The sequence below is a fragment of the Streptomyces sp. NPDC028722 genome (assembly GCF_040637655.1).
Lineage (GTDB): Bacteria > Actinomycetota > Actinomycetes > Streptomycetales > Streptomycetaceae > Streptomyces.
On record NZ_JBEZWU010000002.1, the window covers coordinates 112834 to 343519 of the forward strand.

A 230686-nucleotide genomic window follows, 5' to 3' on the forward strand; every position below is an offset into this window, starting at 1 on the left:
CTGGGTGAGATGGTCCGCGCGCACCCCCTTGCCCAGCGTGCCCTGGCCAGGCTGGACAAGGCGCAGGCCGCACCGGTGGAGGAACCCGTCAGTTCGTGACGGTGATCCGGAAGACCGGGTGGTCGGGGGCGCAGGCGATGATCTCCGCGTCGGTGGACGCGGAGGTCACCCCGGCGAAGTACTGGTTGACCTCCCAGCCCCACTTCTCCAGGTAGGTCCGCAGGAGAGGGAGCTTCTCGGCGTCGGGGAGCTCCACCGCGGTGAAGGTGCGCACCTTGCGGCCGACGCGCAGTTCGCCGCCGCCCGCGACGCGCATGTTCCGCACCCACTGGGAGTGGCCGCGCGCCGAGATCAGGTACTGCCCGCCGTCGTACGTGTGCGGGTTGACCGGGACGCGCTGCATCTGACCGCTCTTGCGGCCCCGCACGGACATCTCGGCGCTCCCCGCGAGGCTGAACCCGTGCCGGGCGAGCCAGCCGATCACGCTGTTGAAACGGACGTTCAGCGGGCTGCCCTTGAGGTAGTACGGCGCAGACGACGACATGATGACCCCCACGATTCGGGAGAGCGGTGCTCTCGCTCTTCTCCAGTGTGGGGCACACGGCGCATCGGAGCAAGAGCACTGCTCTCATTTGTGTGCACCGCTCTCCTTCGTGGCACACTGCTGCCATGAGCACCGCACAGGGCGCCCGCGCGCGGGCCAGGCAGGAAGTCACCGCGGCCATCAAAGGGGCGGCGCGCGGACAACTGGTCGCGGAGGGCGCGGCCAAGCTCTCGTTGCGCGCGGTCGCCCGCGAGTTGGGCATGGTCTCGTCGGCCGTGTACCGCTACTTCCCCAGCCGCGACGACCTGCTGACCGCCCTGATCATCGATGCCTACGACGCCCTCGGCGAAGCGGCGGAACAGGCCCGGGACGCCGCGTCCGCCGCCCCGCCCCTGGACCGCTGGACGGCCGTGTGCGAAGCGGTCCGCGACTGGGCGCTCGCCCATCCGCACGAGTACGCGCTGATCTACGGGTCGCCCGTGCCCGGCTACTCGGCCCCCGACACCACCGTCCGGGCCGCGGCCCGCGTCGGCCTGGTCCTCATCGGCATCGTCCGGGAGGCCCACCAGGATCCGGGCCTGACCGTCCCGCCCCTCCCCGCCGGCCTGCGCCCCGAGGCGGAGCGCATGGCCGCCGACCTCGCCCCCGGACTGCCACCCGAGGCCGCCGCGGCACTGGTGGCCGCCTGGGCCCAGCTCTTCGGGCTGGTCGGGTTCGAGGTGTTCGGCCAGTTCACCCGGGTGGTCGAGGACCGCGCCCCGTTCTTCCGGCACGCGGCCACCCGGCTCGCGCACGGGGTGGGTCTGACCCAGTCCTGAGCGGCGCGCCTCCGGGGGCACGCGTGATCGATCCGGCCTGGCGCGCCGCTCAGGCCTGGGAATGCCTGTGACCGACGCGGCACGGACCGGCGTGCCGGCCGGGGAGCACCCGCCGTAGTGAGGGCCGGGTGCGGCGCCTGGAATTCGGGTGCCGCACCTTTTCCTGCGACGCCTCGCCGATTGCCTGAACTCATTGAACGGCGACGTCTCGGCGAAAGACTTTCGGGCTGTAACACCTCGCGATATGTCAGAGAGGAAGTCGCCGGTGAAGAAGGTCAGTGCAGTTCGGTGTCCAGCCATTGCAGGACGTCGGGCGTCACGGGGTCGGTGATGTCGGCGAACTCGTCGTGCCGCTCCAGGAACGCGGCCACGTAGGGGCAGACGGGCACGATCCGCTTTCCGGACTTCCGCACGTCGGTCAGCGCCTCCTGGACGAGCCGGGAGGCCAGGCCCTGTCCGGCGAAGGCGTCGTCGACCTCGGTGTGGAAGAAGACGCGCTGTTCACCGCGGTCACGGTAGGCGGTCAATCCGGCGCGCTTTCCGTCGACCAGGATCTCATAGCGCTTCCGGGTATCGACACGCTCGACGACCGGAGCAATGGAAGGCTGGCTCATGGGGTTCCTTTCGGACGGGATTGGGTGAATCGGCGGATTCCCGCGCGGCGCGATGCTCGCATGAGGCAGGGCAGGCGCGGGAAGAGGGTCTCCGGGATATCCTTCGACGGTCCCGAAGCGAGCGGAGGAGTTCTGCCAGTCCTCCCGGGCCGTGACAATATCCTCGTGGGTCCGGCCGATGAAATTCCACCACATCACGATCTCCTCCCCGAACGGGGGCCCGCCGAGCAGAACCGTGCGGGCGGGGCCGTCCGCCTCGTTCGTCAGCGTCAGCGTGCGCGGGCCCGGGGGGATGTAGCCCAACTCGGCGGGACGCACGAGGTTTCCGGCCAGACGGACGTCTCCCTGGTCCACCAGCAGACCGTGTTCGAAGCCGGGGTCCACGGCAAGGGTGACGGCCGCGTGCGGCTGGAGCACGATCTCGGCACCGAGCAGGGGTGTGAAGGCCGGCACCGGTGAGGTGACCCCGGCGAGAGAGCCGAGGAAGACCCTGATCTCCGCACCGTCGATCCGCACCGGTTCGGGAACGTGGCGCCGGAAGTCGCCTGCGGTGTGCCGGTGTTCCCCGGGCAGGGCCACCCACAACTGGACGCCGTGCAGCACGGTGGTCCGTGCGGTAGAGACCTCCGAGTGGCTGATGCCGCGGCCGCCCGTCATGAGGTTCAGCTCGCCGGGCCGCACGAACGCGTGGCTGCCCAGGCTGTCCCGGTGCTCGATCTCCCCGCTGAAAAGCCAGCTCACCGTCTGGAGGCCGGTGTGGGGGTGCGGGGCGACGTCCATGCCACCCGTTTCGGAGACGTCGTCAGGACCGTAGTGGTCCACGAAGCACCAGGCCCCGATCAGAGTCCGGGCTCGCTGCGGCAGCGTGCGCCGCACGGTCATGGCCCGCGGGCCGCCGAGCGGCACATCGCGCGGGGCCAGTACCTCGACCGGGAGCGCCCCGGCCGGCCGCTCGCCGTCCGCCGCGGTGCCACGCCTCACCCCAGCGGGCTCCGTTCCGGCCTTGCTCATGAGGGACCGCCTCCCAGCCCAGACATCGATACGCGTACAACACAACCAGTGATCGTCCGCTCCGGCACGCACGGTTCCCCGACCGGCAACAACTCGTGCGCGCGTCGGCAATCCGCTCCCGGGGCCCCGCCGGGCGAAGACCCCAGGGCAGTGGCACGGCGGCCCGTGCCGGTGAGCGCACGGCTGTCGTCCCGGGAGGGAACGCCGCGCGACCGGCAGGACGCCCGGTGCGCTGTCGGGCGGCCACGCATGCGCTGACGGGCAAAGCGTCCCCCGGTACGGCCTCTAGCGTTCGATCGCGTAATCGGTACGGCATCGCAGGAGGCCCGTCATGACACCGGTTCGAGGCCCACGGGCAGCAAGCCCTGGCTGTGTCAGAAGGGCCCGGTGATCCAGGAACGGTTCCTGGCCGGACACCTGGCCGCCACCCCGCCGGTGCGCGCCTGAGCGGACACCGGCGGACACCCCCACGGCACAGGGCTGCGGGTGCCGCGCCCCCTCCGCTCGCGGTGCGTGTCCACCACCACCGGCACTGCCCTCAGGTCCGGCATCCGTGCCGGACGCCCGGTGCCCGCGCCCGGCGCCCGACAAGACTGCTGCCCCAGGAGTACCACCCATGGCTTCGTCGACCGTCGTCGAACTGTCCCGATGGCAGTTCGCGATCACCGCGATCTTCCATATGACCTTCCCCGCGCTCACCGTCGGGCTCTCCGTCCTCCTCGCCGTCGTGTACACGGTCTACGTGCGCACGGGAGATCCCCTGTACCTCCAGATCTTCCGGTTCTGGAAGAAGATCTTCGCCGTCGGCTTCGGCCTCGGCGTGGTCGCCGGCACGGTGATGACCTTCGAATTCGGCCTGAACTGGGGCACGTACGCCCATGCGGTCGGGCCGGTCATCGGGGTCACCATCGGCATGGAAGTGATCACCGCCTTCTTCCTCGAAGCGGGCTTCATCGGGCTGATGCTCTACGGGGACGGGCGGATCCGCCCGCGCACCATGGCGCTGGCCAGCTGGATGGTCGCGTTCGGCACCCTGCTGTCCACCACCTGGATACTCTCGGCCAACAGCTGGATGCAGGACCCGGTCGGCTACCAGAAGGCCGACGGCCAGTTCCGTGCCAGGGACTGGGCCGCCGTCCTGTTCAACCCCGCCTTCGCCCACCGCTTCCCGCACATGCTGCTGGCCGTGCTGATCAGCGCATCCTGGTTCGTCGGCGGCATCTCCGCCTGGTACCTGGTCAGGAAACGGGCCACCGCGCAGCCCATGGCCCGGCGCTGTCTGTCCATCGCCCTCGGTGTCCTCGGCGTCCTCATGCCGGTGCAGCTGTACGTGGGAGACGGCACGGCGGTCTTCATGGGCGAACACCAGCTGCCCAAGCTGGAGGCGTTCGAGGGCAACTGGACGAGCGACAACAACGGCTACAACCTGCTTGTCGTCCCCGACCCGGGCAACGGCGAGAACCGCTTCCACGTCGAGATCCCGCACCTCGGGTCGGTCATCGCCCAGGACCTCGGCGGGACGAAGACCACACCCGGACTGCTGCAAACCCCCGCCGACGAGCGCCCCAACATGTGGACCACCTTCTACGGCTTCCGCGCCATGTACTTCACCGCGCTGCTCATGTCCGGCACGGCCTTCGCGGGCGTGGTCCTGCGCATACGGCGGCGCCTGTACGACTCGCCGCGTTTCCTGCGGTGGATGGTGTGGATGACGCCGGCCGGGATCATCGCCGTCACCGGCGGCTGGATCGTCGCCGAGACGGGGCGCCAGCCCTGGGTCGTATACGGGCAGTTGCGCACCGCGGACGCGGTCTCCCACCTCAGCACACCCGAAGTCGCCGCCAGCCTGGCCGTCTTCGTCCTGCTCTACGTCACCCTGCTGGCCATCTGGGCCCGCTACATCGTCCGTACGGTCAAGGCCGGGCCGGAGGCACTGCCCACCGGTCCCGCCTCGCCCGACGCATCGGAGGCCCTCGTTGCTTGAGTACGCCACCTACGCCCTGGTCCTCTTCTCGCTAGGCATGTACGTCGTCCTGGACGGATACGACCTCGGGGTGGGCATGCTCGCCCTGGTGGCCGAGCCGGAGCGCCGACGGGAGTACGGCGAGGTCGTCGCCACCGCCTGGGACGCCAACGAGAGCTGGCTCATCCTGGCCGGCGTCGTTCTGTGGGCCGGCCTGCCCGGTGCCTACGCCGTGGTGCTGCCCGCCGTCTACCCGCCCTTGATCGTCATGCTGGTCGCCATCATCCTGCGGGGGCTGGGCCTCGAGATGCAGAGCGCGGCCGGCGGCTACCGGCGGGGCTGGGCGCTGCTGTTCGGCGGGGCGTCGCTCGCGGCCACCGTCTGCCAGGGCCTGGTTCTCGGTGCCGTACTCACCGGCCCGCGGCAGCGCGACGGCGTCTTCCACGGCGGGGCCATGGACTGGTTCAGCCTGTACGGCGTGCTGTGCGCCCTCGGCCTGGTCGTCGTCTACCTGCTGGCCGGGGCCGCCTGGTTGCAGGACAAGACCGGGGGACGGCCGCGGTCAGGGGTGCGCCGCACCGGACGGTTCCTGCTGGCGGCCACCGTGGTCATGGCGCTCACCCTCGGCCTGCTGCTGCCCGGCGCCGACCCGCAGCACTTCGACCTGGGCCAGCCGGTACGGGCCGTCGCGTTCTGGCTCGCCGTCGCCGTCGCCGCCGCGGCCGGCGCCGTCGCCTGGCACGGCTTCGGGCGCGGCCCCGACTGGCGGCCGTTCGCGGCGGTGACCACCATGACGGCCGCAGGCCTGGGGGCGCTCGCGGCCCTGTCCGTGCCGGTCGTCGTACCACCCGGACTGAGCGTCCACCAGGCCGCCGGCCCACACTCCTCCCAGGTCTTCCTGGTCCTCGGAGTCGGCCTGTGCATGCCGTTCGTCCTGGCCTACAACGTCTACGCGTGGCGGAGTTTCCGTGGCAAGTACAGCGATCCGGTGGAAAGCCCCCTGCCGCCGCCACTCGCCCGCGTCCGGCCCCCTGCCGCCGCACCGGCACCGGCACCGGCACCCACCAGCGCACCGCGGACGATCGTGCGCCGAGTCCTGCTGGTGGCGCTCGGCATCCTGGCCATCGCCCTCTCCCAGGATGTGTTCGGCGGCGTCGACGACCTGATCGACCCGGTCGGCGTCACGGTGCTGTGCTGCGCGGCTCTGGCCGCCTGGATCGCCGGGGACCGCCGTGACCGCCGTGCCGGATGCTTCGACGCGGACACGGGGGCGGAGACCACATCGTGAGTGCCGGCTCCGTACTCCTGGACGAGCTGGCCGCGGACCGCACCGACGACCCGGTCACGGCCCGGCTGACGGCCTGGGCGGCCGTCGGCCGGCCCGAGCTGCGCCGCGCGGGGCTCCTGCGCGGCGCGGCGCAGTCGGGCACTGTCCTGTGGGCGGTCGGGCTCTCGTGGGGCGCCCAGCGGAGCCTGTCGGCACTGCGCGGCGGCCTGCCCGTGACGGCCTTGGTGCTGCCCGTGGTCCTGATCGCGGCCGGAACGGCCCTGCGCGCCGGGCTGCTGGCCGCGGGCGACGCCGCGGCCGCCCGCGGCGCCCGTGCCGTACGCGAGACGCTGCGCCGCCGGATCATCGGCACGGCACTGCCCGACCGCGGCCCGGCCGGCACCGGCCCGGACGACACGGCGCCGGCCCGGGCGGCCGACGGCGAGGTCGACCAGCTGACCGACTGGCTCACCGGTTACCTGCCCGCGCGGACCACCATGCTGCTCGGCAGCGGTCTCGTCCTCGCCGCCATCGCCTGGCGCAGCTGGTTCGTCGCCCTGCTCGTCGTGGTCGCCACCCCACTGCTGCCGGCCAACTTGAAGGTCATCGGCCTGGGCACGACCGGTGTCGTCAGTGCTCAGCTCACCGCCATCCGCGCCCATCAGGCGCGACTGCTGGACCATCTGCGCGGGCTGCCCACTCTGGTCGGGCTCGGCGCACACGGCGAAGCGGCCCGTGCGCTGGAGCGGGACGACCGCGAAGTCGCCCGGCGGACCGAGAAGGTGCTGAGGATCGCCTTCCTGTCGACCGCCTGGGTCGAACTGCTCATCACCGGCACCCTGGCCGTGGTGGCGACCTACTGCGGCCTCGTCCTGCTCGACTACCTGCGCCTGCCGGTCGTCCCCGACCGCATGAGCCTGTCCGCGGCGCTGTTCGTCCTCGTCCTGGTACCCGCCTACTTCGCCCCGGCCCGGGACCTGGCCGCCGGCTATCACGCCCGTGCCCAGGCCGCTGCCGCCGCCGAGCTGCTGGCACCGGTTCTGGAGGCACCCGGCCAGAACGTGCCGCCACCCACCGCACCGGTCCGGCCGGCCCCCCGTGGCACGGCGCCCCCGGGCGTGCACCTGGCGGCCGTCACGGTGCACCACCCGGGACAACGGCAACCCGCCCTGGACCGCGTCAGCGTGCGGCTCGCACCGGGCGGGTGCCTCGTCGTCACCGGACCGAGCGGGGCGGGCAAGTCCAGCCTGCTGTCCGTCGCGGCGGGGCTCTCCGCCCCGCAGGGGGGACGCGCGCTGCACCTGCTCGACGGACGGGCCGTCCCCGCCGACCCCGGCCGGGTCTCCTGGGTGGGCCAGCCGGCGCACCTGCTGCCCGGCACCCTGCGCGAGAACCTCCTCCTCGCCCGGCCCACCGCGAGCGACGACGATCTGCTCGGCGCCGTCGCCTCCCTCGGCTTCGACGACCTCCTGACCGCGCTGCCCCAGGGCCTGGACACCCCACTCGGCGAGCGCGGCACCGGCCTGTCCTCCGGCCAGTCCCAGCAACTGGCTCTCGTCCGGGCGCTGCTGCGGGACGCCCCCCTGATGTGCCTGGACGAACCCACCGCACACCTCGACCCGGAGGCGGAGCAGCGGGTCCTGTCGGCGCTGCGGACGCTGGCCCGGAACCGTACGCTCCTGCTCGCCACTCACAGTCCCGCGCTGCTGCCGCTGGCGGACCAGGTCATCACACTCGACCGCGGGAGAGCCCGATGAACCGGACCGGTGCCTGGCACCTGCTGCGCGGGGCGGTTCCACGCCGCGCCCTCCTGACCGGGATGCTGCTGGCCGCCGCGGGCGACCTCAGCGGCGCGGCGCTGCTCGGCGTTTCCGGGTGGTTCCTGACCACGTGCGCCGTGGTCACGATCCAGGCCAATACCACCTGGTCCTGGATGTATCCCTCGGGCGCCGTCCGGACGCTGGCCCTCTCCCGCACCGGACTGCGCTACCTCGAACGGCTGGTCAGTCACCGGACACTGCTGACCGCCACTGTCGCGTTGCGCACACGGCTGGCCCGTGGCGCTGCCCGCCTCACCCCCCGCGAGCTGCGTGGACAACGCGACGGGTCGCTGCTGACCCGGCTCACCACCGATGTGGAGAGCGTCGGGGGGCTGCCCGCGAACGTCTGCGCCCCCCTGGCGGCGGCGGTCACCACCGCCTGCCTGGTCGAGATCCTGCTGCTGTGGGCGATGCCGCTCCTGGGGGCGGCCGAACTGGTCCTCTGGGCGGCCGGCGTGGTCTGCGTCCGGCGGGCCCACCACCGGACGCGGGCCCATCTGGTCACCGCCGCGGAAGCCAGGGCCACACTCCGTACCGTGCTGCTCGGCAGCCGCGCGGCCTTCGACGAGCTGCGGTGCCTGGACGCCGTGCCACAGGTGCGGCGGACGGCGACGGACGCCATGACGGCTGTGGAGTCCGCCGAGTGGGCCGCTGCCCGTGCCGAACGGCTGGGCCGCCTGACGCTGCGCCTGCTCGCGGCCCTGGGCCAGGCGTCGGTGCTGCTGATCGCCCTGTGCGCGGCCCCGAGTCAGCCGGGCGCCGTCGTGGTGGGCGAGGTGCTGCTGACGGCCGCGGGGTGGGAGCTGCTGGAGCGGCTGCCCCGGCTGTTGCAGCAGCTCGCCCAGGCCGACGACGCGGCCGTACGTCTCGCTCCCCTCGCCGGCGAGGAGCCGGCCACGGACCGGCGGCGGCCCGTCGCCCGCTCCGTGGAAGCGGCCGGCCTCCCGCTCCCCGGCTCGCCCGTGGCTCTCACCACGACCCTGGCGGGCCCTGGTCTGGTTCTGGTGACCGGCCCCAACGGCAGTGGGAAGTCGACCCTCCTGGGTCAGCTCGCCGGGCGGCTGCCGGCGCCCGCCGGCACGGTCCTCCTCGGCGGCTCACCGGTGCACGAGCTGCCGGCCCGGACCGTCGCCGAGACGGTCACCCTGGTCGAGGCCGACGACTGGCTGGCGGACGACACGGTGGCGGCCAATCTCCGTCAGGCGGCGGCGTCGGCCGACGACGCCGCCCTCCGGGCCGCGCTGGACGTGGTCGGCCTGTCGGCCCTGCCGCTCGACGCCCCGGTGGGCCCCGGTGGGCGCCTGCTGTCCCAGGGGCAGCGGCGACGCCTTGCCACCGCGCGCGCCGTGCTGAGGCGTCCCGCGGTCCTGCTGCTCGATGAACCCACCGCCGGCCTGGACCGCCGCACCGCGACGGCCCTGCTGGCCGCGCTGCCCCGGGCGCTGCCCGAGACCTCGCTCGTGATCGCCGTGCAGGAGCAGGACATCGGCCTGCTGGACCGGCCGCCGACCGGGATCGTCCGCCTGGGGCGGGCCGCGGACCGGAGCGGCGGCGGCTCAGTGGGGCATTCGGCGGGGCAGGCCGGCGCCGGCCTCAGTCGAAGCGCAGATCGGACAGCTGCCGTTCCAGCGCCGTGACGTCGTCCTCGGGTGCCGCCTCGGCCGGACGCGAGGCCATGCGGGCGGCCAGCTCGCCGCCCGCCCGCCGGATGCGTGCGGGCAGTCCCTCCGTGTACGCGTCGCCGCCCGATCCCCAGTCCTCGGATGCCGCGTACACCGCCGTGGGGACGACGGCGGCACGCAGGTAGGAGAACAGCGGACGCAGAGCGTGCTCCAGGACGAGCGAGTGGCGGGCCGTACCTCCCGTCGCCGCGATGACGACCGGCTTGCCGGTGAGGGCGTCCGGATCGATCAGGTCGAAGAAGGACTTGAACAGTCCGCTGTAGGAGGCGGTGAACACGGGAGTCACGACGATCAGACCGGCGGCACCCGTCACCGAGTCGATCGCGTCGGCCAGCGGGGGCGACGGGAATCCGGTCACGAGGTTGTTGGCGACGGCGACGGCCAGTTCGCGCAGCTCGATGGCCCGGATCTCCACGTCGAGCCCCTGAGCGGCGAGTTCGCCGTGGACCGACTCGGTGAGCCGGTCGGCGAGCAGACGGGTGGAGGACGGGGTGCTCAAGCCCGCGGACACGGCGACGAGCTTCATGCGGCGGTCTCTCCCTTCGCGGACGCGGCCGCCGCGACCCGGGCCGCGTGCGTCGGTGCGTCCGGCACATCGGCGGGGCGACTGTTCGCGAACTCCTTGCGCAGGACGGGCACGACTTCCTCGCCGAGCATGTCGAGCTGTTCGAGCACGGTCTTCAGGGGCAGGCCCGCGTGGTCCATCAGGAACAACTGCCGCTGGTAGTCGCCCACGGTCTCGCGGAAGGACAGGGTCCGCTCGATGACCTGCTGCGGGGAGCCCACGGTCAGCGGGGTCTGCTCGGTGAAGTCCTCCAGGGACGGACCGTGGCCGTAGACGGGCGCGTTGTCGAAGTAGGGGCGGAACTCCCGCACGGCGTCCTGCGAGTTCTTCCGCATGAAGACCTGCCCGCCGAGACCGACGACGGCCTGTTCGGGGCGGCCGTGGCCGTGGTGGGCGTACCGCCGCCGGTACAGCTGGACCATCCGCCGCGTGTGCTCGGCCGGCCAGAAGATGTTGTTGTGGAAGAAGCCGTCGCCGTAGTAGGCGGCCTGGTCGGCCATCTCCGGCGAGCGGATCGAGCCGTGCCAGACGAACGGTGGTACGCCGTCCAGCGGGCGGGGGGTCGAGGTGAAGCCCTGGAGGGGCGTGCGGAACGTGCCCTCCCAGTCGACGACGTCCTCGCGCCACAGCCGGTGCAGCAGGCCGTAGTTCTCCCGGGCCAGCTCGATGCCCTTCCGGATGTCCTTGCCGAACCACGGGTAGACGGGCCCGGTGTTTCCGCGCCCCAGCATCAGGTCCACGCGGCCGTCAGCGAGGTGCTGGAGCGTCGCGAAGTCCTCGGCGATCTTCACCGGGTCATTGGTGGTGATCAGTGTCGTGGCGGTGGACAGGATCAGCTTCTCGGTACGGGCGGCGACGTAGCCGAGCAGGGTGGTCGGGGACGACGGTACGAACGGCGGGTTGTGGTGCTCGCCGGTGGCGAAGACGTCCAGGCCCACCTCCTCCGTCTTGAGCGCGATGGCGACCATCGCCTTGATGCGTTCGTGCTCCGACGGCGTGCGGGCACTGGTGGGATCGGGCGTGACGTCCCCGACCGTGAAGATGCCGAACTGCATGGGTCTCTCTTCTCCCGGCGATCGTGTGAGGTGGGGAACGCTAGGCGCCGGCCGCACGGTCGTCGTGACTGCGCGTGCATGGGGAGGGGCTCCCCAGCGCCCTCCCTCGCCGCTCGGGCGCGCCGCGGGATCGGGTGCGCCGTTCAGGACGGATGCTTGTCGTCAGGCGGGCCGGCGGTCCGCTTTCCGTGTGTTCCGTACGTGGAGGGAGATCTTCGATGGTCGGCGAACCGGTCTTGGTGCTTGCGGCAACCGGCGGACAGGGCAGGGCGGTGACGGAGGCGCTGCTGGACCGCGGGGCAGCGGTCCGGGCGCTGGTGCGCGACCCCGGCCGGGCGACGGCGCGTGCGCTGGCCGGCCAAGGCGTCGAGGTGGTGGCGGGGTCCCTGAGCGATCGTGACTCGCTCGCCGCGGCGATGCGCGGGGCGGCCGGTGTCTTCGCGTTCACCACTCCGTTCGAGGCCGGCCCGGAGGCGGAGGTGGACCAGGGGCGGTCGATCCTCGCCGCCGCGACGCAGGAACGCGTTCCGCATCTCGTGTTCAGCTCCGTGGCCGGGGCCGACCAGGACAGTGGGGTGCCCCATTTCGAGAGCAAGGCGCGCATCGAGGCGGCGCTGGCCGCCGGTGACGTGCCGTACACGGTTCTGGGGCCGACGTATTTCTTCGACAACGCGCTGGGTGGGGCGGAACGCATCCGCGACGGCGTTCTCGATCTGCCGCTGCCGCCCGACCGGCCGTTGCAGCAGCTGGCCCGGCCCGATCTCGGCGCGTTCGCGGCGGACGTTCTGCTCCGCCCCGCTGCCTACGTCGGGCAGCGCATCGAGCTGGCCGGCGACTCCCCCACTCCCGCACAGATGGCGGCGGCGCTCGGCACGGCGCTGGGACGGGAAGTCCGCCATGAACAGGTACCACTGACGGCGATCGGCGATCCGGACATGCGCGCGATGTGGACGTTCCTCAACGGGTCCGGCTACCGCGTCGACATTCCCGCACTCCGCGGTGCCCACCCCGAGATCCGCTGGACCGGCTTCGCCGACTGGGCCCGCCGCACCTGGGCGACGACGGCCCGCTGAACGGACCGGCCCCTCGGCGCTCCCGCCCGGCGGCGAGCACCTCATCCACGCTCATCCCCGCCTGATCACTGATCGCTGCTCGCTGATCTCTGATCAGGCGAAACGCAGGCGTGGTCCGGTCCGGCCTCCCGACCGCCGCGCGGCGGTCGGGAGGCCGCGCGGCAGCGCGCACGCACCCGACCGCCGCGCGCGCCGGGCAGGCGCGGCGGGTCGCCACCGGTTCCTGATCCGCCCGTGCGGCGGACAGGGCTCCCTCAGGCGGATTCCTCTACTTGTCGCGCTTGACGTGAGCGGTGAGGACGTTGGGGTCGTCACCGGTGAAGTAGGCGCCGCTGGCGATGTAGGCCGTGCCGCCCCGTACGGCGAGCGAGGTCGGGTTCTCCAGCCCGTCGGCGCCGGTCAGCACGATGGAGTGGCTGCCGTCGGGCCTGACCAGGGCGACCTCGTTGTTCTTGTTGACGGCCGCGAGCAGGGTGTCACCCGCGCCGGTGAAGTCGATGTCGTCGATGTTGACCAGTCCGGTGGCGCGCGTCTCGACGGGCCCGGCGCCGCCGAGGCGGGTGAGGGGGATACGCAGCACGGTGCCCTTGTCCAGGTTGGTCACCCAGGCCGCACCATGGTGGATCTTGATGCCGTTGGCTCCCAGGAAGCCGGCCGGCCGCAGCTCGGGGCCGGTGGCCCATCGGGTGGGCGTGCCACCGGCGGCCGGCAGCCGCCAGATGGTGCCCCGGACCGAGTCGGCGACGTAGAGCAGGCCGGTCCGCCCGTCGAGCGCCAGACCGTTGGGCAGGCCGTCGGCCGGGAGGGCGGCGATGCGCTGCGGGGTGCCCCCGGGGCGCAGGCGCCACACACCGGTCAACTCGCTGGTGCCGGTGGCGTACAGGAAGTACAGGGTCCCGTCGTGGGAGCGGACGATGCCACCGAGGAACGGCGAGGTGAGGGCGGGCGTGACGGCCCCGGCGGGAGGCGCCGGCAGGGTCGCGAGGACACGGGCCCGGCCGTCGGGGGTGATCCGGGCGACTTGGCGGGAGTAGGCGAACGTGACGTCCGCGCCACCGCCGGGCTCCAGGGTGATGTTCTCCGGTCGCTGCCCTTCGGCGATGTTCAGGTGCGCCATGAAGCGTACGTCCGGCAGACGGCCCGAAGCGGCGGTCGCGGTGCCGGTGGCGGTGACGGTGGCGGTGAGAGTCGCCGCCAGGGCCGCGGCCAGGAGGCCGGTGCGAACGCGCGCCTTGGTGCTCGGCATGGTGATGTTCCTTCTCTTCCACTTCGGATACGGGACAGGGGTGTGTCCTCGAACGGGGGCGGACCGGTCGGGGAGCCGCGCCGGGCGTCCTCGGCCGGCGGAGCGCCGGCGTGGTCCACCGGTGCCCGCGAGGGGACCGACCGGTTCGTCACCAGGGGCGACCCAAGTGCGCCGGTTTGCCGGTCGCGTCAACAGGTGCCGGAATCGGGGATCACATGCATCGCAGCCTCTTCCGCCGAAGCACCGGCGCCGTCCAGCCCCAGGTCGGACGCGAACAGGTCGGACTCGGTGTTCTCGTGACTGCCCTCGTCCGGCGCGAGGAGCCGGCCGGCGCGCTCGTCACCCACCTCCAGGTCGATGGGCTCACCGGCCATGCCCCAGGTGTCGCCGATACCGTCGCCCTCCGGGGCGCCGACGTCGGGCACCTCCTCGGAGAGGCGCTGGTCCAGGCTCTCCCCCCGCTGCCGCTCCGCCGCCGTGACGCCGACGCGGTTCACGCCCCAGGGTCGTTCCGGGGGCGAGTAGCCCTCGTCGAGGGCCTCGTCGCCCGCCCGGTAGTCCAGGGTGTCCGACGCGTCCAGCAGGCCGGCGTCGTCCTGCACCTCCGACCCGTCCGGCTGGTAGACCTCGTCACCCATCGTCTCGTCGGTCAACTGCGCTCCTCAAGTGTTCGGGTGGGACCGGGCCGGGCCGAGGGGGCACGGTGCGATCCCTTGCTGTCAACGCGGGTGGCGCTGTGCGCCGCGGATCAGAGGCCGCCGCCCTGGTGCAGTTCGGCCACATAACCGCCGGGGAACTGCACCATGGAAGTGGAGCGGCCCCTGGCGGTGTACGGCCCCCACAGCACCTTCGCACCCGCTGCCTCGGCCTTGTGCAGCGTCGCCACCAGGTCCTTCACCGCGTAACCGGTGGTCTCCCGTCCGAACGGATAGGGCAGGTGGCCGTCGGTCACGCTGACGACCGTGTTGCCGAACGGGGAGCGGATGGCGATGCGGCGGTACGTCTCCTCGGGCAGACCGATGTCACCTGCGTCCGCCGCCCGGCGGTCGGCGACGACGCGGCCACCGGTGAACCGCAGGTAGGAGTCGAGGAAGGAGTCCGCCGAGTCCTGTGTCAGGTACACACGATTGTCCGGCACGGTCTCCAGCGGTGCGTACGACGGTGCCGTGGTGTGCCAGTACAGCTGGGCGTTGACGCCGCCCGGGAACTGGACGACCGCGTCCCGCCCGATGGGGTCGTCGAAGGGTGCGACGACGAGGTGCGCTCCGCTGCGCCGGGCCAGTCGGACGCCCTTGTCGAAGTCGCTCATGAGCCAGCCCGTCCGTTCCGCACCGAACGGGTAGGGGACGGGGGTTCGGAAATCGAAGACGGACAGGGTGCCCACCGGCGACAGGACCAGCTCCGACTCGGTCTCGCTCGGCGTCGGAGTGACCTGCGTGACGACCTTGGCCGTGTGCGTACCGCCGAAGGTCGCCTGCCAGCTGTCGACGAACGCGTCCACCGAGCCCGGTGTGACATAGACGTGTGTGGTGTCGTACTGGGAACCGACCGCCGTCGTCGAGGACGTGGCCGTCAGTTCACGGTCCTGCGCCGAGGACGGAGCGCCGAACCCCACCACGCTCAGTGCCACCAGGAGCGTGGGCAGCATCCACGCCATCGCCTTGCACCTCATGTCCGTTCCTTCCCGCAGCAGCCACCTTTGCCGAAAGCTAGACACCGAGGGCAGGGATGATCACGGCCACAGCGTTCCGGGTGTTGACTGCCAGCGCACAGTGCGCGCTCCGGCACGGCCGCCTTGCGGGGCCGGTGCTGCTGACCAAGGTCGCCGAGTCCACCGAGACGGCCCGGTCGAGGTCCACACCCGCTCCCGGGTTCCGTCGCCGGCCCGCGTCCGCAGCCGGTTGTGGGTCCGGGAGCAACGACTCGATCCGCGCCCCTTGCGCCTCAGTCAACGGCGACCCGGACCGGCGGCCGACTGATCCGAACGAGAGGCCCTAGCTCTCGTCGTGCGGTGCCGGCCGGTCGGACCGCCTCTGCCGCTGGAAGCGGACCAGCACGCTCACCACGCGGGCCATGAAGACCACCGCGGCGACGGCCGGGCCCAGCCGGAGCAGCACCGCGGTCGGCAGGGGCGGCAGGTGGAACAGGAGCGCGGGGCCGGCCACGGCTCCGAACAGCACCGCCGCCGCGAACGCGGCGCTGACCAGCGCGTACCCGATCTCGACCGTGGCCGCGTCCTGTTCGGCCTTGGTGCGGCGTCCCCCGTATGTGTACATCCCGTCAGTTTCACAGACACGCACCCGGCGGACAAACAGTCGCCGCCGGGTGCACGCGCGCGAGCTCCGGCCGGCCGCGCACCTTGCATGCGTAAGCATAAATTTACAATGCAACAAAGTGGATTCTCTGCTACGGTGCGCCCATGGCGGCGAAGAAGGCCGAGCAGGCGCTCGTGGAGCAGTGGCGGGACATCCTGGCCCTGCAAGCCCGCACCCAGTGCGAACTGGACCGTGAGCTGCACGTGCACGGCCTGTGCGCCAGCGACTTCGAGGTCCTCGACCTGCTCGCCGAGGGTGCCGCGGCGGACGGCGGCTGCTCGAACCGCGTGCAGGAGATCTCCGACCGCGTCCACCTCAGCCAGAGCGCGCTGTCCCGGCTCATCGGCCGCCTGGAGAAGGACGGCCTCGTCGAGCGGACCATGTGCCCCGACGACCGGCGCGGGGTGCGTGTGTCGCTCACGGCGAAGGGGCGCGCGCTGCACGCGGAGGTGCGGCCGGTGCAACGCGCGGTGCTGGCCCGGATGCTGGCCGACGCCGGCTGATACCGGCTGACGGCACGTCAGATCACGGACCGCTCCTGCCACAGCGCCGCGAGCGACCGGTCGCCCGTCACCTGCGGCACCGCCCTCCGGTTCCACAGCGCCAGGTACAACTGGTCGGCGGGTCCCGACAGTTCGGCCTCGGCCGCACCGTCCGCCGCGCGCACGCACACCGGTGGCTCGGCCGTGAGCCGCAGTGTCCACACCGCGTCCGCCCCCGCGTCCGCGGCCCGCACCCGCAGCACCCGCGGCTCCTCGCTGCGCAGCCGGCTGCGGGAGCGGGCGTGGAAGCCGCGCAGCAGCTCGTCGATGCCGTCCACCGCGAAGTCGGGCGCGACCGGGGACGGCGTACCCCCGCGGGCCGCCTCCGCGTCGTACCGGTGCACGGTCGTCTCGTGCGCCTGCCGGCGGGCCCAGAACGCCAACGGCGACGGACCGGGCAGCGGCAGGAACGTCCAGCACCCGGTATCGGCGGGCGCGGCGGTCAGGGTGTCCAGCAGCAGGCGGTGGCTCTCCCGGTACCAGGCCACCAGCCCGGCGCCGTCCAGCTCGGGCGGTTCGCCGAAGGGGCCGCCCTCGGTGCGCCCCTCGGCGACGATGGCGGTGGCCCACCGGTGCACCCCACCGGTGTGCCGCAGCAGATCACGCACCTGCCACTCCGGGCACGTCGGCACCTTCGCGTCGGTCCCCGCCGCCTCGGCCGCGTCGGCCAGCAGCCGTCCCTCACGGTCCAGGGTCTCCAGATACTCAGCAGTCTCCATGGGGCCGAGTGTGCCTGACGGTGCCGGCTTCAACGGGGCTGGGGGGCCCGTGCGTTGGTGCGATGGGGTGCCCGGAGGGAGTGCGCGGGTCGCGGGTGTCCTCCCGCGCCGGGTCGTGCGGCCGAGGCCGCCGGAGCCGGCCGTCACCCGCGGGGTGCCAGGCCTGGGCAGGTCCTCCGTTCGGGTGCGTCGCCTCGCGCCCGCCGCCGAACCGCTGTGTCGTTGACAGGGACTCGCGCCGGGGTCCGGGTCCCGGCCTGCGGCCGGCGTCCCGGATGCTCGGGGCGCTCAGGATCCTCAGCCACGGAAGAAGGACGGACGGAGTGTGCCCATGCCTCTCATACGCGCGGCCACGGTGGGCCGCCGACGGTACGCCGTGCTCCTCGCCGCATTGGCGACCTGCGCGAACGTACTGACCGGGCAGGACCTCGCCGCGGCCGGCGAACCGCCTTCGGCACCCGCCCCGCGGCTGGACTGGAGCCGCTGCGCGCGGGGCGGCGCCTTCGACTGCGCGACCGCGAGGGTTCCGCTGGACTACGCGGACCCGGGCGGCCGGACCATCGAGCTGGCCGTCATCAGACGGAAGGCCACCGGCCCCGGCCGGCGCATCGGCACCCTGTTCTTCAACCCCGGCGGCCCCGGCGGCCCCGGAACGGTCCAGATGCCCCAGGACTACCCGCTCTTCCCGCGCGAGGTGCGCGAACGGTTCGACATCGTCAGCTGGGACCCCCGCGGGGTCGGCAACAGCACCGCGGTGAACTGCTTCGCGAGCGCGGAGGAAGCCGCCGACTGGAACGCGGGCAAGGCGGCGGGCTTCCCGGTCGGCGCGCAGGAGCGGACGGCGTTCATCGCCGCCTACCAGGATCTGGCCCGGCGCTGCGAGCGGCGTGACCCCGCACTGCTGCGCCACGTGTCGACCGCCGACACCGCTCGCGACCTCGACCGGCTCCGCCGGGCCGTGGGCGAGTCCCGACTGAACTACCAGGGCATCTCCTACGGCTCCATCCTGGGCGCCACCTACGCCAACCTCTTCCCCGGCAAGGTCCGCGCCATGATCCTCGACAGCGACATCGCCCCGCAGGCCTGGACGGACCACGCGTCCGGCGCCGCCCCCCGGCTCACCACCTTCCTGCGCATGGGCTCGGACCGTACGGCGGCGGCGACCCTCGACCAGTTCCTCTCCCTGTGCGGAACGGCAGGCACCGCACGCTGTGCCTTCTCCGCCGGCGGCGCGCAGGCGACCCGGGACAAGTTCGGTCAGCTGATGCGACGGCTGCGGGCGCGTCCCGTGGGCGCGTGGACCTACGGCCGGACGGTCGGCGACGTGGTGAACAGCCTCTACGTCGTCCACCCCGGGTGGACCGAACTCGCCGGCAGACTCCAGGACCTGTGGCGGGGCCGTGTCCCGAAGCCGGCCCCGCCCTCGCCCGCACCGGCGGTCCCGCGACCGGATCCGTACCTGGGCGACGAACAGGCGGGCGCGGTCCTCTGCGGTGACAGTCCCAACCCGCGCGACCCCGGCGCCTACCACGCTCTGGAGGAGGCCGCCGCGGCCCGCGCCGGCGACGCCGGACGCCTGTGGGCCTGGGCCGCCGAGGGATGCGCCGCCTGGCCCGCGGTCGCCGCCGACCCCTACCGCGGCCCGTGGAACAAGCGGACGGCACACCCGGTCCTGGTGGTCGGTACCGTCTACGACCCCTCCACCCCGTACGCGGACGCGCAGAGCATGGCCAGGGAACTGGCCGACGCCCGTCTGCTCACCCACGAGGGGTACGGGCACACCGCGCTGCTCAACCCCAGCAGCTGCGTCAAGGCCCACGAGAGCCGCTACCTCGTCGACGGCGCCCTGCCACCGGCCGGAACGACGTGCCGGCCGGACACACCGCCGTTCGCCGACGCGGCACCCCAGCCGTTCGCCGACACCGCACCCCAGCCGGTCGGCGGCGTCGCCACCGGCGGCGGCGGGCTGGCCGGCACCGGCTCCTGAACCACCCCCCGGTACGGCGTTCCCGTTCCCGCCCGCCCGACCTCCGGGCCGGCGCCCGGGTGACGGTGCCGCTCACCCAGGGGTGCCGGGGCCGCCGGGCCTCGCCCGGAGTCAGGCGGCAGCGCCCCCGGGCCCGGCCCGGCGTCAGCGGTCCAGCACCCGGCGGGTCACCACCCCGATGGCCGCGGCAACCGCGGCCAGGGCGGCGACGCTGGTGAGCGCGGTGGGCAGGGAGAACCAGTCGGCCATGAAGCCGATCGCGGGCGGCCCGAGCAGCATGCCGCCGTATCCCAGCGTGGAGGCGACGGCGACACCGGACGGGCCGGCCAGGGCACCCGCCCGTTCCACGGCGACCGGGAAGAGGTTGGCGAGCCCCAGCCCCGTGACCGCGAAGCCGGTGAGGGCCACCCACACGGAGGGCGCGAGCGAGCCGAGCAGCATGCCCGCCGCCGCGACGGTGCCGCCGGCGATCACGGTGCGGGCCAGGCCGAGGCGGCCCAGCAGTGCCGTGCCCGTCAGCCGGCCCACGGTCATCGCGAGCGTGAAACACGCGTACCCGGCAGCCGCGGTACCGGCGGAGGCCGCGAGGTCCTGCTGGAGGTGGAGCGCGCCCCAGTCGGCCATCGCGCCTTCGCCGTAGGCCGTGCACAGCGCGACGAGACCGAAGACGGCGACCAGCCCCCGCGTCCGCCCTGCCGGGTCGCCTGCCGCGCCGCCGTCCGGCTCCGCCGGCGACAGCGGGGTCCGCTCCGGCCGCACCGGCGGCTCGTGCCGCAGCAGGGCGCGCCCTGCGACGGCCGTGACGAGCAGCCCGGTCACGGTGAGACCGAGCAGATGCCGGGTGGGGGAGAGGGCGCCGGCCACCAGCCCGCCGAGGCCCGCGCCGGTCATCCCGCCCAGGCTGAAGGCGGCGTGGAAGCTCGGCATGATCGGCCTGCGCAGCGCGGCGACCAGGTCGACGGCGGCACTGTTGAAAGCCACGTTCACACCACCGTAGGCCGCGCCGAACAGCAGCAGGACGGCGCCCAGCGCGGGCGCCGAGTGGGTCAACGGGGGCAGCGCGACACTGAGCGCGAGCACCACCATGCAGACGACGGTCACCGGATGGCTGCCGTAGCGACGGCAGAGACGGCCGGTCAGCGTCATGGTGAGCACGCCACCCGCGGAGACCCCGAGCAGGGCGAGCCCGAGGGCGCCGGCGGAGGCGTGCGTCTGCTGCTTGATGTCCGGGATCCGCACGACCCACCCCGCGAAGAGGAAGCCGTCCAGCGCGAAGAAGGCGGTGATCGCCGCACGGAGCGCGGTCAGGCTGGGACCCGGCACGACGTTGTGCGGTCGGGATTTGTTTATTTGCGGCACAAAGTCAGCGTAGGTGCGGGTCGTGGCGACGGGCAAGGGGACGGGCGGCCCCTGGGACGGCGGCCGGCCGCGGCTTCCGGCCGGTCGGGCGGAGTCGCGGCCGGGTCGGGCGGTCGCCTCGGGAGCCACCGACGCGAGCGGCGAACCGGCCGGCCACGACAGGGGTGCGCCAGGGAGGTCAGGGGTCTCACGGGGACCCGGAGTGTGAGCGTCACGGTAACCGGCGCGCACACCGGAGGCGATCGGGGCGCACGGAGGGGAAGTCCCGTTCGGAACGCGGATGGATGTGCGGGCTCCGGAACCCGCTGTGGATACAGGTCGGTTAATGCTTGCGCACGACCTGGTTGCGGGCGGGTGAGCGCGCCATGATGGGCCCATGACGTTGGCCTTCCGCGCGCTCGCGCAACTGGCGACCTGGCCGGACCTGAGACCGGCCGCCCCGAGCTGCGGTCTCGGGCAGGCCGTGTGTTCGGCACGGGGCGAGATCGCCCATTTCCACTCGGAGCGTGACGTCGATCTGCGGCTCACCGACCGGGCCATCCGGCGGTTCGCCGAGGACCTCAGGGGCTCGGGGCCGATCAGGATCGTGCCCGGCTCGCAGTGGGTGACCCTGCGGCTCGACGCCGCCAGCGACGTCGATCTGCTGCTGACCCTGGTGAGCGTGGCCCTCCAGGCACAGCTGACCTGGCCCGACCCGGCCGACCGGCCGCTGGTCGGCTGCAACGACCAGCGGGGCGCCGGGTTCGTCAAGGCCGACCTCGGCGCCTTCTGAGGCGACCCCCGTGCGCGCGGACCCGAGCCGGCAGTATTCCGGCGGGACCGCGTCGGCGGCACGTGCCGGTCTCACACCGCCAGCACCCGGACACCCGCCTCCTCGAACCGCCGTACCGTCTCCGGTGCCACCGCCGAGTCCGTCACCAGGGTGTTGACCAGCTCCGCCCCGCAGATCCGGGCGAACGCCCGGCGCCCCAGCTTGCTGGAGTCCGCGGCGACCACCACCCGCTCGGCGCGCTCGCACAGCAGCCGGTTGATGGCGGCCTCCGCCTCGTCGTGCGCCGCCGCGCCGTGCGTGACATCGAAACCGACGACTCCGAGCACCGCCACGTCGAGCGTGATCTGTCCCAGCACCCCGTCCGCCAGCGGGCCGATGAGTTCGTACGACTGGGCGCGCGCCACCCCGCCCGTCACCACGATCTTGAACTGGGGTCGTACGGCCAGCTCGTTGGCGATGTTGAGCGCATTAGTGACGACGGTCAGTGCCGGGGAGCCGGTGCCCAGGTCGCCGCGCACGGCCAGCGCGCGGGCCACCTCTGTGGTGGTCGTACCGCCGGTCAGCCCCACCGCCTCGCCGGGCGCGACGAGTTCGGCCACGGCCTTGGCGATGCGCTGCTTCTCCGACGCGCGGCGGGCCGTCTTGTAGCGCAGCGGGAGTTCGTACGACACCCCGTGCACCACCGCTCCGCCCCGGGTGCGGACCAGCATCTGCTGCTCGGCGAGCTGGTCGAGGTCGCGGCGGATCGTGGCCGCGGACACCGCCAGTTCGGCCGCCGCCTCCTCGACCTCCAGCCGGCCGCGCTCGACGAGCAGTTCCAGCAGCGCCTTCCAGCGGGCGTCCCGGGACATCCGCGGCCTCCGTTCCCTGACCGTCTTCGATCTCCCGGCGACCCTAGCGCACCCGGCATCCCGCTCGAATGCTTGATTGTGCTCGAAAGATCGCTATATCTTGCAGGAACAATCAGCTAGGGGAGGGTGTGGGCATGACCCATGTCGAGAACGAGCTGAAGAGCCAGCCGGAGTGCTGGATACGGGCGGCCGAGCGGGCGGGGCGCCACCGGGACGCACTGCCGAGGCAGGGCGAACGGGTCGCCGTCGTCGGGTGCGGCACCTCGTACTTCATGGCCCAGGCCGTCGCCGCACTGCGCGAGGACGCGGGGCAGGGGGAGACCGACGCGTTCGCCGCCTCCGAGTTCCCGTCCGGGCGGTCCTACGACCGGGTCCTCGCCCTCACCCGCTCCGGCACCACCACCGAAGTACTCGACGTACTGGGCAAGTTGAGCGGACGGACACGCACCACCGCCGTGACCGCGGATCCGGACACGCCGGTCGTGTCGGCCGCCGACGATGTCGTGGTGCTCGACTTCGCCGACGAACGCTCCGTGGTCCAGACCCGGTTCGCCACCACCGCGCTCACGCTCCTGCGCGCCCACCTGGGACTGCACACCGACGCCGTCGTCGCCGACGCGCGCACCGCCCTGGCCACGGCCCTGCCCCAAGGACTCGTGGAGCGCACGCAGTTCACCTTCCTCGGGCGCGGCTGGACCGTCGGACTCGCCAACGAGGCCGCGCTGAAGATGCGCGAGGCCTCCCTCGCCTGGACGGAGGCCTACCCGGCGATGGAGTACCGGCACGGCCCGATCAGCGTCACCACCGACGGCACGGCCACCTGGATGCTCGGTACGGCACCCGGAGGCCTGGCCGCACAGGTCCGCGCCACCGGCGCGTCGTGGATCGAGGGCGGACTCGATCCGCTCGCCGAACTCGTGCGCGTACAGCGGCTCGCGGTGGCCGTCGCCGCCGCCCGGGGCCTCGACCCCGACCGGCCGCGCCACCTCACCCGCTCCGTGATCCTCGCCTCCTGAACCCGCCGGCCCCGTCCCGGAAGGACACGCACGTGCCCCTCGCACCCACGGGCGAGCTGGTCACCCGCGCCGCCACGGCCCGGTCCGCCGTTCCCGCGTTCAACGTCATCACCCTCGAACACGTCGAGGCCGTCATCGCCGGCGCCGAGGCCGCCGGCGCCCCGGTCGTCCTCCAGGTCAGCGAGAACGCCGTCAGGTTCCGCTACGGGCGGCTGCTGCCGCTGGCCCGGGCCGCCGTCGCCGCCGCCGAACGCGCCGCCGTACCCGTCGCGCTGCACCTGGACCACGTGCAGAGCGACGAACTGCTGCGGCAGGCGCCCGGTGCCGGGTTCTCCTCGGTGATGTACGACGCGGCCCGTCTGCCGTACACCGAGAACCTCGCCGCGACGCGGGCCGCCGCCGGCTGGGCCCACGCCCAAGGGCTCTGGATCGAGGCCGAGTTGGGCCAGATCGGGGGAAAGGACGGCCGGCCCCCGCTCGACGCCCACGCGCCCGGCGCCCGCACCGACCCCGACCAGGCACGGGACTTCGTCGCCTGCACCGGTGTCGACGCGCTGGCGGTCGCCATCGGCAGCACGCACGCGATGACCACCCGCACCGCCGTCCTGGACCACGGGCTGCTCGGGCACCTCTCCGCCGCGCTCGCCGTGCCGCTCGTCCTGCACGGCTCCTCCGGCGTACCGGACGCCGGGCTGGTCGCGGCGGTCGGGGGCGGCATCACCAAGGTCAACGTCGGCACCGCCCTCAACATCGCCATGACCGGGGCGATCCGCACGTACCTCGCCGCCCGGCCCGAGGCCGTCGACTCCCGCACGTACCTCGGCGTCGGCCGGGAGGCGATGGCCCGCGAGGTCACCCGGATCATCGGCGTCCTCGCCCGCACCCCCGCCCCACGACCGTCCACCTCGTCGCCGGAGCACCCCAGGAGCTGACCGCCACCGGACCGCGCGCACGGCAGCGCCCGCCGACAACACCACCGACAGCCCTGGTCGGAGCCGGGGGCTAGCTCTTCCTGACGGCCCGCAGCACGACGAACTTCGGGTCGCTCGCGACCAGTTCGGCGTTCCCGAACAGCCGCTTCAGTTTCACGTGGTAGCCCAGGTGGCGGTTGCCGACCACCCACAGTTCGCCGCCCGGCCGCAGCGCGCGCTTCGCCCCGGTGAACATCCGCCACGCCGTCGCGTCCGTCGTCGCCTGATGGGAGTGGAACGGCGGGTTGTTCAGGACCAGGTCCACACTGCCGGGCGCCACCCCGGCCAGCCCGTCCCCGACCCGGAACTCGGCGTGCCCGGGAACCCCGTTGGCCTTGTACGTCGCCTCCGCCGAGGCCACCGCCTGGAACGACTCGTCCACGAACAGCACTTCGGCCGCCGGATCGGCCAGCGCCACCGCCGTACCCACCACGCCGTTGCCGCAGCCCAGGTCCACCACCCGGCCCGCGCCCGGACCGGGCAGGTGCTGGAGGAGGAAGCGGGTGCCGATGTCCAGCCGGTCGGCGCAGAAGACGCCCGCGTGATTGACGACCGTGCGCCCCGACACCGCGCCGACGCCGCCCGACAGGGCGTAGCTGTACGGCCACGGGTTCGCGGGCCGCTCCCGCGCCGGTTCCGGGGTGCAGAAGACCAGCCGGGCCTTCTGCCGCGCCAGCGAGGTCCGGGTCGGCCCGACGATCCGCTCGAACAGCTCCAGCGTCGAGGTGTGGATCTCCTTCACCATCCCGGTGCCGACGACGACGGTGCCCGCGTGCAGGCCGGGCGCCAGCCGCAGCAGCTGGTCCTCCAGCAGCGCCAGGCTCTTCGGCACCCGCACCAGCAGCACGTCCACCCGGTCCGGCGGCGCGTCCTGTGTGGTGAGCAGCCGGACGGCACCCGGTTCGACACCGGCCCGCGCCAGGTTCGCCCGGGTCGCCTCCTGACTCAGGAAGGAATCGGTGATCTGCACCGGCCGGTGCGCGGCCAGCGCCGTGACCAGCGCACCCCAGCGGTCCCCGACCACCACGACCGTGCCCGACAACGGCACCTTCTCCTCGGCCAGATACCGCAGCAGATACGCGTCGGAGGCGTCCCAGGCACGCAGCCGGTCGCGGGGATCCTCGGGGAAGCGGGTCAGCCCGACCTCGCCCCACGGTGTCGTCATAGGGTCGCTCATCGTGCGTCCAGGCTATCCGAGCCGCAGCTCAGGGCTGGTGCGACGGACCTGCGGCACCATGGAGCGCATGGACGCGGAGCTGTTTCCCCGGGAGCGCGCGGAGATCGCCGCGGGCGCCGTGCACGCCCCGGACTGGCTGGACGAAGCGCGGCAGCGCGACCTGCTCACCGCCTGCCGGGAGTGGGCGCGGCCCCCGGCCGGACTGCGCACGGTCCGCACCCCGGGCGGCGGCACGATGACCGCGCGCCAGGTCTGCCTCGGCTGGCACTGGTACCCGTACGCCTACACCCGCACGGTCGTCGACGGCGACGGCACGCCCGTGAAACCGTTCCCGGACTGGCTCGGCGAGCTGGGACGCCGGGCGGTGGCCGACACCCTCGGCCCGGACGCCGTCCCCGACGCGCCGTACGACATCGCACTGATCAACTTCTACGACGGCGACGCCCGGATGGGCATGCACCGTGACAGTGACGAGAAGTCGGACGCGCCGGTGGTCTCGCTGAGCCTCGGCGACAGCTGCGTGTTCCGCTTCGGCAACACGCGGACGCGGGCGAAGCCGTACACCGACGTCGACCTGCGCAGCGGTGACCTGTTCGTCTTCGGCGGCCCGTCCCGGCTCGCCTACCACGGTGTGCCGCGGGTCCAGCCGGGCACGGCACCGGAGGGGCTGGGCCTCACCGGCCGGCTGAACATCACCTTGCGCGTGAGTGGCCTCTAGCCGGCAGCCACACCACCACCCGAGCTGCGGATCATGGGAGACTCACCCCTATGAGCGGCAAGGCGGATCCCCGGGCAGCGGGGGAGAGGACCACCTCCAGGGCACGGCTGGACCGGGGGCGCGGTGCGCTCGGACCCGCGCTGGAGCTGGTGCACACCGGGCGGGCCCCCACCCGGGCCGTGCTCACCGCCGAACTCGGTGTCACCCGGGCGACGGCCGGCGCGGTGGCCGCCGAGCTGGAGGCGCTCGGCCTGATCCGGGTGGACGCCCGGCCCGGCTCGGCGGCCGGCTCCCAGGGCCGCCCCTCGCACCGGCTGGAGGTCGCCGAGGACGGCCCCGTGGCGCTCGCCGCGCAGATCCACGCCGACGGCTTCCGGGCCGCGCTGGTCGGTCTCGGCGGACGGATCGTGGCGACCGCGCCCGGCTGCGAGACCGTCGAGGCGGACCCGGCCAAGGTGCTCCGCTCCGTGGTCGAGGCGGGCGCCGAGCTGCTGCGCACGACCGGCCGGCGCTGCGTCGGCGCCGGACTCGCCGTACCGTCCGCCGTCGCCGAACCCGGCGGCCTGGCCCTCAACCCCCTGCACCTGGCCTGGCCCGTCGGCGCCCCCGTCACGCGGACCTTCGCCGAGTGCGTCCGCGCCGCCGGCATCACCGGACCCGCGTTCGCGGCCAACGACGTCAACCTCGCCGCGCTCGCCGAGCACCGGCACGGCGCCGGCCGGGGCGCGCGGGACCTGCTGTGCGTCGCCACCGGGCACCGGGGCGTCGGCGGGGCGCTCGTCCTCGACGGCCGCCTGCACACCGGCAGTTCAGGGCTCGCCCTGGAGGTCGGCCACCTCACCGTCAACCCGGAGGGCCGCCCCTGCCACTGCGGCAGCCGCGGCTGCCTGGACGTGGAGGCCGATCCGCTGGCCCTGCTCATGGAGGCCGGCCGTGAACCCGGCCCCGAGGTGTCGCTGCTCCAGCAGGCCAACGACCTGCTGCGCACGCGGTACGACGACAGGGCCGTCCGCACCGCCGCCGAAGCCCTCATCGACCGCCTCGGCCTCGGTCTCGCCGGCCTCGTCAACATCCTCAACCCCGACCGCATCATCCTCGGCGGCCTCCACCGCACCCTCCTGGACGCCGACCCCGCCCGGCTCCGCGCGGTGGTCGCCGACCGCAGCCTCTGGGGCCAGAGCGGCGGCGTCCCCATCCTCCCGTGCACCCTCGACCACAACAGCCTGGTCGGCGCCGCCGAACTGGCCTGGCAGCCCGTCCTTGACGACCCACTGGGCGCGCTGACCGCAGACGCCTAGAGCGGCAACTCCGCATGCCGGCGGCGGGCATCGTTGCCTGCCGGAAACGCCCTCGAGCACCTCGTCAGCTGACCTCGAGCGCCGAGCGAGCCACGTCCAGGAAGTGCACGTGCTGCTCGGTGAAGCCGCGGTACGCGTCGTCGTACGCGGACCGGGTCTCCTCCGTGCCGTCGTGCAGCCCTATCAGCAGGAGATGCGTGTCCACGGCTCTGCGGCCTAGTTCTCCCGCAGCCTTCGCCGCTGCCGCAGGGCCCTCCAGACAGACGTCTCTGCTGGTCCTGGTCACTTCACTCACGCACCGGCGGGAGGCGACGTGCATCTGATCGATGAGTTCGACCCGCTCCGCTCTCGTCTGTGAGAGGTCGACGACTTCCATCTTCCAGAAGACCTCGGAGAGGGCGTGCACCGCCGTGCTCAGATCCCGGTAGGCGTCCCGTCTCCGGTTCCGTGCCTCAGCGATGTGGTCGGCATGCGCGTTGACCTCCGCCTCGACCCGTACGGAACGCGCGTTGCCTCGGGTCGTGATCCAGCTCGCGCCCAAAGCCGTGGCGCCCGTGACCAGTGCCACCCACCAGTTACCGTCCCCCATGCGGTCCTATGTTGTCGGCCGCCCGCCGAGGGCGCCAGGGAGACGTACGCCAACCCGTAGGCCAACAGCGGCACACAACCATGGCCTCTGGCCACCACTCACGCCGCCCGGACGATCGAGTCGGTGAAGCGACACCCTCGAAAGGGCCGCTGGACCTCCAACAGCACGGTGGACACACCTTCGAGGGTGTCGCCGTCCGCGTCGCTCAGCGAGTCCTCGCCACGGCCGCCGCGATCCGGCGGAACCACAAGACCGGCGCTCCGGTCATGCGGTCGCCGGGCGGGTTCGATCACTGATCGCATCGGACGTGTTCGTCCAGGCGGGCTGCGGTGGACAGGCCGGCACCGAACGGGCCGGAGGCCGCCCGCGGCGACTCGCGTGAGAGTATCCGTCCATGAGCGGCGACCCGGAAGTGAGTGCTCTGGCGATCAACGTCACGATCCCTCCGGCGCTCCGCTGGACGGACACTCGACGCGGTGAGGTGTTCGAGCTGACCACCCTCAACGTCCGGCTCCTCCCGGACGGTCACCTCGCCGTCAAGGCCTACGGCCGGCCGGTCGGCGGCGGCCGGGGCGCGTACGTCTCGTTCCCCGTCCCCGACGAACCCGCACTGGCGGCCCTGATCGCCGACGCCGCCGGCCACGCCGGGGTGTTGTGGGCCGGCCATCGTGGTCCTGGCTGAGCGCGGTGCGACCGGAAGGCGGACGCGGGAAGTTGCTGACTTCGCCCTACGGCCCGGCTCACTCCCGGGCCGGTGACCAGTCGGCGGCGAACGCCCGCGCCGGATGCTCCGTGAGCATGCGGTCCACCAGGTCCGCGCCCACCGCCTCCGTCAGCCGTGCGCGTACCCGGCGCAGCAGGTACGGCATCCCGGGACCGCCGTCGACCGAGCGTGCCCCGGCGGTCACCGTGTCCCCGCCGAGCAGCAGCCGGTCCCCGAACCCCGCCTCCGCCAGAGCCCGTACCGCCTCCGGCATGCGCCAGTCGGTGGCGTGGTGGGCGCGGGACGGTCCGTCGAAGGCCAGCCAGCAGCCCGAACGGGCCGCCTGCCGGTGCTCCACCGGGTCGGGGGCGCGGTTCGGATGTCCCAGGATCACCCGCTCACCGGGCACGCCCAACTCGCCGCACAGCAGGTCGAGTACGTCCAGCGCACCGGTGCCCTGCTCCAGGTGTACGGCGATGGGCGCACCGGTGGCGTGCTGAGCCTCGGCCGCCGCCGTCATGGTCCAGCGGGCGTGCGTGTCGAGGGTGTGGAAGCCGCCGGCCACCTTGACGAGACCGGCGCGCACCCCCGTCGTACCGATGCCGTCGGTGAGTTCGGAGACGAACAGCGCGGCGAGCCGCCCGCCGCTCACCCGGGCGAGCGACTCCGGTGCGTAGTGCGCCGCTCGGTGCAGGCCCGTCGCGCAGACCAGATGGACCCCCGTCGTCCGGGACAGCGCCGGCAGATCCGCCGCGTGCCGTCCCATGCCGTACGGCGTCCACTGCACGACGGCCGCGCCGCCCGCCGCGCGGAAGGCCGCCAACTCGGCCCGCGCGGCGGGGAGGTCGTCCAGTTCCTGTCCCGGCAGCCGCGGGCTGCGCAGGAAGAGATGGTCGTGCGCGTCGCACACCCCCAGCTCCGCGGCCGGGATGTCGCCGAGGACCGTACGGACGTGTCTCACCACTGCCGTCCGCGCGGAAGACGGTCCCGGCCCGGGGCGGACAGATGCAGCACCTCGAAGACATCCCCGTCGGCCTTCGCGGCGGCGTGCTCCCAGAGGGAGAAGTGCACCAGCTCCCAGCGGTGCGGATCCACGGCCGCCGCGGCGAGCACGGCACCGTCCTCGCCGGCCAGCCGTTCCGCCTCGGCCACCGCTTCCTCCATCAGCGCCGGCAACTCGACTCCCTCCGGGACCGGTTGCCGCCGCCGTACGGCGAAGGCGGCGTGCGCGCCGGTGCCTTCGGCGTGTGCGAGGCCGGTCCACTGCCGTACCGCGGGCCGCCCGAAGTCGTTGACGAGGCCCTGGAAGGCGCCGCCCCACAGGAAGCGGTTCATGCCGGCCACCGTGTTCCAGAGGTAGAACGGCGCGTACTGGTTCACCGGCGAGCCGTGCGCGCCGCGTTCACGTATCAGGTACGCCTTGAGACCGAGGCCCTCCCAGTCGTCCAGCAGACGGCCGACGCGGGCGACCCGGGCACGGATGACGCCCATGTCGTGGTCGGCGGGCAGGGACACCTCGTACTGCATGGCGTGCATGGCGTGGTCCTTCCGGTCGGGGCGAACGTGCTCAGGCGGGGTAGTCGGCGGCGGACACATGGCAGTCCCACTCGGTGGTGGTGCCGTCCGCGGCGGCCTCCACGACCGCGAGGTGCGTCATGAAGGTGCGGGGCCCGGCCCCGTGCCAGTGCCATTCCGCGGGCTCGATCCACACCGTGTCGCCCGCACGGATCACCTCGGCCGCCCCGCCCTTGCGCTGCACCAGCCCCTCGCCCTCCAGGACGTGCAGCACCTGCCCGTGCGGATGCCGGTGCCAGGCCGTGTGGGCGCCCGGCGCGAAGTGGACGTTGAGCATGCGCAACCGGGACGGGGCCGTGGGCGCGGCGATCTCGTCCAGCCAGACCGTGCCGGTGAAATGCTCCGCGGGGCCCTGCCAGGTGTCGGGCCGCCGTCTGATGATGTGCACGTGACTCAGTTCTCCTGTCGGGGAGTTCGGGGTGCGAGCAGGGAGAGCAGGCCGCGGACACCGGCGTCGAAGGCGGCGGGGGAGCCGGACGCGCGGGCGAGGACATAGCCGCCCTGCACGGTGGCGACGACGGCCGCGCCGATCTCCGCGCCGTCCAGTTCGGGAGCGAACTGCCCCTGCCGTTTGCCCTCTTCGACGATTCCGGCGATCCGCTCGCGGATGGCGGCGATCGTCTCGTCGACCGGCGCGCGCAGCTCCTCGCTGGCGATCACGTCCGGGTCCATGGTCAGCCGGCCGATCGGGCAGCCGCGCAGCACGTCACGCTCGCGCAGCAGATACGCCTCGATGCGCTCGTACGGCGTGCCCGGGCCGTCGAGCACGGCCCCGGCGGTGGCCCGCAACTCCTCGGCGGTGCGCCGGATCGCCGCCAGGGCGAGGTCGGGCTTGCCCTTGAAGTGGTGGTACATGCTGCCCTGGCCGGCCTCCGCGCGCTCCAGGATCGCCTTGGGGCTGGTGCCCACGTATCCGCGCTCCCACAGCAACTCGCGAGTGGACTCGATCAGTCGTTCCGGGGTGCTCATGCGCCCACTGTACATACTAGTAGTTACAGAACGCAGATCCCGTGGTGCGCGGGCGCCCACCGGCACCGCCCGTCCGGGCCGGACACGCGGCTCGGCCGCACCGCCGAGAGCGGTGCGGCGTGGTGCCGGGCACGGGCTGTAGCGGTCCACAGCCGTCCCCGGCCGTGGCTACGGGAACGGCCGCCGCCCGGTCAGCCGGGCACGGCCGTCCGTGCGGGGGTCCGTGTCCCGGTCGCGCCGGCGGGCTCCACGGCGGGCGGGGGAGCCGCGGCCGACGCGGGAGTCGCGGCGACCGGTGCCGTACTCCCGGCCGGAACCACGCCACCGACGGGACTCCTCGCGTCCCCGGCACCCGCGACCCGGCTTCCGGCACCGGCCGGAGTCCCGGTACACGCGACCGGAGCCCCAGCCCCCACCGGAGCCCCCGCACCGACGGCAGCCCCCGCACCGACCGGCGTCCGCGCCTGCGCCGGAGTTCCCGAAGGCACGGCCGTCCGCGCCGGAACCGAAGCCGCAGCCGAGGCCGGAATCGAAGCCGCAGCCGAGGCCGCCGCCGCAGCAGCAGCCACAACCGCCGGAGCCGGCGCCGGTCGTACCGGCGCACCCCGTGCCAGCCCGGCCGGACGGCTGTGCGTCACCGGAGGCGCCGGCAGCGTGAACCAGACGATCTTGCCGTTCTCGCCGTCCGGCCGGGCGCCCCAGCTCTCGCTCACCGCGGCCACCATCGCCAGGCCCCGCCCGCAGGTGGCCAGCGGCGTGACGTCCGCCGGGTCGGCGTTGCCGGCCGGCGCGATGACGGACCTCGCGTCCGTGCCTTCGCCCGGAAGCGCGTCGGCCGCCGGGGCACCGGCCGGAAGCGCGTCGGCCGACAGCACGGCGGCGGGCGTCTCGGCCGGTACCGGAAGCCGTGGATCGTGGTCGCGTACCGAGACGGTGAGCCGGTCCGCGAGCAGTTCGAGTTCGACGGTGCACGACTTGTCGGGCCGGGCGTGCCGGTGGACGTTGCTCAGCAACTCCGTCACGCCGAGCGCGGCCCGGTCTATCAACGGGTCCATGTGCCAGTAGCGCAACTGCGCAGATACGATTCTGCGGACCTGACCGATCCGCGACGGCAGGGCCTGGAGTTCCACTGTGCAGTGCCTGCTTGGGTGAGTGATCACGGCTGCGACTCCCCGATGTGAGGTCCGAAAGAACCGGATGAACACGGAGAACAACGGATCCAGCAGGGTGCTTGCGTCCAAACGTCCGCCTGCTGTCGTGGCCGGCGGGCTGGTTCGCAGTGTTATCGCCGGTAAACCCAGAGTGACGTGACATCAGCGTGACGCAGCGGATGCGCTCACGCAACTCGCCGCGACGGTGCGCTGCTCAGCCGCGGTCTCCCGCCGCCCGGCGCACCGCCTCGATGAACCGCCGCGCCGCGGGCGGCCCCGGCCGGCCCGGCGCGGGATCCTGCTCGCCGAGTGTCAGCAGATACCGCGTGCCGTTGACGTCGGCCAGCGCCCGGTCGTCCGGCGCGAACCACGGCCTGGACGCGCGCACCGCCTGCACCGGCGCGCTGTCGATCTCACTGCCGTAGCTGGTGAGCAGCTCCAGCCTGCCGTCGCTGATCCGGACCTGTCCGGCCCGGGTGAGCGAACGCAGCCGCTTGCCGATCCGCACGCCCGTGGCCGTGAACTCCGGTTCCGCCATGTCCTGCCGCCCCCTCGCGGTGTCTCCGTGGTCCGTGTGCGTGGTCCGTGTGCGCCCCCGTTCGGGACGGCCGTCCCGTCGCGTGCAGTCTGCCTGGATGCGGCGCGGAGCACCAGTACGCGCGGGGTGTGCGCGACAGACTCCGGGAGCGTGTGCGCCCATGCGCCCCCAGCACCCTCGCACAGCCGTGCCCCAGGGTGGCTTTGGGTGGCTCAAAGATGCGTTTATGCAGGTGGGACGCGGTGCGAAAGGTGCCTATGCTCGAAGGTGCCGGCCGTGCGAGGCGCCGTCGGCGACCAGCGTAAGGAGCCCCCGTCGTGAGCACCACCCAGCAGACCAGGACCGGCGCCACCCTCGACGTCGACCGCAGTGACACCGCCTACCGAGGCTGGCTGAAAGAAGCCGTCCGCAAGGTGCAGGCCGACGCCAACCGCTCCGCGGACACGCACCTGCTGCGCTTCCCGCTGCCCGAGCGGTGGGGCATCGACCTCTATCTGAAGGACGAGTCGACCCACCCGACCGGCAGCCTCAAGCACCGGCTCGCCCGGTCCTTGTTCCTCTACGGCCTCTGCAACGGCTGGATCCGCCCGGACCGCCCGGTGATCGAGGCCTCCAGTGGCTCGACGGCGGTCTCGGAGGCGTATTTCGCGAAGCTGATCGGGGTGCCGTTCATCGCGGTCATGCCGCGCACGACGAGCACGGAGAAGATCCGGCTGATCGAGTTCCACGGCGGACGGTGCCACTTCGTGGACGACTCCCGGCAGATGTACGAGGAGTCGGCCCGGCTCGCGGTGGAGACCGGCGGCCACTACATGGACCAGTTCACCTACGCCGAGCGGGCCACGGACTGGCGCGGCAACAACAACATCGCCGAATCCATCTTCCGTCAGCTGCATCTGGAGCGGTTCCCGGAGCCGGCCTGGATCGTCGCGACGGCCGGCACCGGCGGCACCTCCGCGACGCTCGCGCGCTATGTGCACTACATGCAGTACGACACCCGGATCTGCGTCGCCGACCCGGAGAACTCCTGTTTCTTCGACGGCTGGACGACCGGCGACCCGGATGTCACCTGTGACTGCGGTTCGCGCATCGAGGGCATCGGCCGGCCGCGCATGGAGCCGAGCTTCGTGCCCGGGGCGGTCGACCGGATGATGAAGGTCCCGGACGCGGCCAGTGTCGCCGCCGTGCGGGCCCTGGACCGGGCCATCAACCGCAAGGCCGGCGGTTCCACCGGCACCGGGCTGTGGAGCGCCCTGAAGATCGTGGCCGAGATGGTGGCGGAGGGCCGCCGGGGCAGTGTGGTGACGCTGCTGTGCGACCCGGGGGACCGATACCTCGACAAGTACTACTCGGACGCGTGGCTGACCGGGCAGGGGCTGGACATCACGCCGTACGCGTCGGCGATCGACTCGTTCCTGGCGACGGGGGTCTGGCCGGTCTGAGCCGGCCCCCGGGCCGGGGGACCGGCGCCCGACGGGCCGGTGTCCACGGTGTGTCGTTTTGATGTCGACTCAATTGAGGCTCTGGGCAAGCAGGTTGCCTCCGTGCGACTGATAAGATCATCCCACTTTTCAGTGGGCTGACGACGTGTCATGAATGCGTCCGGGGGACAGTCTCGAAGGCACCATCGCGCTGCTCACGTTCTCGGCGCGCTGCGACGTGAAGAGAGTCTCATGACGTCATTGACCCGGGATCCACTGCTGTGGATCTTGCTTGTGGTGCTCGTCGCTGCGGTCGCCGCAGTGATGCGGGCCCGGAGAACCAACATGGCGCTCCGAAGAACGAGGAAGGACCTGGAGGCAGGACTGGGGCAGGCCCGCGGCGACGTCGGTCAGCTCCACAACCACGTGGCGGCACTGACCGCACAGCACCAGCGCGACCTCGCCGACGTACGGGCGGACGCCGAGGCGGCGACCAAGGCGGTGCTGAAGTCCGCGATGGGAACGCTCCAGTCGCTCGCCGAGGAACAGCAGCTCCTCCTGGACACCCTGCTGAAGAAGTACGGCAACACCACCGAGGTCCTCGCCGACCTGATGTCGGTGGACCACACGGGCAGTCAGTTCGGCCGCCGGGCCAAGGGCATCTCGGTGCTGTGCGGCGGCTGGCTCGGCAGGCGGGAGGGCGCCGCCACCGTCTACGACGTCGCCCGCAGCGCCCAGGGCAGGATCAAGGACTTCGACCGGGTCGGCGTCCACTCCCAGGTCAACGTCTCCCTCGTCGGCAAGGCGGTCGAGCCGGTGGCCGTCGTCCTGGCCGAACTGCTGGACAACGCGACGACCTACAGCGCACCCGGAACCCCGGTCGAGGTCAACATCCAGACCGTGCCCACCGGTGTGTGCTTCATCGTGGACGACGCCGGTCTCGGTATGGACCAGGAGACCAAGGACCGGGCGGCGGCACTGCTCAGCGTCGACGGCCCCGTCGACATCACCGGTCTCGGCGATCCGCCGCGGTTCGGCTTCGCCGTGTGCGGCATGCTCGCCGCCCGCTACGGCTTCGCCGTCTCCGTCGGTTCCGTGTCCCCCTACGGCGGAGTGCGTGCAGTGATTCGTGTCCCCGAAAGCCTCCTCGCGGCCGACGCCCCTTCCCCGGCCGCCGACACCCAGGACGGCGCGGCCCCGCAGGCGGCCCCCCAGCGACTGGCGCCCGTCCCGGTCGTGGGCCCCTCGCACGTGGTGGGCACGACCACGGGCGGCCTGCCCAAACGCCGCCGGCGCTCGGGCCCCGTCACGATGGTTCCCGCCCTCGACCCCACCGGTCAGGAGGCGACGCCCGAGCCGGCCGGCGAGGTGACGGCGTCGCGGCTCGGGGCGTTCGCACGCGGCACACACCTCGGGCGCACCACGAACACCACGGAAGGATCTGACGACCAGTGAAGACCGACCTGTCCTGGGTGCTGAACGACGTGCTCGAGGTGCGCGGAGCCCGCCACGCGATCCTCGTCTCGGGTGACGGCCTGCTGCTGCACCGCTCGGACGACATCGGACGGGACGACGCGGAGACGAACGCCGCCGCGATGAGTTCCATGCAGTCACTGAGCCGTGCCGTCGCGGGCTTCGTCGGAGCGGGACACGGCATCTGGAAGCAGACGCTGCTCGAGTACGACGGCGGCTGGATCTTCCTCATCGCCGCGGGCCAGGGCTCCTACCTCGCCGTCTCGGCCGCACCGGACGTCGACATGGAAGCCGTGTCCTTCCGCATGCAGAAGACGGTGGCCGCCCTGAGCAAGGCGATGAGCGTGGCGCCGCGTGGCGACAACGGTGTCGGCTCATGACGAAGCCCGCCGAGGAAGCCTCCGTCACCAGCGACTTCGTCCGCTCGTACGTCATCACCGGCGGCCGGACCCTGCCGGACTCGGACGACCTGGCGCTGCACACCCTGGTCACCCTCGCCCCCGAGCGGACCCCTCCGCTGGGGGCCGGTCCCGAGGTGACGGCGATCTGGCACCTGTGCGCGGGCGGCTACCTGTCGGTCGCCGAGGTGGCCGGCCACCTGGAACTGCCGGTGGGAGTGGCCCGGCTGCTGCTGACCGATTTATTCGAGCAGGGCCACCTCCTGCGCCGCGCCGAGCCGCCCCGGGCTCAGAACGTTGACAGAGCGACCCTCGAGAAGGTTCTGAATGGACTCCAATCCCTCATCGGCTGAGACGGCCCCTGGATCCATCTACGTCTCCAGCGCGGTGACCAACGCGGCCAAGATCCTGGTCGTCGGGCATTTCGCCGTGGGCAAGACGACGTTCATCGGCTCGCTGTCGGAGATCACCCCGCTGCGCACCGAGGAGAAGATGACGCAGGCGTCACTCCACGTGGACGACCTCAGGGGCGTGACCGGCAAGTCCACCACCACCGTGGCCCTGGACTTCGGCCGGCTGACACTCAGCGACGACCTCGTGCTGTACCTGTTCGGCACCCCCGGACAGCAGCGTTTCATGCAGCTGTGGGAGGACATGGCCCGTGGCGCGCTGGGCGCGCTGCTGCTGGTCGACCCCGCACGGCTGGAGGAGACCTTCCCCGTCATCGACCTCGTCGAGCGGTACGGACTCGAGTACGCCATCGCGGTCAACAGCTTCGGCGCGGACACGGCGTACGCGGAGGCGGAGGTGCGCGAGGCCCTCGACCTGCTCCCGGACACCCCCGTCGTCTACTGCGACGCCCGCGACCGGCACTCCTCCGCCCACGCGCTCATCGCGCTCGTGCGTCACCTGCTCACCCGAGCCGCCTGACACGCCCCATCGCCCGGACCATCGGCCGCGGGCCAGCAGAAGGAACCTCATGGACCGTCAGTCAGTCAGCGCCCCCACCGGCGCAAGATGCCCCCTGCACGACGCCGCGTTCGCCGCCGACCCCCAGCAGGTCTACGACCGGGTGCGCGCCCACGGCCCGGCCGGGCCCGTCGAGCTCGCACCCGGCGTCGACGCCACCCTGGTCGTCGGGCACGAGACGGCCCTGCGCGTACTACAGAACTCCACGCTCTTCGCCCGGGACGCCCGCCGCTGGAAGGCGCTCAACGAGGGCCGCGTCGGGCTGGACCACCCGGTGCTGCCGATGATGGCGTACCGGCCCAACTGCCTGTTCACCGACGGCGCCGTGCACCTGCGGCTGCGCAAGGCCGTCACCGACAGCCTCGCCCGGCTCAACATGACCCGCGTCCGCCGCGACGTCGAGCCCATCGCCGACTACCTCATCGACCGGTTCAGCGAGCGCGGCCGGGCCGACCTCCTCAACGACTACGCCAAACTGCTGCCGCTGCTGCTGTTCAACCAGCTCTTCGGCTGCCCGCCGGACATCGGTGACACCCTCACCAGCGCCATGTCGGCGATCTTCGACGGCCGGGACGCCCTGCGCGCCAACGAGGAACTCACCGCCTGCCTCATGGAGCTGATCGCCCTCAAGCGCCGCCGGGCCGGCGACGACGTCACCTCCTGGCTGATCCAGCACCCCGCCGGCCTGACCGACGAGGAACTCAAGGACCAGCTGGTCATGCTGATGGGCGCGGGCGTCGAACCCGAGCGCAACCTGATCGGCAACGCCCTGCTCCTGCTGCTGGCACCCGGCGCGGGCGGGGGCGGCTCCGGCATGCTGATCGAGGAGGCGATCGATCACGTGCTGTGGAACCAGACGCCCATCGCCAACTACGCCACCCACTACCCGGTGCAGGACGTCGACCTCGGGGGAGTGGTGGCCGAGGCCAACACACCCGTCGTCATCAGCTTCGCCGCCGCCAACAGCGACCCCGCGCTGGCCGACGCCCGCCGCTCGCACAGCAAGGGCGCCCACCTGGCGTGGGGAGCCGGCCCGCACGCGTGCCCCGCCAAGGACCCGGCGCAGGTCATCGCCGTCACCGCGATCGAGAAGATCCTCAACGCCCTGCCCGACCTGACACTGGCCGTCCACGAGAAAGACCTCCAGTGGCGGCCGGGGCCGTTCCACCGGGCTCTGGTCGCGCTGCCCGTGGCCTTCAGCCCGACACCGGCCACCCGGACGGCCTCCGCCCTCCAGGGCCGTCCCGTCCCCGCCGCGGCCGAACAGCCGGTCCCCACGGTGGCGGCCACCACCGTCCGCCCGGAGGCGCCCAAGAAGAAGGGTTTCTGGAGCAGCTTCCTGGACACCTTCCGGGTCTGATGTGCGGCATGTGACGGGAGCAACACGCAGAGGCGCATGACCAGGGTGAGAGGAAGGGTAGGTTCCGGCGGTAACGGTAGCGCCCAGCCACCAAAGGAGCTTCGCGTGACCGCCGTCGGCGTCATACGCGGTACCACCACGGACCGCAGAGCCGTCATCCCCCTCCTCCGGCGCCTGCGTTCGGCCGAGGGACAGGCCGATCCCCTGCCCGTCTGGGAGGAGTTCCGCGCACTGGGTGATGTGGTGCCCGCTCCCTGGGGCGGGTACTTCGTCACCGGCTTCGACGCCTGTAGCCAGGTCCTGCGGGGCAGGAACTGGCTCGCACCGGACTTCGCCTGGCAGGAGCGGCACGCGGACACGGCACGCTGGCAGGACCCGTCGACGCGCGAGATGACGCGGACGCTGTCCCGGCTCAACGCCCCCGAGCACACCGCCCAGCGACGCGCCCTGGGCAACCTCTTCGACCGCGGCACCCTGGAGGCCCTGCGGCCCCGGATCACCGCGCACGTCACCCGGCTCCTGGACCGCCTCGACGCACAGCTGCGCGCCCACGGCGAGGCCGACTTCGTCACCACGGTGAGCGACCGGCTCCCGATCCGCACCGTCGGCCAGTGGCTCGGCATCCCGGCCGGGGACCATCCGCGCATCCTGGACTTCACCCACCGGCAGGTCCATGCCCAGGAACTCCTCCCCACCAAGAGCGAACTGGCGGTCTCGGCGCAGGCCACCCGGGAGATGCGGGCCTACTTCACCGCCCTCCTCGCCCACCGGCGCGCCCACCCCGGCGACGACCTCCTGACCGACTGGATCCGCTACTGGGACGCCCAGTACCCCGCCGACCGCGCGACCGCCGACCAGACGCTGTACGACCTGACGATGTTCATCACCATCGCCTCCCTGGAGACCACCGCGACCCTGCTGAGCAACGCGGTGTGGTTCCTCACCCAGGACCCCGCACGGGCCGACCGGCTGCGCCGGCACCCCGAACACGTCGACGGCGCGATCGAGGAGTCGTTGCGCTACGACCCGCCCATCCACCTCAACTCGCGCGTCGCCGCCGCCGACACCGTCCTCGCCGGAGTCCCCGTGGCCAGGGACACCACCGTCCACGTCCTCTACGGCGCCGCCAACCACGACCCGCGCCGCAACGAGAACCCGCACGTGTTCGACATCCTCCGCAAGGGCGGCCACCTCACCTTCGGCGGCGGAGCCCACTATTGCCTCGGCTCGGGTCTGGCCCGTCTGGAGGCCAGGGTCCTGCTCACCCAGCTGCTGGAACGTTTCCCCGCCCTGCGGCCGGCCGCAGGCCCGACCTACGCGAACCGGATGGTCTTCCGGCGCGTGACCTCCCTGAGAGTGACGACATGACCGCCCTCCCCTTCACGACTCTCCCGGCCGACCCCGTACGGCAGACGCTGCGGACCCGCCGGGAGGGCGCCGTCCTCACCGTCGAGCTGAACACCCCCGCGGAGGGCAACACCGTCACCGACGCCCTGCTGGACGACCTCCTGGCCGTCCTCCAGGACCAGGACGCGGCGGTCCGGGTGCTCGTGCTTGCCGGCAGCGGCGACGACTTCTGTCTGGGCGGGGACCGCGGCGAGTTCAACCGGCACCTCGCCCACGACCCCACGGGCAGCGGCATCCGCCTGTCGGGGACCAAGGCACGGCGCGTCTGCGACGCCCTGACCGGGAACCCGGCCGTCACCATCGCCCGCGTCCAGGGCAAGGCCATCGGAGCGGGCCTCGCCCTCGCGCTCGCCTGTGACCTGCGGGTCGGGTCCGAGGACGCGACCTTCCGGCTGCCCGAACTCGCCCTGGGACTGCCCACCGCGTGGGGCGGCCTCCTGCCCCGCCTCATCAGCGAGGTCGGCGCCGCCCGCGTCCGCGAACTCGTTCTCACCGGCCGGGCCTTCACCGCGGCGGAAGCCCTGTCCCTGTCCGTCCTCCAGAAGGTCGTGCCCGCCCAGGAACTGGACGCGGCCGTCGACGCGTGGGCCGGCCCCGTCGTCCGCCGCCCCCCGGCGGCACTGCGCGTCACCAAGGCCCTGCTCAACTCGCTGTCCGCCGGCTCGCGCCTGGCCGACACCTCCGCGCTGGACGCGGAACTGATGGCAGCGGTCGTCGCCGAACTGCACCACTCCCGCGGCACCGTCTGATCACCGGCCCGCCGGGCACCCGCCCGGGGAGGCCACCGCGCCACGGACGGCACGCCCCGGGCCCCCGGCGGCTCCTCAGAAGTCCGCGTCGTCCTGACCGGGCTCGCCCGCCACCACCACACGCAGGTGCTCGGCGATCTCCGCACGCGCCTGCTCGGCCAGCCCCGCGTCGGTCACCAGCGTGTCCACCTGCTCCAGCGTGGCGAAGGAACTCAGGCCCACCGTGCCCCACTTGGTGTGGTCGGCGACCACCACGACCCGGCGCGCGGAGTGCACCAGCCGCCGGTTGGTCTCGGCCTCCGCGAGGTTCGGCGTGGACAGGCCGGCCTCCGCCGATATGCCGTGCACGCCGAGGAACAGCAGGTCGAAGTGGAGCGTGGCGATCGCCTGGTCGGCCACCGGCCCCACCAGCGAGTCCGACGGCGTGCGCACCCCGCCGGTCAGCACCACCGTCGCCGCCCCCTGCCGCTGCCCCGAGGTCCGCTGAGCCGCGTGGAAGACGTCCGCGACCCGCAGCGAGTTCGTCACCACGGTCAGGTCGGGCACCTCCAGCAGATGCTGGGCGAGCGCGTACGTCGTCGTACCGCCCGACAGAGCGATCGCCGCACCCGGCGCGACCAGCCGGGCGGCGGCGCGCGCGATGTCCTCCTTGGCGGTCAGCTCCAGCCCCGACTTCGCCTCGAACCCCGGCTCGTGGGTGCTCGCCTCGAGGACCGGCACCGCACCGCCGTGCACCTTCTCCAGCATCCCCTGCCGGGCGAGCGTGTCCAGGTCGCGGCGCACGGTCATGTCCGACACGCCCAGCTTGCGGGTCAGTTCGTTGACCCGCACACCGCCCCGGCGGCGGACCTCGTCCAGGATCAGGGCGCGGCGCTGCTCCGCGAGGAGGTTCTGATTCTCACTCACGTACGCTCCGCTCCTCTCACCGCCACCCGTCCGACACGCCCGGTACAGCGGCCCCGACCTGGAAATTCCCTCGGTCCGGCAGTACGCGGGCGTCCCATCCTTTCACGGGTCGGCACCGCTCGCGCCACCACCTGCCGGCCGCGCACCCGCACCCGGGGCGGGCGCACCGCCCGCCCGCCGTCACCCGGATCGGGGAGATTCCGTGAGGAGCGGGACACGGGGCCGCCGCACCGGAGACCCTGGGAGGCGCAAGGCACAGCCATCAGGGTGTCACGGGGGAAGTGCGAGAACAGTGGAACGTGCGCAGGAACGCCCCGCGGGGCGGCACGCGGACCGGCCCGCCGAGCCGGGCCCGGACCTGGAACTGCTGGTGCACGGGGTCGGCGGCGCCACGCCCGAGAAGATGCTCGGCGACCCGCGCACGGTCCGGGTCACCGGCGACGACACGGCCGCCGTCTTCCGGCGCGCCGAGGACGCGGAAGCCACCGGTCAGGACGCGGAAACCGCCGGTCAGGGGGCGCGGGCCGCCGGGCGCGAGCCCCGGAACGGGCCGGTCCGGGAAGCGTACGTCTGGTGCAACCTGACCTCCGGCGACGGCAGCCGCGCCCTGTGGCTGTTGCTGCTGCCGTTCATGGTCGTCAACCTCGCCCACTGGATGCGCCCCGCCGCACCCGGCCGCCGGCGCACCGTCCGGCTCTACGGCCTCCTCGTGCGCCTTGCCGCCCTCACCCTGACGGCGCTCCTGGTCGGCGCCGCCTGTGAGGTCGCCCTGGACCTGGTGGCCTGGCAGTGCGCGGGCGTACCCGACTGCGTCCGCCGCCACTCCTGGCTGAGCTTCCTGACCCCCGCGGCCGACGGGGCACCGGCCGGGGCCGGTGGCTGGTGGAGCGCGCCCGGCCGCCGGCTCGCCCTCGCCGCGACGCTGCCGGCCGCGCTGACCGGCCTGCTCTGGTACCTCTCGCACCGCACCTGGAGCGCCTATGAGTCCCACCGCCCGCTGGCCCCCGATGCCGAGCCGGACACCGACGGCAGCGCGCTGGCCCGGCCCGGTTTCTGGTTCGGGCGCCGCCTCGTGGCCCGGCTGCGGGCGGCCCACACCGCGGCCGGCCTGCTGACGGTGGCCGCCGCCGTCGCCACCCCGGCGGCCCGCTTCGACCACCGCCCCGGCGGCCCCGCCGCCCTGGACGTCCTCGGCCGGCTGCTCCTCACCGTCCTGCTCGTCTGCGCGGGCGTGGCCGTGGGCGTGGTCTGCCGCCGGGGCCGCAGCGAGAACCGCCTCGACCAGCGCCTCGACCGGCACCTCGTGCGCCGCCTGCCGCTCGGCGCGCTCGGTCTGCTGCTGCTCACCCTGCTGTACGCGGGCTGGTCCCGGCCCGGCTGGCAGTCCACCGGACGGCTGCCCGGGGACCCGGCCTTCGGCGCGATCACGGCGGCCCAGGGCCTGCTCGTCGTCGCCCTCGGCGCCGTGGCCCGGGACCTGTACCGCCGCTGCCCCGACCCGCGCGCCGGGATGCGCGGCCTCGGCGGCCCCGCCGTCGCGCTGCTCGCCTGCGCGCTGGGCGGCGTGATCTCCGGCGGGGTCGCCCAGCGCGTCGCCGACTGGCTGGACGGCACCCGCGCCCTGCTCGCCGGGCCGCCCGTCCTGCTCACCTGGCAGGCGTCCGCCATCCCGCCACTCCTCGCCGTCCTGCTGCTCCTCGCCGTCCGGCTCACCCTGGCCACCGCCCGGCTCGCCCGCGCGGAACGCGACCGGGTCCGCCACGAGCATCCCGGTGAACCCGAGGACCCGTCCCGCACCCGCGCCATCGCACACGCCCGGGCCATGGCCACGCTCACCGACCGGGCGCCCCTCGTCCTCGCCGTGCTCACCGCCGCCACCCTGCTGCTGGGCTGCGCGGCCCTGGCCGACGCCGTGGTCACGGGGAAGACGCCCGACGGCGCGGCCCGCCGCACCCAGCACCTGGTCCAGGCCGTGGCCGAGACCTCACAGGCGCTGGGCTCCTGGCTGGTGGGATTCGGCTTCCTGCTCTTCGTGACCTGGGGCCGGCGCGCCTACAAGGACGCCGCCGCCCGGCGCACCATCGGCATCCTCTGGGACGTGGGCACCTTCTGGCCGCGCGCCGCCCACCCCTTCGCGCCGCCCTGCTACGCCGAACGCGCGGTGCCGGACCTGACCTGGCGGATGGCGACCTGGACACGGCACACCGGCGGCCGGCTCGTCCTGTCCGGCCACTCCCAGGGCAGCGTCCTCGCCGCGGCGGCGGCCTGGCAGCTGCCGCCGTCGGTACGCGGGCGTATCGCCCTGCTCACCTACGGCTCCCCGCTGGAACGCCTGTACGGCCGCTGGTTCCCGGCCCACTTCGGACCGCCGGCGCTCGCCTCCCTGCACCACGACATCGCCTGCTGGCGCAATCTCCACCGTCCCACCGACCCCATCGGCGGCCCCGTCCGTGTCTCCGACGGCACCACCCCCGAGGTCGACAAGCCCTTACGGGACCCCCTCGCCTACGGCCGTACCGACGAGCACCCGCTCCCGGCCCCGATCCTCGGCCACTCCGACTACCAGGCGGATCCCGCCTTCACCCGGGAACGGGCCCACCTCCTCACCCGCCTGCGCCCGGAGCTGCCGGGACAGCGCCCGGATCCCGCACCGGGCGGACGAGGCCACGGCTAGCCCCCGCCCGGCGCCACGCACGCATCCCCGCAGGGGAATCAGGCGGGTCGCTCAGGGCAGGTCCGGCAGGTCCTCCCCGAACAGCAGGGTCAGATCGTCGGTGGTCGGGTCGGCGAGCTGGGCGACGCGGCTCGCGTGCCGCTCCACCATCGCCTCGAACGTTTGCCGGGCCGTACGGCCGTTGCCGAACGCGGGCCCCTTCGGAATCGCGGTGAAGTACTTCAGCAGGGCCTCGGACGCACCCGGGGCCAGCCGGTACTCGTGCTCGTCGGCCTGCTGCTCCACGATCCGCAGCAACTCCTCGGCGCCGTAGTCGCCGAACGTGATGGTGCGGGAGAAGCGGGAGGCGACGCCCGGGTTGACGGAGAGGAAGCGCTCCATCTCCGCGGTGTATCCCGCGACGATCACGACCACCGCGTCCCGCTGGTCCTCCATCAGCTTCACCAGCGTGTCGATGGCCTCCTTGCCGAAGTCCCGCCCGGCGTCCTGCGGGGACAGCGCGTACGCCTCGTCGATGAACAGCACACCGCCGCGCGCCCGCTGGAACGCCTCCTGGGTGCGGATCGCCGTGGAACCGATGTGCTCCCCGACCAGGTCGACCCGGGACACCTCGACCAGATGGCCCTTCTCCAGCACCCCGAGGGAGGCGAGGATCTCGCCGTACAGCCGGGCGACGGTCGTCTTGCCGGTGCCGGGGGAGCCGGTGAAGACCAGGTGCCGCTTGACGGAGGCCGCCTTCAGACCGGCCCGCTGCCGGCGCCGGCCCACCTCGATCATGTCGGTCAGCGCACGCACCTCGCGTTTGACGCTCTCCAGACCCACCAGCGCGTCGAGTTCCCCGAGCACGTCCTTCGACGAGCGCTGCGGTGCCTGCGGTTCCGCGACGGCGACGGGCGGTTCCCGCTCCGCCGTCTGCTGCCCGGGGATCGCGCCCAGCAGCCCGGCGCCCTGCGGCACCGTCTGCACGGCCGCCTCACGGGGCGCGGGCGGCCGGGGACCGCCGCTCTCGTCGCTGGTGCAGTCCTCCACCACCGGCCCCGACCCGGGTCCCGCGTCCGGGCCGCCGTCGGCGAACTCGTACCCACCGCGCGCGCACCGTTCCGTGCGGCATCTGCGCAGTGTCGTACGGCAGCCGTCGAGCACATGGAAGCCGTACCCGCCGCTGCCGCTCACCCGGCAGTTCAGGAAGCTGCCCCGGCCGCCCGCGGACACGTAGAAACCGGCCTCCGAAGGGGAGTCGACCGTGCAGCGCTCGATGGTCGGGTCCGCGCCCTTGGTGACGATCACGCCCGTCTGGGTGCCGTCCAGGGTGCAGTTGCCGAGCGTGCCGCCGCTGCCGTGGTCGCGGAACCAGGCACCGGTGGCGGCGTCCCGGATCCGGCAGTCGTCCAGCTGCACGGTCGCCCCGTCGCTCACCGAGACGGCCGTGTTGCGCACCTGGGACAGGTCGCTGTCCACGACGTCCACGCGGGAACCGCGGTCCAGCACGAACAGCGCGTCCGGCACGTCGTGCACCCGGCAGGAGTCGAGCACCGCGGTGGCGCCGTCGCTCACCCACACCGCCGGATAGTCACCGGTGCTGTCGAAGATCTCGCACTGGTTGGCGTCCACCCGGGTCCCCGGATCCCACACCGACAGGCCGTTGCGACCGAACTGACGGACCGTCGTGCGGGTCAGGGTGAGCACCGAGCGGGAACGCAGGTCGACCGCGTTCTCCGGGATGTCGTGGATGCGGCAGTCGGCCAGCGTGAGCACCGCGTCCGTGTCCAGGGTGATGCCGTCGGCGGTGGTGCGGTGCACATCGCAGTCGGTCAGGTGCGCGGTGGCCCGCTCGGTGACCTGCACCCCGGAACCGCGCACCTCGTAGATCTCGCAACCCACCGCCTCCAGCGAGGAGTTCTCGCCGGTCACGGTCAGCCCGGTCCCGGAGGCGTGGTGCACCCGGCAGCGCTCCAGCCGCGGATGCGCGCCGCCACGGACCGCCACGCCCGCCTGTCCGGCCGCGACGACCTCGCACTCCTCGAACACGCCGCTGCCACCGTCGAGGACGGTGATGCCGATGCCGGCCGGGTTGTCGACGGTGCAGCGGCGCACGGTCGGACGGGCACCGCCGCGCACCTCGATGCCGGCGGCGGACCGGGTGACGATGCGCACGTCCATCAGCTCGGGCGTGCCCTCCTCGACGAGCACCGCGGGCGCGGCCGCGTCCTGGCCCTCCACGTGCAGGTCCAGCACCACGGCCGAGGCCCGCACCGTGAGCGGCACCCCGTCCACGGGCGCGATCCGCACCGAGCCGGAGGACCCCTCGGGCCCACGGAGTGTCACCGCCCGCTCGACGACGAGGTTCTCCCGGTACGTGCCGGGAGCGATGGTGAGGACGTCGCCGTCGGCGGCGGCGTCCAGGGCGGCGGCGAGCGACGCGTACTCACCCGTGCGGCGCCGCCACCGCGAAGTACCGGTGTGCGTCACCTGGACCGTGCCCTGTGCCATGGCGTTGCCGTGCCCCCACCTCGTCGTACTGATGCTCGCCGCCCGCCGGGGCGCTGCCGTGGCCGCCCGGACCGTGACTCCGCCCTCGGGCCGGAGTGTGGTCGCGCTCCCGGGAACCTGCGCGCCCCGGGGGTTCACGCACCCGCGGGTCGTCGCCGAAAGTGCTTCGGCCGGTCCACCGTAGCGTGTGCGTGCGGGCCGGGTTGACCAGAGCCGGAAGGCCGTCAGCTGCCCGTGCCCGCCTTGCCCCAGTCCGGACCCGCCCGCTCCCAGGCCCGGTCCCAGCGGGCGTACCGCCGGCGGACCATGCGCCACACGGTCAGGCGCCGGCCGGTCTCGACGAGGGCCGCGGTCACCAGGGCCGCGCCGAACCCGGCGAGCACGGCGTGGGCCGTCGCCGTGGCGCGGTCCAGCGGGCGGGTCGTTATTCGGCCGTGCGGGTCGCACCAGAGCCTGAAGCGGTCCCCACGGCCGGGTGACTCGAGGTCCACGAGGACCTGACCCTGCCGCCGGCTGCCGTCCGGCGCGCGCCAGTACGCCAGGACGCGGCTGTGCACGTCGCGCCCGGTGGTGGTGTCGGGGTCGGCCTCCGGCGGGGCCCCGCCCAGGTCCCGTACCACCGTGGCGGTGACGAGGTGACGCCCGTGCTGCTGCTGCCGTACGGACCGCTGGAGCGAGTCCTGGGCGGCGGCGCCGACCAGACAGCCGGTCAGGGGGGCGGCCACGGCGATCAGCAGCAGTGCCACGAGGGCCACCCACGCCTCGGCCAGATCCGTCGCCCGGCGCAGCGGATTGCGCCGCCAGCGCCACAGTCCGCTCAGCGCCCGCATGCCCCACCCCCTTCCGGTCCGTCATGACCCCGGCTCCCGCGCCCACCCCCGGCCCCGGCCGGGAGCAGGCCGCCTCACGTCCGCCGCCGTACCTCACGTCCGCGGCCTCTCATGAATTTCTCACGCCCCCTCAACGACCGGCGACCGGTCCCGGGTTCCCGGCCTCCCGGACCACGGCCGCCCGCTTGCCGGTGACGTCCGCGTGCCGGCGGCGTGCGGGCTACGACAGCACGCGCACCGGGTCGCCGATCCTGATCGTGCCGGGCGACAGGGGCACGAGGTGCACCCCGAACAGCAGCTGCCCGCCGATCCTGCGGTGCCGGGCCAGGGTGTGCAGCGGCTCCCGGCCGCGTACGGCGGAGTCCTGGTCGTTGGTCGTCACCACACAGCGCGCGCAGGCCTTCGGGACGCGGAAGTCGACCTCGCCGATCGAGACGCGCGTCCAGTCGTCCTCGGCCCAGGCCTCGGTGCCGGTGACGACGATGTTGGGTCGGAAGCGGGTCATGGGCAGCGGCCCCTCGTCGGCGTGTCCGCCCTGGGCTATGAGCGAGTTCAGGGCGTCCAGCGAGGCCGTCGTGGTGACCAGCAGGGGGAAGCCGTCGGCGAGGTTCACCATCTCGCCGGGCAGCGCGTACGCGGGGACGATCGGACGGCGGGTGGCCGGATCGTCCAGGTGGACCAGGCGGACATCGGCCTGGAGATAGGCGCTGCACCAGGTGTGCGCGTCGGCGGCGGCCGGGACGACCTCGACCTTCGTACCGAAGACGTTCACCGGCACGGTCACGGCCGGGTGCGGCACCTCGACCGTCAGCGGTTCCCGGCCGGGCGCGGACAGACGGACGCCGCCGCCGGCCAGAGGCTCGGCGGCGGCCAGCGCGAGACGCGGATGCTCACGCTGTGTGACGACCTTTCCCCCGTCGTCGATCAGTGACCAGCGCCGGTCCCCGGCCAGACCCCACGGCTCCACGACGGCCTCCCCGGGCGCCAGCGCCCGGAACGCCTTGACCGGATGGATGTGGAGCGATCGCACTTCGACGTTTCCCATGCCGACATCGTGCCAAACGACGCCGACAGCCGGGCGCGCCGGTCAGTAACCGCGGTACTGCTGCTGCTGGTTGTTGTACGGGTCCTGGTAGGGAGCCGGTGCGGGGCGCGGCGCGGCCGGACGCATGGCCTCGTAGCCGTTGCCCGCCGCCATCGGCCGCTGCTGCTGCGGAGCCTGCGGGCCGGGATAGCCGCGCGGGGCGCTCGCCTGCTGCGGGATGTACGCCGTGGGCGCGTACTGGACCGGTGCGGGCTGCTGCATCTGCGGGTAACCGTAGGAGGGGGCCTGCGGGGACGGGGCCGCCGGGAGGGCGGGCAGCGCCGACGGCAGGGCGGGCAGGCTGTTGCCCGTGTCGTAGGCGGCGGGGACCCGGATCGGGGCGATCTGCGGGGTGCCCCGCTCGGCCACGAGCGAGTCGTAGATCGGGGTGTCCGGGAAGGAGGCGGAGTAGTAGCCGCCGCCATAAGTGGAGCGGGGGGAGGTCATGGCACATAAGTTAAGCCCACGATGCGCTGGTTGGGGAGACCGATAAGAGGGTTGTTTTCCGTGTCGGCAGCGGCCAGGGACCCCCAATCCGAGCGAACTCGGCAAAAAGGGACACCGATCAACGTTTGGATCGTGTAAAGGTCGCGTTCTTACCGGGTTACCGGCGGTTGACCGGCGATCTTCCTGTGCCGTTCGTGGGCGTTCGCCGTACGCGGGAATAAGTTGTGCGGGTAGGGACGACCCGGACCGCCGGGGCGAAAACCGTGAGCGAAGACCCGATGGGGGCGGACATGTCAATGCCGAAAGGCGCCAACGTAGCGGTGCCGACCGCGGCCCTGCGCGTCGAACTGGGCTGGCGCACCGAGCCGGGGACGCCGGACGTGGACGCCTCGGCCCTGCTGCTCGCCGCCGGGAAGGTCCGCTCCGACGAGGACTTCGTCTTCTACAACCAGCCCGCGCACCCCTCCGGGGCGGTCCGCCACGAGGGCAGGCGAACGGCCGGCGGACGCGTCACCGACACGCTTGTCGCCGACCTCGCGCGCGTGGAGGGCGCCGTCGAGCGCATCGTCCTCGCCGCCTCCGCGGACGGCGGGACGTTCGGGCAGGTCCACGGCCTCTACGTCGAGGTCACCGACGCGGCCTCCGGCCAGGTCGTCGCCCGCTTCGACAACCCCGGCGCGACCGTGGAGACGGCCTTCGTGCTCGGCGAGTTCTACCGCCGCCAGGATGGCTGGAAGTTCCGTGCCGTGGGCCAGGGGTACAGCAGCGGACTCCAGGGCCTGGCGACGGACTACGGCATCACCGTGGACGAGCCGCAGCACGCGGCGCCGACGCCGGCTCCGACACCCGTCCCTGCGTCCCCGCCGCCCGCCCCGGCCCCTGCGACCCTGCCGCCGCCGCCCGCGCCCGCCGCTCCGCCCGCGCCCGCCGCCCAGCCGGTCCGCCTGTCCAAGGTCACCCTCACCAAGGCGGCCCCCTCCGTCTCGCTGGCCAAGCAGGGCGGCAGCTCCGGAACCATGCGGGTCAACCTCAACTGGCAGGTGCGCAAGCAGTTCCCGGGGCGCGTCGGCCGATGGGGCGGCGGCCCGAACCTCGACCTCGACCTGGGTGCCCTGTACGAACTCGCCGACGGCCGCAAGGGAGTCGTCCAGGCCCTCGGCAACGCCTTCGGCTCGCTCCAGCGGCCGCCGTACATCCACCTGGACGGCGACGACCGCACCGGAGCCACGGCGAGCGGCGAGAACCTCTCCATCAACCTCGACCACACGCGGGACTTCCGGCGCGTCCTCGTCTTCGTCACCATCTACGAAGGCGCCAGGTCCTTCGCCGACCTGCACGCCACCGTCACCCTCCAGCCGCAGTACGGCGCCCCCATCGACTTCTCGCTGGACGAGTGCACCGTCCCGTCCCCGGTGTGCGCGCTCGCCCTGATCACCAACACCGGCGGCGACCTCGTCGTCCAGCGTGAGGCGCGCTACCTCGTGCCGGCGCGCGGTGTGAGCCCGCAGCGGACCATGGACCAGGCCTACGGATGGGGCATGAACTGGACGCCGGGCCGCAAGTGAGAGGGCTCAGCCCTCGTCGGGCACGGCGTCGGGGCGGGTGTAGGTGCGGCCCTTCCAGGCGGCTCCGCGCCCGCGGTGGTGCCGCACCGCGGAGTCGACCGTCATCAGCAGGTACAGGAACGCGGTGAACGGCAGCAGCGGAGCGAGCCACAGCGGCTGCCGGTAGTAGCGCAGCATCGGCACGTACGTGCCGGCCATCACCGCCCACGCCAGCCCGCCCGTGGCCGCGGTCGCCGTACTGCCGCCCGCCACACCCGCGACGACCGCGGCGGGCGGCACCAGGTACACCAGGACGAGCCCGGCGACCGTACCGAGGAGCAGCAGCGGATGGTGCCGCAGCTGGGCGTAGGCACTGCGCGCGACCATCCGCCACAGGTCGTGCAGGCGCGGACAGGGGCGCATGCTGTCCACCCGGTCGGCCAGCCCCAGCCACACACGGCCCCCGGCACGCTTCACCGCGCGCGCGAGCGCGACGTCGTCGATGACGGCCTGCCGGATCGAGTCCGGGATGCGCGCCTCTTCCGCCGTGCCCGCCCGCAGCAGGACACAGCCACCCGCCGCCGCGGCCGTGCGCGACCCCTCCCGGCCGATCCACCGGAAGGGGTACAACTGTGCGAAGAAGTAGACGAACGCCGGCACCACGAGCCGCTCCCACGTGCTCTCCACCCGCAACCGCGCCATCTGCGACACCACGTCGAAGCCGCCGGTCCGGGCCGCCGCGACCAGCTCACGCAGGCTGTCGGGGGCGTGCGCGATGTCCGCGTCCGTCAGCAGCAGATACGCGGGCTCACGCGCGCGTGCCAGCCCGATGCCGTACCGCACCGCCCACAGCTTGCCCGTCCAGCCCGCCGGCGGCTCACCGGGCGACCCGACGGTCAGCGGCAGCCCGCCGTGCCGCCGGGACAGCTCCCGGGCCAGGTCCCCGGTGCCGTCCGTGCTCCCGTCGTCCACCAGGAAGACCTCGGCCCGCCCCGGATAGTCCTGCGCCAGCAGCGACGGCAGGGCGGCGGGCAGCACCTCGGCCTCGTCGCGGGCCGGTACGACCACGCAGACCGGCGGCCACGCGTCCGGTTCCCGGCGCCGCGGCAGCCGGACGTCCGTACACCAGAAGAAGCCCTGGCCCAGCAGCAGCCAGCACCACGCGGCCAGCGACCCGACGGCGATCCACAGGAAGGCGCTCACGGCCGCAGTCTGCCCCACCGGAGAGGCCCACAAGAGCGCATCGTCTATCGTGGCCGGGTGAAGATCGCGCTCATGGACTCCGGAATCGGCCTGCTGGCGGCCACCGCCGCGGTACGGCGCCTGCGGCCCGATGCGGATCTCGTGCTCTCCCTGGACCCCGACGGCATGCCATGGGGACCGCGCACCCCCGAAGACCTCACCCGGCGCGCACTTGCCGTCGCCGAGGCTGCCGCGGCCCACCGGCCCGACGCGCTCATCATCGGCTGCAACACCGCCACCGTGCACGCCCTGCCCACGCTGCGCGCCCGTCTGGAGCCCGGCATACCGGTCATCGGCACGGTCCCGGCCATCAAGCCGGCCGCGGCCGGCGGCGGCCCCGTCGCGATCTGGGCGACCCCCGCCACCACGGGCAGCGCCTACCAGCGCGGACTCATCGAGGCGTTCGCCGACGGCGTCCGGGTGACCGAGGTGCCCTGCTGGGGTCTCGCCGAGGCCGTCGAGCACGCGGACGAGACGGCCATCGACGCCGCCGTCGCCGCGGCGGCCCGGCTGACGCCCGACGATGTGACGACCGTCGTCCTGGGCTGCACCCATTACGAACTGGTGGCGGAACGTATCCGCACCTCCGTCCAGCAGCCCGCCGCCGCCCCGCTCGTCCTGCACGGCTCCGCCGGCGCGGTGGCCGCCCAGGCCCTGCGCCGGCTCGGCGAGCAGCCCGCGCCGGAGGCGCCCGCCGACGGCACCCTCACGGTCCTGCTGAGCGGTCGGGAGAGCGGCCGGCTGCCCGCGACCGCGCTGCACTACGCCGAGGGGCAGCTGCTGCCGCCCGTCGGTTCGGTCGCCGACCACAGGTGACACGCCCCGGAGCGACGCCGGGGTGCGGGTGCGGTTCCGGGGCGCGGTGCTCGGTGCGGGTGCGGTACCGAGGTGAGGTTTCGGGGTGCGGGCCGCGTGCAGCGGTTCGTGGCCCGGCCTGTGCGGTCGCGCCGGGGCCGGTGCGCATCGCACGGAGCCTTGTGCGGGGCGCGCCGAGCGGTCACCCTCCGCGAGCGGGTACCACCGCAGCGAAACCTGAGTAACCTCGTGAACATGAGGGACCACCCCCACGCCGTCGAGGGCCCCCAGCCCGACGTCTGGACCGGGCGCGCCACCAATCGGGTCCAGTGGCTGCTGGCGCTGGTCGGCGCCGCCTGCCTGGCGCTCGGCATCGAGCTGGCCGTCGACTCGGCCTGGAGTTCGGGCGTCGCGGCGCTCGCGATGTCCGTCGTGGGCTGCATCGCCGCCGGCCTGCTGGTCATCTTCGGCACGCTCGCCTTCGTGCACGTCGACCTCAGGCTCGACAGGGAGTGCCTGGAAGTGCGCTGCGGCCACATAGGGCTGCCGCGCCGCCGTATCCCGCTCTCCGCCGTGGCCGGCGCCGACTTCGCCGCCCTCGTCACTCCCCGGCAGTGGGGCGGCTGGGGCTACCGCTGGCGCCCCGAGATGGGTACCGCGGTGGTCGTGCGCCGCGGCGAGGGCATCGTGCTGCGCCTGTGGGACGGCCACATGTTCACGATCACCGTGGACAACGCGGAATCGGCGGTACGGGTCATCAGGGACCGGCTGCGGACGATCACACCGGGACCGGCTCGCTGACCCCTCCCCGGCGGGTCCACCGGGCCGTACCCATGGGTGATGTGCGGACGACCCCGACGCCCTTCCCACCCGCCCGGCCGAGTGCCACCGACCCCCGGCCGGTGGCACCGTCGCGGGGACGGCCGGCCGGACCACCGGTACTCGGGAACGGCGCCGACCAGCGACAACCGCCGGGGCACCGGCGCCGAACCGTGCTGTCGGCGGTGACGTCCACCGCCGTACACTCACCCGGGTGACCGTCACCGCAACTTCCGTGGACCAGCCGGACCAGCTCCAGCCGCAGCCCGCCCCCGGCGCGCGCGGCGGCCGGCTGCTGCGCCTGGTCCCGGCCGCCGCCTCCGCGCTCTGCGGGGTGCTGCTCTACGTCAGCTTCCCCCCGCGCACCCTGTGGTGGCTGGCCCTCCCCGCCTTCGCCGGCCTCGGCTGGGTGCTGCGCGGCCGGAGCTGGAAGGCCGCCCTCGGGCTCGGCTACCTCTTCGGGCTCGGCTTCCTGCTGCCGCTGCTCGTGTGGACCGGTGTGGAGGTCGGCCCGGTGCCCTGGCTGGCCCTGGCCGCCGTGGAGGCGGTCTTCGTCGCGCTGGTCGCCGTGGGGGTGGCCGCCGTCTCCAGGCTGCCGGTCTGGCCGGTGTGGGCCGCCGCCATGTGGGTCGCCGGCGAAGCGGTACGCGCGCGCGTGCCCTTCCGCGGCTTCCCCTGGGGCAAGATCGCGTTCGGTCAGGCGGACGGTGTCTTCCTGCCGCTCGCCGCGGTGGGCGGCAGTCCGGTGCTCGGGTTCGGTGTCGTGCTGTGCGGATTCGGCCTGTACGAGGCGGGGCGGCTGATCGCCGAGCAGCGCCGGACGCGGGTCCTGCGGCGCGCCGCCGCGACCGCCGCGCTGCTGAGCGTCGCCGTACCGGTGGCCGGCGCGGTCGCGGCCCGCGCGCTGGTGAGCGACAGCGCGGAGAACGGCACGGCCACCGTGGCGGTCATCCAGGGCAACGTGCCGCGCTCCGGGCTGGAGTTCAACGCCCAGCGGCGGGCCGTGCTCGACTACCACGCGCGAGAGACGCACAAGCTCGCCGCCGACGTCAGGGCCGGCAGGGCCGCCAGGCCCGACTTCGTCCTGTGGCCGGAGAACTCCTCCGACATCGACCCCTTCGAGTATCCCGACGCCGCCCTCGTCATCGAGCAGGCGGCCAAGGACATCGGTGTCCCCATCTCCGTGGGCGGCGTGGTGGAGCGGGACGGCAAGCTGCTCAACGAACAGATCCTGTGGGACCCGGTCAAGGGCCCTACGCACACCTACGACAAGCGGCAGATCCAGCCCTTCGGCGAGTACCTTCCGCTGCGCTCCTTCATCGGCGCGATCAACTCGAACTGGACCAGCATGGTCCGCCAGGACATCAGCCCCGGCCGCAAGCCGGGCGTGTTCGACTTCGACGGCGTCAAGGTCGGCCTGGCCACCTGCTACGAGGCCGCCTTCGACTGGGCCGTCCGGGACACGGTGACGCACGGCGCGCAGATGATCTCCGTGCCGAGCAACAACGCCACCTTCGACCGCAGCGAGATGACCTACCAGCAACTCGCCATGTCCCGCATCCGTGCCGTGGAGCACAGCCGCACGGTGACCGTGCCGGTGACCAGCGGGGTGAGCGCGGTCATCATGCCGGACGGGCGGATCACCCGGAGGACCGGCATGTTCGTGCCCGCCTACCTCGTCCAGAAGGTGCCGCTGCGCACCTCCACGACCCCCGCGACGGACCTGGGCATCCTGCCGGAAATGGCGCTGGTACTGGTCGCGGCGGGCGGGATCGGCTGGGCGATCGGGTCCGGCCTGCGCGCCCGGCGCGCCGGCGCCGCGTAGCCGTACCGATCACCGCACGGCCGCGGGGCACGCGCCGAGCGGCCGCTGTACGACCCTCGGACGCTTCAGGAAGTGGCCGGTGACCGGGCGGGGCCAGGGGACCGGTCTCCCCATGATCCGTCCCGCTAGGGTCGGATCATGGCTACTCCTGATTTCATCCGCACGCTCCGGGCCTCCGCCGGCCGGCAGCTGCTCTGGCTGCCCGGGGTCAGCGCGATCGTCTTCGACGACGAGGACCGCGTGCTGCTCGGCCGGCGCACCGACACGCGCAAGTGGTCGGTGATCGGCGGCATCCCGGAGCCGGGCGAGCAGCCCGCCGCCTGTGCCGTGCGTGAGGTCTTCGAGGAGACGGCGGTGCACTGCGTCGCCGAACGGGTCGTGCTGGTACAGGCTCTGGACCCGGTCACCTACCCCAACGGCGACGTCTGCCAGTACATGGACATCACCATCCGCTGCCGGGCGGTGGGCGGCGAGGCCCGCGTCAACGACGACGAGTCGCTGGACGTCGGCTGGTTCGCCGTGGACGCACTGCCCCCGCTCAACGAGTTCGGGCTCTTCCGGATCAAGCAGGCCATGTCCGACGCACCCACATGGTTCGACCCTACGACTGTCGGCTGAAGTATGGGGCGTCGCCACATGTGGTGACCTTCGGGTTCCGCTTAGGGTCGGCACATGACCTCGCCCACCCCCCTGCCCGGCCCCGGACCCAGCGTCCAGCCCCTCGCCCTCGACCTCGGCGGCCGAACCGCCCTGGTCACCGGTGCCGCCAGTGGCATCGGCCGCGCCTGCGCGCTGCGGCTCGCCGCCGCCGGGGCCGAGGTCCGTGCCGTGGACCGGGACGCCGCCGGCCTGGCCGAGCTGGCCGCACAGGCGGAACGGGCCGCCGGGCAGCGGGCCGGCGGCCTCGCCGGGACCGTCGTACCGCGGGTCGTGGACCTCACCGACCTGGACGCCGCCGAACGCGCCGCCGCCGGAACCGATGTGCTGGTCAACAACGCCGGGCTGCAACTCGTGCGCCCCATCGAGGACTTCCCGCCCGAGGTGTTCCACACGGTGCTGACCGTGATGCTGGAGGCACCGTTCCGCCTGATCCGCGGCGCCCTCCCGCACATGTACGCGCAGGGCTGGGGCCGGATCGTCAACGTGTCCTCCGTCCACGGTCTGCGCGCCTCGGCCTTCAAGTCCGCCTATGTGGCCGCCAAACATGGTCTCGAAGGCCTGTCGAAGACGGCCGCGCTGGAAGGCGCCGCCCACGGAGTGACCTCCAACTGTGTGAACCCGGCCTATGTGCGTACCCCACTGGTCGAGAAGCAGATCGCCGACCAGGCCCAGGCGCACGCCATCCCCGAGGAGCGCGTGCTGTCCGAGATCCTGCTGAAGGACAGCGCGGTACAGCGGCTCATCGAACCCGAGGAGGTCGCCGAGGCGGTGGCCTACCTGTGCAGCCCCCAGGCGTCCTTCGTCACCGGTACCTCCCTCGTCCTGGACGGCGGGTGGACAGCCCACTGACCAGCCCGGCGGCACCGGCTCCGGCAGTTGTCCACAGGGCTGCCGGGCCGGGCGGCCGATACGGAATCCTGTGACCATGTCCCGCGATCACCTCCAGTCGGCACCCAGCGGCAGCGCCGAGGCCCCGTACCTCGACCTGCTGGCCCGCGACGCCTCCGCGGAGGCCTACGAGCAGCCCGTACTGCTCGCCCGAGCCGAGGGCGAGCCGGCCTGCCGCATCGCCGCGCTCGAAGAGGCCAGACTGCTCGCCCTGCGCGTGCGCGCGGAACTGGAGGGGCGCCGGCGCCGCGAGGCCGAGCTGTCCGCGCTGTTCGAGACCGCTCACGACCTCGCCGGCCTCCGCGACCTGGACGCCGTCCTCCAGGCGATCGTGCAGCGCGCCCGCTCCCTGCTCGGCACGGACGTCGCCTACCTCAGCCTCAACGACCCGGCACGCGGCGACACCTACATGCGGGTCACGGAAGGCTCCGTCTCCGCCCGCTTCCAGCAGCTGCGCCTCGGCATGGGGGAGGGACTCGGCGGACTCGTCGCCCAGACCGCGCGACCGTACGTCACCGACGACTACTTCCAGGACGGCCGGTTCCAGCACACCCTCGCCATCGACGGCGGCGTGCGCGACGAGGGCCTGGTCGCCATCCTCGGCGTACCCCTGATGCTCGGCCCGCACGTGATCGGCGTCCTGTTCGCGGCGGACCGGCGGGCCCGCGTCTTCGAACGCGAGCAGATCGCCCTGCTCGGCTCCTTCGCCGCGCTCGCGGCAGCGGCCATCGACACCGCCAACCTGCTCACCGAGACCCGCTCGGCCCTGGCCGGACTGGAACGCGCCAACGAGATCATCCAGGACCGCAGTGCCGTCATCGAACGCGCCTCCGACGTGCACGACCGGCTCGCCGAACTCGTCCTGCGCGGCGGCGGGGTCCACGACGTGGCCGCGGCCGTCTCCCAGGTCCTCGACGGCACCGTGGAGTTCACCGAGGCACGGACGGCACCGGCCGCGGCCCTGGAGGCATCACGCGCCGAGGGCCACGCCGTACGGCACGGCAGCGACTGGATCGCCGCGGTGGCCGCCGGCGGCGAACTCCTCGGCGCGCTGATCCTGCGCGGCCACCCCGGCCTGGACCCGGTCGACCAACGCACCCTGGAACGGGCGGCGATGGTCACCTCGCTGCTCCTGCTCGCCCGCCGCTCCGCCGCCGAGGCCGAACAGAGGGTGCGCGGTGAGCTGCTCGACGATCTGCTGGACGCGCGCGACCGGGACCCGCGTCTGCTGCGCGAACGCGCCAGCCGCCTCCACGCCGACCTCGACGCCACCCACGTCGTCCTCGCCGCCCGCCTCGACGGCCCGGCGGCCGACGCCGACGAGGAGGCCGGGGCCCGCCGCCGGCTGTGGTCCGCCGCGTCCCACCTCGCCGCCACCCGGCACGGACTGGCGGCCGCCCGCGACGGCGGCACCGTCCTGCTGCTGCCGCTCGGCACCGGCGACACCGCCGCCGAGGTGGCCCGCCGTGCCGCCCGCGAGCTGGGCACGGCCGTCCACCAGCCCGTCACCGTCGGCGCCTCCGCACCCGTCACCGCCCTCACCGCGCACCCCGAGACCGTGACCGCCGCCTACGCCGAGGGCCGCCGCTGCCTGGACGCGCTGCGCCTGCTGGGCCGGGCCGGGGACGGCGCGGCGGCCGAGGACTTCGGGTTCCTCGGCCTCCTGCTCGCGGGGGAGCGGGACATCGCCGGGTTCGTCGACCGCACGATCGGCCCGGTGGTCTCGTACGACGGACGGCGCGGCACGGAACTGCTGCGGACCCTGGAGGCGTACTTCGCCGGCGGGATGAGTCCCGCCCGCACCAAGGACGCGCTGCACGTCCACGTGAACACGGTGGCGCAGCGGCTGGAGCGCGTAGGCCGGCTGCTCGGCGCGGACTGGCAGACCCCCGCCCGCACCCTGGAGATCCAACTGGCCCTGAGACTGCATCGCTTGGCCGCGCCGGGACGGCTGTGACCGGCCACCTCGCGGAAGCCGGCCGGAGCCGTCCCGGAACGCCCGCCCCCTCAGACGGTGGGTGCCTGCGCGGTCGAAGCGGCCTTGGCGGCCTCCCCGCCCCCACCCTCGCGCTCCCCCTCGGCCTCGGTCAGGTCCCGGCGCCGTGTCTCCCGGGAGAGGGCCACCGCCACCAGGGTCAGCAGGGCGGCGGCGATCACGTACAGGGCGACGGGAGTGGAGCTGTCGTAGTCGGAGAGCAGCGCGGTCGCGATGAGGGGGGCCGGCGCACCGGCGGCGACCGAGGCGAACTGGGCGCCGATGGACGCGCCCGAGTAGCGCATCCGGGTGGCGAACATCTCGGCGAAGAACGCGGCCTGGGGTGCGTACATGGCGCCGTGCAGCACCAGTCCGACGGTCACGGCCAGCACCAGGTACCCGAACGAGCCGGTGTCCACGAGCGCGAAGAACGGGAACGCCCACAGGCCGACACCGGCCGCACCGAACAGGTAGACGGGCCGCCGTCCGACCCGGTCCGACAGCGCGCCCCAGGCCGGGATGACGGCGAAGTGCACGGCGGAGCCCACGAGTACGGCGTTGAGCGCGGTCTGCTTCGAGACACCGGCCGAGGTGGTGGCATACACGAGGATGAACGCGGTGATGACGTAGTAGCTGATGTTCTCCGCCATCCGCGCGCCCATGGCCACGAGCACGTCCCGCCAGTGGTGCCGCAGCACGGAGACGAGCGGCAGCTGCTCCGTCTCGCCGTCCTTCCGGGCCTCGGCCCGTTCCAACGCCTGCTTGAAGACGGGGGATTCATCGACGGACAGCCGAATCCACAGACCGACGACGACGAGCACGCCGGAGAGCAGGAACGGGATGCGCCAGCCCCAGGCGCCGAACGCGTCGTCGGAGAGCACGGCGGTCAGCAGGGAGAGCACACCGGTGGCCAGCAGCTGCCCGGCCGGCGCACCGGTCTGCGGCCACGACGCCCAGAAACCGCGCCGTCGCGCGTCCCCGTGCTCCGACACCAGCAGCACGGCCCCGCCCCACTCACCACCGAGCGCGAACCCCTGCACCAGCCGCAGCGTGGTGAGCAGGACGGGTGCGGCGCTGCCGACGGTCGCGTGGGTCGGTAGCAGCCCGATGGCGAACGTCGCCCCGCCCATCAGCACCAGACTGAGCACCAGCAGCTTCTTCCGCCCCAGCCGGTCACCGTAGTGCCCGAACACGAGCGCCCCCAGCGGACGCGCCGCGAATCCCACGGCATACGTCAGGAACGACAACAGCGTCCCCACCAGCGGATCGGAGTCCGGGAAGAACACCTTGTTGAACACCAGCGCGGCGGCGGACCCGTAGAGAAAGAAGTCGTACCACTCGATGGTGGTGCCGATGAGGCTCGCGGCGACGATTCTGGGGAGGCTGGCGGGGGGTGGGGGAGCGGTGGTTCCGGAGGCCATGTGCGCCACTTCCTCGTGTGCGGTGGGGACGGGTACGTGTCGGCACACGGTAGGAAGACGCAGGTCAGGGGCACATGTGGTGGGGCAACATAGTTCGAGTGTTGGCTATGCGTGCCGCCACCATGCCGGCTCACGGAAGGGACGGGCATACGCGTCCGTGGCTCGGTTCGCGGGTCGGCAGCCACCATGGGCGTACAGCGAGCGGCCCGGATCCGCGGACCTCCGGCCGGACGAGGCCAGCCGGGCTCGTATCCTCGTTCCGTGGTCGGCATGCAGGCGCGGAAAGCTGAGCGCGGGCCGGGGCGCCCGCGGGACGAGCGGGTGGCGAGTGCTGCCCTGACGGCGGTCATCGAGCTGGTGACGGAGCTGGGCATCGGTGGAGTCACCATGGACGCCGTGGCGGCGCGTGCCGGAGTGAGCAAGCCGGCCATCTATCGGCGCTGGCCCACGAAGCAGGCAATGATCATCGCGGCTGCGGAGAGGCACATCGGCGAGCTGTCCGTTCCGGACCTGGGCGACTTCAGGGCGGAGCTGCGCGAGGTGCTCACCGCGCGGCTGGCGGCCTACCGGCAGCCCGGTACGGACCGGCTCATGGCCGAGATGATGGGGGCGGCCGCGGACGACGCCGGAGCGCGCGAGGCGTACGCCGAGTTCGTCGGGCGGATGATGGGGGAGACCCGCAGCATTCTCGAGCGCGGGATCGGTCGTGGAGAGGTCAGGCCCGACATCGACGTCCGGTCCGCGGCAACCCTCGTCGCGGCGCCGTTGATCTATCGCCTGCTGGCGGAACGCGAGCTGCCCGACGCCCGTCTCGCGGACGACCTCGTCGACATGGTGACCCGCGCGGTCTGTCACTCCGCCTGAGCCGCGCGGCATCCCGCCGAACCGCTCGAAAATCTTGCGATCAGCTCTTGCCGCCTCGCACCCCAATATCGATACTTCCGGTAACGATTTTCGCCGCGACCGAGGAGGCCCACATGTCTGCCCCTCTCACACCCCGCCCTGCTGTCGACAAGCCGCTGATGCACTACGGCCCCCGTGTGCTGGAGCGCACCGCGCCCGGCGCTCCGGCGTTCACCTACGGACACCTGCGGATCTCGCCGCTCACCCCGCATATCGGCGCGGAGATCAGCGGCGTCGACCTGTCGCAGCCGATGGGCGAGGAGCTCGCCGAGGAGCTCAAGCAGGCCCTGCTCGAATGGAAGGTGATCTTCTTCCGCGACCAGCACGCCTTCAACCCGGACGCGCAGCATGCCCTCGCCGGGATCTGGGGCGAGCCGGAGCCTAACCCCTTCTTCCCGAAGGGCGAGACCGTCGGCGTCTCGCGCCTGGCCAAGGACGCCATGGCTGTCGGCAGTGAGAACATCTGGCACAGCGACCACTCCTTCATGGCCGCCCCCGCCCTGGGCTCGGTACTGCGCGCGCTGGAGATCCCGGCCGCCGGTGGTGACACGATGTGGGCGGACATGGGCGCCGCGTACGACAACCTCTCCGAGGAGATGAAGGAGCGGATCGAGGGGCTCACCGCGGTGCACGACTGGGTGCCCAGCTGGGGTGCGCTGATGACGCCGGAGCAGATCGAGGCGCTGCGTGGCACGCTGCCGCCGGTCGAGCACCCTGTGGCCGCCCGGCACCCGCGCACGGGCCGCAAGCTGCTCTACGTCAACGAGCCGTTCACCGTGCGGATCGTGGGTCTGCCCGATCGCGAGAGCCGCGAACTGCTCGACGAGCTCGTGCTGCAGGCCCGTGTTCCCGAGTACCAGGTCCGCTTCCGCTGGCAAGCCGACTCGGTCGCGATATGGGACAACATCGCCACCCAGCACTACGCGATCAACGACTACCACCCGGCGCGGCGCGTGATGGAGCGCATTGCGATCGCCGGCGTCCCGCTCGCCTGAGCTCCGCGCCCAGCCCCTGCGAACCCCCGCGGAGCCCCCGTGACCAACGCTGACGTCGCCCCTGTCATGCCCGCCGAGCCCTCGGTGACCGGCCGCGAGTCCGTACGCCGCGCGTGGACCGTCACCGCGCTGCTCGTGGTCTTCATGATGGTCAACTTCGCCGACAAGGCCGTCCTCGGACTCGCCGCCGACCCGATCCGTCACGACCTCGGCCTGTCCGCCACCGAGTTCGGGCTGGCGAACAGCGCCTTCTTCGTGCTGTTTTCCCTCTGCGGCGGCGCGGTGGGACTGCTGGCCGACCGGGTCCGGCCGCGGTCGCTGTTGCTGGTCATGGCCCTGCTGTGGTCGGTGGCGCAGCTGCCGATGGCACTGGGCGCCGGTACGGCCGCGCTGGTGGCCTCACGGATCGTACTGGGGGCGGCGGAAGGCCCGGCTTTCCCCGTCGCCCAGCACAGCGCTCTGTCGTGGTTTCCCAACGAGCGTCGGAACCTCCCCGGAGCCCTGATCACCGTCGGCACCGCGCTGGGGGTCGTGACGGCAGCCCCCGGACTCACCTGGGTCATCCATCACCATGGCTGGCGCTCGGCCTTCGGCGTGGTGGCGGCGGCGGGCGCACTGTGGGCGGCGGGGTGGCTCGGCGTCGGCCGCGAGGGCCGGCACGCGGGCACCACCCCGAGCCCGGCCGGGTCCACCGCTACCGGCGAGGCGCGGGCCGACGTCCCCTACCGCCGTATCCTCGGTACCCGTACCTGGATCGGCGCCACGGTCGCCTACTTCAGTACCTACTGGTGTGTCGCCCTGCTGCTCGTGTGGCTTCCCTCGTACCTGCACGACGCACTGGGCTACACCACGACCACCGCGGCGAGCCTGATCGCCATGCTCTGGACGGCCGCCGCAGTGGCCATACTCGGGCAGGCGGGGCTGACCGGCCGGCTGCTGCGGCGCGGCGTCACCAGCCGGTGGGCCCGGGCACGCGTCGGCGGCATCACGCTGCTCATCTCGGCCGTGGCCTGTCTCGCCCTGCCCGGGGCTCCGCGCGGACCACTCACCGTGCTCCTGCTCCTGCTCGGGTTCGGGATGTGCGGGGTAATGACCAGCATCGCGGTCACCACAGTCGCCGAACTCGCCCCGGTGCGCCGCCGCGGCGGTGCCCTGGGCCTGATGAACGCGGTGGTCACCACCGCGGGACTGATCGCGCCCACCCTCACCGGACACCTCGTCGACACGCAGGGCGCCGCCGGCTACCGGCACGCCGTGCTCCTGGCAGGCGTCCTGCTCCTCGCCGGCGGCATCGCCGCCGTCACCCTCATCGACCCCGTTCGCGACGCGCGCCACCTGGCCGCGTGACGCCTTCGCGCCGACCCACCCCCCTCCCGCCAAGGAGTGACGTGAACAGCACGACCCTCGACACCCGGCCCTGGACCGTGCCCTGCGCGAACTGCGCCTGCACGCCGAGTCCTGGACCGCCACCCCGCTCGCCGAGCGCATCGCCCTGCTCGAACGGCTCATGCCGCGGATCCTCGACGGGGCCGCCGACCTGGCCGCGGCCGGCGCCCGGGCGAAGGGATACGCGCCCGACTCCCCCTGCGCCGCAGAGGACTGGGCCGGCGGCCCCTGGGCCCTCGCCCGGAACACCAGCGCCCTCCTGCATGTGCTGCGCCGCATCGCCGCAGGCAAGGACCCCGTCGACGCCGCCGCCGCCGTACGCAGCCACGACGGGCGCACCGTGGTCGACGTCTTCCCTGTCACCGGCTGGGACCGCCTGCTGCTCAGTGGCTTCCGTGCCGAGGTGAAAATGCGCGACGGCATCACGCCCGGGCAGGTCGTGGCCGAGGCCGCGGGGGAATACCGGGGCTCCGCTTCGCCAACGACCGTCTTCCCGGCACCCTCGGCGGCACCCTGATCGTCCACCCACGTACCGAGAAGGCCGCAGCGGCCGCCGTGCAGGAGGCCGTCGCCGCACTCCGCTACGGCACCCTGGGTGTCAACTGCTGGTCCGGCACCGGGTTCTTGCTCGGCTACACCCCTTGGGGCGCCCACCCCGGGCACACGCGTCAGGCCATCGGCAGCGGAACGGGATTCGTCCACAACGCTTTCATGCTCAACGGCGTCGAGAAGACGGTGCTGCGCGCGCCCTTCGCCCCGGCCCCCCGCGGTCTGTTCAGCGGCTCCCCCTCGCTCTCGCCGCGTCCGCCGTACTTCGTCACAAGCCGTACGGGCCGAACCACCCTCGAACGACTCACCCGCTTCACCGCCGCACCCGGTGCCGCCCAGTTGCCCGCTCTCTTCGCCTCCGCGCTCCGCGGCTGACCAGAAACCCGCCGGTGACCTGTCGGCCTACGGATGCCGGCCCCTGGCCTCCGCGGCCGATCTGCGTCACGTACCGCGTGGATCCGTGCGTCGTACTGGCAACCCGCCGGCCAGAACGCTGTAGTCGGCGCCTTCGCAGGGTGCTCCATCCTTCTGCTCGGACCAGCATCGCGCGGGAGGGCCCGAGCGGGGACTCCTACCTGAAAGAAATGCGGCGAGGAACTCAAGCATGGGCAGGCCGTCATCGAGCTTGCGCGACGACGTGTCAGCGTTCTGTGGGTCCTGCTGCGTGACAGCCACGTCCTCACTGAAAGCCCGCCGGTCACGCAGGCGTGCTCCTGACGGGTTTCCTGGCCCGGATTCGTGGGGCCCTGTTTCCAGGCCATTGTGTGCCGGCCACGGACAGTGCCCATGCCGTGTCAGGGAACGCGCTCGTTGCAACGCGATGGGCCGTCCAGCTCGAAGCCGGTCCGGGACTCGGTGCGCTCGGCGTCAGCTTGCCGCGTCGAGCAGTTGCTGGAATGCCTTGTTGACGCGTAGTGCCTTCTGGATGTCTGTGATCGTGGCTTCGGGTGCGCCGCGGAAGTAGGAGCACGCTGTGGCCTGGTGGGCGATGACGAAATCCTTGATGCCGGGGTCATTGATGCCCGGGTAGTCCTCGGTGTGCTGCAGGACGCCGTCGAACAGGTCGGGGACTATCGCACCGAAGTCGTCGATGTACTGGTCCCAGTCACCGTCGAAGTTGCTGGCGAACAGAAGGCGGGTGTCGTTGTCGAAGAGGACCCAGCGTGCGTCGTGGAGCGTGCCGATGCGGCCGGCTGCGTCCCGTCGCCTCTCGTAGTCGGGGCCCTCTTCGAACAGGTCGCGGATCTGCTGTGCGTGGCCGGGCTTGACGTTGAAGAAGAGGGTGAACTCGTTGGTTTTGCCCTGTCGCAGACCTGGGCGGCTGGGTGTCTGTGTGTTCGTCGCCATGTCAGGACATCCCTTCTCGGAACGCCGCGGGTGGGTGGGGCAAGTCGGGATCGAATCCGGTCTGGCCCTGCACACGCGGCTCAGGTATCACGTTCGGCAATCCACTTCAGAGCACGGATGCCGGGCAGGAAGAGGTACTCGCCTCCCTTGGTCACGGCGAAGCGGGGCAGCTGCTGGAGCCGGCGGCGCACGGGCCGCTTGGGGATCGTGAAGGTGCCCGTGCCGTCATTGCTCCCCACGATCGGGTCCTTCTCGTCGCCGAGGCCGACGAAGTCGCCGTCATTGGCCCACTGGGACTTGAGGAACTCGAACTGCCGGACGAGTTCGGTTCCCATGAAGATGAACACGATGCCGCGCTCGGCGCCGTCGTCCTCCAGTTCCCCCTCGGGGAGCATGGGGCCGTACGGGGTGCCGCGGCGCAGGGCTCGGTGCAGTTTCACGTCCACCAGGGTGTCGGCCAGGGCGTCGCGGGGGTTCATCCGCCGGATGTGGGAGCCAAGCGGACAACGCTGGCCTGCGGGATCCTGCTCGTGGTAGGTGAAGTCGTTGATGCGGTGAGGATCGGTGGCAAGATCGGGGTCGTCGTGCTCGGGCGCGAGCACCAGGGGTGCGCCGCTGGGCCAGCGGCCGACCATCTTGGCCGCGAGCAGCTCTTCTTCTTCGGGTGAGGCGGCGTTGTCCTTCAAATAGCGGCGGTACTCGGCGACCCGCAGGTGCAGTTTGCGGAAGGCTACGTAGGTGCCGTTGCGGCCCAGGACGTCGGGCTGGGGCATGGGCGTGAGCCGGCCCAGCTCGTTGGTATAGCCGAGTACGAACTCGCTGGCCTTGATGGTGGGGCCGAAGCCGGGCAGGTAGCCGTAGTCACCGCCGCTCATCCGCTGCGCGATGCTGGCCACGCCGGAGCCCTCGATGTCGGGCTCGCCGATGCCGTCCACGAAGCCCAGGTGGGTGCGTTTGGTGGGCAGAGCCGAGGCGTCCAGCCGGTAGACGACCGACACCCCGGGCAGGTCCCTGAGTGTCTCGCGGGCCGTGGCCAGCAGGGACTCCATCGCGGCGGCGTCCGGGGCGAACACGGAGACCGCGACATGGACGTCCGCGCTGCCCAGTGGGGCATCCCAGTGACCGGGACTGCTGTCGCCGGTGTCCCCGAGCCGTTCGGCACGCGCCGCCATGCCCTCGCGAAAGGCGTCGGGGAAGCTGTCCAGCGATTCCTGCGGCACGCCGAGAGCCCGCAGCCCGGAGTAACTCAGCGCGACGCTGAGCCACGCCCGGTTGGGGGGATCCCACCACTGGGTCGCCGAGGCGACGTGAGGGACCAGGCGGGCGAGCATCTGCCGGCCGTCGCCGGGGTCGTCGATGCGCAGTAGAAAGTAAGCGCCGGTGAAGGGCATGGGGCGCTGCCTGAGCAGAGTGCCCTGGATGTCGTCCAGCTCCAGCACCTGCTCCTCGGCCTGGCCCGCGCTGTCTGCCATCGTGTTCCGTCTCCGTGTCGTGGTGGCACCGTGCCGGGGAGATGTGTGCAGAGGGTCAGTGGTGAGGGACCGCGGTGGTCAGCAGCGGCACCTCGTCCGCGCTGCGCGGCTCGCGCCGTTCTTGCTGGTTGAGGCGATGGCGCAGGATCGCAGGATCGAGGCGTGGCGGTAGACCTCCTTGCGGGCCCGCATCAGGCTGCCCGGCGGTCGGTGCGCCTCCGTCACCCGCCAGGGCGTGAAGGACAGCGCATCCATGCGCCGGAGGTCGTCCTCCCCGGAGATGTCCTGCTGGGGAAGACGGAGCTTGGCGACCGTGACGTACGGGGACAACTGCTCCGGCCACTCGACCGTGAGGTCCTCCACCGGCATCCGCTCCAGGTCGGCACACAGCTGCACCTGGATGTCGAACGTGTAGGGCCTCTCACGCAACTCGGACACCAGGGCCGGCCGGAAGACCTCTTCCGCCGAGGTCACGTCCATGCGGCGCTCGACCACCGTCGCCGCGCGGCCGGGGTCGGGGGCGATACGCACCTTGGCGATGTAGTCACCGTGCCGCACAGCCCCCATCGTCGTGTAGGCCGACAGCAGCACGTTGACCAGAGGGCGCTGCGCGACGGTGAGGAAGGTCAGGAACTCCTCCCACGCCCAGTCGTCCTCGCTGAGAGTTCCCTTTCCGGTCACATACTCGCGGTAGAAGCGGTGCCGGCCGCGCTTGCCGTCGGCGAAGTACTCACCGGCCCTGAGGAACAGGTCCAGGATGAACAGGTAGTGCTGCACGGTGTTGCAGAAGAAGACCGGCGCGTTGATGAGGTTGTAGTCGAACGCCTGGCTGTCGGGCTCGTCCTCCAGCAGCATCGGACCCCCGATGTCGAAATTCTTCAACGCCAGCCCCGTCGCGCGTCCCAGACGCGCGTCGGCCCCGACGTGGGGGGAGCCGTTGGAGAACCGCACGAACGCATCGTGCTTGCCCGGGGCGGCGTAGATGCCCTGGGCGTACTCTTCGGGCAGCCCGTCGAGGATCTCCATCTCCCCCCTGACCAGCCCATAGCCCTTGGCGTGAGCGTCGCGGACCGCCTGCCCGGTACCTCCGGTCGTCACCGATCCGGTGATGTACTCCTCCGTCTTGGCGATCACTTTCTGCACGTTCTCGTCGAAGCCGGGCTCGTCGATCTCCACATCCGGCGCGTAAGGGATGAAGCACACAGGCATGACGCGACCGTCTCCTCTTTTGCCTGAAGCATCTTGTGGGCGCACAGCCCTTCCATTGGGGTCCCGGGAGAGCACGGCAACGTACTTTCCCGAGCGCCTCAGTAGAGTGCCGGCGCCCGTGTCCCAGGTAATCGAGCCACCCGCCGAACAGTGGGCGTCCTACCGGTGCGACTGACTGACCCGACGCGCCCTGCGGGCGCCATCAGCATCCAGCTGATGAGCGCCCTCACACAACTCATCGTAGGCACGCCGGGAAGGCGAGCGCGCGTCGGAAACGGCCGTTGGCGTCCACTCACGAACCATCCGATGGCACCCGCAGCCGTCCCGCGGCCCCTCAAAGCGCCGGCCGCTCACCCGTTCGTCTCGGCCAACGCGCCTCGAGGCAGACGCCACCTGACCATGTACGTGAAGACCAAGCCGGATTGCGCGGGCGAGTCAGCCGGTCTCCTGGTCCTCTGTCCTTGCAGATCGATCTTTACGACCACGTGCGGAGGCCGCCTTGGGACACGCTGTCGGTGATGTACTGGGACTGGCAGCCGCTGTCGCGGTCAGCCCGCTTCCCATCGTGGCCATGATCCTCATCCTGGCCACGCCGAGCGGACGCCTCAACGGATCACTGTTCGCTCTCGGCTGGCTCCTCGGACTCGCGGCACTGGGCACGATCATGTTGGTGATCGGCGGCCCCGCCGGAGCCTCCGCACACAAGCAGCCGGCGACCTGGGTAGGCGGCCTCAAGCTCGCCCTGGGCGTGCTACTGGTTCTCTTCGGCGCCCGGCAATGGCGCCGGCGCCCCACCGACCCGTCCCAGGCCCAGCTGCCGAAATGGATGGCCGCGATCGATCGCTTCACCGCCATCAAGATCCTGGCACTGGGCCTGGCCCTGTCGGCCGCCAACCTCAAGAACGCACCACTCACCATTGCCGCAGGCGCCTCGATCAGCTCGGCTGGTATCGCCGTTCCGCAGCAGATCGCGACGCTCGCCATTTTTGTGATCATCGCGTCTCTCGGAGTCCTCGCGCCGCTGGCCGTCTACCTGATCATGGGAGAACGGGCGAAGCACGTACTCGGCTCCTGGCGGGACTGGGCAGCCCAGCACAACGTCGCCGTGATGGCCGTCCTGTTCTTCGTTCTCGGTCTGAAACTACTCGGGGACGGCATCAGTATTCTCACCACCTGAGTGCGCCCGTGTTGGATCGATGGCACGAGCAGGCGGCGTGACATGCGTGGCGGCAGGGCGCGCCGCTCGGGCAGTGGCCAGTCACCAGGCGATGGGGGCGGCAGAGCGGGCACCTGGAGATGGGGCTTGACTTCGTCATTGAGTGATCCGATCCCCGGACGGCGCCCCCCCCAAGCGTTCTTTTGCCTGGTCGGTCCCCGCCGGACGGCTGCTGCACACGACGCGGGAGGGGGACCGGGGCATGGACGTGGTCCACGAGCGATGCGCCGGAATCGACATCGGCAAGGCGGACGTGAAGGTCTGCGCCCGCGTCCCCGCATCGACGAGCAACCGCTCAGGCGTCGGTGATACGGCGAGGCCCCTGGGTGACCTGCTGCAATTCGACGTGGCGAGTGGCCGACGGCCTCGGTCTTCATCCCGTGCGCGGTTGCGGTCCATCACCTTGCCCACTTCGGGCGGACGCCCCCCAACGTCGCCGTATCGAACACGAGGCGTACGTCTTGCCGGGCCGAGTCACCATGTCCTGCTCGCCGCGCGTGCACGCTCGGCCGGCGCGCGCTGCATCAGTGGCCCGTGCCGGTGTCGCCGTCGTCGTGTCGGGAATTCCGCTGTCTCCCGCCGCCTGGAGCGGAGTCGTCGCCCTTGTCTTCTTCCAATAGTTCGAGGAGTGCGGCATCCGCCCTTTTTTGGTCTTCCTTAGTCAGCTCCACCGGTGCGTTGTTGTAGACGGTGTAGCTGTCCGGATCGATGATGTTGGCGGCCCGCAGGGTGAACGTCAGCAGGCGGCGCCACCCTTTGCGGTGGCCGACCCTCGCCTGCAGCTGGACCTGGTAGTCGCGAGCGTCTGGCATGAACCCGGAAAACGGTGCCTCGAACTCGAAGAATAGTTCTTGCGCTTCTCTCCCGGGTACGACGAAGCCGGCCCGTAGTTTCGCGTCCTCGTTCGGCTCCGGCTGGAGGTGGGACGGTGAGGACACCCACAGCAGCGGCAGGTGAGATGCCGGCTCCTCGGGGAAGGTCAGGATGAGGTCCTGCACGACGATCGGCTTGGGGCCCGTGTTGTGAAGGACGAGCGGGAGCCGCACGCGGGCCGTGGACGAGTGGATGATCGCCGCGAAGGCGTGCGGTTCCCACGTCTTCAGCCGCCCTTGTCTGGCGTTGAGCCACCAGAACGACGCCACGGTGAAGAGCAACGCGCAAACCGACACCACGCCGGCGCCTGAGAGCGATGAGGACGCGGCCTGGTCGGTCGTGGTCATCAGCGGAACCACAGAATCAGTCTGCCAGCCCCGGCGCGGGCTCGCTCAGAGGACTCAGGGGGCTATTCCACCGCCTACTGGTCGTCGGCGGCCGTCTTCGTCATTGGTCTGGTCGTCACGCTTCTCCTCTGCCGCCGTGGTGTCCCCGACAGAACGAGAGGTGTTCGCCCACAGCAGCGGGGACCTGCCCGCCCTGCGCGACAAGATCGCCGCGTGCGCCGAACGGCAGGCTCCGCACCGAGCTGCCGGAATAGAACCGCACCGCTGTCGTCCGGCCCGGACGGTGTTCTGGGCCGGGCACCGTCCGGCAGGGACGGCGGACGCGTTGCATTCGGTAGGCCGTTACCCGCAGCGGACATGCCACCCGCGTAATGCGTCGGTCTGCCTCTGGACAACCGGGGCGAACTGTGGAACAGACGCAAAGCCCGCAGCACTCCTGTGACACGGCCCGACGGAAACGATCTGGAAGGGAGTCCCTTCTTCATGCTCACTGTCCGGATGCGGCACGAGAACGTGACGATTGCACAGCTTCCGGAGACGGTCGACTAGGACAACGCACCCCTTGTCGGCGCCCAGTGCGAGGACTTGGGTCAACCGCGGTTGCACCACCCTGGTACTGGACGCATCCCAGGTGACGTACACGGACTCCTCCGGCATCAGCATGCTCATCACGCTGTCGCGCACCCTGGGCCAACGCGCCGACACCCTGAGCGTGGCCGCCCTCAGCGCCCACTACGAGCAGGTGTGGCGCATTCTCGGCCTTGAGGAAGTGTTCCCCGTCTTCCCCACGGTGGACGCCGCCCTCCAGACTCCTGCCGCAGGCGACGTACCCGGGACAGCCGAGGAATGGGCCAATGCCTGACACACCCAGGGAGTCCTGTCCGTCCGGGCTGCGCATGCAGCAGAGTACAGGCGAGAGCCGGACGGGCCTTCTCGATACCCAGGACGTGACCGGCGGCCCAGCGGCCTTGCGGGCGATCCAGGAAGGACGGCCGAGGCATCCGTTGGTTGCATCGGCTCCCTCGGTGACGGTACGGCGACTCGCCGCACCGTGTGTCAGAGTCCGGCAGGTACGACATGCAGGGACATCACGGCTCACCGGGGGAGGAGATTCCCCGTTTGCAGTGACCGAGGCTGGGCACCCAGCGCCCATGGCGACGCGTTCGGTTCCGGTGCGGACCATCCTCGCCACCATCGGTCTGGTGCTCGCCACCTATGCCGTACTCCTGCTGGTGGTGCAGGCTCGCCGGGTCCTGATCTGGGCGGTCATCGCGCTGTTCTTGGCCGTCTCCCTTCATCCCGCGGTCGAGGCGTTGCAGCGACGGGTGCCGCGCTGCCGACGGTCGGTGGCCACCTTGCTGGTCTTCCTGGCCGCGGCCGTGGTCGTCGGCGCGGTGGTCGCCCTGTTCGTCATTCCCCTGGCTCAGGAGGGAGCCCGGTTCGCCGGTCGTCTGCCCGTGATGATCAGGGACGCCCGGGCCGGCCGCGGGCCGGTCGGGGATGTGCTGGAGCGGACTCACGCCCTGCGGTATGTCCAGCACCATCAGTCGCAGATCCGTTCCTTCGCCACCGGACTGGGCACGCCCGTCCTGAAGTTCGTCCGCGGTGCCGCGACCACCGCCGCGGGGACTCTCAGCATTTTCGTCCTGGCCTATCTGATGGTGCTGGAGGGCCCCAAGGCCGTAGACCGGTCCCTGGCCCTCGTGGACGAGGCGCCCGCGGCCCGCATACGCCGCGTCGGAGCCGCGTGCGCCCGTACCGTCAACGGCTATCTGACCGGAAACTTGCTGATCAGCGTCATCTGCGGGGTCCTGACCTACGTCGTACTGGTGGTTTCCGGAGTGCCGTTCGCCGGTCTGCTGGCCCTCTTCGTCGCCGTGACCGACCTCATCCCTCTGGTGGGCGCCACCATAGGGGCCGTCGTCGCATCCGCGGCAGCGTTTCTTCACTCCCTGCCGGCCGGCATCGGAGCCGTCGTCTTCTTCATCGTCTATCAGCAGGCCGAGAACCACCTCCTGCAACCGGTCATCCTGTCGCGGACGGTGAAGCTCAACCCCCTCACCGTGATGCTGGCCATCCTGATCGCCGCTGAAGTCGCCGGGATCCTCGGTGCCCTGCTGGCGATTCCCGTCACCGGCATCATCCAAGTCGTCCTCGGCGACATCTGGGCTCACCGCGGCGGTCGGCCGCTGCGGCTGCCGCTGCGGGCAGACATCAGTGCCGAGAGTCCCGACCGGACCGACGCCCCCGAATGACGGGCCGCGACTGTGTGAGCGGGTTCCCCCTGGATGCGTCGGCCGGCCCAAGAGCCGTCGGTTGCCTGGCCCCGGCCGTCCGTCTTGCCGCAACGTGGCCGCCAACGCCGCCCATCGTGGGCCGACCTATGCGACACCTGGCACGTTTTCCCTGCTAGCGCATTTGCGATCACGGAATACGAGGCGAATAGTCCTGTATATGGAGGGTGGTCGGGATCGCCTCGACGCCCGGGCCGTCGCGTGTGTACCGCGTTCCTCGGCCCGCGCGGACTGTCGGCCGTAAGGGTCCTGCGAGGGGGCCGCCGCGCCGAACGATCTCCGACACGCGGACGCCTGGGCGGGCGGCTCGGCTGGAGCGGGTCCGCTGTGCAGCGTCTGACCCAAGAGCCTGACGACGTGATGACTACGGCGGAGACGAGCGAGCGCCTCGATGGCCGCTGTTGAGGCCGGAGACAGGACGGAAGGAGTCCGCCATGCGGATCGTCGTGGACCTGAACCGCTGCCAGGGATACGCACAGTGCGTGTTCCTGGCCCACGAGGTCTTCCGGCTGAGTGGTGACGAGACGCTCACCTACGAGCCGAACCCGGATGACGAGCAGCGCCTGCAGGTTCAGCGGGCCGCTGCCGCCTGTCCGGTGCAGGCGATCGTGATCGACCGCCTGGAAGGCGCGGAGCGGAGCGTGACGCCATGACCGTACCCGCAATGGTTGCGGAGGTGGTGCGCAGCTTCAGGGCCAACGGCAGGATCGTCATCGTCGGCGCCTCTCTGGCTGGACTTCGGGCCGCTGAAGCGTTGCGTGAGGAAGGTTTCAGCGGGCCTCTGACCATCATCGGGGACGAGCCGTACGAGCCTTACGACCGTCCTCCGCTGTCGAAGCAAGTGCTCAAAGGGTGGGTGCCGGCCGACCACACCAAGCTGCCGCGCCTGCGGGAGGTGGATGCGCAGTGGCGGTTGGGGGTGGCCGCCACCGGGCTGGACCGGGCGACCAAACGTGTGCGTCTGGCGGACGGCGAGGAGGTCCCGTACGACCGGGTGCTGATCGCCACGGGTACCCGCGCGCGCCAGTGGCCCAACCCGGTCGAGGCCGCGCTGGCGGGCGTGTACACGCTGCGCTCGTGTGATGATGCCGCGCGGCTGCAACAGGCGCTGGCCGCGGGGCCGTCACGGGTCCTGATGATCGGTGCCGGGTTCATCGGCTCGGAGATGGCCTCCGTCTGCCGGGAACTCGATCTCCCCGTGACCGTTGCCGAGCGGGGCTCGGCCCCGCTGGTCGGCGCGCTCGGCGGGGTGATCGGGGAGATAGCCGCGCAGATGCAGCGCGACCACGGCGTGGACCTGCGTTGCGGGGTGGGCGTGTCGTCGCTGGAGGGCGACGCCGACGGGCACGTGCGGCGTGCCCGGTTCTCCGACGGGACCAGCATCGAGGCGGACGTGGTGGTGGCATCGCTGGGGTCGATCCGCAATGTGGAGTGGCTGGAGGGCTCCGGGCTGGCCTCCGGTTTCTGGGGTGTGGGCTGTGACGCCGGTGGTCGGGCGTTCGACATCAACGGCGTGGTGACCGACAGCGTCTATGTGGCGGGGGATGTCGCGCGCGCACCCCACGTGCTGTACGAGTACCAGTTCCTGGCGATGGAGCACTGGGACAACGCCGTCCTCGGCGCCCAGGCTGCCGCGCACAACATGGTGAACCTCGAACCCCACTACCGCCCGCACCTGCTGCTGCCCGGTTTCTGGTCCGGCCAGTTCGGCGTCAACATCAAGTCCGTCGGCGTGCCGTCCTTCGGCGACGAGATCGTCTTCACGCAAGGGTCGGTCGAGGAGCGCCGCTTCGCCGCCGCCTACGGCCGCCGGGGCCGCATCGTCGGCGCCGTCACCTTCAATCAGGGCAAGTGGCTGGAACACTACGGGCGGCTGATCGAGGAATCGGGCCCCTTCCCGCCCCCGCCACCGCGCTGGGACCTGCCCGACGACACCAAGCCGATGCCCGCGCGGTTCCCGGAACCGGGCGTCCCGACCGCGATACCCGAAGTCGTCCTGACCGGCCACGACCCGAGCGAGCGCAGTGCCGTGTTCCGGCCCCGAAGCTGAGGCACCTCTCGCGGTGAAGCGACCGACCGTACCGCGCAACAGGGAAGAAGAACACCACCATGGCCGAGGAAACGCCCTGGCAGCAGTCCCTCCGCTACGCCAACCGCGCCAATCCGTACCCCTTCTACGAAGAGCTGCGCAAGACCCCGGTGGCGCGGCAACCGGACGGCTCGTACGTCGTCAGCACGTATCGAGAGGTCGTCCAGTTGCTGCACGACCTGCGCGTCACCTCGGATCCCAGGAAACGCCCCGCGCAGTACCAGCTCGCCAACCCCTTCCAGGGATCGATCATCAACGTGGATCCGCCCGAGCACGACCTGGACCGCCGCCGGATGATGCGGCACTTCGGGCCGCCCGAGTGTCCTCATCTGGTCGCTGACTTCGAGCCCGAGATCCGCCGCCTCACCGCCGAGCTGCTGGACCGGATGAAGGGCAAGACGCGGATCGACCTCGTCGACGAGTTCGCCTTCCCGCTGCCCGCGACCATGATCTGCAAGGTGCTGGGCGTGCCGCTGGAGGCCATACCGCGTTTCCACGAGTGGATCGAGACGGCCCTGGACGGAATCGATTTCGGCCCGGAGGCGAACGACCCGGAGCAGCAGCGCCGGGCGCAGAGCGTCCCCGAGGCGGTGACCGGACTCCGGCAGTTCCTGGCCGACCTGCTCCGCCAGTACGCCGAGCAGCCCGGACCGGGCATGTACTCGGCGATGGTCAACGACGACGGCCCCGAAGGGCGCTTGCCCGAGGACGTGATCATCAGCGACGCGATGCTGCTGCTCTTCGCCGGACACGAGACCTCGGTCAACCTGATCGCCCACAGTGTGCTCACCATGCTGCGCCACCCCCACATCTACGAGCAGCTGCGCCGCCGGCCGGACCTACTCGTGCCGGGGATCGAGGAGTTCCTGCGCCTGGAGTCGTCCGTTCAGATCTGGCACACCCGGGCAGCGCTGGAGGACATCGACATCGCCGGCACCACCATCCCCAAGAACTCGCCCGTCTTCATCGCCTACGGCTCGGCGAACCGCGATCCCCTACGATTCGAGAACCCCGACGAGCCGCACCTCGAACGCCCCGACAACCAGCACGTCGGCTTCAGCCAGAGCATCCACTACTGCTTCGGCGCGCCGCTCGCGCGGCTCGAGGTCCAGATCGCCCTCGGCGAGTTCCTCCGCCGCGTGGAAAACCCGCGGCTCGTCGAGGATCCGCCGGTGTACCGCCGCAACCAGATCTTCCGCGGCCCCCGCCACGTCCTCCTCGACCTCGACGGAATCCGTGACTGACCAGCTCGCGTGAGGACGCGCCATGAGGGCTTTTCAACTGGTCGAGTGGCAACGACCACCCGAGCTGCGCGAGGTTCCGGTCCCCGAGCCCGGGCCGGGGCAGATCCTGGTCAAGGTCGCGGGCGCCGGCGCCTGCCACTCCGATCTGCACATCATGCAGGCACCCCCGCCCGCGGACGGCACCATGCTGCCCTTCACGCTCGGCCACGAGAATGCGGGGTGGGTGAAGACCCCGGGACCGGGCGTCGCCGGCTTCGCGCCCGGAGAAGCGGTGATCGTCTACGGTCCGTGGGGCTGCGGGCTGTGCGTCAACTGCCGGGAAGGGCGGGAGAATTACTGCCAGGTGACCGGCGGCCTGGGCGGCGGTCTCGCCGGCCACGACGGCGGCATGGCCGAGTACCTGCTGGTGCCGGCATCACGCTTCCTGATCCCGCTGGGCGCCCTCGATCCCCGCGAGGCGGCTCCACTCAGCGACGCGGGGCTGACCAGCTATCACGCCGTCAAACGGTCGCTGCACCTGCTGGGGCCCGGCTCCACCGCGGTGGTGATCGGGGCGGGCGGCCTGGGCCAGATGGCCGTCCAGATCCTGCGAGCGCTCACCGCGGCGACCACCGTCGTCGCCGTCGACACCGACGCCGGCAAGCTGGAGACCGCCAAGCGCATGGGCGCCGACGAGGCGCTGCTTTCGGGCGACCAGGCGGTGACGCGTATCAAGGACATGACGCGGGGTCAGGGTGCTGAGCTCGTCCTTGACATGGTCGGTGTGGAGCCGACGCTGCGGATGGCCGCTCAGGTGGCTCGGGTGCTCGGGCACCTGACCGTCGTGGGTCTGGGCGGCGGGGCCCTCGCCGTCGACTTCTCGAGCCCCCCGCACGAGTGCTCGGTCGCCTCGCCCTACTGGGGCTCCGTCCCGGAACTCGTGGAAGTGGTCACCCTCGCCCAGCAGCGGAAGATCAAGATGCTGGTCGAGCACTTCCCCCTGGAACGCGCCGCTGAGGCGTACCAGCTGCTGCACGACGGCAAGATCCGAGGACGCGCCGTAGTCACCCCCCTGGTATGAGTGCCGGTGCCCTCTCGCCCGGGGCAAGCGTGTGCATCACGCCGCGACGGCGTCGGCGGGCAGGTCCTGCTCGGCCCAGACGATCTTGCCACCCGTGGCGGAACGCGAGCCCCACCTCCGGGAGAGTCGAGCCACGAGGGAGAGGCCGCGGCCGTTCTCTTCCAGCACTAGGGGTTGCCGTGAGCGTGGGTGACTGGTGCTGTTGTCGAAGACTTCGCACGTCAGAACCTTGTGCTGGATCAGCCGCAGATGGATCGGGGCGCCGCCGTACCGGATGGCATTGGTGACCAGTTCGCTGACGATCAGCTCCACGGTGGCTGAGAGATGCTCCATCCCCCATGCGCTGATCTGGTCGCCGACCATGCGTCGGGCGGTGCGTACGGCCGTCGGGTCGTTCGGCAGCTCCCAGGACACGACCCGGGTCGCCGGCAATGCGCGGGTGCGTGCGAGGAGCAAGGTGACGTCGTCGGAGTGTGTCTGGGCGGGCAGGGTGTCGATCACTGCCGAGCACATGTCCTCCAGAGACTGGTTGGGTCCTGAGAGGGCGGCGCCCAGCCGGTGCATGCCGACGTCGAGGTCGTCGTCACGGGTTTCGACAACCCCATCGGTGTAGAACGCGAGCACACTTCCCTCGGGAATCTCGAGTTCCACGGACTCGAAGGCGAGCAGACCGAGGCCGAGGCCGAGCGGTGCGCCGGCGGGCATGTCGGGGAAGGTGACACGGTCCTGCGCGTCGATGATCGCGGGCGGGGGATGCCCGGCCCGCGCCATCGTGCACCGCAGGGTGACCGGGTCGTAGACGGCGTACAGGCAGGTGGCGCCCACCACGGCGGGGACGTGGCCCCCACTGTCGGCGTCTTCCTCCCCCAGTCGCCGCACGGTGTCGTCAAGATGTGCCAGCAGTTCGTGGGGAGGCAGGTCCAAGTCCGCGAGCGTACGGACGGCGGTGCGCAGCCGGCCCATGGTGGCCGCGGCGTTGATGCCGTGCCCCACCACGTCTCCGACCACGAGGGCCACCCGGGCGCCGGACAGCTCGATCACGTCGAACCAGTCGCCCCCCACCCCGTGCTCCATGTCGGCCGGCACGTAGCGCGAGGCCACCTCGACGGCGTCGCCGCCTCGCACCCGGTGGGGGAGCAGGTCACGTTGCAGCGTGAGGGCGGCGGTGCGTTCGCGCGTGTACTGGAGCGCGTTCTCCAGGCAGAGCGCGGCCCGGGTGACGAGCTCCTCGGCGAGGAGCAGGTCGTCCTCCTGGAACGGCGTCGGCTCCGCGGAGCGGGCGAACAGCGCCAGACCCAGGACGCTGTGCCGAGCGCGGATGGGGACGACCATCAGGGAGTGGATTCCGTGGTCGCGCACCTTCTGCGCCCGGGCCGGGTCATCGTCGACCCAGGGGCCCGCACCGGTGTCGAGCACCGGTTCCAGGTGTGACCTGCCCGTGCGCAGGGCGGCGGCGAAGGACGAGGCCGGGTGGGCGTGGATGACCTGCTCGCGTACGAAGGGCTGCCTCGGGACATTCGGGTCGATGGTGGCCAGCCCGGCACGGCGCAGCAGCGGCGTTCGGCCGCTCGGCGTGACGGTCCCCACCGAGGGCTCCAGACCGAGGGGCACCGACTCCACCAGGTCGACGAGAACGTGGTCGGCCAGCAGGGGTACGGCCAGGTCGGCCAGCTCCTGCCCGGTCCGCATGACGTCGAGGGTGCTGCCGACGTGTGTACTGGCCTCGCTGAGGATGGCGAGGCGCTCGCGGGACCGCCGGTTGCCGGTGACGTCCACGGTCATGGAGCACACCCCCACCGGCAAGCCGTCCGCGCCCTGGAGGCAGAAGAACAAGACCGAGAACGCGTGCTCGCGGCGCCGGACGGCGGGCGGCCATGCCCGGTACTCGTGGATCATGGTGCGGCCGCTCTCCAGTACCTGCCGCATGACCACCTCGAGCGCCCCGGCCTCGAAAGAGGGCAGCCAGTCCTCCAGGCCGCTTCCGATGCGCCGCTCGCGGGGAGTGCCGTCCTGACGCTCCTTGGCGTCATTGACCCAGGTGCAGCGCAGCTTACGGTCGAAGACGGCGATGCCGATCGGCGAGTGGGAAAGAAGCGAGTCCCGCACCGGCCCGTCGGCCGCTCCGGACGACAGTGTGCCGATGTCGGTCACGAACACCAGCCACCGGGTGTCGGCGTCCTGTCCCCGCAGCATCGAGACCCGCAAGGTCATTCTGAGCGTATGGCCGTCGCGGTGGCGGACCGGCACGGTGCCGGACCAGTCCTCCTGGCCACGGCACTGCTCCGCGAACGTCGAACTGGCAGGGGCGTCCACAGGAGGGGCCAGGACACCGTCGGCGGACCGCCCCACCACCTCACCGGCCGCGTACCCGACGAGCTGCTGCGCGGCCTCGGTCCATCCCACCACCGTTCCTGACGCGTCCAGCATCGCTATTGCTGCGTCGGGCTTTTCTGCGGGGCTCACCGGTGAGGCGGGTGATGTCCGGTCAGTGTGCGTCATCTTGTTCATCCCATCGGGCGGAGGTGAGGCGCTGTCGGCATGTGCCGATTTGAGCACTTCTGATGAAATAGTCAGATACGAGGACTTTGGTGTCAAGGGCCAGAACTGATCGAACCATCAGGTATGACCTGGCGGTGGACGTCCGGCGATACCGTCCTTATGATGAAAGGATCAATTCTGCTAGTTCCGTCATGGTGCATGCCGATGTCCGTCACAGGCAGCAATCGCTTCGAACGCCGCAGGTCCCAGACCCGGCAGGCGCTCGTCCATGCCGCGCGGGAGATCCTGGCCGAGTCCGGCGACACCAGCACCAGCATCCGGACCATCGCGGAGCGTGCGGACGTGGGCTTCGGGTCCTTCTACAACCACTTCACGTGCAAGCCAGACCTCTTCGACGCGGCCGTGGCCGATGCGCTGGAGGAGTACGCCGAAGCCATCGACGACCGCCTGCACGGCGTCGACGATCCCGTCGAGCGCCTCGCCGGCAGCATGCGACTCAGCGCACGCATGGCCGGATCGCGCCCGGACATCATGCGGATCCTGTGCCACAGCGGACTCGGTCGCCTGTGCGCGGGCCCCGGACTGGCTCCGCGCGCGAAGCGCGACATGGAGCAGGGCATGGCCGCGGGCCGTTTCACGGCGGTCGACCCGGTCCTCGCCCTGGCCGCGCTGAACGGCAGCCTGCTGGCGCTCCTGCAACTGTGGTTCACCCAGCCGCAGGCCGACAGCGACCAAGCCGCGAGCAGGGTGGTCGAGATGCTGCTGCACCTGCTGGGCCTCTCCGCGGACGAGGCCCGCGACCTCGCCCGACGACCCCTTCCGGGGACATCCTCATAGCTGGAGGGGCCGGTGGCGCGGGAGGGGGGGCAGCGTGCCGAGGGCGACCCGCCGTCAGCCCAGGGCGCGGTCGAGATTGAAGGCCGCGCTGATGAGGGCGAGGTGGGTGAACGCCTGCGGAAAGTTGCCCAGTTGCTCCCCGGTGTGGCTGATCTCCTCCGCGTACAGACCGACATGGTTGGCGTAGGTGAGCATCTTCTCGAAGGCCAGGCGCGCTTCGTCCAGGCGCCCGGCCCGGGTGAGCGCCTCCACGTACCAGAAGGAGCATATGGAGAAGGTGCCTTCGTCGCCTTCGAGCCCGTCGGGGCTGGCCTCGGGGTCATAGCGCCAGACCAGGGAGTCGGAGACCAGTTCGTCGCCGAGGGCGTCGAGCGTGGACAGCCACACGGGATCGTCGGGTGCGATGAACTTGGTCAGCGGCATCATCAGCACCGCCGCGTCCAGCACGTCGCCGTCCTCGTGCTGGACGAACGCCTGCCGGGTGGACGACCAGCCCTTTTCCATGATCCGCCAGTAGATCGCGTCGCGGACGGGGGCCCAGCGGCCGAGCTCGGCGGGAAGGCTCCGGTGGTGGGCGATGCGGATCGCACGGTCGATGGCCACCCAGCACATCAGCCGGGAGTAGAGGAACTTCTTGCGCCCGCCGCGGGTCTCCCACACGCCCTCGTCCGGCTGGTCCCAGTGCTCGCAGACCCAGTCCACCAGCGCGCACACCGCACGCCAGCGTCCGCTGGAAAGAGGCCGGCACCACTTGTCGTACAGGTACACGGAGTCGATCAGGGCGCCGTAGATGTCGAGTTGCAGTTGGGAGGCGGCGCCGTTGCCGACCCGCACGGGAGCCGAGCCCCGGTAGCCCTCCAGATGGGGCAGCTCGGTCTCGGGCAGTTCGGAGCGTCCGTCGATGCCGTACATGATCTGGAGCGGCCCGGACGGCCCGTCCGCACGCCGCTCGGTGTGCTGGGTGAGGAACCCCAGGAACGCTTCGGCCTCCTCGGCGAAGCCGAGCCTGAGCAGCGCGTAGACGGCGAACGCGGAGTCGCGCACCCACGCGTAGCGGTAGTCCCAGTTGCGGCCGCCGCCGATCTGCTCGGGCAGGCTGGTGGTGGGGGCTGCCACGATCGCGCCGGTGGGCACGTAGGTGAGGAGTTTGAGGGTGAGCGCGGAGCGGTGCACCATCTCCCGCCACCGGCCGCGGTACCGGGACTGGTGCAGCCAGCGCCGCCAGAACGCGACCGTGGCTGTGAACTCCCGCTCGGCCTCGGCGTGCGGGCAGGCGTCCGGCGGAGTGTCATGAACGGCCCGGCTCAGGGTGAAGACCGCCGTCTCGCCCTGGGAGAGGGCGAACCGCGTCCGGACGTCCTTCCCGTCGGACTCCAGCGGCACCGTGGCGGTCAGCGTGAGCGACAGCGCCTCGGACGTGAACAGGGCCGCGCCTTCGTGTATCCGCAGGGTGTGCGGTTGGGTGCCGTAGCCGAACCGGGGTGCCACCCTGGCCCGGAACGGAATGGTGCCGCGGACGCACACCACCCGCCGGATCAGTCTGTGGCGGTCGCACCGCACGGAGTCCGCCACCGGCATGAAGTCCTGGACCTCGCCGAGCCCGTCCTCGGTGAAGAACCGGGTGATCAGCACATTGGTGTCCGGGAAGTAGAACTGCTTCGTGCTGGCCGGCGCGGCGGCGGACAGCTCGAACGCGCCGCCCCGGTCCGCGTCCAGAATGGCGGCGAAGACGCTCGGGGAGTCGAAGGAGGGACAGCAGTACCAGTCGATGGTTCCGTCGGTGCCCACCAGGGCCGCCGTGCGCAGGTCCCCGATCAGGCCGTGCTCGGCGATCGGCAGGTAGGGGGCCGATGTGGACCGTGTCGGTGCTCCGGACATCGCAGCAGCCTCCTTCGTGCTCCTGCCTCCACTGTGGTCCTTCCTGATCGCAGGGGCATCAGGGCGGCCGGGTGAAGGCACCGAGCACCCGGCTGCACGGGGGGAGACGGCCGAGGCACGAGATCAGCCACCGGCCCGGGCGACGTGGTTCTCCACGCCGACGATCGCGGCGTCCAGCGCACAGCTGAACATCGTGTCGATCGTGTCCTGTGGAGGCCGGGAGGGGTCTTCCCCGTCGGGGCCGGCCGGTGCCGGAGGCAGGGTGGTCCACCGCTGCAGTGCCCCGTTCAGTTCGCCGACCAGGAGACCGGTGAACACCGCGCACAGAGTCGCTGCCACGCGCGGGATCTCCGAGACCGGAAGCCTCGCTGCGGACAGGACGTCGACGAGTCCCTGCCAGAAGGGATCCTCCGGCTGGATGTAGTCGGGGCGTGCGAAGGAGTAGCCCATGAGCTTCGGGTGCCGCAGCGACAGTTCGCGGAAATCCAGGGCGAGTTCGCGCAGACGGTCCTGCCAGGCGATGTCCTCCCGCTCACCCGCGCGGAACTGGGAGCCGACGCGTTGGGCGACGCCGCGCAGCACCGCGTCCTTGTTCGGCACATGGTGGTACAGCGACATCGGGTTCGCGTCCAGCGCCGCCGCGAGCTTGCGCATGGTGAGCGCCTCGACCCCGTCGGCGTCGATGAGCCGCAGCGCCATGGCGTAGATGCCGTCCTCGGTGAGCGGTACGTCCCTCTTCCGCGTCCCCCGGGGGGCCTTCCTTTGCTTTTCCATACGGCGTATGTTATCACTGAAAGCAGTTCCATACGGTGTATGGAAAGTGGGATGTGGCCGCATCGACGGCCCTCTCCCGTATCGACCGGCGCCCTTGCCCGCCCTCCTCCCCCCTCGAAGGAGCAAGCCGTGACCACACCTTCCATGAACGACCTGCGCCCCCTCCGCGCCCCGCGCGGGGTCCCCCTGCTCAGCCCCACGCCGCAGATCCCCGACACCAACCCGGTCGCGTACTTCGGCGAGCTGTCCAAGCAGCTCCCCGAGGGCATCTTCAGCATGGACATCGCCGGTGAGACGAACGTCTGGGTCTACGACCCGGATCTGGTCGCCGAGGTCTGTGACGAGACCCGCTTCGGAAAGCCGATCTTCGCGCCGCTGAGCCATGTCCGGGACTACACCGGAGCCGGCCTGTTCACGGCCGCCGACGACGAGGAGGTCTGGGGCATGGCGCACCGGGTCCTCATGCCCGCGTTCAGCCAGCGGGCCATGAAGGGCTACTTCGGGCAGATGCTGGAGATCGCCGAGAACCTGGTGGGCAAGTGGGAACACAAGGAGGGGCGGCCGGTCAAGATCACCGACGACTTCACCCGGCTCACCCTGGACACGATCGCCCTGTCAGGGTTCGGCTACCGGTTCGACTCCTTCGACAAGGAAGAGCTGCACCCCTTCCTCAACGCACTGCTGGAGGCGCTGGTCGAGTCCATGCGGCGCTCGCAGGAGCTGCCGTCGATGACCGCGCTGCGGGTGGACGACGACAAGCGGTACCGGGCGAACATCCAGCTGATGCGGGACCTGGTGGAGAGCGTCATCAAGGAGCGCCGTCAGAAGAGGAGCAGCGGTGAGGAAGACCTGCTGGGCCTGATGCTCCAGGCCGTCGACCCGGAGACCGGCAAACCGCTGGACGACGAGAACGTCCGCGACCAGGTGGTGACGTTCCTGATCGCCGGACACGAGACCACCAGCGGTCTGCTGTCGTTCGCGACGTACTCGCTGATGCGCAACCCGCACGTACTGGCCCAGGCGTACGCCGAGGTGGATCGGGTGCTGCCGGGCGACACGGTCCCCGACTACGACACGATCATGAAGCTGGACGTCATCCCGCGGATTCTGGAGGAGACCCTGCGCCTGTGGGCTCCCATCCCGCAGATCATGAAGGCCCCGCTCGAGGACACCGTCATAGGCGGCCGCTACGAGCTGAAGCAGGGTACGAAGACGAACCTGCTCATGGGCCCGCTGCACACCCACCCCGACGCGTGGGACCGGCCGCACGAGTTCGACATCGACCGGTGGCTGCCGGAGAACCGCGCCCAGCACCACCCGCACGCGTACAAGCCGTTCGGCAACGGCCGGCGCGCCTGCATCGGCCGCCAGTTCGCGCTCACCGAGGCACGGCTGGCCCTGGCGCTGGTGCTGCAGAAGTTCAAGTTCTCCGACACCACCGACTACAAGATGGACGTGCGCGAAGCGCTCACGCGCAAGCCCGGCGACTTCGAGCTGGTCGTGCGGACCCGGCAGGCACACGAGCGGGCCGTCTTCGGCACGGTGGACGTGCAGGACGACGCCACCCGGCAGCAGGCCGCGGTGAGCGGTGTCGGGGTCGACCTCACCGTCGCCTACGGCTCCAGCCTCGGATCCAGCGAGGACCTCGCCCGCGCGATCGCCGACCGCAGTGAGCGCTCCGGGTTCGCCACCACTCTGACCAGCCTGGACGAGCTGGGTGACAACCTGCCCACCGAGGGCCTGCTCGTGGTCGTCGCCGCCAGCTACAACGGCAAGGCGCCGGACAACGCCCAGCGCTTCGACGACCTGCTCGCCACCGGACTGCCCGAGGGCTCACTGTCGAACGTACGGTTCGCGCTCCTCGGCGCCGGCAACACCCAGTGGGTCGCGACCTACCAGGCGTTCCCCAAGCGGATCGAGGAGGGCCTGCTGGCCGCCGGCGCCACCCCGGTCATCGAGCGGGGCACCGCGGACGCTGCCGGCGACTTCGACGGCATGGCCACCCGCTGGATGGACACCCTGTGGGCCACCCTGGCCGAGGAGTACGCCGCCGACACCTCCGACGACGGCGCGCCGCGCTACCAGGTACAGCTGCTGACCGAGGCCGACGTGCGTCCCGCGATCGTCTCCGAGCAGGCTTACCCGCTGACCGTGATCGCCAACGAGGAACTCGTGGCCGACGCGACCGGCCTGTGGGACTTCCAGATCGAGCCGCCTCGCCCGTCCGCGAAGTCCATCACCGTCGAGCTCCCCGAGGGCGTCACCTACGACACCGGCAACCACCTCGCCGTCTTCGCCAAGAACGAACCGGCTCTCGTGGGCCGCGCGCTGGCGCGGCTCGGCGTCGAGCACCACCAGGTGCTGCGGCTCGACCAACCCGCAGGCGGCAGGACGCACCTGCCGGTCGGCGTACCGATCACCGCCGGGATCCTGCTCACCGAGTTCCTGGAGCTCCAGGACGTGGCCACCCGCACCCAGGTGCGGATCCTCGCCGAGCACACCCAGTGCCCGTGGACCCGGCCGCAGCTGGAGGCGTACACCGCAGACACCGAGGAAGCCCAGGCGCTGTACCAGAAGGAGATCCTCGGCAAGCGGATCTCCGTACTGGGCCTGCTGGAGCGCTTCCCCGCGGTCGAACTGCCGCTGGCGGTGTTCCTGGAGATGATGGGGCCGATCCGTCCCCGCTTCTACTCCATCTCCTCCTCCCCGCTGGCCAACCCGCGCCACGTACGCCTGACCGTCGGCCTCCTCGAAGGCCCGGCGCTGTCCGGTGACGGCCAGTACCGCGGCCTGTGCTCGTCCTACATCGCCGGCCTGGAACCCGGAGACGTCTTCTTCGGCTACGTCCGCGTGCCCTCCCCGCCCTTCGCCCCGCCCGCCGACCCTGTCACTCCGCTGATCCTCATCGGCCCCGGCACCGGCATCGCACCGCTGCGCGGCTTCCTGGAGGAGCGGGCCTGGCAGCAGGAGAACGGTACCCAGGTCGGCCTTGCCCAGGTCTTCGTCGGCTGCCGGCACCCGGAGCACGACTACTTCTACCAGCAGGAGATGCAGGACTGGGAGCAGGCGGGAATCGCCCAGGTGCACACCGCCTACTCCGCGGTCACCGGCCACCCGGCACGCTTCGTGCAGAACGCCGTCACCGCTGCCTCCGACACCGTCTGGCAGGCCATCCAGGACGGCGCGTACATCTACGTCTGCGGTGACGGCCGCCGTATGGCGCCCGCCGTGCGCGAGGCCCTGGCCGCCGTCCACCGCCGGCACACCGGCAGCGACGACGAGGCCGCCCAGCGGTGGCTCGCCCAGCTGGAAGCGGACGAGCGCTACCAGCAGGACGTCTTCGCCTGACCCCCGCACACCGGGAGGCGTGCGGCGCCACCTGCCGCCCCGCACGCCTCCCGGCCCCCACCCCCACACGGCACGACCCGGCACCACCGGCCCGACCGGCCGGAACGTGCCGCTCACAGAAAGCGGATCCCCATGGACACCATGCTCGCCGGACGTTTCCACGTGGACACAAAGAAGTTCCTCGTGGAAGAGGTCCCCGTCCCCGTGCCCGGCCCGGGCGAGGTACTCGTCGAGGTCAAGGCCGCCGGCGTCTGCCTCTCGGACGTCCACCTGATCGACGGGACCCTGCCCCCGCTTTTCCTCTCCTCCGACACCGTCACCGTCGGCCACGAGGTCTCCGGCGTGATCCACACCCCCGGCCCTGGACTCAAGCGTGGCCTGACCGTCGGCACCCGCGTCACGCTGGAAGCCGGCAAGGCATGCGGTCAGTGCGCCGCCTGTGCACGCCGACGCCCGTGCACCCAGGTCCGTACCGCCGGCATCGACTACGACGGCGGCTGGGCCCAGTACATGGTCACCCCCGAGGAGACCCTCGTCCCCATCCCCGACAGCCTCCCGTTCGACCAGGCCGCGATCATCCCCGACGCGGTTTCCACCCCGTACGCAGCCGTCGTGGCCACCGCTGGCGTCCGCCCGGCCCAGTCCGTGGGCGTGTGGGGCGTGGGCGGAGTGGGCGCGCACAACGTACGCCTCGCCCGTTTGGTCGGAGCCGCGCCGATCATCGCCGTCGACCCGTTGCCCGGCGCCCGTGAGCGTGCCCTCGCCTTCGGCGCGGATCTCGCCCTCGACCCGGCCGCCCCCGACTTCGCCGACCAGGTCCGCGCGGCCACGGCCGGACAGGGCCTGGACTTCGCCTTCGACTGCGCCGGTGTGCCCGCCGTCCGCGAGCAGGCGGCCTCCGTACTCGGCATGGGCGGCTGCCTGATCCTGGTCGGCATCACACCCAGGCCGCTGACCATCACCGAGGGCCTGACCTTCAACTACATGGCCAAACAGGTCCGCGGCCACTACGGCGGCACCCCCGAAGGCGTCTACGAGCTGGTGCGGCTGGCCGCGGGCGGCCGCCTCGACCTGGCCCCCTCCATCACCGACCACATCCCGCTCGCCGAGGCCGCCGACGCCGTCAACCGGCTGGAGAACAAGATCGGCGACCCGGTCCGCCTCATCCTCGTCCCCTGACACCCGTCCAGTAGGGCCCAATGCCACCTCGGGCAGGGGTGAGTGGGCGCCGGCGCTTGAGGGAGCGCCGGCGCCCACGGCTTTCCGCAGTGACCCGGAAGTGGAGAAGAAGGTCATGCAGCTGACCGGCACCCTCGGCGGCACTCCGCAGCGCAGCGATGCTCGCTCGACCCGAGCACGTATCCTCACGACCGCCCGGCAGCGCCTGCGGGACGACCCCGACGCGAGTCTCGACAGCATCGCTCGGGCGGCCGGCGTCGCGCGGCGCACCCTCTACTGGCACTTCTCCACTCGGCAAGCGCTGGTCGACGCCTTGACACAGGAAGCAGACCAGGCGCTGCGACAGGCGTTCACGGCGGCCAGGGTGCCGGGTGCCGACTCGCTGGAGGCGTTGGCGCGCACGGCCCTGGCGGCATGGGCGGTGGGCGACCAGTACCACATGCTCATCTCCATGGGACGCCGCCGTCTCGGGGAGGACACGATCCGCGCCATCCTGGCACCGACCCGCGAAGAGGCCGTCGCCACAGTGCGACGTGGTCAGGAGGAAGGCGTTTTCGCGGACCATGTCCCCGCGACTGTTCTCGCCCCGGCGCTGGAAGCACTGCTGCTGGCCCTCGCCGCCGAGAACGCCGCGTCGAGCTGGGCGGATCCCACGGGCGAGGGTGCGGCGACCGCGCTCCTCGTCGCAACGGGAGTGGCGCCAGAGGAAGCTGCGCTGCGCGTTCGGAACGTTCTGCGGGAGTCGGACGAGCACTGACGGTGTTCCGGTACCGCCGCGGTCCGCATGAACGCTTCGGCAGCCTCCGCCTCTCGACGTCAGGAGGGGTGGGGCAGTGGGCGCCGGGTGACCTCGTATGCGTCCGCCGCGGGGACGCCGAGCATGCGCAGGACCATTTCGGCGAGGTCGGAGGCACTTTCGTCGCCGTCGAGGTCGGGGCGGGCCAGCCGCAGTGCCACGAGGGACATCAGGGTGCCGCCCACCGCGGACAAGGCGGTGGTCGCGTTGGCGCAGGTGAAGCGGCCCGAGGCGATGCCAATCTCCAGGTCGCGCAGGGCTCGCGGGGCCAGGCCGCGGTCGGAGTGGATGTGGGCCAGACCGCGGTCGCGCAGGATCCGCAGAAGCTCGGGGTGGGAGTCGGCCATCTGCGCCGTGAGCCGGAAACCCGCCGCGACCAGCTCGGCCGGGTCGTCGATCCCTTCCACCCGCTCGTCGATGACCCGGCCGAACTCCTCCAGGGCGTCCGTCACCGCCGCGTCGAAGAGCTCCGTCTTGGACTCGAAGTGGTTGTAGAAGGAGCCGAATCCCACGTCCGCGCGCTCGGCGATGGCCTGGATGCTGGCGCTGGTGTCCCCGGTCTCCGCGAGGATCTGCCGGGCCGCGCGGACGAGTGCCTGCCGGGTCTCGGCGCGGCGTCGCTCGAAGCGGTTCTTGGGCGGGGCTGACGTCGGCATGCGGAGAGTGTAACAACCGACGCGATGAGTCTGCCATTACTGATGGGATCATCAATTATTTGGGCTCACCCTATTGACGATGAGTAACAGCAAAGTTGATGATTTTCTCATTACGGCAGTGTTGCTTGGAGGACACCATGTCCCACACCCCCGTCCACCGGGCTGATCCCACAACGCCGCATCAGGACCTGCACAGCGAGCTGGGCGCCCTGCGCGGTGAGCACCCCGGACGCGCACGGAATCCCGTGATCAAGGTGGCCGACCTGGCCTGGCTGGAGTTCGAGAAGCCGGACCTGGACCGGGCCGAAGTGTTCGCGCGGGACTTCGGCTTCGCGATCGCCGCCCGCACCGCGGGCGAGCTGTGGCTGCGCGGCACGTTCGTGGGCTCACCCTGCATGGTCATCCGGCGTGGCAGTACGTCCCGGTTCATCGGCCCGGCGTTCCGCGCGGCCGAGAGCGCCGATGTCGACCGGCTGGCCCGCGCGGTCGGCCACACGGTCCGGGACATCGACGTACCGGGCGGTGGCCGGTCGGTCGCCCTGCTCGATCCCTCCGGTCTGCCGCTCCGGGTCGTCCACTGCGCCGAGCTGCCCGCGCTGCCCGAACCGCCGCCGCTGACTCTCAACACCGGCATCGGACACCGTCGTACGAACGCCACCCAGCGTCCGCCCCGCGAGCCGTCCCGTATCCAGCGGCTGGGCCACGTGGTGCTGGAGACACGGCTGTTCACCCGGACCCTGAACTGGTACCTGGACACGCTGGGCATGATCGTGTCCGACTTCCTGTTCCTGGACGGGCAGCGCGAGCGCGGGCCGACCATGGCGTTCATCCGCTGCGACCAGGGCGGCACGCCCGTGGACCACCACACCCTCGCCCTGCACCTGGGGCCCGGAAACGGCTACGTCCACTCCGCCTACCAGGTCACCGACCTCGACGCGATCGCCGCCGGCGGCGAGTACCTCGCCGAACGCGGCTACCGGCGCAGCTGGGGGATCGGCCGGCACATCCAGGGCAGCCAGCTCTTCGACTACTGGCGCGACCCCGACCACTTCATGCTGGAGCACTTCGCCGACGGCGACCTGTTCTCCTGCGACCTCGAACCCGGATGGGCGCCGATGTCGGCGAGCGGCCTGGCCCAGTGGGGGCCTCCCGTCACCCGCGATTTCCTCGGCACCAATCCGTCCCCCGCCAAGCTCCGCGAGGTCATGACGGCCCTGCGCGGCGACAACGAACTCGACCCCGCACGCCTGCTGGGCCTGATGAAAGCGATGAGCTCATGAGCACCAATGTTCTGCGCACCACGGACGGCTGGTGGGTCGTACGGGGTGAGCACGCCCTCCGTGTCGACACCAAGGCGGTCACCACCGCCGAACTGCTCGCCGACCGCGACGCGGTCCGCGAGGCCGCCACCTCCGCCTCCGCCGAGAGCGGCGCGCCCGTCGCCGACCTGGTGGCCCTGCCTCCGGTCACCACCCCCTGCCGGCTGGTCGCCCAGATGGTCAACTACCGCAGCCATGCCCGCGATTCCGGCTTCCGCGGCGACATCCCGCCCACCTTCTTCCGCAAGGCGTCCGGCTCGGTCAGCGGCCCGCACGAGGACATCGTCCGCCCCGACCATGTGAAGTTCCTCGACTACGAGGTGGAACTCGGCCTCGTCATGGGCGCATCGCTGCCCGTGGGCACCCTCGTGGAGGAGCGCGACCTGCCGCGCTACGTCGCCGGGCTGGTCCTGACCAACGACGTCAGCGCACGCGACGTCCAGCTGACCAAGACCCAGTTCTACGAGAGCAAGTCCTACCCGACCTTCACACCGACGGGTCCGTACCTCGCCCTGCTGGAGCCCGAGGACTTCGCCCACCTGCTGAACCTGCGGCTCCGGCTGTCGGTCAACGGCGTACCGCGTCAGGACCGCACGCTCGCCGACATGATCGTACGGCCCGCGCAGGCGCTCACCCTGCTCGCCCGCTTCCAGACCTTGGACCCCGGCGACCTGCTGCTGACCGGCACCCCGGGCGGCACGGCTCTCAAGGCCCCGCCCAAGCCGGTCGAGAAGATCGGTGCGCTGCTGCCGCCCGCGATGAAATGGAAGGCGTTCTTCAACAGCCAGGCCAAGAACCCCCGTTACCTGCGCGACGGCGACCTCGTCACCGCCACGATCGCCACCCCCGACGGGCGCATCGACCTGGGCGAGCAGCGCACCGCCGTGGCGGACGCGACATGAGCGCCGCACCCCACAGACCGGTGGTGATCATCGGCGCGGGACCCGTGGGGGTCACGGCCGCCCTCCTGCTCGCCCGGCGCGGCGTGCCCAGCCTGCTCCTCGAACGGCACCGGGACGTCTACCCCCTGCCGCGGGCCGTCGTCGTGGACGACGAGGTCCGCCGCATCTTGCAGAGCATCGGCGTCCACAACGAGTTCGCCGCCCTCGCCCGCCCGGCGCGCGGGCTGCGGCTTCTGGACTCCCGGCGCCGCCTGATCACCGAGTTCCCGCGGTCCCTCCACGGCCACCACGGCTTCCCGCAGACCAGCATGTTCGACCAGCCCGAACTGGAACGCCTGCTGCGCGACGCCCTGGCGCGCCGCCCGGAGTGCGAGCTGTGGGGCGGGGTGGAGGTCGTGGCCGTCACCCAGCCCGCCGACGGCAGGGGAACGGTCCGGGTCGCCTTCCGCCGCGACGGCAGCGACGACGAGGAACATGTGTGGGCCGATGCCGTCCTCGGCTGCGACGGCGCGGGCAGCCTCACCCGTGACGCCATCGGTGCCGTATGGGAGGACCTGCACTTCGAGGAGAGCTGGAGGGTCGTCGACGTGCGCACCAGCCTCCCGGTGCGCACCTGGGAGGGCGCCGAGCAGATCTGCTGCCCCACCCGGCCGGCCACCTTCATGCGCGTCAGTGAGGACCGCTACCGCTGGGAGTTCCGCCTGCCCGACGGCGAGCACCTGGACGGCCCGGGCGGGCCGGCGCGCCTGCGCGAGCTGGTCGCCCCCTGGGTGGACCCGCCGCCCGACGCGTCGCCGGGCGACGACTTCGAGGTGATCCGGCAGGCGCAGTACACCTTCCGCGCCCGCCTGGCCGACCGGTGGCGCCGGGGACGCGTCTTCCTGCTGGGCGACGCGGCCCACCTCACCCCGCCCTTCGTCGGTCAGGGGCTGTGCGCGGGACTGCGCGATGCCCGCAACCTGACCTGGAAGCTGGCCCGGGTTCTTCAACAGGGCTCGCACGAATCGCTGTTGGACACCTACGAGCGTGAGCGCAAACCGCACGCCCGCCATGTGATCCGGGTGGCGGTCGCCGTCGGCTGGGCGATGACCGGTGGCCAGGACCGCGCCGCGGCGGTTCGCCGGGCCGTCGTGGGTGCGGCCTGCCGCATCCCCGGTGTGACCGCGGCGGTGAGCCGCGACCTCAGCCCCGCCCTGGCCGCCGGCCCCCTGGTGCGCCGCCGCGCCCGGCTGACGGGCCGCACGCTGACCGGCACCTTCTGCCCGCAGCCCTGGGCGCGTGTCGACGGCAGGCAGGTGCGCCTGGACGACGTCCTCGGAGACTCCTTCGCCGTCCTGACCGCCGTCCCGCCCGCTCCGCGGGTCGCGGCCGTGGCCACGGCACTGGCCGCGCCCACGATCCACGTCGACGGCCTCGGTGACGACGGCACACTTGCGGCGTGGCTGGCGAGCGGCCGGGCCGACGCCGTGTTGCTGCGCCCCGACCGTGTCGTCCTCGACACCGTCCCCGCCGGTGCCGGCGACTTCACGGGAACCGCCGCTTGGGCCCCCCTGCTGCACACGGCCCGCCACACCGCCATGGACCCGCCCGTCCCTCTGTCGAGGAGCACCACAGCATGACCGCCCCGCACCCCACGCCGTATCCCGAACCCTTCTTCACTCCCGACCCGAACTCGGCGGCAGACAGCCGCATCACGGACTTCGCTCGATGGGCGGCCCGCCACCAGGGCGCCGAAGCGATCCAGGATCCCACGGACTACCAAGCTCTCTACCGCTGGTCCGTCACCGACCTGGAAGGGTTCTGGGCCGCGGTGTGGGAGTACTTCGGCATCGACGCGACCACTCCGTACGAGCGGGTGCTGGCCGAGGACACCATGCCCGGCGCCCGCTGGTTCCCCGGCGCCACCCTCAACTACGCCCACCACGCACTTGGCAACCTGCACCCGGACGCTCCCGCGATCACCGCGCTGGACGAGACCGGAACCGGCTACGAGATCACGGGCCGGGAACTGCGCGCCCGGGTCGCCTCCGTCGCCGCCACCCTGCGCGACCTGGGCGTGGAAAGGGGTGACCGGGTGGTGGGTTACCTGCCCAACACCCCCCACGCCATCATCGCCTTCCTCGCCACCGCCAGCCTGGGCGCGGTCTGGTCGGTGTGCGGCCAGGACTACGCGCCCCAAGCCGCTGCCGACCGCTTCACCCAGCTCGAACCCACGGTCCTCGTCACCGCGAACGGCTACCTCTTCAACGGCACCACCCACGACCGCCGCGCCGCCTCGCTCCACCTGGCCCGCACCCTGCCGACGCTGAAGGCCACGGTGCTCGTGGAGCATGTGGGCCTGGCGTGGCCCGAGGACGGGCACCCGGGGCTGACGGTTCCCTGGGAAGACGCGGCCACCTGCACCGAGTACCTCACCATCGCCCCCGTCCCCTTCGACCACCCGCTGTGGATCGTCTTCTCCTCCGGCACCACCGGCCTGCCCAAGGGCATCGTCCACGGGCACGGAGGTGTCCTGCTGGAACACCTCAAGATCCTCGCCCTGCACAGCGATCTGGGCGTCGGGGACCGCCTGCTGTGGTACACGACCACCCACTGGATGATGTGGAACCTGGTCGTCTCCACCCTGCTGACCGGCGCCACCACCTGCACCTACGACGGCAGCCCCGCGCCGGTCGAGCGGCCGGACCTGCTGTGGGAACTGGCCGCCCGTCACAAGGTCACCGTCTTCGGCACCAGCCCCCAGTACCTGCTGGCCATGGCCAAGCTCGGCGTCGAACCCTCCGCACACGACCTTTCGGCCGTCCGCGCCATCGGCTGCACGGGCTCCGCACTGCCCGCCTCTGCCTATCCCTGGGTCCGCGACCACGTGGGCGCCCGCATTCAACTGGCTTCTACCAGCGGCGGCACCGACGTCGTCTCCGGCTTCGCCGGCAGCGCCCCCACCACCCCGGTGTGGGCGGGGGAGCTGTCCGCCCCCAGCCTCGGCGTAGCGCTGACGGCGTACGACGGCTCAGGCCAACCGGTCGTCGATCAGGTCGGCGAACTGGTCGTCACCCGGCCCATGCCGTCCATGCCGCTGTCCTTCTGGAACGACCCCGACGGCAGCCGCTACCGCGACGCCTACTTCAGCGCCTACCCCGGCGTGTGGCGGCACGGCGACTGGATCACCCTCACCTCCCATGGCTCGGTGATCGTCCACGGCCGCTCCGACGCCACCCTCAACCGCAACGGCGTCCGCCTGGGCAGCGCAGACATCCACGACATCGTCGAACACCTCCCCGAGATCACCGAGGCCCTCGTCATCGGCGCGGAGGAACCTGACGGCGGCTACTGGATGCCCCTGTTCGTCGTCCCCGCGCCCGGCGTCAGCCTGGACGACGCCCTGCGCGAGAAGATCCGCGAGGCGATCCGCACCGGCGCCTCACCCCGCCACGTCCCCGACGAGATCCTCGCCGTACCGGCCATCCCGCACACGCGCACCGGCAAGAAACTCGAGGTTCCTGTCAAGCGCCTCCTCCAGGGCGCCCCCGCCGAGCAGGTCCTCAACCCCGCAGCGGTCGACTCCCCCGAACTGATCGACATCTTCGCCCGGCTCGGCGCCGAGCGGCGCAAGCGGTCGACACACCTCTCATGACCCTCGGCCGGGAACCACAGGTCCAGGTGACCACACCGCGATTCCGTACCCCGCCCAGCTCGTGCGGGTCGGAGAGCCCGCCCCGGCACCACACCATCCGCACAGCCAAGTAAGAGAGACACCGTGAGTACAACCCACCGCGAACCGCAGGCTCTCGATGTCCTGGACGACGCCGGGCGAAAGCTGCTGTTCACCGAGGCCCGCACCGCGAACACCTTCGCTGAGACGGCCGTCACCGACGGCGAACTCGCCATGATCTGGGAACTCGCCCGCTGGTCGCCGAGCGCCGCCAACGGTCAGCCCCTGCGCGCGCTCTTCGTGCGCACCGGCGAGGGTAAGGAGCGACTGGCCCGGCATCTCGACGAGGGCAACAGGGAGAAGACGCTTCAAGCGCCGGCCGTGGCGGTCCTGGCGTACGACGTCGACTTCCACGAGCAGATGCCGACGGTCTTCCCGGCCCGTGGGGAGATGCTGCGGGCGGCGTTCACCGACCAGACAGAGAAACGGGAGACCCTCGCGGGCTACAACTCGGCATTGCAGACCGGGGTCTTCCTGCTCGCCGTGCGAGCGGCGGGTCTCGCGGCCGGTCCCATGGCCGGTTTCGACAAGGCGGGGGTGGACGCGGAGTTCTTCGCCGGTACCGGCTGGCGTTCGCATCTGGTGGTCAACATCGGTCACCCCGGTGCCGACCCGTGGTTCCCGCGGCTGCCCCGCGTACCCGTCGAGGACGCCATCGCCTGGGCCTGACGACGCCGCCCGGTCGCGCAGCAGCGACTGCCTCGTGCCTCCTCCACCCCGCAGTGCTTGCGCGTCTGATGACCTCCACGCCACTCCGCTCTGTCTCATCGCATTGATCTCAGCCCCTGTTGGGGGCTTGAAGGGGGCTCCGGCCTGGTGAGGTGCTCACGGCCGCGAGGGTGGCGTCCGTGTCGAGCCCGGCGGGGCCGCGGCGCGACCGTGCCGGGGCCGGGAAGCGACGAGCGCACATCGGCAGGCTCAGGCGCCTGCACGGTGGCGGTTCGTCGTTGTCACCGTTTGCTGCCCCGCTGATCGTTGGACCATTGAGCGCGATGCTGAGGGTGTCGATGGCGTCGCGCTGGAAGTCGGACGTGGGCGTAGACAGTGGCGGTGACGCCGCTGTAGGGGTGGCTGAGGAGCTCCTTGATCACGACGAACGCGACACCCTGCTCCAGTGGCCAGCTGGAGATCTCCGAACTCCGCTTCGTGCCGTTCGAAGAGATCGAGCAGTTGCCGATGCTTCACATACGGCAACGTCGAATGACTGGCGGGCAGCGGCAGTTGATGGAAGTTGCCGAGGAGGCAGCCAACTGGGATGTCGGGGAGCCGTCGAGCACGGTGCAGGGCCTGTTCGATCAAGTCGGAGCCGCGTCGAAACCGAGTACCCGCTGCGGCGGGAGTCGCTGGGCGAGGACCAGACTGTTCGTACCGGGGAGTCCGGCCGCACAGGCTCGCCCGGTGATCGAAGAGGCGGCTCAAAGGGGCTGGCGGCTTCCGGGACTTCGGGCTCACGTGAGACGCAAGGTAAATAACCCACCATTTTTTCTGTAAGCCCTTTGTGTGGTTGTAGTGGTCACGCCAAGCTCCCCTCTGCGCCGGGGCACCCCAAATGCCCGGTGCAGGGAGGAGAGGGCATGTTGCCCCCGAAGCACCAGCGACGGTTCATGACCTGCACCGTCGTAGCGGCCGCGTTCGGACTGGTAAGCACCCAGTCGTTCGCGGCGTCGACCCAGGCCAGACCCCGGCCCTGGCAAGCGAGCCACCAGGCCGCCATAGGCCGCGAGCACATCAAGGCGGTGCACGCGGGCCAGGGCATGTCCGCGTTCACCGCGGAGGGCGATGACGACGGGGCCGACGAGGCGGAGAACTCCGCCGAGGCGACGGCCCAGTTCACCGAGGCCCGCACCGCGCCCGGCGTGGTCGCGCCCGGCGCCTACGGGGCAGCCTGGCAGCAGTTGCAGTCCATGCGGCACACGAGCGGCGGCTGGAAACACGTCACCGCGAAGGTCTACAACGCCGACGATCCCCGCTACCGCGATGTGAACTCCAACTCCAGCGGCGGGGCGGGCGATGTCACCGGACGGATCACCGGCATCGCCGCCGATGACCAGGGTCATGTGTACGCGGGGGGCGCGAACGGTGGTGTCTTCCGCTCGACGACCGGCGGCGGGCACTGGAAGCCGATCTCCGACAAGTTGCCGTCCCTGTCGACGGGCACCCTGGCCTTGGACCGGCAGAAGCGGCTCTGGTACGCCACGGGTGAGTCCAACACCGGTGCGACGTCCTTCGTCGGCACGGGCGTATACGTCCTGAAGGACCCGCGCCACGGCCAGTTCCGGCCCGGCGACCGCGTCGGAGGTGCCGAGCTGGAGTCCACCGTCATCCACGCGCTGCGCTTCGCCGGAAGCAAGGCGTGGGCGGCCACCAGCACCGGCGTCTGGTCGCACTCCACGACCACTCTGTCCGGGCCGTGGAAACACGAGTTCGCCCCCAACCCGGACTACCTGCCGGGCGGTTCGAAGGCGGACGATCCGAGCGCGCCGTACAAGAACATCGCCAACGACATCGCCGTCGACCCGAAGGATCCGGACAAGGTCCTGCTCGCGGTCGGCTGGCGCGGTGGCGACACGTACAACGGGCTGTACGCCCGGCTGGGCGACGGCAGCTGGAAGCCGGCGAGCGGGCTCGGTGACCTGCCGACCAGCAGTGACGACGTCGGCAACATGACCTTCGCCGCCGCGGCCGACGGCTCACGCCTGTACGCCGTCGACCAGTCCCCGGCCCAGATGGCCGCGAACCCGGACAGCGGGCTCAAGGGCGTGTACGTGTCCAAGAACGGCTCGCCGTTCGGGCCGTGGACGCTGATCGCCGACTACACGAAGCTGAAGGCGTCCGGATCCGCCCTGCAGAGCGCGGGCTACATGCCCGGCATCCAGTCCTGGTACAACCAGTTCCTCCAGGTCGACCCGGCCAATGCCGACCACGTCTACCTCGGCCTGGAAGAGGTCTTCGAGACCAAGAACGGCGGTCAGAGCTGGACCGTGCCCGGCCCGTACTGGAACTTTCCCTTCCCCTGCTGGAGCCTCGACCCGGCCAAGCAGACCGGCGACTGCTCACCTACGACCCACTCCGACCAGCACGCGGTCGCGATCGGCAGCCACAAGGGCAAGACCTGGGCGTACGTCGGCAACGACGGCGGCATCTACCGGCGTCCGCTGAACGGCGCTGTCGACTCGGGCGGTCACGCCAAGGACTGGCAGTCCCTGAGCGACGGCACCCTCGACACTCTCCAGTACTACTCCGTCGGCGTCGGCAAGGACCTCACCTACGGCGGCGTCTCGGTCACCGGCGGACTACAGGACAACGGCCAGTCGATCCTGCGCGGCCACGACAAGGTCATGGGCTCCAACTTCGGTGGCGACGGCGGCGACACCATCACGGACCCCGCCAACGGCTGCGACATCGCCGAGGAATACGTCTACCTGGACATGTGGGTGACGCAGAACTGCGGCGTGAACGACGGCTCCTGGTCGACGGACCCGTCGAAGGCCACCGAGTACGAGGTCGCCCCGCCGGACAAGGACCAGGGGGGCGCCGGCGCTCGCTTCATCGCCCCGATCGCCGCCGACGCCAAGAACACCCACACCTGGATCGCCGGTGGCCGGCACGTGTGGGTGAACACCAAGGGCTTCGCGATCCGCTCCGGCAAGGAGTGGACGAACGCCTACGACCTCGGCGAGGGCCACACGGCTACGGCCGTGGCGTCCTCCGGCGGCACCGTGTACGTCGGCTGGTGCGGCCCCTGCAACAACCAGGGCTTCACCCGCGGCATCGCGGCCGGCAACGCCGACGGCACCGGTTGGCACCAGCTGAACCTTCCGGTCGACGGCACCATCCCGAACCGCTACGTCTCCGGTTTCGAGATCGACCCGGCCAACGCCCAGCACGTCCTCGTGGCGATCAACGGCTTCTCCCGCCGGTTCACCGAGGGCCCGGGCGCGGGCGTCGGCCACGTCTTCGAGTCCAAGGACGGCGGTGCGAGCTGGGCGGACATCTCGGCCGACCTGCCCGACGTCCCCGCCGACACGGTCAAGCTCCTCCCCAACGGCGGCGTCGCCCTCGGCACCGACCTCGCCACCTTCTACCGTCCCGCCGGCGCCACGAAGTGGCTGGTCCTCGGGCACGACCTGCCCACCACGGCCGTGATGCAGCTGCGCCTCGGCCCGGACGGCAAGCTGTACGCCGCCACCCACGGCCGCGGCATCTGGTCCTTCGACGTACGGCGCCTCAAGGGCCGTAAGGACTGATCACCATCCGTACGCTCCGTAGTACGACCACGGCCGGTGCGGCCCCGCTCCCAGGGGTGCACCGGCCGTCCGGCTTCGGGGTTCACTGCACCGGATACGCCGCCACACTCAGCCGCAGCGTGACGAGCGGCGCGCTCTCGGGACCCCAGGTAACGGACGCCGATCCCACGCGCGCCCCGCGGGGGCGACCCCGATGCCGTCGGCCTCTTCGTCCGCGCCCTGCTCCGGGACGTCCGCCGCTACGCGACGTTCCTCGGCGCCGATCCCCGGAGTGCCGACGACCTGACCCAGGACACCTTCCTGTGGGTCCTGGGCAGCGTGCACCGGTTCGAGGACCGCTCCTCGGCCCGCACCTGGCTGTCTCCGTCGCCCGCCGTGCGGTGGTCGACAGCATCCGCTGCGACGCGTCCCGGCCCCGTCTGCCGGACACGGACGACTGGGAGTCGGCAGCGGAACGCACCCAGGCGCGGGACCTGTCGTGGCGGCGGCCACGTTCAATGTGGCGGTGCCCCGTTCCGTGCTGGACGCGTTCTCGGGTTCGCCCTGGCTCTCGGTGCTGTTCCTGGCCGCTCTTGCGGTGGTACTGGCGGTGTGTTCGGAGGCCGACGCGTTCGTGGCGGCCTCGCTGAGCGTATTCTCACCGGTCGCACGGCTGGCGTTCATGGTGGTCGGTCCGATGGTCGATCTGAAGCTGATCGCCCTGCAAGCCGGCACCTTCGGGCGGGCGTTCGCGGTCCGGTTCTCCGCCGCCACGGTGGTCGTAGCGGTCCTGTTCAGCGCGCTGGTCGGAGGAGCACTGCTGTGAGACGCCCGCTTCAGATGATCTTGCTTGTCCTGAGTGGTACCGGCCTGCTGCACATCGCCCTCATCGCCTCCGGCGCCCATCTGATCCTGCTCGGCCTGGCGGACGCGGCCTCGTACGGACGGCGGCGAGCGGGCGGTGAAGACAGGCGTCACGGCGAGGACGGCCATGGGCACGACCACTCCGGAGCACCCCGTGCCGCGTGGCTGTTGTTCTTCCCGGCGTTGAGTCCGATCGGCAGGCCCGTGACACGCACAGCGGCGAATGCAGCCATGGACATGACACACACAGTGGTGAATGTGCATGACAGGACGCGACGAACGTAGTCTTGTCCCAGCGCGGCCGACAGCGGCCGAGGGGATTCTCTACCCCCTCATAGGTCTTGTGGGGAAGATGGATAACCCGCCATACCCGTGGCACTGGCCCCCGGCACCCTGGAGCCGTCGGATTCCGCAGCGGACTCAGGTCATCGAGGGGCGGATAGGTCCGCCAGGGCAGCAACAGGCTCCGAGAAGCCCTGGCCGAGCCTCCGTGAGGCCCTCGTGAACGCCCTGCGGGATCGGTGCCAGGGGCCGGCGCCGTCAGCGCAGGCGCATCTCTCGGAGCGGCGCGGGCGCTAGCCCCGGTGCCGACTCGCCCGGGAGATGCGGGGTGTGCTTCACGGGTCGGGCGGAGTCGGCGACGACGGCGCTGCTGCTGGTGTGGTGCAGGAGGGCGGCGACGACGGGGTCGAGGGAGCGGCCCGCGCCGGCGAGCAGGCCGGGGAGGTGGGAGCGGACCATCGCGAGGACACCGCCCCCGTGCCCACGTGGCCCCGTCCGAATGGGTGCGCGGTCCGCCTGGGCCTCCTCGCACCTCGTCGATGGTGCGGATGCCTGGTACGAAGTCCGATTTGTGGGCGGCCAGGCCCAGGACGCGCCGTCCCGTTCGCCGACCACCGGGCGAACCTGGACCCCTGGCTGGAGGCACAGAGGCTGCTGGCCGACCGGGGTGCACTTATCGCGCTGCATCGTCGGGTGCTGATCCACGGCATCACCGAGCGCGGCGCCTCGGTCCTGCCGGTACAAGCGCTCGGACGGGTCCGGGGAGAGAGCGCGAATCCGGCAGGAGGCTGGATCGAGTGTGTGTGAAAGTGTCGCCTTGTCTTGAGGGTTGACCGCAAAAGAGACACGACCGCACACTGTGCGGCATCTTCGGGCGGTACTTGGCGCGCCTCTGACCCGGCGCACGCCCCGGCCGTCTCCCCACGCCGAAGGACGAGTCCATGCATCGATCAGGAAGACTTGCTCCTGTATGGGTACTTGTGTTGCTCGCCGCGTTGCTCGCGGCCGGTGTCGGTCCGGCACAGGCCGCGACCACGTCCATCACGGTGGACGGCACCCAGGGCGGCCGGACGTTCGACGGAATCGGTGCGATCAGCGGCGGTGGCGGCAACTCCCGGCTGCTGACGGACTACCCGGCGGCTGAGCGGTCACAGATCCTGGACTACATGTTCAAGCCCGGCTACGGCGCGAACCTTCAACTGCTCAAGCTGGAGATCGGCGGCGACGCAAACTCCACCGACGGCTCGGAGCCGTCGATCGAACACGCCAAGGGCACGGTCAACTGTGATGCCGGGTACGAGTTCTGGCTGGCCGAACAGGCCCGCAAGCGCAACCCGAACATCGGCCTGTACGGCCTGGCCTGGGCCGCACCGGGCTGGATCAACGGCGGATTCTGGTCCACCGACACCATCAACTACCTCATCTCCTGGCTGGGGTGCGCCAAGCAGCACGGCCTGAACATCCAGTACCTCGGCGGCTGGAACGAACGCGGTCACGACGTCAACTGGTACATCCAGCTACGGTCGGCGCTGAACACCGCCGGCTACTCGGACGTACAGATCGTCGGTGACGACTCCGGCTGGAGCGTCGCCGACGACATGGCGAGCAACTCCGCGTTCGACAAAGCGGTATCGATCATCGGCGTCCACTACTCCTGCAACGGCGGTGACGGCGGTGATGCGCGCTCCTGCCAGAGCACCCAGACCGGCAGAAGCCTCGGCAAGCCCCTGTGGGACAGCGAGAGCGGTTCCCAGGACATGAACACCGGCGCCGCCGCGCTGATCCGGGCGATCACCCGGGGCTACATCGACGCGAAGATGACCAGCTACTTCAACTGGCCGCTGCTCGCCGCCATCTACCCGAACCTGCCTTACAGCACCGTCGGACTGGCCACGGCCGGTTCCCCATGGTCGGGGCACTACACCATCGGTGCCAGCACCTGGGCCACCGCGCAGGTCACCCAGTTCACCCGGCCCGGCTGGAAGTTCATCGACTCCGCCTCGGGCTATCTCGGCGGCTCGGAGACCAACGGCAGCTACGTCACCGTCAAGTCGGACACCGGCTCCGACTACTCCACGATCCTGGAGACGACGACCGCCGGCGCCGCTCAGACCGCCACCTTCCACGTCCAGGGCGGTCTGTCCACGGGAACCGTCCATGTCTGGGCGACCGCAGTGAATGCTCCCAGCGCGGCGACATCCTTCGTCCACGTCCAGGACGTCACGCCGTCGGGCGGCTCGTACGCGCTGACGATGCAGCCGGGCTACGTCTATACCGTGACCACCACCACCGGCCAGGGCAAGGGCACCGCGACCGCACCCGCCGCCCACGCCCTCGCTCTGCCCTACAGCGACACCTTCGACACCGACGCCGACGGCACCGAGGCGAAGTACCTGTCCGACATGCAGGGTTCCTTCGAGGTCCAGCCCTGCACCGCTCGCTCCGGCCAGTGCCTCCAGCAGATGGCACCGGTCAAACCGATCGAGTGGCAGGACGACTCCGACTCCTACTCGCTGATCGGCGACACCACCTGGTCGAACTACACCGTCAGCTCCGATGTCCTGCTGCGCGGTGCGGGTACCACCGAGCTGCTCGGCCGGGCCAACACCCAGCTGCGCCCGCAGTCGCACATGAACGCCTACTACTTCCGCATGCGCGACACCGGGCAATGGTGGATCGAGAAGGGGTACACCGACGGTTCCCACCACACCCTGGCCACCGGCACCACCGCGGCGCTGGGCACCGGCACCTGGCACAACCTCGCCCTCACCTTCCAGGGCTCCACGATCAGCGCCGCGGTCGACGGCAGACGGATCGGTTCGGTCACCGACACCTCCTTCCAGTCAGGGCAGGCCGGACTGGGCATCCAGGGCTACCGCACCGACCAGTTCGACAACCTGTCCATCGCCCCGGGTTCGGGAAGCGCGGGCGGCACCGCGACCGGGCAGGTCACCTCCGTCCTGAACACCGCCAAGTGCCTCGACGACTACACCGACTCCACCACCGCCGGCGCCGTCGTCGACATCTGGGACTGCAACGGCACTCCCGCCCAGCAGTGGACGCTCGGCAACAGCGCGGTCACCGTCAACGGCCTGTGCCTGGACGTCGTCGGCAACGCGACCGCCAATGGCTCACCGGTGGACCTGTGGAACTGCAACGGCGGCGGGAACCAGCAGTGGACCGTCAGTAACGGCACCTTGGTCAACCCCGCCAGCGGACGCTGCCTCGACATCCCCGGACTCGACACCACCAACGGCACCGCCCTCGACATCTGGGACTGCGACGGCGGCGCCAACCAGAAGTGGAACCTCCCCGCCGCACCGTGAACCGGGCCGGCCGGGGCGCCCGGACGGGCCGTGCCCCCGCGCAGACACGCGCCCGGACATCCCCCTCCGACTGGTCCGCAAGACGGCCGGGGGCGGCCGTGCACAGCACCCCGCACATTCCCTCACACAGCAAAGGGGAGAACATGAGATACGACAGGGCAGGGTTGGCGGTCGTAGTGGCGGCCGCGCTCGGCGCGGGCATCGCCCCCTCGGCGGCAGCCATCACCGGCCGGGCGCAGGCCGGTGCCGACAAGGTCCGCGCCGCGGCCGCGCCCGCCTCATTGCGGGTGATGCCGCTGGGCGACTCGATCACCTGGGGCATCGGCAGCAGTACGGGCAACAGCTACCGCGGTGACCTGTGGGACAAGCTGTCCGCCGAGGGCCACCCACTCGACTTCGTCGGCAGCCAGCGCAACGGCACCCTGTCCGACCCGGACAACGAAGGCCACTCCGGCTGGCGGATCGATCAGATCGCCGGCATCGCCGACTCCGTGCTGGCCCGGTACCGGCCCAACGTCGTCACCCTGGAGATCGGCACCAACGATCTCAACCAGAACTACCAGGTGCCCACCGCCACCGACCGGCTGCACGCGCTGATCGACCGGATCACCACCGACGCGCCCGACGCCACCGTGCTGGTCGGCACCCTCATCGTGTCGACGAACTCCACCGAGGAGCCCAACCGGCCGGCTTTCAACGCGGCGTTACCTGGCATCGTGCGGACGGAGCAAGCGGCCGGCAAGCACGTCCGGCTGGTCGACATGAGCGCGCTGACCGCCTCTGACCTGGCCGACGCGCTGCACCCCGACGACGGCGGCTACCGGAAGATGGCCGGTGCCTTCGACGACGGCATCCAGGCCGCCGACGCCGCCGGCTGGATCAAGGCACCCGTCGCCACCAGCCGTGTCGGCGCCGTGCGCTCGGGCATCACCGGCAAGTGCCTCGACGTCGAAGGCGGCGACGCAGCCAACGGCACCGCCGCGCAGCTCTGGTCCTGCAACAACACCGCCGCGCAGGTCTGGACCGCGTCCTCGGACGGCACGCTGCGTGCGCTCGGCAAGTGCCTGGACGTGGCCGGCGCCGGCACCGGCAACGGCAGCAAGGTGGTGGTCTGGGACTGCAACGGCGGCGGCAACCAGCAGTGGCAGCCGTACAACGGCGGCTACCGCAACCCCGCTTCCGGCCGCTGCCTCGACGACCCGGCATCCTCCACCACCGACGGCACGCGACTGGTGATCTGGGACTGCAACGGCGGCACGAACCAGAAGTGGTCCGCGCCCGGCGCCTGAGAACCGACGGGAGCGGCGCGCGGCCGGCAGGGCCCAGGGCCAGTGGAGCGGGGCGCCACCCCGGCCAGTTCCCTCCCGTCCGGCTCGTCGGGCTCGTGCGGCTCGTGCGGTACTCGTGCGCCACCTCTTGACGACCCCTCAGCACCCACGAAAAATGATCCCAGCCCTGACAACGTTGTCGAAAGGCGCACGATGAAACGACGCACCAGCCGCCACCGTCCGCGCCCGGTAAGCGCGTTGGCGGTGGCCGTTCTGCTGGGTACGGGACTCGCGGCGCCGGCGGCGCGCGCCGCGGCCGACGGGCCGCAGCGCGAGGACCGGCTGACCGACCTGGTCAACCCGTTCATCGGCACGGAGAACGAGGGAAACACCTACCCGGGTGCGGCCGTGCCGTTCGGCATGGTCCAGTTCTCACCCGACACCGGGCACAACACCGGCTACGACTACTCGCAGGACCACATACGCGGCTTCTCCATGCTGCACCTGTCCGGCGTCGGCTGTGGCCTGGGCGGGGACCTGCCGGTGCTCCCCACGACCGGGGACATCACCAGCACGGACAACGCCACATATGCCGCGGGATACCGCCACGACGACGAGACGGCCTCGCCCGGCTATTACCGGGTCGGCCTGGACAGCGGCGTCCAGGCCGAGCTGACCGCCGGCAGGCGCACCGCCGTGCAGCGCTACACGTTCCCGGCCACCGACAAGGCCAACGTGCTGGTGAACGCCGGACAGTCACTGCACAGGACGCTGCACACCAAGGTGGAGATCCTCGACAACCGGACCGTGCGGACGGCCATCACAGGCAGCGGCTTCTGCCAGGACACCAAGCCGTACACGGTCTACACGATCACGAGGTTCGACCGGCCGTTCACGACGTCCGGTACCTGGAAGGGCGCCGACGTCACCGACGGCTCGAAGACCTCGCAGGCGGACGCCGAGCGCAACGGCGCCTTCGTACGCTTCGACACCACCAAGGACCGTACGGTCGAGGCGACCACCGCCCTGTCGTACGTCGACGCCAAAGGGGCGGCGCTCAACCTGCGTGCCGAGGGCGGCCGTTCCTTCGGCCAGGTGCGCCGGGCCGCACGGGACGCCTGGGAGGACCGGCTCGACGACGTACGGGTCCGAGGCGGCAGCACGACCCTGCGGCGGACGTTCTACTCCTCGCTGTACCGTTCGTTCCTCGCCCCGAACATCGGCAGCGACGTCGACGGGCGCTACACCGGCTGGGACCAGCGCGTCCACCGGGCCGAGGAGTTCACGTACTACCAGAACTGGTCGCTGTGGGACACCTACCGGACCCAGACCCAGCTGCTTTCCCTGCTGGCGCCGCACGAGGCACGTGACATGGCGCTGTCCGTGATCCGCATCGACAAGGACAGCGGCTGGCTGCCCAAGTGGGGGTACGGCACGGTCGAGACCAACATCATGACCGGTGACCCCGTCACCCCCTTCCTGACCAACGCCTATCAGCAGGGGCTGCTGAAGGGCCACGAGGAGGACGCCTACCGGGCGTTGAGGCGCAACGCCGACGGCGTGCCGCCCGCCGACTCCGCCCCCGTCGGCCGGGAGGCCGACAAGGAGTACATCGCCGACGGCTTCGCCCCCTACATCAAGGGCCGGCCGCATGCCAAGCCCGGTGACTCCGACTACGACCACGGTGCCTCGGCCACGCTCGAGTACGCCCTGTCCGACGCCATGCTCGGCCAGATGGCCAAGGAGCTGGGACACCGCGCGGACGCGCGGCGGTACACCGAGCGGGCACGCAACTACCGGAACATCTACGACCGCTCGACCGGGTTCTTCCGCGCACGTGACGCCTCGGGTGCCTTCACCGGCCCGGCGGACCCGGCCCGCAGCGAGGGCTTCCACGAGGGAACGTCGTGGCAGTACCAGTGGCTGGTGCCCCAGGATCTGCCCGGTGTGATCGACCTGATCGGCGGCAGGGCCGCGGCCGATCAGCGGCTCGACTCCTTCTTCGCCTACGACCGGCTGGTGGCCGACCCCGCGAGGACCGCCCGCGAGGTGTGGGTCAACGGGCCGTACGACTACTACAACGCGGACAAGTACAACCCGCAGAACGAACCGGATCTGATCGCGCCGTACACCTATCTGTCGACCGGGCAGCCGTGGAAGACCACCGACGTGGTGCATGCCGCGCTGACCCTGTTCACCGACGCGCCGACCGGTATGACCGGCAACGACGATCTGGGCACCATGTCGGCCTGGAACGTGCTGTCGTCCATCGGCCTCTTCCCGGTTCAGCCCGGCACCGACACATGGGGTCTGTCCACCCCCGTCTTCGAACGCGTCGACGTCACGCTCGACCGCCGCTACTACCCACAGGGCCGGCTGACCGTGCGGGCACCGGGCACGTCGGGCTCCCAGCGCTACATCCGGTCCGCCCGGCTGGACGGCACCCCGTACGGGAAGACGTACCTGACCACCGGGCAACTCCGCCGGCTACGAGACGTGTCCTTCCAGGTCGGCTCGACGCCCTCGTCCTGGGGCACCGGCACGGACGCGGCACCCCCCGCTCTGAAGTGAGGTGAAGCAGTGGCCGCCCGGCTCCGGAGCCGCAGCACCGGGGCAGCGCGACGATCAGCCGTCCGCCACCGCGACCGGTCAGCCCACCAGTTCTGCCGCTGTGGGCGGGTCCGCCCCTTCACGCCCGCAGGTGAGCGCCGCCACCCGGGCGGCCACCGCCAGCGCCTCGCCGAGGACCGCGGGCAGTCGATCGGTGTCCGTCGCCGCGCGCAGGGCCGTGCGTGCCGTCGCTGCCTCGGCTCCCGGGCCGCCCCCCAGCAGCCCGGCGTGCAGCAGTCGGCCGGCCAGTCCGGCCATGAACGCGTCGCCGGCCCCCACGGTGTCCCTCACCCGGACGGGCACCGGCGCGATGTCCTGGCAGCCGTGCCGCCACCAGGCCCTGGCGCCGTTGGCTCCCAGGGTGAGGACGACCAGCGCCGGGCCGCTCCGTGCCCAGCGCGCCGCCGTCCTGTCCGGACTCTCGCCCGGGTGGAGCCAGGCCAGGTCCTCTTCGCTCGCCTTGACCACGTCGCTGATGGCGACCAGTCGTTCCACCCGTTCACGTTCCCGCTCCGCGGAGCGGAGCAGCGCGGGCCTCAGGTTGGGGTCGTAGGAGAGGGTGGCGGAGGCCCGCAGGGCGTGCAGCGTGCTGAAGACCTGGTCGGCTCCCGGATTCAGGGCGGTAGCGATGGATCCGGTGTGGACGTGCGCCGGCGGCCCGTCGCGCAATGCTTTCTCGACGGCCGCCGACAGGGCCCAGGTGATGTCGAAGGTGTAGCTCGCGGCGCCCGCGGCATCGAGTACGGCGGTCGCCGTGGAGGTGGCGGCGTCGACCACGGATCCCGGTGACAGCTCGACCCGGCCGGCCTCCAGATGCTTTCGGAGCAGGCTGCCGAAGTGGTCGTGTCCCACGCGGGTGGCGAGCCGGACCGGGTGGCCGAGCCTGCCCAGGCCCAGCGCCACGTTGGCGGGGCTGCCACCGGGGTGGCTCCGGCGCGAGCCGTCGGGGCCGGTGATGACGTCCACCAGTGCTTCGCCGATGACGATCGCCGGGAGCACGGGAGCCGTTGTGTCCCCTGGGCCGGTCAGGACTTCGGGCGCCTGCTCTGTGCGGGCCCGGCCGTGCCCGCGTCCGGTACTCCTGGTCACGGCAGTACCTGGATCTTCCGGCCCTGCCCTGCCTGGAATCGCCGCAGGGCTTCGGCGTAGTCCGCCAGCGGCAGCCGGTCGCTGATGAAGATCTCCGGGTCGAGCACCCCTCCGGCGAACAGTTCGGCGGCACGCTCGTAGCTGTGCAGTACGGCCATCGAGCCGGTGATGGTGATCTCCTCGTTGTAGATCCGGTACGGGTCGATGGTGGCCCGGGTCGCGTAGTCGGCGACGCCGAACTGGAGGTACGTGCCCCCCTTGCCGACCCGGCCGAGGGCGTCCTGGATGGCTCGGGCGTTGCCGGTGGCGTCGATGACCACGTCCCAGCCGCGTGGGCGCTCGAGCGCGTCGGCGGTGGTCACCGCGTTGCTACAGCCGAGCGTGCGGGCGGTGGCGAGCCGGTCGTCGTTGATGTCGACCATGTCGACGGTGGCCGCCCCGGTGCGCTTGGCGAGTTCCAGCATCATCAGGCCCATGGTGCCCGAGCCGTAGATCAGCACGTTGCTGGCGAGCGTGGAGCGCAGGATGTCGTAGCCGCGTACCGCGCAGGACAGCGGCTCGATGAGGGCGGCGTCCTCGGTGCGGACGTGCTCGGGGAGCTTCACGCAGTTGGCGGCGGGGGCGGCCGTGTACTGTGCCGCGCCGCCGGGGACGGTGACACCGATGGCGTTCCATCGCTCGCACATGTTGCCGCGCCCGATACGGCAGTAGTGGCACTCGTGGCAGTGCAGAGAGGGGTCGACGGCGACCCGGTCACCGACGGCCAGGCCGTGTACCGCGGAGCCCAGGGCGACGACCTCGCCGGCGAACTCGTGCCCGGGAACGATGGGCAGGGCGGGTGCGAACTCGCCTTGCAGGATGTGGAGATCGGTGCCGCACAGGCCGCAGGCCGACACCTCGATCACTACCTGCCCGGGGCCGGGGGTGGGGTCGTCGACGGTCTCGACGCCGACCTGGCCGGGCGAGCTGATCACGGCGGCTTTCACTTGACTGCTCCAAGGGACAGGCCCTGGACAAGCTTGTCCTGGGCGGCGAATCCGGCGACGAGGACCGGCAGGGAGACGCAGACGGCGGCGGCACACACCTTGGCCAGGAAGAGGCCCTGGCTGGTGACGAAGCCGGTGAGGAACACGGGTGCGGTGCCGGCGACGACGCCGGTGAGCACCCGGGCGAACAGCAGTTCGTTCCAGCTGAAGATGAAGCAGATCAGCGAGGTGGCTGCGATGCCGGGGGCGACGACCGGCGCGACGATCCGGGCGAGGACGGTGGGCAGTCCCGCGCCGTCGATGGCGGCCGCCTCCAGGATCTCGACGGGGACCTCGGCGAGGAACGAACGCATCATCCAGACCGCGATCGGCAGGTTCATCGAGGTGTAGAGGATGACCAGCAGCGCGACGTTGTCGAGCAGGCCGCTGTTCTCGGCGATCAGATAGACCGGCAGCAGTCCGGCCACCGCGGGCAGCATCTTGGTGGACAGGAAGAAGAACATCGCGTCCGTCCACTTGCGCACCGGCTTGATGGACAGGGCGTATGCGGCCGGGACGGACAGCACCAGCACCAGGAGCGTCGACAGGAGGCTCGCGGAGAAGGAGTTGACCAGCGGCGGCCAGGGGGAGACACCGGTACTCGCGCCGAAGAACTCCCGGTAGCCCTGGAGGGTCAGCGGTGCCCCCGGGCTCGGTGGGTTGGTCGCGGCGTCGGACTCGCTGTGCAGCGAGGTGAGCAGCATCCAGGCGACCGGAAGGAAGAACACGGCTCCGCAGAGCCACGCCAGCAGGCCGAGTGCGCCGCGCCGGCGTCGGGCCCCGCCGCCGGGGCCGCCCGTGGGGCGGGTGGTGAGGGTCGCGGCCATCAGCGGGTCTCCTCTCGGAGCAGGGACGAGACCGTCCTGAGCGCGAAGCTGCCCACGAGGAGCGAGCAGAGGACGACGATGACGCCTTCCGCGGAGGCCTGCCCGTAGTCATGCGCCTGGTAGAAGGTCTCGTAGACGGTGTAGGGCAGGTTGGCGGTGCCCAGGCCGCCGCCGGTGAGCGTGAAGACGGCGTCGAAGTTCTGCACCACGTAGATGCTGCCGAGCAGTGAGGCCAGCTCGAGATAGCGGCGCAGGTGCGGGAAAGTGAGGTAGCGGAAGACCTGCCAGGTGGTCGCGCCGTCCACGCGGGCCGCCTCGACGGCGTCCATGGGGCGGCTCTGTAGCCCGGCCAGCAGGATCAGCATCATGAAGGGCGTCCACTGCCAGATCAGCGACGCCTCCACGGACATCAGCGGCAGGGAGGACAACCAGTCGGGCTGCGGCGCGCTGTCGCTGCCGAACAGGCCCCACAGCCAGGTCAGCGATCCGTTGATCAGCCCGTAGGTGGCGTTGTACAGCGCGTGCTTCCACAGCAGGGCGGAGGCCACGGGCACGACGAGGAACGGAGTGATCAGCATGGTGCGGACGATGCCGCGGCCGCGGAACCGACGGTCGAGGAGCAGGGCCAGCCCCAGGCCCAGTACCAGGCTGACCAGCACCACGGTGGCCGTCAGCGTGACGGTCGTCAGCAGGGAGGAACGCAGCTGCGGGTCGGTGACCGCGTCCTTGTAGTTGTCCAGGCCCGCGAAGGCACGGTTGTCCGGGTCGAGTGCGTTCCAGCGCATGAAGGAGATCGCCACGGTGCCGACGAACGGCAGCTGGGTGACCACGATCATGAAGATGAGGGCGGGGAGCAGCGGGGCCCGCCGGGCCCACGCCCTGCGAGATCGCCGTGGGGGCGCCGCCTGTTCCGCGATCCGCGGCGCTCGGGTACGCCTGGTGAACGAATGAGCGAGGGTCATCGGTGTGTCTCCGCTGTGCTTCCGTCCCCCGGTCCCGCGGGGGCGGGACCGGGGGGCCGGGAACGTCGGGGGGATCGGGGAGGGATCACTTGTCCGCGTACTTGGCGGCGACCTTCTCGGCGAGCGTCTGGCTGGACTTCAGCGCCTGCTCGACACTGGTCCTGCCGGCGATGGCGGAGCTGATCTGCTGGGAGACCTGCGTGCCCAGGTCGGTGAACTCGGGGATGCCGACGAACTGGATGCCGGGAGCGGGCCGGGGCTGCACGCCGGGGTTGTCCGGGTCGGCGGTTTTCAGTGCGTTCGCGGTGGCCTCGGCGAAGGCCGAAGCCGCGGCGACGTACCGCGGGTCGGCGTAGGTGGAGTTCCGCTTGCCCGCCGGGACCCGGGACCAGCCGAGCTTCTTGCCCACCAGGTCCTCGTACTGCTTGCTGGACGCCCAGGAGATGAACTTCCAGGCGTCGTCATGGTGCTTGCTCGCCTTCTGGAGGCCCCAGGCCCAGGTGTAGAGCCAGCCCGCACTCCTGGTCCGGTCGACCGGCGCGGGCGCGTAACCCATCTTCCCGGCCACCGGCGAACCGCCGGCTTCGAGCGACCCGGCCGCGGAGGTCGCGTCGTACCACATGGCGACCTTGCCCTGCTCCACGTTGTTGAGGCACTCGGCGAACCCGGACTGCGGCGCGCCCGTCTCGCCGTGGGCTCGCACGAGGTCGACGTAGAACTTGGTCGCCTTCGTGAAGGCGGGGCTGTCGACCCGGGCCTTCCAGTCCTTGTCGAACCAGGTGCCGCCCATCGTGTTGACCACCGTGGTCAGGGGAGCCATCACCTCGCCCCATCCCGGGAGGCCGCGCAGGCAGATGCCCTTCATCCCGGGCCTGGCACCGTCGGCCTCGGCGGCCAGGGCGGCCACCTGCTGCCAGGTGGGGTGGGCCGGCATGGTCAGCCCCTTCTCCTTGAAGACGTCCTTGCGGTACATCAGGAAGGACGACTCGCCGTAGAACGGCTCGGCGTACATCTGGCCGGACGCCGTGAGGGACTCCCGCAGGGCGGGCAGGACGTCGCTCTGGTCGAAGGCGGTGTCCTTCTTCGCGTACGAGGTCAGCGGGGCGAGCCAGCCGTTCTTGGCGTAGATCGGCGTCTCGTAGTTGCTGATCGTGGCCACGTCGTACTGGCCGGCCTGGCTGGAGAAGTCCTGGGTGATCTTGTCGCGGACGTCGTTCTCCGGCAGCACCGTGAAGTTGACCTGGATGCCGGTCTTCTTGGTGAAGTTGGCCGCCGTGAGCTTCTGTAGGTCCGCCATCTGCGGGTTGTTCACCATCAGCACGTTGATGGAGTGCGAGCCGGAGCCGTTCCCTGCGCCACCGGCGCCCGCGCAGGCTGTGAGCAGTGCGCCGCACATGGCCAGCGCGCCCAGGGGGACGGCACTCCGTGGAACAGTCGGTCTCGAAGCCATGATCTTCCCTTTCATGGGATGTCGGGGGGCGGCGAAGGGGACGGAGAATGTGGGATCGGGCAGACGGTGGTGTCCGGCCGTGCGGCCAGGGAGGTGCCGTCGGCGCGGCTCCGGCGGAGCCGTCCCTGGCGGCGGAGGGTGCGCTGAGCGGGTCAGACCCGGTGGACGCGGGGTCCCAACAGTGAGTAGCGGTGCGCCTCGGCGCTGGACAGTCCGGTGTCGGTGACGATGGCCTCGAAGTCACCCACCCCGGCGAAGCGGCAGAAGCTGCTCGCGCCGAACTTGCTGTGGTGCCCCATGAACACACGCCGGCGTGACACGGCCAGCGCCTTGGCCTTGACGTCGGCCACCACCGGATCGGGAGTGGTCAGGCCGAGCTCCCGGGAGATCCCGTTCGATCCCAGGAAGGCCAGGTCGATCACGAATTGCTCGAGCATGGCGCAGGCCCATGAGCCCACCGTGGCCAGGGTCCGCGCCCGGACTCGGCCTCCGAGGAGCAGCACGGTGACCTGCGGAGAGTCCACGATCGCGGCTGCGGTGGACAGTGACGCGGTGACCACGGTCAGGGGGCGGTCACCGGGGAGGAGCGCGGCGAGGAGCTGGGGGGTGTAGCCCTCGTCCACGAACACGGTCTCCGCGTCACCGAGGAGTCTGACCGCCTCCGCGGCGATCCGGCGCTTGTCCTGGACGTGCAGGGTCTCTCGTTCGGGCAGGCCCGTCTCGAAGCCCGCGCCCTCGACGGGATAGGCACCGCCGTAGTTGCGGCGGAGCAGGCCCCTGCGTTCCAGGACCCTGAGGTCGCGACGGATGGTCTCCGGCGCGACGGCCAGGTCGACGGCCGTGGTGGTGACCTCGACACGTCCCTGGTGACGAGCGAGCGCGAGAATCCGGCTCTGACGCTCTTCGGCGTTCATCGCACTCACCCGGCCTTCCGTACCCGGTCCGGGCACGGCGTGCCCGGTCTTGCCGCACCTTTATACCAATCGCCTTTTCGCACGGACCGGCCCACAACGGGCCTGAAACTGCCCGATGATGCCTGAAGCGGTTACGCGAATTCCCAGCTCACGGCCACTGTCATGCGTTCTGCCCAGGGGGCTGGTGCCCGTGTGCACCGCCTCCCCTGCCCGGTTCGGGCGGACGGCGGACCGGGAACCGCCCGTCCGGTCCGTACAACACGGTTCACGGATCATGCGGGCCGGCTGGATGGTTCGCAGGGCGGGCTGCCGGAACGTGTCGCCGATCGTGGCTGAATCCCATCGGGACCAGGGCAAACATCACTCGGCGGCGATCAGCGTATCGAGTTAATACCGGCGAATTTCCTTGTTCCGGGGGGCAAAGGGGCCATTAGTGTTCCAGCCGGAGCTGGACGGCTTCTCGTTCTGTACGCGTCCTTTTTCCTCCCGTCGCCCGGTGTCTCCCTCCTCTGCGCGTCACCACCCCCAACAAAGAGAGCTGCCCGATGACTGTCGACTCGAGCTCGGAAGCGCGGCTGGAGCTGCCCCGGCAGTCCAGCCTGGGAACAGCGGCCGCCCGCAACCTCGCCACCACGACCAAGTCGGCCCCGCAGATGCAGGAGATCACCTCTCGCTGGCTGCTGCGCATGCTCCCCTGGGTGGAGACCGAGGGCGGTGTCTACCGGGTGAACCGTCGCCTGACCCACACCGTGGGGGACGGGAGGGTGGAGTTCGTCCAGAACGGAGCCGACGTTCGCGTGATCCCCCGGGAGCTGGGTGAACTGGCTCTCCTGCGCGGCTTCGACGACATCGAGGTGCTGACGGCGATCGCCGACCGGTGTGTCCAGCGTGACTTCCGGAGCGGGGAGACGCTGGTCGAGGGCGGCGCACGGGCGGACCGGCTCCACCTGATCGCCCACGGCCGCATCGGCCAGACCGTTGCCGGCGCCTACGGCGACGAACTCGCCCTGGACGTGCTCGCCGATGGCGACCGGTTCGGCGAGCACGCCCTGCTGGACGAGGACGCCCGGTGGGAACAGACCGCCACCGCCGAGACCTCGGGCACGCTGCTCACCCTGTCCCGCGCCGACTTCGCGGCCGTGCTGTCCGGGGCGCCGAGCCTTCGAGACCACGTAGAGGAATTCACGTCCCGGTCCCGCAGGCGGCAGAACCACCGCGGCGAGGCCGAGATCGAGCTGTCGGCGGGCCACGTCGGTGAGCAGGACCTGCCCGGCGCCTTCGTCGACTACGAACTGAATCCGCGCGAGTACGAACTCTCGGTCGCCCAGACCGTCCTGCGGATCCATACGAGGGTTTCCGACCTCTACAACGGGCCGATGAACCAGACCGAGGAGCAGCTCCGGCTCACCGTCGAGGCGTTGCGCGAGCGCCAGGAGCATGAGCTGATCAACAACCGGGAGTTCGGCCTGCTCCACAACGCCGACTTCAGGCAGCGGATCCAGCCGCACTCGGGGCCGCCGACCCCCGACGACATGGACACACTGCTCTGTCGCCGCCGCGGCTCCAGGTTCTACCTCGCGCATCCCCGGACGATCGCGGCGATCGGGCGGGAGTTCAGCTCGCGCGGGCTCTATCCGGACCACGTGGACCTGGACGGCCAGCAGGTCCCGGCCTGGCGCGGGGTCCCGATCCTCCCGTGCGACAAGATTCCCGTCACACGGGAGAACACGAGCTCGATCCTCATCATGCGTACCGGCGAGGACGACCAGGGCGTCGTCGGCCTGCACCACACCGGCCTGCCGGACGAGTACGCACCAGGTCTGTCGGTCCGCTTCATGGGCATCGACGAGCAGGCCATCGCTTCCTACCTCGTCAGTACCTATTACTCCGCCGCCATCCTCGTGCCGGACGCGGTCGGCGTGCTGGAGAACGTGCAGATCGCCCGCCGCCCCAGGTAGCGCCCGGCCCGCACGGCATGGCGCGACGCCCCCGACCGCGCGGGCCCGTCGCGCACGCCCGGAAGCCCCCGGACAGCCGCCCACCCCGTCAAGGAGCCATGAATGCCCGCGCCTGAGCTGCCTCCCCCGCAGTCGAGCCTGCCGGAGTCCGCAACCCGCTTCGGCGCTCAGGTACTCGCCGACGCCGCGGCCCGCGCCCGCGACGTCAAAGCCGCCATCGGCTGCCCTCCCCGCGCGCCTTCCCCGCCCCCCGCGAGGCCCGAGCCGCCCCCGTCTCCCCCCGGCGCGCCGTCAGTCACGACGCCGGCGCCGGTCACCGCGGTGCAACGGCTCCTGGGAGGCCCCACCGGTCTCGGCACCGCGGGCCTGCGCATCTCCCTGCGGGAGGAGCTCCCGGCGCCGTCGGCGGCCACCGTGAAGGGCAAGGCGATCCCGGGCCTCTACCACCATCCGATCGCCGAGCCGGACCCGGTGCGGGTCGAAGAGGTCAGCCGAAGGATCAAGTCCTGGGCCGTCGACGAGGTCACCCTGTATCCCGAGGACTGGGAGGAGGAGTTCGACGGCTTCTCCGTCGGCCGCTACATGGTCGGGTGCCATCCGGACGCACCCGGCATCGACCACCTGATGCTCGCCACACGCCTCATGGTCGCCGAGAACGCGGTGGACGACTACTACTGCGAGGACCACGGCGGATCACCCGTCGGCCTCGGCGAGCGGCTGCTGCTGGCGCACACCGCGCTCGACGCCCTGCACACCACGGCGGAGTACCAGCCGCAGTGGGCGGGGTCCCTCCACGCGGACGCGCCCCGGCGCGCCTACCGCTCCGCCATGGAGTACTTCGTCCGAGCGGCAAGCCCCTCCCAGGCGGACCGGCTCCGGCACGACATGTCCCGGCTCCACCTGGGATACCTCGCCGAAGCGGCCTGGGCCCAGCTGGACCACGTCCCCCAGGTGTGGGAGTACCTGGCGATGCGCCAGTTCAACAACTTCCGCCCCTGCCCCACCATCACGGACACCGTCGGCGGCTACGAGCTCCCGGCGGACCTGCACGCCCGGCCGGCCATGCAGAAGGTCATCGCCCTGGCGGGAAACGCGACGACCATCGTGAACGACCTGTACTCGTACACCAAGGAACTCGACGCGCCGGGCCGGCACCTGAACCTGCCCGTCGTGATCTCCGAACGTGAGGGGCTCTCCGACCGCGACGCCTACCTGAAGTCGGTCGAGATCCACAACGAACTGATGCATGACTTCGAGACCGCGGCCGCACGCCTGGCTGCCGACTGCCCCGTCCCGAGTGTGCTGCGCTTCCTCCGCGGGGTGGCCGCCTGGGTCGACGGCAACCACCACTGGCACCAGTCCAACACCTATCGCTACAGCCTGCCCGACTTCTGGTAAGAGAATGGACTCATCCGTGACCAACGCCGAACTCACCGCCGCCGCATCCGCCCCCGCCCCACTGCGCATCCCCAGCCCGGCGACCCCCTACCAGGGAGACATCGCCCGCTACTGGGACGGCGAGGCGAGGCCCGTGAACCTGCGCCTCGGTGATGTCGACGGCCTGTACCACCACCACTACGGCATCGGGAAAGTCGACTCCGACGCACTCGGCGGCCCCGGGGACGCCGGAAGCGAGAAGAAGCTGATCGCCGAGCTCCACCGACTGGAGTCGGCGCAGGCCGAGTTCCTCCTGAGCCACCTCGGTGACATCGAGGAGCGGGACACCCTGCTGGACGCCGGCTGCGGCCGCGGCGGCTCGATGGTGATGGCCCACCAGCGATTCGGGTGCAGGGTCGAAGGTGTCACGCTGTCGGCCAAGCAGGCCGACTTCGCCAACGGCCGGGCCCGCGAACTGGGCATGCAGGACCATGTCCGTGCCCGCGTCTGCAACATGCTCGCCACACCGTTCGAGACCGGTTCGGCGGCGGCATCGTGGAACAACGAGTCGAGCATGTACGTCGACCTTCACGACCTGTTCGCCGAACACTCCCGCGTCCTGGAGGTCGGCGGTCGCTATGTGACCATCACCGGCTGCTGGAATCCGCGGTACGGCCAGCCGTCGAAGTGGGTGTCGCAGATCAACGCGCACTTCGAGTGCAACATCCACTCGCGCCGGGAGTATCTCCGCGCCATGGCCGACAACCGCCTCGTGCCGCAGGCCGTCGTCGACCTGACTCCCGACACCCTGCCCTACTGGGAACTGCGCGCCACCTCGTCGCTGGTGACGGGGATCGAGGACGCGTTCATCAACTCCTACAGGGACGGCTCGTTCCAGTACCTCCTCATCGCGGCCGACCGCGTCTGACCCCCGTGCCGAAGAGAAGCGCCTGCCGACGATAGGGGCCCTTCCGATCCCGGCCGTGCCGAGTCAGGACGCGGTGCGCGGTGGAGGCCGGCAGGCCGGGGATCGGCCCGATCCGAACGGGCCCCTACGCCCGGGCCCGGCCCGGTTCGCATACCGCCGGCGGACCGCCGGGCTGGTCCGCGCGACCGCCGCCGTCGCGCTCGTCGTCCTGCGCAGACGACGCCGGCGCGGGGCGGTCCCGCTGCGCCCGCGGGGAAGCTCCGGCGCCCGGGATCCTGACCTTCGTGAGGGACGCCGTACGAGGAGTTCCGTGCGGAATGCCGTCCGGCGACCGTAACGCGGAATGCCGTACGAAGATCATCGCGCGCGATGCCCTGTGAGAGGGACCCCTTAACCGCCGCGGGGGCCCCTGGGGGCCGTAGGGGTGTCTTGGGTCATTGCCGGCTGCCTAGCCTCCGACAGCGGAGGGGAAGCGGACCGGAAACCGTCCGGAGGCGATCCGCACGGCCCAGGCCCTCACTTCGATCTCGATCGGATGGCGCGCTGGTGAACAACGAAGAGCAACTGCTCGACTACCTCAGGCGGACGACCGCGGACCTGCGGGAGGCGCGGCGGCGGCTGCGCGAGAACGAGCAACGCGCACACGGCCCGGTCGCCGTCGTCGGCATCGGCTGCCGTTATCCGGGCGGCGTCACCACCCCCGAGGACCTGTGGGATCTCGTCGTGACGGGGACCGACGCGGTGACGGACTTCCCCGCCGACCGCGGCTGGGACGTGGACGCCCTGTACGACCCGGACCCGGCGCGGCCCGGCAGGACCTACGCCCGTACCGGCGGATTCCTGCACGACGCCGCCGACTTCGACTACGACTTCTTCGGCATCAGCCCCCGCGAGGCCCTCGCCATGGACCCGCAGCAGCGGCTGCTGCTGGAGACCTCGCACGAGGCCTTCGAGCGGGCCGGCATCGTGCCGGCCTCCCTGCGCGGCAGCCGCACCGGCGTGTTCGCCGGGGTGATGTACAACGACTACGCCACCCGTCTCACCTCCGTGCCCGACGACCTCGACGGCTACCTCGCCAACGGGAGCGCCGCCAGCATCGCCTCCGGACGCGTCGCCTACACCTTCGGGCTCGAAGGCCCGGTGGTCACCGTCGACACCGCCTGCTCGTCCTCCCTGGTCGCGCTGCACTGGGCCGTGCGGGCGCTCCAGGCGGACGAGTGCTCGCTCGCCCTGGCCGGCGGTGTCACCGTGATGTCCACCCCGGAGACGTTCATCGACTTCAGCCGGCAGCGCGGGCTCGCGCCGGACGGCCGGTGCAAGGCGTTCGCCGCCGCGGCCGACGGCACCGGCTGGGGCGAGGGCGCCGGCATGCTGCTGCTGGAACGGCTCGCCGACGCCCGGCGCAACGGCCACCCGGTGCTCGCCGTCGTCCGGGGCAGCGCCGTCAACTCCGACGGCGCCAGCAGCCGGCTGACCGCGCCCAACGGCCCGTCCCAGCAGCGGGTCGTCCGGCAGGCGCTGGCCGGTGCCGGGCTCACCCCCGCCGACGTCGACGTGGTCGAGGCACACGGCACCGGCACCTCGCTCGGCGACCCGATCGAGGCGCAGGCCCTGCTCGCCACCTACGGCCAGGACCGCGCCGAGCCGCTGCTGCTCGGTTCGGTCAAGTCCAATCTCGGGCACACCCAGGCCGCCGCGGGCGTCGCGGGCGTCATCAAGATGGTGCTGGCCATGCGGCACGGCGAGGTTCCGCCCACCCTCCACGTCGACGCGCCCACCGACCAGGTGGACTGGAGCGCGGGAGCCGTCGAACTGGCCCTGGAACGGCGCCCGTGGCCCGCCACCGGCCGGCCCCGCCGCGCCGCCGTCTCCTCCTTCGGCATCAGCGGCACCAACGCGCATGTCGTTCTGGAGCAGGCGCCCGCCGGCCCGGAGCCGGCCGAGAACGCCGGGAACGCCGGAATCCCCGGGAACGCCGGGAACGCCGGAATCCCCGGGAACGGCGAGAACGCCGTGCACGCCGGGAAGCCGGCCGGCGGGGAAGAGGGCGCGGAGAACTCGCCCGTACGGGAGGGTGGTTGCGTCCCCTGGGTCGTCTCCGGCCGTACCCGCCAGGCTCTCACCGCGCAGATCGCGCGGCTGCGCGACCACCTCGACGCGCACCCCGGCGTCCGCCCGGCCGACCTCGGGCTGTCGCTCGCCACCACCCGCGCCCGCTTCGAGCACCGCGCCGTCGCGGTCGGCCGGCACACCGGCGACCTGCTCGCCGGGCTCGCCGCCGCTGCTCCGCTCACCCCGGCCGGCGGCAGGACCGCCTTCCTGTTCACCGGTCAGGGAGCCCAGCGGATCGGCATGGGCCGGGACCTGCACCGCGCCTTCCCGGTGTACGCGGAGGCCTTCGACGCGGTGTGCGCCCTCGCCGACCGGAGCCTGGAGCGGCCGCTCGCCGACGTCATCGACGGCGACGCCGACCTGCTCACCCGTACCGACTACGCGCAGATCGCCCTCTTCGCCGTCGAAGTGGCCCTGTACCGGCTCCTGGAGTCCTGGGGCGTGACCCCCGACTACCTGGCCGGCCACTCCGTCGGCGAGATGGCCGCCGCCCACGTCGCCGGCGTGCTGTCCCTGCCGGACGCCGTCCACCTCGTCCTCGCGCGCGGCACCCTGATGGCGGCCCTGCCCGCGGGCGGCGCCATGGCCGCGCTGCGCGCCACGGAGGACGAGGTCGCCCCCCACCTGGACGAGCGGGTCGGCCTCGCCGCCGTCAACGGCCCGCGCTCCGTGGTGATATCCGGTGACGAGGACGCCGTCGCCGCCCTCGCCGCCCGCTTCGGCCAGGGCAAGCGGCTGAAGGTCTCGCACGCCTTCCACTCGCCGCTGATGGAACCGATGCTCGCCGACTTCGCCGAGGCCGCCGCCCGGTGCTCCTTCGCCGAGCCGCGCATCCCGATCGTGTCCACGCTCACCGGCGCCCTCGCCGACCCCGCGCGGCTGGCCACCCCCGCACACTGGGTCGACCACGTGCGCCGGCCCGTCCGCTTCGCGCCCGCCATGACCGCCCTGCACGAGCTGGGCGTCCGGGCGTTCCTCGAAGTCGGCCCGGACGCGGCCCTGACCGCGCTCGCCGTGGACTGCGTCCCCGAGGACAGCGTGACCGTCGCCGGACTGCGCCGCGCCGGCGACGAGGAACGCGACCTGGTCACGGCCGTGGCCCGGCTGCACGCGGCCGGCACCGCCGTGGACTGGGCGGCGTTCTTCGCCCCGCACCAGGCCCGGCACACCCCGCTGCCCACCTACGCCTTCCAGCGCGAACGCCTCTGGCTCCAGGCCGGCGCCGGCGGCAGCGGTGATGCCGACGGCCTGGGGCAGAGCGCCACCGGCCATCCGCTGCTGAGCGCCGCGACCGACCTGCCCGACACCGGGGGAGCGGTCCTCACCGGCCGGCTCTCCCTCGCCTCCCACCCGTGGCTCGCCGACCACGCCGTGCACGGGACCGTGCTGCTGCCCGGCACCGCCTTCGTGGAGATGGCCCTCCAGGCCGCGGAACGCACCGGCTGCGACACCGTCGGCGAACTCACCCTGCACGCCCCGCTGGTGCTGCCCGAGCAGGGGGCGCTGGCCGTCCAGGCCGCCGTCGGCGGGGAACGGGACGGACGGCGGGAGCTGACCGTCTGGTCCCGCCGCGCCGACACCCCCGACGCCCCCTGGACCCGCAACGCCGCCGGCGTCCTGACCTCCACGACCGGCGACGGGACCAGCCCGGCCGGTGACGGGACCAGCCCGGTGGACCTGACCGACTGGCCGCCCCGGGACGCCGAACCCGTCGACCTGGACGGCCTCTACCCGGGGCTGGCCCGCACCGGTTACGGCTACGGCGCGGTCTTCCAGGGCCTGCGCGCCATGTGGCGCCGCGGGGACGAGTTGTTCGCCGAGGCGGCCCTGCCCGAGAGCGCCCGCGCCACCGCCGCCGCGTACGGCGTGCACCCGGCGCTGCTGGACGCCGTGCTGCACGTCAATCTGCTGGACCTGCCCGGCGGCCAGGCGGTGCTGCCGTTCGCCTGGGGCGGTGTCACCCTGCACGCGGCGGGCACCGACACCCTGCGCCTGCACCTGTCGCCGTCCGGCCCCGAGGCGGTCGCCCTCACCCTGGCCGACGCCGCCGGCGCGCCCGTCGCGACCGTCCGCAGCCTCGTGGCCCGCCCCGTCTCCGCCGAGCAGCTCGCCGGGGACGGCGACGACCCGCTGTACCGGGTCGACCTGGTCCCGGCGCCCGTCCCGGCGACCGCCCGCACACCCGCCCTGGCCGTCTGCGGCCTCGCAGACACCCGCCTCGCGGACAGCGACCTCGCGGACACCGGCCGGGCACACGCCGGGACCGACGGCACCGGTGTCGCGCACACCGGCCTCGACGCGCCCCATCACCCCGGCCTGGCCGCCCTCACCGCCGCCGGCCCGGTGCCCGGCCTGGTGGTGCTGGCCGTACCGGCCACCCCCGACGCCGTACCCGACCTGCCCGCCCTGGTGCACGAGCGGGTGCACGCCACGCTGGACGCGCTGCGCGCCTGGCCGGCCGACGAAGAACACGCCGACCGCCGGCTCGCCGTCCTGCTGCGCGCCGGCGACCTCGGCCACGCCTCCCTGTACGGGCTGGTCCGCGCGGCCCAGGCCGAGAACCCCGGCCGGTTCCTGCTGGTCGACAGCGACGGCAGCGCCGCCCCGGGACCCGCCCTCGCCGCCGCGCTCGCCGCCGGCGAACCGGAGGTCGCGGTGCGGGACGGCGAGGTACGGCTGCCCCGGCTGGCCCGTGCCAAGCCCGGCGGTCCGCTCGCCTGGGGCCCGGACGGCACCGTCCTGATCACCGGCGGTACCGGCGGCCTCGGCGCCCTGATCGCCCGTCACCTGGTCACCGAGCACGGCGTACGGCACCTGCTGCTGGCCGGCCGGCGGGGCGTGGACGCCCCCGGAGCCGCCGAACTGGGCGACGCGCTGCGCGAGCTGGGCGCCGAAGTGATCATCGCCCGGTGCGACGCCGCCGACCGCGCCGGGCTGGCGGCGCTGTTCGCCGGGCACGACGTACGGGCCGTGGTGCACGCGGCCGGCGTCGTCGACAACGGCGTGCTGGCCACGCTCGGCGCGGACCGGGTCGACCGGGTGCTGCGGCCCAAGGTGGACGCCGCGTGGAACCTGCACGAACTGACCCGCGACAAGGACCTGTCGGCGTTCGTCCTGCTGTCCTCCACCGCCGGTCTGCTGGTCGGCGGGGGCCAGGCCAACTACGCCGCCGCCAACACCTTCCTCGACGGCCTCGCCGCCCATCGCCGCTCGCTCGGCCTGCCCGGCGTCTCCCTCGCCTACGGCCTGTGGTCCGGCGCCGGCGGCATGAGCGCCGGCATCGACGCGGCTGACCTGGAACGGCTGCGCCGGCTCGGCCTGCCGCCCCTGACCCCCGCGCAGGGACTACGCGCCTTCGACGCCGGACTCGGCGGCGAGGACGCCGTCCTGGTGCCCGTACGCCTGGACGCCGCCGCGGTGCGCGCCCGGCCGGACGGCGTACCGGCGCTGCTGCGCGGCCTGGTACGGGCCGCCCGGCGGGGTACCGAAGCCGCCCCGGGTGCCGCCGCCGGCTCCTGGCGCGACCGGCTGGCACCGCTGGCCGACCCCGAACGGGACCGCGCCCTGCTGGAGCTGGTCCGCACCCACGTCGCCGCCGTCCTCGGGCACCCCTCGCCCGAGTCGGTCGACCCGGGACGCGCGTTCCAGGAGATGGGATTCGACTCGCTCGCCGCCGTCGAACTGCGCAACCTCCTGGCCGGCGCCACCGGCCTCACCCTGCCCGCGACACTCGTCTTCGACCAGCCCACACCCACCACCCTCGCCGCCCACCTCAAGGCCGCGCTCGTGCCCGGACCGGCCGACCGGGCCCGGACCGCGCTGGCCGAGCTGGACCGCCTCGAAGCCGCGCTGCTCACCCTGTCCGACGAAGGCGGCAGCCACGCCCGTGTCACCGCACGCCTCGAAGCGCTGCTGCGTAGCTGGCAGGACACCCACGGACGGCACACCGCGCCCGTGGCGCCGGAGGACCTCGGCGAGGCCAGCGACGACGAACTCTTCGCCAGGATCGACAACGAACTGGGAGCCCTGTGATGGAAGACTCGGCCACGGCCGGCAAGCTCCGCGACTACCTCAAGCGGGCCACGACCGAGCTGGAGCGCAGCCGCCGCCGCGTACGCGAGCTGGAGGAGCAGGACCGCGAGCCCGTCGCCATCATCGGCATGGGCTGCCGCTACCCGGGCGGGGTGCGCACGCCCGAGGACCTGTGGCGGATCATCGACGAGGGCACCGACGTCGTCACCGAGTTCCCCACCGACCGCGGCTGGGACGTCGAGGCGATCTACGATCCCGAGCCCGGCGCCCCCGGCAAGTCCTACGTCCGCCACGGCGGGTTCCTGCACGACGCCGCCGAGTGCGACCCCGCCTTCTTCGGTATCAGCCCCAAGGACGCGCCCGGCACCGACCCGCAGCAGCGGATGCTCCTGGAGGTCACCTGGGAGGCCTTCGAACGGGCCGGCATCGACCCCACCACGGTGAAGGGCACCCCGACCGGTGTCTTCGTCGGCCTGATGCACCACGACTACATCGGCGGCACCATCTCGGGCAGCATCGTCTCCGGCCGCATCGCCTACACCCTCGGCCTGGAGGGCCCCGCGGTCACCATGGACACCGCCTGCTCCTCCTCCCTGGTGGCGCTGCACTCGGCGATCCAGTCGCTGCGCAGGGGGGAGTGCTCCCTGGCGCTGGCGGGCGGCGCCGCCGTCATGGCCAGCCCCGAGATGTTCATCGAGTTCAGCGAGCGCCGCGCGCTGTCCCCCGACGGCCGCTGCCACTCCTTCTCCGACGACGCGGCGGGCGCCGCCTGGGCCGAGGGCGCCGGCATGCTGCTGGTGGAACGGCTGTCCGACGCCCTGCGCAACGGCCACGAGGTGCTCGCCGTCGTCCGCGGCTCGGCCGTCAACCAGGACGGCGCCTCCAACGGCCTGACCGCGCCGAGCGGCCCCGCCCAGATCCGGGTCATCCGGCAGGCCCTCGCCGACGCCCGGCTCGCCCCGCACCACATCGACGCGGTCGAGGCGCACGGCACCGGCACCACCCTCGGCGACCCCATCGAGGCCCAGGCCGTCATCGCCGCCTACGGGCAGGACCGGCCGGAGAACCGGCCGGTGTGGCTCGGCTCCATCAAGTCCAACATGGGCCACCCACAGGCCGCGGCCGGCGTCGGCGCCATCATCAAGATGGTCATGGCCATGCGCCACGGCACCCTGCCCCGCACCCTGCACGCCGAGAAGCCCTCCACCGCCGTCGACTGGAGCGCCGGAGACGTCCGGCTGCTCACCGAGGCCCGCCCCTGGGACACCCCCGACGGACGCCCGCGCCGCGCCGGCGTGTCCTCCTTCGGCATCTCCGGTACCAACGCCCACACCATCCTGGAGGAGGCACCGCCCGCCGGGACGGCGCATCCCGCCCCGGAGCGGGCCGCGCTGCCCGTCGTCCCCTGGGTGCTGTCCGGCAAGGGCGCCGACGCCGTCCAGCGGCAGGCGGAGCGGCTGCTCGCGGTGGCCGGCGACCTCGACCCGTACGACGTCGGGTACTCCCTGGCCACCACCCGCACCGTGTTCACCCACCGGGCCGCCGTCACCGGCCGCGACCGGGACGAACTGCTGGCCGGGCTGCGCGCCGTCGCCGACGGCAGCCGGCCTGCCGTGGTGCCCCCCGAGCCCGGCCGCCTCGGCGTGCTGTTCTCCGGGCAGGGCTCCCAGCGCCCGGGCATGGGCCGCACCCTGCACGCCGCGTTCCCGGTGTTCGCCGCCGCCTTCGACGAGATCTGCGCCGCGTTCGACACCCACCTGGACCGGCCGCTGCGCGAGGTCATGTTCGAGGACACCGACCCCGCCACCGCCCGCCTCAACCGGACCGTGTACACGCAGGCCGCCCTGTTCACCTTCGAGACCGCCCTGTACCGGCTGCTGGAGCACTGGGGCATCAGCCCGGACCTGCTAGCCGGGCACTCCATCGGCGAGGTCGTCGCCGCGCACGTCGCCGGCGTCCTGGACCTGAAGGACGCCGTCGCCCTGGTCGCCGCCCGCGGCCGGCTCATGCAGGACCTCCCCGCGGGCGGCGCGATGGTGTCCCTGCTCGCCGGCGAGGCCGAGGTCACCCCGCTGCTCACCGACGGCGTCGACATCGCGGCCGTCAACGGCCCGCGCGCCGTGGTGATATCCGGCGACGAGGAGGCCGTGCTCGCCGTCGCCGCGCGGGTGGAGAAGTCCACCCGGCTGAAGGTGTCGCACGCCTTCCACTCCCACCGCATGGACCCCATGCTCGACGCGTTCCGCGAGGTGCTGGCCGGCCTCACCTTCCACGAGCCCGCCCTGCCGGTCGTCTCCAACGTCACCGGCCGCATGGCCGGTGACCTCACCTCGCCCGACTACTGGGTGCGCCACGTCCGCGAGGCCGTCCGCTTCCACGACGGGATCACCACCCTGGCCGCCGAGGGCGCCACCCGCCTGCTGGAGATCGGCCCGGACGCGGTGCTGACCAACCTGGCCCAGGACACGGTGCCCGACGTCATCGGCACCCAGCGCCGCGACCGCGCCGAGGACGCCGCCCTCCTCGACGCCGTCTGCCGCCTGCACCTGACCGGCACCGGCCCCGACTGGCCTGTGGTGTTCGCCGGCGGCCGCAAGGTCGGCCTGCCCACGTACCCGTTCCGCCGCGACCGGCACTGGGAGGACGCCCCCATCCTCCAGGCCGAGCGCTCCGCGGCGGCCCGCGCGGGCGGCGACGCCGCCGACCCGTTCTGGGAACTGGTCCGGGACCAGGACGTGACCGCCGTCGCCGCCACCCTCGGCGTCACCGACGAGACGTCCGTCGCCGCCGTCGTACCGGCCCTGGCCGCCTGGCACGAGCAGCGGCAGGCCAACGCCGCCGCCGACGGCCGGCGGTACCGCGTCACCTGGGAACCGCTCGCGCCCGCCGCCACCCCGGCGCGCGGCGGCCACTGGCTGGCCGTCGTCCCCGCCACCGACGATCCCTGGACGACCGCCGTCCTGACCGGGCTCACCGAACGGGGCCTCGCCGTGGACATCCTCACGGTGCCCGACCCGGCCGACCGCACGGAACTCGCCGGACTCCTCGCCGGCCGGGACGGCCTCGACGGTGTCCTGTCCCTGCTGGCGCCCGCGACCGGACCGGCCGCCACCGCCACCCTCGTCCAGGCCCTCGGGGACGCCGGGATCACGGCCCCGCTGTGGTGCGTGACCCGTGACGCCGTCGCCCACGGCACGGCCGCCGCCGTCACCGGGTTCACCCAGGCCCGGGTGTGGGGCCTCGGCCGGGTCGCCGCCCTGGAGCACCCCGAACGCTGGGGCGGGCTGGTCGACCTGCCCGCCGCGCCCGGTCCGCAGACCCTCGCCCGGCTGGCCGCCCTGCTCGGCGACGCGAACGGCGAGGACCAGGTCGTGCTGCGCGAGTCCGGCGCCTACGGCCGGCGCCTGGAGCACGCCCCGGCCCGCGCCGGCACCCCCTGGAAGCCGTCCGGCACGGTCCTGGTCACCGGGGCCACCGGCGCCGTCGGCACGGCCGTCGCCCGGTGGCTCGCCGCCGAGGGCGCCGACCACCTGCTGCTGGTCTCCCGGCGGGGCACGGACGCGCCCGGCGCCGCCGACCTCGTCCGCGAACTCACCGACGCCGGCACCCGGGTGACCCTCGCCGCCTGCGACGTCGCCGACCGCCGGGCCCTGGCCGCGCTGCTGGACTCCGTACCGGCCGAACACCCCCTCACCGCCGTGCTGCACCTGGCCGGCGTCCTCGACGACGGCGTCCTGGACGCCCTCACCCCCGACCGGTTCGCCCGTGTCCTCGCACCCAAGGCCGACGCCGCCCGCCACCTGCACGAACTGACCGCGGACCGGGACCTGTCGGCGTTCGTGCTGTTCTCCTCCCTGACCGCCACCGTCGGCGGTGCGGGACAGGCCAACTACGCCGCCGCCAACGCCTACCTCGACGCCCTCGCCGAACACCGGCGCGCGACCGGACTGCCGGCCACCTCGGTGGCCTGGGGTCCGTGGGGCGGCGACGGCATGGCCGCCCACGGCACCGTCCGCTCGGCCGCCCGCGCGATGGGCATGTCCCTCCTCGACCCCGACCGCGCGCTCACCGCGCTGCGCCGCGCCCTGGACGGCGGCGACACCACCGTCACCGTCGCCGACGTCGACTGGTCGGTGTTCGCGCCCGCCTTCACCGCCACCCGGCCCAGCCCCCTGCTGTCCACGCTGCCCGAGGCACGGACCGGCACCGGCGGCCCCGCCGAGACGGGCGTGGCCGACGGGTTCGCCGAGAAGCTCGCCGGCCTCACCGGCGGCGAACGCGACCGCGCCCTCCAGGACCTGGTGTGCGGCCAGGCCGCCGCGGTCCTCGGCTACGGCGGCGCCGACGCGGTCGAGCCGACCACCGCCTTCCGCGACCTCGGCTTCGACTCCCTCACCTCCGTGGACCTGCGCAACCGGATCAGCGGCGCCGCCGGGGTGCCGCTGCCGGCCACACTCATCTTCGACTACGCCACCCCCGCCGCCCTCGCCAAGCACCTGGGCACCGAACTCGCGGGCGCCGACACCTCCGTGGACTCGGTCCTCGCCGAACTCGACCGGGTCGCGGCCCGGCTCGGCGACCTCACCGCCGAGGACATCGGACAGGGAGGGATCACCACCCGCCTCCGGTCGCTGCTGGGCGACCTCGAAAAGACCCTCGGCCAGGACGCCGCCGCCGTCGCCGGACGGCTGGAGGAGGCCTCCGCCGACGACGTCTTCGCCTTCATCGACAACGAGCTCGGCCAGGCGTGAGGCGTCCCTCCCACGACACCCCGGCCCCACCGCAGTCCCCGTCTTCGCACAGGAGTGGCGACACCCGATGACCAACGACGAAAAGCTGCTCTCCTACCTCAAGCGGGTCTCCGCCGACCTGGCCCAGACCCGCCAGCGGCTGCGCGAGGTGGAGACCCAGGACCGGGAACCCATCGCCATCGTCGGGATGAGCTGCCGCTTCCCCGGCGGCGTGACCACCCCGGAGGAGTTCTGGCGGCTCGTCCACGACGGCACCGACGCCATCGGTGACTTCCCCGACGACCGGGGCTGGGACATCGACGCGCTCTACGACCCCGACCCGGACGCCACCGGCAAGAGCTACGTCACCCGCGGTGGCTTCCTCACCGACGCGGCCGGGTTCGAGCCGGACTTCTTCGGCATCAGCCCCCGCGAGGCGGTCGCGATGGACCCCCAGCAGCGGCTGCTGCTGGAGGTGTCGTGGGAGGCCCTGGAACGGGCCCGGACAGCCCCCGACTCGGCGCACGGCGCCCGGATCGGGGTGTTCGTCGGCACCAACGGCCAGGACTACAAGGATCTGCTGGCCCGATCACCGGAGCACAGCGAGGCCGCGCTCGGCACCGGCGTGCTGGCCGCCGTGATCTCCGGCCGCATCTCCTACACCCTCGGGCTGGAGGGCCCGGCCGTCACCATCGACACCGCCTGCTCGTCGGCGCTCGTCGCGGTGCACCTGGCCGTACAGGCGCTGCGCAACAAGGAGTGCGGTCTCGCGCTGGCGGGCGGCGCGACCGTGATGTCCACGCCGGGCAACTTCATCGCCTTCAGCCGGCAGCGCGGCCTCGCTCCGGACGGCCGCTGCAAGTCCTTCGCGGACGCCGCGGACGGCACCGGCTGGAGCGAGGGCGCCGGCATGCTGGTGCTGGAACGGCTCAGCGACGCCCGCCGCAACGGCCACGAGGTGCTGGCCGTCGTCCGCGGCTCCGCCGTCAACCAGGACGGCGCCTCCAACGGTCTCACCGCCCCCAACGGGCCGTCCCAGCAGCGCGTCATCCGAGCCGCGCTGGCCTCCGCGCGACTCGGCCCCGCCGACGTGGACCTGCTGGAGGCGCACGGCACCGGCACCACGCTCGGCGACCCGATCGAGGCCCAGGCGCTGCTCGCCACCTACGGCCGGGACCGGCCCGCGGACGCCCCGCTGTGGCTCGGGTCGGTGAAGTCCAACATCGGGCACACCCAGGCCGCGGCCGGCGTCGCCGGCATCATCAAGGCGGTCATGGCGATGCGGCACCGCGTCCTGCCGCGCACGCTGCACGCCGGGGAGCCGTCCGGCAAGGTCGACTGGGGGCAGGGCGGGGTCCGGCTGCTGACCGAGAACCGGCCCTGGACCGACCCCGGCCGTCCGCGGCGGGCCGCCGTCTCCTCCTTCGGCGCCAGCGGCACCAACGCGCACACCGTCCTGGAGGAGGCCCCCGCCGAGGAACCGGCGGAGTCCGAGCCGCGTACGGCGCCCGCGCTGGTGCCCTGGGTGGTCTCCGGCCGGACCGAGCGCGCCCTGCGCGAGCAGGCCGCCCGTCTGGTCGCCGCCGTCGGCGAGCTGGACCCGGTGGACGTGGCGCACTCCCTGGCCGCGACCCGCACCGCCCACCCGTACCGGGCCGTGGTCCTCGGCGCCGGCCGCGACGCGCTCCGCACGGCCCTGGCCGGCGTCGCCGAGGGCGGCCGGGGCGCCGCCTCGGGCCGGGTCCGCAAGGGGCAGACCGCCTTCCTGTTCACCGGGCAGGGCGCGCAGCGCGCCGGCATGGGCCGGGACCTGCACACGCACTTCCCGGTCTTCGCCCGCACCTTCGACGAGATCTGCGCGCTGACCGGCGACCCCGGTCTGCGCGACCTCGTCCTCGGCGACGACCCCGAGCCGCTCAACCGCACCGCCCGCACCCAGAGCGCCCTGTTCGCCTTCGAGGTCGCGCTGTACCGGCTGGTGGAGTCCTGGGGGGTCACGCCCGACTACCTGGCCGGGCACTCCATCGGCGAGATCGCCGCCGCCCATGTGGCGGGCGTGCTGGACGTGACGGACGCGACCACGCTGGTGGCCGCGCGCGGCCGGCTCATGCAGGCGCTGCCCGCGGGCGGCGCCATGATCGCCGTACGCGCCACCGAGGACGAGGTCCGCCCGCTGCTCACCGAGCGGGTCGGCATCGCCGCCGTCAACGGCCCCGGCTCCGTCGTCATCTCCGGTGACGCCGCCGAGGCCGAGGCGGTGGCCGCCCGATTCGCCAAGAGCCGGCGGCTGACGGTCTCGCACGCCTTCCACTCACCGCTGATGGAACCGATGCTGGCCGAGTTCCGGTCGGTCGTGCAGTCCCTGACCTTCCACCGGGCCACCGTCCCGGTGGTCTCCCACGTCACCGGCGCCCTCGGCGGCCAGGAGATGGCCACCCCCGACTACTGGGTGCGGCACGTGCGCGAGGCCGTCCGCTTCCACGACGGGATACGCACCCTCGCCGGCGAGGGCGTCACCCGCTACCTCGAACTCGGCCCGGACGCGGTGCTGACCGCCATGGCCCGCGAGTGCCTGACCGCCGACGGCACCGACACCGACGCCGTGCTGGCCGCCGCCACCCGCCGCGAGCGCGACGAGACCGAGACCCTGCTCACCGCCCTCGCCCAGCTCTACGCGGGCGGGGCCGCCGTGGACTGGACCGCGTTGTTCACCGGCGCCCGCGCCGTCGACCTGCCCACCACCGCCTTCCAGCGCCAACGGTTCTGGCCCGAGACGGCCGCGACCGTGGGCGACGTCGGCTCCGCCGGGCTGGACCCCGCCGACCACCCGCTGCTCGGCGCGGCCACCGTGCTCGCCGACACCGACGGCGCCGTCCTCACCGGCCGGCTGTCGGTGCGCACCCACCCCTGGCTCGCCGATCACGTCGTCGGCGGCCGGGTCGTCGTCCCCGGCACCGCCATGGTCGAGCTCGCCGTCCGCGCCGGCGACCAGGTCGGCTGCGGACACCTGGAGGAACTCGCCCTCGAGACACCGCTGGTGCTGCCCCCGGACGACGGCGTGCGGGTCCAGGTCGCCGTGGGCGCTCCCGACGCGTCCGGCGCCCGTACGGTGCACGTGTACGCCCGCGCCGAGAACCCGACCGCCGACGAGCCGTGGACCCCGCACGCCTCCGGCCTCCTCACCGCCGGCACCGGCACGCCGGGCACCCGCCTGGACGTCTGGCCCCCCGAGGACGCCGAACCCCTCGACACCAGCGGCCTGTACGAGCGGCACGCCGCCGCCGGCCTCGCCTACGGGCCCGTGTTCCAGGCCCTGACGGCCGCCTGGCGGCGCGGTGAGGAACTGTTCGCCGAGGTACGGCTGCCGGAGCGGCCCGCCGCCGACGCGCCCCGCTTCGGCCTGCACCCGGCCGCGTTCGACGCCGCGCTGCACTCCCTCGCCCTGCTCGGCGACGGCTCCGCCGACGACACCGCCCGGCTGCCGTTCCTGTTCGCGGGCGTCACCCTGCACGCCGTCGGCGCCTCCGTGCTGCGGGCCCGGCTGGTGCCCACCGGCGACCACGCCTTCGCCATCGACCTGGCCGACGCCGACGGCGCCCCCGTCGCCACGGTCACCTCCCTCGCCTCCCGCCCGCTGACCCACCTGCGCGCGGCCCGCGACACCACCGCCGACGCCCTGTTCACCCTCGACTGGCAGCCGCTGCCCCTGGAGGCCGACGCCCCCGGCACCGGCCACCGGGTGCTGCGCAGTACGGCCGGGACCACCCCCGACGCCGTTCGCGAGGCACTGCGCACCGCGCTCGCCGCCCTCCAGGACGACGACCCCCGCCCGCTGGCCGTCGTCACCCACGGGGCGGTGAGCGTCGCCGGCGGGGACGTGCCCGACCTGGCCGGCGCCGCCGTCTGGGGCCTGGTGCGGTCCGCGCAGTCGGAGAACCCGGACCGGTTCGTACTGCTCGACCTCGAACCGGGTACGGACGCCGGCGCCGTGCTGCCCGGCGTCCTGGCCTGCGGCGAACCCCAGGTCGCGGTGCGCGCGGGCACCGCCCACGCCGCCCGGCTGGTGCGCGCCGAACTCCCCGCCGACCCCGCGGACCTCACACTCGATCCCGAGGGGACCGTCCTGCTGACCGGCGCCACCGGCGGCCTCGGCCGGGTCCTCGCCCGGCATCTGGTCACCGCGTACGGCGTCCGCCACCTCGCGCTCCTCAGCCGCTCCGGCACCGCCGACGACCTGATCGCCGAACTCGCCGGCCTCGGCGCCACCGCGACCGCACACGCCTGCGACGTCGCCGACCGGGAGGGCCTCGCCGCCGTCCTGGCCGGCATCCCGGCCGGCCACCCGCTCACCGCGGTCGTGCATGCCGCCGGCGTCCTGGACGACGGCGTGGTCTCCTCGCTCACCCCCGAGCGGATCGACACGGTCCTCGCGCCGAAGGCCCTCGGCGCCCTGCACCTCCACGAACTGACGGACGGCCTCTCGGCGTTCGTGCTGTTCTCCTCCGTCGCCGGCACCGTCGGCGCTCCCGGCCAGGGCAACTACGCCGCCGCCAACGCCGTCCTGGACGCCCTGGCCGCGCACCGCCACGCCCAGGGCGCCCCCGCCCTGTCGCTGGCCTGGGGCCCGTGGGCGCCGACGGGCGGCATGACCGGTTCGCTCGACGAGGCAGACCGCGCCCGGATGACCCGCGGCGGCATGACCGCCCTGTCGGCCGAGGAGGGCACCGCCCTGTTCGACCGTTCGCTGCGCGCCGGCCGTCCCGCCCTGGCGCCGGTGCGGCTCGACCTGCCCGCGCTGCGCGCGCAGGGCACCGGCCTCGCACCCGTCCTGCGCGCGCTGGCCGGCCGCCCGGTGCGCCGGGAGGCCGCCGCCGAGGGCGCCGGCGCCGGCTTCGCCGAGCGCATGGCCGCCCTGGGCGAGGAGGAGCGCGCGGAGGCGCTGCTGCACACGGTCCGCGCCCATGTCGCCGTCGTCCTCGGGCACGCCGACCCGGGCAGCGTGGAGACCGACCGGGCCTTCAAGGATCTCGGCTTCGACTCGCTCGCCGCGATCGAGCTGCGCAACTCGCTCTCCGCCGAGCTGGACCGGCGGCTGAGCGCCACCCTCGTCTTCGACCACCCGTCACCCGAAGCGCTCGCCGCCCACCTCGGCACCCTGGTCGCCGGTGCCCCGACCGGGACCCGCGGCGGCCGGCGCACCGGCCGGGCCCGCGCGGACGAGCCGCTGGCGATCGTCGGCCTGGCCTGCCGCTACCCGGGCGACGTCCGCACCCCGGACGACCTGTGGCGGCTGGTCGCCGACGGCACCGACGCCATCACCGCGTTCCCCGCCGACCGCGGCTGGGACGTGGACCGCATCGTCGACCCCACCCGGCAGCGGCCCGACACCTCCTACGTCGGCGAAGGCGGATTCCTGCACGGCGCGGGCGAGTTCGACGCCGGCTTCTTCGGCATCAGCCCCAAGGAAGCCCTCGTCATGGACCCCCAGCAGCGGCTGCTGCTGGAGGCGTCCTGGGAGGCCCTGGAGAGGGCCGGCATCGACCCGCACACCCTCAAAGGCAGCCGCACCGGCGTGTTCGCCGGCGTGCAGTACCACGACTACTTCGGCAGCTTCGGCTCCGGCAGCATCATCTCCGGCCGCGTCGCCTACACGCTGGGCCTGGAGGGCCCCTCGCTCTCCGTCGACACGGCGTGCTCGTCGTCCCTGGTGGCACTGCACCTGGCCGCCCAGTCGCTGCGGCAGGGCGAGTCCGGCCTGGCCCTGGTCGGCGGCGTCGCCGTCATGGCCACCCCGGAGACGTTCATCGAGTTCAGCCGGCAGGGCGCGCTCGCCCCCGACGCCCGCACCCGTGCCTTCGCCGACGCGGCGGGCGGCACGGTGTGGGGCGAGGGCGTCGGCGTCCTGGTCGTGGAACGGCTCTCCGACGCCCGCCGCAACGGCCACGAGGTCCTCGCCGTCGTCCGCGGCACCGCCGTCAACCAGGACGGCGCCTCCAACGGCCTCACCGCCCCCAACGGCCCTTCCCAGGAACGCGTCATCCGCGAAGCACTGGAGAACGCCCGCCTCACCACCGCGGACGTGGACGTGGTGGAGGCGCACGGGACGGGGACGACGCTGGGTGACCCGATCGAGGCGCAGGCGCTGCTGGCCACCTACGGTCAGGACCGGGCTCCGGAGGCTCCGTTGTGGCTGGGCTCGGTGAAGTCGAACATCGGGCACACGCAGGCGGCCGCGGGTGTCGCGGGTGTCATCAAGATGGTGATGGCGATGCGCAACGGGGTGTTGCCGAGGACGCTGCATGTGGACCGGCCGTCGACGAAGGTCGACTGGGACGCCGGGCAGGTACGGCTGCTGACCGAGGAGCGGGACTGGCCGGCGACGGACCGTCCGCGCCGGGCGGGCGTCTCCTCCTTCGGCATCAGCGGCACCAACGCCCACGTCATCCTCGAACAGGCCCCGCCCACCGCCACCGAACCGGAACACCCCGGCCCCCAAGGTCCCGCCCTCCCGTGGCTGCTCACCGCCAGGACGCCCGCCGCGCTCGCCGGCCAGGCCGCCGCGCTCCTCGGCCACCTCGACACCCACCCCGGCCTCGACCCGTCCGACATCGGCTGGTCGCTCGCCACCACCCGCGCCCGCTTCGCGCACCGGGCCTCTCTCACCGGCACCGACCCGGCCGAACTGCGCGGCGCCCTGGCCGCCCTGGCCGACGGCACCACCGCCCGCAACCTGGTCCAGGGCACCGCGCCCGGCCGCGCCCGGCCCGTGTTCGTCTTCCCCGGCCAGGGCTCCCAGTGGTCCGGCATGGCCACCGAACTCCTCGACACCTCCCCGGTGTTCGCCGCCCGCATGGCCGAGTGCGCCGCCGCCCTCGCGCCGTACACCGACTGGGACCTGCGCACCGAGCTGCGCGGCGGCCTGGACCGCGTGGACGTCGTCCAGCCGCTGCTGTGGGCCGTGATGGTGTCCCTGGCACACACCTGGAGCACGCACGGCGTCACCCCGGCCGCCGTCATCGGCCACTCCCAGGGCGAGATCGCCGCCGCCTGCGCGGTCGGCGCGCTGTCCCTGGAGGACGGCGCCCGCGTCGTCGCCCTGCGGTCCCAGGCCATCGCCGAACTGCTGTCCGGCTCCGGCGGCATGATGTCCGTCGCCGAGGGCGCCGACGCGGTCCGCGCCCGGCTCACCGCCTGGGACGGCCGGCTGTCGGTCGCCGCCGTCAACGGCGCCGCCTCCACCGTGGTGTCCGGTGACTCCGACGCCCTCGACGAACTCCTCGACCGGCTGCGGGCGGAGAAGATCCGCGCCAAGCGCCTGCCCGTGGACTACGCCTCCCACAGCGCCCATGTCGAGACGCTGCGCGCCCGCCTCGCCGAGGTCCTCGACGGCATCGAACCGCGCGCCACTCGGGTGCCGTTCTACTCCACGGTCACCGGCGGCCCGCTCGACACCACGGAACTCGGTGCCGACTACTGGTACACCAACCTGCGCAACACCGTGCTGTTCGAGCAGGCGGTACGCGCCGCCGTCGCCGACGGCCACCAGCTGTTCATCGAGTCCAGCCCGCACCCGGTGCTGACCGTCGGCATCCAGGAGACCGACGACGCCGTGGCCGCCGTCGGCTCCCTGCGCCGCGACCAGGGCGGCCGGGACCGGCTGCTGACGGCGCTCGGCGAGGCGTTCACCCACGGCGCCGAAGTCGACTGGACCACCGTGGCGGAGGGCCACCGGCTCCGCCGCGTGCCGCTGCCCGGCTACGCCTTCCAGCACGAGCGGTACTGGCTCGACAGCACCGCGGGCGGCGCCGACGTCACCTCCGCCGGCCTCGCCCCCACCGACCACGCCCTGCTCGGCGCCGCGATGGTACGCGCCGACAGCGAGGGCGTCGTGCTCACCGGCCGGCTCTCCGCGGGCACCCAGCCCTGGCTGGAGCACCACCGGGTGGGCGGCCGGCTGGTCTTCCCGGGCACCGGGCACCTGGAGCTCGCGCTGCGCGCCGGCGACCAGGTCGGCTGCGGCGATCTCACCGAACTCACCCTGCACGCGCCGCTGGTGCTGCCCGACCACGGCGCCGTCCAGCTCCAGGCCGTCGTCGGGCCGCCCGAGGGGGAGACCCGGCCGGTCACCCTCTGGTCCCGCCCGGAGAGCCCCGACGAGGAGCTGCCGTGGACCCGGCACGCCGACGGCCTGCTCGCCCCGACCGGCACCCTGCCCGACACCGCCGACCCGCTCACCGACTGGCCCCCGAGGGACGCCGAACCCGTCCCGCTCGACGGCCTGTACGACGAACTCGCCGCCCTCGGCCTCGGCTACGGGCCGCTGTTCCAGGGGCTGCGCGCCGCCTGGCGCACCGGGGACGGACTGTACGCGGAGGTCGCCACCGACACCGTACCCGACGGGTTCCGGCTGCATCCGGCGCTGTCGGACGCCGCCCTGCACACCATCGCCCTCACCGACGCCGCGGGCGACGAGGCCCTGCTGCCGTTCGCCTGGTCCGGGGTACGGCTCTACGCCACCGGTGCCACCGCGCTGCGCGTCCGGGTCCGGCCCACCGGCGAGGGCACCGTCTCCCTCACCCTCGCCGATCCCACGGGCGCGCCCGTCGCCACCGTCGACTCGCTCACCCTGCGCCCCCTGCGGACCGAGGCGCTCGCCGCGGCGGCGCGCTCGGCCCGCGCGGGCGCGCTGTACCGGGTCGACTGGGTCCCGGCCCCGGCCCCGTCGTCGGCGGCGACCGGGACCGCTTCCGCAGCGGACGTGGTGCGGGCTCCGGCCGGAGTGAGCGCCGCCGAGACCCGGGCGGCCGTCGACACGGTTCTGGCCGAGCTGCGCACCCGGCTCGCGGACGAGGACCGCACCCTGGTGGTGGTCACCGGCGCCGACCCGGCAGGTGCCGCCGCTGGCGGTCTGGTCCGCTCGGCCCAGTCGGAGAACCCGGGCCGCATCGTGCTGGTCGAGGCCGAACAGCAGTCGGCCACCGAGCAGTTGGCCGAGGCGGTGACGACCGGCGAGCCGCACCTGGCGTTCCGGTCCGGCACCTGGCTGGTGCCCCGGCTGGCCCGCACCACCCCGCACGAGCCGGACGACGCCACCGGTACCGGCCTGGGCGCCGGAACCGTCCTGATCACCGGCGCCACCGGTGCCCTCGGCCGGATCCTGGCCCGGCACCTGGTCGCCGAGCGGAACGTCCGGCATCTGCTCCTGCTCAGCCGCGGCGGCGCCGCCGACGATCTCGTCGCCGAACTCACCGAGCTGGGCGCCGAGGTGACGAGCGCCGCCTGTGACACCGCCGACCGCGCGGCGCTCGCCGCCGTGCTGGACGCCGTACCGGCCGACCGGCCGCTGACGGCCGTGATCCACGCGGCCGGCGTCCTCGCCGACGGCGTGCTCTCCTCCCTCACCCCGGAGCGGATCGACGCGGTGTTCCGGCCGAAGGTCGACGCCGCCTGGAACCTGCACGAACTCACCGCGCACCTGGACCTGTCGGCGTTCGTGCTGTTCTCCTCGTCCGCCGCCACGCTCGGCTCGCCGGGCCAGGCCAACTACGCCGCCGCCAACGCCTACCTCGACGCGCTCGCCGTGCACCGCCGGACCCTCGGGCTGCCCGCGCACTCCCTGGCCTGGGGCCTGTGGGCGCAGGCCGGCGGCATGACCGGCACCCTCGGCGAGACCGACCTCACCCGCATCGCCCGCGGTGGCGTCGCCCCGCTGGCGACCGAGGAGGGTGTCGCCCTGTTCGACGGCGCCCTGCGCGGCGCCGATCCCGCCGTTCTGCCGGTGAAGCTGGACCTGGCCGCCCTGCGCGCCCAGGGCGAGGACCTGGCCCCGCTGTTCCGCGGACTGGTACCCGTACGCCGGGCCGGCGCGACCGGCGCACCGAGCGCGGCCGGTGGTGCCGGCGCCCTGCGGGACCGGCTCGCCGGACTGCTGGCGGCCGAGCACGAGCCGTTCCTGACCGAACTCGTGCAGAGCCATGTCGCGGCCATCCTCGGCTACCGCTCCGCCCAGGACGTCGGCCGCACCCTGGCCTTCCGGGAACTCGGTTTCGACTCCCTGGCGGCCGTGGAACTGCGCAACAGGCTCACCGCGGCGACCGGCCTGAAGCTGCCCGCCACCCTGGTGTTCGACCACCCCACACCGGCGGAACTCGCCCGCCACCTGCTCGGCGAACTCACCGGCACCCTCACCGAGGCGCCCGCCCGCTCCGCCCCCCGGAAGGCGGCCGACGACGAGCCGATCGCCGTCATCGGCATGGCCTGCCGGTTCCCCGGCGGCATCGCCTCGCCGGAGGACCTGTGGCGGCTGGTGGCCGAAGGCCGGGACGCCGTCGGCGAGTTCCCCGCCGACCGCGGCTGGGACGTCGAGAACCTGTACGACCCCACCCTGGACCGGCCCGGCACCAGCTACACCCGGCACGGCGCCTTCCTTTACGACGCCGCCGACTTCGACCCGGCGTTCTTCGCCATGGACGACGAGGAGGCCCAGGTCACCGACCCGCAGCAGCGGCTGCTGCTGGAAACCTCCTGGGAGGCGCTGGAGCGCGCCTCCATCGACCCCGCGACCCTGCACGGCTCCGACACCGGGGTGTTCGCGGGCGTCATGTACCACGACTACTTCGGCAGCTTCGGCTCCGGCAGCGTGGTCTCGGGCCGCGTCGCCTACACCCTCGGGCTGGAGGGCCCCACCCTCTCCGTCGACACCGCCTGCTCCTCGTCCCTGGTGGCACTGCACCTGGCCGCCCAGGCGCTGCGGCAGGGCGACTGCTCGCTGGCGCTGGCCGGGGGAGTGACCGTCATGGCCACCCCGGGCACCTTCGTGGAGTTCAGCCGGCACCGGGGCCTGTCCCGGGACGGCCGCTGCAAGCCCTTCGCGGACGCCGCCGACGGCACCGGCTTCGGCGAGGGCGCCGGCGTGCTGCTGCTGGAGCGGCTTTCCGACGCCCGCCGCAACGGCCGCAGGATCCTCGCCGTGCTGCGTGGCACCGCCGTCAACCAGGACGGCGCCTCCAACGGCATCAGCGCCCCCAACGGGCCCGCCCAGCAGCGCGTCATCCGGCGCGCCCTGGAGGCGGCCGGCGTCGCGGCGGCCGAGGTCGACGTGGTCGAGGCGCACGGCACCGGCACCACCCTCGGCGACCCCATCGAGGCCCAGGCGCTGATCGCCACCTACGGCGCCGAACACACCGAGGACCAGCCGCTGTGGCTCGGCTCGGTCAAGTCCAATCTGGGCCACACCCAGGCCGCCGCCGGTGTCGCCGGTGTCATCAAGATGGTCGAGGCGATGCGCAACGAGACCCTGCCCGCCAGCCTCGGCGTCGACCGGCCCTCCCGGCACGTGGAGTGGGACGGCGCGGGCGTCCGGCTGCTCACCGAGAACCGCCCCTGGCCCGACCCCGGCCACCCGCGCCGGGCGGGCATCTCCTCCTTCGGGATCTCCGGCACCAACGCCCACGTCATCATCGAGGCCGCGCCCGCCGAGGAGCCGGCCGGGCAGCCCGCCGTTCCGCCGGCCGGCACCGTGCCGTGGCTGCTCTCCGGTCACACCCCCGACGCCCTGCGCGCCCAGGCCGCCCGGCTGCTGGAGCACTTGTCCACCGCCCCGGACACCGACCCGCACCGGCTCGCCGGCGCGCTCGCCCACGCCCGCACCCGGCTCGGCCACCGGGCCGCCGTACTCGGTCGCACCCCGGGCGAACTGACCGCCGGCGTCCGGGCCGTGGCGGAGGGCCGCACCCCCGGGGCCGGTGTCCTCGGCACCGCCACGGACGGCCGGCTCGCCTTCCTCTTCTCCGGCCAGGGCTCGCAGCTGCCCGGTATGGGCACCCGCCTCGCGGCGGCCTTCCCCGCCTTCGCCGCCGCCTTCAACGAGGTCCGCGCCCACCTCGACCCGCTGCTGGACCGGCCGCTCGCCGACGTCCTCGACTCCGCCGAGCTGCTGGAGCGCACCGAGTACACCCAGCCGGCGCTGTTCGCCGTCGAAGTGGCCCTGTACCGGCTGCTGGAGTCCTTCGGCGTCCGGCCCGACCTGCTCGCCGGGCACTCGGTCGGCGAGTTCGCCGCCGCCCATGCCGCGGGCGTGCTCGGCCTCGAGGACGCCTGCACGCTCGTCGCCGCGCGGGGCCGCCTCATGCAGGCCCTGCCCGAAGGCGGGGCGATGATCGCCGTACGCGCCACCGAGGACGAGGTGCGGCCGCTGCTGGGCGACGGCGTGGACATCGCCGCCGTCAACGGGCCCGCGTCCCTCGTCGTCTCGGGCCCCGCCGGACCGGCCCGCGCGCTGGCCGCCCGCTTCGAGCGCACCAAGGAGCTGGCCGTCAGCCACGCCTTCCACTCGGGCCTGATGGAGCCGATGCTGGAGGAGTTCCGCGAGATCGCCGCCACCCTGTCGTACGGCACGGCGCGCATCCCGCTGGTGTCCGCCCTCACCGGTGCCCCGGCCGCCCCCGACGAGCTGTCCACGCCCGGGTACTGGGTGCGGCACGCCCGCGAGGCCGTCCGCTTCGCCGACGCCGTCACCGCTCTGCACGACGCGGGCGCACGCCACTTCGCCGAGGTCGGCCCGGGCAGCGCGCTGACCGCCGCGGCCGGCGAGTGCCTGCCCGACGGGACGGCCGTCGTACCACTGCTGCGCAAGGACCGCGAGGAGACCGAGGCCCTGCTCACCGGGCTCGCCGCCCTGCACGCGCACGGCGCCGCCGTCGACTGGACGGCCCTGCTGCCCCACCGCGACGGTTTCGACCTGCCCACCTACGCCTTCCAGCGCACTCGCCACTGGATGACCGGCGACCCTGGCCTGCCGCGCCCGGCGACCGGCCATCCACTGCTCGGCACCGCCGTCGAACTCGCCGGCGCCGACGGCACCCTGTACACCGGTCACCTCTCCCTCGCCGACCACCCGTGGCTGGCCGACCACCGGGTGGGCGGGGTGCCGCTGCTGCCGGGCACCGCCTTCGTGGAGATGGCCCTCGCCGCCGGCGCCCGCGTCGACTGCGGCACGGTGGACGACCTGACCGTCACCGAACCGCTCGTCCTGCCCGAGGACGGCGCCGTCCGCCTCCAGTGCACGGTCGGCGAACCCGACGCGACCGGAGCGCGTGCCTTCCGCGTGTACGCCGCCCGGGCCGACGGCGAGCCCTGGACCACCCACGCCACCGGGGTGCTGCGGCCCGCCGGGGACCGGCCCGCCCACGACCTCACCGCCTGGCCGCCGCCCGGCGCCGAACCGGTCGACCTGGACGGCGTCTACGAGCGGCTGGCGGAGCTGGGCGCCGAGTACGGGCCCCGCTTCCAGGGCCTGCGCGCGGCCTGGCGGCACGGCGACGAGGCGTACGCCGAGGTCGCCGTCCCCGCCGACTCCGCCGCGTTCGGTCTGCACCCGGCGCTGTTCGACGCCGCCCTGCACACCGTCGGGCTGCGCGCGGGAGCCGCGGAGCGCATGGCGCTGCCGTTCGCCTGGAACGGCGTGGAGCTGGCCACGAGCGGCGCGACCGCCCTGCGGGTACGGATCGCCCCGGCGGGCGACGGCGCGGTGCGCATCGACGCCGCCGACGCCACGGGCCGGCCGGTGGCGCGGGTGGCGTCGCTGTCGCTGCGGGAGGTGGATCCGCAGCGGATCGCGGCGGCCGCCGCGGGCGGACACGACGACCTGTTCGCCGTGGACTGGGTGCCCGTCTCCGTGCCCGCGGCCCCACAGGCGGGGCGGTGGACCGTGCTCGGCCCAGGCCGCGCGGAGCTGGCCGCCGCCCTGGCCGGCGAGGTCGCCGAGGTCGCCGTCGCCGCCGACCTGACGGAGGCCGCCGTCCGCGCCCCCGACACCCTGGTCGTCGCGCACACCGGCGGCGCCGGCGCGGACGCGGCCCGGGCCGGCGTCCGGGAGCTGCTCACCCTGGTGCAGGAATGGCTGGCCGACGCCCGGTTCGCCGACTCCGTCCTGGTGGTGGCGACGCGCGGGGCGACGGGCCCCGGGGACGTCACCGACCCCGGCGCCGGCGCCGCGTGGGGCCTCATCCGCTCCGCCCAGTCCGAGCACCCCGGCCGGCTGGTCCTCGCGGACCTGGACGGCACGGACGCCTCCCGCCGCCTGCTGCCCTCCGCCGTCGCCTCCGGCGAACCCCAGCTGGCGCTGCGCGACGGCGCGGTGCGCGTCCCCCGCCTGGTGCGGGCCCCGCGCCTGACCGAGCCCGCCCCGGCCGGCCTCTCCGGCGGCGTCCTCGTCACCGGCGGCACCGGTGCCCTGGGCCGGTTGGTCGCCCGGCACCTGGTCACCGCGCACGGCGCCGAGCGGCTGGTGCTGCTCAGCCGCGGCGGGCCCGAGGCGCCCGGCGCGGCCGGGCTGCGCGACGAACTGACCGCGCTCGGCGCGCGGGTGACCGTCGTCGCCTGCGACGCCGCCGACCGCGCCGCCCTCGCCCGGGTCCTGGACGAGCACCCGGTCTCCGCCGTCGTGCACACCGCGGGCGTCCTCGCCGACGCCGTCCTGACCTCGCTCACACCCGAGCGGCTGGAAGCGGTCCTGCGGCCCAAGCTGGACGCCGCCTGGCACCTGCACGAGCTGACCCGCGAGCGGCCCCTGACGGCGTTCGTGCTGTTCTCCTCCGCGGCCGGTCTGCTCGGCAGCCCCGGCCAGTCCGGCTACGCCGCCGGCAACGCCTACCTCGACGCCCTCGCCGCCCACCGACGCTCGCTCGGCCTGCCCGCGGTCTCGCTCGCCTGGGGCGCCTGGGCGGGCAGCGGCGGCATGGCCGACCGGCTCGGCGACACCGACACCCGGCGCGCCGCCTCCGGTGGCGTGCTCGCCCTCGACGCCGAGGCGGGGCTCGCCCTGTTCGACACGGCGGCGGGCCGCGCGGAACCGGTGCTGCTGCCGGCCCGCCTGGACCTCGCCCCGCGTGAGCCCTCCCGCGTCACCCCGCTGCTGCGCTCCCTGGTGCGGGCGCCGCGCCGGACCGGACCCGGGGCGTCGGCCGCCACGTCCGCACTGCGCCGCGAACTGGCCGCGCTGGCCCCCGGGGACCGCCCCGAACGGCTGCTGCGGCTGGTCCGGGACGAGGCCCGCGCGGTGCTCGGCATCGAGGAGTTCGAGAACGAACTGCCCTTCAAGGACCTCGGCTTCGACTCGCTGACCGCCGTGGAGTTCCGCAACCGGCTCAACGAGGTCACCGGCCTGAGGCTGACCGCCACGCTCGTCTTCGACCACCCCACACCGGCCGCGCTCGCCGGCCACCTCGCCACCGAGCTGGCCCCGCGCACCGCGGACGGCCCGCGCGACGAGGAGGACACCGTGCGGGCCGCGCTCACCGCCATCCCGGTGGCGCGGCTCCGCGAGGCCGGCCTGCTGGACGGCCTGCTCGAACTCGCCGGACTGCGGCCCGCGCCGCAGCCGGCACAGGACGGCGGACCCGGCGGCGCGTCGATCGACGCGATGGACGCCGAGAGCCTGATCAACATGGCGCTCGACGATCTCGTCGGGGACGACGACGCCCTGTGACGACGCCCGCGACAAGGAAGAGGACCATGGCCGAGTCCGAGAATCCGGACACCAGGATGGTCGAGGCACTCCGCGCCTCGCTGAAGGAGATCGAGCGGCTGCGGGAACGCAACCGCGCGCTGACCGCGGCGGCCCGGGAACCGGTCGCGATCGTCGGCATGGCCTGCCGCTACCCGGGCGGAGTCCACTCCCCGGAGGACCTGTGGCGCCTGGTCGCGGACGCCGGGGAGGGCATCACCGACTTCCCCGCCGACCGTGGCTGGGACCCGGACCTGTACGACCCGACCCCGGGCGCGCCGGGCCGCTCCTGCACCGGGCAGGGCGGGTTCCTGCACGACGCGGGCGACTTCGACGCCGGCTTCTTCGGCATCGCCCCGTCCGAGGCCCTCGTCATGGACCCGCAGCAGCGGCTGCTGCTGGAGGGCTCCTGGGAGGCCCTGGAGAACGCCGGGATCGACCCCGCCACGCTGCGCGGCAGCCGCACCGGGGTGTTCGCGGGCGTCATGTACCACGACTACTTCGGCAGCTTCGGCTCCGGCAGCATCGTCTCCGGCCGGGTCGCCTACACCCTCGGGCTGGAGGGCCCGACGCTCTCCGTCGACACCGCCTGCTCCTCGTCGCTCGTCACGCTGCACCTGGCCGCGCAGGCGCTGCGGCAGGGCGAGTGCACGCTGGCGCTGGCCGGGGGAGTGACGGTGATGGCCTCGCCGGGCACGTATGTGGAGTTCAGCCGGCAGGGCGCGCTCTCCCCGGACGGGCGCTGCCGCTCCTTCGCCGACGACGCGGCCGGCACCGGGTTCTCCGAGGGACTGGGCGTCCTGGTCCTGGAGCGGTTGTCGGACGCCCGGCGTCATGGGCACGAGGTGCTGGCGGTGGTGCGGGGTTCGGCGGTGAACCAGGACGGTGCGTCCAACGGGCTGACGGCGCCGAACGGTCCGTCGCAGCAGCGGGTGATCCGGCAGGCGCTGGCGTCGGCCCGGTTGTCGGCCGCGGACGTGGATGTGGTGGAGGCGCACGGGACGGGGACGACGCTGGGTGACCCGATCGAGGCGCAGGCGCTGCTGGCCACCTACGGTCAGGACCGGGCTCGGGAGGCTCCGTTGTGGCTGGGGTCGGTGAAGTCGAACATCGGGCACACGCAGGCGGCCGCGGGGGTCGCGGGTGTCATCAAGATGGTGATGGCGATGCGCAACGGGGTGCTGCCCAGGACGCTGCATGTGGACCGGCCGTCCACGAAGGTCGACTGGGACGCGGGACGGGTACGGCTGCTGACCGAGGAGCGGGACTGGCCGGCGACGGACCGTCCGCGCCGGGCGGGCGTCTCCTCCTTCGGCATCAGCGGCACCAACGCCCATGTCGTCCTCGAGGAGCCGCCCGTGGCGGAGCCGACGGACCCGGCGGACACCGAAGCGGACGCCCCCGCCGTCGTCTGGCCCCTGTCCGCCCGCTCCGCCCAGGCCCTCCCCGCACAGGCCGAGCGGCTGCACACGTTCCTGGCGGACCGGCCCGGGCTGCATCCGGCGGCCGTCGCCCGGGCGCTCGGCACCCGGCGCACCGCCTTCGACCACCGCGCCGCCGTCACCGGCACCGACCGGGAGGAGCTGCTTGCCGCTCTGCGCGCCCTCGCCACCGGGGCGCCCCCACCCACGGCCGCCACCGGCCGGGCCCGCACCGGCACCCGCACCGTCTTCCTGTTCACCGGGCAGGGCGCCCAGCGCCTCGGCATGGGCCTCGAACTGCGCGCCCGCTACCCGGTGTTCGCCGCCGCCTTCGACGCGATCGACGCCCGGCTCGGCCTGGACCTGGCCGGGGTGCTGGCCGGCGACGACACCGACGCGATCCACCGCACCCGGTACGCGCAGTCGGCGCTGTTCGCGTTCGAGGTCGCGCTGTTCCGGCTGCTGGAGTCCTTCGGTGTCCGGCCCGACGTCCTGGCCGGTCACTCCGTCGGGGAGATCGCCGCCGCCCATGTCGCGGGCGTCCTCGACCTGGACGACGCCTGCACGCTGGTCGCCGCCCGCGGCCGGCTGATGCAGGCGCTGCCGGAAGGCGGCGCGATGATCGCCGTACAGGCCACCGAGGACGAGGTACGGCCGCTGCTGGACGACCGGGTCGGACTCGCCGCGGTCAACGGGCCGTCCTCGGTGGTCCTCTCCGGCGAGGAGGCGGCGGTGCTCGCCGCCGCGGACGGTTTCGCGAAGACCAGGCGGCTCTCCGCCTCGCACGCCTTCCACTCACCCCTGATGGAAGACATGCTCGACGAGTTCCGGGCCGTGGCCGAGAAGCTGGCCTTCCGCGTGCCGCGCATCCCGCTGGTGTCCACCCTCACCGGCCGCCCCGCCGAGGACGAGCTGTGCGACCCCGGCTACTGGGTGCGGCACGTCCGGGAGACGGTCCGGTTCGCCGACGCCGTCGCCGCCCTCTCCGCCGCGGGCGCCGGCCGCTTCGTGGAACTCGGCCCCGACGCCGTCCTCACCGGCCTCGCCCGCGCGTGCCCGGACGCCGACGGCGCCCTCTTCGTCGCTCTGGGCCGGCGCCACGGCAGCGAACCCACGACCCTCATGGCGGGCCTCGCCCGGCTGTACGCCGACGGTCTCGCTCCCGACTGGGCCGCGCTCTTTCCCGGTACGGCCCGTGCCGAACTGCCCACCTACGCCTTCCGGCGCGACCGGTACTGGCTGAACGCGGACGTGGCCCTCAGCGCCGGCCCCCTGGCCGAACCCGTGCCGCCCGCCGGGACCTTCGCCGCGGACACCGGGCCGCTGCGACAGCGGCTGGCCGATGCCCCGCCGTCCGAACAGGAGGCGCTGCTGACCGACATCGTCCGGGCCCAGACCGCCGCGATCCTCGGCCACGCGGGACCGGAGGCCGTCGAGCCCGACGCCGTCTTCCTGGAGATCGGCATGGACTCCGTCTCCGCCGCCGAACTCCGCGGCGCCCTCGGCACCGCCCTGGGCGCCACCCTGCCGGCCGGTGCCGTCTTCGACCACCGCACCCCGGCCGCCCTCGCGGCCGTCCTGCGCGGACAGCTGGCCGGCGGCGTCACAGACCCGGCCGGCGCCGACGACCTCGAATCGGTCGGCGGGCTGGTGCGGCGCGCGGCGGCCGACGGGCGGATGGCGCAGGCCATCGAGCTGCTGCGCACCGTCGCCGGCATCCTCCCCGGCTTCTCCTCCCTGACCGAGATCGGCGGCATCACCGACCCGGTGCGGCTGGCCGGCGGCGACGCCTCCCCGCGGCTCGTCTGCCTGCCCTCGCCCATGGCGCTCGGCGGCGCCCACCAGTACGCCCGTTTCGCCCGGCACTTCCAGGGCCGCCGGGAGGTCCTGGTGCCCGCGATGCCCGGCTTCGGCCCCGGCGAGGCACTGCCGCTCTCCGTGGACGCGGTGCTGGAGGTGGTCGTCGAGGGCATCCGCCGGGCCTGCCCGGACGAGCGGCCGTACGTGCTCGTCGGCTACTCCTCCGGCGGCCAGTTCGCCCACGCGGCGGCCGAACTCATGGAGAAGGCCGGACAGCCGGCCTCGGGGGTGGTGCTGCTGGACACCTATCTGCCCGGGGACGACGGCAAGGACGGGCTGTGGCGGCAGATGTTCGACGGCATGCTGGACCGCGAGTCGTCCCTCGGCGGCTTCGGGACCGCCCGCCTCGCCGCGATGAGCCGCTACAGCGACCTGATCCAGCACTGCCTGCCCGGCGCCCTGACCGCACCCGTGCTGTTCGTGCGGCCCACCGAGTCCTTCGCCACCGGCACCGACGACTGGCGGGCGGTCTGGCCGGCGGAGCACCGGCCGGCCGAGGTACCCGGCACGCACTTCACGCTGCTGGAGGACTTCGCGGCGACCACCGCCGAGGCGGTCGAGTCGTGGTTGACGGCATCACCGGCGGCCCGGGCCGCCTGAGCCCGTACTCCCGGAGCCGGTCCCCTCGGACGGGAACGGGTATCTCACGTGATCCGGCGCGGGCGGCTGAAAAGCCGCCCGCGCCGCGCATTCCGCTTACTCGCCGGCCTCATGGAAATGCGCCAACCATGCCTGAATATCACATCGGACACTGTCCGGGTCGACACCTAATCGCAAGGCGATTTCATCCGCGGCCAATTCCGGTCGCCAGTCGCTGCGCCGGAGCGCCAGCCACATCGTCGTCCCACGTGGGCCGCACCGGTGCCGCTTACCGGTGCGCTGTGAGAACAGCTCCAGATAACCGTCGGGCCGGACATGTGCGGTCAGCTCGTGGTCGGGACTGCTGGCCATACGACTTCCCATCTTCCGTGGATTCTTCGGTCGGCTTCGACCGTACCCGCAGCAACGCCCCGGGACACGGGTGGCAATCGGCCCTTTCGCAGGAGAGCCAGATATTCGGACACGGTGGTGACACCGCTGCACGAATTCCACCGGGAACCTGCCGGAACCTGACCCGCAGAGGTAGAGAAACCTCTACCTCGAACCGGCCGGTCAATGCCAATGTGCCGCGGCCGCGGTGTTCCTAATGTGGTCCGCAGACACCGCGTGAGAGGCGCGTCATCTCTTAGGGGAGCCCCGAGTGCACACTTCACAGGACCTCCGTCGTACGGAGGCGGTACGGCTGGACGCCGTGTCGAAGACCTATGGGCGAGGAGACAGCCAGGTGGCCGCGCTCCGCGGGCTCAGCGTGAGCTTCGCCGACGGCACCTTCACCGCGGTGATGGGCCCGTCCGGATCCGGCAAGAGCACCTTCCTGCACTGCGCCGCCGGACTGGTCCAGCCCACCTCCGGCACGGTCACCGTCGGCGGCACCGACCTCGCCGGCCTGGACGACACCCAGCTCACCAAACTGCGCCGCGACCGGATCGGTTTCATCTTCCAGTCCTTCAACCTGCTGCCCGCGCTGACCGTCATGCAGAACATCACGCTGCCGCTGCAACTGGCCGGTCAGCGACCCGACAAGAGCCTGATCCGCACCGTCGTCCAGCGCGTGGGCCTGGGCGACCGGCTCGGCCACCTGCCGTCCGAGCTCTCCGGCGGCCAGCAGCAGCGCGTCGCCATCGCCCGCGCCCTGGTGACCCGTCCCGCCGTGGTCTTCGCCGACGAGCCCACCGGCGCCCTCGACACCCGCACCGCCGCCTCCGTCCTCGGCCTGCTGCGCGAGTCCGTGGACACCGCCCGCCAGACGCTGGTCATGGTCACCCACGACCCGGTCGCCGCCTCCCACGCCGACCGCGTGGTCTTCCTCGCCGACGGCACCTTCGCCGGCGAACTGCTCCGGCCGACGGCCGACGCGGTCGCCGCCCGGATGACCAGGCTCGGCGCCTGGGAGGACGACGCCCACCGGCAGAGCGCGCCGCAGCACTCGGGGGGACGATACTGATGTGGCGCCTGGCACTGCGCACCCTGAAGTTCCGCAGGACGAGCTTCGTCGCGACCTTCCTCGCCATGTTCCTCGGCGCCGCCATCGTCATCGGCTGCGGCGGCCTGATGGAGACGGGCGTCCGCATGGCGGCCGACCCGCAGCGCCTGAGCGGCGCCCCGGTCGTCGTCACCGGTGAACAGACCCATGACTCCAGCGCACTGACGGAGCGGCACCGCATCGACGCCGGCCTGACCGGCGAGGTGGCCGGGACCGACGGTGTGCGCACGGCCGTCGCCGACGTGTCGTTCCCGGCCACCGTCCTCAAGGACGGCAGGCCGGTGACCGGCGAGTCCGCCTCGTACGGCCACGGCTGGGCGAGCGCCCGGCTCACCCCCTATACCCTCGCCGCCGGTAAAACCCCCGTCGCCGGCGGCGAGGCCGTTCTCGATGCCGGACTCGCCCGGCGGGCCGGCGCCCGCCCGGGGTCCTCGGTCGACATCGTCGTCCGGGGCACCGCCCGGCGGTTCCGGGTCAGCGGCATCGCCGAGCAGCGCGGCGACCACAACCCCGACGCGGCCGTGTTCTTCACGGACCACGAGGCACGCGCCCTCGGGGGCGGCCGGATCGACTCCATCGGCGTGCTGCCCGAGCCGGGCACGAGCGTCACCGTCGTCGCCGACGCGGTGCGCGCCACCGTCGGTGACCGCGCCGAGGTGCTCACCGGCGAGCGCCGGGGGCTGGCCGAGCTGCCCGGCACCCTGTCCAGCCGGCGTACCGTCGTCATCCTCGCGGCGGTCTTCGGCTCGTCGGTCGTCCTGATCGTGATGTTCGGCGTCGCCTCGACCCTCGGCCTCTCCCTCCAGCAGCGTGCCCGCGAGATGGCCCTGCTGCGGGCCGTGGGCTCCACCCCGAAGCAGCTGCGCCGGATGATCCTCACCGAGACGGCCGTGCTGTCGGTGGGATCCGTACTGCTCGCCCTGCTGCCCGGATACGCCGTCGGGCGACTGCTGTTCGGGGTGCTGACCGGCAGCGGCGTGGTGTCGTCGGCGATCGTCTACCACGCCGGCTGGATGCCGATGGCGGTCGGAGCGGCCGTCACCGTCCTCGCGGCGGCCGGCGCCACCCGCTTCGCCGGACGCCGGGCCGCCCGCACCGAACCGGTCGCCGCCCTGGCCGAAGCCACCGCCGGCACCCAATGGTTCAGCGTGCCCCGGCTGCTGCTCGCGCTGTTCTTCCTCGCCAACGGCATCGGCCTGGCCGTCGCCACCGCCACCGTGATGGAGGACGGCCCCACCCTCGCCAGCACCGCCGGACCCGCCTCCGTGCTGTTCGGCATCGGCCTCACCCTGCTCGCGCCCGGTCTCACCAGGGCCCTGGTGGCGCTGCTCCGGCTGCCCGTCCGGCTGCTGTCCGGGCTCTCCGGCCACCTCGCGCTGCGCAACGCCGCCACCGCCAACGTCCGCATGGCGGGCGCCGTCGCGCCGATCGTCCTGCTCATCGGCATCGCCACGGGCACCCTGTACATGCAGTCCACCGAGGACCACGTCTCCCGGACCTCCTACGACCGCAACATCCTCGCCGACTACGTCCTCGACTCCACGACCGGCGGATTCGCGCCCGGCGTCGTCGACACGGTCCGCGCCACGCCCGGAGTGGCCGCGGCCTCCGAGTTCGTCACCAGCCGCGGCTTCGTGGACCGCCCGGACGGCCCGGCCGACGTCGACCTGCGCGGCGTCTCCGCCGACGGGGCACGCCAGAGCCTGGACCTCCCCGTCGTCGCCGGCTCGCTCGGCGGCCTGCACGGCGACACGGTGGCCCTGTCCGACAAGAAGGCGCGCGCGTACGGCGTGCGGGTCGGCGACCGGCTGCCGATGCACCTGGGCGACGGCACCGCCGTACACCCCGTCGTCGTGGCCCTCTACACCGACAACCCCAAGCAGCAGTACCTGACGCTGCCCGCGGCGGCCCTGGCCCCGCACACCGGTGACGGGCTGCCGCACCAGATCCTGGTCCGCGCCGCGCGCGGCGGCGGCACCGAGGTCCACGGCCGCCTCGCCGCACTGGCCGCCCGGGTGCCCGGCACCGAACTGGACGACAGCTCCTCCCTGGCCGGCCGGAACAACCAGATCCAGCAGATCCTGGTGTCCGCGAACTACACCATCGTCGCCATGATCGTCGGGTACGCCGCGATCACCGTCGTCAACACCCTGGTGTCCGTCACCCGCAAACGGCGCGCGGAGTTCGGCCTCCAGCGGCTCACCGGCGCCACCCGCGCCCAGGTGATCGGCATGCTGACCGTCGAGGGCGTGCTGATCGGGGTCGTCGCCACCGTCCTCGGCACCGTCGCCGCCGCGATGACGATCGTCCCCTACAGCCTCGTCAAGAGCGACTCCTATCTGCCGTCCGGGTCCGTCGGCATCTACCTCGCCATCGTCGGCGGGTCCGTGCTGCTGGTCTTCGGCGCCACCCTGCTGCCCTCCTGGCGCGGTATGCGCAACCCCGCCGTGGACACGGTGAAGGCCGCGTGACCCACCCCCTGACCGGGCCGTCCCCGCTACCCCCGAGCGGGGGCGGCCCCTCCCTGACCGGCGGCCGGGGATGGGAGCATGAGGACATGAAGACTGTGCCGGTCACGTGGCGCGGCCGACTCGGCCGCGCCACCCTGGACACCCTGGTCGGCGTGGCCGTCGCCACCGGAGCCCTGCTGTCGATCGTCCTCTTCGTCACCACCACCTACTTCACCGTCCTGTGCCTGATCGGCATCGGCTTTCTCGCACTGCCCTACCTGACCCGGGCCGTGCGCCGGCTGTGCGACCTCAACCGGCGGGCGGCCGCACGCTCCGGCGTCCCGGTGGAGCGGCCCTACCGGCCCGAACCGGAGGAGATCGAGAAGGACATCGTCGGCTGGATGCGCCGCTGCAAGTGGATCCTCGCCGACCCCGCGACCTGGCGGGACCTGCTGTGGCTCCTGCTCAACTGCGTCGTCGGACTCGCCGGGTTCGTGCCGGCCGCCCTGCTCTACTACGCGGGGGAGGGACTGTTCCTGGCCTGCGGCCTGTGGCGGCCCCTCGCGCACGACGGCCGGGGCCGCTGGTACGCCTCCGTCACCGTCGACAGCTGGCCGGCCGCCTTCGCCGCCGGTCTGCTGGCGCTCGTCGTGCTCGCCGGCTGGCTGTTCCTCGGCCCGCTCGTGCTCAAGGGGTACGCCTACTTCGTCCGGTTCCTGCTCGGCCCGACCCGCGGCTCCCGGCTCGCCGTGCGGGTACAGCAGCTGTCCGAGACCCGTTCCGGGGCCCTCGACATCCAGGCCGCCGAACTGCGCCGCATCGAACGCGACCTGCACGACGGCGCACAGGCCCGGCTGGTCGGCCTGGGCCTCCAACTCGGTGCCGTGGACCGTAAGATGAACCAGGATCCCGAGGAGGCCCGGCTGCTGCTGCGGCAGGCCCGCACCTCCTCCGTGCAGGCCCTGCGCGAACTGCGCGACCTGGTCCACGGCATCCATCCGCCGGTCCTCGCCGAACGCGGCCTGGCCGACGCCCTGCGCGCGCTGGGCCTGGCCAGCCCGCTCGACGTCACCGCGGTGGTGGACCTTCCCGGCCGGCTGCCCGACCCGGTCGAGTCCGCCGTCTACTTCGCGGTCTCCGAGCTGCTCACCAACGCCCTCAAGCACGCCGACGCGCGGCGCGTGGAGATCGTCGCCTGGTGCGAGGACGACACCCTGCACGCCCGCGTCACCGACGACGGCCGCGGCGGCGCCGACGCGTCGGCCGGGAGCGGCCTCGCGGGCATCCGGCGGCGGCTGGCATCCTTTGACGGGATCCTGGAGATCAACAGCCCTCCGGGGGGTCCGACCGTGATCAAGATGGAGCTGCCGTGCGCGTTGTCCTCGCCGAAGACCTCTTCCTCCTGAGGCAGGGGATCATCCAACTGCTGGAGGCGTACGGATGCGAGGTGGCCGCGGCGGTGGACAACGGCACCGACCTCGCCTCGGCGCTCGCCGAGCACCGGCCCGACGTGGCCATCGTCGACGTACGGCTGCCGCCCACCTTCACCACCGAGGGCCTCCAGGCCGCCCTGCGGGCCCGCCGGGAGCAGCCGGGCCTGCCGATCCTCGTCCTCTCCCAGCACGTGGAGCAGATGTACGCCCGCGAGCTGCTGGCGGACGGCACCGGAGGCATCGGCTATCTGCTGAAGGACAGCGTCCTGGACGACGAGCAGTTCATCGACGCCGTACGCCGGGTCGCGGCCGGCGGTACGGCCATGGACCCCGCCGTGGTCGCCCAGCTGATGACCAGTCACTCCCGGGACCGGCCACTGGCCGCGCTCACCGCGCGGGAACGGGAGGTGCTGGAGCTCATGGCCGAGGGCTGCTCCAACACGGCGATCGCCCAGCGGCTCACCGTCACCGAGGGCGCGGCGGCGAAGCACATCTCCAACATCTTCACCAAGCTGACGCTGCCACCGTCGAGCGACAGCAACCGCCGGGTGCTCGCGGTGCTCGCCTACCTCAACGCCTGAGCGGCGCACCGCGGTTGGGGCGGATAGGGGTGGCCGGCCGTCCCCCGCTCGCGTGAGACTGCTGGGGCCCCGGCCGCGTCCTCGCGTGACGCGGCCACCGCCAGGAAGGGATACGCCCGCCCCATGACCACGCTCACGGAGCACGACCGTCTCTGGATACGCCGCTACCACCCCCGCCCCGACGCGGCGGTCAGGCTGGTGTGCCTGCCGCACGCGGGAGGCTCGGCGACCTTCTACCACCCGGTCTCGGCGAGCATGCCGGTGTCCGTGGACGTGCTCGCCGTGCAGTACCCGGGCCGCCAGGACCGCCGCACCGAGCCGTGTGCCGAGAGCATCCAGGAACTGGCCGACCACGTCACGTCCGTGCTGCTGCCGTGGACGGACCGCCCGCTGCTCCTCTTCGGGCACAGCATGGGGGCGACCCTGGGCTTCGAGGTGGCCCGCCGGCTGGAACGCGACCACGGCGTCGTCCCGCACGCGCTGTTCGCCTCCGCCCGCCGCGCCCCGTCCTGCCCGCGCAGCGAATCCGTCCATCTGCGTGACGACGACGGACTCGTCGAGGAGATGCGGCGGCTGAGCGGGACGGACGCGGCGATCCTCGACGACGTCGAACTGATCCGCATGGCTCTGCCCGCGATCCGCGCCGACTACCGCGCCGCCGAGACCTACGTCTACGAGCCGGGACCGAACCTGCGGTGCCCCGTCGTCGCCCTGGTCGGCGACGACGACCCCAAGGTCACCGTGGACGAGGCACGCGCCTGGTCACGCCACACGGACGCGTCGTTCGAGTTCCATGTGTTCCGGGGCGGCCACTTCTACCTCACGTCCCATCAGCCGCAGGTGCTCGGCCTGCTGGCGGAGCAGGCGGCGCGGTCGTGAGGCAGGTCCTCGGGGACCGGGCGCGGCAGCGGCACCGGGCCGGAGAGGGCGCCGCGTTCCCGCGGCCCGGGGGAGCGGTGCACCCCGCGGTCGGCAAGGAAGCGGAAGCAGCGCCGGAGTCCCTTGCGGGCGTCGCCCGCAAGGGACTCCGGCGCTTCCCGTAGCCGGCGCGGTCCCTGACCGGATCCCGGCCCGGTCCCCGCTGATCCGACGGCGACGGGAGCGCGCGGCACCCTCCCGTCGCCGTCGCGTTCGCCGGGGTGTCAGCCGTGCACGCGGATGGTGCGCGACGGGCACAGGTCGGCGGCCTCGAGGACCTGCTCGCGCAGTTCCTCGGCCGGCTCCTCCCGCAGGACCGTCACCAGACCGTCGTCGTCCTGGTCGAACACCTCCGGGCTGAGGAGCACGCACTGGCCGGAGCCCACGCACCGGGCGCGTTCGGTGGTGACACGCATGAGGGGGAGTCCGTTCGGGTCGGCCGTCACCAGGTGACGGGGAGTTCGTAGACGCCGTAGACCATGGCGTCGTCCTTGAACCGCAGCTCGTCCGGCTCGGCGGCCAGCCGGAGGCCGGGGACGCGGCGCACCAGCGTGCCGTAGACGGCCTCCAGCTCCACCCGGGCGAGGTTGGCGCCGATGCACTGGTGGATGCCGTAGCCGAACGCCAGATGGCCGCGGGCCTCCTTGCGGCGTATGTCGAGGGTGTCCGGGTCGGGGAAGACGGACTCGTCGTGGTTCGCCGCGTTGTTCAGGGCGAGGATGCCCTCGCCGGCGCGGATGGTGATGTCACCGACCTCGATGTCCTCCGCCGCGACCCGGGCGGTGCCGGAGTCGGAGATGGAGAAGACCCGCAGCAACTCCTCGACGGCGTTGGGAAGCAGCTCGGGGTCGGCTCGCAGCGCGGCCATCTGCTCCGGGTGCCGCAGCAGGGCCAGCACCCCGAGGGCGATCATGTTGGCCGTCGTCTCGTGGCCCCCGACCAGCATCAGCCGTGCCATCGTCACCACGTCGGCGTGGTCGGCGATCCGCTCGGTGCGGTTCTTCTCCAGGAAGCGGCTGATGAGGTCGTCGCCCGGCTCGTTCTCCTTCAGGGTGACGAGCTTGTCGAGGTAGGCGTCCAGGGCCTGCACGGCCGCCCCGTACTCCGCCGGGCTCAGATCGTGGTTCATCATCGCCGCCGACCACTCCTCGAACCGGCCGTGGTCCTCGTAGGGCACGCCGAGCAGTTCGCAGATCACCAGCGAGGGCACCGGCAGCGCGAGGGCGGCGACCAGGTCCACCGGGCCGCCCGCCGCCAGCATCGCGTCCACGTGCTCGTCCACGATCTGCTGGATCCGCGGGCGCAGCTCCCGCACCCGGCGGGCGGTGAACTCCGGTATGAGCATGCGGCGTTGCGCGGTGTGCTCCGGTGGGTCCAGGTTCAGCATCATCAGCCGGACCTTCGCGAGCATCTCCTCGGGGATGTGGAACTGGTGCGGATAGCCCGGCAGTTTCAGATTGGAGCTCACCCGGCTGTCGCCCAAAACCTGCCGGACGTGGTCGTGCCGGGTGACCAGCCAGGCCGGCTTGCCGTTCACCTTCAGGGCGGCGCGCGAGACCGGGTTCTCCGCGCGCATCTCGGCATACTCGCGCGGCTCGCTGAACGGGCAGGTGCGCCGCATCGGGAACCGCGGGAGCGGCGACTCCGTCTCGGGTGCGGCGTCGGCTGACTGGGACATGGCTGCCTTTCGGACGGAGCGGACGGAGTCGGTGCCGGACAGGGGGCAGGGGTGGTGCGGTGTCACCAGGTGACGGGCAGCTCGTACAGGCCGTAGACGATCGCGTCGTCCTTGAACCGCAGCTCCTTCACCGGGGCGGCCAGGCGCAGCGTCGGGACCCGCCGGAGCAGCGTCGTGTAGACGACGTCCAGCTCCATGCGCGCCAGGTTCTGGCCGATGCACTGGTGGACCCCGTAGCCGAACGCCAGATGACTGCGGGCCTCGCGCCGCAGGTCCAGGCGGTCGGGGTCGGGGAAGACACGCTCGTCGTGGTCGGCCGCGTTGTTCAGCGGCAGGATGCCCTCGCCGGCCCGGATGGTGACCCCGCCCAGCTCGATGTCCTCCAGGGCGACCCGGGCGGTGCCCGCGTCGGAGATGGAGAAGAAGCGCAGCAGCTCCTCCACCGCCTTGGGCATCAGCTCCGGCTCCGCGCGGACGGCGGCGAGCTGCTCCGGGTGCTCCAGCAGGGCCAGCACACCCAGCGCGATCATGTTGGCGGTCGTCTCGTGCCCGGTGACCAGCATCAGCTTGGACATGCTGACGATGTCGGAGTGCTCCACCGCCGGTGTCCGGCGGTTGAACTCGATCAGCCGGCTGATCATGTCGTCACCCGGCTCGTTCTCCTTGGCGGTGACCAGCCCGTCCACGTACCGGTCCAGCTCGTAGTGGGCCCGGCCCCGGTCCTCCTCGCTGATGTCGTGGTTCATGATGGCCCACGCCCACTCCTCGAACCGGCCGTGGTCCTCGTAGGGCACGCCGAGCAGTTCGCAGATCACCAGCGAGGGCACCGGCAGGGCGAGGGCGGTGACCAGGTCGACCGGACCGTCCGCGCCCTTGGCGAGCATCTGGTCGATCTGCTGGTCCACGATCTGCTGCACCCGGTCGCGCAGCTCGCGCATCCGCCGGACGCTGAACTCCGGGGCCAGCATGCGGCGCTGGACCGTGTGGTCCGGGGGGTCCATGGAGAGGAAGGTCAGCGGCACCGACTGGAGCACCTCCTGCGGCACCGGCACCTGGAGGGGGTACCCGGGCAGCTTCAGGTTCGCGCTGACCCGCGCGTCACCCAGCACCTTCTTGTACAGGTCGTGCCGGGTGACCAGCCACGCGGGCTTGCCGTCGACCTTCAGCCGCGCCCGGGAGACCGGCGCGGTCTCGCGCAGCTCGGCGTAGGCGGCCGGCGGGGTGAAGGGGCAGGCCCGCCGCATCGGGAACTCGGGCAGCGCGGCCTCGTCGGCCGGTTCGGCAGGTGCAGTCATCAGGTCCTCTTCGCACGGGAGGGAACGGGCCGCGCCGGCGTCGGAGCGGGTCCGGGCCGGGCGCCGGTGCGGCGCCGTCGGCCGTCCCTGGCACGCTAGGCAGCCGCGCCGACGGACCCCAACCCCTAGCCGCCCCTAGGGTCTTTCGTTCGGATCAGGCCGGATCAGGGAGCGGGGTCCGGTGCCGTGCGTCGCAAGGTGGAGGAGGGCGCCGTGGCGGAGCCATGGCACCCGACGACGCGGCGGGGGCACCTCCCGCCCGGGCGAAGCCGGGAGTGGGGGAGCGGTGCCCGACCCAGCGAGCCCGGCACGATCCGAACGAGAGGCCTCAGCGGACCGGGTACGGCCGGTGCCGCCGGGGCCTGCCGGTGCCGGCACCCGCGCCGGGTGGGGGAACGCACCCCGGGAGCCCCCCAGTTCGCCGGGCATCGCCTAGGGGCGGTTAGGGGTCTGGTGGCGGCGCGGGGGCCGTTAGCGTCGGCTGCGGACCACGGCAGAGACAGCGATCGCCCCGCGCCCCGGCTCTCCAGGTCCCGGCCGGTGTCCTGGTCCCGGCCGCCGCCACGTCCCGCAGCGAGCAGAGGTGATCAGCGTGTCCCCGGAAGCCAGCGCGAAGGGCACCGTCCCCTTCGGGGAGTACCGGACCTGGTACCGGGTGACCGGTGAGCTGGGCGCGGGACGGCCGGCGGTCGTCGCCGTGCACGGCGGCCCCGGCAGCACCCACGACTACCTGCTGCCGCTCGCCCGCCTCGCCGACGACGGCTGGCCCGTCGTCCACTACGACCAGCTCGGCAACGGCGGCTCCACCCATCTGCCCGGCAAGGGAGCCGACTTCTGGACGGTCCAGTTGTTCGAGGACGAACTGGCCAACCTCGTCCAGCGGTTGGGGATCGCCGACGACTACGTACTGTTCGGCCAGTCCTGGGGCGGCCCCCTGTGCGCCCGGCACGCCATGACCGCCCCGCCCGGCCTGCGCGGACTGGTGATCGCCAACGCGCCCGCCTCCTACCCGATGTGGCTGGAGGAGATGGCCCGGCTGCGCGCCGAACTGCCGCCGCAGGTGGAGGAGACCCTGCTGCGGCACGAGGCGGCCGGCACGTACGACAGCGAGGAGTACCTGGCCGCGATGCGGGTCTTCTACGACCGTCATGTGTGCCGCCTGACACCCTGGCCCCGGGACTTCCTGTCCTCCTTCATGGAGATCTACAACGATCCGACCGTCTACTACGCGATGAACGGACCCAACGAGTTCCATGTCATCGGCTCCCTGAAGGACTGGTCGATCGTCGGCGAGCTGCACCGGATCCGCACCCCCACCCTGCTGATCAGCGGCCGCCACGACGAAGCCACCCCGGTCGTCGTCCAGCCGTACCACGACGAGATCCCCGGAGCGCGCTGGGAGATCTTCGAGGAGTCCAGCCACCTTCCGCACCTGGAGGAGCCCGAGCGGTTCCGCCAGGTGATGACCGACTTCCTCAAGAGCCTGTGACGCTCCGGAGCCTCGTGAAAGGGGGCGGGGATCCCGCCATGGCACACGACACCGCGCTGGTCTTTCCCGGCATGGGACCCGTCCCGTTCGCCGAGGTGGGCAGGTTCATGGTGGCCGACCCCATCGCCCGGGAGCTGGTCGCCGTCGCCGACGACGCCCTCGGCTACTCCCTCGTGGACGCCTTCCGGACCTCCCCGGGCGACTACTCCGAGGCCGCCCAGGTCGCCTTCTTCGTCAACTGCCTGGCCTGCGCACACTGGGCCCGGGACCACCTCGGCGTGGAACCGGACATCGTCGCCGGACCCAGCTTCGGCCAGAAGGCCGCACTCGCCTACACCGGCGCCCTGGAACTGCCCGACGCCGTCCGGCTGACCGCCGAGATCGCCCGCTGCCTGGAGGAGTACTTCGCCACGGAGCACCGGGACATCGTCACCCTGTCCTTCGTCCGGGCCCCGCGCGACGAGCTCGACGCGGTCCTCGCCGAGCTGGACGAGGCGGGGGAGTGGCACGAGATCTCCTGCCACATCGACGAGGGCTTCTACATGGTCTCCCTGTCCGAGCACCGCGTGGCCTGGATGGAGGAGCGGCTGCGCGCCATCGGCAGCCTCCCGCTGTACACCATGCGGCCCCCGATGCACGCCTCGGCGTTCCGCTCGCTGCGCGACAAGGCAGCCCGCGAGGTGGTGTCCCGCTACTCCCTCGCCGACCCCCGGCTGCCCGTCGTCGCCGACCAGGACGGCCGGCTGCTGCACACCGGCGAGGAACTGCGCACCATGCTGCTCGACGGCTTCGACCACCCGATGAACTGGCCGAGCGTCACCGCGGCCCTGAAGGACGCCGGCGTCCGCCGCCTGTGCGTCGCCGGACCCGACAGCCTCTTCGGCCGGGTGCCCTGCACCACCCGGCACTTCGACGTCGTCGCCGCGCAGCCGCGGCTGGCGATGACCCCCCGGCGCCCCACCCGCGCCGCCTGACCCCCGCCCGACTCGATGGAGGCCCCCATGTGGGACGACCGGTTCGAACAGATACTCCGCCCCTTCCTGCCCTTCCTTCCCCCGCAGGAGGAGCTGGCCCCCGAGTCCGACCTCAAGGACCTCGGCCTGGACTCGCTCGGCATGGTCCAGCTCCTCGGCACGCTGGAGGAGGACTACCAGGTCCGCTTCCGCGACAGTGCGCTCACCATGGACACCTTCCGCACCGCCGGCGTGCTGTGGGACACCGTGCGGGGCATGCTCCAGAGCACCGCGAGCTGACGGGGCGGCCACCGTGGACCCCACCATGGACGGCACGCTGTCCGGCCGGTTCGCGCGCGGCCTGGCCGTCGCCCCGGACCGGCCGGCGCTGCGCGCCGACGGCGTCGACCTCACCTACCGCGAGCTGCACCGACACGCCCTCGTCCGGGCCGGCTCGCTGCTCGCCGGGCTCCCCGAGCCGCCGCCCGCCGTGGGGGTACTGGCCGGCAAGGGACCCTCGGCGTACGCCACCCTGCTGGCCGGCCTGTACAGCGGCGTCACCGTCGTACCGCTCCAGCCCGCCTTCCCCGCCGCCCGCACCCGGCAGATGATCGAGGCCGCCGGGGTCGGCGCGCTGCTCGCCGACGACGACGCGCTGCCCGCCCTGACCGCGCTGCACGAGGCCGGTGTCACCCTGCCGACGCTCTTCGCGCCCGGCGGGCAGCCGATGCCGGCGCTCGCCGTCGACCCGGACAGCGCCCTGAAGGCGCCCATGCCCGCCCGCCCCTCCGAGACCGCCTACGTGCTGTTCACCTCCGGCTCCACCGGCCGGCCCAAGGGCGTGCCCGTCACCCACGCGAACACCGCCCACTACTTCCGACTGCTCGACCGGCGCTACGACTTCGGTCCGCACGACGTCTTCTCGCAGACCTTCGACCTCAACTTCGACTGCGCGATGTTCGACCTGTTCTGCGCCTGGGGCGCCGGCGCCACCGTCGTCCCCGTACCTGCCCGGGCCTACGCGCGCCTGCCGGAGTTCCTGGCCGAACAGGGCGTGACCGTGTGGTTCTCCACGCCCAGCGCGATCACCCTGGTGCGCCGCACCGGCGGGCTCGCGCCGGGCGCCCTGGGCTCGCTGCGCTGGAGCTTCTTCGCGGGGGAGGCGCTCAGCTGCAAGGACGCCGAGGACTGGGCCGCCGCCGCGCCGGGCGCCGCACTGGAGAACCTGTACGGCCCGACCGAGCTGACCATCACCGTCACCGCGCACCGCTGGACACCGGGACGGCACCTGAACGACATGGTGCCCATCGGCGCCGTCCACCCGGGCCACGAGACGCTGCTGCTCGACCCCACCGGCACGCCCACCGCCGGCGACGAGGGCGAACTGTGCATCGCCGGACCGCAGTTGACCCCCGGCTATCTGGACCCGGCCGACGACAGCGGACGGTTCCTGGAGCGGGACGGCCGGCGCTTCTACCGCACCGGCGACCGCGTCCGCCGCGCCGACGACGGCGGCTGGCTCTACCTGGGCCGGCAGGACGCACAGGTCCAGGTGCACGGCATCCGGGTGGAACTGGCCGAGGTGGATGCCGCCGCACGCACCTGCCCCGGCGTCGAGGACGCCGTGACCGTGGCGATGCCCGTGGACGGCACCGTGGAACTGGCCGTCTTCCACACCGGCACGCCCATGCCGCCCGCCCGGCTCGCCCGGCACCTGCGCCGGCTGCTGCCGGCCGCGATCGTCCCGCGCGCCTACCACCACCTGGACGTCCTTCCGCTCAACTCCAACCGCAAGACCGACCGCAGGAAGCTCGCCTCCCAGGCCACGGCCGTGCGGCAGTCCGCCGGAGCCGGAGGCACACACGAAAGGCGGCAGGAGTCGCAGTGAACGGTCAACCGACAGTGCCGGCCCGCACCGACGCCCGGGTGCACGACCTGCTCGACGAGGCCACCGCCGAGCGCCCCGACGCCCCGGCGGTCGCCGACGGCGCGGGCCGCTGGACGTACCGGGAACTCGCCGCCCACAGCCACGCCGTCGACGCCTGGCTGGAGGCGCGCGGCATCGGTCACGGCGACCGGGTCCTGGTCCAGCTGCCCAGCACCCGGGAACTGGTCGCGCTGCTGTACGGCACCGCGCGCCGGGGCGCGGTCCTGGTCCCCGTCAACACCGGCATGAAGGACTACCACCTGCGGGCGGTCGTCGAGAACGCCGAGCCCTCCCTGGTCGTCGTCGCCGACACCGCCGTGGACCGGATCAGCGCCCTCACCGGCGGCGTACCGGTCCTCGGGCTCGGCGAGGCGTGGCCGGACATCACCGCGCTGCGCGACCGCGGGGCCCGCTCCGGCGGAGCGCGGGTCGGCGCCGAGGACAACGCCGTCCTCGTCTACACCTCCGGCTCGACCGCCGCCCCCAAGGCGGTCGTCTGCCCGCACGGCCGCATGGTCTTCGCCACCGAGGCCATCAACCTGGAACTCGGCTACCGCCCCGACGACGTGGTGTTCTGCCGCTTCCCGATCTCCTGGGACTACGGCCTGTACAAGGTGCTGCTCACCGCCGCCGGCCGCAGCGAACTCATCCTCGCCGACGGCGAGTCCGACCTGGTGCTGCTGCGCCGCATCCGGGAGACCGGCGCCACCGTCGTCCCCGTCGTGCCGTCCCTGGCCACCATGATCTGCGCCCTCGCCGAACGCGAACCGGCCCACGAGTCCCGGGTGCGCATGTTCACCAACACCGGTGCCGCGCTGCCCAAGCCGACCGCCGACGGGCTGCGCACCGCGTTCCCCGGCGCCGAGGTGGTCATCCAGTTCGGGCAGACCGAGTGCAAGCGCGTCTCCGTGCTGCCGCCCGCCTTCCAGGACGCCAAACCCGACTCGGTCGGCCGCCCGCTGCCCGGCACCCGCGCCTTCGCCGTGGACGACGAGGGCCGGGCGCTGCCGCCCTGGGAGACCGGCGAGATCGTGGTCGAGGGACCGCACGTCATGCCCGGCTACTGGCGGGCCCCGGAACAGACCGCCCGCGCCTTCCGCCCCGCCCCCGACGGCGGACTGCGGCTGCACACCGGCGACTACGGCCATGTGGACGAGGACGGCTTCCTCTACTACGAGGGCCGCCGCGACGACATGTTCAAGCACAAGGGCGTGCGCATGAGCACCACCGAGATCGAGGCCGCCGCCACCGACGTCCCCGGCGTCCGCGCCGCCGCCGTGCTGCCGCCCGCCGAAGGCCGTGGCCTCGCCGTGTTCGCCGAGGGCGACATCGACCCGCACGCCCTGCTCAAGGAGCTGTCGCTGCGGCTGGAGCCCGCCAAGGTGCCCGGCGTGAGCCGCGTCGTCGCCGAGTTGCCGCTGACCCCGCACGGCAAGCACGACCGCAAGCGGCTCGCCCGCCTCCTGGAAGGACCCACCCCGTGACCGGCTCCACCGAACTCGCCGAGCGCTTCGGCACCCCGTCCTACGTCTACGACCTGGACCGGGTGGCGGCGGCCCGCGACGACCTGTTCGCCGCGCTGCCCGACGAGGTCGAGGTGTTCTACGCCGCCAAGGCCAACCCGCACCCCGAACTGCTGCGCGAGCTGCGCACCGGCGGTGCCCGCGGCTGCCGTGCCGAGATCAGCTCCGTCGGCGAACTCGACGCCGTGCTGCGGGCCGGCTTCCCCGGCGACCGCATCCTCTACACCGGCCCCGGCAAGACCACCGCGGAGCTGGCCGAGGCGCTGGCCCGCGGCGTCCGCCTGTTCTCCACCGAGTCCCACGGCGACCTCCGCCGCGTCGGCGAGACGGCACGCGGGCTGGGCCTCACCGCCGACTGCCTGCTCCGCGTCAACAACGCCACCGGCGCCGCCGCCACCAGCATCCGCATGACGGGCGTGCCCTCGCAGTTCGGTTTCGACAGCGAGACCCTGCCCGGCCTCGCCGCCCGCCTGCGCGACGTCCCCGGCACCCGTATCGCCGGACTGCACTTCTTCCCGCTGAGCAACGCCAAGGACGAGGCGAGCCTCATCGCCGAGTTCCGGCACACCATCACCACCGCCGCCGCCCTCCAGCAGGACCTGGGCGTCACGTTCCGCTTCCTCGACATCGGCGGCGGGTTCTCCGCGCCCTACGCCGTGCAGGGCGAGCGCCCCGTCTACGCCGAGCTGCGCGACGCCCTGGCCGCTTCGCTGGACGAGCACTTCCCCGGCTGGCGCGCGGGCGCCCCGCACATCGCCTGCGAGTCCGGCCGCTACCTGGTCGCCGACAGCGGCACCCTGCTCACCTCCGTCGTCAACGTCAAGGACAGCCGCGACCACCGCTATGTCGTCCTCGACGCCGGCATCAACACCTTCGGCGGCATGTCCGGACTCGGCCGCATCCTGCCCGTGTCCGTCGAACCGCACGAGTCCGTCGGCGCGGACGGCACCCCCGCGAGCCTCGCCGGACCGCTGTGCACCCCGGGCGACCTGCTCGGCCGGAACGTCCCGCTGCCCCCACTGGCACCGGGCGACCTGCTCACCGTCCCCAACGCCGGCGCGTACGGCCCCACGGCCAGCCTGCTGATGTTCCTCGGCAGGCCCGCCCCCGCCGAGATCGTCGTACGCGGCGACGACCTCGTCTCCGTCTCCCGCATCGAGCACACCCGCACCTACGACCACGGACAGGCCCTGTGATGAGCCCCTTCCCGGCCCACCCCGCCCCCGGCGACCAGCCCGTGCTGGTGGCCGGCGGGATCTCCGACTCCCACACCTGGAACCTCGTCTACCTCCAGCTCCTCCTGGAGGAGCACGGGCACCGCGTGGTCAACCTCGGCCCCTGCGTCCCCGAGGACCTGCTCATCGCCGAGGCCCTCGCCCACCGCCCTTCCCTCATCGTGGTCAGCAGCGTCAACGGCCACGGCTACCACGACGGCATGCGGACCGTCACCCGGCTGCGCGAGCACCCCGGCCTCGCCGCGGTGCCCGCCGTCATCGGCGGCAAGCTCGGCATCGCCGGCCCCTGCGGCGCCGACGAGGTGGCCGCGCTGCGCGCCGCCGGATACGACGAGGTGTTCGACGACAGCGCCGAGGGCGTCACCGCCTTCCGGCGGATGCTCGGCACGCTGCCGCAGCGGGCCCTGGTGTGACCGGCGGCGGGTTCGGCGCGTTCGTGCGCCGGGCTCACGACGCCGGCCGGCTGGTGGTCCAGCCCCGGATGGGGATGAGCAGCCCGGAACGCATGCGGGCCGGGCTGCTCGCCACCCGGGACGCCAGGGCCACCACCGTCGGCACGATCACCCTGGACAGCTACACCCGGGTCGGTGACCTGGAGTCGGCCGAACTCGCCGTCCTGGAGGGCGTGGCCCTCAACGGCTACCCGATCGTGAGCCACGCACCGGCCGTCACCCGGCAGGTGCTCGACGGCATCCACGGCCCCGGCTTCCCAGTCCAGGTCCGGCACGGCTCGGCCGCGCCGCAGGACATCTTCCGGGCGCTGACGGCCGTCGGACTCGACGCCTCCGAGGGCGGCCCGGTCTCCTACTGCCTGCCCTACGGCCGGGTCCCGCTGCGCGAGTCCGTCGCCCACTGGACCGCCTCCTGCGAACTGCTCGCCGCCGTGCGCGAGTCGGGGGCCGAACCACACCTGGAGACCTTCGGCGGCTGCGTCCTCGGCCAGCTCTGCCCACCCAGCCTGCTCGTCGCCGTCAGCGTCCTGGAGGCGCTGTTCTTCCACCGGCACGGCATCCGCAGCATTTCCGTGAGCTACGCGCAGCAGACCGATCCCCGCCAGGACGCCGAAGCGGTGGCCGCGTTGCGCGACCTGTGCGCGCGATTCCTTCCGGACACCGAATGGCATGTCGTCGTCTACGCCTACATGGGGCTGTTCCCGGAAACGGAACGGGGCGCCTACCGGCTGCTCGGGAAAGCCGCCGAACTCGCCGTCGCCAGCGGCTCGGAACGACTCATCGTGAAAACCGTCGCGGAATCCCGCCGCATTCCGACGGTGGCCGAGAACACCGCCGCCCTCGAATACGCGGCGGCGGTCGCCGCGCGCACCCCCCGCGCCCCGCTGGACGCCACCGGCACCCAGACCTACGCCGAGGCGGCCGCCCTGGTCGACGGGGTGCTGGAGCTGGACGACGACCTCGGTACGGCCCTGCTGACGGCGTTCGCCGAGGGACGTCTCGACGTTCCCTACTGTCTGCATCCGGACAACGCCGGATTCAGCCGGAGTTATATCGCCGCGGACGGCCGGCTGGCCTGGGCCGACATCGGGAAGATGCCGCTGAACGGCATCGCCGACGTACGCCCGGCCCAGGCCGTCACCTCCGCGGAACTGCTCGACTCCCTGTCCTACGTACGCCGTTCGTTCGACCGGCACGACCCCGACGACACCCCGGCCCGCGAGGCCGCCCACCCCTAGGGGTGCTTAAGGGTGTGGCCTCTCGGGGGCCGTCACTACGGTGTGGAAAAAAGGTGAGGAAAACCGGTGTCGGCCGAAAGTGGAGATGCGTGGATGAACGGGCCCGGACACGACTCAGCCCTGGCACGACGGCTCGCCACGGCCGTACCGTCCCAGCACCGCAGGCTGGTGACCGAACTGGTACGCCAAGCCGTGACCGAGGCGATCGAGACGGCCCGGCCGGGTACGCCGGCCGCACTCGACGCGACCGCCCCCTTCGCCGCGCAGGGACTCGACTCGCTCGCCGCGGTCGACCTGCACCGGCGGCTGACCGAGCGCACCGGCCTGGAGCTGCCGGTCGGCCTCGCCTACGACTGCCCGACCGTCCACGACCTGGCCGCCCGGCTGCTCGCCGAGGTCCACGGCCGGGCGGACACCCCCGGCGGGCCCGCCGGTGACGCCACCGCCGACGAACCGGTCGCCGTCGTCGGCATCGGCTGCCGCTTCCCCGGCGGCATCGCCTCGCCCGCCGACCTGTGGCGGCTGCTCACCGACGGCGGCGAGGTCCTCTCGGACTTCCCGCGCGACCGCGGCTGGGACCTGGACGCCCTCTACGACGAGGACCCCGAGGTGCCCGGCAGCACCTACGTCCGCAGCGGCGGATTCCTCGACACCGCCACCGAGTTCGACGCCGACTTCTTCGGCATCAGCCCGCGCGAGGCCCTCGGCATGGACCCGCAGCAGCGGCTCGTCCTGGAGACCTCCTGGCAGGCCCTGGAGGACGCCGGCATCGACCCCACGGCGCTGCGCGGCACCCCGGCCGGCATGTTCTTCGGCGCCGAGATCCAGGAGTACGGGCCGCGCCTGCACGACGCCCCGGACGGCCTCGACGCCTACCTGCTCGCCGGGAACGCCAACAGTGTCATCTCCGGCCGCGTCGCCTACGTGCTGGGCGCCGAGGGCCCCGCGGTCACCGTCGACACCGCCTGCTCCGGCTCCCTGGTCGCCGTCCACCTGGCGTGCCGCTCGCTGCGCCAGGGCGAGTCCTCCCTCGCCCTCGCGGGCGGCGTGGCCGTCATGGGCGGCCCCGGCGTGTTCACCGCCTTCAGCCGGCAGCGGGGCCTCGCACCCGACGGGCGCTGCAAGGCGTTCGCCGCCGCCGCGGACGGCACCGGATTCGCCGAGGGCGTCGGCGTGCTCGTCCTGGAACGGCTGAGCGACGCCCGCCGCAACGGCCACCGGGTGCTGGCCGTGGTGCGCGGCTCGGCCGTCAACCAGGACGGCGCCTCCAACGGCCTGACCGCGCCCAACGGGACCGCCCAGCAGCGGCTGATCCACCGGGCACTCGCCGACGCCGGTCTCACCGCCGCCGACGTGGACGTGGTCGAGGCCCACGGCACCGGCACCCGGCTCGGCGACCCCATCGAGGCCACCGCGCTGCTCGCCACCTACGGCCAGGGCCGCCCCGCCGGCACCCCGCTGCTGCTCGGCTCCGTCAAGGCCAACCTCGGGCACACCCAGGCAGCCGCCGGCGCCGCCGGGCTGATCAAGACGATCCTCGCCATGGAGCACGGGCGGATACCGGCGACCCTCCACGTCGACGCGCCCACCCCGCACGTCAACTGGTCGTCCGGGGCCATGGAACTCGTCACCGCGGAGCGTGCCTGGCCCGACAGCGGACGGGTCCGCCGGGCGGGCGTGTCGTCGTTCGGGGTCAGCGGCACCAACGCCCACGTCATCCTGGAACAGCCGGAACCCGGGCCCGAGGAGTCCGGCCCGGACGGCCGCCCGGCCCCGCCCGCCGGGACACCGCTGCCGTTCGCCCTGTCCGCCCGGGGCGAGGCCGCCCTGCGGGCCCGCGCCGCCGATCTGCTGCCCCTGGTGGACGAGACCGACCCGCTCGACCTCGCCCACGCGCTGGCCACCACCCGGGCCGCCCTGCCCGACCGGGCCGTCCTCGTCGCCGCCGACCGCGCCGAACTGCGCGCCGCCCTCCACGACCTGGCCTCCGGGACCACACCGCTCACCGCGCGCGCCGACGGCGAACTCGGCTTCCTGTTCACCGGGCAGGGCAGCCAGCGTCCCGGCATGGGCCGCGAACTCGCCGCCGCCCACCCCGTGTTCGCCGGCGCCCTGGACGACGTCTGCGCCCATTTCGACCTCCAGCTCGCCCGGCCGCTGAAGGAGATCCTGTTCGCCGGGCCCGGCACCCCCGAGGCCGAGCTGCTGCACCGTACCGAGTACGCGCAGCCCGCCCTGTTCGCCGTGGAAGTCGCCCTGTACCGGCTCCTGGAGAGCTGGGGCCTCACCCCGGACCAGCTCGCCGGGCACTCCGTCGGCGAGATCGCCGCCGCCCACGTGGCCGGGGTCCTCACCCTCCAGGACGCCACGATCCTGGTCGCCGCCCGCGGCCGGCTCATGCAGGCGCTGCCCGAGGGCGGCGCCATGGTCGCCGTACGCGCCGCCGAGGACGAGGTGGCACCGCTGCTCACCCCGCGCACCGGCATCGCTGCGGTCAACGGGCCCGCCGCCGTCGTGGTCTCCGGCGACACGGCCGACGTGGAGCGGATCGCCGCCGAACTCGCCGCGCGCGGCCACGACACCAAGCGCCTCAGGGTCAGCCACGCCTTCCACTCGCCGCTGATGGAACCGATGCTGGCCGAGTTCCGCCGCGTCGCGCACGTCCTGGACTACGCCGAGCCGGCGCTGCCCGTCGTCTCCACCGTCACCGGCCGCCCCGTCACCGCCGAGCTCAGCGACCCCGAGTACTGGGTGGAGCACGTCCGCGCCCGGGTCCGCTTCCACGACGCCGTCCGCGCGCTCGCCGACGCCGGGGTCCGCACGTTCCTGGAGGTCGGCCCGGACGCGGTGCTGTCCGCCATGGGCCCCGACTGCACCGACGCACCCGGCACCGCCTTCCTGCCGGTGCTGCGGCGCGAGCGGCCCGAGGCCCGCGAGGCCGTCACCGCGCTCGCCGCCGTCCATGCCCGGGGCGTCCCCGTCGACTGGCGGCGGCACTTCGCCGGCCCGGCCGGACGCCACGTCGACCTGCCCGGCTACCCCTTCCAGCGGCGCCGGTTCTGGCTGGAGCAGCGCCCCGCCACCGACGCCGCGGGCCTCGGCCAGCTCCCCGCCGGCCACCCGCTGCTCGCCGCCGTGGTCGCCGTCGGCGCCGAGGGCGTCGTACTCACCGGCCGGCTGTCCACCCGGACCCAGCCCTGGCTCGCCGACCACGTCATCGCCGGCCGGGTGCTGTTCCCCGGCACCGCCTTCGTCGAACTCGCCCTGCGCGCCGGCGACCACGTCGGCGCCACCACCCTGGAGGAGCTGACCCTCGGCGCCCCGCTCGTGCTGCGCGCCGACGAGGACGTCGCCGTACAGGTCGCCGTCGGCGAACCCGATGACTCCGGACGCCGCGACGTCACCGTCCACACCCGCGCCGACGAGGCCGCACCCTGGACCCGGCACGCCGCCGGCGTCCTCACCACCACCGCCCCGCCCGCTCCGGCCGGCCTGACCGAATGGCCGCCGCGCGACGCCCGGCCCCTCGACACCACGCGCGTCTACCCGGACCTCGCCGACCAGGGCTACGGCTACGGACCCGCCTTCCAGGGGCTGCGCGCCGCCTGGCGGCACGGCGACGACGTCTACGCCGAGGTCGCCCTGCCCGAGGACACCGCCGCCGACGCCGGCGCGTTCGGCCTGCACCCGGCGCTGCTCGACGCCGCGCTGCACGCCGCCGACCTCGACGCCCCGCCCCGCTCCGAGGTGCTGGTGCCGTTCGCCTGGACCGGCGTCACCCTGCACGCCACCGGCGCGTCCGCCCTCCGCGTGAAGATCACCCACGGCGGCGGCGAGACCATCGCCCTGCACCTCGCCGACGCCACCGGCGCCCCGGTGGCGGCCATCGACGCCCTGACCTCCCGCCCCGTTCCGGCGGGCGACGCCCTGTACGCCGTGCGGTGGTCGCCGCACCCCCGGCCGGCGACCACCGCGCCCCTGCGCACCGCCGTGCTCACGGACTCCGTCGAGGCGCTGCTCGACGGCCCCGCCCCGGACGCCGTCGTGCACCGCGTCCCCGGCCCGGCGGGCGCCGACGCCACCGAGGCACGCGCCCACGTCCACCACGTCCTGCGGCTGCTGCGCACCTGGCAGGCGGACGAGCGCCTGGCCGGCACCCGGCTCGTCGTCGTCACCCGGCCCGCCTGCCCCGCCCACGCAGCCGTCCGCGGCCTGGTCCGCTCCGCCCAGGCCGAGAACCCCGGCCGCTACGTCCTCGTCGAGCACGAGACGCTGCCCTCCGAGGCCGGCCTGCGTCAGCTCCTCGCCACCGGCGAACCCGAACTGTCCCTCGCGGACGGCGGGTTCAGCGTGCCCCGGCTGACCTCGCGGCCCCCGGGCGAGGAACCCGCCGCCGACTGGGGCACCGTCCTCGTCACCGGCGGCACCGGCGGCCTCGGCGCGCTTCTCGCCCGGCACCTGGTCCGCGCCCACGGCGTGCGCCGCCTGGTGCTCGCCGGCCGCCGCGGCACCGCCCCCGCCCTGCACGCCGAACTCACCGCCCTCGGCGCCGAGGTGACCACGGCCGCCTGCGACGTGGGTGACCGCGAGGCGCTGCGCCGCCTGCTGGAACAACACCCCGTCGACTCCGTCGTCCACGCGGCGGGCACCGTCCGCGACGGCATCGTGGAAACCCTCACCGACGAGATGGTGGACGAGGTCTTCCACGCCAAGGCGCTGGGCGCCTGGCACCTGCACGAGCTGACCCGGGACCGCGACCTCGCCCACTTCGTGCTGTTCTCCTCCCTCGCCGCCGTCCTCGACGGCCCCGGCCAGGGCAACTACGCCGCCGCCAACGCCTACCTCGACGCCCTCGCCGAGCACCGCGCCGCCCTCGGCCTGCCCGCCACCTCCCTCGCCTGGGGCCTGTGGGCCACCGACAGCGGCATGGGCGCCGCCCTGGACGACACCGCCCGACAGCGCATCGCGGCCTACGGCATCCCCGGACTGTCCGCCGCACGCTCCCTGGAGCTGTTCGACGCCGCCGTCCGCTCCCGCGCCCCCCACCTGGTGCCCGTGGAGATCGACGCGGCCGCCGTACGCCGCCGCCCCGACGGCATACCGCCGCTGCTGACCGCCCTCGTCCGCCCGGTCACCCGCCGGGCCACGGCGAACACCGCCCCCGCCCGGGCCGCGGACGGACAACTCGCCGCGCTGCCCGCCGCCGACCGCGACCGCGCCCTGCTCGACCTGGTGCGCACCGAGGTGGCGGCCGTGCTCCGGCACGACGGGCCGTCCGCCGTCGACCCCGGCCGGGCCTTCACCGACCTCGGCTTCGACTCGCTCGCCGCCGTCGAACTGCGCAACCGGCTGGGCACCGCCACCGGGCTGCGGCTGCCCGCCACCCTCGTCTTCGACCACCCCACCTCCCGCGCCCTCGCCGGCCACATCCGCGACACCCTCTTCGGCACCGGCCCGCGGGACACCCCCGCCGTCCCGGCCCGCACCGCCCCCGACGACGACCCGATCGCCATCGTCGGCATGAGCTGCCGCTACCCCGGCGAGGTCCGCTCCCCGGAGGACCTGTGGCGGCTCGTCGCCGACGGCACCGACGCGGTCGGCGGCTTCCCGGCGGACCGCGGCTGGGACACCGAGGCGCTCTACGACCCCGAACCCGGCACCCCCGGCCGCACCTACACCCGCGAAGGCGCCTTCCTGTACGACGCGGCCGAGTTCGACCCCGGCTTCTTCGGCATCGGCCCGCGCGAGGCCATCGCCATGGACCCGCAGCAGCGGCTCCTGCTGGAGGTGTCCTGGGAGGCGCTGGAGCGCTCCGCCATCGACCCGCACCGCCTGCGCGGCTCCCGCACCGGCGTGTTCGCGGGCGTCATGTACCACGACTACGGCACCTGGCTCGCCGAGGTCCCCGACGACCTCGCCGCCTACCTCGGCAACGGCACCCTCGGCAGCGTCGTCTCCGGCCGGGTCGCCTACGCCCTCGGCCTGGAGGGGCCGGCCGTCACCGTCGACACCGCCTGCTCCTCCTCACTGGTCACCCTGCACCTGGCGGCCCAGGCGCTGCGGCAGGGGGAGTGCGACCTCGCCCTGGCCGGCGGCGTCACCGTCATGTCGACGCCGGACACCTTCGTCGACTTCGCCCGGCAGCGCGGGCTGGCCGCCGACGGCCGCTGCAAGTCCTTCGCCGCCGCCGCCGACGGCACCGGCTGGGGCGAGGGCGCCGGCGTCCTCGTCGTCGAACGCCTCTCCGACGCGCGCCGCAACGGACACCGGGTGCTGGCCCTGGTCCGCGGCTCGGCCGTCAACCAGGACGGCGCCTCCAACGGCCTGACCGCCCCCAACGGCCCCTCCCAGCAGCGCGTCATCCGCGCCGCGCTCGCCACCGCCGGGCTCACCCCCGCCGACGTGGACGCCGTCGAGGCGCACGGCACCGGCACCACCCTCGGCGACCCCATCGAGGCCCAGGCGCTGCTCGCCACCTACGGCCAGGACCGCGCCGAGCCGCTGTGGCTGGGCTCGGTGAAGTCCAACATGGGGCACACCCAGGCCGCCGCCGGTGTGGCCGGTGTCATCAAGATGGTCATGGCGATGCGCCACGGCGTCCTGCCGAAGACCCTGCACGTCGACGCGCCGTCCCACCAGGTCGACTGGAGCGCCGGCGCCGTGGAGGTGCTCACCGAGCGACGCCCGTGGCCCGAGACCGGCCGGGCCCGGCGGGCCGGTGTGTCCTCGTTCGGTATCAGCGGCACCAACGCCCACGTCATCCTGGAGGAGTCCACCGAGCCCGCGCCCCCGCGGCCGGACCCCGCCACCGCCCCGCCGGTGCTCGCCCTCCCGGTCTCCGCCCGCTCACCCGAGGCCCTGCGCGGCCAGGCCCGGCGCCTGCTGGAGCTGACCGGCACCGCCTCCGCCGATCTCGGCCTGGCCCTGGCCACCACCCGCGGCACCCACCCCCACCGCGCCGTGCTCCTCCCGGCCGGCGACGACGGGGCCACCGCCGCGCTGGCCGCCCTGGCCCACGGCACCGAGGCCCCCGGGCTCCTGGTCACCGGCTCCGCCACCGACGGCACCCTCGCCTACCTGTTCTCCGGCCAGGGCGCCCAGCGCCCCGGCATGGGCCGCGACTGGTACGACGCCTTCCCCGTCTACGCCGAGCACTTCGACCGCGCCGCCGCGCTCTTCGACAAGCACCTCGAACGGCCCCTCGCCGAGGTCGTCCTCGGGGACGACGCCGAGACCCTGGAGCGGACCGCCTACACCCAGGCCGCCCTGTTCGCCACTCAGGTCGCCCTCTACCGGCTGCTGGAGTCCTTCGGGCTGCGCCCCGGCTCGCTGGCCGGGCACTCCGTCGGCGAGTTCGCCGCCGCGCACGTCGCCGGGGTCTGGTCGCTCCAGGACGCCGTCACCGCGGTCGCCGCCCGGGGCCGGCTCATGCAGGCCCTGCCGCGGGGCGGCGCGATGGTCGCCGTACAGGCGTCGCCGGAGGAGGTCGCCCCGCTGCTGGACACCGAGCGCTGCGGGATCGCCGCCGTCAACGGCCCCCGCGCCGTGGTCCTCTCCGGCGACGAGGACGCCGTCACCGAGGTCGCCGCGCACTTCACGACCACCCGCAGGCTGCGCGTCTCGCACGCCTTCCACTCGCCCCGCATGGACCCCATGCTGGCCGCGTTCCGGGAGGTCATGGCCGGCCTCCGGGCGGCCGAGCCGGCCGTACCCCTCGTCTCCACCCTCACCGGCGCCCCGGCCACCGCCGCCGAACTCGGCTCCGCCGACTACTGGGTACGGCATGTGCGGCAGACGGTGCGCTTCGCCGACGCGGTCGCGACCCTGGCCGCGCAGGGCGCCGGCACCTTCCTCGAACTCGGCGCCGCACCTGTGCTCACCGCCCTGGGTCCCGACTGCCTGCCGGACACCGAGGCCGCCGAGGACACCCTCTTCGTCCCCACCGCCCGCAAGGACACCGCCCAGCTGCCCGGCCTGCTCGCCGCCCTGGCAGCCGTCCACACCCGGGGCTTCGACGTCGACTGGGCGGTGCTGTACGAGACCTACGCGGGACGCCGGGTCGACCTGCCCACCTACGCCTTCGAGCACCGCAGGTACTGGCTCCCCACGCCCGCCGTCGCCGTCGGCGACGCCGCCGGACACGGACTCGCCGCTGCCGGCCACCCGCTGGTCAGCGCCCGCCTGGACCTGCCCGGCGACGCCGGTGTGCTGCTCACCGGCCGGATCTCCACCGCCACCCACCCCGTCCTCGCCGAACACGCCGTGCTGGGCACGGTCCTGGTGCCCGGCGCCGCGCTCGTCGACCTCGCGCTGCACGCCGGCCGCCTCACCGGCCGCCCCGTCCTCCAGGAGCTGACCCTCCAGGCCCCGCTGGCGCTGCCCGCGGACACCGCCGTACACCTCCAGGTCGCCGCCGGCGCCGACGGCACCGTCGAGATCCACTCGCGCGCCGGGAACGCCCCGGCCGGCGAGGGCTGGACACGCCACGCCACCGGCACCCTCACCGGACCCGCCGCCCCGGCCCCGGCCGCGTCCGGTGCCTGGCCGCCGCCCGGCGCCACCCCGCTCGACGTCACCGGCCTCTACCCGCGCCTGCACACCGAGGGTTACGACTACGGCCCGGTCTTCCGCGGCGTCCGGGCCGCCTGGCGGGACGGCGACACCCTCCTCGCCGAGCTCGAACTGCCCGCAGCCGCACGACCGGACGCCGCCCGGCACGCTCTGCACCCCGCGCTGCTGGACTCCGCCCTGCACGTCACGTCCCTCCTGGACGGCGGGGCGGCGCCCGCCGAACCGTCCGGCGGCATCGCCCTGCCCTTCGCCTGGACGGGCGTCACCCTGCACGCCCAGGCGTCCCTCACCGCCCGCGTCCGCGTCACCCCGGGCCCCGACGGCACCCGCCTCGAACTGGCGGACGCCGACGGCCGGCCCCTCGCCACCGTGGAGTCGTACGTCACCCGGCCGGTCACCGCGGACCGGCTCACCCCGGAGCGGCGCCGCCACCTGTACACCGTCACCGACACACCGCTGCCCGCGGCCGCCGGCCGCCCCGACCGCCGCAGCTGGGCCGTCCTCGGCGACGACGACCTGGGCCTCGGCGTCCCGGTGCACGCCGGCCTGGACACCCTCGGCGCCACCGTGCCCGACGTGGTGATCCTGCCGGTCACCGCCCCGCCCGCCGACGGCGGGCACCTGCCCGGCGCCGTGCGCACCGCACTCGGCCGCACCCTGGACCCCCTGAAGGCCTGGACGGCCGACGACCGCTACGCCGGCTCCGTGCTCGTGGTCCTCACCGGCGGCGGCCTCGCCGACACCGCGGTGCACGGACTGGTCCGGGCCGCGCAGGCCGAGGACCCCGGCCGGATCCTCCTCGTCGCACGGGCCGCGCCCGACGCACCCGTACCCGACCGCGCCGCCCTGGCCGCGCTTCTCGACTCCCACGAGCCGGAGATCCGCTGGCGCGACGGCCGCGCCCACGCCCCCCGCCTGGTCCGCGCCGAGGCATCCCCGGGCACGGACCGCCCGTGGGGCACCGTCCTCGTCACCGGCGGCACCGGCGGGCTCGGCGCGCTGGTCGCCCGCCACCTGGCCGCCCGGCACGGCGTCACCCGCCTGCTGCTGACCAGCCGTCGCGGCCCCGGGGCACCCGGCGCCGCCGCACTGCGCGCCGGCCTGGCGGACCTGGGCGCCGAGGCCGACATCGTCGCCTGCGACGTGTCCGACCGTGCCGCGCTCGCCGCCCTGCTCACCGCGCACCCCGTCGACAGCGTCGTCCACACCGCCGGCGTCCTCGACGACGGCCTGGTCACCTCCCTCACCCCGGCCCGGCTGGACACCGTGCTGCGGCCCAAGGCGGACGCCGCCTGGCACCTGCACGAGCTCACCCGGGACCGGGACCTCGCCCACTTCGTGCTGTTCTCCTCGGCCGCAGGCACCCTCGACGCCTCCGGCCAGGGCAACTACGCCGCCGCCAACGTCTTCCTCGACGCGCTGGCCGCCCACCGCGCCGCCCTCGGCCTGCCCGCCACCTCCCTGGCCTGGGGCCTGTGGTCCGGCGGCGGCATGGGCGCCGCACTCGACACGGCCGAGGTCCAGCGCATCGAACGCACCGGCATCGGCGCGCTCGACCCGGACGAGGGCCTGGAGCTGTTCGACGCCGCCGTGGCCTCCGGCAGCCCCGCCCTGGTCCCCGTACGGCTGGACACCGCCGCCCTGCGCCGGCGCGGCGGTGACGTGCCGGCCGTGCTGCGCACCCTGGCCGGCGTCACCGCCCGCCCGGACCACGACGACCACGCCCGCACCCTCGGCGAGCAGCTGGCCGGACTGCCCGTCGCCGACCACGAACACACCGTGCTGGAAGCGGTCCGCACCGAGGCCGCCGCCGTCCTCGGGCACGCCGGACCGGCCGCCGTCGAACCGCGCCGCGCCTTCACCGAGCTGGGCTTCGACTCGCTCGCCGCCGTGGAACTGCGCAACCGGCTGAACACGGTCAGCGGACTGCGCCTGCCGTCCACGCTGATCTTCGACTACGCCACCCCGGCGGCGCTCGCCGGCCATCTCCTCGAACGGCTGCGACCGGAACCCGAGCCCGTCGCGGCCGCGTCCGGCGGCGACGACGAACTGCACGCCGTCCTCGCCCGCATCCCCGTCGCCCGCATCCGGGAAGCCGGCCTGCTCGACGGCCTGCTGAAGCTGTCCGAGCCCGACGCGGACCGGGCACCCGCCGACCGGGCCCTGGACATCAAGTCCATGGCCGTGGCCGACCTGGTACGCGCCGCGCTCGACCGCAGCGGCACCTGACCTCATCAGGTGCCGGACGACGCGCCGCGTCCGGCACCGGGCCACCCCCACCCGGCGCACCCTCCACCGCGTCACCAGCGCCGCCGAGCCAGCAGGGAGCGACACCGACCGTGGACACATCCGTCGAGCAGATCGTCGAGGCGCTGCGCGAGTCATTGCTCGAGAACGAGCGGCTGCGCCAGCGACACGACCAGGTCACCGAGGCGGCGCGGGAGCCCGTCGCGATCGTCGCCATGAGCTGCCGCTACCCCGGCGGCGTCAGCACGCCCGAGCAGCTGTGGCAGCTGGTCGACACCGCCACGGACGCCGTGGGTGACTTCCCCGCCGACCGCGGCTGGGACGTCGACGGCATCTACGACCCCGACCCCGACGCCCCCGGCCGCACCCACGTCCGCGAAGGCGGGTTCCTGTACGACGCCACCGAGTTCGACCCCGGCTTCTTCGGCATCAGCCCGCGCGAGGCCGTCGCCATGGACCCGCAGCAACGGCTGCTGCTGGAGACCGCCTGGGAGGCGTTCGAACGCGCCGGCATCGACCCGCACAGCCTCAAGGGCAGCCGCACCGGCATCTACGCGGGCGTCATGTACCACGACTACGGCAGCTGGCTCACCGAGGTCCCGGAGGGCGTCGAGGGCTACCTCGGCAACGGCAACCTGGGCAGTGTCGCCTCCGGCCGCGTCTCCTACGTCCTCGGCCTGGAGGGGCCCGCCGTCACCGTCGACACCGCCTGCTCCTCCTCGCTCGTCGCCCTCCACCTCGCCGTGCAGGCCCTGCGCACCGGCGAGTGCGGCCTGGCCCTCGCCGGCGGCGTGACGGTGATGTCCACCCCCGACACCTTCATCGACTTCTCCCGCCAGCGCGGCCTCGCCCTGGACGGCCGCTGCAAGTCCTTCGCCCAGGGCGCGGACGGCACCGGCTGGGGCGAGGGCGCCGGCCTGCTCCTGCTGGAACGGCTCAGCGACGCCCGGCGCAACGGCCACCCCGTGCTGGCCGTGGTGCGCGGCTCGGCCGTCAACCAGGACGGCGCCTCCAACGGCCTGACCGCCCCGAACGGCCCCTCCCAGCAGCGCGTCATCCGCGCCGCCCTCGCCGACGCCCGCCTGGAACCCCGCCAGGTGCACGCCGTCGAGGCCCACGGCACCGGCACCCCCCTCGGCGACCCCATCGAGGCGCAGGCCCTGCTCGCCACCTACGGCCAGGACCGCGCCGAACCGCTGTGGCTGGGCTCGGTCAAGTCCAACATCGGGCACACCCAGGCCGCCGCCGGCGTCGCGGGCGTCATCAAGATGGTGCTGGCCCTGCGGCACGGCCGGCTGCCGAGGACCCTGCACGCCGAACAGCCCACCTCCCAGGTCGACTGGGAGGCCGGCGCCGTCGAACTGCTCACCGAGGCCCGCGACTGGCCCGCCGACGGTGAGCCCCGCCGCGCCGCCGTCTCCTCCTTCGGCATCAGCGGCACCAACGCCCACGTCATCGTGGAGGCCGCCCCCGGGACCGAGCCCCGCAGCACGGAGCCCTCCTGGACCGGCCCGCTCCCGCTGGTGCTGTCCGGCAACGGCACCCAGGGCCTCGCCGCCCAGGCCCGCCGCCTCCTCGACCACCTCACCACCGGCGCCGACCCCGTCCCGGACATCGCCCACACGCTCGCCACCGGACGCGCCGCACTGGCCGAACGGGCCGTCGTCACCGGCGCCGGCCTGCCCGCCCTCACCGCGGGCCTCACCGCCCTCGCCGAGGGCGACGACACCGCGCCGAACGTGGTGCGCGGCCGGCCGGCCGGCGAGTCCCGCATCGCCTTCGTCTTCCCCGGCCAGGGCTCCCAGTGGCCCGGCATGGCCGCCGAACTGCTCGACACCTCCCCGGTGTTCGCCGCGCGCATGGCCGACTGCGCCGCGGCCCTCGCGCCCGTCACCGACTGGGACCTCGTCGAGACCGTGCGGGCGCGGCAGCCGCTGGAGCGGGTGGACGTCGTCCAGCCCGTGCTGTGGGCGATCATGGTGTCGCTCGCCGAGGTGTGGCGCGCGCACGGGGTCCGGCCCGCCGCCGTCATCGGCCACTCCCAGGGCGAGATCGCCGCCGCCTGCGTGGCCGGCGCCCTCTCCCTCGCCGACGGCGCCCGCGTCGTGGCCCTGCGCAGCCAGGCCATCGCCCGGGAACTCTCCGGCCGCGGCGGCATGATGTCGGTGGCCCTGCCCGAGAACCGGGTGCGCGACCTCGTCGCCCGCTACAAGGGCCGGATCTCGGTGGCCGCCGTCAACGGTGCCTCCTCCGTGGTGCTGTCCGGCGACGCCGACGCCCTGGACGAACTCCGCGAGACGATCGTGGCCGGCGGCGACCGCGCCAAGCGGCTCCCGGTGGACTACGCCTCGCACAGCTCCCACGTGGAGTCGATCCGGGAGCGGCTGCTCGCCGACCTGGCGGACGTCCGGGCCCGGTCCGCCGAGGTGCCGTTCTACTCCACCGTCACCGGCGCCCGGCTCGACACCACCGGCCTGGACGCCGGCTACTGGTACACCAACCTGCGGCAGAGCGTGCTGTTCGAGCCGACCACGCGGACCCTGCTGGACGCCGGGTACGGGGTGTTCGTCGAGTGCAGCCCGCACCCCGTGCTGCTGCACAGCATCGAGGAGACCGCCGACGCCACCGGCGCCGACATCACCGGTCTGGGCTCCCTGCACCGCGACGACGGCGGCCCCGAGCGCCTGCTGACCGCGCTCGGCGAAGCCTTCGTCGCCGGCGTCCCCGTGGACTGGTCGCCCGTCTTCGGCGACCAGCCGGTCCGCGCCGCCGACCTGCCCACCTACGCCTTCCAGCGCGAGCGGTACTGGCTCGGCCGGTCCGCCACCACCGGCGACGTCACCGCCGCCGGCCTGGAGACCACCGGCCACCCGCTGCTGGGCGCCGCCGTCCCGGTCGCCGAGGGCGGCACCGTGTTCACCGGCCGGCTCTCCACCGCCACCGCGCCCTGGCTGGCCGACCACGCCGTGTCCGGCATCCCCCTGCTGCCCGGCACCGCCCTGGTGGAACTCGCGCTCGGCGCCGGCCACGACCTCGGCTGCGCGCACCTCGCCGAACTCACCCTCCAGGCACCGCTGACCCTGCCCGACCGGGGCGCGGTCCAGCTCCAGCTGCACGTGGCCGCCCCCGACGACACCGGACACCGCGCGCTGAGCGTCCACTCCCGCCCCGAGGGCGCCGACGACACCGCCTGGACCCGGCACGCCACCGGCCTGCTCGCCCCGCGGACCACCGCTCCCTCCTTCGACCTCACCGCCTGGCCGCCCGCGGGCGCGCAGCCGGTACCGGCCGAGGACGCCTACGACCGCCTGGCCGGCCTCGGCTACGACTACGGGCCCGCCTTCCAGGGGCTGCGCGCCGTCTGGCGGCGCGGCGACGAGACCTTCGCCGAGGTCGAACTGCCCGTGGACGCCGACGGCTTCGCCCTGCACCCGGCCCTGTTCGACGCCGCCCTGCACGCCGACGGCCTCGTCACCGACGGCCAGGACACCGCCCGGCTGCCCTTCTCCTGGACCGGGGTCTCGCTGTACGCGGCCGGCGCCACCGCGCTGCGGGTCCGGCTGCACGGCGGCGAGACGCTGTCCCTCCAGCTGGCCGACCCCACCGGCGCACCGGTCGCCGAGGTGGAGGCCCTGGTCTCCCGGCCCGTCGACCCGGCCGCGCTCACCTCCACCGCCCGCGTGGACGACCTCTACCGCCTGGACTGGCCCGCCCTGCCCGTGCCCGCCACGCCCGCACCGGAACACGCCGTGCTGGACGAACGGGGCCCGGCCGCACTGGACCTCGTGCCCGACTGGGTGGTGCTGGCGGCCGGCGGCCACGACGACCCGGTCACCGGCGCCCACCGGGCCACCGAGCGGGCGCTGGCCGCCGTACAGGACTGGCTGGCGGACGAACGCACCGCCTCCGCACGCCTGGTGGTGCTCACCCGGGGCGCCGTGGCCGTGGGGGAGGAGGACGTCACCGATCTGGCGGGCGCCGCCGTGTGGGGCCTGGTGCGGGCCGCGCAGGGCGAGCACCCCGGGCGGTTCGTGCTGGTGGACGGCGGTGATGCCGCCGCCGCGGTGGCCGCCGCGGCGGCCGGCGGCGAACCCCAGCTCGCCCTGCGCGACGGCACCGCGCACGTCCCCCGCCTCGCCCGCACCGCACCGCCGGGCCGGGCCCCGCGGCTCGACCCCGAGGGCACCGTACTCGTCACCGGCGGCACCGGCGTCCTCGGCGCCGTGGTCGCCCGGCACCTGGTCGCCGAGCACGGCGTACGCCGCCTGGTGCTGGCCGGGCGCAGCGGCACCGCGGCCGACGACTTCGCCGGCCTGGACGCGGAGATCGTCGTGGCCCGCTGCGACGCCGCCGACCGAGGCCAACTCGCCGCTCTCCTCGCCGGGATACCGCCCGAGCGCCCGCTGACCGCGGTCGTCCACCTCGCCGGCGTCCTGGACGACGGCCTGCTCACCGACCTCACCCCCGAGCGGCTGGCCGCCGTGCTGCGGCCCAAGGCCGACGCCGCCTGGCATCTGCACGAGCTGACGCGCGACCTCGGTCTCGCCGCGTTCGTGCTGTTCTCCTCCGCCGCCGGCACGGTCGACGGCGCGGGCCAGTCCGGTTACGCCGCCGCCAACGCCTTCCTCGACGCGCTGGCCGCCCACCGCAGGCACCACGGCCTGCCCGCGCACTCGCTGGCCTGGGGTTTCTGGGAGCAGCGCACCGGGCTGACCGCCCACCTCACCGACGCCGACGTGGCCCGCATGGCCCGCGCGGGCGTCCGCCCCCTGTCCACCGAGGCGGGCCTGCGTCTGCTCGACGCCGCCCTGGGCGCCGACGAGCCGCTGCTGCTGCCGATCGGTCTGGACCTGGCCGTCCTGCGCCGCGCCCCGGACGTCCCGGCCGTGCTGCGCGCCCTGGTGCCCGCTCGCGCCCGCCGTACCGCGGCCTCCCGCACGGACTCCGCGTCGTTCGCCGATCGGCTCGCCGCCCTGGGCCCCGCCGAACGCGACGCGGCCCTGCTGGAGCTGGTCCGCACCCAGGTCGCCACCGTGCTCGGCCACGGCAGCGACATGACGCTCGACCCGCGCCGCTCCTTCCGCGAGGTGGGCTTCGACTCGCTGACCGCCGTGGAACTGCGCAACCGCCTGGGCACCGCGGTCGGCCTGCGCCTGCCCGCCACCCTGGTCTTCGACCACCCCGACGCGGACGCGCTCGTGCGACACCTGAGGACGGAACTGTTCGGCGCGCAGGCCGAGACGGCCACCGAAGTCGCCGTACGGGAACGGGAAGCGGACGAGCCGGTCGCCATCGTCGCCATGGCCTGCCGCTACCCCGGCGGCGTCAGCACCCCCGAGGAGCTGTGGCGGCTGCTGGCCGACGGCGGCGACGGCATCGGCGCCTTCCCCGCCGACCGCGGCTGGGACCTGGACGGCCTGTACGACCCGGAGCCGGGCAAGTCCGGCCACTCCTCCACCCGGTCGGGCGGGTTCCTGTACGACGCCGCCGACTTCGACCCGGACTTCTTCGGCATCGGCCCGCGCGAGGCCTTGGCCATGGACCCGCAGCAGCGGCTGCTGCTGGAGACGTCCTGGGAGGCGCTGGAGCGGGCCGGCATCGACCCGCACTCCGTGCGCGGCAGCCGTACCGGCGTGTTCGCGGGCGTGATGTACCACGACTACGGCAGCCGCCTGCACCGCGTCCCCGAGTCCGTGCGCGACCACCTCGGCAACGGCAGCCTCGGCAGTGTGGCCTCCGGCCGGGTCGCCTACACCCTCGGGCTGGAGGGCCCGACGCTCACCGTCGACACGGCGTGCTCGTCGTCACTGGTGGCACTGCACCTGGCCGCCCAGTCGCTGCGGCAGGGCGAGTGCACGCTGGCGCTGGCGGGCGGGGTGTCCGTGATGTCGACCGTCGACACGTTCGTGGACTTCAGCAGACAGCGCAACCTCGCCGCCGACGGCCACGCCAAGTCCTTCGCCGACGCGGCGGACGGCACGGCCCTGTCCGAGGGCGCCGGCATGCTCGTCCTGGAGCGGTTGTCGGACGCCCGGCGTCATGGGCACGAGGTGCTGGCGGTGGTGCGGGGTTCGGCGGTGAACCAGGACGGTGCGTCCAACGGGCTGACGGCGCCGAACGGTCCGTCGCAGCAGCGGGTGATCCGGCAGGCACTGGCGTCGGCCCGGTTGTCGGCCGCGGACGTGGACGTGGTGGAGGCGCACGGGACGGGGACGACGCTGGGTGACCCGATCGAGGCGCAGGCGCTGCTGGCCACCTACGGTCAGGACCGTGCGCCGGAGGCTCCGTTGTGGCTGGGCTCGGTGAAGTCGAACATCGGGCACACGCAGGCGGCCGCGGGGGTCGCGGGTGTCATCAAGATGGTGATGGCGATGCGCAACGGGGTGCTGCCCAGGACGCTGCATGTGGACCGGCCGTCCACGAAGGTCGACTGGGACGCGGGACGGGTACGGCTGCTGACCGAGGAGCGGGACTGGCCGGCGACGGACCGTCCGCGCCGGGCGGGCGTCTCCTCCTTCGGCATCAGCGGCACCAACGTGCACACGATCATCGAAGAGGCACCGGCCGAGGAGCCCGCGCCGGACCCGCGGCCGGCACCGGCCCCGCTGCTGCCCCTCGTGATCTCCGGCGCCACCCCCGAGGCGCTGGCCGCCCAGGCGGCCCGGCTGCGCACGGTCGCCGACCGGCCGCTGCCCGACCTCGCCCGCTCCCTGGCCACGGACCGCGCCGCCCTCACCCACCGGGCCGCCGTCGTCGCCCGCGACCGGGACGAGCTCCTCGCCGCACTCACCGCGCTGGCCGACGGCACCGTCACGGACAGCGTGGTCCGCGGCCGGCCCGGCACCGGCGGGACCGCCTTCCTCTTCACCGGCCAGGGCGCCCAGCGCCCCGGCATGGGCCGCGGTCTGTACGCCGCCCACCCCGTCTTCCGGCAGGCGCTGGACGAGGCCTGCGAGGCACTCGACGCCCACCTCGACCGCCCGCTGCGGGACGTGATGTGGGCCGAGCCCGGCACCGAGGCGGCCGGCCTGCTCGACGACACCCTCTACACGCAGAGCGCCCTGTTCGCCGTCGGGACCGCCCTGTACAGACTGCTGGAGTCCCACGGCGTACGGGCCGACCGGCTCGCCGGCCACTCCATCGGCGAACTGACCGCCGCGCACGCCGCCGGAGTCTGGGACCTGGCGGACGCCGCCCGGCTGGTCACCGTGCGCGGCCGGCTCATGCAGGCACTGCCCGCCGGGGGCGCGATGCTCGCCGTCGACGCCACCGAGGAGGAGGTGCTGCCCCACCTCGGCCCCGACGTGTCCGTAGCCGCCGTCAACGGACCCCGCGCCGTCGTCGTCTCCGGTACCGGGGCCGCCGTCGACGCGGTCGCCGCGGCCTTCGCCGGCCGCCGCACCAAGCGGCTGCGGGTCAGCCACGCCTTCCACTCCCCGCTGATGGACCCGATGCTCGCGGAGTTCGAGAAGACCGCCCGCGAGCTGCGGTACGCGCCGCCCGCCCGCCCCGTCGTCTCCAACGTGACCGGAGCGCACGCCGGCGAGGACGAGCTGTGCGACCCCGCGTACTGGGTCCGGCACGTCCGCGAGGCGGTCCGCTTCGGCGACGGCGTCCGCGCGCTGGAGGCCGACGGCGTGCGCACCTTCGTCGAACTCGGCCCCGACGCCGTCCTGTCGGCCATGGCCGCGCACGCCGTCACCGACGCCGAACGGTCGGCCTTCGTCCCGGCGCTGCGCCGCGACCGCGACGAGGAACGGACCTTCGCGGCCCTGCTCGGCACCGTCCACGTGCGCGGGGTGCCCGTCGACTGGCGGCGGGTGTTCGCCGGCACCGGCGCCCGCCGCACCGACCTGCCGACCTACGCCTTCCAGCGCCGGCGGCTGTGGCTCGACGACGAGCCCGGCGCGGTCGCCGACGCGGCCGGCCTCGGGCAGGCCCCGGCCGGGCACCCGATGCTCGGCGCGGCCCTGGAGCTGGCCGGCGACGACCGGGTGGCCCTGACCGGCCGCCTCTCCCTGGCCACCCATCCCTGGCTCGCCGACCACGCCGTGGCGGGCGTCGTCCTCGTCCCGGGCAGCGCCTTCGTCGAACTGGCCGTCCAGGCCGGCGACCGCACCCACTGCCCGCACGTCGAGGAACTCACCCTGGAACGCCCCCTGGTGCTGCCCGAGCACGGCGCCGTCCACCTCCAGGTGGCCGCCGCGGCCCCGGACACCGACGGCCGCCGCCGCCTCACCGTGCACGCCCGCCCGGAAGGCGCGGACGGCGCGTGGACCCGGCACGCCACCGGCGTCCTCGCCCCCCGCACCCTGCCCGAACCGGCCCCCGCGACCCACTGGCCGCCCACCGGAGCCGTCCCCGTCGACGTCACCGGCACCTACGACCACCTGGCCGAACAGGGTTACGCCTACGGCCCGTCGTTCCGCTGCCTGCGCGGTGCGTGGCGGCTCGGCGAGGAGGTCTGGGCCGAACTCGCCCTGCCGGACGCCGACGCGGCCGACGGGTTCGCCCTGCACCCGGCGCTGCTCGATGCCACGCTGCACGCCATCGACCTGCTCGACGGCCAGGACCCGACCGTGCTGACCCTGCCGTTCTCCTGGGAGGGCGTCACCCTGTACGCGACCGGCGCCACGGCCGTGCGGCTGCGCCTCACCCCGCACGGCACCGACCACCTGACCCTGCGCCTGTACGACGGGGCGGGCGCACCCGTGGCCGAGGTGGCCGCGCTGCGCATCCGCCAGGTGAGCGCCGAACAGCTGGCCGCGGCCGCGCCGGAGCCCGGCGACCTGTTCCGGGTGCGGTGGACCGAACTGCCGGTCACCGCCGACGGATCCGCACCCGCACCCCGCACCCTCACCGTGGACACCGACCCCGGAGCCGCGCCCCCCGCGGCGGCCCGCGAGAGCGCCGTACAGGCCCTCGCCGCGCTGCGGCGCCACCTCGCCGACGCACCGGACGACGCACCGCTGGTGGTGCTGACCCGGTCCGCCGTCGCCGTCCGGGCCGACGGCGCGCCCGACCCGGCGCAGGCCGTGATCTGGGGCCTGGTGCGGGCGGCGGCGGTCGAGCACCCCGGCCGGTTCGTGCTCGCCGACACCGACGGCGACCCCGCCTCGGCCGCCGCCCTCCCGGCCGCCGTCGCCACCGGCGCACCCGAACTGGCGCTGCGCTCCGGCACGGTGTACGTGCCGGAGCTGGCACGGGTCACCGACCCGGAGCCGGGCCGGGCGCCCGCTCTGGACCCGGCGGGAACCGTCCTCGTCACCGGCGGCACCGGCAGCCTCGGCCGGCTGCTGGCCCGGCACCTGGTCACCCGGCACGGCGTACGCCATCTGCTGCTCGCCGGCCGCAGCGGACGGCTTCCACAGCCCGGCGCCCTGGACGAACTGGCCGCCCTGGGCGCGACGGTGACCGTGGCCGCCTGCGACGTCACCGACCGGACCGCGCTCGGCGCCCTGCTGGCGTCCGTGCCGGCCGAGCACCCGCTGACCGCCGTGGTGCACGCCGCGGGCGTCCTGGACGACGGCCTGCTCACCGACCTCACCCCCGAGCGGCTGGCCGCCGTGCTGCGGCCCAAGGCCGACGCCGCCTGGCATCTGCACGAGCTGACGCGCGACCTAGGTCTCGCCGCGTTCGTGCTGTTCTCCTCCGCCGCCGGCACCCTGGGCGCGGCGGGCCAGGCCAACTACGCCGCCGCGAACGCCTTCCTGGACGCCCTGGCGGCGCGGCGCCGCGCCGAGGGGCTGCCAGGGCTCTCGCTGGGCTGGGGACTGTGGGACACGGGGCAGGGCATGGCGGGCGGGCTCGGCGAGACCGAGTTGCGCCGGCTGGCCCGCGACGGCATCCTGCCGCTGCCCGCCGACCGGGCGCTGGCCCTGTTCGACCGCGCGCTGACCGCCGGGGGCTCCCCGGCCGCCGACCGGGCCCTTTTGCTGCCGGTCCGGGTCCAGGTCACCGAGGCCGCCCCCGCTCTGGTCCGGGGCCTCGCCCCCGCGGCCGGACGGCGCACCGCCCGGACGGCGGCCACCGCCGCGCCCGCGCCCGCGTCCGCCGAGCCGCTGCCGCGGCGGCTGGCCGGGCTGGGCACCGCCGACGCCCTGCGCCTGCTGGTGGAGACGGTGTGCGGACACGTCGCCGACGTCCTCGGACACGGCTCCGGCAGCGCCGTGGACCCCCAGCGCTCCCTGGGCGACCTGGGCGTGGACTCGCTGGCCGCCCTGGAGCTGCGCAACCGGCTCGGCGCCGACACCGGCCTGCGGCTGTCCACCACGCTCACCTTCGACTACCCGACCTCCGACGCCCTCGCCCGGCACCTCTTCGCGGAGCTGGGTGGCGACACCTCCGCCGGACCGGTCGACATCGAGGCCGAAGTGGTGCGTCTGGAGGCGGCGCTCGGCGCGGCGCTGGACTCGGCCGCGCTGGACGAGGAGCAGCGGGCCCGGGTGGCCGCCCGGCTGCGCACCCTCAGCGCGCGGTGGGACGGCACCGGGGAGTCGCCGGAGAGCGGCCCCGGGCAGACCGGCGGGGCGGCCCTGGAGACGGCCACGGCCGACGAGCTCTTCGGCATCCTGGACGACGAACTGGGGAGCTTCGACTGACCGTACGGCAGGCGGGGCGCGGCCCCACCGGTGACACCACCGGTGGGGCCGCGCCCCGTTCCGTTCTCCCCTGTCCCCGGCCGGTGCGGCGCCGGGCCCGCTCAGCCAGCGGACGAGTTGGTGCAGGCCCAGCGGTCCGACAGCTTGGGGATGCGATGCTCCAGCATCTTCGACGGCAGCTCCGAACGGCTGGCCACGTTCAGCTTGCGGTAGACCCGGGTGAGGTGCTGCTCCACCGTGCTGATCGTGACATGCAGGCGGGCACTGATCTCGCGGTTGGTGTAGCCGAGCGCGGCCAGCCCGGCGACCCGGCACTCGGCGTCGCTGAGGATCGCGGGGCCACCCTCGGACTCGGCGGCCTCGGCGCGTGCCGGGTCCTCCAGCAGGTGGGCGTCGACCGGCGACTCGATGCGGCAGGCCTCGGCCTCCCGGGCCGCCTGCCGCGCCACCAGCCGGGCCCGGGCGTACTCGCCCAGCTCGTAGTGGGCCGCGGACAGGTCGGCGTACGCCTGGGACAGCGCGTAGCGGTCGCCGCACGCCTTGAGCAGGTCGATCGACTCGCGCAGCAGCGAGCCCCTGCGGTGCGGCTTGCAGGTCGCGGCCAGCAGGCGCAGTGCCATGGCCCGGGCGCGGGAACTGTGGCCGCCGGGCAGCCGCAGCTGCTCCTCGGCCCATTCGCGGGCCGCGCGGGGCTTGCCGATCCGCAGGTTGGCCAGGGCCAGGTCGGACCGCCAGGGGATGCCCTTCTGAAGGCTGGGGTTGCCCTCGCGCAGCAGCCGCCCGCACGTCTCGAAGTCGCCCAGTGCCGCGAAGGGCCGGTCGGTGGCGAGATAGTGGTGACCGCGGGCACGCAGGTACTGGATACCGAACACGGTCCGGTACATGGGTTCCGGCACATCGTGCCGGAGGAGTTCCTCGGCCTCGGCGTAGGAGCCCATGGCGGTGTGCGCGGAGATCGCCGTCGCCAGCGGGAGGCCGATGAGCACGCCCCAGCTCGGGGCGGCCAGGATGCCGAGCGCGGCGAGTGCGCCCCGCGACGCGGCGGTCACGTCCCCCTGGAGCAGGGCGATCTCCGCCCGGATGGAGCCGAGCAGAGCCTGCCAGGTCGTCGCCCGGCGCTCCACGGCGCACTCCAGCAGCCCGTCGCAGGCCTCGGCGGCGATCGCGGGCCGGTCCGCGTGGGCGATCGCCAGCAGGGACATCGCGACCAGCTCGAGGTTCAGATGGTCCAGTCGGTGCCCCTGGAGGGCCTGGGCGACGGCCGCCGATGACTCGTCGGTGGCCTCGCCGCCGACGAGTGCGGCCACCCGCGAGGCCAGACCGCCGGAGTGGGCCCGCACCTTCCGGGGGTACGGGTCGAGGCCGGTGACCTGGGCGCCCCTGCCGGGGAGCGCCACGCCGTAGAACCACTGCCGGACGAATTCCACCTCGGCGACGATCTGTGCGTCGGCGGGCGACTGGACGTCGACGAGCGTGGCCACGGCCTGGGCGGCCAGCTCGGTGTCGCCCCGCCACAGCAGGTACCGCAGCACGGTGGCGGTGTCCCGCATGCTCAGCTCGCCGTCCAGCGCGGCCTCGCGCAGCGGTTCCAGATGGGGGCCGGCCGCCGCCGGGTTGGTGCGCCACTCCGCGCGCGCCACGGCCACCGACAGGGCGTGGCGTTCCTGCTCGTCGGTGCAGTCGCGCAGGACCAGGCCGAGGTAGCCGGTGCAGCGCTCCACGTCGTCCGCGGCCAGCGCCTGTTCCGCGGCGGCGCGCAGGACGGCCGCGCCCCATGGCGCCGGGACGGTGTCCGCGGCGTACAGATGACGTGCCACCTCGACCGCGGGGGCGCCGGAACGATACAGCAGGTCGGCTATCCGGCCGTGGAGTCCGGCGCGGGCGGCGGCGTCCATGTCCTCCAGGACGGCCGCGGCGGCGGTCGGGTGCCGGAAGGCGTGACCGTCCAGCAGGCCGGAGGAGTTGAGGATGTCCACGGCTTCCTGGGTGCCGGCGGGTGTGGTGCCGGCCAGCTCGCCGACGGGGACCGTCTCCGCCAGGGTGCCGAGCGCGGCCAGGGCCCGGGCCACCCGGACGTGGCACGCTTCGCCGCGGTGCAGCAGCGACAGCACGGCCTGGCGGTAGGCGGCGCCGGCGATGGGCCGGTCGATGTCGGGGCCGAAGCGGGTGCTGTCGTCCAGCAGGGCGTGCACGAGCAGCGGGCTGCCGGCGGTGGCCCGGTGGTAGGCGGTGCGCACGTGTCCCGGCAGCGCGCGTCCGGCCTGGGCGGCGAGCAGTTCGCCGACGCCGGCCTCCGACAGCGGGGCCAGCCGCACCCGGCGGTGCGGCTGGCGGAGGAGCTCGGTGTGGGCGGCCGAGCGCATCTCGCCGAAATGGCCGGAGGTGGCGCACACGACGAGCACCCGCCGGGAGCGGCTGCGGCGCAGCAGGTGGACGACGGTCTGGAGCGAGGCCTGGTCCATGGCGTGGGCGTCGTCCAGACCGAGCACCAGGGGGTATTCGTCCGGGACGAGGTGCAGCAGAGTTTCGGCCGCCTCATGAGCGGCGAGCGGGGGGAGGGTATGCGGCCCGGGGGGCCAGGAGCGGCGGTTCTCCGCCGGGAAGTGCACCGCCGGGGACGCGTGGTGTGATGCCGAGAACGCATGGTGTGACATTGCGCACTCCGCCTCCGCGTTGCGCAGTAATTGCCCGACCAGGCTCAGCGGTTGTTCTCGTTCCCCCGAAGAGGCCGTACCCGTCAGTACGCACGCGTCGGTGCTGTTCAGAGTGGTGAGGAATTCATGCATCAGCTGGGTCTTGCCGGATCCGAGGCCGCCCGTGATGATCACGAGCCGGCCGTTTCCCCGCGTGCTGTCGGTGAACGCCTCGGACAGGGCGAGCAGTTCTCTCGAACGACCGAAAAGGTGCATCGTGGGTCCCCCCATAGTTTCTTTCCCCGAGCCGGAACGTACGCCGTTCCTCCCGCGCAGGCGCGGTGCCGCACAACGCCGCGGGGCGAGTGTGTGAGGACGGCGGCGCCGCGGCAAAGGCGGCGCGCCGCACCGGTCCGGCCCCTGGCGGACGGGTCCTGACCGGCGGTGAAGCGTGGGCGCGTCCGCCGGAGTGATCCGTGCCCGCGTCGCGCGAGAGGCGTCGCATCCTCTGGTCTCCCGTTTATGCCGCGTACCGTGGGCGGACTCCAATGCCGCGTCGCATTGTTGTGCCGATGCTTACCGTCGGTACGGCCGCGAAGCGGCCCGGAATCCACGGACCGAACGGTTTCGGCCATTAGTGGCTGAAATTGATTCGGCTGTCCGCGGCTTTGCTGGTCAAGTCCCGAATTAAAGACTGGCTGCTTATAGCAGGTAGAAACCGTATCTGTCTATGTCAACGTTGTCAACCATCATGCGATAGGGGTCAACTGTGGTCAGCAGGGGGCAACTGCGGTCATGCCGATGCCCCTTGCCTACTGTCTCGGCGGTCCGCCGAGACGTCTATTCACAGACCGTTGATTTACTGGACGGTTAAAGAAAGGAACCGGGCGCCGCCCCTCGTGAGATCGGTCACGTGAAAGCGCATCCCATTGTCCTGTCGGGCAGCCCGAATGCCCTTTCGGGCAATTCCGTGTCCGGGGACCCGTCAGAGGAGGGCGGTTCCCGGCCGACGCGTCCGTATACGAAGTCCTCGGCCAGGGTCTTCGGGCAGGGAGGTCCTGGCCCTGCGCGACGGGACGGCGCGTCGACGGGTGGAGGCGCGGGGCGTGATCACCTGCTCGCGGGGCCGGCAGATGCCACCGGGACGAGGGCGGTGCGGTCGAACGGGCCGCGGTGCGAGGCGGCGTACGCGACGGCGTCGTTGACGGCATCGAGGCCGAACGACCGGACGCGTTCGGGGGCGAGGTCCAGCGCGCCCGAGGCGAGGAGCCGGATGACGCCGACGTTCGCTGTGCGCGGGTACATCCACTGGCCGCGCAGGGTGACCGAGTTGCGCATGATCCACGGGTACGGGAGCGCGAGGTCTTCGCCACCGAGCATGCCGACACCGCCCATGAGGACGACACGACCGTACTCGCGCACGGCCATGGCCGCCACACGCACCGCGGAGCCGGGGGCGCTCGGCGGGAGCAGATCGATCACCATGTCGATCGGGCCGTCGCCCGCCGCGGACATCGCCGCTCGGTCGACGGCCTCGTCACCGGTCAGCGGCACCGGGCGCACACGCGGCCCGAACCGGTCGGCGAGAAGGGCGAGCGCTGCCCGGTTGCGGCCCGGCGCGACCACGCGGCCCGCCCCCATCGCGAGGGCGACAGCGACCGCACTGCTGCCGAGATTGCCGGTGGCCCCGCTGACGAGCAGCGTCTCACCGGCCGCGAGCCCGCCTGCCAGCAGCCCGCCGTAAGGGATGGTGTGCACACTGAGCGCGGCCCAGCGGGCCGGGTCGTCCCCCGCGGCGGCCGGCAGCGGGAAGACGTTCTCCGTCGGGACCCGCATGAGTGCGGCGAACGACCCGTCGTGCAGGTACCGGGCCAGCCGGGCGCCGCCCTCGCCGCGGGAGCTCCAGCCCTGGAGCGTGATGTCCGGCGTCAGGGCGTCGTCCCGCGAACGCACCGTGGAGTCGCACCACACGATGTCCCCGGCGCGCAGCCGGGTGGCGTCCGGACCGACGTGGACGATCCGGCCCACGCCGCCGACCCCGGGCACGACGGGAGGGACCAGGGGGTACTTCCGTTCGCCGCCGAAGACCTCGGCCGCGTAAGGGGGAACGCAGGTGGCCAGTACCTCGACCACCACCTCACCGCCGCCGGCCTCGGGGTCGGGCATCTCCCGCACCGTGAGCGGGGCGCCGAACCGCGTCAGTACTGCTGCTCGCATGCGATGACCTCCATGTTCGTCCGGGTCCGTCGCCCTCGACACTAGGAGCCCGGTGGCCATGCGGGAAGCGACGATCTGGCATCTGTGGTATGCGTATGCCGCATGGACATCTCCAGTACGGGTCTGCGGGTCCTGCGGCAGATCGCGGAATCCGGCAGCTTCACCGCGGCAGCCGCCAGGCTCGGCTACACGCAGTCGGCGGTCTCACGACAGGCCGTCTCCCTCGAACGGAGCGCGGGCACCACCCTGTTCGACCGCCGTCCCGACGGGGTGCGGCTCACCCCCGCGGGTCTGACCCTGCTGCGCCACGCCCGCACCATCCTGGACTGCCTCGCGGCGGCCGAGTCCGACCTCACCGGCACCGTCCCACGGACCGAACTGGTGCGACTCGGACTGTTCCTGAGCGCGGGCGCCGTCATCCTGCCCGCCGCGCTCACCCGCCTCACGGAAACCGACCCGCAGGTCACGGTCACGACGACCGAGGGCACCACGCCCACCCTGATCCGGGCGCTGCGGGCGGGCTCGATCGACCTGGCCGTGCTGACGTCCCGCCCGCCCCACCGGCCCCTGGACAGCGAGTCGCCGCGCCTGCACGTCGAGACGGCCGTGGACACCGAACTGGTCCTGGCGACGGCTTCGACCGGGAAGTTCGCCGGCCGCACCACGGTGCACGTCGACGAACTGGTCGACGCCGCGTGGATCGTCACCCCGTCGTCCAGCTCCGAGCCGCTGCTCGGCGTCTGGCCCGGCCTGCCCGGACGGCCGCACATCGTCCACCGCGCACGCGACTGGCTGACGAAGCTCCAGCTGGTCGCCCACGGCTTCGGGGTGACGACGGTGCCGTCCCGGCTCTCGCCGGTGCTACCGCCCGGGGTGAGTCTGGTGCACGTCGAAGGCGCGCCTGCCGAGGTGCGCCGTGTTCTCGTGGCCCGGCTCCCCGGCCGCCCCACCCCGGCGATCACGGCCGTCACCCGAGCGATCACCTCGACCGCCTGACACATACCCCCGCGGCGGTCGGCCGACCCCGGTCACCGCCCGCGCGATCACCCGCGCTCCCCTCGGAACCGTCGATGCCGCCGGCCGGCCCGTCGCGCCGGAATCGGCCACGCACTGCTTCGACCAGCGCGGCGGCACCGCCGCACCTCCTTATCCCCGCACCGTCGCACCGTCGCACCGCCGTGCCGCCGTGCCGCCGCACCGCCGCACCGCCGTGCGGCTGGAACCGCCGGCCGCGGTCGAGCCCGGCTCCCGCTCGGCCGACGCCCCGGACGACCACCCGCGCCCTCGGGCGGGTGCGCGGCTGCCTCCTCCGGGCCGCCGGGTATCACGAGTGCTCCCGCCGTGGACGGACACGTCACCGGGTATTGATTGGGCCCTCCTCCGAGCGTCGGCCGCCGTTCGGGTGAATCGTCCGGTACGCGGAGTCGCGCGGAAACCAAGGGGCGCGGCAACCGTCGGGGTTTTTCCGGCGGGCGTCGGGGCCGATGTTGAGTGGCAGCCCGGTGGACGCCTGTCCAGACTGAAACCGGCGCTTCCTGATCACGTCTGATCGGGGCGCCGCCGCCCATCCGTACGTTCTCAGGAGATCGAATGGTGGAGCAGTCCTCCGAGGTCCCCATAGCCGGGCCGGACGAGCCTGCCGCCACCTTGAGCGACACCGGGCCGGCGCGGGCGGAGAACGGGACGGAGACCGAGCGGAGACTCGCCGCGGTACTGGCCGAGGTCACCGGCGCCGAACAGGTCGCGGTCGACCGTCACTTCTTCGCCGATCTCGGCGCCAATTCCCTGGTGATGGCCCAGTTCTGCGCGCGGCTCAGGAAGGACCCGGAGCTGCCGTCCCCCTCGATGCGGGACATCTACCGGCATCCCACGATCCGGAGCCTGACGGCCGCGCTCGCGCAGGCGGCGCCGGCCGGCGCCGGCAGGGCCGCCTCCCCGTCCGCACCGGCGGAGCCCACGCCGCCACCGGCCCCGGCCGCGCGCCGCAGCCGGTTCGCCCATCCGTTGTGCGGGGCGTTCCAACTGCTGGTCTTCCTGGGGTACTCGTTCGTCTCCGGATTCGTGACCGCCGCCGGATACGAGTGGATCGCCGCCGGTTCGGGATTCACCGGGGTCTATCTGCGGTCGCTGGTGTTCGGGGGCCTCGGGTTCGTCATGCTGTGCGTCTTCCCGGTCGTCGCCAAATGGCTTCTCGTCGGCCGCTGGAAGGAAGGCGAGTTCCCCCTCTGGGGGCCGGCGTACGCGCGCTTGTGGCTCGTCAAGGTGCTGCTGCACGCGAACCCGATGGTGTTCCTCGTCGGAACTCCGCTGTACGTGCTGTATCTGCGGGCGCTGGGCGCGCGGATCGGGAAAGGCGTCACGATCCTGTCCCATTCCGTCCCGGTCTGCACCGACCTGGTGACGATCGGCGCCGGGACGCTCATCCGCAAGGAGGCGTTCTTCCTCGGCTACCGGGCCCACGCGGGCCGTATCCAGACCGGCCGGGTCACACTCGGCCGGGACGTGTTCGTCGGCGAGAAGACGGTGCTGGACATCGACACCGCGATGGGTGACGGTGCGCAGCTGGGCCACTCCTCCGCGCTGCACCGCGGCCAGGCGGTCCCGGACGGCGAGCGCTGGCACGGATCGCCGGCCGAGCCCACGACGGTCGACCACGTACGGGTCCCGCCGGCCGGGTGCGGTACAGCGCGCCGGGCCTGGTTCGGGTGCGTGACGCTGCTCCAGGTGCTCTTCCTGTACGTTCCGCTCGCCGTCGGCGGGATGTACATGCTGTTCACCGAGGTGCCGGCGATCGGCAAGCGGCTCGATCCGCGGACGGCGGCGCTGAGCCGGCCGGAACTGGTCTCCGACGCGCTGGCCGTCTCGCTCGTGCTCTTCGCCGGCTTCGTCGTCGCGGGCCTCGCCGGCCTGTACACCGTGCCCCGGCTGCTGCGCCTGTTCCTCCGGCCCGGCCGGGTCTATCCGCTCTACGGATTCCACTACACGGTGCACCGGACGACGGCCCGCATGACGAACGTCAAGTTCTTCGCCTGGCTGTTCGGGGACAGTTCGTACATCGTGCACTATCTCCGCGGCCTCGGATACGACTTGTCGCACGTCGAGCAGACCGGCTCCAACTTCGGCACGGAGATGCAGCACGAGACGCCCTTCCTGGTCTCCGTCGGCAGCGGGACGATGGTCGCCGACGGGCTGTCCGTGCTCAACGCCGAGTACTCCGCCACGTCGTTCCGGCTGTCCAGGGTGTCGATCGGACCCCGCAACTTCCTCGGCAACAACATCGCCTACCCCGCGGGCGGCAGGACGGGGGAGAACTGCCTCCTCGCGACGAAGGTGATGGTCCCCCTCGACGGTGAGGTCCGGGAGGGCGTGGGACTTCTGGGTTCGCCGTGTTTCGAGATTCCCCGGTCGGTGGACCGGGACGCGCGGTTCGACGATCTCCGCTCGGGCGAAACGCTGCGCCGTCTGCTCGCCGCGAAGAACCGCTACAACCTCCGGTCGATGGCGCTGATGCTGTGCGTGCGCTGGGCGCACGTCTTCGGGCTCACCCTGCTCGCCCTCGCCTCCGTGGACCTGTACGGCGTGATCGGGCACGTGGTGATCGCCGCCTATCTGGCGCTGACGCTCGCGTTCTCCACCGTGTACTACGTGCTCGTGGAGCGCGGCCTGCTGTCGTTCCGCAGGCTGAACCCGAAACTGTGCTCGATCTACGACCGGAGTTTCTGGGTGCAGGAACGGCTGTGGAAGGTCCCCTCGGACTTCCTCAACGTCTTCAACGGAACCCCGTACAAGAGCCTCGTCTGGCGCATGCTGGGCGTCCGCATCGGCAGCAGGGTGTTCGACGACGGCTGCTACCTGACCGAACGCACGCTCGCCACCATCGGCGACGACTGCACCCTGAACGTCGGCAGCAAGATCCAGTGCCACTCGCAGGAGGACGGCACGTTCAAGTCCGACGGCACCACGCTCGGCGCCGGCTGCACGCTGGGCGTCGGCGCTCATGTGCACTACGGCGTGACCATGGGCGACCGTGCGGTACTGGCGGCCGATTCCTTCCTGATGAAGGGCGAGGAGGTCCCCCCGGACGCGCGGTGGGGCGGCAATCCGGCCGTGGACATGCCCGAGGCCGGCAGCCGGCCGCGCGGGCCGGTCCGGGCCGCGGAAACGACCGACGTCGCTGCGACCGCCCTGAGCTGAGGAAGGCCATTCGATGGACACGCGCGTGGAATCCGACCGGGAGTTCTGGGGCCGGGTGCTGACCGCCGGCGGCGCCACCGCCGTGCCGCGGTGGGCCCCGGAGCCGGCTCCGGGAGCGCTGGAGCTGCGGACGGCGGTCCCGGACGACGTGGCGGCCTCGGTGCGCGGGCTGGCGCGGCGGTCCGGACTCCCGCTGAGCGCGGTGCTGCTGGCGGCGCACGCCAAGGTGCTGGCCGCGCTGTCCGGCGAGCAGGAGGTGGTGACGGGGTACACAGCGGGAGTGCACGGTGAGCCGTTGCCGTGCCGCCTGGCCGTGCCCGCGGGGTCCTGGCGCGCTCTGGTGTCGGCCGCGGGGCGCGCCGAGGCGGAGGTGCTGGCACACCGGGAGTTCCCGCTGGCCGGGCTGCGGCGTGAACTGGGACTGACCGAGCCGTCGTACGAGGTGGTGTTCGGCCCGCAGGGCGCCGAGGGGACGCCGGGCGACGACGACGCCGTACTGCACGTGCGCTGGTGCGACCGGGGCGGGCGGCTGCTGCTGCGCCTGCGGTACCGCACGGACGCGCTGGACCCCGCGAGTGCGGCCCGGATCGCCGGCTACCACCTGAAGGCGCTCGCGCTGCTGGCGGCCGACCCGGACGCCCACCACGCGCGGCAGCAACTGCTGTCGGCCGACGAGGTGCGCGAGCAGCTGGAAGGACAGGCGGGGCCCCGCCGGCCGCTGCCGGACGCCCGCGCGCACGAACTGTTCGAGCAACGGGTACGGGCGCATCCGCGGGCGGTGGCCGCCGTGCAGGGCGAGCGCCGGTGGACGTACGGCGAACTCAACGCGCGCGCGAACCGGTTGGCGCGGGCGCTGCTGGCCCGCGGGCTGGGCCGGGAGGACGTCGTCGCCGTCGTCATGGAACGCGGCCTCGACTGGCTGGCGGCGACGCTCGCGGTGTTCAAGGCGGGTGGCGTGTACCTGCCGATCGAGCCGCAGTTCCCGGCCGGCCGTATCGCGGCGACGCTGTCCCGCGCGGACTGCCGGCTGGCGCTCACCGGGCCGGGCGGCACCGGCACCCTCGACGAGGCACTGGCGGCCGTACCGGGAACCGAGAAGCTGCCGGTCGGAACGGCGTACGCGGAGCCGCACGACCACAGCGACCCCGGGGTGCCGGTCGACCCCGGCCAGCTGGCCTACATCTACTTCACCTCCGGCTCCACCGGCGAGCCGAAGGGGGCGATGTGCGAGCACGCGGGCCTCCTCAACCACCTGTACGCCAAGATCGACGACCTGGGCCTCGGCGAGGGGTCCGTGGTGGCGCAGACGGCCCCGCAGTGCTTCGACATCTCGCTGTGGCAGCTGGTGGCCGCCCTGCTGGTCGGCGGGCGGACGCTGCTGGTCGGGCAGGACGAGATCGTGGACGTGGAACGGTTCCTGGACACGGTGGTGCGCGGCCGGGTGACCGTGACCCAGGTGGTGCCCTCCTACCTGGAGGTCGTGGTCTCCTACCTGGAGCAGCACCCCCGCGCCCTGCCCGACCTGCGGTGGGTGTCGGTGACCGGTGAGGCACTGAAACGGGAGCTGGTCCAGCGCTGGTTCGCGGTGCAGCCGGGGATCGGACTGCTCAACGCCTACGGGCTGACGGAGACGTCGGACGACACCAACCACGAGGTACTGGCCTCGGTGCCGGACCGCGTGCTGCTGGGCCGTGCGGTCGGCAACGTGCGCGTCTACGTCGTGGACGAGCGGCTGTCGCTGATGCCGCTGGGCGCACCGGGGCTGATCGCGTTCTCGGGCGTGTGCGTGGGCCGGGGGTACGTCAACGATCCCGAACGGACCCGTGAGGCCTACCGGACGGACCCCTACCGGCCCGGAGAGCGGCTCTACCTGGGCGGCGACTGGGGCCGCTGGCACCCCGGCGGCAAACTGGAGTTCCTCGGCCGCCGGGACGGCCAGGTCAAGATCCGCGGCTTCCGCATCGAGATCGGGGAGATCGAGAACGCCCTCCTGCGGGTGGACGGGGTGCGCGACGGCGCGGTGGTCGTCGTCGAGCGGGGCGGCGGGAACAAACAGCTCGTCGCCTTCCACACCGGCACCCGCCACGAGCCCGAGACGCTCCGCGCGGCGCTCGCGGCGGAGCTGCCCGCCTACATGGTGCCCGCGGCCTTCCACTGGCGGGACGGCCTGCCGCTGACCGCCAACGGCAAGACCGACCGCAAGGCCCTGATCGCCCTGGCCGGGCGGACGGCGCCGGCCGCGGGACCGGTCGCGGCGGCGGGGGGCGCGCTCGGCCCGGCCGAGCGGAGGGTGGCGGCGGCCTGGGCCGGACTGCTGGGCGTGCCCGAGGAGCGGATCGGCCGGACGGACCACTTCTTCGACTCCGGGGGCACCTCCCTGACGGCGGTCAAGCTCAGCATCGCGCTCGGCCGCGCGGTGTCGCTGAAGGACATCACCCGCAATCCCGTGCTCGCCGACCTGGCCGCCCTCCTCGACGCCGCCGGCCGGGGCGCGGAGCTGCTGGAGCTCCTGTCGGAACCGGGCGGCGCGTCCGAGTGCGCGCTGGTGTGCTTCCCGTCCGCAGGGGGCAACGCGGTCAACTACCGTCCGCTGGCGGCGGCGCTGTCGGGCAGCGGCCTGGCCGTTCTCGCGGTGGACCCGCCCGGTCACGATCCGGCGGCCCACCGGGAGCCGTTCGCGGCGGTCGCGGAGGTGGCCGCTCGGGTCGCCGCCGAGATCGTGGCGCGCGGCCTGACCCGGGTCATGCTGTGGGGCCACTCGTCGGGCGCCGCCCCGGCGCTGGAGACGGCCAGGGCCCTCGCGGAGCGCGGTGTGCGGGTGACGCGGGTGTTCCTCGGCGCGCACCTGCTCGGCACCGCGGCGGACCGGCGGGCCGCCGTCGCCGAACTGACCGGCCGGAGTGACGCGGAGATCGTCGCGGAACTGGCCGCGGACGGCGGCCATCCCGAACTCGCCGAGCTGACCGCGCCGCACGCCGGGCGCATCACCGCGGCGTACCGGCACGACTGCGTGTCCGCGCACCGCTACTTCCAGGCGGCCCTGGAGGCCCCGCCGGCGGTAAGGCTGTCCGCGCCGGTCTCGGTGGTCGTCGCCGCCGACGACCCGCACACGGCCGGCTACGCCGAGCGGCACCGCGACTGGCTGCTCCTGGCCGAACATGTCGAACTGCGCGAACTGGCCGACGGGGGCCACCAGTTCCCGCGCACCCGGCCCGCCGCGGCGGCGCGGGCCGTCCTGAGCGCGGCCGTCCCGCTGGCCCCGACCTGAGGCCGGTGCCCCTCCCGACCCTCCCTCCGACGGGCGACCGAAAGGAAACCGACATGACGTCCTCATCCCTGGCAGCACCGCTCGACGTGGAGCCGCGGCCGGACGGACCCGCGATGCTGCGCGTCGACCCGCCCGACGACGCCGCGCGCTGGGCGGCCGAGAACCGGGAGGCGTTGCGGGCGCGGGTCACCGAGCACGGGGCGCTGCTCGTCCGCGGCCTGGGCCTGCGCGACGCGGACCAGGCCGGTGCCGTCCTCACGCGGCTGGCCGGCCGGCTGCTGCCCGAGCGGGAGGCGTTCGCCCCGCGGGAGGCCCACGGTCCGGCGCTCTACTCCTCCACACCCTGGCCGGCCAACCAGCCGATGTGCATGCACCACGAGCTGAGTTACCCGCTGGAGGTGCCCGGCCTGCTGCTGTTCGCGTGTCTGACCGCGCCCGAGCAGGGCGGCGCGACGGCGGTCGCCGACGCCGCGCAGGTCCTCGACGCCCTGCCCGGCGAGCTGACGGAACGGTTCGAGCAGGAGGGCTGGCTGCTGACACGCACCTACAACGACGAGATCGGGGCGTCGCTGGCGGAGTCGTTCGGCACCGAGGACCGCGCCGAGATCGAGCGCTACTGCCGGGCGAACGCCATCGACTTCACCTGGGGCGCCGACGGCTCGCTGCGCACCGAGCAGCGTCGCAGCGCCGTCGTACGGCACCCGCTCACCGGCCGCCGCTGCTGGTTCAACCAGATCGCCTTCCTCAACGAGTGGACGCTCGCCCCCGAGGTGCGCGAGTACCTGCTGGACGAGTACGGCACGGACGGCCTGCCGTTCAACACCCGCTACGGGGACGGCACCCCGATCGACGAGTACGTCGTGCGGCTCCTCAACGCCACGTACGAGGAGCACACCCGGCGCGAACCCTGGCAGGCCGGTGACCTGATGCTGGTGGACAACATCGGCACCGCGCACAGCCGCGAGGCCTTCACCGGCGACCGGCAGGTGGTCGTCGGCCTGGCCGATCCGCACCGCCTGGCCGACCACTGCCCGACCCCGGAGGCGAACCGACGATGACCGATCTGTTGCCGACGCCCGCCCAGCCGGCCCCGCCCGGCCCGGAAGCGGCGCCCACCTTCGCGGTGATCTCCGGCGAGCAGGTGCACCAGGCACTCGACGGGCGCGAGAAGGAACTCGTCGACCTGGTCGAGGCCACCTACCGGCTGCACGGCGCCGGGGACTCGGTCAACCCGCCCTCGTACTTCCTGCGCTTCCCCGACCGCCCCACGTCACGGATCATCGCGCTGCCCGCGTCCCTCGGCGGCCCGGTGCGGGTGGACGGCATGAAGTGGATCTCCAGTTTCCCCGACAACGTACAGGCCGGACTGCCGCGGGCGTCCGCGGTGCTGATCCTCAACGACCACGACACCGGCTACCCGTTCGCCTGTCTGGAGAGCTCCGTCATCAGCGCGGCCAGGACCGCGGCGTCCGCCGCGCTGGCGGCCGACCGGCTCAGCCGTACCCGGCCCCGGCCCCGCCGTGTCGGCTTCTTCGGCACGGGGCTGATCGCCCGGTACATCCACACCTTCCTGGCCGGCACCGGCTGGACCTTCGACGCGATCGGCGTGCACGACCTGTCCGCCGACAGCGCCGCAGGCTTCTCCGGCTACCTGCGCCGGGCCGGCGCCGGCGAGCGGGTCACCGTCCACGACAGCGCCGAGGGTCTCGTGCGCTCCAGTGACCTCGTGGTCTTCGCCACCGTCGCCGGCCGGCCCCACGTCACGACGCCCGGGTGGTTCCGCCACAACCCCCTGGTGCTGCACGTGTCGCTGCGCGACCTCGCTCCCGAGGTCCTGCTCGCCTCGGCGAACTACGTCGACGACGTCGAGCACTGCCTGAAGGCGGACACCTCCGCGCACCTGGCCGAACAGCTGACCGGCGGCCGCGACTTCCTCGACGGCACCCTGAACGACGTACTGCTCGGCCGGACCGTCCCGCCCCGCGACCGGCCGGTGGTCTTCTCCCCGTTCGGCCTGGGCGTCCTCGACCTGGCCGTCGGCAAGTACGTCTACGACCAGGTGGCCCGGGCGGGTGAACTCCGCCTCATCGACGACTTCTTCCACGATCTGCGCCGGTACGGCTGAGGCCGTTGCCCTCAGCCCTGGGACCAGGAGGCCTGCCGTGCCCGTCATCTCCGCTCCCCACGCCTTCAACGAGGGAGACCTCTTCATCGACCTGGAGCCGAGCCTCGGATGCCGCCTCTACCTCAAGTGCGAGGGCTTCAACTTCGCCGGCTCCATCAAGTTGAAGGCCGCGAACGAGATGGTGGAGGGCGCCGAGCGGGACGGAACCCTGACAGCGGATTCCATCCTCGTCGAGTCCTCGTCCGGGAACCTGGGCGTCGCCCTGAGCATGATCGCCGCGAGCAAGGGCTACCGGTTCCTGTGCGTGACGGACTCCCGTTGCAACCTCTCGACCCGGCTGCTGATGGAGGCCCTCGGCAGCGAGGTGCACGTCGTGGCCGACCTGGACACCAACGGAGGCTTCCTGGGCACCCGGCTCGACTACGTCCGCGGGCTCTGCGCGTCCGACGACCGGTACGTGTGGCTCAGCCAGTACACCAACGCGCAGAACTGGCGGGCGCACTTCCGCACGACGGCACCGGAGATCGCCGGGCACTTCCCGCGCCTGGACGCGCTGTTCATCGGGACGGGCACCGCCGGGACCCTGATGGGCTGCTCGCGCTACTTCCGCGAGTGGCACCGCCCGGTCCGGATCATCGCCGTGGACAGCGTGGGCTCGGTGGCCTTCGGCGGCGAGCCCGGCCGCCGGATGATCCCCGGCCTGGGCATGAGCATGCGCCCCCCGCTCCTCGACGAGGCGCTGGTGGACGAGGTGATCCGGGTGGAGGAGGCCGACACCATCCGCACCTGTCACCGCCTGGCCCGACGGGGATTCCTGTTCGGCGGCTCCACGGGGACGGTGGTGAGCGCGGCGTCGGCCTGGCTGGCCCGGCACGGCACCCGTGAGCTCACCGCGGTGGCCATCGCCCCCGACCTCGGCGAGCGCTACCTCGACACCATCTACCAGACGAACTGGTTGCAGGACCTGTACGGCGACGGCATGCTCGACTCCGCCGGGGTGAGCCCCTCGTGACCGGGCCGGGTGCGGGCCGGCCGTTCGGCGGCGGGGCGGTCCGCTCCCGCTGACGCGGGCCGCTCCCGGCCGCTCCCGGAGCCGGCCCCGGGAGCGAGCCGGTGTCGCCGGGCTTCGGCGGCGGGATCCGTCCCGCGCGCACGCCCCACAGTCAGGCGCTGGGCCGGGTCCTGCTGGACCGCACCGCGACGGCGTACGACGTGCTGGAGGGCTCCTCGCCGGCCAGGCGCACTCTGACCCGGCCGACGACCGCCGGGTGTTCCTGGTGACGGACGACCACCCGGGCGTCGGGGACCGTCTCAGCCGCGGGGACCTGGCCCGCCTTTCGATGCCGAGCATGCCGAGGTGCCGCACCGCGGGAGCGTCGTAGGGCGCTGATACATGGCCCGGGGCGACGGCGTCCGCGCGCGGTGATCCGGGCGCCGCCGACCTCGCACGCGCCCGGCCACCAGGTTTTACCGTTCCGTGGTTGCCGCCCCCGCAGGACCGTCAGACCCTTGGTCACCACGCCGTCGGGCAACGGGTTGTGCTGGTCACGGGGTTGCAGGGGTCCCCGGCGCTGAGCGGGGAATGTTCATGCACCTGGAGTTCCGGCATCTGCGTATCCTGCTCACCGTCGCCGAGGCCGGCAGCATTCGCAAGGCCGCCGCGCGGCTCCAGCTGTCCCAGCCGGCCACGAGCGCTCAGCTGAAGCGTATCGAACACGAGCTGGGCGGCCCGCTCTTCATCCGCGGCGCCGACGGGGTGAAGCCGAACGAGAACGGCCAGTACGTGCTGCGCTGCGCCCGTGACCTCGTCACCGGCTTCGACCGGCTGCGCGAGTACGCGCGATCGGCGGCGGAGGCGGACAGACGGACCGCCGCGCCGCTGAGGGCGGGCGGAACGGCCGGCCCTCTGGTGTCGCTGCTGGTCTCCGCCCTCTTCGAACTCGTCCCGGAACGCCGGATCACCATAGACGCCCGTCGTTCCGTGCACACCCTGGTGAGATCGCTGACCCTGTCGAAGTGCGACATCGCGGTGTTCGGCGAGTTCCCGGGCTTCCCCCTTCCGGTCGGCGAGTCGGTGGTCACACGCACACTGCTCCGCGAGCCGGTCTTCGTCCTGCTCGCCGAGGACCACCCGCTGGCGCGCCAGGACACGGTCAGCCTCCATGAGCTGGCGGACGAGGACTGGGTCATGCCGGAGGCGGACGAGAGCGGCGTGCACGCCTACCTTCATCTCACCTGCCGGTCGGCCGGATTCACTCCGCACATCGCCCATGTGACGCCGGACCTGGCCGTGGCGCAGATCCTGGTCGCCGGCCGGCGTGCCGTCTGCGGCGTATGGCCGACCGCCGACGTGTCCGCCCGGGGCACCGTGCAGAGGCCGCTGGTGGACATCCCGTTCCACCGGCGGCTGCTGCTGGCCTGGAACACGGAGTCGGTTCCGCCCGAGCTCGCCGACGCGGCGTGCGAGCGTGTGCTGGCCGCCTATGTGTCGCTGGTGCGGCAGCGGCCCCGGTATCTGGCCTGGTGGGAGGGCGGGGGAGCGGAGTTCGCGCTCGGCGGCGGCGGAGGACCGGCCGGGCCGTGACTCCGCCTGCCCTATAGCTCCGCGGTTGTACCCCAGCTGAAGTCGCGTCAGGGACATGCCATTCGTTGAACACTTCGCGTCAACGTCCAAGGACGTCGTCACCCCACGACGAGCGAAGGAATCCCCATGTCCCGTCCTCTTCTTGCCCTTTCCGCGGCGGTCGCCGCCGGCGTCATCACCACGGGGGCCATGGCCGTACCCGCGCACTCGCAGACCAGGGCGGCGCGGCACGCCGCCTCGGTCCGTGACACCGCGATATCCCGGGCCGAGGCGAACGTGACCCGGCACGCCGGCACCTTCGGGTTCGGCGCGGGCCAGACCCTCCACGTGAAGGATGTCGTGATCGACGCCGACGGCACCCAGCACGTCCGCTTCGAGCGGACCTACCGCGGCCTCCCCGTCGTCGGCGGCGACTTCGTCGTCCACCAGAAGGCCGACGGCTCGTTCAAGGGATCCACCCGCGCCGGGGCCCACAAGGTGGCGCTCCGGTCCCTCGCTCCCGCCGTCGGCGCCAAGGGCACCGCCGCCGGCGCCCTGAAGCGTGCACACGGGGCGGTGCGCAACGCCAGGTCCACCCCCGAGCTGATCGTGTGGGCCGCGGACGGCACCCCGCGCCTGGCCTGGCGCACCACCGTGCAGGGCCTGGGCGACAAGGGGCAGCCGCACGGCGAGGTCTTCGTCACCGACGCCACCACCGGCGCGGCGATCGAACAGTACGACGCCGAGCGCGAGGCGACCGGCACCGGCCACTCCGAATACACCGGCGACGTCGGCATCGACACCACCCAGCAGACCGCCGGCACCTTCGCCCTGATCGACCCAGTGCGCGGCCACGTCACCAAGGACGCGCACAACCTCTCGTCGTCGTCCTTGAAAAGCTCCTCCGGCACCCTGTTCACCGACGCCGACAACATCTGGGGCGACGGCAGGAAATTCTCCACCGACCGCGCCACCGCCGCCGTCGACGCGCACGCCAACACGGCGAAGACGTTCGACTACTACAAGACGACCTTCGGCCGCAACGGCATCAAGAACGACGGCCGCGGCGCCACCGTCTTCGTCCACGTCGGCACCGACTGGGACAACGCCCAGTGGTCGGACTCCTGCTTCTGCATGCTGACCGGCGACGGCAACGGCACCACCGACCCCGAGCAGGTCGACCTCGACACCATGGGCCACGAGATGACCCACGGCGTCACCTCGGCCACCGCCAACCTGCGCTACAGCGGTGAGTCCGGCGGCCTGAACGAGTCCACCAGCGACATCCTCGGCACCATGGTCGAGTGGTACGCCGACAACCCGGTCGACACTCCCGACTACCTCTTCAGCGATCAGTCCACCCCGCCGTGGCTGCGCCGCTTCGACAAGCCGTCGCTGGACGGCCGCTCCGCCGACTGCTGGTCGAAGTCGGTCGGCCGCCTCGACGTGCACTACTCCTCGGGCGTCGGCAACCACTGGTTCTACCTGGCGAGCGAGGGCAGCGGCGCCAAGACCATCAACGGCGTCTCCTACAACAGCCCCACCTGTGACAGCTCCACCGTCAGGGGCATCGGCAACCAGAAGGCCTCCGCCATCTGGTACCGGGCGCTGAGCGTCTACATGACCTCCACCACGGACTACAAGGGCGCCCGCACCGCGACCCTGAGCGCGGCGAAGGACCTCTACGGCGCCACCGGCCCCGAGTACGCCACCGTGGCCGCGGCCTGGAGCGCGGTCAACGTCCTCTGACGCCCCTGGCACCGCCCCGGGAGGCAACTCCGTGTGCTGCCAGGGCAGAAGATCCGTGTTCGGGTGATGTGTGCCGTATCACGCCCTTCAAGTCCGCCCAAGTTGTCTGAATCACAGCGGATATGTCCATTTAGCGTCCATGCTTGCTGGGACAGCGGCTTCCGAAGCGGAGCCCATCGGCATGGGCGCGAAGTCCCGAAGTGGCCCATGGCGCAGTCCTCATGACATTCCTCCTGGATCTCCCGGAAAGGTGCCCACCATGGCCGCTTACCTCTGTCCTCCTGCCGTGATACACGGCGAGCACGCCGTGCGGACCAGCCAGATCGTGGCGGAGGTGCGCGACCGGCACCCGCACGCGGCATGGGCGCCCCGCATCGACGGCATCGCCGCCGGTACGGGCATCGAGACCCGCGGCTGGATGCTGCCGCTGGAGACCGCCGTCGCGCCCGGCAGCGGCGGTGGTCTGCGGGCTGTCGGCACCGGACCGGCCCGGAAGGCGCTGGCACGCGACGGGTTCACCGAGCAGGACGCCGACCGCGTGATCGCGGCCCTCGAAGCGATGCCCGCGCCGCAGACGGTCCAGGAGCGCACCGCGCCCGCGTGGGAGGCCGTGCGGTCCTACGGCGAGCGTGCGGCACGCGGAGCCCTGCAGACAGCCGGGCTGGACGCCGCGGACGTCGACTGCCTGATCACCAGTCACTCCACCACCCCGGCGCTGCCGGGGCTGGACATCGCCCTGGCCAACGAACTCCCGCTCCGCAACGACGTGATGCTGCTGCCGGCCACGCAGTGGGCCTGTGTCGCGGGGACCCGCTCGCTCGCCCTGGCGGCGGATCTCGTGGCCGCGGACCCCGACCGGGTGGTCCTGGTCGTGATCGCGGAAGCGCTGAGCACGACCTACCAGCCCGCGGACGACACCCTGGAGTCCCTGATCGTCCGGCTGCTGTTCGCGGACACCGCGGTGGCGGCGGTGGTCACGGGCCGCCCGCGGCGCGAGTCGGTGCTGCGGTTGGACACCGCCTGGCACCACACCCTGCCCGGCACCCAGGACCTGCACCGCCTGGACACGCGGGCGGACGGCACCCACTTCGTGATGGACAGGCGCGGGCCGCGCGCCGTACAGGAGACGGTCACCGCGATGTGGGAGTGGCTGCGCGTCCGCTACCAGGACCACCCCGACTCCTGGCACCCCGACGTGCTGCTCGCGCACCCCGGCGGGACCCGGGTGCTGGAATACATGGAGCAGACGATGCCCGACGCGTGGCCGTCGGGGCTGCTGGACTTCAGCCGGGACAGCTACACCAGCGGCAACCGCGGAGGCGCCGCCGTGTTCGACATCCTGAGGCGGGCGCACGACGCCGGGCAGAAGTCGGGCAGCCGCGCGGTCCTGTACGCGGCGGCACCGGGCCTCACCGCCACCGCCCTGGAAGGGGAGTGGCTGTAGAGGCGCCCGCCACCGCTGCCCCCGCCGCGCCGGCGTACGCCTGGTCCCGCGCCCGCGTACGCCCGCGTGCCCCGTCCCGTGACCGCGTCACCTCGTGACCTCCGCCCAGACCACCTTGCCGGTGTCCGTCCACCGCACCCCCCACCGGCTGGTCAGCCTGTGCACGACGTTCAGGCCCCGCCCGCCGTCGTCGAGGAGGCCGCCCCGGCTCAGCCGTGGCCTCCCGTTGCCGGTGTCGCCCACCTCGCACAGCAGGCCGTGACCGGTTCTGATCAGCCGAACCGTGACGGGCCCGGTGGCGAAGCGCACCGCGTTGGTGACCAGCTCGCTGACCAGGAGCGGCACCTCGTCCCGGGTGTCGTCCCTGGTCCGCCACTGCCGCAGCACCGCGGAGACGTACGCGCGGGCCCGGGCGGGCGCGTCGTCGCGGGCGGGTATCCGCCAGGTGACGGTGTCCCCCTTGCGGTAGCCGATCATGCGGGCGAGCAGCAGGGTCACGTCGTCACGCCGGCGCACGGGCGTCAAGGCGGAGACGACGTGCCGTGCGGCCTGCTCCAAGGCGTCCCAGGGGTGCACCGCGGACACCGCATCCGCCAGTCTGCCGATGCCCTCGTCGATCGACAGGGCCGGATCCTCCACCAGGCCGTCGGTGTAGAGGGTGAGCAGGGAGCCCGGGGGCGCGCCGAACGTGTGCACGTCGAACGGCTCCCGCAACGCGAACTCGGCGCCCAGGCCGGGGTGGGGGCGGACCTCGAGCGGGCCCGCGTGCCCGTCCGGTAGCACCAGGATCGGGGGGAGGTGGCCGGCGCTGGCGAGCGCCACATGGTGGCTGACCGGGTCGTAGAGGGCGATGCAGCAGGTGGAACCGAGGGCGCTGTAACCGGCCGCCAGCCCGGACTCCGCGTCGTCCAGCAGCGTCACGGTCTCGTCCAGGTGCTCCAGCACCTCGTCGGGTGCCAGCCCCGCGGACAGCAGCGCGCGGGCCTCCATGCTCAGCTGGCCCATGGTGGCCGCGGCTCCCAGGCCGTGCCCGACGACGTCACCGACCACCAGCGCGGTACGGCCGTCCGGCAGCGGGAAGCTGTTCACCCAGTCGCCGCCGACGCCCGCGCTGTCGGGGGTGGCGGGCTGGTAGACGCTGGCGATCTCGACGGTGTCGCCGCCGGTCCGGGGCAGCAGCCGGCGCTGCAACGCCAGCACCTGCGTGTGTTCGCGCTGGTGCTGACGGGCCAGGTCGACGTGATGGGCGGTCCTGGCCACCAGTTCCTGGAGGTCGAGCAGCTCGCTGTCGCGGAAGGGGTGGTCCGCCCGCCGCCAGACCTCCGCCACGCCCAGCACGACGGGCGGTGCGCGGTCCAGGACCAGCGGTATGCACGCCACGCTCACCGACCGGTCACCGGGCACCAGGGCGCGTACCACCCGCGGACTGCCCAGTACCCGCTCCACCGTCTCCCGGTCGGGTATGACGATCGCCTGCGGGGCATCGTTGTGGCGCACCGCCTGCGCCAGCAGTCGGCTCGCGTCGCTCGGAAGATCGTCACCCGGAGTCGCATAACCCTCCGGCCACGCCCGGTCCGGCACCAGGGCCGCCCGCCGTAGCCGGATGCGCCCCCGCGCCTGCTCGGTCACTCCCTCGCCCGTCCACACGGAGAAGTCGAGGTCGACGGCGGCCACGTCTCCCCATGCCAGCAGGGACTCCGCCAGCGACTGCGCGGTCTCGCCGATGTCCAGCGAGGTGCCCACCGCGGTCTCGGCGGCGTACAGGTGCAGCCTCTTGGCCATGGCGATCACGGAGACGGTCAAGCCCTCCTGGGGCGCCGCGGCGGGCAGGATGCTCATCGAGACCACCAGCTCGGACCCGTCGTCGCGCCGCAGACGCTGGATCCGGGCGACATGCGCCTCGCCCATCTCCAGCACCTGCCGCAACCGCCGCGTGACCGTCGGTACGTCCCCTGGTGGCAGCAGATCGACGAACGAACTGCCCGCCACGGCGTCCAGACCCACGAAGACGGGGGCGTCCAGATTGCAGCGGGTGATTCTCAGATCCCTGTCCAGGTTGACCACGCCGAGAATCTGGTCCTGACGGTCGGCTCCGGGGCCGTCGGGCACGCGCACGCGGGCCGCGCGGTCGCCCTGCGCGTCGGCAGGGCCGGCGGCCGCGGGCGAGCCGCCGCGCGGGATGTAGCGCCCCAGGGCACCGCTGACCAGTTCGAAGGGCGAGGAGGACGAAGGGGAGGGTGTGGAGTCCATACGGCTCTCTCAGCGATCCCCGGCACAGCGCCGGGGCCGTACTCGCAACCGTGCGACGGGGCCCCGAGATCCCTGACCGCACACCTCATTGAATAACACCGGGGGCCGCTTCGCCCACAGCGGCCGGTCGCGCGCCGCGCGTGCGGTGGGGGAGGGTACGTGCCGGCACACGGTGGAAAGACGCAGCCAGGACGCGCGTGTGGTGCGGACGTGGTCCGGTCGGGTCCGTTCCCGCACGGTCACCAGGGGACTTCCCCGTTCTCGTACTGGAACGTTCCCGTCGGGCCGTCAGCGTCGAGAGTGGCCAGACGTACGACGACCCTGGCACTCACCTCCGGCGTTCCGCCGATGCCGGACGCCGCGGTCAGGCCGGTCGCGGTGGTGCCGGGCTCGACCGTGTGGAACATCCGGGAGCCGGCCGACGCCGCCCTGCGCAACCGGCCGCCCGTCTGAGACCCGCCCGCCTTCTTCCGGCGGTCCTCCCGGCGTGAAGGTGGTGAGCCGCGTCGCATCGGGGCGGGGGAGGCTTGCTATGCAATGAGTTGCATAGCAGGATCGCCGTCATGGCGCTCGAACACGCGATCCTGGTGTCGCTCCTGGAGAAGCCCGGATCCGGCTATGAGCTGGCCCGGCGATTCGAGCGGTCCATCGGCTATTTCTGGACCGCGACGCACCAGCAGATCTATCGCGTGCTCAAGCGCATGGAGAACGACGGCTGGGTCGACGCCCGGGACGTCCCGCAGCAGGGCCGGCCGGACAAGAAGGAGTACTCCGTCGCCGACCTCGGCCGGGCGGCGCTGTCCTCCTGGCTGCACGATCCGATCGAGCCGGAGAGCGTCCGCCACGACCTGGCCGTGAAGATCCGGGGCGCCGCCTTCGACGACCCGGCCGCCCTGATCCGCGAGGTCGAGCGGCACCGGCAGGCACACCGCGACCGGCTGGCGCGCTATCTCGCGGGTGAGGTACGGGACTTCATCGAGCCCGAGGCGGAGACAGCCGGCACGGAGCCGCCGCTCGACGCGGAACGAGAGCTTCAGCACGTCGTCCTGCGCGGCGGCATCGCGTACGAGCGGATGATGATCGACTGGCTGGACGACGTGCTCGCCACGCTGGCCAGGTTCGGTCCGGGCAGCTGACCGCCGCCGCGCCCCGCGCCGGGCCTCCCGGTGCGCCGGACCTGCCACCGGTCCTCCCGGTCCGCCGGTCCACCCGGTCCGGCCCCGCCGCCGTCGAACCTTGCATTCCCTCCGTCCACCGGCCGAAAGGCGTCCCACCATGGCTGACCAGCTGCTGTTCAACCCGCGCGGCTACGACCCCGCGCACTTCGACCCCGAGACGCGCCGCTTGCTGCGTGCCACCGTCGACTGGTTCGAGGAGCGCGGGAAGCGGCGGCTGCTGGAGGATTACCGGACCCGCGCGTGGCTCGGTGACTTCCTCGCCTTCGCCGCGAAGGAGAACCTGTTCGCCACCTTCCTGACGCCGTCGTCCGCAGCGGGCGAGGGGGAGCCGGACAAGCGGTGGGACACCGCCCGGATCGCCGCGCTCAACGAGATCCTCGGCTTCTACGGCCTCGACTACTGGTACGCCTGGCAGGTGACGATCCTCGGCCTCGGCCCGGTCTGGCAGAGCGACAACGCCGCCGCCCGTACCCGGGCCGCCCAACTCCTCGCCCAGGGAGAGGTGTTCGCGTTCGGCCTGTCGGAGAAGGCCCACGGCGCCGACATCTACTCCACCGACATGCTGCTGGAGCCCGACGGTGCCGGAGGCTTCCGCGCCACCGGCTCCAAGTACTACATAGGCAACGGCAACGCCGCCGGACTCGTCTCCGTCTTCGGCCGCCGCACCGACGTAGAGGGCCCCGACGGCTATGTGTTCTTCGCCGCCGACAGCCGTCACCCCGCCTACCACCTGGTCAAGAACGTCGTCGACTCCTCGAAGTTCGTCAGCGAGTTCCGCCTGGCGGACTACCCCGTGGCGGCCGAGGACGTCCTGCACACCGGCCGCGCCGCCTTCGACGCCGCCCTCAACACCGTCAACGTCGGCAAGTTCAACCTGTGCACCGCCTCGATCGGCATCTGCGAGCACGCGATGTACGAGGCCGTCACCCACGCCCACAACCGCGTCCTGTACGGCCGCCCCGTCACCGCCTTCCCGCACGTGCGGCGCGAACTGACCGACGCGTACGTCCGGCTCGTCGGCATGAAGCTGTTCAGCGACCGTGCCGTCGACTACTTCCGCTCCGCCGGCCCGGACGACCGCCGCTACCTGCTCTTCAACCCGATGACGAAGATGAAGGTGACCACGGAGGGCGAGAAGGTCATCGACCTCATGTGGGACGTGATCGCGGCCAAGGGCTTCGAGAAGGACAACTACTTCGCCCAGGCGGCGGTGGAGATCCGCGGCCTGCCGAAGCTGGAGGGCACGGTCCACGTCAACCTGGCGCTGATCCTGAAGTTCATGCGCAACCACCTCCTCGACCCGGTCGACCACCCCGGCGTGCCGGCCCGCCTCGACGCGGCCGACGACGACTTCCTCTTCCGGCAGGGGCCGGCCCGCGGCCTGGGCTCGGTGCGCTTCCACGACTGGCGACCCGCCTTCGAGGCCTACGCGCACCTGCCCAACGTGACCCGCCTCCGCGAACAGGCCGACGCGCTCTGTGCGTTCGTCGCCACCGCCGCCCCCGACGCGGAGCAGAGCCGCGATCTCGATCTCCTTCTCGCGGTCGGTCAGCTCTTCGCCCTCGTCGTGCACGGGCAGCTCGTCCTGGAACAGGCGGCCCTCACCGGACTCGACGAGGACGTGCTCGACGAACTCTTCGCCGTTCTCGTCCGGGACTTCTCCGCGCACGCCGTCGAACTGCACGGCAAGGACTCGGCGACCGAGGCGCAGCAGGAGTGGGCGCTGGGTGCCGTACGGCGGCCGGCCGTCGACGAGGCGCGCACGGAGCGGGTCTGGCAGCGGGTCGAGGCACTGTCCGGCACGTACGAGATGGCTCCGTAGACGCGCCGGGCACGGCACCGGAGGCCGGGCCGCGTGAGCCGGCCTCCGGTCGGTCGGGGTGCGGCCGGGTGTGCCGGACCCCGACCGGTGCCGCCTGGTGCGTCAGGTGGTCGAACAGCCGGCCGGGGTGGCCCGCGACGCGTCCTCGATCAGCGCCCGCTGAGCCGCCTCCAGCCGCTGCACATCGGGCTTGACGACCCTGCGGTCGTACGTCATCAGGCCGTTGAGCTCGCCCTCGACGTCCGAGATCTGGGTGTAGACGGCGCCGTTGCCGCCCTTGCAGGCCAGCGCGTGCACCTCGGCGAGTCTCGCCAGATAGTCGTCGGTGTACCGCGCCGGGTCGACGTCGACGTACGACTGCTGCACCGGCCAGGCATGGCCGGGCACCGCGAGACCGAGACCGCCGTACTCGCCGCTGACCAGAGCACGCCTGCCGTCGGGGTGCGGTGGCAGCGCCGGGCTCGGGTAGCCGTGTTCGTCCATGATGTCGCCGGTGCCGCCGTCCGCGCCGAGGTTGAGGCCCGACATGCTGTTCACCAGCCGGGTCGGGTCCCAGGACTTGGCCTGGTCGGCGATGCGGGCCATGTCGTACTGGCCCCAGCCCTCGTTGAAGGTGACCCACATGACGACCGACGGGCTGCTGATGTGCTCGTCGATCATCTGCTTCATCTCGTGCTCGTACTCGGCGCGCTGGGCAGACGTGTCGGGCACCCTGCTCATCGCCGGCATGTCCTGCCAGACCAGCAGGCCGAGCCGGTCGGCCCAGTAGAACCAGCGGTCGGGCTCCACCTTGATGTGCTTGCGGACCGCGTTGAAGCCCATCGCCTTGTGCGCCTTCAGGTCGTGGGCGAGGGCCGCGTCGGTGGGCGCCGTGTACAGGCCGTCCGGCCAGAAGCCCTGGTCCAGCGTGGCCATCATGAAGACGGGCTTGCCGTTGAGGACGGTGCGCGGGACGCCGTTCACCTTCTCGACCGCGATGGAGCGCATCCCGAAGTAGCTGCCGACGCGGTCACCGCCGACGCTCACCCTCAGGTCGTACAGGAAGGGGTCGTCGGGTGACCACAGGTGCGCGTGCGGGACCTTCAGCGTGAGGGGTTCGCCGCTGCGGCCGACGGCCGTGGCGACCTTGCGGTGACCGTCGTACGCCGTGGCCCGCACCGGGAGTCCGGCCCGCACGCCCCGCGGTTCGACGGTGAGCGTTCCCGCCGGGACGTCCGGGGTGAGCTTGAGCGTGTCGACGTGGTCGGCCGCGACCGGCTCCATCCAGACGGTCTGCCAGATGCCGGACGACGGGGTGTACCAGATGCCGCTGGGGTCGGTGCGCTGCTTGCCGACCGGCGGGTTCTCGCCGGCGGCTGCGTCCGTCGGGTCGTGGACGCCGACGATCAGCTCCTGGGTGCGGCCGGGTTTGAGGGCGCCGGTGATGTCGGCGGCGAACTTGTCGTAGCCGCCCTTGTGTTCGGCGACCTCGGTGCCGTTGACGTACACCTCGGCCTGCCAGTCGACGGCGCCGAAGTTCAGCTGTAGGTGCTTGCCCGAGCCGATTCTCCAGCCGGCCGGGACGGTGAAGGTGCGCCGGTACCACATCCGGTCCTCGTGCCGTTCGATCCCCGACAGCTGGGACTCGACCGGGTACGGGACGAGGATCCGCTCGCGCAGCTGCTTGCCGACCGGGGGCCGCTCGCCGGGCGCGGCGGCGGCGAACTGCCAGGTGCCGTTCAGGTTCCGCCAGGTGTCACGGGTGAGCTGGGGGCGGGGGTACTCGGGGTGGGCGTTGCCGGGAGTGACCTCGTCCGCCCACGGGGTGCGCAGTTCGTGCGTGGAGTGGTTGGGGCCGCTGCTCCAGAAAGCGCCGACGTCCTTGCCGTCCGGGGTGCCGAGGCCGCCCTTGCCGTCGTAGTGGACGTCGGCGAGGCCGGGCGCGGTGCCGGTCCTGTTGCCGATCACGGGCTCCTTGAGCGCCACGAGCAGGGACCTGGGGTCGCCCGGGTCGGCCGTGGCCGTGCCGAGCGGCCACTTGGCCCCGCCGATCACGGCGTCGATGTGGTCGGTGACGCCGGCCGGCGGCGCGGCGAGTGCCTGGGCGAAGTCGAGCTTGAGGGTGCGGCCGTCCTTCAGGACGGTGGCGGCGAGGGCGCCGTCGTAGTCGAAGCCGTCGGGCAGCCGGAAGGCCGAGGTCGGGATCGCCTCCTTGGCCTCTCCCGGCTCGGTCCAGCGCAGGTGGAGGTTGGAGCCGCCGAAGTGCTCGAAGTACTCGACCTTGACGTCGTACGGCTGGCCGGCCGTCAACTCCACCGGCTGTGAGGTCTGTTCGTTGTCCCAGTCGTCGACCCAGTGGTCGATGACGGGCTTGCCGCCGATCCACAGCCGGAAGCCGTTGTCGCCGGTCATCGAGAAGGTGGTGGGTCCGGTCCTCTCCGGTACGACCTTGCCGGTCCAGCGGACGCTCACGTCGTCGTTCCGGCCGGTGGCGGACCGGAGACGGGGCTCGAGGTCGCCGAAGTCGATGCCGGGGTCGAAGGCGGTCGCCTTCAGGTCGTGGAAGTCGAAGGCTCCGGGGGCGGACTGGGTGTAGTACTCGCCCTTGAGGCCTTGGGGTTCCAAGGGGGAGCCGGCGGCCGTCGCGGACGGCGCCGCGGCGAGACCGGTGATGCCGAGAGCTGCGGTGAGCAGCATGGCCAGTCGCTGTCGGCTTCTGCTGGGGCGCACATGTCTCCTTGGGGGCTGAGCTGATCGATGGCTCGTCGAGACGCTGTACAACGTTGGAAGGAGAGAGCAATGGGCATGACAGCATGGCGTCCGGCCGCGTGTCCAGAGTCGTGCGCGTCGGACCTGGTCCGGCGGGGACGCGCGCCACATCGGCGGGGTGGCGCCGCGTCATGTCCGTAGACCGGCGACGGGCTCCTGCACAACACTCCTCCTGACGACTCACGATCCGCGATCCGCGATCCGCGATCCGCGATCCGCGATCCGCGATCCGCGATCCGCGATCCGCGAGTCGCGACTCGTGACACTTCCGCGCGTGACGCCGTCGCTCCGGCAGCGGGGTGGTCCGGCCCGGCGAACACCCGCCGAGGACGGACGGCGGTGCGCCGGTCCTCGCCTTGTCAGTGTGACGAAACCGCATGTATAACGTTGTAAAATCAGGCACAAGGGCTCGGCCGCACGGCTCACGGCGGCGACGCCGGACCCGCACCGGCCACCCGGATCGGGTCGCTCAGAAGGGACGAACGTGCGGGTCAGCCTCAAGGACGTCGCCGCGCACGCGGGGGTCTCCATCAAGACCGTCTCCAACGTGGTGAACAACTACCAGCACGTCACCCCCGCCATGCGGGAACGCGTCCAGCGCTCCATCGACGCGCTCGGCTACCGGCCCAACCTGGCCGCCCGGCACCTGCGCAAGGGGCGCACGGGCATCATCGCGCTCGCGCTGCCCGAACTCGGCAACCCCTACTTCGCCGAACTCGCCGCCACCGTCATCGACGCCGCCGCCGAACACGACTACATCGTGCTGCTCGACCACACCGGCGGACGGCGCGAGCAGGAGATCCTGGTCAGCCAGGGTTTCCGGGCGCGGGTCATCGACGGGCTGATCCTCAGCCCGATCGAACTCGAAGCGGGCGACCTCGGCGACCGCACGGAGAACGTGCCGCTGGTCCTGCTCGGCGAGCGGGAGTACGACCTGCCCTACGACCACATCGCCATCGACAACATCGCCGCCGCCCGCACCGCCGTCCGGCACCTGATCGACCTGGGCCGCCGGGAGGTCGCGTTCATCGGCGCCCGGCGCGGCCGGAGTGAGCCCGCCCAGCTGCGCGTGCGCGGCTGGCGCGAGGAACTGAACCTGGCCGGACTGCCCGCCGACGACGGGCTGGTCGCCGCCACCGACGGCTGGGGGCACGCGGAAGGTGCGGAAGCCATGGCGCGCATCCTGGAGACGGGGAGGCGCCCCGACGCGGTCTTCGCCTACAACGACCCGATGGCCATCGGCGCGATGCGGGTGCTCCACGAATGGGGCCTGCGGGTGCCCGAGGACGTCGCGGTGGTCGGATTCGACGACGTGGTCGAAGGACGCTTCGGCGCGGTGACCCTCACGTCCGTCTCACCGGACAAGGGGGCCATCGGCCGGCTCGCGGTGGAGTCGGTGCTGGCTCGGCTGGGCGGCAAGGCTCCCGAACCCCGGCGCATCCGCGTCGACCACCGGCTGGTGGAGCGGGAGAGCACCGTGGGACGCCGAGCGGCCGACGGCGGCACGAACGGTTGACCGCACCGGCGGGCGTGGCGCACCCCGTGGGCGGCGGCGCCCGCTGCGGGGGCTGAGCGTCCTCGCGGCCGCGGACGGCACGCGCGACCTCGTCGGCGACGGGGGAGGGACGACCGCCCGGGCTGGTGCGGAGCGCGTCGTGCCGCGTTGTTCGAGGTCACATGTCGGTTACACCGCAAGGGAGTTCACCGGGCCGGGGACGGCTGCGGCCGAGTGACGCCTGTGACGCATGCGCCTCACTGAAGTCCCTGTTCAGTACGTGTTTCGAGTCGCCGTGCGGTACGCCGCCGCCGGTGGGTTCGCGGCGCTTCGGCCCGGCCCCGGCCGTACCCCGGCTCCCGGCCTGATGCCCGTACGCGGTGCATAGGGGGTTTACAGCACTCTTCCAACGATGTAAAAACCTGCTTGCGGCGGACCGGACAGCGTCCCGCGCCGGGGGAGAAGCACCGCCCGTGCTCGTCCGATGCCTCCTCAGTTGCCTTCAAGCGTCGCCCGGATCGGGGTCACCATGCAGCGCACCACTCACCGTCCTCACCTCCTCACCCGTCCCGTGCTGGTCGCCCTGGCCGCAGCGGTGGCCCTGACCGCCACCGCGTGCACCAAGTCGGAGGACGACGCCTCGGGCAAGCCCCGGTCGACGGCGGCCGCGGACGGCGCCGAGCAGAAGGTCGTCACGCCCGGACCCGGCGGCAAGGGCTGCACCATCGGCGCCTACGGAGCGAAGAAGACCGACCTGAAGAACGCGACCGTCGGCTTCTCCCAGTCCGAGAAGGAGGCGAACCCGTTCCGCATCGCCGAGACGCAGTCCGTCAAGGACGAGGCGAAGAAGCAGGGGGTCAAGCTGCTGACGGCCAACGCCCAGTCGCAGTTCTCCAAGCAGATCAGCGATGTGCAGGACCTGCTCGCCAAGGGTGCCGACCTGCTGGTCGTCGCCCCGCTCAACTCCGACGGCTGGGACCCGGTGCTCCAGGCCGCCGCCGCCAGGAAGGTGCCGATCGTCACGATCGACCGCAAGATCAACGCGACTGCCTGCAAGGACTACGTCTCCTTCATCGCCTCGGACTTCGTCGAGCAGGGCCGGCGTGCCGCCGACCAGATGATCGAGGCGACGGGCGGCAAGGGCGAGGTCGCCATCCTGCTGGGTTCGGCCGGGAACAACGTCACCACCGAGCGCACCAAGGGCTTCAAGGAGCGGATCGCCGCGAAGGCCCCCGGCCTGAAGGTCGTCTTCGAGCAGACCGGTGACTTCGCCCGCGAGAAGGGCCAGCAGGTCACCGAGCAGCTGATCCAGTCCAAGCCCGGGATCAAGGGCATCTACGCGGAGAACGACGAGATGGGCCTGGGCGCGGTGGCCGCGCTCAAGGGTGCCGGCAAGAAGGCCGGCGACATCAAGATCGTCACGGTGGACGGCACCCGCAACGCCGTCCAGGGCATCGTCGACGGCTGGGTCAGCGGTGTCGTCGAGTCCAACCCGCGCTTCGGTCCGCTGGCGTTCCGGACGCTGGACACGTTCACCAAGGGCGGCGAGGTCCCCCAGGACATCGTCATCCAGGACAGCGTCTACGACGCGGGCAACGCCAAGCAGGACATCGGCAAGGCGTACTGACCCACGGAAGGGCCCGACGCCGTCCGGGCCCTCCGCTCGCTCACGTCACTCCCTTTCTCCCCGCTCTGCCTGGAGGCACAGGTGGCACCCCCCGCCGAGGTCCTCGCCGTCCGCGGACTGACCAGGACCTTCCCCGGTGTCCGCGCCCTCGACGGTGTGGACCTCACCCTGCACCCCGGTGAGGTGCACGCCCTCATCGGCGAGAACGGCGCCGGCAAGTCCACCCTCATCAAGGTGCTGACCGGCGTGTACCGGGCGGACGCCGGCGACATCACCTTCCAGGGCCGGAAGGTCTCCTTCGCCACGCCGCTGGAGGCCCAGAAGGCCGGCATCTCCACCATCTACCAAGAGGTCAACCTCATTCCGCTGCTGAGCGTGGCCCGCAACCTCTTCCTCGGACGCGAGCCCCGCAACCGCCTCGGCCTGCTGGACTTCGCCCGCATGAACCGGGAGGCCGGGGAGAGACTGCGCACCTTCGGCGTGCGGGTGGACGTCCGGCAGCCGCTGCGCACCCTCGGCGTCGGGGCCCAGCAGATGGTGGCCCTCGCCCGCGCGGTCGCGGCCGACGCCCGGGTCGTCATCATGGACGAACCGACGTCCTCCCTCGAACCACGCGAGGTGGAGACCCTGTTCGCGGTGATCCGCCGCCTGCGCGAGGCGGGGATCGCCGTCGTCTACGTCAGCCACCGCCTGGACGAGCTGTACGCCGTGTGCGACACCGTCACCGTGCTGCGCGACGGACGCCGTGTGCACCACGGCCGGCTGGCCGACCTGCCCCGCCTCGAACTGGTCTCCACGATGCTCGGCCGTGAACTCGGCGAGGTCCGCCAGGAGGATCTGACCAGGTTCACCGGCGACCACCGCGCGGCCGGCGCCCAGCCGGTGCTGGAGGCGGCGGACCTCACCGTGCCGCACAAGCTGCACGGCGTGTCCGTGAGCATCCGGCCGGGCGAGGTCGTCGGCCTCGGCGGACTGCTCGGCTCCGGGCGTACCGAGACGGCGAAGGCCATCTCCGGTGCGCTGCCGGTCCGTTCGGGCAGTGTCATGGTCGCCGGGGTCCCGGTGCGCGGCGGCTCCACGCCCGGCGCCGTCCGGGCCGGCATCAGCCTGCTGCCCGAGGACCGCAAGAGCGAGGGCATCGTCCCCGGTCTGTCGGTCCGGGAGAACATCGCGCTGGCCGCCCTGCCCCGGCTCTCCCGCCTCGGCCTCGTGTCGGAGTCCCGTGTGGACAGCATCGTGGACACCTTCATCGAGCGGTTGCGGATCAAGGCGTCGTCACCGCACCAGAAGGCCGGCGAACTGTCCGGCGGCAACCAGCAGAAGGTGCTGCTCGCCCGCTGGCTCGCGATGAACCCCAAGGTGCTGCTGCTCGACGAGCCCACGCGCGGCATCGACGTCGGCGCCAAGGCCGAGGTGCAGAAACTCGTGGACGAACTCGCCGCGGACGGCCTGGGCGTCCTGCTCATCTCCTCCGACCTGGAGGAACTGATCGAAGGATCCGACCGCGTGGTCGTACTGAAGGACGGTGCGGTCGTCGGCGAACTGACCGGCGACGACGTCACCGAGAACAAGCTGATGCGGACCATCGCCGGGGACGCCCCGGCGCGGGACGCGGTGAAGGAGACGGGCACCGATGGCTGAGGCCACGCTCCGCACCACCCCGCCGGACAGGACCCGCGTCCTGCCCTGGCTGCGAACCTACGGCGTCTACGCGGGCGTTGCGCTGCTCCTGGTCGTCAACGCCCTCATCACGCCGCACTTCCTGTCCGCCGAGAACTTCCGCACCCAGGCCGTCCAGGTCGCCCCGGTGATCATCGTGGCGATCGGCATGGCCCTGGTCATCGGCACCGAGGGCGTCGACCTGTCCGTCGGTGCCGTGATGGCACTGGCCGCCTCGGTGACCGCCCTCTACCTCGGTTACGGCCTGCTGCCGGCGCTGCTGGTGGTGGCACTGTTCGCCGCCGGCGTCGGCCTCGCCAACGGGGTGCTGGTCGCGTTCGTCGGGGTCCAGCCCATCGTCGCCACCCTCGCCCTCATGGTCGGCGGCCGGGGCGTCGCCCTGGTGCTGCTGCCGCAGCTGAAGGACGTGCGCAATCCCGCGCTGGCCTCCCTGGGGTCGGGCGACCTCCTCGGCATTCCCTACCTGATCCTGATCGCGGCGGCGCTGGCCCTGCTGGTGGCCTTCGTCGTCCGCCGCACCACCTTCGGACGCCAGCTCCTCGCCATCGGCGACAGCCGCCCCGCGGCCCAGCTCGCCGGCCTGCCCGTACGCAGGGTCCTCATCCTCGTCTACGCCGCCTGCGCGCTGCTCGCGGCCGTGGCGGGCGTGCTGGCCACCGCCCGGCTCCAGGCCAGTGACCCGACCTCGCTGGGCAACCTGATGGAGCTGTCCGCCATCACCGCCGTCGTGGTCGGCGGCACCCCGCTGACCGGCGGGCGGGTCGACGTCGCCGGCACGGTGGCGGGCGCGGTCCTCATCCAGCTGCTCACCGCCACCCTCATCAAGCACGATCTGCCGCCCTCCTGGACCCAGATCGCCCAGGCCATAGTGATCGTCGCCGCGGTCTACGCGGCACGCGGACAGGGGAAGCGATGACCGCAACCAGGACGGACACACCCGTGACCACCGCGAGCGGCGAACCGCCGGGCGGCGCGGAGCCGGTGGGCTCCGCGCGTTCCGAACGGCTGAGCGCGCTGGTCCAGCAGCACGGCGCGCTCGCGGTGCTGGTGATCGTCTCCGTCATCGCGTCGGTCAGCTTCGACACGTTCGCCACCGGCGACAACATCTCCAACATGGCGACCGGTTCGGCGTTCCTCGCCGTCATCGCCCTCGGTATGACGTTCGTCATCATCACCGGCGGCATCGACCTGTCGGTCGGCTCCCTCTTCGCGCTCGGCGGCGTCCTGGCGGCCTGGGGGTCCCGTCACGGCACCCTGGTGGCGCTGCTGTTGCCACTCGCCGTCTGCGGCCTCATCGGCGTCGTCAACGGCCTGCTCGTCGCCCGCTCCCGGCTGGCCCCCTTCATCGTCACGCTGGCCGCCATGCTGGGGGCGCGCGGACTGATGCTGGCGCTGACGGACGAGGGCGCCGAGACGTACCTGATCGGCAAGGGCTCGTTCCTCGCCGAACTCGGCCAGGGCAGCACCCTGGGCGTCGGCAACCCGGTGTGGGTCACGGTGGCGCTGTTCGCCGCCGGAGCCGTGGTGCTGCGCCGCACCCGGTTCGGGCAGCACGTGTACGCGGTCGGCGGCAACGAGGACGCGGCGGCCCTGATGGGCGCGCCGGTGGCCCGTACCAAGATCCTCGTCTACACGCTGTCCGGCGTCCTGGCCGGACTGGCCGGGGCCCTGAACGCCGCCTGGCTGGCCTCCGGCGTGACCATCCTCGGCACCGGCATGGAACTGGACGCCATCTCCGCGGTCGTCATCGGCGGCACCCTGCTCACCGGAGGCCTCGGCTACGTCAGCGGTTCCCTGGTCGGTGTCCTGCTGCTCAAGGTGATCCAGAACGTCATCAACCAGATCGGCTCCCTGGACTCCTCCTACCAGCAGGTCGTCAGCGGCGCCTTCCTGGCCGTCGTCGTGATCGCCCAGACCTGGCTGGGCCGCAAACGGCAGCTGATGTGACGAGCCCGGACGCGGCGGCCGTGCCTTCCCGTGCCCCGGCTGCCGCGTCCGGTTCCGGGTGGCCGTCTTCGTGTCCGGCGCCTTGACCCCGCGTCAGGGCGGTCCTACGCTGGCACGCCGGCGCAGTTACATCGATGTAAAAAAGGGTGCGGCTCCGGCTGGTCGAGGATCGCGCGCCGATGCCCGCACGCCGGCCCGCACGCCCCCCACGCATCCGTCCGGCACCGTCACCGACCGGTCCCACCCGTGCGAGAGCGATCCTTGTCCGAGGAGCCCCGATGCGCACGCAACGCCCAGGAACCGTACGCCCCCCGTGGCTGCCGTATCTGCTCGGTCCGCTGACCGTGTCCGGGCTGCTCCTCGCCGGACCGTCCGCGCCGTGCGGCCCGCCACCGCCGCGGCGGCCCAGTGGACCGTCACGGTCGCCACCGCCGCCGGCACGTTCCGCAACCCGCTCACCACCGGCCCGGACCCGCCCGTCACCCGTACCCGCAGGGTGTGGACCGTGCGGAGGTCCACGTGAACTGACGGCCACGCCGGCCGGGGGCCGGACACCGGGGCCGGCCGGTTCCCGTCCTGCCACCGGGCGGCTCGCCGCCCCGATGAGGACAACGATGTCATGGAAGAGGGGTTCACTGTGCGCATCAGCAGACGTGAGGTCATCAGGGGCGGTGCCGCCGTCGCCGGCGCGGCCGTGCTGGGGCCGGTGACCGCGCGGCCCGCAGCGGCGGCGGCCGGGCCGTGGTATCCGGCCAACCGGGCGCCCCTGCAACCGTCGGCGTTCCTGCGGCTGCCGCCCGGCGCGGTGCGTGCGCACGGCTGGCTCGCCACGCAGCTCGCCCGTCAGGTCGACGGCCTGTGCGGGCACTATCCTGAGACGTCGCACTTCCTGCGGTACGAGGACACCGGATGGATCCACGCGGACCTGGACGGCTGGGAGGAAGTCCCGTACTGGCTGCGCGGCTTCGTCGACATGGCCTACGTGACCGGTGACGCGACCGCACTGGACACCGCCTCGACGTGGATGGACGGAGTGCTCGCCAACCAGGCGGCCGACGGGTACTTCGGCCCGTCACGGCTGCGGACGTCCCTCGGCGGGCATGCCGACCTGTGGCCGCACATGCCGATGCTGCACGCCCTGCGCTCCTTCGCCGAGTACTCCGGCGACAGCCGCGTCGTGCCCTTCCTGACCCGGTACTTCGCCTACGTCCACACCCAGCCCGCGGCGGTGTTCTCCGACGGCTGGGGGACGTGGCGCTGGGGCGACACCATCGACGTCGTGTACTGGCTGTACAACCGCACCGGCGACGCGTTCCTGCTCGACCTGGTGCGCAAGATCCACGCGAACTCCGCCAGGTGGGTCGACGGCGTCGTCGACGGGCACAACGTCAACTTCGCGCAAGGGTTCCGCGAACCGGCCCAGTACTGGGTGCTGTCCGCGAACGCCGGCGACCGCAGCGCCACGTACCGTGACTACGCCACCATGCAGGACACGTACGGCCAGTTCCCCGGCGGGGGTTTCGCCGGCGACGAGACCGTGCGCGCCGGCTACGGAGACCCGCGGCAGGGGTTCGAGACGTGCGGCATCGTCGAATACATGCTCAGCCACGAGATCCTGACGCGCGTCACGGGCGACCCGGTGTGGGCTGACCGCACCGAGGAACTGGCGTTCAACCTGCTGCCCGCCGCGCTCGACCCCGAGGGGCGGGCCACGCACTACATCACCTCGGCGAACAGCGTCGACCTGGACAACAGCGCCAAGACGCGGGGCCAGTTCGCCAACGGCTGGGCCATGCAGTCCTACCGCGCCGGGGTGGACCAGTACCGCTGCTGCCCGCACAACTACGGAATGGGCTGGCCCTACTACACCGAGGAGATGTGGCTCGCCACCGGCGACGGCGGACTGTGCGCCGCGCTCCACGGTCCCTCCACCGTCACCGCCGAGGTCGGCGACGGCACCCGGGTCACCATCACCGAGACCACCGGATACCCGTTCGCCGACACGCTCACCTTCGCGCTGTCACTGCCGACACCGGTGGCGTTCCCCCTGGTCCTCCGCATCCCCGGCTGGTGCGGCGCACCGGACCTGCGGGTCGGCGGAACAGCCGTGTCCGCCGGTCCCGGCCCCCGCTACGTCACGGTGAACCGCACCTGGACCGACGGCGACACGGTCACCCTGCGCCTGCCGATGCAGCCGCGGGTGAAGGCGTGGCCGTCCCAGCACAACGCCGTGTCCGTCGGCTACGGGCCCCTGGGCTTCTCGCTGGCCGTCACCGAGAACTGGGTGCGGACCGGCGGCAGTACACGGTTCCCCGAGTACGACGTCCACGCCGGCTCCCCCTGGAACTACGGCCTGACACCCCGGCAGGAGCTGAGCGTGTCCACCGGGGGCAGCGTCGACGATCCCTTCACCACGGCGGGCGCACCGGTCCGGATCACCGCGCAGGCCCAGCGCGTGGACGCCTGGCGGGCCGACGGCCAGAACGTCGTCACCCCGCTCCAGGACGGGCCCGTCGCGTCCTCCGCTCCGGTCGAACAGGTCACGCTCATCCCGATGGGCGCGGCACGTCTGCGCATCACCTCCTTCCCGCAGACCGGCGGCAGCCGCCAGTGGCGGTCCGGCACCGGCGCCGCCTTCCGCATCCAGAACCGCAACTCCGGCAAGGTCCTGGGCGTGGACCGGATGTCCACCGCCGACTCGGCGAACGTCGTCCAGTACGGCGACAACGGCACGGCCGACCACCTGTGGTACCTGCTCGGCGCCGGCGGTGGCTACCACAAGGTCCAGAACGCCCGTTCCGGCAAGCTGCTGGCGGTGGACCGGATGTCCACGGCGGACTCCGCCCGGGTGGTGCAGTACGAGGACAACGGCACCGACGACCACCTGTGGCAGCTGCTCGACAGCGGCAACGGCCATGTGCGGTTGCGCAACAGGAACAGCGGCAAGGTCCTGGGCGTGGCGGGGATGTCCACGGCCGATTCCGCGCAGGCCGCGCAGTTCACCGACGACGGCGGCGCGGACCACGACTGGCGGTTGGTCCCGGACGGCCGGGTCGGTATCGAGAACGTCAACTCCGGCAGACTGCTGGCGGTGGACCGGATGTCCACGGCGGACTCCGCCCGGGTGGTGCAGTACGAGGACAACGGCACCGACGACCACCTGTGGACGTTCCTGCCCGACGCGGACGGCTGGTTCCGCGTCCGCAACGTCAACTCGGGCAAGGTGCTCGGGGTCGCCGGGATGTCGACCGCCGACTCGGCACAGGTCGTGCAGTTCACCGACAACGGCACCGACGACCACCTGTGGCGGCTCGTCCACGATGCCGACGGGGCCTTCCGTATCCGGAACCGCAACTCCGGCAAGGTCCTGGCCGTGCACGACGCGTCCACCGACAACTCCGCGAACGTCGAGCAGTTCCAGGACAACGGGACCCCCGACCACCTCTGGCGCTTCCGGTAGACCCGCCACGACCCAAAGGAATGTCATGTATATAACAAGAAATGCCGTCGGTGACACAGGTTGGCCGCCCGACCGGGTACCGGTCCGCAGACGGGCGAGGGCCGTGGCGGCCGCGCTGGCCACAGTCGCCCTCGCCCTCGGTGTCCTGATCGGGGTCCCCGCCGTGTCGCAGGCGGCGGGCTCACTGCCGTGCGACATCTACGCCGCCGCCGGCACCCCCTGCGTCGCCGCGCACAGTTCGACGCGCGCCCTGCTGTCCTCGTACAACGGCCCCCTGTACCAGGTCACCCGCGCCTCGGACGGGGCCCGGGCCGACATCGGGCCGCTGTCCCAGGGCGGTTACGCGGACGCCGGCCGGCAGGACACGTTCTGCCAGAACACCACGTGCCGCATCACGAAGGTCTACGACCAGACGTCACGGCACAACGATCTCACTCCGGGCCCCGCCGGCACCTCGGGCATGGGCGCCGACCGCGGCGCGGACGCGAGCGAGATCGCCGTCACGGCCGGCGGCCACAAGGTGTACGGCATCTGGATCTCACCCGGCGTCGGCTACCGCTACACCGGGGTGGCGTCCGGTGTCGCCGTCAACGGTCAGCCGGAGGGCGCCTACATGGTGGCCAGCGGCACGCACGTCGGCGCCGACTGCTGTTTCGACTACGGCAACGCCGAGAGCACCCCGGCCGACACCGGCAACGGTCACATGGACGCGGTGAGCATCGCGACCACGTGCTACTTCGCGCCGTGCAGCGGCTCCGGCCCCTGGGTCGAGGCCGACCTGGAGAACGGCATGTTCCAGGGGGACAACGGGTCGAACACCGCGAACCGCGGGAACGGCACCCCCTTCGTCACGGCGGTGCTGAAGAACGACGGACAGACCAGGTACGCGCTCAAGGGCGGCGACAGCCGGTCGGGCGGGCTCTCGACCTGGTGGGACGGCGCACTGCCCACGCGCGGCGGTTACCGGCCCATGCACCAGGAGGGCGGCATCATCCTGGGCACCGGCGGCGACAACAGCAACTGGAACCGGGGCACCTTCTTCGAGGGCGTGATGGTCGCCGGCTATCCGACCGACGCCGCCGAGAACGCCGTCCAGGCGAACGTCGTCTCCGTCGGCTACTCCGGTGAGACGGACGTGCCCGACGGACCCCAGGGCACGATCACGGGGCCGGGCGGCAAGTGCGTCGACGCCGCCGCCGACGACACCGGTGGCAACGGCACCGCCGTTCAGCTGTGGGACTGCCAGTCCTGGGCCGAGGACCAGCACTGGCAGCACAACGCCGACGGCTCCCTGAGCACGATCGGCAAGTGCCTGGACATCGAGGGCAACGGCACGGCGGGCGGCGCCGAGGTGCAGCTGTGGGACTGCGACGGCGCCGGCGGCCAGAAGTGGGTGCAGCAGGCCGACGGCTCGCTCCGCAACCCCCGGTCGGGCCGCTGCCTGGACTCACCCAGCGGTGCGACCGCCAACGGCACCCGCCTCCAGATCTGGGACTGCAACGGCGCCGCCGCGCAGAAGTTCTCCGTCGACGGCGGCGCCCCGGTCGCCGGCCCGGGTGCCAAGTGCGTCGACGTGGCGGCCGACGACAGCGGCGGGAACGGCACGGCGGTACAGCTGTGGGACTGCCAGTCCTGGGCCGTGGACCAGCACTGGTACCACCACACCGACGGCTCGCTGGGAACGCTGGGCCGCTGCCTGGACATCAACGGCAACGGCACGGCCAACGGCACCCAGGTCGAACTCTGGGACTGCGACGGTGCCGGCGGCCAGGTCTGGAACCAGCGATCCGACGGCTCACTGGTCAACCCCCGCTCGGGCCGCTGCCTCGACTCGCCCAGCGGTGCGACCGCCAACGGCACCCGCCTCCAGATCTGGGACTGCAACGGTTCCACCGCCCAGAAGTTCACACTGACCTGAGAAGCCTCGCCCGAACACCGGCGTGGGCGAACCGATGTCCGGCAGCCAGGACCGCCGTACGGCCGTTCGCCCGCGACCCGGGCAGACTCGGGTGGAAGGTGAGGGGCTCGGTGTCACCGGTCTCCTGGTGTCTGATGGCACTGTTCGGGGACGCCAACCGGTGGCTGCCGCCCCTGCCGGCGTCGCACCGCACCGCACCGGTCAGGCGGAGCGGGAGGACTGCGGCATCTCCACGTTCTCGCGGCCGGTGGAACGGTGGGCGGCTTCCACGGTGGGGTAGAGGGGGAACAGCGCGTCGAGACCGAGAAGGCGCAACGTCTGCTGGTAGTGGTCGTCGAGGGCGGCCAGACGCAGGCTGCCGTCGTGCTTGTCGAGGAGGCGCAACAGCAGGATGAGCATGCTGATGGCGGAGCTGTCGAGGTACCGCACGGTGGAGGCGTCCAGGATCAGGGTGCGGCAGCCCTGCCTGATCAGGTCCTCGCACTGGGCACCGACCATGGGCGCGTTGTCGTAGTCGATCTCTTCCGGCAGCTGCGCCACCATGGTGTCCCCGTGCTGCATCCGCACCGTGATCATGCTGAACGTGCTCCCGTCCCGACCGGATTCGGTCCCATTGTGTCGCGGACACTCCTACCCCGGCCCCGGTCTTCCACCCGAGGTCGCGAGTCGGAGCCTGATCCTACTGAGCGGCTCGCGGCCCGTGAGCCGCTCAGGGGCCGGCGGGGAGAGAGAAGGGGAGGGCCGGTCGGTCGTCGATCCGCCCTCGTCGAACACGGAGACGGGGAAGGTTTCCCGGCATCCGAGGATGCGGGAACCTTCCCCGTCCCACTGCGTGGGCTCGGCCGCTGAACAGGGTGTTGCGCCATGGGCACGTCAGTCAGCGGCGGGGCCGCCCCTGGCGTCCGGGCCGGAATGGCGGAGGCCGGCCGCGCCCGCCCGGGGACGCGGGAGCGCTGGGAGGAGAGCGGATCTAGCCGAGGGTCCATTGCTGGTTGGGCCGGCCGGTGCAGGTCCACAGCTCGGCCGGGGTGCCGTTCGTGGTGGCGGCGCCCGTCACGTCCAGGCACAGGCCCGACTGGACCCCGGTGATGGTGCCGTCGGAGTTGAACAGCCACTGCTGGTTCGGCTGACCGTTGCAGGACCAGGTCTCCACCTTGGTGCCGGCGGTGGTCCGGTTGTCGTACGCGTCCAGGCACATCTGCGAACCGCCGGAGTAGACGGTGAGCTGGTGGGACGGGGTGCGGGTCCAGATCTGACCGGCGCCCCCGTCGCAGTCCCGGATCTGCACCGACGTCCCGGCGGTGGTGTTCGGGACGTCGAGGCACTTGCCGGCGCCGACGGCGTGGATCTCACCGGTGACGCTGCCGCCGCTGCTCCCGCCCGCGACGCGGTACATGACGGTGCCGTGGGCCGGCACGGAGGCCCTGATGGTGCCCGAGGTGGTGGAGGCCGCCCCGGACCACAGATCGGTCAGGGAGTAGGCGGACGCGCCGGTCTTGCCGATCGCGGCGGCGGTGGTGCTGATGGTCGCGGTCGATCCGGTCTCGTTGAACAGCGCCACGGACACGTCGCCGCCCGCGAGCGGCTTGGCCAGGACATCGAGGCCGCCGGAGGAGGAGACCATGGTGCCCTGCTTGCCCAGGGCGTCCTGGTCGACGGCGATCACCCGGGAGTTGGTGTAGATGGACAGGGTGCTGGAGCCGGCGGAGGTCAGGTCCGTGCCCGCGATGAGGGGCGCGGCCATCTCCGCCCAGAGGCT

General features: G+C 72.8%; 149 protein-coding genes and 6 pseudogenes (2 of these 155 running past the window's edge). 102 read left to right on the plus strand and 53 right to left on the minus strand.

What is annotated here, in order from left to right; all coding sequences use genetic code 11:
- Positions 1-99 carry the 3' portion of a geranylgeranyl reductase family protein gene (locus AB0F03_RS03210; protein ID WP_361986002.1) on the plus strand. The gene continues 1143 nt to the left of window position 1, outside the view, so 99 of the gene's 1242 nt are visible here — the last part of the coding sequence; its start codon lies beyond the left edge, outside the window; it ends in the stop codon at positions 97-99.
- On the opposite strand, the gene AB0F03_RS03215 is transcribed toward AB0F03_RS03210, so the two are convergent.
- Positions 89-544 carry a nitroreductase family deazaflavin-dependent oxidoreductase gene (locus AB0F03_RS03215; RefSeq protein ID WP_361986004.1) on the minus strand — a complete coding sequence of 152 codons (456 nt, stop codon included), beginning with the start codon at positions 542-544 and terminating at the stop codon, positions 89-91. The genes AB0F03_RS03210 and AB0F03_RS03215 overlap by 11 nt on opposite strands.
- Before the next feature lie 125 nt (positions 545-669).
- Between AB0F03_RS03215 and AB0F03_RS03220 the strand changes: the two genes are divergently transcribed.
- Complete coding sequence (locus AB0F03_RS03220) at positions 670-1362, plus strand: TetR/AcrR family transcriptional regulator (RefSeq protein ID WP_361986006.1); 693 nt, start codon at positions 670-672, stop codon at positions 1360-1362.
- A 275-nt stretch (positions 1363-1637) separates the two neighbouring features.
- Here AB0F03_RS03220 and AB0F03_RS03225 read toward each other — a convergent pair whose 3' ends face one another.
- Together AB0F03_RS03225 and AB0F03_RS03230 are read right to left on the minus strand one after the other, a co-directional pair.
- Positions 1638-1976, minus strand: coding sequence for a GNAT family N-acetyltransferase (locus tag AB0F03_RS03225; RefSeq protein ID WP_361986692.1), 339 nt, complete (start codon positions 1974-1976; stop codon positions 1638-1640).
- A 30-nt stretch (positions 1977-2006) separates the two neighbouring features.
- Positions 2007-2987 (minus strand): annotated as a pseudogene (locus tag AB0F03_RS03230) (pirin family protein); the annotation flags it as partial.
- A 616-nt stretch (positions 2988-3603) separates the two neighbouring features.
- Here AB0F03_RS03230 and AB0F03_RS03235 point away from each other — a divergent pair.
- From AB0F03_RS03235 to AB0F03_RS03250, 4 genes are read left to right on the plus strand one after another with little or no spacing between them, the layout of a single operon-like run.
- Complete coding sequence (locus AB0F03_RS03235) at positions 3604-4971, plus strand: cytochrome ubiquinol oxidase subunit I (protein WP_361986008.1); 1368 nt, start codon at positions 3604-3606, stop codon at positions 4969-4971.
- Positions 4964-6238, plus strand: a complete 1275-nt coding sequence (locus AB0F03_RS03240; RefSeq protein ID WP_361986010.1) for a cytochrome d ubiquinol oxidase subunit II — start codon at positions 4964-4966, stop codon at positions 6236-6238. The genes AB0F03_RS03235 and AB0F03_RS03240 overlap by 8 nt, the downstream gene beginning before the upstream one ends.
- Positions 6235-7974 (plus strand): ATP-binding cassette domain-containing protein, encoded by a 1740-nt coding sequence (locus tag AB0F03_RS03245; protein ID WP_361986012.1) that lies wholly within the window; start codon positions 6235-6237, stop codon positions 7972-7974. Before AB0F03_RS03240 ends, AB0F03_RS03245 begins: the two co-directional genes overlap by 4 nt.
- Positions 7971-9674, plus strand: a complete 1704-nt coding sequence (locus AB0F03_RS03250) for an ATP-binding cassette domain-containing protein (protein ID WP_361986014.1) — start codon at positions 7971-7973, stop codon at positions 9672-9674. The genes AB0F03_RS03245 and AB0F03_RS03250 overlap by 4 nt, the downstream gene beginning before the upstream one ends.
- Here the strand turns inward: AB0F03_RS03250 and AB0F03_RS03255 are convergent.
- A complete protein-coding gene (locus AB0F03_RS03255; protein WP_361986016.1) occupies positions 9631-10245 on the minus strand; it encodes an FMN reductase in 615 nt (204 codons plus the stop codon). The two genes, AB0F03_RS03250 and AB0F03_RS03255, sit on opposite strands and share 44 nt — an antisense overlap.
- A complete protein-coding gene (locus AB0F03_RS03260) occupies positions 10242-11339 on the minus strand; it encodes an LLM class flavin-dependent oxidoreductase (RefSeq protein ID WP_361986018.1) in 1098 nt (365 codons plus the stop codon). The genes AB0F03_RS03255 and AB0F03_RS03260 overlap by 4 nt, the downstream gene beginning before the upstream one ends.
- Positions 11340-11557: 218 nt before the next feature.
- Between AB0F03_RS03260 and AB0F03_RS03265 the strand changes: the two genes are divergently transcribed.
- On the plus strand, positions 11558-12412 hold the full coding sequence (locus AB0F03_RS03265; protein ID WP_361986020.1) for an NmrA/HSCARG family protein: 855 nt from the start codon (positions 11558-11560) through the stop codon (positions 12410-12412).
- Between the two features lie 268 nt (positions 12413-12680).
- On the opposite strand, the gene AB0F03_RS03270 is transcribed toward AB0F03_RS03265, so the two are convergent.
- The 4 genes from AB0F03_RS03270 to AB0F03_RS03285 form a co-directional block, all read right to left on the minus strand.
- The gene (locus AB0F03_RS03270) at positions 12681-13664 is read right to left on the minus strand and encodes a hypothetical protein (protein ID WP_361986694.1); all 984 of its coding nucleotides are present in this window, start codon (positions 13662-13664) and stop codon (positions 12681-12683) included.
- Between the two features lie 182 nt (positions 13665-13846).
- Complete coding sequence (locus AB0F03_RS03275) at positions 13847-14311, minus strand: DUF5709 domain-containing protein (RefSeq protein ID WP_361986022.1); 465 nt, start codon at positions 14309-14311, stop codon at positions 13847-13849.
- A 95-nt stretch (positions 14312-14406) separates the two neighbouring features.
- Entirely contained in the window at positions 14407-15330 is a 924-nt protein-coding gene (locus tag AB0F03_RS03280; RefSeq protein ID WP_361986023.1) for a glyoxalase, read from the minus strand.
- 322 nt (positions 15331-15652) lie between these two features.
- Positions 15653-15934, minus strand: a complete 282-nt coding sequence (locus AB0F03_RS03285; protein WP_361986025.1) for a DUF6332 family protein — start codon at positions 15932-15934, stop codon at positions 15653-15655.
- Positions 15935-16077: 143 nt separating this feature from the next.
- On the opposite strand from AB0F03_RS03285, the gene AB0F03_RS03290 reads away from it, so the two are divergent.
- A complete protein-coding gene (locus tag AB0F03_RS03290) occupies positions 16078-16476 on the plus strand; it encodes a MarR family transcriptional regulator (RefSeq protein WP_361986027.1) in 399 nt (132 codons plus the stop codon).
- Between the two features lie 17 nt (positions 16477-16493).
- Here AB0F03_RS03290 and AB0F03_RS03295 read toward each other — a convergent pair whose 3' ends face one another.
- Positions 16494-17234 (minus strand): maleylpyruvate isomerase family mycothiol-dependent enzyme, encoded by a 741-nt coding sequence (locus AB0F03_RS03295; RefSeq protein ID WP_361986029.1) that lies wholly within the window; start codon positions 17232-17234, stop codon positions 16494-16496.
- Between the two features lie 331 nt (positions 17235-17565).
- On the opposite strand from AB0F03_RS03295, the gene AB0F03_RS03300 reads away from it, so the two are divergent.
- Positions 17566-19221, plus strand: a complete 1656-nt coding sequence (locus AB0F03_RS03300) for an alpha/beta fold hydrolase (protein ID WP_361986031.1) — start codon at positions 17566-17568, stop codon at positions 19219-19221.
- A gap of 144 nt (positions 19222-19365) precedes the next feature.
- On the opposite strand, the gene AB0F03_RS03305 is transcribed toward AB0F03_RS03300, so the two are convergent.
- Positions 19366-20544: an MFS transporter gene (locus tag AB0F03_RS03305; RefSeq protein WP_361986033.1), complete on the minus strand. Its 1179-nt coding sequence runs from the start codon at positions 20542-20544 to the stop codon at positions 19366-19368.
- A gap of 412 nt (positions 20545-20956) precedes the next feature.
- Here AB0F03_RS03305 and AB0F03_RS03310 point away from each other — a divergent pair, with 412 nt between their 5' ends.
- A complete protein-coding gene (locus tag AB0F03_RS03310) occupies positions 20957-21352 on the plus strand; it encodes a luciferase family protein (protein WP_356823741.1) in 396 nt (131 codons plus the stop codon).
- A gap of 71 nt (positions 21353-21423) precedes the next feature.
- On the opposite strand, the gene AB0F03_RS03315 is transcribed toward AB0F03_RS03310, so the two are convergent.
- Positions 21424-22203, minus strand: a complete 780-nt coding sequence (locus AB0F03_RS03315; protein WP_361986035.1) for a DeoR/GlpR family DNA-binding transcription regulator — start codon at positions 22201-22203, stop codon at positions 21424-21426.
- A gap of 134 nt (positions 22204-22337) precedes the next feature.
- Between AB0F03_RS03315 and AB0F03_RS03320 the strand changes: the two genes are divergently transcribed.
- Positions 22338-23219 carry an SIS domain-containing protein gene (locus AB0F03_RS03320; protein ID WP_361986037.1) on the plus strand — a complete coding sequence of 294 codons (882 nt, stop codon included), beginning with the start codon at positions 22338-22340 and terminating at the stop codon, positions 23217-23219.
- Between the two features lie 32 nt (positions 23220-23251).
- Positions 23252-24151 carry a class II fructose-bisphosphate aldolase gene (locus AB0F03_RS03325; protein ID WP_361986039.1) on the plus strand — a complete coding sequence of 300 codons (900 nt, stop codon included), beginning with the start codon at positions 23252-23254 and terminating at the stop codon, positions 24149-24151.
- A gap of 70 nt (positions 24152-24221) precedes the next feature.
- On the opposite strand, the gene AB0F03_RS03330 is transcribed toward AB0F03_RS03325, so the two are convergent.
- Entirely contained in the window at positions 24222-25355 is a 1134-nt protein-coding gene (locus AB0F03_RS03330; RefSeq protein WP_361986041.1) for a methyltransferase, read from the minus strand.
- A 79-nt stretch (positions 25356-25434) separates the two neighbouring features.
- Here AB0F03_RS03330 and AB0F03_RS03335 point away from each other — a divergent pair, with 79 nt between their 5' ends.
- Together AB0F03_RS03335 and AB0F03_RS03340 are read left to right on the plus strand one after the other, a co-directional pair.
- The gene (locus AB0F03_RS03335; protein WP_361986043.1) at positions 25435-26085 is read left to right on the plus strand and encodes an alpha-ketoglutarate-dependent dioxygenase AlkB; all 651 of its coding nucleotides are present in this window, start codon (positions 25435-25437) and stop codon (positions 26083-26085) included.
- 50 nt (positions 26086-26135) lie between these two features.
- Positions 26136-27383: an ROK family protein gene (locus AB0F03_RS03340; RefSeq protein ID WP_361986044.1), complete on the plus strand. Its 1248-nt coding sequence runs from the start codon at positions 26136-26138 to the stop codon at positions 27381-27383.
- Positions 27384-27447: 64 nt separating this feature from the next.
- On the opposite strand, the gene AB0F03_RS03345 is transcribed toward AB0F03_RS03340, so the two are convergent.
- Positions 27448-27972 (minus strand): hypothetical protein, encoded by a 525-nt coding sequence (locus AB0F03_RS03345; protein WP_361986046.1) that lies wholly within the window; start codon positions 27970-27972, stop codon positions 27448-27450.
- 394 nt (positions 27973-28366) lie between these two features.
- Here AB0F03_RS03345 and AB0F03_RS03350 point away from each other — a divergent pair, with 394 nt between their 5' ends.
- Positions 28367-28654, plus strand: coding sequence for a hypothetical protein (locus tag AB0F03_RS03350; protein ID WP_361986048.1), 288 nt, complete (start codon positions 28367-28369; stop codon positions 28652-28654).
- A 58-nt stretch (positions 28655-28712) separates the two neighbouring features.
- On the opposite strand, the gene AB0F03_RS03355 is transcribed toward AB0F03_RS03350, so the two are convergent.
- The 6 genes and pseudogenes from AB0F03_RS03355 to AB0F03_RS03380 all read right to left on the minus strand — a co-directional run bounded on the left by AB0F03_RS03355 (position 28713) and on the right by AB0F03_RS03380 (position 32908).
- Positions 28713-29636, minus strand: coding sequence for a phosphotriesterase (locus tag AB0F03_RS03355; protein WP_361986050.1), 924 nt, complete (start codon positions 29634-29636; stop codon positions 28713-28715).
- Positions 29633-30211 carry a DUF4865 family protein gene (locus AB0F03_RS03360; RefSeq protein WP_361986052.1) on the minus strand — a complete coding sequence of 193 codons (579 nt, stop codon included), beginning with the start codon at positions 30209-30211 and terminating at the stop codon, positions 29633-29635. Before AB0F03_RS03360 ends, AB0F03_RS03355 begins: the two co-directional genes overlap by 4 nt.
- 31 nt (positions 30212-30242) lie before the next feature.
- Positions 30243-30638, minus strand: a complete 396-nt coding sequence (locus tag AB0F03_RS03365; protein ID WP_361986054.1) for a cupin domain-containing protein — start codon at positions 30636-30638, stop codon at positions 30243-30245.
- Positions 30639-30643: 5 nt separating this feature from the next.
- Positions 30644-31219, minus strand: a complete 576-nt coding sequence (locus tag AB0F03_RS03370; protein ID WP_361986056.1) for a TetR/AcrR family transcriptional regulator — start codon at positions 31217-31219, stop codon at positions 30644-30646.
- A 641-nt stretch (positions 31220-31860) separates the two neighbouring features.
- A pseudogene (locus AB0F03_RS03375) lies at positions 31861-32379 on the minus strand (ATP-binding protein); the annotation flags it as partial.
- Between the two features lie 205 nt (positions 32380-32584).
- A complete protein-coding gene (locus tag AB0F03_RS03380; RefSeq protein WP_361986058.1) occupies positions 32585-32908 on the minus strand; it encodes a hypothetical protein in 324 nt (107 codons plus the stop codon).
- Between the two features lie 317 nt (positions 32909-33225).
- Between AB0F03_RS03380 and AB0F03_RS03385 the strand changes: the two genes are divergently transcribed.
- From AB0F03_RS03385 to AB0F03_RS03420, 8 genes are all read left to right on the plus strand, one after another.
- Positions 33226-34350 (plus strand): PLP-dependent cysteine synthase family protein, encoded by a 1125-nt coding sequence (locus AB0F03_RS03385; protein ID WP_361986060.1) that lies wholly within the window; start codon positions 33226-33228, stop codon positions 34348-34350.
- A 231-nt stretch (positions 34351-34581) separates the two neighbouring features.
- A complete protein-coding gene (locus tag AB0F03_RS03390; RefSeq protein ID WP_361986062.1) occupies positions 34582-35784 on the plus strand; it encodes an ATP-binding protein in 1203 nt (400 codons plus the stop codon).
- Positions 35781-36182 (plus strand): roadblock/LC7 domain-containing protein, encoded by a 402-nt coding sequence (locus AB0F03_RS03395; protein ID WP_356823713.1) that lies wholly within the window; start codon positions 35781-35783, stop codon positions 36180-36182. Before AB0F03_RS03390 ends, AB0F03_RS03395 begins: the two co-directional genes overlap by 4 nt.
- On the plus strand, positions 36179-36553 hold the full coding sequence (locus AB0F03_RS03400; RefSeq protein WP_356944119.1) for a DUF742 domain-containing protein: 375 nt from the start codon (positions 36179-36181) through the stop codon (positions 36551-36553). The genes AB0F03_RS03395 and AB0F03_RS03400 overlap by 4 nt, the downstream gene beginning before the upstream one ends.
- Positions 36528-37130 (plus strand): ATP/GTP-binding protein, encoded by a 603-nt coding sequence (locus AB0F03_RS03405; protein WP_361986064.1) that lies wholly within the window; start codon positions 36528-36530, stop codon positions 37128-37130. Before AB0F03_RS03400 ends, AB0F03_RS03405 begins: the two co-directional genes overlap by 26 nt.
- 49 nt (positions 37131-37179) lie before the next feature.
- Entirely contained in the window at positions 37180-38529 is a 1350-nt protein-coding gene (locus AB0F03_RS03410; RefSeq protein WP_361986066.1) for a cytochrome P450, read from the plus strand.
- 105 nt (positions 38530-38634) lie between these two features.
- The gene (locus AB0F03_RS03415; protein ID WP_361986068.1) at positions 38635-39897 is read left to right on the plus strand and encodes a cytochrome P450; all 1263 of its coding nucleotides are present in this window, start codon (positions 38635-38637) and stop codon (positions 39895-39897) included.
- A complete protein-coding gene (locus tag AB0F03_RS03420; RefSeq protein WP_361986070.1) occupies positions 39894-40685 on the plus strand; it encodes an enoyl-CoA hydratase/isomerase family protein in 792 nt (263 codons plus the stop codon). The genes AB0F03_RS03415 and AB0F03_RS03420 overlap by 4 nt, the downstream gene beginning before the upstream one ends.
- Positions 40686-40760: 75 nt before the next feature.
- On the opposite strand, the gene AB0F03_RS03425 is transcribed toward AB0F03_RS03420, so the two are convergent.
- Positions 40761-41591, minus strand: a complete 831-nt coding sequence (locus tag AB0F03_RS03425; RefSeq protein ID WP_361986072.1) for a DeoR/GlpR family DNA-binding transcription regulator — start codon at positions 41589-41591, stop codon at positions 40761-40763.
- A gap of 292 nt (positions 41592-41883) precedes the next feature.
- Here AB0F03_RS03425 and AB0F03_RS03430 point away from each other — a divergent pair, with 292 nt between their 5' ends.
- The gene (locus AB0F03_RS03430; RefSeq protein ID WP_361986074.1) at positions 41884-44265 is read left to right on the plus strand and encodes a hypothetical protein; all 2382 of its coding nucleotides are present in this window, start codon (positions 41884-41886) and stop codon (positions 44263-44265) included.
- Between the two features lie 51 nt (positions 44266-44316).
- On the opposite strand, the gene AB0F03_RS03435 is transcribed toward AB0F03_RS03430, so the two are convergent.
- The 4 genes from AB0F03_RS03435 to AB0F03_RS03450 form a co-directional block, all read right to left on the minus strand.
- Positions 44317-46755 carry a right-handed parallel beta-helix repeat-containing protein gene (locus tag AB0F03_RS03435; RefSeq protein ID WP_361986076.1) on the minus strand — a complete coding sequence of 813 codons (2439 nt, stop codon included), beginning with the start codon at positions 46753-46755 and terminating at the stop codon, positions 44317-44319.
- A gap of 224 nt (positions 46756-46979) precedes the next feature.
- Entirely contained in the window at positions 46980-47585 is a 606-nt protein-coding gene (locus AB0F03_RS03440; RefSeq protein WP_361986078.1) for a hypothetical protein, read from the minus strand.
- A gap of 220 nt (positions 47586-47805) precedes the next feature.
- On the minus strand, positions 47806-48630 hold the full coding sequence (locus AB0F03_RS03445) for an MOSC N-terminal beta barrel domain-containing protein (protein WP_361986080.1): 825 nt from the start codon (positions 48628-48630) through the stop codon (positions 47806-47808).
- Positions 48631-48672: 42 nt separating this feature from the next.
- Positions 48673-49116 carry a DUF6643 family protein gene (locus tag AB0F03_RS03450; protein ID WP_361986081.1) on the minus strand — a complete coding sequence of 148 codons (444 nt, stop codon included), beginning with the start codon at positions 49114-49116 and terminating at the stop codon, positions 48673-48675.
- A 296-nt stretch (positions 49117-49412) separates the two neighbouring features.
- Here AB0F03_RS03450 and AB0F03_RS03455 point away from each other — a divergent pair, with 296 nt between their 5' ends.
- A complete protein-coding gene (locus AB0F03_RS03455; RefSeq protein ID WP_361986696.1) occupies positions 49413-50681 on the plus strand; it encodes a TerD family protein in 1269 nt (422 codons plus the stop codon).
- Positions 50682-50687: 6 nt separating this feature from the next.
- Here AB0F03_RS03455 and AB0F03_RS03460 read toward each other — a convergent pair whose 3' ends face one another.
- Positions 50688-51863: a glycosyltransferase gene (locus tag AB0F03_RS03460; protein WP_361986083.1), complete on the minus strand. Its 1176-nt coding sequence runs from the start codon at positions 51861-51863 to the stop codon at positions 50688-50690.
- Positions 51864-51920: 57 nt separating this feature from the next.
- Between AB0F03_RS03460 and AB0F03_RS03465 the strand changes: the two genes are divergently transcribed.
- From AB0F03_RS03465 to AB0F03_RS03490, 6 genes are all read left to right on the plus strand, one after another.
- Positions 51921-52718, plus strand: a complete 798-nt coding sequence (locus AB0F03_RS03465) for an aspartate/glutamate racemase family protein (RefSeq protein WP_361986085.1) — start codon at positions 51921-51923, stop codon at positions 52716-52718.
- A gap of 234 nt (positions 52719-52952) precedes the next feature.
- Positions 52953-53498: a hypothetical protein gene (locus AB0F03_RS03470; RefSeq protein ID WP_361986087.1), complete on the plus strand. Its 546-nt coding sequence runs from the start codon at positions 52953-52955 to the stop codon at positions 53496-53498.
- Positions 53499-53730: 232 nt separating this feature from the next.
- Positions 53731-55341, plus strand: a complete 1611-nt coding sequence (gene lnt / locus AB0F03_RS03475) for an apolipoprotein N-acyltransferase (RefSeq protein WP_361986088.1) — start codon at positions 53731-53733, stop codon at positions 55339-55341.
- 138 nt (positions 55342-55479) lie between these two features.
- Entirely contained in the window at positions 55480-55959 is a 480-nt protein-coding gene (locus AB0F03_RS03480; protein WP_361986090.1) for an NUDIX domain-containing protein, read from the plus strand.
- A 54-nt stretch (positions 55960-56013) separates the two neighbouring features.
- The gene (locus AB0F03_RS03485; RefSeq protein ID WP_361986092.1) at positions 56014-56850 is read left to right on the plus strand and encodes a 3-hydroxybutyrate dehydrogenase; all 837 of its coding nucleotides are present in this window, start codon (positions 56014-56016) and stop codon (positions 56848-56850) included.
- Positions 56851-56926: 76 nt separating this feature from the next.
- Positions 56927-58846: a GAF domain-containing protein gene (locus AB0F03_RS03490; protein WP_361986094.1), complete on the plus strand. Its 1920-nt coding sequence runs from the start codon at positions 56927-56929 to the stop codon at positions 58844-58846.
- A gap of 50 nt (positions 58847-58896) precedes the next feature.
- On the opposite strand, the gene AB0F03_RS03495 is transcribed toward AB0F03_RS03490, so the two are convergent.
- Positions 58897-60285, minus strand: a complete 1389-nt coding sequence (locus AB0F03_RS03495) for an MFS transporter (RefSeq protein ID WP_361986096.1) — start codon at positions 60283-60285, stop codon at positions 58897-58899.
- A 270-nt stretch (positions 60286-60555) separates the two neighbouring features.
- Here AB0F03_RS03495 and AB0F03_RS03500 point away from each other — a divergent pair, with 270 nt between their 5' ends.
- From AB0F03_RS03500 to AB0F03_RS03525, 6 genes and pseudogenes are all read left to right on the plus strand, one after another.
- A complete protein-coding gene (locus AB0F03_RS03500) occupies positions 60556-61149 on the plus strand; it encodes a TetR/AcrR family transcriptional regulator (RefSeq protein WP_361986698.1) in 594 nt (197 codons plus the stop codon).
- 113 nt (positions 61150-61262) lie between these two features.
- Positions 61263-62183 (plus strand): TauD/TfdA family dioxygenase, encoded by a 921-nt coding sequence (locus AB0F03_RS03505; protein ID WP_361986098.1) that lies wholly within the window; start codon positions 61263-61265, stop codon positions 62181-62183.
- A gap of 39 nt (positions 62184-62222) precedes the next feature.
- Entirely contained in the window at positions 62223-63530 is a 1308-nt protein-coding gene (locus AB0F03_RS03510; RefSeq protein ID WP_361986100.1) for an MFS transporter, read from the plus strand.
- A 160-nt stretch (positions 63531-63690) separates the two neighbouring features.
- Positions 63691-64086 (plus strand): hypothetical protein, encoded by a 396-nt coding sequence (locus tag AB0F03_RS03515; protein ID WP_361986102.1) that lies wholly within the window; start codon positions 63691-63693, stop codon positions 64084-64086.
- 38 nt (positions 64087-64124) lie between these two features.
- Positions 64125-64493, plus strand: a complete 369-nt coding sequence (locus tag AB0F03_RS03520; protein WP_361986104.1) for a hypothetical protein — start codon at positions 64125-64127, stop codon at positions 64491-64493.
- A gap of 10 nt (positions 64494-64503) precedes the next feature.
- Positions 64504-64835, plus strand: a pseudogene (locus tag AB0F03_RS03525) (IS110 family transposase); the annotation flags it as partial.
- Positions 64836-64985: 150 nt separating this feature from the next.
- Here the strand turns inward: AB0F03_RS03525 and AB0F03_RS03530 are convergent.
- The 3 genes from AB0F03_RS03530 to AB0F03_RS03540 form a co-directional block, all read right to left on the minus strand.
- Positions 64986-65465, minus strand: coding sequence for a hypothetical protein (locus AB0F03_RS03530; RefSeq protein ID WP_361986106.1), 480 nt, complete (start codon positions 65463-65465; stop codon positions 64986-64988).
- Positions 65466-65545: 80 nt separating this feature from the next.
- A complete protein-coding gene (locus AB0F03_RS03535) occupies positions 65546-66937 on the minus strand; it encodes a Dyp-type peroxidase (RefSeq protein ID WP_361986107.1) in 1392 nt (463 codons plus the stop codon).
- Between the two features lie 78 nt (positions 66938-67015).
- Positions 67016-68146, minus strand: coding sequence for a catalase family protein (locus AB0F03_RS03540; RefSeq protein WP_361986109.1), 1131 nt, complete (start codon positions 68144-68146; stop codon positions 67016-67018).
- A 499-nt stretch (positions 68147-68645) separates the two neighbouring features.
- Here AB0F03_RS03540 and AB0F03_RS03545 point away from each other — a divergent pair, with 499 nt between their 5' ends.
- A complete protein-coding gene (locus AB0F03_RS03545; RefSeq protein WP_361986111.1) occupies positions 68646-69323 on the plus strand; it encodes a GAP family protein in 678 nt (225 codons plus the stop codon).
- A 563-nt stretch (positions 69324-69886) separates the two neighbouring features.
- Here AB0F03_RS03545 and AB0F03_RS03550 read toward each other — a convergent pair.
- Positions 69887-70582, minus strand: a complete 696-nt coding sequence (locus tag AB0F03_RS03550; protein WP_361986113.1) for a hypothetical protein — start codon at positions 70580-70582, stop codon at positions 69887-69889.
- Between the two features lie 631 nt (positions 70583-71213).
- Between AB0F03_RS03550 and AB0F03_RS03555 the strand changes: the two genes are divergently transcribed.
- The 6 genes from AB0F03_RS03555 to AB0F03_RS03580 all read left to right on the plus strand — a co-directional run bounded on the left by AB0F03_RS03555 (position 71214) and on the right by AB0F03_RS03580 (position 77269).
- Positions 71214-71444, plus strand: coding sequence for an STAS domain-containing protein (locus AB0F03_RS03555; protein WP_361986115.1), 231 nt, complete (start codon positions 71214-71216; stop codon positions 71442-71444).
- A gap of 289 nt (positions 71445-71733) precedes the next feature.
- Positions 71734-72837, plus strand: a complete 1104-nt coding sequence (locus AB0F03_RS03560) for an AI-2E family transporter (protein WP_361986117.1) — start codon at positions 71734-71736, stop codon at positions 72835-72837.
- Positions 72838-73310: 473 nt separating this feature from the next.
- The gene (locus AB0F03_RS03565; protein ID WP_352218551.1) at positions 73311-73529 is read left to right on the plus strand and encodes a ferredoxin; all 219 of its coding nucleotides are present in this window, start codon (positions 73311-73313) and stop codon (positions 73527-73529) included.
- Positions 73526-74926 carry an FAD/NAD(P)-binding oxidoreductase gene (locus tag AB0F03_RS03570; protein WP_361986119.1) on the plus strand — a complete coding sequence of 467 codons (1401 nt, stop codon included), beginning with the start codon at positions 73526-73528 and terminating at the stop codon, positions 74924-74926. Before AB0F03_RS03565 ends, AB0F03_RS03570 begins: the two co-directional genes overlap by 4 nt.
- 59 nt (positions 74927-74985) lie before the next feature.
- Positions 74986-76209 carry a cytochrome P450 gene (locus AB0F03_RS03575; protein ID WP_361986120.1) on the plus strand — a complete coding sequence of 408 codons (1224 nt, stop codon included), beginning with the start codon at positions 74986-74988 and terminating at the stop codon, positions 76207-76209.
- Positions 76210-76231: 22 nt separating this feature from the next.
- Positions 76232-77269 carry an NAD(P)-dependent alcohol dehydrogenase gene (locus tag AB0F03_RS03580; RefSeq protein WP_361986122.1) on the plus strand — a complete coding sequence of 346 codons (1038 nt, stop codon included), beginning with the start codon at positions 76232-76234 and terminating at the stop codon, positions 77267-77269.
- 36 nt (positions 77270-77305) lie between these two features.
- Here the strand turns inward: AB0F03_RS03580 and AB0F03_RS03585 are convergent, their stop codons facing one another.
- Positions 77306-79777 carry a SpoIIE family protein phosphatase gene (locus AB0F03_RS03585; protein ID WP_361986124.1) on the minus strand — a complete coding sequence of 824 codons (2472 nt, stop codon included), beginning with the start codon at positions 79775-79777 and terminating at the stop codon, positions 77306-77308.
- Positions 79778-79972: 195 nt separating this feature from the next.
- Between AB0F03_RS03585 and AB0F03_RS03590 the strand changes: the two genes are divergently transcribed.
- Complete coding sequence (locus tag AB0F03_RS03590; RefSeq protein WP_361986126.1) at positions 79973-80605, plus strand: TetR/AcrR family transcriptional regulator; 633 nt, start codon at positions 79973-79975, stop codon at positions 80603-80605.
- A 54-nt stretch (positions 80606-80659) separates the two neighbouring features.
- Here the strand turns inward: AB0F03_RS03590 and AB0F03_RS03595 are convergent, their stop codons facing one another.
- Both AB0F03_RS03595 and AB0F03_RS03600 read right to left on the minus strand, forming a co-directional pair.
- Positions 80660-82483: a glycoside hydrolase family 15 protein gene (locus AB0F03_RS03595; protein ID WP_361986127.1), complete on the minus strand. Its 1824-nt coding sequence runs from the start codon at positions 82481-82483 to the stop codon at positions 80660-80662.
- Between the two features lie 123 nt (positions 82484-82606).
- The gene (locus AB0F03_RS03600) at positions 82607-83257 is read right to left on the minus strand and encodes a TetR/AcrR family transcriptional regulator (RefSeq protein WP_361986129.1); all 651 of its coding nucleotides are present in this window, start codon (positions 83255-83257) and stop codon (positions 82607-82609) included.
- A 129-nt stretch (positions 83258-83386) separates the two neighbouring features.
- On the opposite strand from AB0F03_RS03600, the gene AB0F03_RS03605 reads away from it, so the two are divergent.
- The 3 genes from AB0F03_RS03605 (at position 83387) to AB0F03_RS03615 (ending at position 88541) form a co-directional block, all read left to right on the plus strand.
- Positions 83387-86605 carry a cytochrome P450 gene (locus AB0F03_RS03605; RefSeq protein ID WP_361986131.1) on the plus strand — a complete coding sequence of 1073 codons (3219 nt, stop codon included), beginning with the start codon at positions 83387-83389 and terminating at the stop codon, positions 86603-86605.
- Positions 86606-86737: 132 nt separating this feature from the next.
- A complete protein-coding gene (locus AB0F03_RS03610; protein WP_361986133.1) occupies positions 86738-87784 on the plus strand; it encodes a zinc-binding dehydrogenase in 1047 nt (348 codons plus the stop codon).
- 100 nt (positions 87785-87884) lie between these two features.
- Positions 87885-88541, plus strand: coding sequence for a TetR/AcrR family transcriptional regulator (locus AB0F03_RS03615; protein WP_361986135.1), 657 nt, complete (start codon positions 87885-87887; stop codon positions 88539-88541).
- 59 nt (positions 88542-88600) lie between these two features.
- On the opposite strand, the gene AB0F03_RS03620 is transcribed toward AB0F03_RS03615, so the two are convergent.
- Entirely contained in the window at positions 88601-89236 is a 636-nt protein-coding gene (locus tag AB0F03_RS03620) for a TetR/AcrR family transcriptional regulator (protein ID WP_361986137.1), read from the minus strand.
- Positions 89237-89373: 137 nt separating this feature from the next.
- Between AB0F03_RS03620 and AB0F03_RS03625 the strand changes: the two genes are divergently transcribed.
- The 8 genes and pseudogenes from AB0F03_RS03625 to AB0F03_RS03660 all read left to right on the plus strand — a co-directional run.
- Entirely contained in the window at positions 89374-90516 is a 1143-nt protein-coding gene (locus tag AB0F03_RS03625) for a VOC family protein (protein WP_361986139.1), read from the plus strand.
- The gene (locus tag AB0F03_RS03630; RefSeq protein WP_361986141.1) at positions 90513-91457 is read left to right on the plus strand and encodes a fumarylacetoacetate hydrolase family protein; all 945 of its coding nucleotides are present in this window, start codon (positions 90513-90515) and stop codon (positions 91455-91457) included. The genes AB0F03_RS03625 and AB0F03_RS03630 overlap by 4 nt, the downstream gene beginning before the upstream one ends.
- Positions 91454-93076 carry a bifunctional 3-(3-hydroxy-phenyl)propionate/3-hydroxycinnamic acid hydroxylase gene (locus tag AB0F03_RS03635; protein ID WP_361986143.1) on the plus strand — a complete coding sequence of 541 codons (1623 nt, stop codon included), beginning with the start codon at positions 91454-91456 and terminating at the stop codon, positions 93074-93076. The genes AB0F03_RS03630 and AB0F03_RS03635 overlap by 4 nt, the downstream gene beginning before the upstream one ends.
- Positions 93073-95091, plus strand: a complete 2019-nt coding sequence (locus tag AB0F03_RS03640) for an acetoacetate--CoA ligase (RefSeq protein ID WP_361986145.1) — start codon at positions 93073-93075, stop codon at positions 95089-95091. The genes AB0F03_RS03635 and AB0F03_RS03640 overlap by 4 nt, the downstream gene beginning before the upstream one ends.
- 123 nt (positions 95092-95214) lie before the next feature.
- Positions 95215-95838: a malonic semialdehyde reductase gene (locus AB0F03_RS03645; protein ID WP_361986147.1), complete on the plus strand. Its 624-nt coding sequence runs from the start codon at positions 95215-95217 to the stop codon at positions 95836-95838.
- 905 nt (positions 95839-96743) lie between these two features.
- Positions 96744-99416: a glycosyl hydrolase gene (locus AB0F03_RS03650; protein WP_361986149.1), complete on the plus strand. Its 2673-nt coding sequence runs from the start codon at positions 96744-96746 to the stop codon at positions 99414-99416.
- Positions 99417-99578: 162 nt separating this feature from the next.
- Positions 99579-99892, plus strand: a pseudogene (locus AB0F03_RS03655) (sigma factor); the annotation flags it as partial.
- 2 nt (positions 99893-99894) lie between these two features.
- A pseudogene (locus AB0F03_RS03660) lies at positions 99895-100221 on the plus strand (permease); the annotation flags it as partial.
- 578 nt (positions 100222-100799) lie between these two features.
- Here the strand turns inward: AB0F03_RS03660 and AB0F03_RS03665 are convergent.
- A complete protein-coding gene (locus AB0F03_RS03665; protein ID WP_361986151.1) occupies positions 100800-101000 on the minus strand; it encodes a hypothetical protein in 201 nt (66 codons plus the stop codon).
- Between the two features lie 482 nt (positions 101001-101482).
- On the opposite strand from AB0F03_RS03665, the gene AB0F03_RS03670 reads away from it, so the two are divergent.
- The 3 genes from AB0F03_RS03670 (at position 101483) to AB0F03_RS03680 (ending at position 107706) form a co-directional block, all read left to right on the plus strand.
- On the plus strand, positions 101483-103867 hold the full coding sequence (locus tag AB0F03_RS03670) for an RICIN domain-containing protein (protein ID WP_361986153.1): 2385 nt from the start codon (positions 101483-101485) through the stop codon (positions 103865-103867).
- Positions 103868-104010: 143 nt separating this feature from the next.
- The gene (locus tag AB0F03_RS03675; RefSeq protein WP_361986155.1) at positions 104011-105156 is read left to right on the plus strand and encodes a ricin-type beta-trefoil lectin domain protein; all 1146 of its coding nucleotides are present in this window, start codon (positions 104011-104013) and stop codon (positions 105154-105156) included.
- A gap of 192 nt (positions 105157-105348) precedes the next feature.
- Complete coding sequence (locus tag AB0F03_RS03680) at positions 105349-107706, plus strand: GH92 family glycosyl hydrolase (RefSeq protein WP_361986156.1); 2358 nt, start codon at positions 105349-105351, stop codon at positions 107704-107706.
- A gap of 78 nt (positions 107707-107784) precedes the next feature.
- On the opposite strand, the gene AB0F03_RS03685 is transcribed toward AB0F03_RS03680, so the two are convergent.
- The 6 genes from AB0F03_RS03685 to AB0F03_RS03710 all read right to left on the minus strand — a co-directional run bounded on the left by AB0F03_RS03685 (position 107785) and on the right by AB0F03_RS03710 (position 114012).
- Positions 107785-108744, minus strand: coding sequence for a carbohydrate kinase (locus tag AB0F03_RS03685; protein ID WP_361986158.1), 960 nt, complete (start codon positions 108742-108744; stop codon positions 107785-107787).
- An 86-nt stretch (positions 108745-108830) separates the two neighbouring features.
- Positions 108831-109820, minus strand: a complete 990-nt coding sequence (locus AB0F03_RS03690; protein WP_361986160.1) for a zinc-dependent alcohol dehydrogenase family protein — start codon at positions 109818-109820, stop codon at positions 108831-108833.
- A complete protein-coding gene (locus AB0F03_RS03695; protein ID WP_361986162.1) occupies positions 109817-110686 on the minus strand; it encodes a carbohydrate ABC transporter permease in 870 nt (289 codons plus the stop codon). Before AB0F03_RS03695 ends, AB0F03_RS03690 begins: the two co-directional genes overlap by 4 nt.
- Positions 110686-111648: a sugar ABC transporter permease gene (locus tag AB0F03_RS03700; protein ID WP_361986164.1), complete on the minus strand. Its 963-nt coding sequence runs from the start codon at positions 111646-111648 to the stop codon at positions 110686-110688. Before AB0F03_RS03700 ends, AB0F03_RS03695 begins: the two co-directional genes overlap by 1 nt.
- An 85-nt stretch (positions 111649-111733) precedes the next feature.
- Positions 111734-113044 (minus strand): sugar ABC transporter substrate-binding protein, encoded by a 1311-nt coding sequence (locus tag AB0F03_RS03705; protein WP_361986700.1) that lies wholly within the window; start codon positions 113042-113044, stop codon positions 111734-111736.
- A gap of 206 nt (positions 113045-113250) precedes the next feature.
- Positions 113251-114012 (minus strand): DeoR/GlpR family DNA-binding transcription regulator, encoded by a 762-nt coding sequence (locus tag AB0F03_RS03710; protein ID WP_361986166.1) that lies wholly within the window; start codon positions 114010-114012, stop codon positions 113251-113253.
- Between the two features lie 545 nt (positions 114013-114557).
- Between AB0F03_RS03710 and AB0F03_RS03715 the strand changes: the two genes are divergently transcribed.
- The 3 genes from AB0F03_RS03715 (at position 114558) to AB0F03_RS03725 (ending at position 118275) form a co-directional block, all read left to right on the plus strand.
- Positions 114558-115970: a family 2B encapsulin nanocompartment shell protein gene (locus AB0F03_RS03715; RefSeq protein WP_361986167.1), complete on the plus strand. Its 1413-nt coding sequence runs from the start codon at positions 114558-114560 to the stop codon at positions 115968-115970.
- Between the two features lie 102 nt (positions 115971-116072).
- Entirely contained in the window at positions 116073-117368 is a 1296-nt protein-coding gene (locus tag AB0F03_RS03720) for a family 2 encapsulin nanocompartment cargo protein terpene cyclase (protein ID WP_361986168.1), read from the plus strand.
- A 16-nt stretch (positions 117369-117384) separates the two neighbouring features.
- Positions 117385-118275, plus strand: a complete 891-nt coding sequence (locus AB0F03_RS03725; RefSeq protein WP_361986702.1) for a geranyl diphosphate 2-C-methyltransferase — start codon at positions 117385-117387, stop codon at positions 118273-118275.
- Positions 118276-118318: 43 nt separating this feature from the next.
- Here AB0F03_RS03725 and AB0F03_RS03730 read toward each other — a convergent pair.
- Positions 118319-118414 (minus strand): annotated as a pseudogene (locus tag AB0F03_RS03730) (IS481 family transposase); the annotation flags it as partial.
- Positions 118415-118821: 407 nt separating this feature from the next.
- Here AB0F03_RS03730 and AB0F03_RS03735 point away from each other — a divergent pair.
- The 4 genes from AB0F03_RS03735 to AB0F03_RS03750 all read left to right on the plus strand — a co-directional run bounded on the left by AB0F03_RS03735 (position 118822) and on the right by AB0F03_RS03750 (position 148535).
- A complete protein-coding gene (locus AB0F03_RS03735) occupies positions 118822-124419 on the plus strand; it encodes an SDR family NAD(P)-dependent oxidoreductase (RefSeq protein WP_361986170.1) in 5598 nt (1865 codons plus the stop codon).
- Positions 124419-129170 carry a type I polyketide synthase gene (locus tag AB0F03_RS03740; protein WP_361986172.1) on the plus strand — a complete coding sequence of 1584 codons (4752 nt, stop codon included), beginning with the start codon at positions 124419-124421 and terminating at the stop codon, positions 129168-129170. The genes AB0F03_RS03735 and AB0F03_RS03740 overlap by 1 nt, the downstream gene beginning before the upstream one ends.
- 67 nt (positions 129171-129237) lie before the next feature.
- A complete protein-coding gene (locus tag AB0F03_RS03745; RefSeq protein ID WP_361986174.1) occupies positions 129238-144636 on the plus strand; it encodes a type I polyketide synthase in 15399 nt (5132 codons plus the stop codon).
- 26 nt (positions 144637-144662) lie between these two features.
- On the plus strand, positions 144663-148535 hold the full coding sequence (locus tag AB0F03_RS03750; protein WP_361986176.1) for an alpha/beta fold hydrolase: 3873 nt from the start codon (positions 144663-144665) through the stop codon (positions 148533-148535).
- Positions 148536-148631: 96 nt separating this feature from the next.
- Here the strand turns inward: AB0F03_RS03750 and AB0F03_RS03755 are convergent, their stop codons facing one another.
- Positions 148632-148886, minus strand: a complete 255-nt coding sequence (locus AB0F03_RS03755; protein WP_361986178.1) for a hypothetical protein — start codon at positions 148884-148886, stop codon at positions 148632-148634.
- 289 nt (positions 148887-149175) lie between these two features.
- Here AB0F03_RS03755 and AB0F03_RS03760 point away from each other — a divergent pair, with 289 nt between their 5' ends.
- The 5 genes from AB0F03_RS03760 to AB0F03_RS03780 all read left to right on the plus strand — a co-directional run bounded on the left by AB0F03_RS03760 (position 149176) and on the right by AB0F03_RS03780 (position 155361).
- Entirely contained in the window at positions 149176-149979 is an 804-nt protein-coding gene (locus tag AB0F03_RS03760; RefSeq protein WP_361986180.1) for an ABC transporter ATP-binding protein, read from the plus strand.
- The gene (locus AB0F03_RS03765; protein WP_361986182.1) at positions 149979-152489 is read left to right on the plus strand and encodes an FtsX-like permease family protein; all 2511 of its coding nucleotides are present in this window, start codon (positions 149979-149981) and stop codon (positions 152487-152489) included. The genes AB0F03_RS03760 and AB0F03_RS03765 overlap by 1 nt, the downstream gene beginning before the upstream one ends.
- 86 nt (positions 152490-152575) lie before the next feature.
- Entirely contained in the window at positions 152576-153874 is a 1299-nt protein-coding gene (locus AB0F03_RS03770; protein ID WP_361986183.1) for a sensor domain-containing protein, read from the plus strand.
- Positions 153838-154482, plus strand: coding sequence for a response regulator transcription factor (locus tag AB0F03_RS03775; protein ID WP_361986185.1), 645 nt, complete (start codon positions 153838-153840; stop codon positions 154480-154482). Before AB0F03_RS03770 ends, AB0F03_RS03775 begins: the two co-directional genes overlap by 37 nt.
- A gap of 123 nt (positions 154483-154605) precedes the next feature.
- Positions 154606-155361: an alpha/beta fold hydrolase gene (locus AB0F03_RS03780; RefSeq protein WP_361986187.1), complete on the plus strand. Its 756-nt coding sequence runs from the start codon at positions 154606-154608 to the stop codon at positions 155359-155361.
- 263 nt (positions 155362-155624) lie between these two features.
- Here the strand turns inward: AB0F03_RS03780 and AB0F03_RS03785 are convergent, their stop codons facing one another.
- From AB0F03_RS03785 to AB0F03_RS03795, 3 genes are all read right to left on the minus strand, one after another.
- A complete protein-coding gene (locus tag AB0F03_RS03785) occupies positions 155625-155816 on the minus strand; it encodes a ferredoxin (RefSeq protein WP_361986189.1) in 192 nt (63 codons plus the stop codon).
- A 26-nt stretch (positions 155817-155842) separates the two neighbouring features.
- Entirely contained in the window at positions 155843-157078 is a 1236-nt protein-coding gene (locus AB0F03_RS03790) for a cytochrome P450 (protein WP_361986190.1), read from the minus strand.
- A gap of 62 nt (positions 157079-157140) precedes the next feature.
- The gene (locus AB0F03_RS03795; RefSeq protein WP_361986192.1) at positions 157141-158373 is read right to left on the minus strand and encodes a cytochrome P450; all 1233 of its coding nucleotides are present in this window, start codon (positions 158371-158373) and stop codon (positions 157141-157143) included.
- 592 nt (positions 158374-158965) lie between these two features.
- Here AB0F03_RS03795 and AB0F03_RS03800 point away from each other — a divergent pair.
- From AB0F03_RS03800 to AB0F03_RS03845, 10 genes are all read left to right on the plus strand, one after another.
- A complete protein-coding gene (locus tag AB0F03_RS03800; RefSeq protein WP_361986194.1) occupies positions 158966-159862 on the plus strand; it encodes a proline iminopeptidase-family hydrolase in 897 nt (298 codons plus the stop codon).
- Positions 159863-159900: 38 nt separating this feature from the next.
- Positions 159901-160836, plus strand: a complete 936-nt coding sequence (locus AB0F03_RS03805) for an ACP S-malonyltransferase (protein WP_361986196.1) — start codon at positions 159901-159903, stop codon at positions 160834-160836.
- Positions 160837-160863: 27 nt separating this feature from the next.
- On the plus strand, positions 160864-161115 hold the full coding sequence (locus AB0F03_RS03810) for a phosphopantetheine-binding protein (RefSeq protein WP_356826191.1): 252 nt from the start codon (positions 160864-160866) through the stop codon (positions 161113-161115).
- A 25-nt stretch (positions 161116-161140) separates the two neighbouring features.
- A complete protein-coding gene (locus tag AB0F03_RS03815) occupies positions 161141-162703 on the plus strand; it encodes an amino acid adenylation domain-containing protein (protein WP_361986704.1) in 1563 nt (520 codons plus the stop codon).
- Positions 162700-164226, plus strand: coding sequence for an AMP-binding protein (locus tag AB0F03_RS03820; protein ID WP_361986198.1), 1527 nt, complete (start codon positions 162700-162702; stop codon positions 164224-164226). The genes AB0F03_RS03815 and AB0F03_RS03820 overlap by 4 nt, the downstream gene beginning before the upstream one ends.
- Positions 164223-165461 carry a type III PLP-dependent enzyme gene (locus tag AB0F03_RS03825; protein WP_361986200.1) on the plus strand — a complete coding sequence of 413 codons (1239 nt, stop codon included), beginning with the start codon at positions 164223-164225 and terminating at the stop codon, positions 165459-165461. Before AB0F03_RS03820 ends, AB0F03_RS03825 begins: the two co-directional genes overlap by 4 nt.
- The gene (locus AB0F03_RS03830) at positions 165461-165913 is read left to right on the plus strand and encodes a cobalamin-dependent protein (RefSeq protein WP_361986202.1); all 453 of its coding nucleotides are present in this window, start codon (positions 165461-165463) and stop codon (positions 165911-165913) included. The genes AB0F03_RS03825 and AB0F03_RS03830 overlap by 1 nt, the downstream gene beginning before the upstream one ends.
- Complete coding sequence (locus AB0F03_RS03835; protein WP_361986204.1) at positions 165910-167190, plus strand: methylaspartate mutase; 1281 nt, start codon at positions 165910-165912, stop codon at positions 167188-167190. The genes AB0F03_RS03830 and AB0F03_RS03835 overlap by 4 nt, the downstream gene beginning before the upstream one ends.
- A 93-nt stretch (positions 167191-167283) precedes the next feature.
- Complete coding sequence (locus tag AB0F03_RS03840; RefSeq protein ID WP_361986206.1) at positions 167284-177990, plus strand: type I polyketide synthase; 10707 nt, start codon at positions 167284-167286, stop codon at positions 177988-177990.
- A 110-nt stretch (positions 177991-178100) separates the two neighbouring features.
- Positions 178101-188609, plus strand: coding sequence for an SDR family NAD(P)-dependent oxidoreductase (locus AB0F03_RS03845; RefSeq protein ID WP_361986208.1), 10509 nt, complete (start codon positions 178101-178103; stop codon positions 188607-188609).
- 101 nt (positions 188610-188710) lie between these two features.
- Here the strand turns inward: AB0F03_RS03845 and AB0F03_RS03850 are convergent, their stop codons facing one another.
- Positions 188711-191518, minus strand: a complete 2808-nt coding sequence (locus tag AB0F03_RS03850) for an AAA family ATPase (protein WP_361986210.1) — start codon at positions 191516-191518, stop codon at positions 188711-188713.
- An 834-nt stretch (positions 191519-192352) separates the two neighbouring features.
- Positions 192353-193459: a zinc-binding dehydrogenase gene (locus AB0F03_RS03855; RefSeq protein WP_361986212.1), complete on the minus strand. Its 1107-nt coding sequence runs from the start codon at positions 193457-193459 to the stop codon at positions 192353-192355.
- A gap of 102 nt (positions 193460-193561) precedes the next feature.
- Here AB0F03_RS03855 and AB0F03_RS03860 point away from each other — a divergent pair, with 102 nt between their 5' ends.
- From AB0F03_RS03860 to AB0F03_RS03905, 10 genes are all read left to right on the plus strand, one after another.
- Positions 193562-194455 carry a LysR family transcriptional regulator gene (locus AB0F03_RS03860; RefSeq protein ID WP_361986213.1) on the plus strand — a complete coding sequence of 298 codons (894 nt, stop codon included), beginning with the start codon at positions 193562-193564 and terminating at the stop codon, positions 194453-194455.
- 594 nt (positions 194456-195049) lie between these two features.
- On the plus strand, positions 195050-197653 hold the full coding sequence (locus AB0F03_RS03865; RefSeq protein ID WP_361986215.1) for a Pls/PosA family non-ribosomal peptide synthetase: 2604 nt from the start codon (positions 195050-195052) through the stop codon (positions 197651-197653).
- 13 nt (positions 197654-197666) lie between these two features.
- The gene (locus AB0F03_RS03870) at positions 197667-200921 is read left to right on the plus strand and encodes an amino acid adenylation domain-containing protein (RefSeq protein WP_361986217.1); all 3255 of its coding nucleotides are present in this window, start codon (positions 197667-197669) and stop codon (positions 200919-200921) included.
- A 53-nt stretch (positions 200922-200974) separates the two neighbouring features.
- On the plus strand, positions 200975-201979 hold the full coding sequence (locus tag AB0F03_RS03875; protein ID WP_361986219.1) for a TauD/TfdA family dioxygenase: 1005 nt from the start codon (positions 200975-200977) through the stop codon (positions 201977-201979).
- A complete protein-coding gene (gene sbnB / locus AB0F03_RS03880) occupies positions 201976-203046 on the plus strand; it encodes a 2,3-diaminopropionate biosynthesis protein SbnB (protein ID WP_361986221.1) in 1071 nt (356 codons plus the stop codon). Before AB0F03_RS03875 ends, sbnB begins: the two co-directional genes overlap by 4 nt.
- A gap of 37 nt (positions 203047-203083) precedes the next feature.
- The gene (gene sbnA / locus AB0F03_RS03885) at positions 203084-204058 is read left to right on the plus strand and encodes a 2,3-diaminopropionate biosynthesis protein SbnA (RefSeq protein ID WP_361986222.1); all 975 of its coding nucleotides are present in this window, start codon (positions 203084-203086) and stop codon (positions 204056-204058) included.
- Positions 204059-204159: 101 nt separating this feature from the next.
- Positions 204160-204327 (plus strand): hypothetical protein, encoded by a 168-nt coding sequence (locus AB0F03_RS03890; RefSeq protein ID WP_361986224.1) that lies wholly within the window; start codon positions 204160-204162, stop codon positions 204325-204327.
- A gap of 307 nt (positions 204328-204634) precedes the next feature.
- Positions 204635-205630 (plus strand): LysR family transcriptional regulator, encoded by a 996-nt coding sequence (locus tag AB0F03_RS03895; protein ID WP_361986226.1) that lies wholly within the window; start codon positions 204635-204637, stop codon positions 205628-205630.
- A gap of 126 nt (positions 205631-205756) precedes the next feature.
- Positions 205757-207358 (plus strand): M4 family metallopeptidase, encoded by a 1602-nt coding sequence (locus tag AB0F03_RS03900; RefSeq protein WP_361986228.1) that lies wholly within the window; start codon positions 205757-205759, stop codon positions 207356-207358.
- 259 nt (positions 207359-207617) lie between these two features.
- Positions 207618-208802 (plus strand): type III polyketide synthase, encoded by a 1185-nt coding sequence (locus AB0F03_RS03905; RefSeq protein WP_361986229.1) that lies wholly within the window; start codon positions 207618-207620, stop codon positions 208800-208802.
- Positions 208803-208889: 87 nt separating this feature from the next.
- Here AB0F03_RS03905 and AB0F03_RS03910 read toward each other — a convergent pair whose 3' ends face one another.
- Complete coding sequence (locus AB0F03_RS03910) at positions 208890-211052, minus strand: SpoIIE family protein phosphatase (RefSeq protein WP_361986231.1); 2163 nt, start codon at positions 211050-211052, stop codon at positions 208890-208892.
- 300 nt (positions 211053-211352) lie between these two features.
- Here AB0F03_RS03910 and AB0F03_RS03915 point away from each other — a divergent pair, with 300 nt between their 5' ends.
- From AB0F03_RS03915 to AB0F03_RS03925, 3 genes are all read left to right on the plus strand, one after another.
- Positions 211353-211505: a hypothetical protein gene (locus AB0F03_RS03915; protein ID WP_361986233.1), complete on the plus strand. Its 153-nt coding sequence runs from the start codon at positions 211353-211355 to the stop codon at positions 211503-211505.
- Positions 211506-211615: 110 nt separating this feature from the next.
- The gene (locus AB0F03_RS03920) at positions 211616-212188 is read left to right on the plus strand and encodes a PadR family transcriptional regulator (RefSeq protein ID WP_361986235.1); all 573 of its coding nucleotides are present in this window, start codon (positions 211616-211618) and stop codon (positions 212186-212188) included.
- Positions 212189-212327: 139 nt separating this feature from the next.
- A complete protein-coding gene (locus AB0F03_RS03925; protein ID WP_361986237.1) occupies positions 212328-214052 on the plus strand; it encodes an acyl-CoA dehydrogenase family protein in 1725 nt (574 codons plus the stop codon).
- Between the two features lie 102 nt (positions 214053-214154).
- On the opposite strand, the gene AB0F03_RS03930 is transcribed toward AB0F03_RS03925, so the two are convergent.
- Positions 214155-216761 carry a PA14 domain-containing protein gene (locus tag AB0F03_RS03930; protein ID WP_361986239.1) on the minus strand — a complete coding sequence of 869 codons (2607 nt, stop codon included), beginning with the start codon at positions 216759-216761 and terminating at the stop codon, positions 214155-214157.
- Positions 216762-217284: 523 nt separating this feature from the next.
- Between AB0F03_RS03930 and AB0F03_RS03935 the strand changes: the two genes are divergently transcribed.
- The 8 genes from AB0F03_RS03935 to AB0F03_RS03970 all read left to right on the plus strand — a co-directional run bounded on the left by AB0F03_RS03935 (position 217285) and on the right by AB0F03_RS03970 (position 228927).
- Positions 217285-218316 carry a LacI family DNA-binding transcriptional regulator gene (locus tag AB0F03_RS03935; RefSeq protein ID WP_361986241.1) on the plus strand — a complete coding sequence of 344 codons (1032 nt, stop codon included), beginning with the start codon at positions 217285-217287 and terminating at the stop codon, positions 218314-218316.
- 508 nt (positions 218317-218824) lie between these two features.
- Complete coding sequence (locus AB0F03_RS03940) at positions 218825-219922, plus strand: ABC transporter substrate-binding protein (protein ID WP_361986243.1); 1098 nt, start codon at positions 218825-218827, stop codon at positions 219920-219922.
- Between the two features lie 81 nt (positions 219923-220003).
- On the plus strand, positions 220004-221563 hold the full coding sequence (locus AB0F03_RS03945) for a sugar ABC transporter ATP-binding protein (RefSeq protein WP_361986245.1): 1560 nt from the start codon (positions 220004-220006) through the stop codon (positions 221561-221563).
- A complete protein-coding gene (locus AB0F03_RS03950) occupies positions 221556-222518 on the plus strand; it encodes an ABC transporter permease (protein ID WP_361986247.1) in 963 nt (320 codons plus the stop codon). The genes AB0F03_RS03945 and AB0F03_RS03950 overlap by 8 nt, the downstream gene beginning before the upstream one ends.
- Complete coding sequence (locus AB0F03_RS03955) at positions 222515-223549, plus strand: ABC transporter permease (RefSeq protein ID WP_361986249.1); 1035 nt, start codon at positions 222515-222517, stop codon at positions 223547-223549. The genes AB0F03_RS03950 and AB0F03_RS03955 overlap by 4 nt, the downstream gene beginning before the upstream one ends.
- Positions 223550-223928: 379 nt before the next feature.
- Entirely contained in the window at positions 223929-224072 is a 144-nt protein-coding gene (locus AB0F03_RS03960) for a hypothetical protein (RefSeq protein ID WP_361986251.1), read from the plus strand.
- A gap of 96 nt (positions 224073-224168) precedes the next feature.
- On the plus strand, positions 224169-227009 hold the full coding sequence (locus tag AB0F03_RS03965; protein ID WP_361986253.1) for an RICIN domain-containing protein: 2841 nt from the start codon (positions 224169-224171) through the stop codon (positions 227007-227009).
- A 25-nt stretch (positions 227010-227034) separates the two neighbouring features.
- Positions 227035-228927 (plus strand): arabinofuranosidase catalytic domain-containing protein, encoded by a 1893-nt coding sequence (locus AB0F03_RS03970; protein WP_361986254.1) that lies wholly within the window; start codon positions 227035-227037, stop codon positions 228925-228927.
- A gap of 201 nt (positions 228928-229128) precedes the next feature.
- On the opposite strand, the gene AB0F03_RS03975 is transcribed toward AB0F03_RS03970, so the two are convergent.
- Complete coding sequence (locus tag AB0F03_RS03975) at positions 229129-229503, minus strand: STAS domain-containing protein (protein WP_361986256.1); 375 nt, start codon at positions 229501-229503, stop codon at positions 229129-229131.
- A gap of 394 nt (positions 229504-229897) precedes the next feature.
- On the minus strand, positions 229898-230686 hold the end of the coding sequence (locus tag AB0F03_RS03980) for an RICIN domain-containing protein (RefSeq protein WP_361986257.1). The gene runs 843 nt beyond the window's last position; the window shows 789 of its 1632 coding nt (coding positions 844-1632); the start codon falls outside the window, past its right edge — the gene reads right to left on this strand; it ends in the stop codon at positions 229898-229900.

Excerpts from the sequence above, each read along its gene's own strand:
- AB0F03_RS03315 (WP_361986035.1), bottom strand. The coding sequence starts at position 22,203 with ATGTCCCGGGACGCCCGCTGGAAGGCGCTGCTGGAACTGCTCGTCGAG.
- AB0F03_RS03335 (WP_361986043.1), top strand. The coding sequence starts at position 25,435 with ATGGACGCGGAGCTGTTTCCCCGGGAGCGCGCGGAGATCGCCGCGGGC.
- AB0F03_RS03530 (WP_361986106.1), bottom strand. The coding sequence starts at position 65,465 with ATGGCGACGAACACACAGACACCCAGCCGCCCAGGTCTGCGACAGGGC.
- AB0F03_RS03720 (WP_361986168.1), top strand. The coding sequence starts at position 116,073 with ATGCCCGCGCCTGAGCTGCCTCCCCCGCAGTCGAGCCTGCCGGAGTCC.
- AB0F03_RS03875 (WP_361986219.1), top strand. The coding sequence starts at position 200,975 with ATGACGTCCTCATCCCTGGCAGCACCGCTCGACGTGGAGCCGCGGCCG.
- AB0F03_RS03965 (WP_361986253.1), top strand. The coding sequence starts at position 224,169 with ATGGAAGAGGGGTTCACTGTGCGCATCAGCAGACGTGAGGTCATCAGG.
- AB0F03_RS03405 (WP_361986064.1), top strand. The coding sequence starts at position 36,528 with ATGGACTCCAATCCCTCATCGGCTGAGACGGCCCCTGGATCCATCTAC.
- AB0F03_RS03285 (WP_361986025.1), bottom strand. The coding sequence starts at position 15,934 with ATGTACACATACGGGGGACGCCGCACCAAGGCCGAACAGGACGCGGCC.
- AB0F03_RS03420 (WP_361986070.1), top strand. The coding sequence starts at position 39,894 with ATGACCGCCCTCCCCTTCACGACTCTCCCGGCCGACCCCGTACGGCAG.
- AB0F03_RS03925 (WP_361986237.1), top strand. The coding sequence starts at position 212,328 with ATGGCTGACCAGCTGCTGTTCAACCCGCGCGGCTACGACCCCGCGCAC.
- AB0F03_RS03480 (WP_361986090.1), top strand. The coding sequence starts at position 55,480 with ATGGCTACTCCTGATTTCATCCGCACGCTCCGGGCCTCCGCCGGCCGG.
- AB0F03_RS03345 (WP_361986046.1), bottom strand. The coding sequence starts at position 27,972 with ATGGGGGACGGTAACTGGTGGGTGGCACTGGTCACGGGCGCCACGGCT.
- AB0F03_RS03790 (WP_361986190.1), bottom strand. The coding sequence starts at position 157,078 with ATGTCCCAGTCAGCCGACGCCGCACCCGAGACGGAGTCGCCGCTCCCG.
- AB0F03_RS03600 (WP_361986129.1), bottom strand. The coding sequence starts at position 83,257 with ATGGAAAAGCAAAGGAAGGCCCCCCGGGGGACGCGGAAGAGGGACGTA.
- AB0F03_RS03455 (WP_361986696.1), top strand. The coding sequence starts at position 49,413 with ATGCCGAAAGGCGCCAACGTAGCGGTGCCGACCGCGGCCCTGCGCGTC.
- AB0F03_RS03740 (WP_361986172.1), top strand. The coding sequence starts at position 124,419 with ATGGAAGACTCGGCCACGGCCGGCAAGCTCCGCGACTACCTCAAGCGG.
- AB0F03_RS03950 (WP_361986247.1), top strand. The coding sequence starts at position 221,556 with ATGGCTGAGGCCACGCTCCGCACCACCCCGCCGGACAGGACCCGCGTC.
- AB0F03_RS03215 (WP_361986004.1), bottom strand. The coding sequence starts at position 544 with ATGTCGTCGTCTGCGCCGTACTACCTCAAGGGCAGCCCGCTGAACGTC.
- AB0F03_RS03590 (WP_361986126.1), top strand. The coding sequence starts at position 79,973 with ATGTCCGTCACAGGCAGCAATCGCTTCGAACGCCGCAGGTCCCAGACC.
- AB0F03_RS03360 (WP_361986052.1), bottom strand. The coding sequence starts at position 30,211 with ATGCACGCCATGCAGTACGAGGTGTCCCTGCCCGCCGACCACGACATG.
- AB0F03_RS03680 (WP_361986156.1), top strand. The coding sequence starts at position 105,349 with ATGAAACGACGCACCAGCCGCCACCGTCCGCGCCCGGTAAGCGCGTTG.
- AB0F03_RS03565 (WP_352218551.1), top strand. The coding sequence starts at position 73,311 with ATGCGGATCGTCGTGGACCTGAACCGCTGCCAGGGATACGCACAGTGC.
- AB0F03_RS03815 (WP_361986704.1), top strand. The coding sequence starts at position 161,141 with ATGGACGGCACGCTGTCCGGCCGGTTCGCGCGCGGCCTGGCCGTCGCC.
- AB0F03_RS03905 (WP_361986229.1), top strand. The coding sequence starts at position 207,618 with ATGGCCGCTTACCTCTGTCCTCCTGCCGTGATACACGGCGAGCACGCC.
- AB0F03_RS03870 (WP_361986217.1), top strand. The coding sequence starts at position 197,667 with ATGGACACGCGCGTGGAATCCGACCGGGAGTTCTGGGGCCGGGTGCTG.
- AB0F03_RS03785 (WP_361986189.1), bottom strand. The coding sequence starts at position 155,816 with ATGCGTGTCACCACCGAACGCGCCCGGTGCGTGGGCTCCGGCCAGTGC.
- AB0F03_RS03920 (WP_361986235.1), top strand. The coding sequence starts at position 211,616 with ATGGCGCTCGAACACGCGATCCTGGTGTCGCTCCTGGAGAAGCCCGGA.
- AB0F03_RS03670 (WP_361986153.1), top strand. The coding sequence starts at position 101,483 with ATGCATCGATCAGGAAGACTTGCTCCTGTATGGGTACTTGTGTTGCTC.
- AB0F03_RS03640 (WP_361986145.1), top strand. The coding sequence starts at position 93,073 with ATGACCGCCCCGCACCCCACGCCGTATCCCGAACCCTTCTTCACTCCC.
- AB0F03_RS03260 (WP_361986018.1), bottom strand. The coding sequence starts at position 11,339 with ATGCAGTTCGGCATCTTCACGGTCGGGGACGTCACGCCCGATCCCACC.
- AB0F03_RS03850 (WP_361986210.1), bottom strand. The coding sequence starts at position 191,518 with ATGCACCTTTTCGGTCGTTCGAGAGAACTGCTCGCCCTGTCCGAGGCG.
- AB0F03_RS03675 (WP_361986155.1), top strand. The coding sequence starts at position 104,011 with ATGAGATACGACAGGGCAGGGTTGGCGGTCGTAGTGGCGGCCGCGCTC.
- AB0F03_RS03865 (WP_361986215.1), top strand. The coding sequence starts at position 195,050 with ATGGTGGAGCAGTCCTCCGAGGTCCCCATAGCCGGGCCGGACGAGCCT.
- AB0F03_RS03855 (WP_361986212.1), bottom strand. The coding sequence starts at position 193,459 with ATGCGAGCAGCAGTACTGACGCGGTTCGGCGCCCCGCTCACGGTGCGG.
- AB0F03_RS03795 (WP_361986192.1), bottom strand. The coding sequence starts at position 158,373 with ATGACTGCACCTGCCGAACCGGCCGACGAGGCCGCGCTGCCCGAGTTC.
- AB0F03_RS03705 (WP_361986700.1), bottom strand. The coding sequence starts at position 113,044 with ATGTGCGGCGCACTGCTCACAGCCTGCGCGGGCGCCGGTGGCGCAGGG.
- AB0F03_RS03625 (WP_361986139.1), top strand. The coding sequence starts at position 89,374 with ATGTCCCACACCCCCGTCCACCGGGCTGATCCCACAACGCCGCATCAG.
- AB0F03_RS03410 (WP_361986066.1), top strand. The coding sequence starts at position 37,180 with ATGGACCGTCAGTCAGTCAGCGCCCCCACCGGCGCAAGATGCCCCCTG.
- AB0F03_RS03435 (WP_361986076.1), bottom strand. The coding sequence starts at position 46,755 with ATGGCACAGGGCACGGTCCAGGTGACGCACACCGGTACTTCGCGGTGG.
- AB0F03_RS03495 (WP_361986096.1), bottom strand. The coding sequence starts at position 60,285 with ATGGCCTCCGGAACCACCGCTCCCCCACCCCCCGCCAGCCTCCCCAGA.
- AB0F03_RS03750 (WP_361986176.1), top strand. The coding sequence starts at position 144,663 with ATGGCCGAGTCCGAGAATCCGGACACCAGGATGGTCGAGGCACTCCGC.
- AB0F03_RS03585 (WP_361986124.1), bottom strand. The coding sequence starts at position 79,777 with ATGAACAAGATGACGCACACTGACCGGACATCACCCGCCTCACCGGTG.
- AB0F03_RS03390 (WP_361986062.1), top strand. The coding sequence starts at position 34,582 with ATGACGTCATTGACCCGGGATCCACTGCTGTGGATCTTGCTTGTGGTG.
- AB0F03_RS03370 (WP_361986056.1), bottom strand. The coding sequence starts at position 31,219 with ATGAGCACCCCGGAACGACTGATCGAGTCCACTCGCGAGTTGCTGTGG.
- AB0F03_RS03290 (WP_361986027.1), top strand. The coding sequence starts at position 16,078 with ATGGCGGCGAAGAAGGCCGAGCAGGCGCTCGTGGAGCAGTGGCGGGAC.
- AB0F03_RS03515 (WP_361986102.1), top strand. The coding sequence starts at position 63,691 with ATGCCGCGGATCCTCGACGGGGCCGCCGACCTGGCCGCGGCCGGCGCC.
- AB0F03_RS03550 (WP_361986113.1), bottom strand. The coding sequence starts at position 70,582 with ATGACCACGACCGACCAGGCCGCGTCCTCATCGCTCTCAGGCGCCGGC.
- AB0F03_RS03450 (WP_361986081.1), bottom strand. The coding sequence starts at position 49,116 with ATGACCTCCCCCCGCTCCACTTATGGCGGCGGCTACTACTCCGCCTCC.
- AB0F03_RS03755 (WP_361986178.1), bottom strand. The coding sequence starts at position 148,886 with ATGGCCAGCAGTCCCGACCACGAGCTGACCGCACATGTCCGGCCCGAC.
- AB0F03_RS03595 (WP_361986127.1), bottom strand. The coding sequence starts at position 82,483 with ATGTCCGGAGCACCGACACGGTCCACATCGGCCCCCTACCTGCCGATC.
- AB0F03_RS03505 (WP_361986098.1), top strand. The coding sequence starts at position 61,263 with ATGTCTGCCCCTCTCACACCCCGCCCTGCTGTCGACAAGCCGCTGATG.
- AB0F03_RS03445 (WP_361986080.1), bottom strand. The coding sequence starts at position 48,630 with ATGGGAAACGTCGAAGTGCGATCGCTCCACATCCATCCGGTCAAGGCG.
- AB0F03_RS03765 (WP_361986182.1), top strand. The coding sequence starts at position 149,979 with ATGTGGCGCCTGGCACTGCGCACCCTGAAGTTCCGCAGGACGAGCTTC.
- AB0F03_RS03350 (WP_361986048.1), top strand. The coding sequence starts at position 28,367 with ATGAGCGGCGACCCGGAAGTGAGTGCTCTGGCGATCAACGTCACGATC.
- AB0F03_RS03330 (WP_361986041.1), bottom strand. The coding sequence starts at position 25,355 with ATGACGACACCGTGGGGCGAGGTCGGGCTGACCCGCTTCCCCGAGGAT.
- AB0F03_RS03810 (WP_356826191.1), top strand. The coding sequence starts at position 160,864 with ATGTGGGACGACCGGTTCGAACAGATACTCCGCCCCTTCCTGCCCTTC.
- AB0F03_RS03580 (WP_361986122.1), top strand. The coding sequence starts at position 76,232 with ATGAGGGCTTTTCAACTGGTCGAGTGGCAACGACCACCCGAGCTGCGC.
- AB0F03_RS03900 (WP_361986228.1), top strand. The coding sequence starts at position 205,757 with ATGTCCCGTCCTCTTCTTGCCCTTTCCGCGGCGGTCGCCGCCGGCGTC.
- AB0F03_RS03805 (WP_361986196.1), top strand. The coding sequence starts at position 159,901 with ATGGCACACGACACCGCGCTGGTCTTTCCCGGCATGGGACCCGTCCCG.
- AB0F03_RS03295 (WP_361986029.1), bottom strand. The coding sequence starts at position 17,234 with ATGGAGACTGCTGAGTATCTGGAGACCCTGGACCGTGAGGGACGGCTG.
- AB0F03_RS03620 (WP_361986137.1), bottom strand. The coding sequence starts at position 89,236 with ATGCCGACGTCAGCCCCGCCCAAGAACCGCTTCGAGCGACGCCGCGCC.
- AB0F03_RS03940 (WP_361986243.1), top strand. The coding sequence starts at position 218,825 with ATGCAGCGCACCACTCACCGTCCTCACCTCCTCACCCGTCCCGTGCTG.
- AB0F03_RS03780 (WP_361986187.1), top strand. The coding sequence starts at position 154,606 with ATGACCACGCTCACGGAGCACGACCGTCTCTGGATACGCCGCTACCAC.
- AB0F03_RS03250 (WP_361986014.1), top strand. The coding sequence starts at position 7,971 with ATGAACCGGACCGGTGCCTGGCACCTGCTGCGCGGGGCGGTTCCACGC.
- AB0F03_RS03955 (WP_361986249.1), top strand. The coding sequence starts at position 222,515 with ATGACCGCAACCAGGACGGACACACCCGTGACCACCGCGAGCGGCGAA.
- AB0F03_RS03700 (WP_361986164.1), bottom strand. The coding sequence starts at position 111,648 with ATGACCCTCGCTCATTCGTTCACCAGGCGTACCCGAGCGCCGCGGATC.
- AB0F03_RS03630 (WP_361986141.1), top strand. The coding sequence starts at position 90,513 with ATGAGCACCAATGTTCTGCGCACCACGGACGGCTGGTGGGTCGTACGG.
- AB0F03_RS03540 (WP_361986109.1), bottom strand. The coding sequence starts at position 68,146 with ATGCCTGTGTGCTTCATCCCTTACGCGCCGGATGTGGAGATCGACGAG.
- AB0F03_RS03265 (WP_361986020.1), top strand. The coding sequence starts at position 11,558 with ATGGTCGGCGAACCGGTCTTGGTGCTTGCGGCAACCGGCGGACAGGGC.
- AB0F03_RS03470 (WP_361986087.1), top strand. The coding sequence starts at position 52,953 with ATGAGGGACCACCCCCACGCCGTCGAGGGCCCCCAGCCCGACGTCTGG.
- AB0F03_RS03635 (WP_361986143.1), top strand. The coding sequence starts at position 91,454 with ATGAGCGCCGCACCCCACAGACCGGTGGTGATCATCGGCGCGGGACCC.
- AB0F03_RS03320 (WP_361986037.1), top strand. The coding sequence starts at position 22,338 with ATGACCCATGTCGAGAACGAGCTGAAGAGCCAGCCGGAGTGCTGGATA.
- AB0F03_RS03860 (WP_361986213.1), top strand. The coding sequence starts at position 193,562 with ATGGACATCTCCAGTACGGGTCTGCGGGTCCTGCGGCAGATCGCGGAA.
- AB0F03_RS03490 (WP_361986094.1), top strand. The coding sequence starts at position 56,927 with ATGTCCCGCGATCACCTCCAGTCGGCACCCAGCGGCAGCGCCGAGGCC.
- AB0F03_RS03895 (WP_361986226.1), top strand. The coding sequence starts at position 204,635 with ATGCACCTGGAGTTCCGGCATCTGCGTATCCTGCTCACCGTCGCCGAG.
- AB0F03_RS03975 (WP_361986256.1), bottom strand. The coding sequence starts at position 229,503 with ATGATCACGGTGCGGATGCAGCACGGGGACACCATGGTGGCGCAGCTG.
- sbnB (WP_361986221.1), top strand. The coding sequence starts at position 201,976 with ATGACCGATCTGTTGCCGACGCCCGCCCAGCCGGCCCCGCCCGGCCCG.
- AB0F03_RS03225 (WP_361986692.1), bottom strand. The coding sequence starts at position 1,976 with ATGAGCCAGCCTTCCATTGCTCCGGTCGTCGAGCGTGTCGATACCCGG.
- AB0F03_RS03440 (WP_361986078.1), bottom strand. The coding sequence starts at position 47,585 with ATGCGGGCGCTGAGCGGACTGTGGCGCTGGCGGCGCAATCCGCTGCGC.
- AB0F03_RS03710 (WP_361986166.1), bottom strand. The coding sequence starts at position 114,012 with ATGAACGCCGAAGAGCGTCAGAGCCGGATTCTCGCGCTCGCTCGTCAC.
- AB0F03_RS03400 (WP_356944119.1), top strand. The coding sequence starts at position 36,179 with ATGACGAAGCCCGCCGAGGAAGCCTCCGTCACCAGCGACTTCGTCCGC.
- AB0F03_RS03610 (WP_361986133.1), top strand. The coding sequence starts at position 86,738 with ATGGACACCATGCTCGCCGGACGTTTCCACGTGGACACAAAGAAGTTC.
- AB0F03_RS03340 (WP_361986044.1), top strand. The coding sequence starts at position 26,136 with ATGAGCGGCAAGGCGGATCCCCGGGCAGCGGGGGAGAGGACCACCTCC.
- AB0F03_RS03220 (WP_361986006.1), top strand. The coding sequence starts at position 670 with ATGAGCACCGCACAGGGCGCCCGCGCGCGGGCCAGGCAGGAAGTCACC.
- AB0F03_RS03830 (WP_361986202.1), top strand. The coding sequence starts at position 165,461 with ATGAGCCCCTTCCCGGCCCACCCCGCCCCCGGCGACCAGCCCGTGCTG.
- AB0F03_RS03695 (WP_361986162.1), bottom strand. The coding sequence starts at position 110,686 with ATGGCCGCGACCCTCACCACCCGCCCCACGGGCGGCCCCGGCGGCGGG.
- AB0F03_RS03970 (WP_361986254.1), top strand. The coding sequence starts at position 227,035 with ATGTATATAACAAGAAATGCCGTCGGTGACACAGGTTGGCCGCCCGAC.
- AB0F03_RS03770 (WP_361986183.1), top strand. The coding sequence starts at position 152,576 with ATGAAGACTGTGCCGGTCACGTGGCGCGGCCGACTCGGCCGCGCCACC.
- AB0F03_RS03485 (WP_361986092.1), top strand. The coding sequence starts at position 56,014 with ATGACCTCGCCCACCCCCCTGCCCGGCCCCGGACCCAGCGTCCAGCCC.
- AB0F03_RS03715 (WP_361986167.1), top strand. The coding sequence starts at position 114,558 with ATGACTGTCGACTCGAGCTCGGAAGCGCGGCTGGAGCTGCCCCGGCAG.
- AB0F03_RS03650 (WP_361986149.1), top strand. The coding sequence starts at position 96,744 with ATGTTGCCCCCGAAGCACCAGCGACGGTTCATGACCTGCACCGTCGTA.
- AB0F03_RS03500 (WP_361986698.1), top strand. The coding sequence starts at position 60,556 with ATGCAGGCGCGGAAAGCTGAGCGCGGGCCGGGGCGCCCGCGGGACGAG.
- AB0F03_RS03575 (WP_361986120.1), top strand. The coding sequence starts at position 74,986 with ATGGCCGAGGAAACGCCCTGGCAGCAGTCCCTCCGCTACGCCAACCGC.
- AB0F03_RS03745 (WP_361986174.1), top strand. The coding sequence starts at position 129,238 with ATGACCAACGACGAAAAGCTGCTCTCCTACCTCAAGCGGGTCTCCGCC.
- AB0F03_RS03235 (WP_361986008.1), top strand. The coding sequence starts at position 3,604 with ATGGCTTCGTCGACCGTCGTCGAACTGTCCCGATGGCAGTTCGCGATC.
- AB0F03_RS03840 (WP_361986206.1), top strand. The coding sequence starts at position 167,284 with ATGAACGGGCCCGGACACGACTCAGCCCTGGCACGACGGCTCGCCACG.
- AB0F03_RS03910 (WP_361986231.1), bottom strand. The coding sequence starts at position 211,052 with ATGGACTCCACACCCTCCCCTTCGTCCTCCTCGCCCTTCGAACTGGTC.
- AB0F03_RS03300 (WP_361986031.1), top strand. The coding sequence starts at position 17,566 with ATGCCTCTCATACGCGCGGCCACGGTGGGCCGCCGACGGTACGCCGTG.
- AB0F03_RS03570 (WP_361986119.1), top strand. The coding sequence starts at position 73,526 with ATGACCGTACCCGCAATGGTTGCGGAGGTGGTGCGCAGCTTCAGGGCC.
- AB0F03_RS03255 (WP_361986016.1), bottom strand. The coding sequence starts at position 10,245 with ATGAAGCTCGTCGCCGTGTCCGCGGGCTTGAGCACCCCGTCCTCCACC.
- AB0F03_RS03560 (WP_361986117.1), top strand. The coding sequence starts at position 71,734 with ATGGCGACGCGTTCGGTTCCGGTGCGGACCATCCTCGCCACCATCGGT.
- AB0F03_RS03280 (WP_361986023.1), bottom strand. The coding sequence starts at position 15,330 with ATGAGGTGCAAGGCGATGGCGTGGATGCTGCCCACGCTCCTGGTGGCA.
- AB0F03_RS03380 (WP_361986058.1), bottom strand. The coding sequence starts at position 32,908 with ATGGCGGAACCGGAGTTCACGGCCACGGGCGTGCGGATCGGCAAGCGG.
- AB0F03_RS03535 (WP_361986107.1), bottom strand. The coding sequence starts at position 66,937 with ATGGCAGACAGCGCGGGCCAGGCCGAGGAGCAGGTGCTGGAGCTGGAC.
- AB0F03_RS03665 (WP_361986151.1), bottom strand. The coding sequence starts at position 101,000 with ATGGTCCGCTCCCACCTCCCCGGCCTGCTCGCCGGCGCGGGCCGCTCC.
- AB0F03_RS03310 (WP_356823741.1), top strand. The coding sequence starts at position 20,957 with ATGACGTTGGCCTTCCGCGCGCTCGCGCAACTGGCGACCTGGCCGGAC.